Source organism: Providencia sp. NPDC089933 (assembly GCF_049545585.1).
Lineage (GTDB): Bacteria > Pseudomonadota > Gammaproteobacteria > Enterobacterales > Enterobacteriaceae > Providencia > Providencia huashanensis.
Map to the genome: position 1 here is coordinate 57,672 of NZ_JBMWDT010000008.1, position 178,382 is coordinate 236,053.

The window sequence follows — 178,382 nt, forward strand, 5'->3', positions numbered from 1 at the left end:
TGTTATTTAACGCCATCAAAAAAATGAGAGACGCTGTACGCAAAAGTGCCTAATAATATCAGTCTGTATTTTAGTAAAGCAACTTAGCAGCAGAGCAAATCGCCACCGTCTATCACCGATACATTAGCAATAACGTAAATCAATAAATAACCCATATATATTTATTTGCACTCAAATTAAGCACAATAAAAACCAGATGATAGCTCTGCAATAGCCACACCAGAGGCTTTCAAACGACACATAGCTGCTAATTCATCATTTGCGTGAATGAACAAGCACACTTCTTTCTGCCACTCCAAAACAGCATTAGCAATTTGCATATCCGATAACGACTCAGATAACTGCTGCATCGCAATACAATCTGTTGCACAGTCATGACTAAGTAATTTTAGCCCCACAAGCTTATCGCTATCGACATCATTCATAGGTACGACTTCAACATCAGTCCCTATTTTGCCTGATAACCAGCGGTAGCTTTGCGGTAGCCTGTGCACCACCGAAAGACCTGATTTTTCCACAAAGATATCCTATTAAAACATTTTAGTATTTAGCCAAGTGACCCGGGGGTTACCGCCCCACTAGACCTAACACGAGGATCGAACCAACCCTATTACGCTTATATACTATTTAAACGTGAATAAAACCCTCTTTAAACTAACTCATCGTTCAAACCGAGTTTTTAACAACCACAAAAGTAACAGTAATGTTAAATTCTAAAACCTAAATATAACATTAAAAATACAACATGTCGTTAAATTTTTGTGACACAAATCATTGCACATCAATTTTTATGGTAAATTAATTAAATATTAAATTTTTTTTGATATTTGAACTCAACATTCACCACAAAACACCTAACTTTTTTTTACATCTTTGACATAAAAACCGCAATAACTAAGCTATTTTTTGAAGTACGCACAAATTTTTGCCAACTTGTTACAGCAAAGAATACGGTGTGATAAAAAACATAAATTTAACAAATTACCTACTAACGGTAATTGATTTAGATCATTTTTCACCAAATATTTTAATCCCCCTACTTTACTATTCGTTTTTAACGAATTAAAGGTAGCTATAAACATTGAGAATAGCTGTATCTTATGGGGTGAACTGAATCAATTCGGAATAATCGGACAAAAGGAAGGATAGACATCTATGACATTTTCAGTTTCATCCGTGAAACTGAAAAATTAATGAAATTACTTTGTTCTTTTCGCCAATAAAACAAATAGCATGGATAATGCAACACAAGCCACCATTGACCCAACCATTGGCCATGCATTTTTAGCGGGTATCAAAGATAACAATGTTCCGACCAGAGCCCCAATTGAAAAACGAATGGTTCCAGCTAAGGAGGAGACAGTCCCTGCTATATGTGGGTAATTATCCAAGATAACAGCCATTGCGTTTGATGTGATCATCGCTATCCCACTAACATAAATGGCCACACCAATGACTAGAGTCCAAAAATCCAGCGCAAAAGCAGTCGTCGCTAACAACCATAACCCCATCACAAATTGGATAATAATGCCAAAGTACAGCATTTTTTCCGCGCCAAAATGCCTAACGTAGCGGCTATTTATTGTGGTCATAATAAATAGAAAAATAATATTGATACCAAAATAGTAGCCAAAATGCTGCGGTGACACGCCATTTAAATCAATATAAACAAATGCGCCCGCATTTAAGAACGAGAACATGCCAGCGAAAGAAAATGAGCTAGCTAATATATAGAACAAAACCTGTTTAGCTCTAAATAACGTCGCAAACTGCCTGAGTGTAGTGCCGACATGGAATTTCTGCCGTTTAGCGGCAGGTAGTGTCTCTCGCACAAAACAACTCACTAAAATAACCGCTATCACTGCTGCGATTGCAATGCTCCAAAAAATCGCATGCCATGAGAACCAACGCATTAGTTCTCCCCCAAGGATCGGGGCTAATAATGGTGCAATCGTCATGACTAACACCACAAATGACATGCTTCTTGAAAATTCGTCACGAGTGAACATATCGCGCATTAATGCGTTAATCACCACACTCGCAGCCGCAGCAGCAAACCCATGTAAGAACCGTAACCAGATCAATGATTCAATGGATTCCGTGATTGCACAGGCAGCAGATGCAATAGCAAAGACAATTACACCACCTAAAATTACTGGCTTACGCCCAATGCTATCCGCCATCGGACCATAGAATAGTTGCCCAATAGCAAAACCAAAAATGTAGCTGTTAAGCGTCATCTGAATACGCCCTTCATCTACATTAAAATAATGCATCATCGTCGGAAAGCTAGGTAGGTACATATCGATAGCCAATGGCATTAGCATCGATAATAAACCTAAAATTAATATCAGCCCCAAATAGGATGAACGCTGCTGTTGCACTCTTTAAACTCCTGCATTTTATTTACGTGATACATTAATACTGTTAATTTCAGCTTCAGTTAACGGCCGATACTCACCGGGCTCAAGCGAATCATCGAGCCATATTTCCCCGACTCGTTCCCGATGCAAGCCGCAAACATGGTTACCCACCGCTGCAAACATACGTTTTACCTGATGGTAGCGCCCTTCGCTAATCGTCAATCTAACATCACGTGGACTAATGATTTCAAGTTTGGCTGGCTTAGTGACGGTTTTTTCACCGTTAAGCATTACACCTTGCTCAAACTGTGCAGCCACGCCATTTGCGATATCGTCACTTAATTGCACACGATAGGTTTTCTCACAATGATGTTTTGGTGATGTAATCCGATGAGACCATTGCCCATCATCAGTTAGCAATACTAACCCTGTCGTATCAATATCTAAGCGCCCTGCTGAATGAAGTTTTTGAGCGAGCGGCTCATCGATAAAATAAAGTATAGTGGGATGCGTTGGGTCATCTGTCGAGCAAATATACCCTTGGGGTTTATGCAACATAAAGTAACGAGGCCCCGTTACTTGCACAAGAACATTGCCATCATAAGCGACTTCATGGTCGGTCGTAACTTGAAAGGCTCCCGATTTGACGATTACATCATCAACTGTCACCAGCCCTGAGCGTAATTCACGCGCTACCAAACTGCGGCTTATCCCTAATTGCTGGGACAAAAATTTATCCAGTCGCATAGATTCTCTTAACTTGATGGAATACCAGTGAGGCGTACAATAGCACTCAACTGTCAGAATATAGAATGAAAGGTTGCTGTGATTATTATCACATAATTCATTATATCAATAACCCTAGTGAAGGGATAGTTTCCTAGCAGCAACTCAGATCTTTAGACAGAGCCATGGTTTTAAATTAAATTTAACGCCTTTTTCCCAACTTATTAACTCTATACTGAATAATATGTCTTTTGTTTTACGTCCTTATCAACAAGAAGCCGTTGATGCAACAGTGCATTATTTCCGCAAGCACACCCAACCTGCGGTTATTGTTCTACCTACTGGCGCGGGGAAAAGCTTAGTCATCGCAGAGTTAGCTCGCCTTGCGCGTGGTCGTGTTCTTGTGTTAGCCCATGTTAAAGAACTCGTTGAGCAAAACCATGGAAAATACCTCGCTTATGGCTTACAGGCTGATATTTTTGCCGCTGGACTGAATCAAAAAGATTCACAAAGTAAGGTCGTATTTGGGAGTGTACAATCGGTTGCCCGGAACCTTGATGCTTTCAATACTCACTTTTCTTTAATTATCATTGATGAATGCCACCGTATCAGCCTGAATGACAAAAGCCAATACCAGCAAATTATTCAAGCCTTACAAATTCATAACCCTACGTTACGTATTTTGGGGTTAACAGCGACGCCTTATAGGCTTGCCAGTGGCTGGATTTACCAGTACCACTATCATGGTATGGTACGGGGCGATGAAAACTGTTTTTTCCGTGAATGTATTTATGAATTGCCACTACATTATATGATTAAAAATAAGTTTCTCGTCCCTCCTGAACGGTTGGATATGCCCGTTTTGCAATATGACTTTAGTCAGGTTTCACTGAGCTCATCTGGTATTTTTAATGAACAAGAGCTCAATTTATCACTTAAAAGGCAACAAAGGATCACGCCAAAAATCGTTTCTCAAATTGTTGAGTATGCATCGCCATTACAAGGCTGTATGATTTTTGCGGCAACAGTAGAACATGCAAAGGAAATACTGGGTTATCTACCTAAAAATACGGCTGCGCTTGTGACGGCAGATACCCCCGCTGCTGATAGGCAAGACATCATTCAACGTTTCAAAAACAAGCAATTACATTATTTAGTCAATGTTTCTGTATTAACCACGGGCTTCGATGCCCCCCATGTTGATGTAATAGCTATTTTACGCCCTACCGAATCCGTAAGCTTGTATCAACAAATTGTCGGCAGAGGCCTGCGACTTGCCACCGGGAAAACAAAATGCCTCATTTTAGATTATGCAGGCAACCCTCATGACCTATTTCGACCGGAAGTCGGCTCAAGTAAACCCAATTCAACGAGTGTACCCGTGCAAGTTTTTTGCCCATTATGCCAATTTGCCAATACTTTTTGGGGGAAATGCACTTCTGATGGGCAAATTATCGAACACTATGGTCGTCGCTGCCAAGGTTGGGAAGAAAATCAACACGGACAAAAACAACAATGTGAATTCCGTTTTCGATTTAAACAGTGCCCCCATTGTGGCGCAGAAAATGATATTGCCGCACGTCGTTGCCAACAATGCCAAGAAGTCCTCACTGACCCTGATGATATGCTAAAAGCTGCACTTAAATTAAAGGATGCCCTAATTTTACGTTGCGGTGGGATGCAACTGTTGACAGGGCATGATGCAAAAGGTGAATGGCTTAAGATTAATTATTATGATGAGGACGGAACCAGCGTTTCTGAAAGGTTTCGTTTAACAACACCAGCTCAGCGACAAGCCTTTGAATTTCGATTTTTACGCGAACATCAACGTGCGCCTGGAGTTCCATTTAAGTGGAATAATGCTAATGATATTTTATTACAACAATCATTATTACGTTATCCACAATTTATCGTGGCTCGGAAAAAAGAACGCTATTGGGAAATACGTGAAAAAATCTTCGATTATCAAGGGCGTTTTCGCGTTGCTGACAGCCTATCTTAAAGCTAAGGCGATCTTAATGATTGCTGGATGGCGGATTTTTCGTTAAAATGCCGCCCGCCTTCATATATCACATTCTCTGAATGAAATATTCTTAGGCCAAATCTCGAACCTGCTGCTGGGTCGCCTGTAGCAGGATTTATCTTTTCTTTTTATAGAGAAATAGTAATGTTAACTATCAATGCAATTGAACGTAAAGAGCAGGGTAAGGGTGCGAGCCGCCGCCTGCGCAGAGATAACCAACTTCCAGCTATCGTTTACGGTGGCAACCAAGAGCCTATCTCTGTGACTTTAAACCACGATGAAATCATTAACCAAGAAAGCAAAGCAGAATTTTACGAAGTTCTGAATCTGGTTATCGATGGTAAAGAAACTAAAGTAAAAGTTCAGGCTGTTCAACGTCACCCATTTAAGCCAAAAGTGACGCACATTGACTTCCTGCGCGCTTAATTAAAGCCCACAGCCGAGCTTTAGAAATTTCGGGACGCCGAGTAAATAACGCCGCAATTGCGGCGTTATTTATTTCTAGGGTATTTATTTTTAGCTTTCGCTATTCTGGCAAAGAACTAATTTCCCTTCAGTAATTTTACTTACTACCACGTCGTTGTAACTGGTCACGCAAATTAGGTGGGGTACCACGAATAGTTAATGTATCAGTTACTGGGTCCCAAAAAATACGCTCCCCCATCAACATAGCATCGAAACTGATAGTGATCCCCCCTCCACTTCCTGAAAATTTGGTCAGTTGCTTTAGTGTTCCTCTATCAGCAGGAAAACTTTCTTCTAGTTGATAATCATTTTGACGTGCGAAATCATCAAAGCTTTGCTCTTCCACCATTGGCAACTCTTTTGCCAATGCCTGCAATTCAATTTCCTCGCCTGATTGAAGTTGTTCAGTACAATAACTATGGACTTGCTGGCGGTACGCTTGGCGCGTATTTTTATCCATTTGAGCATTGTCACAAAAATCATCTAACGCTTGAACTAACCCCTTATTTTGTACTTTTGCGTTTAACCCTTCAGAAGCCGCCAAGAAATCCATAAAGAAATCAGAGACCTTACGCCCTACCCGCCCTTTTAAAAAGGTTAAATAACGTTTTGATTCAGGGTTTGTTTCCCACTCGGTTAAATCAATACGAGCGACAATATCCGCATGAGGTATATCTAAATAATGTGTCGTTCCTAAATCTAAAGTGTCCGTGACAAACATGCTATCGCAACTACTCAAAACTGAAATCAAAAGATATTCAACAGCAAGGTAGCGATACTGACAGAAAAGAACGATCCCCCCTTCAGCAAAAGGGTATTTAGCGAGTTCATCCTTTAAACGTACCGTCATCGCACGGCTGAAACCTAAAAACTCTTCTTCACCTTTACGCAGTAACTTTAAAGCATCAGCCAGTTCACTTTCTTCATTAAACTCACCGAATGCTTTACTTTTTGCACTATAGACTCGGTGTAATTCTGCCATCATGTCCTGTACGACATCATCCGCTGTTAATAAAGAATCCCGTAACATCACCTCAAGGGTTTGTTCATCCCGCTTAATCAACTGATGTAAAGCTATCTGGGTAATTTCCAGACTCATTGTTGGCTCCTTTTTTATAGCAGAAATATTGTCGCGCGTATTCAAACACTGATATTATCACTCTGCAATAGAAACTATCATTTGTTCTTTTTTCAACCTCAAAATGCTGAACTAATACGCACTTTACGAATCTGAATAAACATTATTATCACTTAAACGAAAATTTGTTGCGAAGAAAGAAGAAAAAACAGCAGCTATACGCTATGATATGGAGCTTTCATTAATTTAGGATGTCTCAATTTATGCCACAATCATCTCGCTATAGTGATGAAAAAGTTGAAGGTTTACTTTCTGACCTCGTGAGTGTGTTAGAAAAAAACCATACACCTGTTGACCTTTCCCTTATGGTGTTAGGTAATATGGTAACGAATCTGCTCAATACTTCTGTTGCGCCAGCGCAACGTAAAATGATTGCAGAATCCTTTGCAAACGCATTACTTTCTTCTGTTAAAGAAGATCAATCACACTAATTGATTAATGAAATAAACAGTATGGTCACCCACCTGCGCTACCGTGACAAAGTCTCTGCCATGATTGGTTGGGGACACTGGTTTGCACTATTCAATATACTGCTTAGTCTTGTACTAAGCAGTAGCTATCTGTTTATTTTTGATTGGCCAGATACCTTAACTGGTCGTGTTTATGCTTTCGTCAGTTGGTTAGGTCATTTTAGTTTTGTGGTCTTTGCCGCTTACCTACTCATTATTTTTCCACTGACCTTTATTGTGATGTCTCAGAGGCTACTGAGGCTACTTTGTGTTGCCCTTGCGACAGCAGGGATGACACTGTTAATTTTTGATATACGTGTTTTTAGTCAGTTCGGCCTTCACCTAACACCACAAGTTTGGGATCTCGTCATCAACCCAACCAAGGGGGAGATGGCCCGTGAATGGCAGTTAATGTTTATTAGCATCCCTATTATCTTTCTACTTGAGATGCTATTTGCCACTTGGAGCTGGCAAAAACTTCGTAGCCTAAACCGGCAAACTTTTGGTAAGCCGCTTGCGAGTATTTTTATTGTGACTTTTATTATGTCACACCTTATGTATGCTTGGGCTGATGCCAATTTTTATCGCCCTATTACTATGCAACGCTATAATTACCCATTATCGCAACCAATGACGGCACGTAAGCTACTTGATAAGTATGGTTTATTAAACTTAACCGAACATCAAAACCGCGTATTCCAACAAGGTAGCCCTACGGCATTGAAACTAAACTACCCACTAAAACCGTTAAGTTACTATGACCAAGGTGCTGGCTATAACTTATTGTTGTTAGTGATTGATGACCTCGGGGACAAGTCCCAGCAGGATTCAATGAATTCACTTAATGCGTTTAAAGAGATTAGTACGCAATTTACCAACCACTATACAACGGGTTTGCGTAACGATACCGCATTATTTGGCTTATTCTATGGAATATCATCAACTTATTTTGATAACATTTTAAACGGTAGGCATCCATCCGCTTTAATTTCGGCTCTGCAACACCAAGGTTATCAATTTGGTTTATTCTCGACCGATGGATTCAATTCACCTTTATTTAGGCAAGCTATTTTATCTGACTACTCGTTACCTGCAAAAACTGCAGATAACGACAATTTAACCATCTCACAATGGAATCACTGGCTAAGTAATTTGAAACACGATTCCCCTTGGTTCTCTTTCCTTAATATTAAAGGGGCCCCTGGTAGCGCAAAAACCAATGAACAAATTAACAGTGTGATGGCTACATTAAAACGTGATGGTCGCTTACAAAATACCATTGTTATCGTGACTGCAAATTACAATAACAATGGAAAAGCAGAAAATGAATGGTTGAATAATAAACGCTTCAATCGTGACAAAATGCAAGTGCCATTATTTATTTATTGGCCAAATACACCCGCTCAACAGATTGATAAGCTTACAAGCCATCAAGATGTCATGACCACGTTAATGCAGCGTTTATTACATGTAAACAACCCGCCTGATGATTATAGTCAGGGTGAGGATTTGTTTAGTAATCAACGCGTTTATCCATGGGTGATCACTGGTGACAATGATGATGTCGTTATTACTACCGATACCGCCACGCTCTATATGGATCATAATGGTCAGTTTAATATCTACGATAAGCAAGGGGCTATCGAAAAAGACGAAAAACCAGATTTGGCTGAGCTGTTGAAAATTTTCACAGAATTAAAGCGTTTTAATGAGAATTAATGCTTAAATATCAACCAGTCGTATCATTAGTCTATTGCTTTTAGAGACAAATTGAGTAGTATAAAACAAAGTTCGGCATGTAGCGCAGCTTGGTAGCGCACCGTCATGGGGTGTCGGGGGTCGTAGGTTCAAATCCTATCATGCCGACCAACTTTTTATAGAGAAACCAACCGCTTAAGGTTGGTTTTTTTATGCCTAAATTTTAAGCGGGGTAAAATGGGGGTAAAACTCCATCGCAATAGTTTCTATTTCAATATCAAAGTGCCCCAACCACTCAAGCTGGCGTATTAGTGTTTATTTGCAGACATTGATAGGAATGAACCTAATACAAAAAAGTACTTAATAAGATTTGCTTCACGTTCCCCTGCTGGTTTTAATTCATGGTAACTAACCGTAAAGACCAAAATAAAGCCAAAATCCCCAATTAAGAAGCGTATTAAGATTACAAGCCTAGAAGTGATAGATTCCCACTGAGTATTAGGTTAGCAAGAGTACAAATTGAAGTGAACAAAAAGGCCGCATAAGCGACCTAATGCGGAATATAAGCTATACAGAAACTGTATTATTCAACCAGAAAATTGACATCTAAGCTACCGCGGTATTTTCCTGGAGCTATTTTTCCATTAACGCATAAAGCAAAGTTTAACCCTTGGATAAAATTTCCCCCAACGGAGCTATAAACCTGCTTACTTTTCGTATAATTAATGGCTTGAGAAGAGTCAGCAATACAAACTTCATCACCTTTAGCAGTCGCATCAATCGATGTGGCTATATAAGGCAAATCATCTGAATTTCCATCTAACGGGTCCAGCACCATTCCAGTATAATTTCCATCCACTAGAGCATTGTTTGGCTTAATAGAGATCAAATACTTACCAGTATCTGGACAATTAACATTAACCTGAGCAAGAGCATTAGCTAAATTCTTAGGACTTGGATAAGTCCCCGCTAACTGTACCCCGAAATCAATCTTCGTGTTTGTTATTGCGGATACTTTACATGTATCAACAACAAATATCCCCATGTACTGATGCTCACCAATAAATACCGCTTCAGATTTATCTTTAGGGTATCCATCTCCATACCCATTTCGGTGGGCCATCATAATAGTATCATCTGCAAGGTAGCGCCCTTTTTTTAAGGGCTGTGGAGCATATGCTGAATAACTTGTTATAACACCTGTAAATTTAGCGGGGTGAGTAAAAGTAGTATATAAAACTCCAGGTGTACCTGACTTAGGTTCGAGCCCAAAATCAAAATAACCACTATAGTTTATACCGTACGGCACATGGTACATACCTTTTGATGAGCTTATTTTAGAATGCCTTAATGAAAACGATGCAGTTTCCCAGCGCACTCCTGAACTCCAATCATAAGGAATATTATATCTAGCGTATGTAGTGGAAAACACCCCATTTATCAATAATATTATACGGTTGCTCTCATCAAATTCATTAAATAACGAGATCCCATAGGCTCCTTCTTGAGGATAGTAGACAAATGCTGAATCAGGACCTTCCCTCCACTTCCATGTAATCAACTCAATAAATGGGAAATTTGGAAGTATATCACTGTTATTTAAAACCTGTTCAAAATAAACAGTACGCACAGGTGGGGAAACCTCACCTAAATACCCGATTGCTCCCACAGGTACACGTAAATCATTAGCATGAGAAGTAGCTATAATTCCTCCTAGTATTAATGCCACCGCCGACAACAAACCATTTATACACTTATTCATAGATGACCTATTATTTTTAATAATTTCACGTTTTATTAATTATATGGCTCTTTTCCTATTTGAGCATGAAATAACCACATAAGTTACAACAAAAAATTACACCAATCATGCGTTATAACAGAGTTAAACACCAAGATAATAATTAAAAATAGTACATACACTATAAATAACAACATTGAAAAATCCCTTAAAGACCGGCCTGTATAACACCAAAACACCGCCCATACACAATAACCCTAGAGCCTGTGCCCTATTTTTCCCCTTCATTTCCTGCTCTTTCAACTATTCTTCACGGAATTGCTCATCAAGTGAAAAATAGCCACATAAAACTCTCTACAACTTATCGCGGTAAGCTTTAACAAAGATAATGGTCGATATCTCAGAGGGATAAAGGTATAGGCAGGCGGTCATTACAGCATGTCGACAGTTGCGACTAATAACACTGTGGGTAATTAAAAGCTCGTTAGTAGCACCATTAAATTTAAGGACCGGGATATCGGGAAGCTCTAATTATATTCTCTTCCACTTGGCTTTACCGCCTTGTAGCGCCCAAACTCAGTAAACCACTTTTGAGCTTCTATGGCTTTTTTACTATTTCCTCCACATGTTCAGATTCTTCTTGTCCTAGTTCAGTGGCAGTACTAAGAACTTTCCAGAAAAAACTGATTGTGATCCATTTGATTGGTAGCCATTCACCATTTTGTGTGAGAATTTCAAATTCATATCAGCAGTTTTATAAAAGCAAAGATTTATCTTGCTACGTACAAAGTATAAAAAACACTGATCTACTACTGTCTCAGATATATTCAGAATTATTAAAGAGTAAAAACTCGTGGTCTATGCTCTATTTTGCAGATCACGGTCTGTCTTTTATTGATAATCAACAAGATTTAATTCATGGTGATAAACGTAAACAAAATTTTGAAGTCCCTTTATTTATTACATCTTCTAATTCTGTTGACCGTGAAATAATATCAGCACAAAGAAATGGGCTTAATTTATTTCAATTATTTGCAGAGTGGTTGGGTATTAATGCTAATAATATAAAACCCACATGTAAAATGCTATCCAATAATGATTGCAAAGGGCAAAGTAATGTGATCGATTTTGATCAACACATTATTGATTTTAATAAACTACCAAATGATGATATAAAATACCCATACCAGTATCACTAAAATATTCGTAGCCATTAGTTTATGTTTTTAGTCGATGAGTTCAACGCCTAGTCGGCTGGGTAACCCTAGTGCTTCAAAACGTGAAATTTTCGCCTTGACTAGGCTAGTTTAGAATACTTTTCAATTAGGTCTATAGACAGGTAAGATTTTACACGACCGAATAAAGCCCCCAGTAATTGGGGGCTCTTAATAGAGTAGTCCTTATTACTAAGGTTATTGATAAAGTAATTGAATTTATTTAACCAATTTACACGTACGGCCTTTATCGTCAGAGGTTTTTCCGTTTACAATATCATCCTCTGATATGGTTGCTAAATTAAATTCATTCTTACCTTTAGACCACAATTGAAAGCTTTCACCCGTATATCTTGCACCACTTGCACTTGGTGCCTCATTCAAGACTATAATTTCACCGGAATATAAGATTACTGCGATTTTATCATTTGGGAATGACGCTTTAATTTTCTGACCTTCACAGTTATAAGTATCTGTTTTAGCGGCCAGTGAAGGCTGTGCCATGAAAATAGAAGCTAAAATAATAGCAGGGATAAATTTAATTTTACTCATGTAATACTCCATCATATAAAAGTATTAAATCCGTTAATGATTTTAAACTCCTATATTGAGTAAAATAATAAGACAATTCCGTAACCAAAGATCTGCATTATATTCGATATTCAGAATCAAGCCCCCCAAAAGAACAAAAAATACCTTAGTGGTTTAGTAAGTTCAGACTAATTAGTTAGGTGAGCATCTTTTTAAATTCTACATAGCTCCGCTTATTTAAATGTGACTAGGTGTAGGAACTTGAATATCCAACATAATAAACCAATGTGTCGAAAAAATGCGAGCATTTCAAAAACAGCTGACTGTTCAACTGATTAATCTAAGAATAAGACTACTCATTACATAATATATTTATCATATGCTATTGCTATAATTTGAAAAAACTTTTTGGGGTACCAATGAAAAAATTAGCATATATGTTTTTACTTATATCCACATACGCTCTCTCTGATAGTAACAATGACACTAGCCTCATTAAAGATGGCATGAAATCAATAACATCATCAATAACAAGTTCAAGTAAAGATGCACTATCCGGATTCAAGGAAGGTATTGATGAAGGGAGAGCTTCTGGGAGCAGCGTTGATGGTGCTATTATCATTTACGACTTGGAAAACCTGAATAAATACACTGAGATAAAAGTATTAAAATCTGAAAAAACTGCTGATACTGAGTATCTGCTGACATTAGCTATAAAAAATAAATCAGAGTCAGCAATTCGCTTAACAAATTTTGATGATAAAAATAATATTTATATCTTAGACCAAGATGGGTTTACATCTTATTTAAATGGGGTTCAAAGTGATATTAGTATTCCCAAAAGAGCGGCATCTAAAGTGAAGCTTAAGTTTTCAGAAGTAGATGATGCTCCTTCAATACTAAGGCTATATGACCTAGATGTAAAAGTACCACCTGTAAAATAACTGACTTATTCCTTGTTTTTTTTACTCTCACAATAAAAACGGTCTACATTGTATAAGGCGCGTTTTTATTGTTTTATTTCCAGTTTAATCATCTGTCAGCCCCCTTATCTTGTAATATTGTTTTTAACCATATTAGATTTTATTAATACAAATACAGTAAGTATTTAAACTTAACAATAGCCGATACAGTGAAAATAATTAGAACAGTACTAAAAACAAGATCAAGGTGAGAGAAAAATGTTAAAAATCAATCTTATCGATAGATATTTTGGGAACATATCCATAAAGCGTTGGCGTATCGAATCCGCTATTGATTCATCTGTTGGTGAGTTAATCAGGGGATATTAATACCCGCTATAGCTTTCAATACTCATAGTTATAGCCGTGTTTATTTGCTATTTTAATCATATAATCGGTCTTGTCACCAAAAACAATAATTCTATAGATTGATAACAACCTATTGATTTCATGCGACTAAAGACTAAACTGTGATTCCATTTACACAAAGGCAGGCTCACAATAGCTAATGAATATAAATTTCAGATTAACCACATCTCATGATGTGAGCGCTATTTTTCTTATTGATACTGTAGCAACACCAGAAAGACTGCTGGAAATCACGCAGTGGGTAAAGCAAAATGCGTGTTTTGTATTAGAAGCAAATGATGAAATATTGGCTTATGGTGTATTAACCCATCATTTTTATTCACATGGTTTTATTGAATTATTAATGGTAAATAACAAATATCGGCGTCAAGGCTTTGGTCATATACTGATTAATAAATTAAAAGAGCAAAGCAAAACGGATAAAATTTTCACATCGACTAATCAGTCAAATCTGGCTACACAAAAGCTCCTTGAGAAAACTGGCTTTGTTCCTAGCGGCTATATTGATAACCTAGACGATAATGACCCAGAACTCATTTACTACTATAACCGAGTTAAAACTATCTAGGTACCCTTATTATAACAACGAATTATCCATAATCGTCTGTTGTAACTGATGAGCAAAAAGCCGATATGCGTCATCACTAATGGCGCTAGGATAACTTAATACTTCGAGCTGATGAGGCTTATTTTCTGGGTAATAGCTTGGATGAGTATGCGAGTATCGATTTCGTTGAAACCCGCAATGTTGATAAAAATTGAGCCTTTTTTTGCTTATCTCATCAATTACAGGGTCAATTTCAAGAATAACTTTACCTACATTCCCGCAAAATTGTTTCAATACTTTTTGGCCATATCCTTGCCCTCTTAATTCTGCGGAAATAGCAAAGTGCTCAATATAGAAATAATCATTAATTTTCCAGCAACCTATAAAACCAACAAAAATAGAGCTATTAGCAAAGTAATATAAGTAATAGTCATCTTGGCCTAATACTGCTTTACGCCCTTGATAACTTCTCTGTTCGTACAAAGGAAATGCCTTATCATAAAGTTGATTAATGGCATTTATTTCCTCAATATTTTCCCTCGACATACGGCTAGATCGTAACATTTAGACTAAACTCACTTTAATAAACCCTGTTTTTTCTTAAGAATACGGATTTTTTGTTGCCTGACAACCCGTTTATTGCCCTAAGCAGCGAAAGAAGTAACATTAACTTTTTGTTTTATATTAATATTATTCTGACTCTATTTTTACCAATAAAATATTTACTTATCGATATTGACTTTTCACACTGATACATTTAAAAATACTGTATATTAATACAGTCCTTGCTAGAGGTCATTATGTTACGGATTGAAGTGTTATTTGATAAAAATGCACCACAGAAACCAAGTTCAACTGTTTTACATGCTCTTGAGTCTGAGATCTTACGTAAACTACAGAATCAGTATCCAGATATGGTCACTCGAGTTGGCTTTAGCTCTCAACAACGTGTAAATATTTCAGGTACAAAAATATCGGAGGATAAAACTCGTATTGAAGAAATATTGGAGGAAATTTGGATGGATGACGGCTGGATTCCCGAAGAAATTACAGAATAATCGGTACCTAAATAAAGGAATGCTGTTTACTACTAACTCATTCCTTTATTTTTATAAAGCTAAAATTCGTACTAAAGCTTGTTAAGCTATTTATCCCAATCATTGGCCTGTTAACCTACTTTTTGCCTATATTCCAATTAAGTTATAACGCCCTATCCCAGTATTTAGCATGAGCCCCATTCATACCGTAATCACATTCATTTATTATTAGTAAATTTTTTTCCTTAAAAAATCCTTAATAACTTTTAATAAACTTGTTTTATCTTTTTTATTATCTGCAATCTTAATTTGAGAAATACATTTTTTTAGTTCTGTACAAGTTGAGATCTCACTTATCGCTAGATTTGAAATAGTTACAACTGGCATTTTATTATAATCTTTAGTAATAAAAGTCAATGTTATCAGGATAATTACAATGAATATTGCTACTCCATATAAGGTTTTTTTCATTTTTAATGCCCTTATTCTTAGTATGTAGGATAATCATAAACAGACTATTTTTTTATACCTTAAAAGGCGGTTAAACTATCCTTAAGATAAGCTTAAATCTAGTTAAGCCAAGAGTTAGATATGTTGTTTGTCAGTGTTTGAATGCTTATACTTGTAAGCAGAGGTGATAAAATGAATATCCTTTTAGTAGAAGACGATCTCCAACTGGGGAAGGCGCTTTGCCGAGGGCTTGAACTTGCTGGATTTAATCCATGTTGGGTACGACTACTGGCTGATGCAAAGCAACAACTCGCTTCTCGGAATTTTGATTTGATGTTATTAGATTTAGGCTTGCCAGATGGTGATGGTCATCAGGAGTTAATTGCATGGCGTAATGCGGGGGAATCTATCCCAATTATTATTCTAACGGCTAGAAATCAAATGGATAATTTGGTTTCCAGTTTAGATTCAGGGGCGGACGATTTTTTGACGAAACCATTTGCAATGCCAGAGCTTATTTCTCGAGTTAAAGCAGTTAGCCGCCGTATGGCTGGGTTTTCGTCTGAAATATGGCAATTAGATAACCTACAATTAAATCCAGTTAATCACCAAGTTTCACTTAATGGTCAATTACTTTTTCTATCTGGTAAAGAATATTTACTATTGTATGAATTAATAAGAAATGCCGATAACGTTGTTAGAAAAGTCGACTTAGAGCAACGTCTATTTGGTGTAGATGATATAGAAAGCAACTCCTTAGAGGTTCATATTCATAATCTGCGCCGTAAAATAGGAAAAGAGCGTATTATTACTATCCGAGGTATTGGTTACTTATTAAAAAAGAAGTACAGCCATGAAGGTTAAATCATTTTTTATTTATACATTCGGTTTACAAATTACCTCTGTCATTTTTTTATGGTTGTTATTAGTTGGCTGGTTACAATTTTATTATTGGCCAGCTATTCATGACGAATTAAATGAACAACAAAATATAATTACACAAGGTTTCGCTAGAACACTCAGCGTGGTTTCCGATGACCCTGAACAATTCAATGAAATAGCTGATAGCTTACAAGCCTTATATATGGAAGCCATGGAAAATGGGGATGATATAAGCTATCGCCCATTCATGTTAGTAAGGGATAAACAAGGAAATGTTTATTATCGCAATAACGATAAACTGCTTGTCCCATCTCTTAAATCAGTAGCCGAACTAACGGCTTTACATAAAGATTGGCATTTTACCTCTGCATGGAATAAAAATAACACGTTTGAAATCGTCATTGCTGAATCTTATAGTGATAGAAAATCTTTGTTAGGTACTCCTGCTGAAGGCACGGCTATTCCTCTCGCTTTTATTTTAGGGATCATGCTACTTGCTATGTTAATTACCGCATATTTTAGCCTGCGTCCTTTAAGGCAATCCGCAAAACTTATTTCTAGCCGTCAGCCCGGTAATTTAACGCCGATAGAAACCAAAGAACAATACAAAGAAATTCGCCCTATTATTGCTGCTATTAATAATTTAATGGCACGTGTTGATGCCGCAAACCAACGAGAAAAACGCTTTATGGCAGATGCTGCTCATGAATTGCGTACTCCGATTGCAGCCGTTATCGCCCAATTACACTTATTAATGCAGATCGACCATCCGAAAGAAAAAGAAGAAATTATTAATGACATGCAAGAAACATTAAATCGTGCAGCGTCACTTTCCCATCAACTAATTGACCTTGCCCGTTTAGAGACTGAGGATTTCTTATTAAATAAAGAAAATATCGACCTACCTATGCTCATCAGTAACTTAATTGCCACTCATGTACCTTATGCTATTAACAAAAATATTGATGTCGAGCTTCAAAGCTCTGATTCCTTTAATATACTCACCGACAAGCTTGCTTTGAGTAATATTTTTACTAACCTGATTGAAAATGCGATTAAATATTGTCCTAAAGATGGGAAAATAAAAGTTACCCTAAAAGACCTTACTCCCTTTGGTGCCACTATTTTAGTTCAAGATAATGGACGCGGCATTCCCGAAGAAAGTCGACAGCTTATTTTTTCCCGTTTCTATCGAGTACCGGGAACAATGGAAATTGGGAGTGGGTTAGGCTTATCCATAGCCCATAACTTAGCAACAAAAATAGGCGCAGTGATTAGAGTAACGGATGGATTAGAAGATAAGGGTATCGGGTTTATTATTGACTTACCCTAAATCCAATTATGTTATTGACTTAACAGCATAGCTTCTACTTAACCTTTACAATAGCCTCTTTAAGTTAATATACTTACAATATAAAGAGGCAATAATGTCCAATGCATTAATAATTATTGATCTTATCGAAGAAATAATTGGTAAAAATGGCTTATCTAACTCAAGTTATCAACAAACTCAATCTCGTAAAATAGTCGAAAAAGCAAACCAAGCAGCAAACCATGCACGTAATCATAATATCCCGATTATTTGGGTTAAAGTTGGCTTTGCGGATAATTACCATGATATACCTGCCGGCTCCCCCATGTTTCAGCACGCTAAAAACATAGGCGCTCTAAAATTAAGTGAAAATGGCTGTAATTGGGTAAATGACTTAGAAGTTCATTTTCGCGACCTAGTAATGATTAAAAAAGGTGTATCCGCATTTGCTGGTAACCAGCTAAATAAATGGCTAACGGATAATAACATTACACAGCTATTTATTGGCGGAGTCAGTACAGTAAAAGCGATTCAAAGTAGTGCCAGACAAGCTCATGACTTAGGTTACTATGTCACAGTTTTAGAAGACTTATGCGCAGCCCCAACACCTGAGCTTCATGAGCAAAGTCTTGAGGCATTAGAAGGATTGATATCGATTTCTTCTGTTAAAGAATTTATGCAAATAAAATAATCAATTCACCTCCATATCTGCTTATTTTATTGGGTTTTTTGTAGGTAAATTTCACGTAGCCGGATTGCAATTTCTCCCGGCTCACCTTTACCAATAACTTGATTATTTACTTTTACAATAGGCCAAACTAATGTTGTCGCTGAAGTAATAAATACCTCTTTTGCTGCTAACATATCATCTAGTGTAAAAGCCTTTTCAATAAGCTCTATTCCCTGCTCCCCAGCAAGTTCAATAACAGCCCGGCGAGTAATTCCAGGTAAAATTATATTACTCAAGCCTCGAGTTTGTAGTTGATTATCACGATTCACAATAAAACAATTACTAGAACTTCCTTCTGTAATATAACCATCTTTAATAAAAACAGCATCATCAGCGCCTTGCTGCCTAGCAAATTCTTTTGCCATTGACGCCGCAAGCAATGAAACCGTTTTAATATCACAACGTTGCCAACGAATATCTTCCACTGTGACCACTTTAATTCCAGTCTTAGCTTTTACGCTATCAATAATATTCATCTGTTGTGCGAATAATACTAAGGTTGGCTTAGTACCTGTCTCTGGATATAAAAAATCACGTACTTTTGCATTACCACGAGTCAGTTGTAAATAAATAAGCCCTTCTTGTAAGCTATTTTGTTGAATTAACTGCAAATGAATCTGTTTTAACTCCGCTATGCTACAAGGCATTAAAAGTTGTAGCTCCTTGCATGAGCGCTGTAAACGAGCCATGTGATGTTCAAAATCAATTAGCTTACCATTGATAATGGCCGTCACTTCATACACGGCATCTGCGAAGAGAAACCCCCGGTCAAAAACCGATACAGACGCTTGTTCTTCAGGTAAGAACTGACCGTTAACATAAGTAATCATTGAGATAGATTCCTTTATCAATCAACTTTTATCTTTTATAAGATTAACCATACACCATATTGAAATTAATGCTTTTTATCCCTTCACATATTTCATTTTTGTATGATTATTTCTCGTAGGTTTGCAGGCAAATACACTTGAACCCATTTACGCCATTTCAGCTTAAAAATATGTTTAAAAATTAAAATATATTTTATATATCACCTTGACATTAACACGCTGAAAGCTAAAATAGCCTTAAGTGATCTGGATCACGTTTTTATATTCGGAGTCAATGATGAATAGCATTAAAGAATTTATCAGTAGTGTACAAGAAGTTGTTGAATTGCTGTCAAAACGTTTTATGTAACTTATTTTTTAATCAACCGAACCGTTTATTTACCTCATCATTAGCGTTAATTTGCATAGTTTTTGCATAACGACCTTGAAATCAAGGTCGTTTTTTTTATTCAAAAACATTTTCAATAACTTCCGCGACTATTGCTGTTCCGACCGCAACAAGAAGCAAGTCTCTTCCACTTATTTTCCATTCATAACCTACATACACTGGTAATTGAGAGGTGAAACCCGCTGGTAGTGATTTCTTAGCAATACCTGGAGGAAGTGGTTTCCCCCGACTAACTTGTTTAGCAATACCCGGTGGTAAACCTTGATATCCGGTTAAACCATATTCAATTGCTAAAGGCCTAACGTTACCAAAACTCACGGTAAAATTAACATTAGCATTTCTTTGCTTGTCATAATATTTATTGGATTTAGCATTATTTTTTGCTTGGACATGAGCCCCTTTATTATTACCATTATTACCATGGATTTTCTGATGTCCCTTGCCATTTCCAGCGCCATGATTACCATTCCCTTGTCCCTGATTACCATTCGGGGATGAGTTCGCTGCTAATGGCGTAATAAAGACCGCAGGCAATAAGATGAACTGCAAGAGAAACAAACATGCCGATTTTTTCAATTTAAATGTGTTCATAACAAGCTCCTACAGAATTAGACCTACGTCGTGTAATGTATAGAACATTATGCTTAGTAATGAACCACCACAATCAGATAATGCTTATCGTAAGTAATGTTATGTAAATGTTATCCATTCACCTAACTTACAGAATACCTTCATTTATAATTGATGCCCTTTAGCCCTTATATTCAGTAATACATTTACTCATACTTAATACTACTTATGAAAATTAGGACAGTATTTAATATTACCAATGATGAAATTTTACTATACATATGATAAGGTTTATCGATTAAAAAAGAATTTATAGCGGAACATATCTCAGAACGACATAAAAGGAGAAAACATGCAGCAGCAACTGCTAGACTGGGTACGTCAATTCAACCAAGATTATGCTAACCTCGCCTCTTTACTCATGGTGCTCGGGTTAATTCTCATAGTTGCCTGTGTATTACACCTTATCTTGCATAAGCTATTACTTCCACGGTTAGAAAAGCGTGGGCAAAAATTTGCAGGTAGTTGGCCTCACTTAATTACTCAACATAACCTTTTCAATCGCTTTGCGTTTGTTATTCAAGGGGTGGTCGTCAATATCCAAGCAACTTTATGGTTGCATCCTGGTTCAACGGCACAAGCTGTTCTTAAAGTCGGTTCACAGGCGTGGTGTTTATTATTTGGTTTATTAACGCTTTACTCTATTCTTGATATTATCCTCGGTGTATTGCAGCGGGCTGCAAGAACAGCCCACCTGCCACTTCGGGGCATATTCCAAAGTATTAAGCTAATTGCTTCTATTCTAATTGGTATCATGATCATCGCCCTATTAATTGGCAAATCTCCGCTAATTATTTTAAGTGGCCTTGGGGCAATGACTGCGGTCATGATGTTAGTCTTTAAAGACCCTATAATGGGTTTAGTCGCAGGGATACAACTTTCAGCCAATAATATGGTGAACATTGGTGATTGGTTAGAAATGCCTAAATATGGCGCTGATGGTGCAGTCATCGATATTGGTTTAACGACTGTGAAAGTACAAAACTGGGATAATACCGTTACAACAATCCCAACTTATGCTCTCATTTCCGATTCGTTCAAAAACTGGAAAGGAATGACAGATTCAGGTGGCCGCCGTATTAAGCGTAGTGTCCGATTAGATGCCAACAGCGTGCATTTTTTACAACCTGATGAAACAGAGCTGTTCATTAAAGCCAATTTACTTGAGCCTTATCTCGATAAAAAGATATCAGAAATTCAAATTTATAATTCTAATATTCCTGATGATAAAGCTATCCCATTGAACCAACGTAAGTTAACCAATATTGGGACTTTCCGTGCTTATATTGAAGCCTATTTGAAATCCCATCCGAATATTCATAAAAATATGACGATTATGGTTAGGCAACTTGAGTCAGATTCAAATGGTGTACCAATAGAAATATATGCATTTACTAATACAACGGTATGGGTCGAGTATGAACGAATTCAGTCCGATATCTTTGACCATATATTTTCTATCCTGCCACAATTTAATTTAGCGGTACATCAATCACCTACCGGAAATGATGTTAGAATGATAGGTAAATCTACAGAAAAATAGTTAACACTTAGTGATTAGTTAATATTTCTTATTTATCTACAACTAAAGTAGTAATTTAAAGAGGGAGAAATCCCTCTTTTGCCTGCTTTCCCCTCCTATCATTATATAAAATAAAATATAGCGATAGTTAATTAAAACAGAACTCCCCCCCTCTTCTTGACAGAAAAAAGCCTTATAAATTATATAAATACATTTTACTTATCAGGGGTAACATTGATGTAAGTCATGTAACTCAGCAGAAACTTTTTTTAACATATAAAACAAGATAGTAATGTTGTTATTTACATATAGGCAATGTCAATGCATAAAATTAAAAAAAATACTCAATTTGGAGAACTGAGCAGGAGGGAGTTTATACAAACCTCTGCAACAGTTGCGGGTGTCGCCGCAGTTGCTGGCTCAATCACCCTTCCCTTTGCTGCACAAGCAAAAGCACCAGCAATTATGCCTGACGAAGTCAGCGAAAAAATCAGCTATAGCGCATGCTTAGTTAACTGTGGTAGCCGTTGTCCATTAAAGGTTCATGTTAAAGATGGTGTTATCAGCCGTATCTCAAATGAGACCATGTATGACGACTCTACCTTAGGCGAACACCAAATTCGTCCATGCTTACGCGGTCGCTCAGTTCGTTGGAAAACCTATAACCCTGATCGTTTAAAATACCCAATGGTACGCGTTGGTAAACGTGGTGAAGGGAAATTCAAAAAAATCACATGGGATGAAGCCACTACCATCATCGCTGAGAAGTTGAAATATACCATTGATAAGTATGGTAGTGATGCCATCTATTATCAGTATGGCTCCGGCTCTACAGGGGCGAACTTGCACGGGCGTGCAGCGTGTAAACGTTTATTAAGTTTAACGGGTGGCTTCTTAGGTGACTATGGGACTTATTCATACGCTCAATTAATGGAAATTACTCCTTATGTGTATGGCGGCATTGAAGAGTCTTATTTATCTGAGATCCAAAACTCAGATTTAGTTGTCATGTTTGGTCATAACCTTGCAGAAACTCGTATGTCAGGTGGTGGTCAATTCTATGAAACGCTAAATGCCTTGGACAAAAGCAAAGCAAAAGTGATTATTATTGACCCTCGCCGCACCGATAGTGTGACAACACTTGGCGCTGAGTGGGTCCCTATTTACCCGGGGACTGATGCGGCATTAGTTGCTTCATTGGGCTATGTAATGATCCAAGAAGGGCTAACGGATGAAGAGTTCCTAAATAAATACTGTGTTGGCTGGGATGAATCTACATTACCCGCTTCTGCGCCACGCAATGCATCTTACAAAGATTATATTTTAGGTAATGGCCCTGACGGAATAGCTAAAACGCCAGAATGGGCGAGCAAACTGACTGGAATTTCAGTCGCGCGGATAAAACAACTTGCTCGCGAAATTGGTAATGCTAATCACGCATGGATTTCACAAGGTTGGGGCTTACAACGCACCGAAAATGGTGAGCAAGCCTGTCGCTCAATTATGATGTTACCGCTAATGTCTGGCAATATCGGTCGTGCAGGTACCAATACTGGTTTATGGGGTAATAGCTATGCATATCCTGTAGCAGGTTTTGGCTTACCTAACCCAGTCAAGGCACTGATCCCAACTTATATGTGGTCTGAAGCCATTGTAAGGGGTAAAGAGCTTACGGCTGAAAACGCAGGTATCAAAGGTGTCGATAAATTAAATAACGACATCAAGTTTATGTGGTGTTACTCAAGTAATGTGATTGGTAACCAACATGGTGATTTAAACAAAACCCATGAAATTCTTGCAGATGAATCAAAATGTGAATTCATTTTAGTTTGGGATAACCATGACACCCCATCAGCAAAATATGCAGACTTGCTATTACCGGATGTAACAACCGTTGAAACTAACGATTTGATTAATAACTCCTATGCAAGTGGGGCCTACCATTACTTAGTTCGCCTACAAAATGCGATTGAGCCACTATGGGAAAACCGCCCTAACTATGATGTCCTAGCTGAAATCGCTGAAAAAATGGGCGTTAAAGAACAATTTACCGAAGGGCGTACATACGCACAGTGGATTGAGTTCTGCTATAACAAAACGCGTGAAAAAATGCCGCATTTACCTGAGTTCAGTGAAACCGATGGTGCGGGTATCATCGACCGTAAATTCCTGAATAGTGCAGAAAATGTCGCATTACAGAAATTCCGTGAAGACCCAATAAACAACCCGTTGAAAACACCGTCAGGTAAAGTCGAAATCTACTCGGAACAATTAGCTGAACGTGTGAAAAACTGGGAATTACCAGAAGGTCAGCGTATTCCTGCAATTCCAGAATATTGTGTGAATAAAGAAGGCGTTGAAGCACAAGCAGCGCAACAAAAACATACGTTATTAATGACTGGCTTCCACGATAAAGGCCATGTGCATTCGTCTTATTATAACGTTGCCATGCTGCGTGAAGCGATTCCTCACCAATTTTGGCTTAACCCAATCGATGCACAACAACGTGGATTGAACAATGGTGATATTGCTGAAATTTTTAATGACCGTGGTCGTATTCAAATCAAAGTGAAAGTTACAGAGCGTGTATTACCCGGTGTTATCGCTGTTCCACAAGGTGCATGGCGAGCTCTCAATAATGAGGGGTTAGATATAGGCGGTTGTATCAACACGCTAACCTCACATGTTCCTTCGCCACTTGCAAAAGGAACGCCACAACATACCAACCTTGTTGAAGTTAAACGCGCTTAAGGAGTTAAATGATGAAACAATATGGCTTTTACTTTGACTCCACAAAATGCACTGGCTGTAAAACTTGCCAAGTCAGTTGTAAGGATGAAAAAGATTTAGATTTAGGCCCCAAATTCCGTCGTGTTTATGAGTTTGGTGGTGGTAGTTGGCAAAAACAAGATGGTATATGGCAGCAAAACGTTTTCAATTACTATCTTTCTATTTCATGTAACCATTGCTCAAACCCAACGTGTGTCGCGGGTTGCCCAACAGGCGCCATGCATAAACGGGAAGAAGATGGTTTAGTCGTTGTTGACCAATCAATTTGTGTTGGTTGCCGCTACTGTGAATTGCGATGTCCATATGGTGCACCGCAATTTGATGAAAAGAAAAAATTGATGAGCAAGTGTGACGGATGTTATGAACGAGTGGCACAAGGAATGAAACCCGTTTGTGTTGAGTCTTGCCCACAGCGTGCTTTAGATTTTGATGATATTAATGTTCTACGTGAACTACATGGCACTGAATGTGGTATTGCTCCAATGCCAGATCCTAGCCTAACAAACCCAAATATTGTCATTAAGCCACATAAAGATGCGAAGCCATTTGGCGATAAAAGTGGCGAACTAAAAAACCCTGCGGAGGTGTAAAATGCATGAATTACCACTGGTTTTTTTCACTGTCTTAGGACAATCAGCCGCTGGGCTTTTCTTGCTTGCTTATTTAAGCCGTAAAATGGGTTCGATTGACGATAACCAATTAAAAACAGCCAATATTATTGCCTTTATCATCATGATCATCGGCTTAGGTATCGGTGGGTTACACGTAGGGCAACCCCTACGTTTCTTCAATATGCTGCTTGGCGTTGGCCGCTCACCAATGAGTAATGAAGCCTTCTTAAGTGGCGTTTTTGTTGGTTGTGCTGCCGCAACACTGTTTTTCACCTTATTTTTCAAGCACACGCTATTGCGTGAGCTGGCAAATATTGCTGCGGTGATCTCAGGGCTTGCTTTTGTTTGGTCAATCCCGCAAGTCTACAATATCGCAACTATTGCTAACTGGAGTACGGGCTACACCACCTTACAAATGTGGATGACCATGTTAGTCGGTGGCGGTGCGTTAGCTATTGTTATTGGTGCTCGAGGTTTAGGTATTGCATCGTTTCTGGTCGGTACATTTGCTATTTTTGCAAGCCGAGCTAGTTACCAAGCTTTCTTAACCGAAACAGGTCCGGCACTGAGTAGTGAACAAACTGGTTTTTGGGGATTTCAAGTTGTTGTACTGGCAATCGCCTTAGCGGCTTTCGTTGGTATGGCCTTAAAGCAACGCGCACCAAAAGCGACTTTAGCCACCTGTGCAGCAGCAGTATTACTAGCTGAACTTGCCGGTCGTATTGCGTTCTACAACTTGTGGCAAATCACCATGTAACCTATTGTTGTTACTATGTTATAGTTATTTATCAAAGAACCCCATTTGGGGTTCTTTACTTTAATTTCATTGCCCTGACTAAATTCAAACTGCCAGATATATTGTGCTTTAACTCGTTTACCCTAAATAGTTTGAATGACAGCTAGGAGACAAATGAATATAACTGAGAAAGCATACATTAGTATGCGGCCTGAATAGACGAGCGCAGTCAACACTGCTGTAGCTCAAAATATGACGGATAAATTAACGGATATAAAATGATTGATACGACATTACTGCGCATTTTGGGTGCTTGCTTCTATTATTCACCCCAATCCGAAACTTTAAAAAACTTATTCCCCGTGTTACCTGAAATCCCGACCCTATATTCATGGCAAGACGCAGAACAAATACAAGAACTTTGCACTAAATTATCAGCAATACAAGCTGATGAAATTAGCTATGATTATTCAATCCTATTTGAAGGACAAGGTAGTATGCCAGCTCCACCATGGGGGTCAGTATACTTAGAACATGACAATACTGTCATGGGTGAATCAACGGCAGAATATCGTAATTTCTTACAAAGCAAAGGGTTAGTTACAGATACTGGGGTCCGTGAGCCTGAAGACCAATTTGGTTTAATGATGATGGCAATTTCAGCTTTAGCAGAACAAGGGCAAGAAGCCGCAATCACGGTATTATTTGAGCAACATTTATTACCTTGGGCGTACCGTTACTTAGCTCTCGTTCAGCAGTCCAAAACAGAAACACTGTTCTATCCATGCCTAGCCCAAATCACTGAGATATATTTAAAATCACTACAACAAGAATTAGGGTTATCCCCCGCGAAAGTTGAATTATTTCGCTAAATAATTAATGTTGCTAAATGAGCTTCTCAATAGATAGCTGGGGGCCCATTTAGCAATGCATTTATTCAAGTGCCTCTAAAATGAAGAGTTAGGTTCTTGTAAAAATGCAACTTCTTCTGGTGTTGATACCCGGCCTAAAATGTTATTGCGATGCGGGTAACGCCCGAATTTATCAACAATAGCCTTGTGGCGCATTTCATAATCCAGAGTCGCGTCATCACCTAACATGCGAAATAATTCAACAGCCTGCAAATGAATAAAGCTAGATTCCGAATGCATATAAGGCATCAAAATAAACTTACGTTGTGATAAGGTCAGCAAATTATAATCATGCTGTTTAATCGCCTCTTGAGCTAAAGCTAATGCCATACCATCTTGAGCAAAAGACCTTGGCGTATCGCGCCATAAATTACGTGAAAATTGGTCCAACACAATGATTTCCGCTAACCGCCCCCGTATAGACGCTCGCCAATAAGCCAACTCACCTTTAGCTGCACGCTCACAGATTTGCGAAAAACGCTGTGCTATCGCCAAATCAAATTTAGCACTTTTCTCAAACCACTGTTTGGGCGTAGATTCCTCAAACCAAAAGGAAAGCACGTCTTCCATGGTATTCATAATTTATTCCTATCACTTTTCTTAATAGAGGTTATTTAAATCCTAGTTAAAAATCACTTTAATTAATAGGCTTGAGCTCTAAAAATGGCTATTTGCAGATAATTATTTTGTTTCTTTGCGTGCTATCACTAAAAAATCATGCACTGACTACTCGTGAATTTTGTAACCGTTATTTTTACCACTGGCTATTTGTTGTTTAGTGTCAATATGGCCATTCTTCATGTCTAAATACATACATTTATTTAACTCAATGTTAGAATTCCACTTATAATGTGTGAGTAAATCAGGTGCCGCCGATACTCAATAGTCGTAATAACTCATCAGCGTTTCATATTGGTTTTATTTAAGGAAGGCAATGTAAATGGCAGGACATATGGTACTTATTGGTTGGGCATTATGGGTTAGTCCTTGCGGCACAGATTCATGTGATGCATTGCCCGTGACTGAAACCATTTTCACACAAGAGCAATGTGTCAGCCGAAAAAAATACTTAGAATCAAAACGACCAAACCTTTATTTTCTCTGCGGTGAGGTTTATCGTGATAGTGAAGAGATGGCCGTTGAAGAACAACATGCGGTTCCTGCACCACACCCACCATTAAGGTCGTTACCTAAGCGCCAGTCTCGTTAGCTTGAGCCGTTTTCCAGCCCAAGCCATACAACTATTACATGTTAGATAATTTCAGCAATTGGAGATTCCGCTTCAATAAACTCACCTTTATTTGCATGGTATTTCAGCGCTCCAGTACGATGAGCAATAATTTGCACTTCCATTTTCATCGCTTCCATTACGCCAATAACATCCCCTTCTACGACATTGTCCCCCTGAGGGATCAACCAGTTAAACAACACACCGGAGATAGGCGCATTCACCACATCAGGGTTGCTAGCAGCTTGAAGCTCACCGTTAGGTGGTATCATATTAGTTGGAGACACACTATTTGCGGTAAGGCCGGACATTAACTGCGCCGGTAAGCCTAATTCACAACGTTTGCCATCAATTTCAATAAAGGTGCGAGTCAATTGATGGTTTGCAGATGGAATTTGGCGCTTTGCAGGGGGGATCTCCACACTAAATTCTGTTTCAATCCAACGTGTATGCACATTAAAATGGTCACAAAAGTCGGCTTGTTCCATGACCGCGCGGTGGAACGGTAATACCGATGCGACCCCCTCAATCTTAAACTCTGCTAAAGCGCGACGGGCGCGTGAAATAGCTTGTTCTCGCGTATTTCCCACCACTATCAGTTTTGCCATTAACGAATCAAATGTCCCTGGGATCGTCGTACCAGCAGCAACACCACTATCAATACGAACTCCAGGCCCTGTTGGAACATCAAAAGTTGTAATTGTCCCTGGTGTTGGCAAAAAACCATTACCTGCATCTTCCGCATTAATTCGGAACTCAAAAGCATGACCGCGAGGCTTCGGAGTCTCATTAATACTTAAAGGTAAACCTTCGGCAATACGTAATTGCTCAATCACTAAATCAATCCCTGCCGTTTCCTCAGTTACCGGATGCTCAACTTGTAGCCGAGTATTCACCTCTAAGAATGATAACGTCCCGTCCTGACTCAGCAAAAACTCAACGGTGCCTGCGCCAACATAGCCAGCTTTACGGCAAATATCTGTTGAGGATTTAATAATTTGTTGCTGTTGTTCCTCAGATAAAAATGGCGCGGGTGATTCCTCGACCAATTTTTGATTACGACGCTGCAATGAACAATCCCTTGTCCCCACCACCAGCACATTACCATGTGTATCTGCAATCACCTGTGCTTCAATGTGGCGCGGGTTATGCAAAAACTGTTCAATAAAACACTCACCACGCCCAAAAGCGGCAACCGCTTCGCGTACAGCAGAATGATAAAGTTCTTCAACTTCATGTAATTGCCACGCGACTTTGAGACCTCGACCACCTCCACCAAATGCAGCTTTTATTGCGATAGGCAAACCGTGTTGATGAGCAAATTTAACCACCTCCTGCGCATCAATAACCGGGTCTTTCGTCCCCACAACCAGTGGGGCTCCTACTTGCATAGCAATATGGCGAGCCTGAACCTTATCACCTAAGATATCAATACTCTCCGCACTTGGTCCTATCCATATTAAACCCGCATCATTCACCGCACGGGCAAATTCCGCACGCTCAGACAAAAAGCCATAACCTGGGTGCACCATCGTCGCACCTGACTTCTGAGCGACTTCAATTAACTTTTCAATATTTAAGTAACTTTGTGCAGGTGAGTTCCCGTTTAGCCCATATGCCTCATCTGCCATTTTAACGTGTAATGCATCAATATCGCTGTCTGCATACACCGCAACAGACTGGAAACCATAATCACGGCAAGCACGAATAATACGCACAGCGATTTCACCTCGGTTTGCAATCAATACTTTGTGTGTCTTTTTATTCTTGTTCATCAGTACCATCACTCCCATGTAATTCTTTAAATTCACCAAGTGGATTAAAGCGTATTCTTGCATTGACAGGAATTTGCCCTGCTAAATCTAAATGATATTCACATACGGCCCCAATAACTGGGTAACCCCCGGTTAATGGATGGTCATTTAAAAATAAAACTGGCTGGCCATTCGCAGGAACTTGGATAGCGCCTATACAAGTCCCCTCACTCGGCAATTCTTGTAATTTTTTACGCTCAAAAGGTTTCTCACCTGACAAACGCAAACCTATACGATTTGATGCGGCTGTTACCTGCCACAATTGATTTGTTAGCTTATCAATGGCTTGCTCTGTAAACCAATCAGTTCTAGGGCCTAAAACCACATCAAGCACAACAACATCATCTGCATCTGGGTAATCAAATGCAGGGGTTTCTGATAAAGAAACTGCTGATATCGGTGAGCTTGTCTTAATGCTTAGTGCCTGATTAACCCTAAGAGGCGCAGGACCAACCTGTGCCAAAGTGTCGAATGAACAACTGGATAAAATAGGTTTAACATTAAACCCACCCCGTACAGCTAAATAACTGCGTACACCTTTATTTGGACTCCCAAGTTTAATCACATCCCCTTTGATTAAATGTACAGGTTGATAAGGATTAACTTGATATTGTTGATTGCTAGCGGTTGTCACCTCAATCACACAGGAGGCGCCTGTAACAGCAACAACTAAATTTCTATTTATTTGAGCTTTAAAGCCACCTTGAGTAATTTCTAATACCGCTGCGTCAGATAAATTCCCCACAATACGATTAGCACTACGTAGTGCTGATTTGTCCATACCACCGGATTCTGAAATCCCTAATGCCGACTGGCCTACTCGGCCTAAATCTTGGAATAACGTCTGTAAACCCGTAGCCAACACGATTATGTCTGCTTTCGTATTTTCAGGTTGCTCTATGCTTAGGTTCTTTGTGGGTAAGCTATAACTAACCTGACTTTTCTGTGCATCAACAAAGTTGACCCGAGTCCCTGCCTGCACTAAGGCTGGTTCAGGGCGGTTGATATCCCACATTGATAACTCGGTTACACCAATTAACTGCCAGCCCCCGGGGCTTGCTTGCGGATAAACACTACTAAACTCCCCAGCCAAAGCCACTGAACCTGCGGGTATCCGCACTCGAGGTGATTGGCGCCTTGGGACATTTAACTGAGCATGCTTAGAAACCATGTAACCAAAACCCGGCGCAAAACCGCTAAAAGCAACTTGATACTCATTTTGTGTGTGTCGCCGGATCACCTCATCAACAGAAACACCGAGGAACTGGGCAACATCAGGTAAATCCTGCCCATTATAATGGACAGGAATTGTCACAAGCTTGCTAGCGTGAGCTTTAGCTTTGGTGATATCCCTCAAGGAAATCAATTTAACCAAGTTGTCTTCTTCCGCAATAAACGGGTTATAGCGGACTAAAATGGTTCGCGCTGCGGGGATTATTTCTTCAACCCCATGAATTGGTATCTCTGTTAAAGAGTCTGTCAGTGCCATTGTTTGTTCAAGGCTATCCAATTCAACCATGAAGGCACTTAAATTGACGGGTAAAAATCGCAATGGGCACCTCTATATATGATATGCAGCATCAGGAACATCAGTAATAAACATATAACCGGGTGCATGACTCAAAGCAAAAGGAACACCGGACTTCATTACTGCCGCTTGTGGCGTCACTCCGCATGCCCAAAATACCGGAATTTCCCCTTTTTCAATTCTGACGGCATCACCGAAATCAGGGCGCATAATATCCTGAATACCAAGCTGCTCAGGTGCACCAACATGAACAGGCGTTCCATGAACCGCGGGAAAGCGCCCAGTAATACTCACGGCATCCGCGATGCGGTCAGCGGGGATTGGGCGCATTGAAACAACTAATTCCCCCTGCAAACGCCCCGCGGGGCGACATAATCGATTCGTTTTAAACATGGGGACATTCGATTGATCTGTGATATGACGTATATCAATACCCGCCTCAATCATTGGCGTTTCAAATGTAAAGCTACAACCAATAAGAAAGGTGACTAAATCTGGATGTTGTTGATAAATCTCTGTCGCATCTGTAATTTCAGCAGCTAACTGCCCATTTTCCCAAACACGGTAACGTGGAATATCTGCCCGTAAATCAGCTCCGTCTGCAAGGCTTGTTTGCCAACTCCCTGCTTCGCATACATCTAGCACTGGGCAACTCTTAGGGTTACGCTGTGCGTATAATAAAAAATCGAACGCCCAGTCACGGGGCAAGGCTATCATATTGGCTTGTGTCATTCCGCGGGCAAGCCCTGCTGTTGGTTTATCATAACCACTACGAATAGCTTCTCTGGCGGCGCGTGCCGCATCAATCGCTTGTTGCGATGCCTTCATAAGTTGCGTCATTAGCTATTCCTTCTATGCACAAAACCCTGAATTTCAATGCCTTGATTTTCTAATACATTACGTACTTCCTGTGCCATTTCTAACGCACCGGGGCTATCCCCATGTACACAAATCGACCCAGCTTCAATCGGAGTAAATTGGCCATCAATTGACATCACCCCGCCTTCGTTAACCAGTTGCAACATGCGTTGTGCAACTAATTGCGGGTCATGTAAAACTGCGCCTTCTAATCGACGTGAAACTAACGTGCCATCGCTGTTATAAGCCCTATCCGCAAAGGCTTCAGCCACCACATTCAACCCACTTTCTCTTGCCCATACAATCAATGGCGAGCCCGCTAATGCGACTAATATCAATTGATTATCAATAGCTAACATTGCATTAATCACAGCCATCGCTTGGCGCTTATCGTGAGCAATCGTGTTATACAGTGCCCCATGGGGCTTAACATAACGTACTTGAGTCCCAACGGCGGTTGCTAGCCCTTGCAGAGCGCCAATCTGGTAAATAACATCCGCCATTAATTCATCAGTAGCAATATCCATATTACGACGACCAAAACCAACTAAGTCGGGATAACCAACATGAGCACCGACCACAACCCCATTATCTTGAGCCGCTTGCAGTGTTTTTAATATGCCTTCTGGTGACCCCGCATGGAACCCACAAGCAACATTAGCACTGCTAACCACGGGAAGGATCGCTGCATCATTCCCCATACTCCATTGACCAAAACTTTCCCCGAGGTCACTGTTTAAATCGATTTGTTTTTTCATCATCGCCCCTTGGGTTACTTCAGATAATTAAAGATTGTACTAACAGACATAACACCCATATACCAAGTTAAGGCACAGGTAATAACCCCAGACCATAATAACCAACGTGGATAGTGGTATCCCGACATCAAATCAGTTCTTTTCCAACCAATATAAACAAACAAGGTCAATCCAATAGGCAAGATTAACCCATTGAAACCACCTGCAAATACTAATAATGCGGCAGGCGCTGTTCCCATAAATAAATAAACAATTAATGAAATAGCAATAAATAGGATGGTCGCGACATTACGCTGCCTTTCGGTAATTGATGATTTAAATGCCGTTAAAAAACTCATTGATGTATAAGCTGCACCAATCACGCTGGTCAGTGCCGCAGCCCATAAAATTAAGCCAAAAATACGTAAACCAAAGTTACCTGCTGCTGCCTGAAATGCTTGAGAGGCAGGGTTAGCCGCATGCCCTGAAATATCAATCGTTACACCACTTGCAACCACACCTAAGATCGCAAGGAATAAAATGTAGCGCATCAAACCAACAACTAAGATGCCTTTGGTTGCTGCACTCGACACAATATTTATATTTTCAATCCCTACTGCACCTTTATCTAATAAGCGGTGCGCGCCTGCATAGCAGATATATCCCCCAACGGTTCCCCCGACAATGGTGGTTATCATGGCAAAATCAACCGTATCCGGTAATACACTTTGACGTAGAGCCTCGCCAACAGGTGGGTTTGATGCAATAGCCACAAATAACGTTAGGCCAATCATCACTACACCTAATCCAATAATGAGCCTGTCAATAAATGTGCTTGCTTTACGGGATGAGAAAATATAAATCGCCAGCAATGCACTGATTAACCCTCCCCATTTTGGGTCGAGACCAACAAGTGCATTTAGCCCTAAACCTGCACCAGCAATATTACCAATATTGAAAATAAGCCCACCAAAAATAACCAATATGGCAAGTAAATAGCCACTTCCTGGGATTGTGGCATTAGCAATTTCTGATGAATGCATTTTCGTTAATGTCACGACTCGCCATATATTTTGCTGAACAACAAAATCAATCACGATAGACGCTAAAATACCGAACGCAAATGCCGCACCTAATGTGACAGTAAAGGTTGCTGTTTGTGTAATAAATCCAGGACCTATGGCAGAAGTTGCCATCAAAAAAATTGCACTTATTAATGAAGAACGGCGGCTTTTCACATACTCTGCGGTCGTTGATGCGCTTTCTTGAGCGGCCATATGCATACTCCTCTAATAGTTATTGTTTTAATTATTGATGTGATTGTTGATGTCATGATCATTGAGGCAATTATCGTGCCATTGTTCTACTTGTTATAGATATTGTTAATCTATCTTTAATGGATTGTTGAACAATTAATATGAGATGCTGAATAAACAATCAATAAAAATCGTTATTGATGATTTAAAAACCAAGACGTGATCACTTTTTTAACAAATTATTGAAGTCGGTCTACTTTCTTACAAAATAATCAGCACCAAAATGATGCAAAATTATTTAATTTCACTATATCAGTGCAAAAAATGAGTCTAGTGTGCTCATTGTGCAAGGAAACTTGCCGCTCTAACTCGAATATGTGAATATAGCGACTCATTTAATCGCTAAATTAAAACTATTCTTTTTATGAAAAAACAACCTGTTGCACAAACCTTATCCGTGACTATTGCAGAAACTATTCGCTATAAAATTACGGCGGGAGAAATCACTCCAGGTCAGCGCTTATCTGAAGCAACATTAAGTGAAGTGTTAGATATTTCACGCAACACCTTGCGGGAAGTGTTTAGGGTTCTCACTCAAGAAGGCTTACTTACCTACGCACCAAATAGGGGCGTATTTGTTTCTGTGCCTGATATGGCTGCTATTATTGACATCTATCAAGTACGCCGCTTAATCGAGTGTGATGCACTCACTCATGCATATGCTTTACACCCCGCGGTTCAAAAAATGAAAGAGGCAGTCAGCTGTGCACGTGAGCATGAAAAAATAGAAGATTGGGTTGGTGTAGGAACCGCAAATATGCAGTTTCATACCGCGATTGTCGAGTTATCAGATAGCGAACGCCTAATTAAGCTGTATCGTAATGTTTCAGCAGAATTACGCTTAGCATTTGGTCACCTTAATGACCCCAAAATTCTCTATGCCCCTTATATTGATAAAAACCAATCTATTCTTGAATTATTAGACTCTGGTCGTAATGTAGAAGCAGCCAGTGCCCTACGTAGCTACCTTGATTTATCAGAGCGCACATTACTTGCAGCATATAAGCGCAGCCAATCCTCAACAAATTAATGCAGAATATTTTTTACGGGATAATACAACATAGATTCGATTAATTTTTCGGCAGTTAGATAATCGCCAAAAACTAATTGTTAATTAATAATATCCTCAAATTTATTTTTTATATTATATTTTCTATTCCCTGCAACAAATCAAACACTTTAAGTCATTACCTTCCCATAATTAAGTCTTATGACAAATTAATTAACATTAATAACATAATCAATTAAAAAAACAATAACCAATGGTTACTTAAATACAACACTCGTCTCTAACATCTCCCTTTCCTTAAAAGACACATTTAGTCATATATTTTTACATAATTGCTTGTTTATACATAATAAAATAACAAAATATACACAATGAAATAAATCACCCAATGTAATCACTCTATTTTTTCGAGTTAATAGTTGTAGTTTTATCGAATATTGGTTATAAAATTTATGATAATAAAAAAGCATATACATAAATATTATTTATACAATGAGATTCCACTATGACATTAAACCAAGTAACTAAAAAGAAACCATTTAAATTTGGCCTAGGGTGGCAAATATTGGTAGCTCTCATTTTAGGCGTTATTGCTGGGGCGCTTTTACATGATAATACTGAATACAAAGATTGGCTTATTCTGAATATTCTATCTCCAGCTGGTAAGATTTTTATTCAATTAATTAAAATGATCGTTGTTCCTATTGTTATTTCTACTCTAATAGTAGGGATAGCCGGGGTTGGAAATACAAAGCAGCTAGGGTCCCTTGGGTTTAAAACTATCGTTTACTTTGAGGTTATTACTACCATTGCTATTATTGTCGGGATCTCTTTCGCCAATATATTCCAACCCGGTGTTGGTATTGATATGTCACAATTAACACAAGTCGATATATCCCAGTATGAAAAAACAACCCAAGAAGTTGCAAGCCACCCTTCAGGGATTATTAATACTATTCTGACTTTAGTTCCTAGTAATATTTTTTCAGCAATGGCAAGTGGTGATATGCTTCCAGTCATTTTCTTTGCTGTTTTATTTGGCTTAGGGCTTTCTTCTTTGCCTTTAGAGAAAAAACAACCATTACTTGATGTGCTACAGACTTTTTCTGAAACCATGTTTCGTGTAACTAACATGATCATGATGTATGCCCCTATCGGTGTATTTGCCTTAATTTCAGTTACTGTCGCTAATTTCGGCTTTTCATCATTAGTCCCACTATTAAAATTAGTCATACTTGTCCACTGCGCAATTATATTTTTTGCGGTGGTTGTATTGGGCTTAGTCGCTCGTTACTGTCGAATAAATATTTTCACCTTAATGAAAATATTAAAAGACGAATTATTGCTTGCTTATTCAACAGCAAGCTCTGAAACAGTACTCCCTCGTATTATGGATAAAATGGAAAAATATGGGGCACCAAAATCGATTACCAGTTTTGTCATTCCAATTGGTTATTCATTCAATTTAGATGGTTCAACATTATATCAAAGTATTGCTGCGATATTTATTGCCCAACTCTATGGTATTGAGCTTTCTATCGGGCAAGAATTAATACTTGTATTCACATTAATGATCACTTCTAAAGGGATTGCAGGGGTTCCTGGTGTATCATTTGTTGTTCTTCTCGCCACCTTAGGCAGTGTGGGTATCCCATTAGAAGGCCTTGCATTCATCGCTGGTGTCGACCGTATTCTTGATATGGCCCGGACAGCCCTTAATGTGGTAGGTAATGCTCTTGCTGCACTAGTAGTTGCAAAATGGGAACACAAATATGATAAGAAAAAAGCACTTGAATATGAACAATCCTTTTAGCCATTTCAATATATAAAAAGGATAATGCTCTTTATATTAATTTATAGAGAGCATTTTTATTATTTTTATATCACCATTAATCAACTAATATAAATCCCTTATAAAACTTGCTTAATTTAGTTATTTATACTTATCTCTTACTTAATAAAATTTAATTTACATCACACTTTTTCAAAAAAATTATTTTATATTCGTTTTTTGTTCATTTCTTTACTACGCTAAATAAGTCATTTTTAATTAGTACAAGCAGGAAAGAATGAACCAATTAAGAAGATTCCTTTTATTTTTAAAATTACTCCAGCATCTTATGGTACTTTTTATATTTTCATTATCATTTTTATTACTACACAACTGGTTCTAATAAGAAAGCCTCGTATTATGCGAGACTTTCTTACAATAAAACCATTAGTCATATATTTGGTGGGTTTGCTTTAATAGCATCAAAAAATACTCACCACTTACTAATCATAATATTTAAACAGGTTATCTCACTGTTTGATTTAAATTTACTGAATAGCAAATTTATAAATACAGTGAAGCCTCCCCTTCAGGTCTAGTTTTAAAACGCCTATGAGCCCAAAGATACTGCTCAGGAGCCTTTCTTATTTCTGCTTCTAACACTGAGTTAATCGTTGTAGCATCCAGCAAAGCATCTGTTGTCGGATATCCAAGTATTTCCTTTCCCAGTATTAAGTCATATTTAACGCCGCTTTTATTTCTTAATAACGTAACAGTAAGAGTTGGCGAATGTGACAGTTGAGCAAGGATTGATGTCCCTTTTGATGTGGAACTATGTTTAACCGAGAAAAATGGGGCAAAGATAGTTCCTTTTCTACCAAAATCTTGGTCTGGAGCAAACCATATTGCTTTACCGCTTTTTAATTCTTGAACCATGAATCTGAGATTTTTCCGGTCAATCATTCCTTTGCCGGAGCGACAGCGGCCTCTAGTCTGGATGTATTCCATTGCTTTATTGTTATGTGGCCTGTACATCGCATTAACAGGAAAACAGAGCCCCATGATCCTACCACCTAGCTCTAGCGACATAAAATGCACACCAACAATAATCACACCTTTATTTTTGGCCACTGCATCCAAATAATTTGACATTCCCTTAACTTGGAACAGTTTTTTAACTTTTGTATCACTCCAGAACCATGCTATTCCAGTTTCGAATAGAGCAATACCTAATGATTTTAAATTTTCGGTGACTAGATCATCAATTTCTTTTTTACTTTTATTTGGAAAACATAATTCTAAATTTCGCTTTATAATTGAGACTCTTCGCTTAATAAAATACCTTGAGTTTTTCCCCAAGAAGGCCCCTAACCAAACTTGCCATGTATAAGGTAACTGTACCAATAAATATAAAAGAGATACCCCTAACCATGTTACTGCATATTTTGGATGGAACAACTTCAGTGAAAACGGGTTTGTGGCGTACATTATATCTCCCAATACTTCGCCTTTGCAGAATGCACGCTATTTTAGACTGCATTTCGTCTGTTAAATTCAACATGAATGCCATAACGAATGAATGCCACAACAATATAAGCTGACTTAAACAGTGAGTATTATATCAATAATCCGTATAAACACTACCCTCAGCTATGAATAAGCAACCAAATATTTTCTCACGTTATACTTTTACCAGATAAACACTAATAGTTTTTACCTGCTCATGTTAAAGCATGGCAGTGATTAGAGGGAATATGAGGCACCAACGGCTAACGTTGGAAAAATGAGAGTGGGAAGCGATACCTATTTAGTACTAAATCATCTAACTGAGTATGCAATGAAGGTCGACAAGCTAATGTTCTGTGATGGCTCAAATATGTCCCATCGACTATTTGAAGCAGTAGAATGACCTGAATGACAAGCAAGAAAAAACCCGTTATCTCTATGAGATAACGGGTTCTTATTTGGTGCCGGCTACCGGAGTCGAACTGGTGACCTACTGATTACAAGTCAGTTGCTCTACCAACTGAGCTAAGCCGGCGAATATGGCGGAGAGATAGAGATTCGAACTCTAGGATGGTTTCCCATCGGCGGTTTTCAAGACCGCTGCCTTCGACCGCTCGGCCATCTCTCCATGGGGCGCGATTATGGAGGAATCCCGACGCCTTGTCTACCCCTGAAAGTAAAAAAATTGATTTTTTTACTTCGTTTGGCTAATCTTCACTCAATTACTCTCTATTTGCGAAAAATAATGGTAATATCTGTGCAAAATCGGTGTCTATCATTTCTCTAGGCGTATGATTTTTAACCTAATAATTTTTAGCCTATGGGAACGCACGCTACAGTATGTACAAACAATCATCATTAAAACCAAGCACTCTTTCACGTATTTTTGCTGCGTTTATTCTGTTGTTAATTGTGATGCTGTTTTTATCACTATTTAACTACTATCAAGCATGGGTGCAAAACCGCCAGACCTCATTAAGTAGTATGGCCACTAGGTTAGCGTATCAAATCGAAGACTACCGCTACCAAGCTAGCCACATTTATAAGCTTGCCAATGATAAAACAACTCCCACTGCTATAGATAAACTTTCCGTGACAGAAATGCGCCATGATATTTTTTGGTTAAGTAGTGCAAACCAAACTATTGATGCGATTGTATTTGGGAATAATAAAAAAGCGAATAATGTATTAGCCACTAAGCTAGCTGATTATATGGAGATTGTCTGGGGTGCACGCAATGAATATAACTCAATGTATTATCTTAATGGGCTAGATAATACTTTAGTTTTAGTAACTACTCATTCAATACTTAAGCCTGAACTACGTTTTAAGGAAAGCTATCTGACTCTAACTGCTGAAGAAAAGCGTGCGGATATGTTGACTCAATCGACTCTGTTAGATAGACGAGAAATTATATCTAATATACAAAAGTATTCTCCAGATAACCTCTTCTATTATACTTATCGCTTGATGTTCAACTCTCCAGGGCAGCTAACCAGTGTTATTTCATTTGATATTTCCATTAATTCGCTGATCCCAGCAAGCCTTAATGGGGATTTTTTCACCATTAATACACGCCCATCAAGTACTGGCAGTAATGAGTCTCATACCTCTTGGGTTGGAACAAACCTAATATTTTCGCAACCTATTGAAGGGACTAGCTATCAGCTTTATTATCATACTTCATTAAAAAACATTATTTTTAATATGGTGAGCTTTAACCTTTGGTTAATGACAGGCATGCTCATCATGATTTTCCTTGCTTTGTTGATCATGGCTTTTATTCGTAAACGGCTTATTTCTCCCAATACCAACATGCTACAAGAACTCCATTTTAACGAAGCGCTAAACAATGCCCTGATTAACCATATTGCCTATGGTATTTTAGTCTACGACTTTAATGCCAACAAAAAAATCCTTAGCAATAACATTGCAAATCAATTACTACCTTCAATGGATTTGGTTCATATAAAAGAGATGGCAATCGAAAATCATGATGTTATTCAGGTTTCGATTGAAAATATTGTTTATGAGATCGTACTTGTTGAAAGTGCAACCAAAGCAAATACTGTCATGTTTATTATTGTAGATAAAGACAAGGAAGCTCTCACTCAAAAACGCCAAGAACTAGCCAACCGTGAATATAAAAAGAATATCCAAATGCGCAAGGTTGTATTTGAAAATATGTGTAGTGAAATACTTCCTGCCCTTATCCAAATTGACGACCAATTAACTAAATTAGCTAAAATTTCAGGTGAAAACAGCCAAAAATTTGTTTTAGAAATAGAAAGTCAGCTATTTTATATTAACCGTTGGTTTGAAAATATAGGGTTGCTAAATCAGCTAGAATCAGAAACAACTCCACTAAAAAGTGAAAAAATTTCGATTGCAAATGTCGTTAATCAGTTTTTGAAACAAAACCTATCGCGTCTTAATAATAAAGGGTTAGCCCTTTATTTTCATAACAATATCAATCCTGATTCATTAATTGAAACCAATTTGGCTTATTTACAGCATCTAATACAACTCATTTGGGATTATTCTATTGCAACAACCTCTTTTGGGAAGATATCTTTCACGCTATCTTATGATTCAGAAAAAAGAGTCGTTTTACTTAACATTAGAGATAGTGGTTCAGGGCTTAGTAACCAAGAACTTAATAACTTGCAAAGTCCTTTTCTTGGGAAAATACTAAATTCATCTCACTTCACTCGTTCTGGTATGACATTTTATTTATGTAAGTTATTGGTAAAGAGGATGAATGGGACATTTTCGATTCGTACTAGCGATGCGATAGGCACACATTATGAGATTACACTTCCAGCGACCAATGAACTCCTTGTTAAGGATTATCCTGCTTTATTAGAGGATGTCTACGTGCGGTTAAATATTCATAATGCAGATATTTCGCGTATTATCAGAAATACCTTAGCCAATTATGGCGCAGAATTTCTTGATTTAAATGAAAGTTCTCCGCATACGGATTGGGATCTGTTGATCACTGATAATAATGAAGAATGTTTTGAACACATTATCAAAATTAATGGTAATCTTTCTGGAATGCACGAGTTGCAACCTCACTACATAGAGGTTAATTATAACTTTGCTGATGAGCTTATTAGTGCAATTTCATTACTTATCGAAAATTCGGATAGCGAAGATGAATGTTCACGCTTACCAGAACCTAACGAGGTTGAATCTCAAACTTCATTATCTAACCCTGATGGAGAAATGGAAAATGCAATTAAAAGTTATCAATTAGTTTTAGCTAACAGTGGATATCGAGATTTGTTCATAACAACAGTACCGATAGATATTAATAAACTGTATAATAGTGAAAGTGTTGAGGATTTGACCGAATTGAAAAACACTGCACATCGTTTAAAAGGAGTTTTTGCTATGCTCGAATTCACAGTTCTTCATAAAATTTGTGAAGATTTAGAGCGTTATATAGCAGATGAAAACGGATTGGAAATAAGAAAATGCATTAGCATGCTGGATAATTCAGTCAAAAAACTAATGCCAGAAGGTAACCAATAAGATGAATAACCTAAATGTCATTGTTGCCGATGATCACCCTATTGTTCTTTTCGGTATCAGAAAATCACTTGAACAAATCGAATGGGTGAATATCGTAGGTGAATTTGAGGACTCAACCTCTTTAATTAATAACTTAGCACGCTTAAACGCTGATGTTCTAGTTACTGATTTATCTATGCCAGGTGATAAATACGGCGATGGTATTACGTTAATCAAATACATTAAACGCCATTATCCTGACCTTTCAATTATTGTTCTCACCATGAACAATAATCCAGCCATTCTAAGTGCAATTCTAGAACTGGATATCGAAGGTATAGTGTTAAAACAAGGCGCACCAGCAGATTTACCTAAAGCATTAGCGGCCTTACAGAAAGGTAAAAAGTTTACCCCTGAAAGTGTGAGTAAATTGTTAGAAAAAGTCAATGCGAGTGGTTACGGTGATAAACGCTTATCGCCAAAAGAAAGTGAAGTTCTGCGTTTATTTGCTGAAGGTTTCTTAGTCACTGAAATTGCTAAGAAGCTTAATCGTAGTATCAAAACAATTAGTAGCCAGAAAAAATCAGCAATGCTGAAATTAGGCGTTGAAAATGATATTGCCTTACTGAACTATCTTTCTTCTGTCAGTATTGATAACTCGCCTTCAGAGTAATATTTAAGTTCTTTTACTACACGATAAAAACCCGGTTACGGGTTTTTATTTTTTACTCCATTCATTTTTCAGCAAAAACGGGTCAATGTCTCGCGCAAAATAGCAATAGTGGTTGGTTTTGATAAACAATCATTCATACCCGCATCGATACAGCGTTGTTTTTCCTCAGCCATCGCATTCGCTGTTAGTGCAACAATAGGTAAATTACATTCTAAGCGGCGTAACTCTCTTGCCAACTGATAACCATCCATATTTGGCATGTTAACGTCCGTTAAAATAATATCAGCATGATGGCTATCTAAGTATTTCAGTGCATCTAATCCATCCACTGCAGTACCCGTTGTAAAGCCGATGCTGGCTAATTGTTCACTCAAAAGCATCCGATTGATTGGATGGTCATCAACAATAAGTACATGGTATTCACCCAAAGAAAAATCTGCCATTAGTTGCTCATTCGAGCTAACATTTTTCTGTGAATTCTCAACGGTTTTCATAATAACTTTATCAATTAATACGGGTAACTTATCTAATTGATATGTGTTATAAACCCATTCATTTGATTTTGCTTCATAAAGATCACCTGCGTAGAAGCTCGACAACTGAATATGATGAGTGCTTCTCACTTCCCCTTTATGCTCACAATCGGTTATCAACAGGTCATAATCGATTGTTTTGTCGATAGAGTTATTAGTTACTACTATAAATTTTTCATGTGCTAATAGCCGTGATAGGAAATTCATTAAGAATTCGTTTTGGCACGAAATAGCAATACGATAGCCTGTACGATAATCGGGAACCGTTTTTTTAATGTACTCTTGCCCATAAAGTGGGATACGTATTGTGAATGAACTTCCAAGACCTATTTGGGAACTAACTTCTATATCACCATCCATTAGGTTGATTAGTTTTTCACATATAGCTAAACCTAAACCTGTTCCTTTGTGTCCGGTATTGTTTTGGTCATGTACTTGAAAGAATGGGTCAAATAATTGCATCACCACTGCTTGAGTCATGCCTATCCCTGAATCTCGGATTTCGACCTTCAAATAATTCTCATCTTTCCAAACATACAACAGTACAAAACCGGATTCCGTAAACTTAATACTGTTATTAACAATATTAGAAACCACTTGCTGTAGCCGTACTGAATCATTGAGAATTAAATCAGGAATGTCAGGCTCAATATAAGAATACAACGATATTTTTTTCTTGGTCACTAATGGCAAATAGTTAGCTAATACAAATGCAAATACTTCCCGACAATTAAAAAGTTTATTTTCTATTTTCAATTGTTTAGATTCAATTTTAGAAAAATCCAAAATATCACTGATGATTTGCAACAGTAATGAAGAAGAATTATCCATTGTGGACACTAAACGCGTTGCTTTTTCGGATAACTCATAACGTTGCAATAATTCAATATTACCGATGATCCCATATAGCGGTGTTCTTAATTCATGGCTTACCGTTGCTAAGAACATCGATTTTGCATGGTTTGCTTGCTCTGCAGCATCAGCAATATCTTGCAATGATTTCTCCATTTGCACACGGATACTGATATCAATTAAAACACAAATCGCGACATCTTCATTTTGATAACGAGAATTCACAAAGCTGATCTGTAAATGTGTACCATTTGTTGTCACAACATCAATATAATTACTCGCTTTCTGGCGAATAATTGTCAAAATCCGCTGCTTATCATCATCACTTAATAAGCGAAAATAATCATGAGCCAGCTCATTACTTAGAATATTGCCACCATCCGTTAACCGTAAGATAATGATCCCCACAGGCGCGGAGGCCACAATTTTATGATTAAATTGTTCATGTTCTTCGAGGCGAATAGCGGTATTCGCAGCTGGCTCCAACATTTTTCTTTCTAACAACCAGATTAGAAAGAAAATAAGCCCACCAGTAAAAATATTAAGTATTACCCCGTAGAAGATAGTATCTTCTAAGCTCGCGAGTATTTGAGATGTTGCTATTGAGAAAATAACCGTTACTTGAGAAGGGGCTAAACGCTTCTTAAAAATTAATTTTGAATAATCAGAATTAAAGCCAAAAAAAGAAGGCTCTGCGATATTCAACAGTGCTGAACTTTTAGGATTCATATCTACCGGTGAATATAAAACAGGTTGGTTATAATTATTCACCATCAATATTTCAACTGCTTTATTTTTACTTATATTAAATTGATTCAAATTGATTGAGCGTTCTAAACCAATAAAAGCAAGCAACATCTCTTTATGATTAACAGGTTGAATTAGATAGACTTGGCCGTTATCGGGTTGAGCGCCATGCACAATAGTGAACAAATTACGCTCTTTGCCTCTCAGCCTTAGTCCCTGATAGGTGCGTACACTCTCATAACTCACTTTTTTCAATATCTCAATATCGGATATTGTAGAACGGATCGGATAATCCACCATACAATAACTTCTTGAACCGACTAAAAATACATGATTTAAGGCTTGTGGAGCCGCAATACTATCCTTCCAGAAATAATTTAATTGTTCGAAAGCATGTAAATAATTTTCAGCCCTATTCCTAAAATAATCACAATCTGTATCGGCGGTTAATTTATAAAAAGAATAGTTTGATGCACTAGGCAAATCCATAAAACTTGTAGATGTAGCCTTTCCATTCCCAGATTCTTGTAATTTAGTTTTATATTGTTCAGTCATTGACTGAATAGAATTTAAGGTCGCACCGGTTTGTTGAATATAAGCCTGAAGATTCTCATGCCCTGAATAAAATTGCTGACGTATGTCAGATTTATACTCATTGAATTGTGAATAAAGAAAAAATAAAGTAATAAAAACGCCCATCCCCCACAACATCAAGCCGAGGATACGAAATAAATCTCGAGAGAGTCTAAGTGATGTTTTAAACGAGGGTAAATATCTCAAGCGCCTTCCTGTATATTCGATACCATGACCGTTAATTATACTCGATCACATGATAAAAAAGCGATAAACATGAAAAGTAATAAAAACCATGAGAGATATCAATTAGAAAAGTAAAACGGGCAGCGTGATCGGCTGCCCGTTGAGTAGATTAAACGAAATGATTAATCTTGTTCATTGATGTCTGCATCATCCACACCATTTTCCATGGTGTTTTCGTCTACATTTTCATCATCTAAACCTTCATCATCTTCCGTTTCAGCAACGCGCTGTAAGCCAACAACTTTTTCGTCTTCGGCAGTTCTAATCAGAGTAACACCTTGAGTATTTCGACCAACAATACTGACTTCTGACACTCGAGTACGAACTAACGTCCCTGCATCAGTGATCATCATGATTTGGTCAGTGTCATCGACTTGAATGGCGCCAACTACATTCCCGTTACGTTCACTCACTTTAATGGAGATAACCCCTTGAGTTGCACGTGATTTTGTTGGATATTCTGCTGCTTCAGTACGTTTACCGTAACCATTCTCTGTTACAGTCAAGATATGGCCTTCCCCTCGAGGAATAATTAAGGAGACAACTTTATCGTTATCCATTAATTTTATACCACGAACACCTGTTGCAGTGCGCCCCATCGGTCTTACTGCATCTTCAGCAAAGCGAACCACTTTACCTTGCGCAGAGAACAACATGACTTCATTTGAGCCATCGGTCAAATTAACACCAATGAGTTCATCACCTTCATTTAGGTTAACCGCAATAATACCTGCGCTTCTTGGACGGCTGAATTCTTGTAAAGGCGTTTTCTTCACCGTACCGCTTGCAGTCGCCATAAACACGTTGTAGCCCTCTTCGTACTCTCGTACAGGTAAGATAGCTGTAATGCGTTCGTTTTGTTCAAGTGGTAATAAGTTAACGATTGGACGACCACGAGCACCACGGCTGGCCTCTGGTAATTGGTAAACCTTCATCCAGTATAAGCGACCACGACTTGAGAAACACAAGATGGTATCGTGCGTATTGGCAACCAAGAGGCGTTCAATAAAGTCTTCGTCTTTCGTCCGCGCTGCCGATTTACCTTTCCCTCCACGACGCTGTGCTTCGTAATCAGACAGAGGCTGATACTTCACATAACCTTGGTGAGATAACGTAACGACCACATCTTCTTGATTGATTAAATCTTCAATATTGATGTCCGCGGTATTCTCGGTAATTTCAGTACGTCGAGGGTCATTATATGTATCACGAATAATTTCTAATTCTTCGCGAATAACTTCCATCAAACGTTCAGGGCTGCGCAAAATAAATAACAGAGCTTCAATTTGAATTAAAAGTTCACGGTATTCTTCGAGTAATTTTTCATGCTCAAGACCCGTTAACTTTTGCAAACGCAAATCAAGAATAGCTTGTGCTTGTTGTTCAGTAAGGAAATATTGACCATCATGAACACCGAACTGTTCTTCTAACCATTCTGGACGAGCCGCGTCATCACCTGCACGCTCTAGCATCGCAGCCACATTACCAAGGTCCCAAGACCTTGCTATCAGCCCTGCTTTGGCTTCTGCTGGCGTTGGTGCCTTACGGATCAGCTCGATAATTGGGTCAATATTCGCTAATGCAATCGCTAACGCTTCAAGTATATGAGCTCTATCGCGTGCTTTACGCAGTTCAAAAATGGTACGGCGTGTAACAACCTCACGACGATGACGAACGAAAGCAGCAATAATATCTTTTAGATTCAGTATTTTTGGTTGGCCTTGATGTAAAGCCACCATATTAATGCCAAAAGAAACTTGCAGCTGAGTTAATGAATACAAGTTGTTTAGGACAACCTCACCCACCGCATCACGTTTTACCTCAATGACAATACGCATGCCGTCTTTATCTGACTCATCACGTAATGCACTGATACCGTCAACACGTTTGTCTTTGACTAGTTCAGCAATTTTTTCAATCAAGCGAGCTTTATTCACTTGATAAGGTATTTCGCTGACAATGATGGTTTCACGGCCACTTTTCTCATCGACTTCGACTTCTGCACTAGCACGGATATAAACCTTACCACGCCCTGTACGATAAGCATCGATGATACCACGACGACCGTTGATGATGGCAGCAGTCGGGAAATCTGGGCCCGGTATGTGCTCCATCAAACCTTCAATACTGATATCTTCATCTTCTATATAGGCAAGACAACCATTTATAACTTCCCCTAAATTGTGAGGAGGAATATTAGTTGCCATCCCAACAGCAATACCTGATGACCCATTAACTAAAAGGTTAGGGATTTTCGTTGGCATTACTTCAGGAATTTGCTCTGTTCCATCATAGTTTGGAACGAAATCAACGGTTTCTTTTTCAAGATCAGCCAGTAGCTCATGAGCAATTTTCGCCATACGGATTTCCGTATAACGCATTGCCGCAGCTGAGTCTCCATCAACTGAACCGAAGTTTCCTTGACCATCCACCAGCATGTAACGCATAGAGAAAGGCTGTGCAAGACGAACGATAGTCTCATAAACAGCGCTATCACCATGTGGATGGTATTTACCGATGACGTCCCCGACTATACGGGCAGATTTTTTATAGGGTTTATTCCAATCATTTCCCAATACATTCATCGCAAATAGTACTCTGCGGTGTACTGGCTTCAGTCCATCTCGAACATCCGGAAGTGCACGGCCGACAATAACGGACATTGCATAATCCAAATACGAACTTTTAAGCTCTTCTTCGATATTAACTGGTGTGATTTCTCTGGCAATCTCGCTCATGGAACCACTGTCCCTCATAACTTCGGATTCAAAGAGTAGAACTATACCACAATTCGCCAATTTAATAAAAATAAGAGACGGGTATTTGTCTTTCAAGCTATGTATAATAGCGGAAAATTAAGTTTATGTGTCCGAAACTTGAAGGTTCTGCAATGAATAGCTGCGATAACTCAGTTATTGTCTGCATTTTAACCTTCAATAATAAACGGGCGCCTATCACCTCCCCTATTAAAATCAGGCTATCAATAATAGGTCTATCGGGTAATAGGATCAAAATAGGAGCTTCTTTAATGAGTGATACCCAAACCCCAGCGTATCTTAATGTCGATAAACAAGAAATTGAAAAATTTGAATCCATCGCGTCCCGCTGGTGGGATTTAGAAGGCGAGTTCGCCCCTTTACACCGTATTAACCCATTACGTTTAGGGTACATCATGCAACGTGTAGAGGGGATTTTCGGTAAAAAAATTCTTGATGTAGGCTGTGGTGGCGGCATTTTATCAGAAAGTATGGCGCGTGAAGGCGCGGAGGTTACTGGCCTAGATATGGGCGCGGAACCTTTAATGGTTGCACGTTTGCATTCGCTTGAGTCAGGTATTCCTGTTGAATATGTTCAAGAAACGGTTGAACAACATGCGGATAAACACCCTCAAGCCTATGATGTTGTAACTTGCATGGAAATGCTAGAGCATGTGCCAGACCCACAATCTGTCGTCAGAGCCTGCGCAAAATTAGTTAAACCAGGTGGCCATGTTATTTTTTCTACTATTAATCGTAATAAAAAAGCTTGGTTGATGGCAGTTGTTGCTGCAGAGTATGTGATGAAAATGGTCCCCAAAGGGACTCATGATGCGAATAAATTTATTCGCCCATCAGAATTGATTAGCTGGGTCGATGGAACACAGTTAAAAGATAAACATATCATAGGGTTGCACTATAACCCTATGACTGATAAATTTTGGCTTGGCCCAAATGTGGATGTCAATTATATGCTGCACACGATCAGCGAATAGTCTGTTAGTCGCGAAAAGAATAAATCGCAAGCAGTACGTTTAAGAAAGCAGCAAACGATCGCAATTTACAAAATTTATTTTAGTCCTCATGTCGGAAGCTTTTTTTTTATTAGTTCCTTTTACCATGCAGCTTACCGACATGATCTATTTTCTTATCCAACCAGTTATCCACAAGAACCCCGCAATTTGTTCACTTGATAAAATCGCATATTAACATTATCTTGTTATGGTATTCTCAACAAACTACTACATATAGTAGTAAGGCAAAACATAACACAACTAGTCTCATGGCATTTAACCATGGGCTTTTTTATGTTTGCATTACACTATTTGTTGTTCAACCAAGGTGCATTTGCTCATGAACCAGAGTCTGTTAGTCACAAAACGTGATGGACATAAAGAACGCATTAATCTCGATAAAATCCACAAGGTAATAACCTGGGCTGCTGAAGGCCTCAGTAACGTATCTGTTTCTCAGGTGGAGTTACGTTCACAGATTCAGTTTTATGATGGGATCAGAACTTCTGATATTCACGAAACGATGATCAAAGCAGCAGCCGATTTGATTACTGGTGAAACACCAGATTACCAATATCTTGCCGCACGTCTTGCGATATTTAACCTACGCAAGAAAGCCTATGGCCAATTTGAGCCACCAGCACTGTATGCACATGTAAAACACCTCGTTGAAATGGGGAAATATGATAAGCATTTGCTGGAAGACTACTCCGAAGCAGAGTTCGAGCAAATGGATAGTTTTATTGACCATTGGCGTGATATGAATTTTTCCTATGCTGCGGTTAAACAGCTCGAAGGCAAATATTTAGTACAAAACCGCGTAACTGGTGAAATATACGAAAGTGCGCAATTTTTATATATATTAGTTGCGGCTTGTCTATTTTCACATTACCCAAAAGAAACACGTCTTGATTACATTCGCCGTTTCTACGATGCCGTATCTACCTTCAAAATTTCACTACCTACGCCAATTATGGCTGGGGTACGTACACCTACGCGTCAATTTAGTTCTTGTGTTCTAATTGAATGTGGAGACAGCCTTGATTCTATCAACGCCACATCAAGTGCCATTGTCAAATATGTTTCACAACGTGCAGGAATTGGTGTAAATGCAGGGCGTATCCGTGCATTAGGTAGCCCTATTCGTGGTGGTGAAGCATTCCATACTGGCTGTATACCATTTTATAAGCACTTCCAAACAGCGGTTAAATCTTGTTCTCAAGGTGGCGTCCGCGGTGGTGCAGCAACATTATTCTACCCAATCTGGCACTTAGAAGTTGAAAGCTTATTGGTTCTAAAAAATAACCGTGGTGTTGAAGGTAACCGTGTTCGTCATATGGACTACGGCGTTCAGTTAAATAAATTGATGTACGAACGCTTGATTAAAAACCAAGATATCACGTTATTCAGCCCATCTGATGTGCCGGGTCTTTATGACGCTTTCTTTGCCGATCAAGAAGAATTCGAACGCTTGTATGTGAAATATGAACAAGATGAAAATATTCGCAAGACCGCCGTAAAAGCCGTTGAGCTATTTTCATTAATGATGCAAGAGCGTGCATCTACTGGTCGTATTTATATTCAAAACGTTGACCACTGTAATACACATAGCCCATTTGACCCACAAGTTGCACCCGTTCGTCAATCGAACCTGTGTTTAGAAATTGCATTACCGACAAAACCATTAAATAACATTAATGATGAAAATGGTGAAATCGCGCTATGTACACTTTCTGCTTTCAACTTAGGTGCAATTGAAAGCCTTGATGAGTTAGAAGAATTAGCCACGTTAGCTGTCCGTGCGTTAGATGCCCTACTCGATTATCAAGATTACCCAATTATTGCAGCGAAGCAAGGGTCTATGGGCCGTCGTACCTTAGGTATTGGCGTGATCAACTATGCTTATTATTTGGCAAAACATGGTGTTCGTTACTCCGATGGCAGTGCAAATAATCTAACGCATAAAACCTTTGAAGCAATTCAATATTACCTGTTGAAAGCCTCAAATGAACTAGCAAAAGAGCAAGGCGCTTGCCCATGGTTCAATGAAACCACTTATGCACAAGGTGTGTTACCGATCGATACTTATAAAAAAGAACTCGATAAGTTAACTAATGAGCCTTTACATTATGATTGGGAAGCACTTCGCCAAGACATTAAACAACATGGTCTGCGTAACTCTACATTATCTGCTTTGATGCCTTCTGAAACATCATCCCAGATTTCAAACGCAACCAATGGTATTGAGCCGCCACGTGGTTACATCAGTATTAAAGCATCTAAAGATGGCATCTTACGTCAGGTCGTCCCTGATTACGAAAATCTTAAAAGTGCTTATGAACTGTTATGGCAAATGCCTTCAAATAGCGGTTATTTACAACTCGTTGGTATCATGCAGAAATTTATCGACCAGTCGATATCTGCAAACACAAACTATGACCCAACTCGTTTCGAGAGCGGTAAAGTACCAATGAACCAATTGCTAAAAGATTTATTGCTCGCCTATAAGTTTGGTGTGAAAACACTTTACTATCATAACACCCGCGATGGCGCGGAAGATGTGCAAGGTGATCTGGAAGAAGTTGTTGAGTCAGCAGATTCCGATTGCGAAGGCGGCGCGTGTAAAATTTAATAGGAATGGTTATGTCACATACATATACAACGTTTTCACAGAAGAAAAATGACCAAATGCTGGAACCGATGTTTTTCGGCCAGCCGGTTAACGTGGCACGCTATGATCAGCAAAAATACCCTATTTTTGAAAAACTGATTGAAAAACAACTGTCATTTTTCTGGCGACCAGAAGAAGTTGACGTGTCGCGCGACCGCATTGACTATAATGCATTGCCAGAACACGAAAAGCATATTTTCATCAGTAATCTGAAATACCAAACGCTGCTTGACTCTATTCAGGGTCGCAGCCCAAATGTGGCTCTGTTGCCATTAATTTCAATTCCTGAGTTAGAGACTTGGGTAGAAACGTGGGCATTTTCTGAAACTATTCACTCACGTTCTTATACGCATATTATTCGTAATATCGTAAATGACCCTGCCATCATTTTTGATGATATTGTTGAAAATGAAGAAATTTTAAAGCGTGCAAAAGACATTTCTGGTTTTTATGATGACCTAATCGAAATGACTAACTACTACCATATGTTTGGTGAAGGCACTCATAATTGTAATGGCAAGCAAGTCACCGTTTCTCTACGCCAACTTAAAAAGCAACTTTACCTGTGCTTAATGAGTGTTAATGCCCTAGAAGCCATCCGTTTTTATGTTAGTTTTGCTTGTTCATTTGCTTTTGCTGAGCGTGAACTGATGGAAGGGAATGCAAAAATCATCAAGCTAATTGCGCGTGATGAAGCGTTGCACCTAACCGGTACTCAACACATGCTTAACCTATTGCGTTCAGGTCAAGATGACCCTGAAATGGCAGAAATTGCAGCGGAATGTGAACAAGAATGCTACGACTTGTTCGTACAAGCAGCGGAACAAGAAAAAGAGTGGGCTGATTACCTATTTAGTGAAGGTTCAATGATTGGTTTAAATAAAGATATTTTATGCCAATACGTTGAATACATTACTAATATCCGTATGCAAGCGGTAGGTTTGAAATTACCTTTCGAAGGGCGCTCCAACCCGATACCATGGATTAACGCATGGTTAGTTTCAGATAACGTACAGGTCGCACCTCAAGAAGTTGAAGTTAGTTCTTACCTAGTTGGTCAAATTGACTCTCAAGTCGATACCGACGACCTGAGCGACTTCGAACTGTAATTATGGCTAGCCATAAAATCACCCTGCGATTAACGCAGGGTGTTCAAGTCCCCTTCCATACTGAAATCCATTCGTGTTTATTGGAAGCTCTCGAAGATAGTCGTGTTCCTGTCGAATATCAATGCCGTGAAGGCTACTGTGGTTCATGTCGTGTGATGTTATTACGTGGAAAAGTCGGCTATAAGCGTAAACCTTTGGCATTTGTTCAAGAAGGTGAAATATTACCTTGTTGTTGCCACCCGCTTTCTGACATTGAAATTGGTTGATAGTTTAATATCGTTAGCGATTGCATGGTAATTGACTTTCCATGCAATCGCTTTTCATCTTATGAGATTGCTATCGGTTTATAGGTAACCATATAAAGCGGCAAATACCCAGCCAAATACGCAAGAGACGCCCACCCCAATTAACCCCGGCAAGATAAAACTGTGGTTGATAACAAATTTACCGATACGTGTTGTTCCTGAGCGGTCAAATTGAATCGCTGCAAGGTCACTAGGATAAGTTGGTAAAATATAATAACCATAACAAGCTGGTGCAGAAGCAATAATATAAGCAGGGTCAACACCAATTCCTAATGCGATAGGCACAACCGCTGCCAATGCCGCTGCTTGTGAATTAACGAATTTAGACACCAATAGTAAAATAACCGCATATGCCCATGGGAAATCCTTAACTAAAGAACCAAGTGTTCCTTTGATCTCATCCATGTGTGCACCAAACATGGTTTCAGCCATCCATGCGATACCATATACCGCGACAATAGCAATCATCCCTGAGCGGAAAACTTCATTCTTCGATATTTGCCCTGGATTAGTTTTACAGATGATAATAATTAGCGCTCCTGCCAATAACATAAACATCTGGATCACTAATACCATAGAAAGTGGTTTACCATTCACTAGTGGTCTTAATTCAGAAAAAGCGCCTAATAATGCAACGACTGCAATAGATGCTAGGAAAATCCACATCGCTACCCAATTAATTTTAGGCAGTTTTTTATCCAGTAATGTCACACTGTCACCATATACATAATCATGGTTTTCAGGGACAGAAATAAACTCTTGGAATACGGGGTCTTTATCAAGATCTTTCCCCCTAAACCAACTAAAGATACCAATAGCTAAAATACCTAATAATGTTGATGGGATAGTAATGGCCAATAAATCTAGAAATTCAAGAGATTGCCCGTTTATCGTCACCCCATTTAACATTGCAACGAGTGAAACAACAGCCACTGATACAGGGCTAGCTATAATCCCCATTTGTGCACCAATACTACTTGCAGCCATTGGTCTTTCTGGACGAATATTGTTTTTAATCGCTGCATCATAAATGATAGGTAAAATAGTATAAACAACATGCCCTGTACCACACAAAATGGTTAAAATGCATGTCACAAATGGTGCCACAATAGAGATGTATTTAGGGTTTTTCCGTAGTAATCGTTCTGCAATTTGCAGCATGACATCTAAACCGCCTGATGCTTGTAACGTTGCTGATGCGGCAACAACAGCAATGATAACAAGCATAACATCAACAGGCGGTTTTCCTGGCGGTAAGCCAAACCCAAAAACTAAAATTACGAGACCAACACCACCCAAAAGCCCTAACGCCATCCCACCTTTTTTTGCTCCGTAAAACAAGCAAACAAGGATAATGGCAAGTTGTATCATGAAGTCCATAGTTTCATCCTTTATAGATATGTCTGCCTATATTATCCGGATGATTTATATTCATTAATTTGATTTATGATAATTTCAAAATCAATTTAATTTTATTTTTTATGCTTTTGTTATAGCCCCATCACACAATTCACCTTAAGTAACTGCCATACTGCCCAGTTAATTAGTCTATATAGAAAAATCAATTAATTACCCTCTATTTTTTAACATATGCCTCCTCTTTGAATTTACGTTTATCTCTCATTATTTTTTCATTTAATTAACCTGTATTTATTTAGCCATTCTTTTAGTCTCAACTAAATTTAAGGTGTAAATATATATATACACCACCTGTAATTTACATTTGACAGCGCACGTGCAATCGCATAATCTGCTGCACTTATTAATAAATTAATTTCAATTAGAGGAACTTGTGAAGAATCGTACGCTTGGCAGTGTGTTAATCGTTGCAGGAACAACAATAGGGGCTGGGATGCTGGCAATGCCACTTGCTGCTGCAGGTGTCGGTTTCACAGGCATCGTCTGTTTGCTTGTTGGTTTGTGGATGTTAATGAGCTATACCTCATTGCTATTAGTTGAAGTATATCAACATAACCCAGCCAACATGGGATTAGGGTCTGTTGCTAAGAAATATCTAGGTCCCACAGGGCAAATAGTAACAGGCCTCAGTATGCTGTTATTAATGTACGCCTTAACGACTGCATATATTGGCGGTGCCGGTGTTCTAATTTCAGACAGTTTTTCTTCATGGTGGGGTATTAACATTTCGACGGATACTGCCATTATTGCGTTCACAATTATCGGTGGTGCGATTGTCTGCATAGGCACCCACTCTGTAGACTTTATTAATCGAATTTTATTCACTGCAAAAACTGTTTTTTTAGTGATTATGTTAGTCGTGATGATGCCCCATGCCGAAGCTATTAACTTAAGCACAATGCCAGTTGAAAAAGGCCTACTTCTTGCGGCCGTGCCCGTTATATTCACTTCATTTGGGTTCCATGGAAGCGTGCCTAGCTTGGTGAACTATATGAATGGTGATGTGCGTAAATTACGTATGATTTTTATTACGGGTAGTGCTATCCCACTAGTCGCCTATATTCTGTGGCAAATCGCAACGCTTGGGTCAATTCCCTCTCATACGTTTATCGGGATCCTTGCGCAACAATCTGGCCTAAACGGGCTACTGACTGCAATCCGTGATGTTGTGGCTACACCCCGTGTAAATATCGCTGTTAGTTTATTTATGGATTTAGCCTTAGCGACTTCCTTTTTAGGTGTTGCCCTTGGCCTATTTGATTATCTTGCCGACCTATTTAAGCGCAGTAACCACCTATTTGGTCGCATTCAAACAGGTTTATTAACCTTCATACCGCCGCTGTTAGCTGCCTTATTTTTTAGCAGTTTCGTGCAGGCCTTAACTTATGCTGCTGTTGCACTGTCTGTTCTTGCACTGATTATCCCTGCGCTCTTAACCTTACGGGTGCGTAAAGTTGAAACGCAAGGTGAATACCAAGTTAAGGGTGGCACACCAATATTAGGTTTAGTGCTACTTTGCGGTATCGCTGTCATCGCTATCCAATTTGCTATTGTTGCTGGTTTTTTACCAAACGTTGGGTAAGCTCTCGATAAAGTAAAAGACTTCAATATCATGCCATTTGAAGTCTTTTACTCAGGATTGAGTTTTATTGTTATTACCTTTATCCATTAACCCAATCATTCATCATCCCTATATTTTACTCTGAGTTAATACACCTCTTAAAATTTACCTCCAAAATATCACTCCTTATCAGTAAATAATACCGAGCAGACAACTTTGTCTGCTTATTCTATTGTGGTGTAGTGACGTTACTGCTTGTTATCATTGGCTGCCAATAAGGATAATTGGATGCAGAAAAAACGGATATCTACTGCACATGATGCCGCTTTTAAAGGCTTTATGACGAAAATTGAGAATGCCCGAGACTTTTTTGATATTCACCTCCCTAATCATATTAAGTCATTATGTGATTTTAATACGCTAGCCCTAACTAACTCTTCATTTATTGATAAACAACTGCGCTCACGTTTATCCGATGTTTTATATTCAGTGCAAACAACCCACGGAAAAGGTTACCTTTATCTTTTAGTCGAACACCAGTCAACCCCAGATAAACTTATGGCTTGGCGTTTAATGCATTATGCGTTTTTAGCGATGAACCAACATCTGCAACAAGGTAATAAGACGCCCCCTCTTGTGGTGCCAGTTCTTTTTTATCACGGTGGGCGGTCTCCATACCCCTATACGCAATTATGGACGGATTGTTTTACACTCCCAGATATCGCTAATGGGCTATACACACAGCCATTCCCATTGGTAGATGTCACGGTAATAGAGGATAGTCAATTGGTTAATCATCGGAAAGTCGCTGTCATGGAGCTGGCGATGAAACATAAGTATTTACGGGATGAATTTCAGCAAGTTCTGCCGCTCTTGGCACAGGCACTTAATCAACACTATAATAGCGATAATGATATCGTGACTATCTTGAATTATTTGTTCATTGCGTTGGACTCCACTAATTTCGAACATATTGTGCAGGCATTGGGGGAGCAAACCGAAAAACATAAGGAAACTATAATGAATATTGCACAGCGGTTACAGGATAAAGGCCGCCAAGAAGGTCTACTTGAAGGCATTGAGCGAGGGCGAGAAAAAGGGCGTGAAGAGGCAACAATTGTTTTGGCGAGTAATTTACTTAAACAAGGGGTTAGCCTAGAAATTATTATGGAAAGCACGGGGTTAAGCCGTGAAGTACTGGTTTCATTACAGTAACCCTCTAACAGCTATTAGTATGTGCAATGTGAGCAACATCGTAATAAATAAGCTTAGTTATTATTTTGTTTCAAGCGGCTTTTAAATAAAGAATATTTATGATAATAAAAAATAAGGTGGAATTATCAGTTCCCAATCTAAGGGGTTAATCCCGGATTAGGAACTGATTAAAATACGAGAAAAGTTTTAAAATGAAAGCCCTGCTCCCACATACCAACCATCTGCAACTTTATCACTGTTGTTGCCATGGCTACCTTTCATTTCAATTAACCGATACCCAGCATCAATAGATAACGGCTTGAATACCGTGTAACGTGCGCCCGCTTTAGCTTCTACGTACGATTTGCTGCCTGATGTCAGTTGCTCAGGAGCACCATAAGCTTCACCATAAATATTTAATGAAGGCAAAGCTTGCCAATTTACCCCACCACCAACAGCTAATGCAGCACCATTACTATTGTTATCAGGCGATAAATATAACCCTTTACCACCAACATGAGCAGAAAAAGGCCCAATTGGCAAACCAAATGTAGCGCCGAGGCTCCCCATTTGACCATCATGGTCACTGCGCGCCCAAGAACCATTAAACGCTAAACCGGCATTTGGGTTACCCAACCCAGCGGACAATTCCGTAAAATGTTTACCTGCTTGAGCACTAACTGAAACTGCCTGTGCAGTACCAACAAAAAATGGCGACATGGCCGCTGCTAATAACAATACTTTGCGCATTATCTTATCCTCTTCAAATTATTACATGCGGATACTACGCGAATTTTACGTAATCCTCAGTCTTTATTACTCAGATTTACTCAAGCTATACATAAAATACGACAAATTCTCAAATAATTTTATCAAATCAAAGGTATATCATTCAATAACAGTAATATGAATACCACTATTGCCATGTTAATCACAGTAATTGGTCATATTAATTAGATTATTAATACCATGGTAATTATACTGGTTTATAGGTTCATTGTAGTAATGATTTTATTTTTTACAAAAGATTAACTTATTAGTTAGGTTTGTGTAGTCATTTAATCCAGAATTAGGAGTATTTTGATGAAAAAGAAAGGGCTTACTACCGCTTCTGGCGCTCCCGTCGCCAATAATAATAATGTCATGACCGCGGGTAAACGCGGCCCTATGTTATTACAGGATGTTTGGTTTTTAGAGAAACTGGCTCATTTTGACCGTGAAGTGATCCCAGAAAGACGCATGCATGCAAAAGGTTCAGGCTCATTCGGTACCTTTACGGTGACACATGATATTACCCGTTACACAAGGGCAAAAATTTTCTCGCAAATTGGAAAAAAAACCGAAATGTTTGCCCGCTTTTCTACCGTTGCAGGTGAGCGTGGTGCCGCAGATGCAGAACGTGATATCAGAGGTTTTGCACTGAAGTTTTATACAGAAGAAGGTAACTGGGATATGGTTGGTAACAATACCCCAGTTTTTTACTTCCGTGACCCTTTGAAATTCCCTGATTTAAACCACGTGGTTAAGCGCGACCCACGCTCTAATTTACGTACTATGGAACATAAGTGGGCATTTTTCTCTCAGTTACCTGAATCTTTGCACCAATTGACCATTGATGCGAGTGATCGAGGCATCCCTCAAAGTTACCGTCATATGCACGGTTTTGGTAGCCATACTTATAGCTTTATCAATAGTGATAACGAGCGATTTTGGGTCAAATTCCATTTCCGCTGCCAACAAGGCATCCAAAACCTCTCTGATGAGCAAGCAGAACAATTAGTCGGTAAAGATAGAGAAAGCTCACAACGTGATTTATTTGAATCTATTGAAAAAGGTGACTTTCCTCGCTGGAACTTACAGGTTCAAATCATGCCTGAGAAAGAAGCATCGCAAGTTCCTTATAACCCATTTGACCTAACTAAAGTCTGGCCACATAAGGATTACCCATTAATTGATGTTGGCTATTTTGAACTTAACCGTAACCCAGATAATTATTTTTCTGATGTCGAACAAGCAGCATTCAGCCCAGCAAATATCGTCCCGGGTATTGGTTTCTCACCAGATAGAATGTTACAAGGGCGTTTATTCTCTTATGGCGATGCGCACCGTTACCGCCTTGGCGTCAACCACCACCAAATCCCTGTAAACGCACCTCGCTGCCCATTCCACAATTACCATCGTGATGGAGCTATGCGTGTGGATGGCAATAGTGGCAATAATGTCACTTATGAGCCAAATGAAGCAGGCTTATTCCAAGAACAACCGGATTTCAGTGAGCCGCCATTATCTATCGAAGGTGCTGCTGACCATTGGGATCATCGTGAAGACCAAGACTATTTCAGCCAGCCTCGCGCCTTGTATGAACTACTGGATGATGCAGAACATCAAAGAATGTTTAAACGTATTGCGGGGGAACTGATTGACGCAACAGAAGAAACCCAAATACGCCAAATTGGGTTATTTAAACAAGTTCACCCTGAGTATGGTGCAGGCGTGGAAAAAGCATTAAACGCTCTGAAAAAATAATTCGCTTGAGTGGCAGGAGAATCCCTGCCACTTTTTAATGACTAAACACTGCCTTTGTATATAGCCAGTGTTTTACTTGTTGGCGAGAAACTTTGATCCCGCCAGCTTTCAGCTCAGGAGCTAAATAATAAAACGCTGTAGGATATTGATAGGAGGCGAGTTTATCTTTCAACCAATCTGCCAGTTTATTTAAATCCGTTGTTTCATTAATTTCAATGACTGCGACTGGCCGTTGACCAAATTGTTCATCATCAACAGGAATAATAAAACTTTGGCTGACATCAGGGTGAGAGTTTATGACGGATTCGATATCTTCTGGTTGAATATTTTCACCGCCACTGATAAATAAATTGTCTAATCGACCGAGTATCTGGTACTCACCTTCAGTAAAAGCGCCTTTATCATTGGTTTTAAACCAGCCGTCAATACAGTTTAACGGCTTGACCTCACCATCAAACCAATACCCTATTGCTTGGCTATCTGCCTTGATTTGGATTTCATCATTAATAATACGTACTTGCTTACCTTTTAATGGTAAGCCGACACCTTTTTTACCATTTGCACGTTTAGCACAAACAGTGGATGCCATTTCAGTCATCCCATAACCACTCCAGCAAGCAATTCCGCGGCTTTCTGCTAAATCTGTGAGTGTCGTAGGTATCATCGCCCCCCCCAACAAAACTTCTTTTAACACAAGCTGACTGGCAGTTTCTTCGTTTAACAAACGCCATAATTGTGTTGGAACTAGGGATGCGTGCGTAACATCCTGCAAGGCTTCGGCCAATGGTGAGGTTTTCAACGCTAAACTGCCCCCTTGGAGTAGCCAGCGCCAAATAATACCTTGTCCTGAAACATGAAATAGCGGCAAAGAAAGCAACCAACAATCCGCTTGTTGATAACTCATCACACTGACAACCCCTTTTGCACTACATAAGTGGGCAAATACACTGTGAACGACGGCTTTTGGTAAGCCGGTTGAGCCGGAAGTTAATATGAGTGTTGCGGGTTGTTCTAATGCGGTCAAAAAATCAACTGTCTGAAAAGCATTATCATCAATAAAATGATAATACTGCTGATAATCTAAGTTTCGATACTCAGCTAAGACACCTGATTCACCAGTAAAATCAATAGCAGCACTCACATCAAGGTGTGGCAATAGTTCCCCTAATAACCTTTCTGGTAGACGCGGGTTAAGAGGCAACACCCTTGCACCACAAGCAATAAGAGCTAACTGGCTTAGCAACAATTCGATAGAGTTTTTACCTCGTAAGACAACACATTGCCCTTGATTGACCCCTTGCATTGAAAAGTAATTGGCAAGGTCGGTGACCTGTTGGCTTAAGGCTTTCCAAGTAATACGCTCAGAATCCGTCAATAATGCGATTGAGTCGGGGTAAAGACTGGCCCAATGTTGCCAAGGCCAGTCATTAAAATGGATTAACTCTGCCATACGACCGTTAATTCATCGAGTTGCTGAACAGCTATTTCGCACTGGGGCCAAGGACGGATCAATTGCGATTGGATCAATGAAACGGTGTCCAAACCAGGAATAGTGTTTGGTGTTAACCACTGTGCAACACGCGCTAATTGTGTTAAACCAAAACTGCTTTCAATGGATGAGCTAATCACAGCTTGTAAGCCTAAACGATGCGCATCCTCAACTAAAGAGCGGCAATAATTAAGGCTACCCGTCAATGTTGGTTTAATCACAATTGCCGCAACCCCTTCCTGCGCTTCGACTTTAAAGCCGTCTTCACGCACGCTTTCATCCCAAGCAATGTTAATCCCCGTATCCATTGCAAATTTCAACGATTCTTCACGGGTTTTACAGGGCTCTTCCAAGAATGCAATACGGCTTCGATAGTCAGGATTAACATACTTCGCAAAACCGTCAGCTTTCGCACGAGTCCAGCTCCGATTAGCATCTAAACGCAATTTAAGCTCGGGTACTGCCTCTAATAATAGGTTAACGACCATTCCATCACGTACCGCTTCATATAACCCAACCTTGACCTTAGCCACCTTTTCACCATCCATCGCATCAAGGCTTAGAATTAAATCATCGGGGTCACCACTGCATAAAGGAGCTTTGCGATAATCCGCTGACTCAGGCAATTCACCAGTCAATTCTGCAAGTGCACAACTGCAACCAAATGCAACAGAAGGCAATAGACTTTCAGAAATTTTGCCGTGTTTTATCCATTCATTCAATCGAACAATAGTTTCGGCGGTTGCTTGTTCTAATGTTTCTGAACTGAACTCTGGTAGAGGGGAAATCTCCCCCCAACCTTCGTTATCGCCCTCTTTTAAGCAGACTAATAACCCATCACGAGTTTTTAAACGCTGATAACGAAGGATGACGCCTGCCTCCATTGGCAGGCTGAACGAATAGAGTGTGGCTTTACGCATTATGGATTACGCTTATATTTAGAAAAGTCTGGCGCGCGTTTTTCGTTAAAAGCATTGCGCCCTTCCTGACCTTCATCTGTCATATAAAATAGCATTGTTGCATTACCCGCCAGTTCTTGCAGGCCAGCTTGACCATCACAATCTGCATTCAAGGCAGCTTTCAAACAACGTAATGCCATCGGGCTATTTTCTAGCATTTCACGACACCAGCGTACCGTTTCTTTTTCTAAATCGGCATAAGGAACTACAGTATTGACTAGCCCCATCTCCAATGCTTCCTGCGCATTGTATTGGCGGCATAGGAACCAAATTTCACGTGCTTTTTTCTGCCCAACAATACGTGCCATATACGATGCGCCCCAGCCACCGTCAAATGAACCAACTTTAGGGCCCGTTTGACCAAATATGGCGTTATCAGCCGCAATAGTTAAGTCACACATCATATGTAAAACATGACCGCCGCCGATAGAGAAACCGGCGACCATCGCCACAACTGGTTTTGGACAGGTACGTATTTGGCGTTGGAAATCTAAGACATTTAAATGGTGTGTGCCACTTTCATCGCGATACCCACCGTAGTCACCACGAATTTTTTGGTCGCCCCCTGCACAGAAAGCTTTTTCACCCTCACCAGTTAAAATAATAGTGCCTATTTGGTCATCATAACGTGCATCAGATAATGCCTGGATCATCTCTTTCACAGTTTGTGGGCGGAAAGCATTACGCACTTCAGGGCGGTTAATCGTAATTTTTGCAATCCCTTCAGGAGATTTATGATATCGAATATCTTCAAACCCTGTAGAACAATCTTGCCATTCAATTGGCGCGTATAATTTTTCTTCGCTTGGATAAATCATTATCAGATTCCTTTAACCACATTGTGATAAAAAATGGTGAAGTGCAGCCGCATAACCTATTGGGTTTTCCCGATGAGCATTATGCCCTGCATTTTCAATCAGCGTTAACGGCAAAGCGTATTGTTGCGAAACGCTTCGAAACTTTTGATCTCTATCGCCACAGAAATAGCGATAAGGGCAATCCAGTTGGTGCAATTTGTCAGCCAAAAAAGGTTGCTTTGCTAATGATGTATTTTCTAACATATCAGCAATTCCTTGTGGGCTATTTTGTTGGCGTAATAAAACTAACTGTTGGCGTTGCAGTAGTGATAAGTCAGCAAACACGTTTTGTTGATACCAGCTATCCAAAACTTGTTTCATCGGTTCGCAGCGAAAACGCTGTGCCCATGCAGCATCATTTGCTCTGCGCTCTACCCGTTCTTGCTCACTGCTCAAACCAACATTCCCCCCTTCTATCACTAAGCCTAATAACCCCTTTGGCTGATGATAACAGGCAAAATGCATTGCAAGGCGGGCACCTAATGAATAACCAACTAGGTAATATTCATGGATTTGATAATACTGTAATACAGCACTAAGTTGTTGGTCAAAATGCAAAAAACCATGATTAGTTTCCGATTTCGACGCGCCGTGACCCGGCAAATTGACCGCTAATGATGGGTAGTTATTGAATTGCTCAATCACTGGAAGCCAATCATTTGCGCTGCCCAGTAACCCATGTAACCACACTAACCAAGGGCCTGAAGCATTCGTGTGATAACGTTGAGCTGACAGCATTATAACTCCGAGATATCGCTGACTAATTGTTTTAAAGTACGAGCACCCTCATCGCTATCAACCACCAGCTCCACAAGTAATGTACCGTGCTGATTGTGCCAAAATTGCTGGATAGTCTCTTTCAACGAATGCCAATCCGTTGAGGCGCAGTACTGTAAACCAAACATTTTTGCGGCAGGTTCAAAACTCACGTTTTGCGGCATACAATAATAGTTTGTTCTTGCCTCTTCCGGTGTGGGCAACATAGAAAAAATTTGCCCACCATTATTGTTCACAATAATCAGAACAGTTGGTGCTGAAGGTGAACGTAATAATGCTAAGCTGTTTAAATCATATAATGCAGAAAGGTCCCCAACAATCCCGAGCGTTGGCCTTGCCGTTGCTCGCTGCACTCCCGCCATTGTTGAAATCAGCCCATCAATGCCACTTGCGCCACGATTACTATACACAGGGTAGTTCATCGGTAATTGAGCTAGAGCATCGACTAAGCGTACGATTAAGCTATTGCCAACAAATAACTGCCCGCGAGATGGCAATAATTCGGGCAACTGATGTGCTATGGCGGCCTCTGAAAATTGCTCGCTTAACTGTTGATGCACGTAGTGTTGTGCTTTCTGCGCTAAGGTAACAAGCTCCTCACACCATAAGCTGCGTGGTTGTGCGGGGTGGTTTTCTAACCAACCTTTAATTGAGCATGTTAATTTGCGACCAGTATGATTTGCAGGGTCTAAGCGCTGTGGAATTGTATCGATTACCCAGTATTCTTGTGGTTCACAACTCGCTTGCCACTGCAATAACCGTTTTCCTGTCAGGCTTGAGCCAAACTGCACGACTAATTCTGCTTGCTTTAAAATACGAATAGCATCGGGGTGTTGAAGCCATAAATCTGCGCAAGGGTAAGGTTGCCCTGTTTGTGATAATACATCACCTAATACTGGCCACCCCAATTGTTCAGCCCATTTAGTGACCTTTTCACCCTCATTTACATTCATTCTCCCAGCAATAACAACCCCTTTTTTCTGTCGCCAAAAATACCAATCAGCTACGAGCGCAACAGAATTAGTTAAGGGTTCACTTAGCCATGGATGATTTGAGTTCCACCAGTCACCCAATGTCTGCTGCCATTCATAATCGCCTTCACTTTCACCGTAAAGCGGCTCAGCAAATGGGCAATTAATATGAAAAGCGCCATGATGGAGTTGATTCATACCGTTATCCACCGCTGACACCAGCCATTTGGCTGAAATATCGCGCGTTGGGCGCGGTAACATTAATGACTGAGCGGGATGTGAAGCAAAAATATGGGCTTGGCGAATAGCTTGGTTAGCACCACAATCAATTAATTCTGGAGGCCTATCTGCGGTCAGGAAGATAACTTTCTCCCCCGTTAAGCCCGCTTCAATTAATGAAGGATAAAGGTTAGCGACAGCAGTGCCTGAGGTGACAATAACACCAACGGGTTCATTGCTCGCTTTCGCTAAACCTAGGGCCAAATGCCCTAAACCACGCTCATCAAAATGCGTATGGCAGTGTAATTTTGCATTATTAATTGCCGCAAGAGTCAAAGGCGTAGAGCGTGAGCCTGGCGCAATACAAATATGTTTCATACCGTGACGAGCAAGCGCTTCAATAATCACTTCAGCCCAACGGATATTAAAAGCAGAATTAGACATAATATGCTCAGCAAATTATTAATTATCAATCAGTTTAAACTGACTAAGAAAAATTTCTTGATCTCAGGACAATTTTTGATGAACTAATTGAAAATAAAAAGAAAATAACCACTTTTACTTTATGGTTTTTCGTTATTTCCAAATAAAGATTTTAACCCAGCCGCTTTATTCTCTATTTCTATCCATTCTTGCTCAGGGTCTGAACCACTCACAATACCGGCTCCTGAATACAGAGAAACATGCTCACCTTCAATTTGTGCGCAACGTAAAGACACCGCAAACTCACTTTTATTGAGACTAATAAACCCACCTGTTCCCGCATACCAACCACGTGAAAAAGGTTCATTTTTAGCCAAAAATTGCCGCGCAACATTTCTGGGTAGCCCACAAACAGCAGCGGTTGGCTGTAAACGTTGTAAACAGTCACTATCAGAAGGCGTGACGAGAGTTGCAACTATCGAACGGTAAAGATGCTGAATTTTTCTTAAACGAATGACTTTCGCACTAGAAACGTCGACCCCTGTCACTGCACCTTGTAACTGCTGGCAAATATCATCAACTACAACGAGGTTTTCATGTTGATTTTTTTTGTCTTCCATTAGCCATTTTGCATATTCAGCAGCAATGACATCATCAGGGTCATTTGCCACCGTTCCCGCTAAGGCTTCAGAATTAAGCTGCTCACCTTGACGTAGGTATAAACGTTCAGGCGTAGAAGAAATAAACCCTGAATGCTGATTAAAAGCCATCATAAAATGGTAGCAATGATGATTAACCTGCTGGCTTTTTGATAAAAGTTCAGCGACTGCAATCGGTTCAGACAGGGTTAATTTAGTCTCTCGTGCCATCACCACTTTTTCCATTTTCCCTGCTTTCATATCCTCAATAGCACAATTCAATAAACGGCACCATTCATCACGCATAGGAATATGTTCCTGCGCAATAATATCTGCTGTAAGAGCTAATGTCGTTTTAGCCGTTAACGTTAATTGTTGTACAAAACTGAGTGCATTCAGTCGGTCTTCTTCCCCATCTATATTGACGCTTATATGAACGGTTGAACGAAATCGATGGATCTCAAGACGAGGCAAAAAACAAAACGTGGCCTGTTGCTTTAAGGTTTCGGGAATACCTTCCCCGACTGCATTCCAACCATTTAGCCCCCACAAACGCATATCCGGGTTTTCAGGGTGTTGCGATAAAAAAGCTTGTGCATCATCAATCGAATGAAATGATTTCACCATTCCAATCGCGCTGCACTCCTGTGCACCAGTTCTTTGATACCAATAGAACTGCGGATAACAGTTTTGCTCAGATAACCATGGAAGCCCTGGAAAAGTAAGTTGCCCATCCAGTTGCCAAGTAAGACGAGTATGCTCTTTCGTTTTGAGTGTCAATGTAGACAAATGATCCAAAATTTCCGTTATCACTTTATCAATTTTTTTATATGTCACTTTCGATCCCTACAGCTACATCACACAGATTCACTTTGAATTATTATATAGCGCAATGTAATTTTTTAATACATTGATGACCCACAGTAAGCACCATGTCACCAAATAGCCACCAGCGATCACACAGACAGTATAAAAGGGTTGAATTTAAGACATTCATGTTGTTACTTGTTGACCGCTAAATCTCTCAGTTTATGAGTATAGTTTATTATATATATTAGGTGATTACATATTAATTTAATCTATTGATAATAGTCATTTTATCTTTTGCTGACTATGGTTAAACCATTGGCACTTTCCCCCTTTGTCTATTTCATTTTGAAACATCTTGTACCCCAAAATTTACCTTCAGGATTAAATTAACAATTCCATCAGGTATTCCCCTTTGAATGAATATTGCCTTGTATTAGGCAACAACCCTCTCTTTCCCATTTAATGGGAGTTTGTTTAACAGAATATTATTGTTTATAGCTATAAATTATTTTTTGTCTCTGATTTTCATTTTTTATTATCAACCTTTTTTCCAGTTTCTTGTAGGTTAATGGTTATAAAATCTTCATCACTTGACCATCATAAACCGGTATTACAATCATAATTATAGTTATTAATACTAAATTCAACTTTCTCCTTTAACTTAATTAAATTGGAATTAATAATGAATACACATGAAAATTACGACCGAATTATCGAAAAAGAAAATATAGGTAATGCAACATTAGCATTATTAACAAATCAAGATTCACTTTCCACTCGGTCTGCAGGCATTTTTACTTTAGAAGATTTACTCAACATCCATCAGCATGTACAATTTGCCCTTTCTTTACCATTGAAAAAACCTGATATTTTAAAATGGTTTGGCATTACCGATTCAACCGTATTACCTATTAACTCTAATGATATAGCCACGGCAATTATAAATATTCGCGACCATGCTAATTCATGGGATAATGTTGAACAACATGTTAAAGAACAATCTGTTAATCTTTCACTCACTAGCCGAAATATCATTCAGACTGGTAATGAGGTCATTGAGTATATTAATCACATGCCAATTTTACAAAGAGTGTCTGATAATTTGGATGACCTAGCAGAAAATAAACTTGATGAAATCATTTATCAAAGCGATGACCAACAAATTGCGACTGAGCTTGTAAGCATTTTAAATTTAATTAAAAGTGATATAAAAAACCAGTCAATTAAAACGATAAAAATAAAAAATATCGTATCTGATTTTAGGGCATATATTACAGGGGGGTACCTTTCTAATTTCGAGCATGTTGAATCATTACTGTTCAATATTAAAGGTCTCTATCAGCAACTTGACCCAAGTAATAATGAAAGCTCAGAACCTTTCTTAAAAGAAATGATTGAAATTAAAAAAAATGAGGTTCAGCAACTTGATCAGGAATATAACCATTTTGTGAAACTCTGTTTTACAGGGCTTGCTGGTGGGGTGATCGGTCTTATTATTACAAGCAGCATTTTTGGTTCAAAAGCAGAAGTCATAAGAATAAAAAGGAATAACATCCTAAAAGAAATAGAAGAAATCAACACTAAAATTAACCAAGAAAAACTCATCCAAAAAACGATGTTTGATATGCAAATTAACCTACATAAAATTGAAGGGTTTATCAAGGATGCGAGGCTAGCCATCGACCACTTAGACTATATGTGGTTGGTTATTTTAACTGAAGTTACTCAATCAATTGAAGTTTTTCAAAGAATTAATAACGCAGACAAACTAATCAGGTTTATCTCCCAATTTAAACGTGTTATCAGCTCTTGGAATAAAATACAAGAATACTCAGTTCATTTAATTACATTATTTGATGAATTACAAATAAATGACAACACTTCTAAATAAAAGGTACGAATATGCATGATAACAACGAAATCCCTGTATTGCCCTCCATTGATGTATACCAATTAAGATGTATATCAAATAGCATCATTGATTTTAATAAGAACATTAAAAATTATGACTATGTTATTTATGATAAAATAAACAAAATCGCCATTAAAACAGAAAGTCTTAATCAACTCATTAGAAATTCAATCCCAATTATAAAAATAAAATTAGATTATATAATATTTAATGATTTAAACGAAAACAATAATGACAACCATCACCCTGATAACATTGAGAATTTAAAGAATAAAATATTAACAGTTGGTTTTATAGAAGACCTCATTGAACTAAAATTAGAATTAGAAAAATTCATTTATAAAATACGATTCACCACCGATTCATTGCAAACATTTAATATTGATAAGCCAAATAAGAATAAACTTCAAGAATATAATAACCAAAAAGGGTTGTTAAGCTCCGCCAAAAAAAATATTCAAATGAAAATTAATGAGGTTAATCAACAACACTCTATTATTAAAGCCGCTGAAGATATTATTTTAAAAACAAAAATTACCGATTTCTTTGAAAAATACTTTTTAAATCAAGAATCGATAGATTCTATTGACATACCGAAAAACAAAAAACAGATTTTAAAGATGGCTCTACGCTATATTAAAAACCTCTTAGCTGTGGTTGATGACGGTTTAGAATTTCTGCAACTTGTTGATGTTAGGCTCTATTTAAGTGACCTAATAATCGAATTGAAAGGGGAAATGAATGCGATTGATACGAATATTTTCAGGGTGTCTAAGCTCATCAGTCTATCAGAAGAAATCTCCACTATCGTTCTAAATGTACAGTCAGTCATTACTCAAGCTAACCTGCTGAGGAACTATTTAGAGTCTTGGTGCGACTTTATTAATGAACATGTATCTGAACAAACGCTGAATGTGCCGCATATTCATGTCGCAAGTAAGATATTTATGACCTATTTAAATGAGGTGGAATATCAATACCAATTGCAACTTCCAGATTAAAAAAAACCGGTTACTGTTGAGGTAACCGGTTTTCATCAACATGATGTGTTTAACCGTCAGTTAATCACAGCAAGAGCTGTTGATGTGATATCGATAAGTGGTTGTGGCCAAACCCCAAATGCAATAACTGCAATGGCACAAATAACGGCAACCACAGTACCCAATGTCGCTTTTTCAGGGCCTGTATAACGTTCTGCGTGTTCTGCATCACGGCTATATAGGCTTGCCATAAAGCGTAGGTAGTAATACAAACCTATTGCACTACCCACCACCACAGCTCCAGTTAACCACCATAATTCAGCTTTCACTGCGGATGCAATCACATAAAATTTACCAATAAACCCTAATGTGATTGGAATACCTGCCAGTGATAGCATCATAATAGTCATGACCGTTGCTAACACAGGTTTGTGCCAGAATAGGCCACGGAACGCACTGAAGTCATCTTGGTCATCACCACGGTAAGGGCTGGAAACGATACTGATTACCCCAAAGGCCCCCAAACTTGCAAATAGATAACCTACAAGGTAAATAGCGATGGTTGTTTGGGCGTATTCCGGTACGGTACGTAAAGCAACAAGTGCTACCAACAAATACCCCATATGAGAGATAGATGAGTAACCTAGTAAGCGTTTTGCACTTTTTTGGCTAATTGCCAACAAGTTACCAAATAAAATAGAGGCAATGGCAATGACAGAGATAACAATCGATAAAGTGTCGCTATTGGTCACTGGCGCTTCCATAAAAATACGCACTAGCACGGCAAAGATAGCAATCTTACTGCCTGTTGCCAAAAATGCCGATACTGGCGCAGGAGCACCTTGGTAAACATCTGGTGTCCATAACTGGAATGGGAATAACGATAATTTAAAACCGAAGCCCACAATCAGCATCCCAAAACCAATCATAATTAATGGCGCATGGATTTGGCTGTCAGATAAGCTTTGACCGACCGCTGCAAAGCTTAAACTGCCTGACTCTGCATACAGTAATGCAATACCAAATAACAGGAATGAAGACGCTGCTGCGGATAACAGCATGTATTTAATCCCTGCTTCTAAGGTGCGTCGACGTTCGAAGGTATAAGCAACTAAGCCAAACAATGGTAATGAAATCAGTTCAATACCGATAAACATTGACGCCATATGGTTTGACATAGATAACAGCACACCACCCGCCACAGCAATAGCGACTAAAAGGTGAAACTCATCTCTATTGTCACCAAAGCCTTCTAGCCAATGGTAAGCAAAGATACTAGTACCGATACCTGCAACTAAGACTAATGCACTGTAGAATAGTGCAAAGTTATCAACACGGATAAGCGAAGTCACATCCATCAGGTAGCCATCAGCCACCCAAATCAGTGAAAGCAACGCAATAATAAAACCAGATACTGTCAGCGCGGCGCTGGTCAGGTGATCGCGTCGCCACGCAATGGACAGCATCACAACCACTGCCGTCAACCCGACGATCATCAGTGGTAATATTGCGATCAGTTCTTGAGGAGTTATTGTCATGGCGAATTACAGCCCTAATGTTGTAAGTGAAGCAGAATACAGGTTATGCAATGTTTCCATTGAACCAATTGAAGTATCTAAAATTGGTTGTGGATAGAAACCGATAATAACCAGTAAAGCAGCTAGAGCCAGCAGCACACCGAATTCACGCGCAGTTAACCCTTTCATTTCTTTTTCTGATTTTGGTGTGCCATAGTAAGTTTGTTGCATCATCCACAACGAGTAGATAGAAGCAAACACCACACCAAATACCATAATGCAGGTCACTAATGTGAATTGGCTGAAGCTACCGAACAGGATCATGAACTCACCAATGAAGTTACCTGTACCTGGCATGCCTAACGTTGCCGCGGCAAAGAACAGGGACATTCCTGGTAACCATTTAATGCGTTTCCACAACCCACCCATCATGCGCATATCACGCGTTTGTGTACGCTCATACAGTTGACCACTGATGATAATCAGCGCTGCACCTGACAGGCCGTTGGTGATCATTTGGATCACAGCACCTTGGTACGCTAACACTGAACTTGCATAAATCGCTACTGTCACAAACCCCATATGGGATAAGCTACTGTATGCCGCCAGACGTTTAATGTCGGTTTGTTTGAACGCTAACCATGCACCGTAGAAGATACTGATCACACCCAGTGTCATCGCAACTGGCGTGAACTGGATAGAAGCTTCTGGGAACAGTGGTAAAGTAAAACGTAACAAACCATAAGCCGCGGTTTTTAGCATAATACCAGAAATGTCCACCGAACCTGCGGTTGGGGATTGTTCTTGCGTATCCGCCATCCAACCGTGGAATGGCACTAATGGCATTTTAACGGCAAAAGCAATAAAGAAACCTAACATCAACATAAATGCGACGCTACTAGACATTTGTGTGCCTAACAGTTGGTCGTAATTGAATGTTAATGTGCCTGTTGAGTTGAAGTGTGCCAGTGCCAATCCAATGATGGACACTAACATAATCAAACCACTCGCCTGCGTATAAATAAAGAACTTGGTAGCTGCGTTGATATGTTTTCTACTCTCTGACCCTTTGTGCCCCCAATTGGCAATTAGGAAATACATCGGGATCAGCATCATCTCCCAGAAGAAGAAGAATAAGAACAAGTCAACCGCAGTGAAAATCCCCATCACTCCTGTGATAATCCACAGCAGGTTAAAGTGATATGCACCTTGGTTCTTTTGGTTTTCACTCCATGAGCTCAGAATCGAAAACGCGCCCATAATAGCCGTCAATACGACCATTAATAGTGACAAACCATCAATCGCTAAGTGAATGTTGATTCCCAGTGCTGGGATCCACGGCATAAAGAAAATAGACTGCCATTGTGGAACGCCTTGTGGATTAACCAGAGAATAGTTCCCTTGTAACCACAATTGCACGGAAAGAATAAGTGTTAATCCCATTGTCGCCAGCGCAATCCAGCGTGGAGCGCGGTGACTGAACCGGTCAGCCTGCCAACTTAGCAGGCCTCCGATAAAGGGAATAAGTATTAGCCAAGGTAATAGCATGGCGCAATGTGTCCCTTAATTAAACCAAAAGCAGCAGAGCAAGAATCAGCACTGCACCCAGCCCCAATGAGGCAACATACCAACGGATCTGGCCGTTTTGACTCACAGCAAGCCCTTTATTCGCTAAACTTGATAAGCGTGCAGGGATATTCATCAGTGAGTTAATCGGATCGCTCTCCAATAGCCATGCAATACCTTTAAAAGGTTTCACAAAGACTACGTCATACAGCCAGTCGAATCCCCATGCTTGGTACCACCATGCACTGAAAAAGCGGCCAACTGCTGTTTTCGCGATAGCATCAACAATGGAACGTCTGAATAGATAGAGGAATATAGCAATCAACAGACCCGCGATTGCAAACCCGCCAGAAATCGCTTCAAGTAAGACTTTACCGTCTTCACTTCCCACGGCTTCAGCAGGGAATACCCCTTCTAATGGTTGGTGAATTAATGCACCAACAAACGTTGCAAGGATAGCCAGAATGCCAAGTGGCAATGTATGAGTGATGCCTTTAACCTTGTGCGCTTTGATTTTTGCTTCACCGTGGAACACGATGAAAATCATACGGAAGGTATAAATTGCAGTCATTAATGCACCAAGGATACCTGCCCATAACAACACCGTTTGCCCATCAAGCTGCGCACCCCACAAAATTGCATCTTTACTGTAGAAACCTGCGGTAAACAATGGCAATGCAGCCAGTGCGCTTCCGCCGATTAACATCACAGCATAAATGAATGGGATTTGCTTACGTAGCCCACCCATTTTGAAGATGTTTTGTTCGTGGTGACATGCGAGGATCACCGAACCTGCTGAGAGGAACAATAGCGCTTTAAAGAAAGCGTGTGTCATCAGGTGGAAAATCGCCGCATCCCAAGCTTGTACTCCCAGAGCCAAGAACATATAACCGATCTGGCTCATGGTTGAGTAAGCAAGAACACGTTTGATATCCGTTTGTACCAATGCGGCAAAACCAGCTAGTACTAATGTGACCGCACCAACGACACCCACTAAATGTAAAACCTCAGGTGCTAACAGGAACAGAACATGTGTACGTGCAATTAAGTAAACACCCGCGGTCACCATGGTTGCGGCGTGGATCAATGCAGAAACAGGCGTTGGGCCTGCCATCGCATCAGCCAACCATGTTTGCAATGGTAACTGTGCTGATTTACCGACTGCACCACCTAATAACATTAAGGTAGCCCAGTTGATAGCGCTCGAACCTTCAGCAAATTTCTGAGGTGCTAATACTGCCATTTCGCTGAAATTCAGCGTGCCCAGTTCATTCCACAGAATAAACATACCGATGGCAAGGAACACATCACCAATACGGGTCACGAAGAAGGCTTTCATCGCAGCTTTACCGTTGTCTGGATTGGTATAGTAAAAACCAATCAGCAGATAACTGCACAGCCCTACCCCTTCCCAACCGAGATACATCAGCATCATGTTATCGGCGAGAACTAAAACCACCATACTCGCGATAAACAGGTTAGTGTAGGCAAAGAAACGTGAGTAACCCTCCTCGCCACGCATATACCAAGAGGCATACACATGAATAAGGAAGCCCACCCCCGTTACCACACCCAGCATGGTAAGAGACAGACCATCAAGGACTAAGGTAAATGGAATGTTGAAAGTACCAACCGACATCCAAGTCCAAAGTTGTTGTGAATATGGTTCATATCCACCATTTGATAAAACAGGTTGAGCTAAAAATTCATTGCCAACATAAAGTGCTACGAGCGCCGCTAAGCCGACCGACCCCGCACCTATAATGGCAGAAACGTTTTCTGACCAGCGTCCACGAGAGAAGGCAAGTAACACCGACCCAAGTAGAGGCAACAGAATAGTTAAATAGAGTAGGTTCATCCGCGCATCTCACTGACTTTATCAATATTCAGGTTCTGACGATGACGATGGAGTTGCAGTAACAACGCCAATCCAATACTCGCCTCCGCTGCAGCCAATGTAATCGCCAAAATATACATAATTTGGCCGTCTGGCTGCCCCCAAAAACTCCCTGCAACAACAAATGCCAGAGCAGTAGAGTTAATCATGATTTCCAGTCCGATCAGCATGAAAAGCAAATTGCGGCGAATAACGAGACAACTCAGTCCCATTACAAATAAAATCGCTGCTAAAATCAGACCATGTTGAAGAGGTATCATTTTTGCTCCTCCGCATTACGTACACTGACAAGGTCAGCGCCGTTTTCTTTACGGTCACGCCCAACGTGGAATGCGACAACTAAACCGGCCAGTAATAGCAATGAAGCCAACTCAACAGCTAGAACATAAGGCCCGAATAGGCTTATACCCACTTCTTTCGCCCCAATCACGGTACCTTTAATCCCATCTTCGTAAGACAAAGAGGTAATACCGTAAACTAAGATGGCCAGTAATACGGTAGACAACACCGCGGGACCAATCCAGTTTTTTGGTGTTAACCAAGCCCGCTCTTGTTCTTGCACTGAGCGACCTAAGTTAAGCATCATGACGACGAATACGAACAAGACCATGATGGCTCCTGCATAAACGATGATTTCCAAAGCCCCAGCAAAATACGCACCGAGAGAGAAAAACACCATCGACAGAGCCAGCAGAGAAACAACCAGATACAACAGTGCATGCACCGGGTTGGTATTAGTTATCACCCTCAAAGTTGCTAATATGGCAACTAGGCCGGCGATATAAAATGTAAATTCCATGAATATCGCTCCTTATGGCAACAGGTCTTTGACGTTAATCGGTTTCGCTTCGTTATCCGCTTCACCTTTGTCTTTACCTGCAATCGCCATACCCGATTTACGGTAAAAGTTATAATCAGGATATTTACCCGGACCTGAAATGAGTAGGTCATCTTTTTCGTAAACCAGATCCTGACGTCTCCAATCGGCCATTTCAAAGTCAGGTGTTAATTGGATTGCCGTAGTTGGGCAAGCCTCTTCACACAAGCCACAGAAAATGCAGCGCGAAAAGTTCACGCGGAAAAACTCGGGGTACCAACGGCCGTCTTCATGTTCAGCTTTTTGCAGTGAGATACAACCCACAGGGCAAGCCACCGCACATAAGTTACAGGCTACACAACGCTCTTCACCGTCAGGGTCGCGTGTTAATACGATACGCCCACGGTAACGGGGTGGTAGATAAACCGGCTCTTCTGGGTACATTTGCGTTTCGCGTTTATCGAACGCATGTAGGCCGACCATCCAAATACTACGTACTTGGGTGGCGAAACCGACCAATAACTCTTTTAATGTCATGGTTCAATCACCCCTTACTGAGCGTTGTATAAAATCACTGCTGCGGTACCCAGCAGATTAAGCAGTGTCAACGGCAGACAAATTTTCCAACCGAAAGACATCACTTGGTCATAACGTGGACGCGGCAAAGAAGCGCGGATCAAGATAAACATCATCATGAAGAACGCAGTTTTAATCGCAAACCACAAGAATGACGGCAAGAATGGTCCATGCCAGCCACCAAAGAACAGCGTCACAATCAGAGCAGAGACCGTTACGATACCGATATACTCACCAACGAAGAACAGACCGAACTTCATCCCTGAGTATTCAACGTGATAACCATCCGCAATCTCTTGCTCTGCTTCTGGTTGGTCAAACGGGTGACGGTGACATACCGCAACACCTGCAATCGCAAAAGTTACAAAGCCAAAGAACTGAGGAATGATGTTCCACATGCCTTCTTGGGAGTTAACAATATCAATCAGGTTGAATGAACCTGCTTGTGCAACCACGCCCATTAAAGAAAGGCCTAAGAACACTTCGTAACTCACGGTTTGTGCTGACGCACGCATCGCCCCCAATAAAGAGTATTTGTTGTTACTTGACCAACCAGCGAATAACACCGCATACACCGCTAGACCCGCCATCATCAGGAAGAATAAAATCCCAATATTCAGGTCTGCCACGTGCCAAGTTGGGCTAACAGGTACGATGGCGAATGCAAGGAATAATGAGCAAAATGCGATAACTGGCGCTAGCGTAAAGATTTTCTTATCCGCGAACTGTGGGATCCAGTCTTCTTTAAACAGCATTTTGAACATATCCGCGATTAACTGGCCCATCCCAAACGGACCAACACGGTTAGGGCCGTAACGGTTCTGGAACAGACCGAGAATACGGCGCTCTCCCAGACTCATGTAGGCTCCACAAGTCACAACAACCAATAAAATGACGACAGATTTAAGTATGGAAATAAGGACTTCCATTACTTCAGGAGAAATCCAATCCATCATGCTCCCCTCCGCAGATTATTGACTGACACGCCAGCCAGAACAGGTGCGATACCCGGCATCCCTAATGGTAAACCAATTTGACCAGTCGATAGGTGATTACTGAGGCGTACAGTTAAGTTAAATGCTTGACCTGCATGGCTAAATTCAGCTTTTGTTCCTGCTGTCAAACCAAGTGACTCTGCATCTTGCGCATTCAGCATGATATAAGGCTCAGGCATACGCTGTTGGATCACGTCTGAACGCTGTGACATTTCGTCACTGCCGAACAGATGGTAATACGGCGCCACCACCCATTGAGCTTCAGTCGCTTGATAAGCTGCTGGAATATCAGTGAAGTAAGCCAATTTACTTTCTGTTGAATTGAACAAACGCACACCTGGGTCACCAAATAACAAATGGCCCCCCACTTCTGCTTGGAATTTATTCCACGCTTGTGGTGAGTTCCAACCCGGCGCCCAAGCAAATGGAATTTGCTGACGTGGTGCCGTTGGGCTGTTGTTCCCTTCCATTGAGAAAGCAAATGGAGAATCAATATCTTGCGGTTGACGAGGCTCATGAACAGATTGGTTAGCCAGCATCGCTGTTCGACCACTGTAACGATGAGGTTCACGTGCCAGTTTTTGACCACGGATACGGAAAGAGGCTTTTGGTGCAGAATCAACAATGCCTGCAAATTGTGGCAGTGTAGCAACACAATCAGCAATCACATGGTCAAGTTGCGACCAGTCTGCATCACGTTCCTGTGCTTCAGTTTGCAATGAATGCATCCAGCGCCAGCTTTCGTTCATCACGATAGCTTTGTCGTAATAAGTTGGGTCGAAGACTTGGAAGAAACGTTGTGCCCGACCTTCTTGGTTAATCAACGTACCGTCTGCTTCAGCAAAGCTTGCTGCTGGCAGAACTAATGTTGCTTTATCCATGATGTCGGTTTGCTGATGGTCAGCAACAATCAAATGCTTCAGCTTCGCTAATGCGCTATTAACCGCATCTACATTGCTATGACGGTACAGGTCGTTTTCGATAACGATAGCCACATCCGCTTCGTTCGCTTCAATGCGAGCTAATGCGCTGTCTAATGGCTGTGCGTCCATCATTGCTAAACCAAAACTGTTTGCATGAGAGGCTAAGTAAGATAAGCCCACCTGCGCACCTTTCGCTTTTAGTGCAAATGCCACGTTAGCCGCGGCTTGGATCATCGCCTCACTAGCACTATGGCTACCACTGATAATCAGTGGTTTTTTCGCGCTTGAAAGCGCTTGTGCGATGGTTTCAACTTTCGCTTTGAGGTCTGCAGGTAAGTCATTCACTGCTGGTGCATCGCCATTAATCATGTTGGCAATAGCAAAACCAAAACGTGCTTGGTCAGCCACAGGAGCACGGTAATTAAATGCGGCGACATCATCTAAGCGGGTATCATCCACATTGGTGATAAACAGTGGGTATTTCGCATGTTGACCAATGTTCATGATTGCCGCGATTTGCCAGTCAGCGACTTTTTGTGCTGCCGCCATTTCACGTGCTTTACCTTTCACCGCTTGACGTACAGATAACGCCATACGCGCACCTGTCTGAGTTAAATCTTCACCCAGTACCAGCACCGCATCGTAACCTTCCACTTCACGCAGTGTTGGCGTATAAATACCGCCATTTTGCAGGATATTTTGCATCAGCGCTAAACGGCGTTGCTCACTCGAAGAAACACCTGAATAGAAGTTTTCTGCACCGACAAGTGCTCGTAACGCATAGTTACTTTCGATGCTTGCACGTGGTGAACCAATACCAATCACTTTCTTCGCTTGATTGATAATTTGCGCACCGCTTTGCATTGCCTCAATAGCCGATATAACCTGTTTTACGCCATTTTTATTTAACACAGCTTGACGTGGACGGTCTTTACGGTTGACATAGCCATAACCAAAACGACCGCGGTCACATAGGAAATAGTGGTTTACTGAACCATTATAACGGTTCTCAATGCGGCGGATTTCACCATAGCGCTCACCAGGGCTAGTATTACAACCGATACTGCACTGTTGGCAGATACCCGGGGCAAATTGCATGTCCCATTTACGGTTATAGCGCTCAGAGTGCGTTTTATCGGTAAAGACCCCTGTCGGACAGACTTCAACTAGGTTACCTGAGAATTCACTTTCTAGCGTACCGTCTTCTGTACGACCGAAATACACATAGTTATGTGCCCCATAAACCCCCAAGTCCGTGCCATCTGCGTAATCTTTGTAATAACGCACACAGCGGTAACAAGCGATACAGCGGTTCATTTCATGACTAATGAACGGCCCTAAGTCTTGGTTAATGTGTGTACGTTTCGTAAAACGATATTTACGCATATTATGACCGGTCATCACCGTCATATCTTGTAGGTGGCAATTACCGCCTTCCTCACAGACTGGGCAGTCGTGAGGGTGGTTGGTCATCAGCCATTCCACAACACTTTCACGGAATTGTTTGGCTTCTTCATCATCAATTGAGATGTAGGTACCTTCCGTTGCCGGTGTCATACAAGACATTACTAGGCGACCGCGAGTATCATCCGCGTTCTGATATTGCTTAACCGCACACTGGCGGCAAGCGCCAACGCTTCCCAGCGCCGGATGCCAGCAAAAATAAGGAATATCTAGCCCGAGAGAAAGACAGGCTTGTAACAGGTTTTCAGACCCGTTTACGTCATATTCTTTGCCGTCTACATATATTGTAGCCATAGTCAGCATGCTTCCCAAAGGCCCGCATAAAGCAGGCGTTAATCAAAAATACGTTCTTCGTGAAAAATCTCTTTAGCGGTTGCTCAATCGCTAAATAATTACCAACGCTGCTTGAGCAGGTTTGGTTGGATACCCGCAATCTGCACGATGTTACGCAGATCTTTTTGCGAGATACCCGCTTCAAATTCATCACGGAAATATTTGATGGCACTTTGCAGCGGTTCGACTGCTCCCGGTGCGTGAGCACAGAATGTTTTACCCGGACCTAAGAAACGGCAAAGTTGCTCTAATGTTTCGATGTCACCCGGTTGGCCTTCGCCTTTTTCCAGTGCTTGTAAAATTTTCACGCTCCACGGCAATCCATCACGACATGGCGTACACCAACCACAGGATTCACGTGCAAAGAAGGTTTCTAAGTTACGAACTAACGAAACCATGTTGATTTCATGATCAACCGCCATTGCTAATGCAGTACCAAGACGGCTACCGGCTTTGGCAATATTTTCAAAATCCATTGGTAAGTCGAGGTGGTCATTGGTCAGGAAGTCTGTCCCTGCCCCACCCGGCTGCCATGCTTTAAGTTTTAAACCATCACGCATACCACCTGCGTAATCTTCTAATACTTCACGTGCCGTTGTACCAAATGGTAATTCCCATAGACCCGGATTTTTCACACGCCCAGAGAAGCCCATTAATTTAGTGCCCGCGTCTTTACTCTTACCTGCGCTTAAATCGATGTACCACTGGTCACCATGCTCTAAAATAGCCGGCACGTTACAGATAGTTTCAACGTTATTTACGCAAGTTGGTTTACCCCAAGCACCTGATGTTGCAGGGAATGGTGGTTTAGAACGCGGGTTAGCACGACGACCTTCTAAAGAGTTAATCAGTGCAGTTTCTTCACCGCAGATATAACGCCCAGCACCGGTGTGCACAAATAGCTCGAAATCAAACCCCGAACCGAGGATATTTTTTCCTAACAGGCCCGCAGCTTTCGCTTCTTCGATGGCACGGCGCAAGTGTTGAGCTGCCTCAACATACTCACCACGTAGGAAGATATAACCACGATAAGCTTTTAGTGCATATGCTCCCGTGATCATCCCTTCAACTAACAAATGAGGCAGTTGCTCCATCAATAAGCGGTCTTTGTAGGTGCCCGGTTCCATTTCATCCGCATTACATAAGAAATAACGCAGTTTCATGTTTTCGTCTTTTGGCATCAGGCTCCATTTCAGGCCTGTTGAGAACCCCGCACCACCACGCCCTTTCAGGCCAGCGTCTTTGACAAGGTTAACAACTTCATCCGGTGCCATGCCTTTGAGCGCACGCTCAAGACCTTTGTATCCGTTTTTACTGCGGTACTCATCTAACCAAACAGGCTGATTGTCATCACGCAAACGCCATGTTAGGGGATGAGTTTCAGCAGTACGGATCACTGGATTAACAGAATTTGTCATGGATACTGCTCCAGTAATTTTTGAATATTTTCAGGCTGCACATAACTGTGAGTATCTTCATCGATCATCATCGTCGGACCCTTATCACAGTTACCCAAGCAACAGGTTGGCAGCAATGTAAAGCGACCATCGGCTGTTGTTTGGCCAGGGCGAATATTCAGCTGTTTAATGATTTCAGCTTCTAAACCCTGATAACCAGTAATATGGCAAACAACACTGTCGCAATAGCGAATAATGTGGCGTCCAACAGGTTGACGGAAGATTTGGCTATAGAATGTTGCCACACCTTCAACATCACTAGCGGGGATACCTAAGACGTCAGCGATAGCATAGATCGCACCGTCCTCAACCCAGCCACGGTTTTTTTGCACAATTTTCAGTGCCTCGATAGATGCTGCTCGCGCATCTTCATAGTGATGTTTCTCACCTTCTATTTCTGCACGCTCTTCGTCAGTTAAAACAAAGCCATGATGAGCTTGAGGTTCGAATACATTCACCACATCGAGTTGATTGTGTTTATCATGTTCATTATGCATGGTTAGCGATCCACATCCGACATTACAAAATCGATACTACCCAGATAGACGATTAAGTCTGAAACTAAACTACCGCGAATAACCGCAGGGATTTGCTGCAAGTGAGCATAGCTTGGCGTACGAATACGTGTACGGTAGCTCATCGTGCTGCCATCACTGGTCAGGTAGTAGCTGTTGATCCCCTTCGTGGCTTCAACCATCTGGAATGATTCATTCGCAGGCATCACTGGCCCCCAAGACACTTGCAAGAAGTGGTTAATCAGGGTTTCAATGTGCTGTAACGTACGCTCTTTTGGTGGCGGCGTCGTCAATGGATGGTCGGCTTTGAATGGGCCTTCTGGCATATTCTTGTAGCATTGCTCAAGAATACGGATACTCTGGCGCATCTCTTCAACTTTGATCATCACACGGTCATAGCAGTCACCGTTGTGAGCGATAGGAATATCGAATTCAAAGTTTTCATAACCTGAATATGGACGCCATTTACGCACGTCAAAATCAACGCCTGTAGCACGTAAACCCGCACCTGTCACACCCCATGCCAATGCCTCTTCTTTGTTGTACATTGCTGTACCAATAGAACGGCCTTTTAAGATGGAGTTTTTCAGTGCAGACGTGACATAAGACTCTAAACGTTTCGGCAGCCAATCAAGTAACTCACGCAGCAACTTTTCCCAACCGCGCGGTAAGTCGTGTGCAACACCACCAATACGGAACCAAGCTGGATGCATACGGAACCCAGTGATAGCTTCAATCACGTTGTACACTTTTTGACGGTCAGTAAACGCAAAGAATACAGGTGTCATTGCGCCGACGTCTTGAATATAAGTACTGATGTATAGCAAGTGGCTATTAATACGGAATAATTCAGACAGCATGACGCGAATGGTCTTTACGCGGTCAGGCACTTCAATGCCAGCCAATTTTTCAACGGCTAACACGTATGGCATTTCATTCACACACCCACCGAGGTACTCAATACGGTCAGTGTAAGGAATGTAACTGTGCCATGACTGGCGCTCGCCCATTTTCTCAGCACCACGGTGGTGGTAACCGATATCAGGCACACAGTCGATAATTTCTTCACCATCAAGTTGCAGTACAATACGGAATGCACCGTGTGATGATGGGTGGTTTGGCCCTAAGTTCAGGAACATGAAATCTTCATTTTCATTTCCACGTGCCATGCCCCACTCTTCTGGTTTGAAAGTTAAAGCTTCCATTTCCAGATCTTGTTTCTGTTTAGTCAGAACAAAGGGGTCGAACTCAGTTGCACGCGCAGGATAATCCTTACGCAGTGGGTGACCTTCCCAGCTTGGCGACATCAGTAAGCGACGTAAATTTGGGTGACCTTGGAAGGTGATCCCAAACATATCCCACACTTCACGTTCATGCCAATTTGCATTTGGGAACAGCGAAACCATAGAAGGTACGTTGAGGTCTTTCTCATTAAGAGCGACTTTCAACATAATATCGCGGTTACGGTCAATAGAAATAATGTGATAGAAAACACTAAAGTCTGCTTCAGGCAGGCCTTGACGGTGGATTCTTTGGCGTTCATCTACCCCGTGTAAGTCAAATAGTATGACATACGGTTTTGGTAGTTTCTTTAGAAAATCTACAACTTCCAGTAATTGTTCACGACGAACCCAAACCACTGGCATACCAGTGCGGGTTGCTTGAACAGAAAAGGCATCCGGCCCAAATTGATTGCGCAGTTCCAGAAGCACAGGGTCATTTAAATGTTCCTGTGTCTGCCATCCTGGCTGGGTACTACTCGCTTGCGCTATCTGATCTGTCATCATTCTTCACCATAACGCTTGATCAGGTTTATTATTTCGCAACAACATTGCTCTGTTACGCTGTATGGCTTTAAGCCTTAAATTTCGTCTGGTGTACGCAGGTTCGTCACTGCAATACGTTCACCGTGCTTTCTTTCTCTTTCTGATTGCATGTTGGCACGGTAAACCCCTTGGTCACCAACGACCCAAGACAGCGGACGACGCTCTTTACCGATAGATTCTTGCAACAGAAGCAGAGCCTGCATATAGGCTTCTGGGCGCGGTGGGCAACCTGGGATATACACATCTACAGGGATAAATTTATCGACGCCTTGTACAACAGAATAAATGTCATACATACCACCAGAGTTAGCACATGAACCCATGGAAATAACCCATTTTGGTTCAAGCATTTGGTCATACAGACGTTGAATAACAGGCGCCATTTTAGTGAAACATGTGCCTGCAACGACCATGAAGTCGGCTTGGCGAGGAGAAGCACGTAGTACTTCCGCACCAAAGCGGGCTACGTCATGAACAGCCGTGAACGAAGTCACCATTTCTACATAGCAACATGAAAGGCCAAAGTTATAGGGCCATAGAGAGTTTTTGCGCCCCCAGTTAACAACATCGTGAAGTGCATGAGAAAGTTTCCCCATGTACACACTGTTTTCAACTTGCTGCTCCAGTGGATCAGTTACGATCTCCTGAGTTTGCAGTGGGTAACGGTCGTTCTCACCGTTCGGATCTATGCGGGTGAGCGTATAATCCATTGTATAATGCCTCGCTTTTTACTGCGGATGACGATTGCTGATTTTAATAACTTCACTAGGATGCTTTACTTTTCCGCGAGAACGGACTGGTGTCCAATCCAATGCTCCAACGCGAACTAAATAAAACAATCCCGCCAACAATACCAAAATAAAGATAGCGGCTTCGATAAAGCCTACCCAGCCAGCTTCGCGGATGGCGACTGACCATGCAAATAGGAACATGGCTTCAACATCGAAGATAACGAAGAACATGGCGACTAAGTAAAACTTAGCTGACATACGAAGACGTGCACTACCGACCGAATCAATACCTGATTCGTAAGGGACATGTTTTGTTCTGGCTTTGGCGCGGCTACCCAAGAAGTGACCTGCGACCAGCATGAAAGCACACAGACCGATAGTGCCGATAAGGAATATCGCAAACGCCCAGTTATGGGCTAACGCTAGGATTGATGTAGACATACTCGTTGCTTACTCATTACTTATGGTGCGTAAACTGCTCTTTTTTACAACACGGCAGTATTGCACCACAATTGCCCAGTTAATCGAGAAGAAAGACCAAACATTGATCACCAACTAAAAGATCACCAAACTTAAATCAGTCTGTTGACCGCGTTTGGTTTGTCCTCTCTCATTACAATTTACTTTACCCAAATTAGGTAAAATAACCCGTATTTGTTACAAAAACCTCACAGACTAAAAACACTAAAATAACAAAAAGTACTCATAATCTGCTAAAACGTGTCAGTGTAATGATACACAAGTAAAGACGCAAACTAGTTTAACTGATTATTCGTTTTTACTACACCATTATCTCAGGAAAAACCTGTCTTAACAGATGAAAAATTGCTCTTTTTATTTGATCTAACGCACAGTTTTATTGAAAAAGTACTCAATTTGTTTACATCACATTCAATTTAACTTTAAGAAGCCTTAACGCATTTTTATTGTTTAATTTAAGTAACTAACTGACATACCAGCGCTATTTTACCAATTCTGCTAAAAAAAATTGTTAATAACATAACAAATCATTAACTAACTAATGAAATTCAGGTTATGCCAGCTACATCACAATTATTTCATGCTCTTCAATATTTAACCATACTTATTAAGTGGTTAATTGATTTTTTTATAAGCTAAAATCGGAAATAAAATGATAAATTTGAACTTGATAACGATAAAAAGCATTTTGACTATTTAAACACTGACTCAATAGGATTACTTGATACCGTTTCCCAATATTGAACATTAAACACGGTAACGTGAAATAATCGTTTCAGTCAGTAAGCATTATTTTGTTTGTGCTCAGCAGCAACAAGTCACAAATAGGATTATCTTGCCACTTTTTATCACGTTGTAATTTGATTGTGTAAGTTGTGCTCTTTCCACCTGATGCGCCGTTAAAATAATATCTGTCTATAAGCAGTAACGCATTGATCACAAACAAGTGAATCACTTGTAAGTTAATAAAATGATATAAAAAACGGTACTTCCAAGCAGGTTGGAAGTACCGTCGAAACAAATAAATAAATTATATATTATGATTAAGCTAAATTAGACGAAACGATTAACTTAATTCTCCCCATCATTGCTATCAGCCAATTCACTCGCTGACGATGCAACATAAGGTATTTTTTTGTTTTCGATGGCACTAAACACCGTTAAAACAAAATCTTTCTGTTCATCTGCATTTTTATACAACCAATACTGAATATCAGGTAAACGAGGTAACCCATCTGATTCATTTAAAATACGTAAATCCGCATTTTGCATTTCCATTGGTCTAGCAGTTACCCCAACCTCTGCATTCACAGCAGCACGAACAGCTGGTAAAGAAGCAGCCTCATAGGCTACATGCCATGGCAACCCTGCTTCATCTAACGCATTAGTACACAGTTTACGATAAGGGTTAGTTTCATCCATAACAACTAACGGTATTGGCTCATTAGGGCGCAATTGGAAATCAGGAGCACTGTGCCATAACACAGGTACTGTCCTTAATGCCGTCTTAGGATGATGACTAATCCTTGTTGTCGTTAATGCTAAATCCACTTCGTGATTATCTAACATTGACTCAATAAATTGCGCTCGCTTGATGCGAACTTCAACAGCAACTCGTGGGTATACTGATGCTATCCGGTTAAGTAAAAATGGCAGCAAAATATCAACAGTGTCGTCTGATGCTCCGATACGAAGTTCACCTTCTGCATCGTTATAAGTCAATGATGCAGTTGCATCATCATTTGCACGAAGAATTTGCCTCGCGTAACCGAGTAATTGCAATCCATGTGCTGTAAGCAGTTTATTCCGCCCATGACGAGCGAAAAGCTCACGACCGACTAATTGCTCTAAACGTTGCATCTGCTGGCTTACCGCAGACTGCGTTCTACACACCGCAGCCGCTGCGGCTGCAAATGTATTTAGATCAGCGACAGCAACGAAAGTTCGTAGCAAATCAAGATCTAAGTTCATAATGGGACGATTGGAATTTATCATCGTTCATTCTCTTATATAATATTATGTAACCTGGTGTTTCTGCTCTCCTCCATGAGAATCAGCGAGTTTTGTGCGACTACTAAGTGAGTGCATTTCTAATCCATAGATCTGCAATAACTTCTCTTCTACTTTTCTTTATTTTACCTATTTAACACAAATATAGCGCTTATTAGCGACAAAATAGCTGAGATAAATAGAATACTTCCAAAAAATCAAAAATGTATTTAAAAAAAGGAATATACTTCTTAAAAGCTAATTAAAATCCCTTCGTTTAGTACACCTAAATAGTAACATATTTAATGTAATCACAATTATTTTAATGTAAGCACATTATAAAAATCATTTCACTATTTTTTAATGTCATTAAAAATCAATAAATTACAATAAAATGAAGCACTTTAAGTTAAAAAAAACCAGCCGAAACAATCAATATTACTAACAAAACCCCACTAAAAATTACAAAAAAAGGCCGTTATAGCGTATAAATTATGACAGTATTCATGATTCCATTATCAATATTACATTTCGATACAATTTTTCTTTTAAGAGCTAGGATTTCCTCATTTTTACCATTTCTATACTAAAACCCTAAAGATTATCGAAATTAAACTCCAACTTAAAACATACAATTAGACTGTAAGGCTAACTTAATGAATATATTCAGAGCCCAAGTATTACATTTATGCTCAAATCAACCTTTTACACCAAAGATTACCTAGCATCTTCAAAAGCTTCTGACAGAAGAGTACAGTAAGGTAATAATGCCGGTCCCTACCAAAGTAACCCCGTTAGGGTAATGAGAGAACAATGAATAATCTAACCAAATCTAATAAACTCGATAATGTATGCTATGACATTCGCGGGCCTGTGTTAAAAGAAGCTAAGCGCTTAGAAGAAGAAGGGAACAAAGTTCTCAAACTGAATATTGGTAACCCGGCACCATTTGGCTTTGAAGCGCCTGATGAAATTCTCGTTGATGTTCTACGCAATTTGCCTAGTTCACAAGGTTACTGTGATTCAAAAGGGCTCTATTCTGCCCGTAAAGCTATCGTTCAACATTACCAAGCTCGCGGTATTCATGAAATGACCGTTGAAGATGTCTATATTGGTAATGGGGTATCAGAACTCATTGTGCAAGCAATGCAAGCGTTACTTAATAATGGGGATGAAATGCTTGTCCCTGCACCTGACTACCCTCTGTGGACCGCCGCCGTCTCCCTATCTGGTGGGAAAGCCGTTCATTATATGTGTGATGAACAACAAGGGTGGATGCCAGATATCGAAGATATCCGCAAAAAAATTACACCAAGAACCCGTGGTATCGTTGTTATCAACCCCAATAACCCAACAGGTGCTGTATATAGCAAAGACCTGTTGATGGAAATCGTCGAAATTGCTCGACAACATAATCTCATCATTTATGCGGACGAGATTTACGATAAAATTCTATATGATGGTGCAGTCCACCATTCAATCGCAGCATTAGCACCGGATTTATTAACCATCACGTTTAATGGTTTATCAAAAACCTACCGCGTTGCTGGTTTCCGTCAAGGTTGGATGGTACTAAATGGTCCTAAAAAGCATGCTAAAGGCTATATTGAAGGGTTAGAAATGTTAGCCTCAATGCGTTTATGTGCCAACGTCCCTATGCAACATGCCATTCAAACGGCTCTCGGTGGCTATCAAAGCATTAGCGAATTTATTCAGCCAGGTGGTCGCCTATATGAACAGCGCGAACGCGCTTGGGAACTGATTAACCAAATTCCAGGGGTTTCTTGTGTTAAACCTCAGGGGGCGCTGTATATGTTCCCAAAAATTGATATTAAACGCTTTAATATTCATGACGACCAAAAAATGATCTTAGACTTGTTATTACAAGAAAAAGTGCTATTAGTTCAAGGCACTGCATTTAACTGGCCTGAACCTGATCATTTTAGAATTGTCACGCTACCCTATGCAGATGATTTAGAAATGGCGATTAATAAATTTGGCCGTTTCTTAGAAGGTTATCGCCAGTAATATGGTATTTTAGTTATTCCAAAAATAAAGCCTCCTATTTGGAGGCTTGTTAAATTTTACATTTCATCATCTTTTATTGACTGTATTATTTTGATTATCAAATAATAGAAATAAAATAGATTGCCACAAGGAAAAACCCCAATAATATAAATGGAAAGTATTTCATATTGCCCCTTTATTTCTTATTTAAAAGTCCATTATATTTTTTTAATATTATAATTCAATATAATTAATATATTAATTAAAAAGTTCCAAAATAGATATTCGGATTGCGATTGATAATTGAATGTTATTTATTTTATATTTTAGAAATAACTAATTAAAAAAACAATAAACTGATATCACTTTACTTCTATTTTCGATATAATTTCTATGGCCTACAAACAATATGAAGAGGAATTATGAGCTACTTTTTTGCCCATCTCGCTAGAATGAAACTGATCCACCGCTGGCCACTTATGCGCAATGTACGTACTGAAAATGTCTCTGAGCATAGTTTACAGGTTGCTATGGTCGCTCACGCACTTGCCATCATTAAAAACCGTAAGTTTGCAGGTAATGTAAACGCAGAGAAAATCGCACTACTTGCCATGTACCATGATGCCAGTGAAGTCATTACCGGTGACCTCCCTACTCCTATCAAGTATCATAATCAACAAATAGCCCATGAATATAAAAAAATAGAGAAATTTGCGCAACAAAAGCTTATCGACATGCTACCTGAAGAATTACAAGACGACTTTAAAGAATTAATTATTGAAGATTTACAATCGGAAGAAGAGCATTTTATCGTAAAACAAGCAGATACATTATGTGCCTATTTAAAATGTCTAGAAGAGCTGTCCGCAGGGAATAGTGAGTTTAAATTAGCCAAAAGGCGTCTAGAGAAAATGTTAGCGGAACGAAATAGCCCAGAGATGGAATATTTTATGAAAACCTTCGTACCCAGTTTTACTTTATCTTTAGATGAAATCAGCAATTAATATATAAGTAGTAGTATTTTATATCTACTTATATATCTGTTGATTTACCAATCTAATAATAGCAAATTAGATTCGAGTTTATTCTATAAAAAAGGTTATTCAACCTTCACTAGCTTTTTATTGCAACCTATCATAGTAGAAAATGCAATATAAAATGTTTTTTTATCCCCATTAATACCTAGTATTACATATTCAGAGTCATCAATAGAGATAGTACAACGTAAAGGCTCTTTAGTTTTATATACTTCCCCTTTCTTCGTCACAAATTTTATTGACCAAAAATCATATGAATCTATTTTATTTCGTTCAAATAATATGGTAAATACTTTTTTTAGCTCAGATTTATCTGGAATATCATATAGTTTTATTGACGTAGCAAGTTTTTTAGTCACATCAAAATAACCTGCAACGAAGTGAGTTAGTTCAACATGTGACAATGTCTCCCCCCAATAATTTTCAAAGTCACAATAACCATAATTGAATTTATCATCTCCCCATGATTCATTTTGACTCATTTTATTCACCTATAATTGAAATGTATTGAATTACAGAGAATATCAACAAAAAAATTTCTTTTAAAATATATTAAATATTAAAAATATCATTAATTTTAATAGCAAAAAGCTCTAATATAGATTAGAGCTTTTTGCTAAAATTAATTTCTATGAGCTTAAAAAGGAAATAGTATCGGAATAACTGCCACACTAATTAACATAACAATAATAGTAAATGGCACTCCCATTTTCAAAAAGTCAGCAAATTTATATCCGCCGGGGCCAAGAACTAATGTATTAACAGGAGATGAAACTGGCGTCATAAAGGCAGCTGAAGCCGCAATCCCAATCACCATAGCAAATGGCAACGGTGAAACTTCCATTTGACGTGCGGCAGCAATCGCAATAGGGGCCATTAACACCGCAGTTGCAGTATTTGAGATAAACAAACCAATAGTAGCGCATAAGATAAAGAGACATAACAGCATCACATGAGGGCCTAACCCCCCTGCAACTTTCATCAACGCGTCAACCGCAAGGGCAATCCCCCCTGTTTCCTGTAAAGCTATAGCAAACGGCATCATCCCTACGATTAAAATAATACTTGGCCAATGGATAGACTTATAAGCACTTTCCATATCAATACAACGGAATTTACCCATTAACAAACACGCAATCAGCGCAGCGATAAAGTTTGGAATTTCATTAGTCACCATCATTGCCACCATTAGGGCTAGGCAAAATAGCGCATGGGGAGCTTGTGATGACGCTGGCGCAACTGCTTCTACTTCCGCAGCAAGGTTTAATACAATAAAATTACGTGGTTTAGTGGATAAAATACGGATTAACTTCCAATCACCAATTACCAGCAAGATATCGCCAAGTCTTAGTGGTTCATCAACCAACTTTCCATCCAATGCTTTACCATCACGACGGATCCCGACGACGTTAAGCCCATAACGAGTACGAAATTTAATGTCCCTTAACGTTTTACCAAGCAGTTCTGAATCAGGGTTCATGGAAACTTCAGCCATTCCCACATCGCGGGATTGGTCAGAAAAGTAATCACCACGTAAAATCATTGGTTCGAGTAATTGCTCACTGCAAAACTGCCGCAACTCATCATCACTGACCGAAATATCAACCAATAAAACATCACGTTCGCGCAGTTCCGTCCCCCCTGTCGCACTGACCATAACACGACGGAATTTACGCCAGCGCTCAATGCCCACTACGTTTGCTTCATAGCGAGAACGTAGGTGTAATTCATCAAGGGTATGGCCTATTAATGGCGAGCCTTTGCGAATAGCGAGGCGGCGTGCTCTACCAGTCAATTTATAATCACGAATTAAATCACGAAAACTACGCTGATAGCGTTCAGGGAGTTTGTCTGGCTCGTTGCTTCCTAACCAGCGACGTGTAACCCACATATAGGCTATACCCGCCAATAAAATCAGAATACCGATAGGTGTAATTGAGAAAAACTTAAAGCCTTCAATCCCCTCACGAACCAATTCACTGTTAACAACCATATTCGGAGGCGTTGCAACCAATGTCATCATGCCGCTCATTAGCCCTGCAAAACCAAGTGGCATCATCAGACGGCTTGGGGAAGTTTTCATCCGGGCAGAAACACTGAGAACGACTGGAATGAAGATAGCAACCACCCCTGTTGAACTCATAAATGCACCCAGCCCCGCAACGGTGAGCATTAAAAAAACCAGCATCTTGCTTTCGCTGCTTCCTGCTACGCGAACAAGCCAATCCCCCATTTGATATGCGATGCCAGTTCGGACAAGACCGTCACCTATAACGAATAAAGCCGCAATCAATAGTACGTTAGGGTCAGCAAACCCTGCCGTTGCTTGCTCAAGTGTTAAAGTATCACTCAGAACAAAAGCGACAATCACTAATAGCGCAACCACATCCATACGGATTTTATTTGTGGTAAATAAAACTATCGCGATCAACAGTAAGGTTAATACCCACAGCAATTCTCCGTTCAAAATATCCCCTTTCGACGAAAAAATACATTGCTAAAGTTTTTCTTTAGTTAACCATGTTTTACGGAGAATTTCTTTGATTAGATCATCATTAATCCGAATTAGACACTAAAAGTTCATAATCCCCATTATTGTCGGGGCCCATAACTGAAATTTGTGCCAATGAATTGATGATTACATTAATTTCATCACGACGGGCCATTTCTTCTGGCGCATGGACTGCAACGACTTGGCAGCCAGCACTAAGTGCAGAATGAATGCCTGCCGTAGCATCTTCGAAAGCAATACAGGATTTTGGCGATAAAGAAAGTACATTTGCACCTAATAAAAATGGCTCTGGATCTGGCTTACCTTTAGTTACCTTTTCAAAGGTTACCCAGTGTTTTGGTTCCGGTAGACCCGCTGCTTGCTGACGACCATGAGCGATTGGCACTGTTCCTGAAGTCACGATTGCCCAAGGTGCACCTATTTCATTTAAACGCGTTAATAGCGCTACAGCCCCCGGCAAGGCAACCACCCCTTCCATATCTTCACTTTCCATTTTCTCTAACCAGCGGAAATAATCCATGACCTCTTCTTCAGTCGCATCGGGTAAAAAATGACGTAAACTGGTTAATGCTGGCTTCCCATGAATATAGCTAATAATTTCCTCAGCACTTTTACCGATACGCTCACCAAACTTACACCAACAACGCTCAACCACTGCGAGCGAATCTGCTAATGTGCCATCTAAATCAAATAGAAACCCTTTTGCCTTTAATTTCACGTCTACCCCTTTCTTGTTCTTGAATCGATTCTATCTCTTAGTTAACGCTAAATAGACGCCAATGCGCAACCTCAATAACAAAAATAATCAAGATTTGCGTTAATGACTTAGATTTGAGTGCACTGGAGAGTTAAAACAGAAAAGAAATGTTAATTTAAGTTTGAGTTTGAGTTTGAGTTTGAGTTTGAGTTTGAAATTTTTATACTTATTAATTTCATTTGCTCTAAATTATTCGCCTTGACGCCAAGTAGAAGTATGACGAACAAATTTACTCTAAGAAGTTTGTGCTGTAGCTAAGCGACCAGAGACGAGTAGCCGAACGCAGTCAACAACGCTACAGCGCAAAATACGACGAGCACTAAGCATTGAAGATCTGGGAAATCTCTACCGCTGAAAGATGATACTGGCGTGGACAAGCATGCCAAATCGCTAACATCCGTACATATTTATCCCACATTGGCGTTTGTGAGTTAAACCCATGCGTCCCGCTGTCGAAGTGGGTATAACGCCCTTCTGTATTTACCATAAAGCGGACGTAGCTCAAATAACGTGCTTCTGTTGCGGCATCAAAGCCCAAAAACTGCACACGGCGGCCATCAATCTCTTCCTTGTTAGCCATGTTGCTATAAGAAACTTGCAGTGCATGGTACATTTCCATGATATCAATAACAGTACGGCAGGTATCTTCACTTAAATGGCCGAAGTCTCTGTCTAACTCACGCATTTGTAACCCATAACCACGTTCAATAATGGTTTGTAGACGACGATAACGTTCTGCATTATCAGGGTCAAGCATGGTCATCATTTTATATTGATTCGATAAGATCAAGCGTTGTGCGTTAGTCATTTCCATCATGGTTCTCCCACTAAAAAGTATGGCTTATCTTCGCATTCAACATTAATCATAGACAGTGAAAACACAACTTTTATTGATCTAAACACCCTTTTTACATTACTTATTGTTAAATCTACCTTTTAATAGAAATTATCTCTTAAATATCTTCCATAAAGGAACGATCTAATTGGTTAAATGCGCGCTTTAGCAAGTCAGCTAACGCCATATAATCAGGTTGCTGCTCAATCGGTGCCATGGCAATTCCTGCTTCAGTAAATTTATCACGGATCTCATGAAACCAGCTCAGCAAGCTAGATGGTAGAGGCGTCGCAGCACGTTTACCTAACCACCATAGGCCTTGCATTGGCAAACTACAGGCAAAAAGAGCCGTAGCAATGGCGGGTCCCAATTGCCCACCTAACGCGATTTGCCATGCTAATGTAAAAATTGCAATGGGCGGCATAAAACGAATACCAAAGCGAACTGCTTTGTTGATACGAATTTCGGGGAAAATTGGCGACAGTTTTTTCTCCATAGGAAAGGTCTTCAGATAGCGGTTACCTAATCTAAAGCGTTTAAAAAAACCGGGCGGTGTACTTTGTAATGTACTCATGAAACGTTTCCTATCGACTTCTGAAAAACTGAGGCAATAATTTGTAGATTGCACCATGGTAAAATGATAGCACATTTAAGATAACGAAATTATTTCATTACATTTACCTTAAGTTAAGTCACTTTACTAAATATCAGCTATTCTAATAGCAATGTAACCCTGTGCTATAACACCACTTTATACGTCACTTATGATTTTAATCAATCAAAGTCTCTATTTTTAAAAAAAACGTATAAAATATAAAATAATTTTAGTAGAATCTGCCACATTTAGAATTGCTGTTGCATTTGTTACTTTGTAACTTTATCCATCTTCGAAACTGAAGATAGACAACAGTTATATATATTGGGGTTTTTGGTCGTTATTTCAACACTAGGTGCAGAGGTTTACTTTTATATGCCTTTGCAAAAAAGGATAGCGCCTGCTTTATCAACCCCTAAAGGTCTCACGATCTTTAACTTTTTCGCCTTTAACATGATATCAATCATGATGTTTCAGGTCATAAATACGCTAGGCTCTAGCAATATATTTTTAATCTGAGTCTTTTCATGTTTTTCAAAAGGCTTCACAACAACAATTAACGATAGGTATTTCCATGTCAAGTAAGCTGGTACTGGTTTTAAACTGCGGTAGCTCCTCACTGAAATTCGCCATCATCGATCCGACTAATGGAGATGAATTTTTATCCGGTTTAGCGGAGTGCTTCAACCTCCCTGAAGCTCGTATTAAGTGGAAAATGGACGGTGCTAAAAAGGAAGCTCCTTTAGGTGCTGGTGCGGCGCATAGCGAAGCATTGGATTTCATTGTTAACACCATTCTTGCTGAAAAACCAGAGTTGTCAGAGCAGATCACTTCTATCGGTCACCGTATTGTTCACGGCGGTGAAAAATTCACGTCTTCGGTTTTAATTACTGATGACGTTATTGCCGGTATTGAAGCGGCTATCCCATTCGCACCACTGCACAACCCTGCTCACCTTATTGGTATTGAAGAAGCAAGAAAATCATTCCCGCACTTGGTCAATAAAAATGTTGCTGTCTTTGACACCGCATTCCACCAGACCATGCCGCAAGAATCCTATCTGTATGCATTGCCATACGAACTCTATTCAGAGCATAGTATCCGCCGTTATGGCGCGCACGGTACAAGCCATTACTATGTTTCCCGTGAAGCTGCAAAAAAACTGAATAAGCCTGTTGATGAGCTCAATGTTATCACTTGCCACTTAGGCAACGGTGGTTCTGTGACTGCGATTGTTAACGGTAAATGTGTTGATACCTCCATGGGCTTAACGCCATTAGAAGGTCTGGTAATGGGAACACGTAGTGGTGATATCGACCCTGCAATCATTTTCCATTTACATGATTCTTTAGGTATGAGCGTTGAACAAATCAATAAAATGCTGACTAAAGAATCAGGTTTACTTGGCTTAACAGGCGTGACCAGCGACTGCCGTTATGTTGAAGACAACTATGGCACTCAAGAAGACGCAACTCGCGCAATGGATGTTTTCTGCCATCGTTTAGCGAAATACGTGGGTGCATATAGTGCACTGATGGAAGGCCGCCTTGATGCTATCATCTTCACAGGTGGTATTGGTGAAAACTCAGCACAAGTTCGTGAAATCACCTTGAAGAAACTGGCAATCCTTGGTTTCGAATATGACCACGAACGCAACTTAGCGGCACGCTTCGGTAAAGAAGGTTTAATCACTACCGATCAAAGCCGCCCAGCGCTGGTTATCGCAACCAATGAAGAATTGGTTATTGCCCAAGATACTGCGCGTTTAACCGCATAAGCAACTTCTACCGCCAGCAACCTGCTGGCGGTATCGTTTTGTCATTAGAGTAACCGAAATAAAGAGGTTCCCGTGTCCCGTACAATTATGTTAATACCTACTGGCACCAGCGTTGGCTTAACTAGCGTTAGCCTAGGTGTCGTTCGCTCAATGGAACAAAAAGGTGTTCAATTAAGCGTTTTCAAACCTATCGCACAGCCACGCGTCTCTGGCAATAAAGACCAAACTACCGAAGTACTTCGTTCGCATTCAAGTATTACTACCATTGTTGAACCATTAAACATGGAATACGTTGAATCGCTGCTAACCTCGTCGAAAAAAGACGTCTTAATGGAAGAAATTGTTGCTCGTTATCATGAGCACACAAAAAATGCAGAAGTTATTCTTATTGAAGGTCTTGTTCCTACCCGTAAGCACTCATTTGCTCAATCATTAAACTATGAAATTGCCAAAACATTGGGTGCTGAAATTGTTTTCGTTACTGCTACTGGTAATAGTAACATTACACAAATGCAAGAGCGTTTAGAACTTGTCCGTAATGAGTTTGGTGGTCAACGTAATAAAAACATTATCGGTGTTATCATTAACAAGGTAAATGCACCTGTTGATGAGCAAGGTCGCACGCGTCCTGATTTGTCTGAAATTTTTGATGACTCCACCAAAGCAACTGTTGCTAATCTTGATACGAAACAGTTAGCGTCATTAAATTTACCTGTGCTCGCTTCAATTCCATGGAATTTTGATTTAATTGCCACTCGTGCAATTGATATGGCAAAACACTTAGGCGCTGAAATTGTTAACGAAGGTGAAATTAAAACTCGTCGCGTTAAATCAGTCACGTTCTGTGCGCGCAGTATCCCGCACATGCTTGAGCACTTCCGCCCAGGCTCTTTATTAGTGACCTCAGCAGACCGTCCTGATGTACTGGTATCTGCTTCGCTTGCCGCGATGAATGGTGTTGAAATTGGTGCTGTACTACTCACTGGTGGTTACAATATCGATGCACCAATCCGTCAACTGTGTGAACAAGCGTTTGAGACGGGCCTTCCGGTTTTCATGGTAAAAAGCAACACATGGCAAACATCCTTGAATCTGCAAAGTTTTAGCTTAGAAGTTCCCGCAGATGACCATGAACGCATTGAAAAAATTCAAAACTACGTTGCTCGTCATATTAGCAGTGATTGGATTGAATCACTGGTTGCAGATTCTGAGCGCCCTAATCGCTTATCACCACCTGCATTCCGCTACCAATTAACGGAATTAGCGCGCAAAGCAGGTAAACGAATCGTTCTTCCTGAAGGTGATGAGCCACGTACAGTCAAAGCGGCTTCTATCTGTGCAGAGCGCGGGATCGCAACATGTATTTTATTAGGTAACCCTGATGATATTCGTCGTGTTGCTGCAGCGCAGGGTATTGAGCTAGGTACAGGAATTGAAATTGTTGACCCTGTCAAAGTACGTGAAGAATATGTCGCTCGTTTGGTTGAGCTACGTAAGAACAAGGGTATGACTGAAGTTGTTGCTCGTGAACAACTCGAAGATAATGTCGTCCTAGGGACACTGATGCTTGAAAAAGGTGAAGTTGATGGCCTCGTTTCAGGCGCGGTCCATACCACTGCCAACACTATCCGTCCACCGCTGCAATTAATTAAAACAGCACCGGGCAGTTCATTAGTTTCTTCCGTCTTCTTTATGCTATTACCTGAACAAGTATTTGTTTATGGTGACTGTGCTATCAACCCAGACCCAACTGCAGAGCAATTATCAGAAATCGCTATTCAATCTGCTGATTCTGCAAAAGCGTTCGGTATTGACCCACGCGTTGCGATGATTTCTTACTCTACAGGTGATTCAGGTGCTGGTAGTGATGTTGAGAAAGTACGTGAAGCAACACGTTTAGCACAAGAAAAACGTCCAGACTTGATGATTGATGGCCCATTGCAGTACGATGCCGCAGTAATGGCTGATGTTGCTAAATCCAAAGCGCCTAATTCACCAGTTGCAGGTAAAGCGACCGTATTTATCTTCCCAGACTTAAATACCGGTAATACCACGTATAAAGCCGTACAACGTTCTGCTGACTTAGTCTCTATTGGTCCAATGCTGCAAGGTATGCGTAAACCAGTCAATGACTTGTCTCGTGGTGCATTAGTTGATGATATCGTTTATACCGTTGCGTTAACTGCTATCCAAGCAGTACAAAACGAAAATGCCTAATCAATAAATAATTGATGTTAAAAAGCCAGTCAGGTTACTTTCAACTGACTGGCTTTTTTATAAAAAAATTTAATCTCTAATAGCAGCGCAATACGGCTTGCAAATATATTCTTGATAATGACATGTGTGCAACACATTCCGTTTTTCACCAAGATAACAAACAGCAACCAAATGAAAATTCCCTCACTCAATACTCATGTATCAACTGAATGAGAAACACCTTATCTGATTTGTCGAAGATGAAGGCTGTAAATATATTCATAGGCTTCAGCTTGGTTAGGATAAACTAACTGAATTTGTAATGGGAGTTCAACACCAGGGTCAATTGTATGCCCACTAGTATTACTCAGTATCACATTCCCACCAGACTCCCTCTTATTTAACCAATTTTTCTGGCTTTCATACCAATTTTCGGAGACTTTCGCTCCAGCAGGTAATTGGAAGGATAACTCCCATAAAGTGACCCGTGTATTTTCTGATATTAATGTCAGCATATAACTATAAAGATAACCACCTTCCCCAGCCCAACTTGCCTGATATTTCTGTAAGACCTCTAAATCTTTTTCTGCAGTGACTATGATATTAGAACTAACATTATGGTCGCCTTCATTTTCATAGCCGGCAGGAGGCGTTATACTGCAAATTAACCTTGTGCTTCCCACTCGTGATACACTTGTATTGAGTGGGATATCAATCACTGTCGAATCATTTGCATCAATATTGACTATCGGGTCAATGTCACTCACTCTCATAAGTAATTCATTCTCTGATTCAGCTTCAATGACAGCACCATTAACTGGTATTTCACTTTTATTAGTGATCTTTAATGGTATGCGCTTTGTGATCCCCCTCAGTAAAGTAACTTGCCTATCAACCATCAGTGTTAAATTCACAACGCCATTCACTTTTGCTGTCACACTATAAGTATTATTGTTTTGATTAATAAAACCGATTGGCGTATTAATTCGTACGCTTAACTCAGTATTACCCAGCCCCTTTCCATCGACTAATACCTCAACTGTCGTTATGGCTCCTGCAGGGAGATTAACCGTATTAGGATAGGAAATAATTTCAACTACACCACTATTCTTAGACGTAATATCCAACGTTACATCAGGGACATCGACACCGCTTTTATTTTCTATTTTAAATTCAAAGTGCTCTTGTTGGCCTAATTTTAATTCAGCTGGATTTTGAGACGATATCACAAGCTCCACTAGTTCAACGGGAGCAGAAACCACTGAGCGGGTCGCATCATTCCAACCGTAATCAACAAGAGAAGGGATTGATGTCATCGCAAGGACTTTGAGTATTTCCCCATCAAGATTAAGCCCAGCAACGAGAGTGGCTGACTGACCCATATTATTAACAACACAAGAAACCCCATCATGATGACCAACATCAAACCCATACGATGCTAACTCTTGTTGATCAAGTTGAATGTTGGGAGAGATAAGAAGAATATCGCCAAGTTCTGAATTGTTATAATTAATATTAGTGTATAAAGCTAGCTTATTAGGTGGGCACTTATCTTTTCCTTTCTGATTCTTTAATAACTCAACTGATTTATTATTTGGCATAATTATATCTTCCATATTAATGTTTACTATTAAGGAAATAAGAAACTGTCAGATGACATAATTAATAATAAAGCTAAGCCTTGTTTATACAACAAAATAAAACCATCAAATTTAATATCGCACCATTATTTAAAATAGGTTTAAAACTGATGCCAAACTTAAATTAAAACTCAATTAATAATTTAACTGTAGCAATGAAAATAATTATAATTTTTTACGCGTAAATACCGACACAGCACACGCAATAATAATATTCAGAATAAATGCAGCAATACCAATATTCATATAGCTTAAGCCTTCCCCTAACCATGGGAACAATTGAGCTAACGAAATTTTTTCAATATACGTCACTGCAAGGAATAATACCCCTGCCATAATCCCACAAATTGCACCCGCAGGGGTCATTGGATTATGTTGTTTAAAGCTCATCAGCAGCGCAGGGAAGAACTGTGCCACAATATTAACCCCTAATAGCATGATTGCGACCAGCGTGTCATTACTGTGGAATATAAAATACAGACTCACTAATGCAACAAGTGGCACCATAAAACGTGCATACATCCCTGATTGTTGTTTTTCCTCACTCACCCCTAGTGCTTTTTGCACCACACCTGCAAGCATGTTAGACGTTGTGAGTAACAACATTGAGCCCGGCACTAAAGCGGTCAACATCCCTGCTGCGCCAATAAACCCAACGACAACAGGTGAAAACGTTTCTTTCGATATTTCAAACAGGGATAAATCTACAGCGGCTCCTTCAAGATGCGGAATTTGTAGAATTGATGCGTAACCCACAAAAAAAGCAAATAACATAATCAAACTGTACGCTGGAATTAAAATACTATTTCGCTTCAGAGATTTTTCATCTTTTGCAGTAAATACCGCCGCCATATAATGAGGCCAGCAAAAATAAGCAACCACTGACAGAAATACCGTCGAAATATACCAAGGAATATTGAGCCCTGTATCTGAGAAAGTTAAGAAGCTTGGCATTGCAGTATCAATGGCTTTAAACATCTCACCAAAACTACCGTAGTAATGTAATGGAATATAAATACCAATAAACACAACTACAATTAAGATCATTAAATCTTTAAGTGCCGATGTCCAAGCTGAGCCATGAATACCTGAAATCATTACAAATAAGGTGACAGCAATAATACCAATCCAAATCGCCATATCTGCGGGGATAGCACCATAAGATGCTTGAGAAACTATAATGCCTAATCCTTTAAGTTGTAAAACGAATAAAGGCACCATTGCAGCAATAGAAATTAAGCTAATCAGTAGCCCTAAGCCTGCACTTTGGTATTTTTTAGCAAATAATTCAGAAATTGTCCTAACATCATTATCTTTTGCAAAACGCCAAACTCTCGGGTGTACCCAATATAAAAAGATCCCCATAAATGCATTGACGGCTAATGTGTATAAAATAGCAGGGCCTTTGCCATATGCCCAACCACTCCCACCAAGGAAAGTAAATGTTGTGTAGATTTCCCCTGCACTCAGTAAAAAAACCAATAGAGCGCCATAACTACGCCCACCGACAGACCAACCTTCGTGATCCATCGTTTTCCCTTTTTTAGCCCGAATAGCAAGATAGATACTAAAAAGGAAAAAAATGGTAATAATAATTAACGCAGAGCTCATGATGTTTCCTTAGTATTTTTATTATCTAATACATTTATCAGTAACATCACTAAGGCGGTAATAATCACCCATACAACAATCCAAAACATTAAAAAGGGTAGCCCCATCACAAAAGGTTCTACTTGGTTAGCATAATAAATGCCCACCGTTAATGCTAGGATCGGGAAAATCACTAAATAATGGTACCATTTCATAGAAAATTCCTTATTCCATTTACCCTAATGAAACCAATTCGCGAGGCAAATGGCTTAACATCTCAACACCATCTTCAGTAATTAGCAGCATATCCTCAATCATAATACCGCCAACACCAATCCCGTAATATGGTGTTTCTAAACTCATTACCATGCCAGCACGAAAGACTTCTGTCGTTGCTGAACTCACAAAAGGGGCTTCTTCTAACCCAACGAATACCCCATCACCATGACCTAGGTGCCCACGGTTATAATACGGTAACCCTGAAGAACGGATTAGTGCCATCGTCTCATTAAAAACGTCACTTAATGCCACGCCGGGTGCTATGCGACTTAGCATATATTGATGACCTTTTAAAATAGTTTGATAAATACGGCTCACTTTTTCATCCGGCTTACCGACGACAAATGTGCGTGCTATGTCAGCACCATAGCCTGCAACATCTACCCCGCAATCAAATTTAATGAGATCACCCTCTTTGGCTGGCACGTCATCGGGTAACATTTTCGGGGAGAAATCGCTGCCAACTGAAATAAGGTGAAAACGACTATAATTAGTCTCTGGATATTCCATCACTTTAGCTTTAAATGCCGCAGTCAATTGCGCAGAGGTGCATCCCACTTTAATTAATTGGCTTGCTGCTGCGATCCCCGCCTCTGTAATTTGTGCAGATTTTCTTAGGTGAGCAATTTCCCACTCACTTTTAATCATCCGCAACTCATTAAATAAAGCGGATGAATCTACTAAGTTTAAGCTTGGGATAACTTTATCTAACCATGTTTTTCCCATATGGGTTATTTGGTTTAGTTCAATCGCAACCGGTTTACCATAAACATCAGCTTCAGATAACGCCTCTTTTAAGAGCGTAAAAATGGTTTCTATCGGGCTATTTATCGGCCGTGCTTTTACCACTTTACCGTTATCAGGATTATAAGGATCGTCAACATCGACCCATATTGGGAATGTTTTAATTTTAGCATTTGGCATTTGAAGCGATAAATTTGCGGCTTCAAATTCATTCATGATCACCAAAGATTCAATTGAAGGGTCACGAAAAATAACAGCAATTGCAGAGCCAGTCTGCCTAAAGGTATACATAAAGAAGCTGGCAAAACCGGTTAAGTGATAAAAATTATCCCCTACCGTTGCAATTAAAGCTTCAATACCTTCACGCTCCATAATTTCACGTGCTTTGTTTGTTACATTCTCAAGGTGTTGGTGTTTCAAAAGGAGGTCTGCTTTATGAATTGTCATTTTTATTCTCTCGAAGCGTTATTTTATACATCAAGCAATTACATAATATCGCAAGCGATAAATGCGAAGCTCAATCATATTATATCTAGAGTTGAAATGAATACATCGTGTAACGTGCAAGTTTTATATAACTAATAATTATATACTAGTCAGAAATATACCTTGCTAACGATTTGAATATGATAGAAATAATTAAAAGAGCTAAATAAAATAGCCCTTTTAAAATTTAAAACTTATTTATTGAGAGTTTTCAGCACAAGTAATGGCTTTTTCAGACTCGTTATTACGAGTTAACCATAAAGAAAGTGCTTTTAAAGAATCAGGGGTAAATTCATCACAACGGGCACTGATTTCTTTAGCCGTTAACCAACTCACTTCAGCCACTTCTGATTCTTGCAATGCAAAAGGGCCATGGCTCACACAACTGAATAACCCACCCCATACACGGCAGTGCTCATCTTCAAAATAAAAATGGCCATGCTCGGCAAAAGGCACGCCTGCTATACCCAGCTCTTCTTCGGCTTCACGTTTAGCAGAATCAAGAATATTCTCACCTTGTGTAACAACGCCACCCGCCGTTGCATCTAAAAAACCAGGGTGAAAATCTTTAATTTCAGTACGTCGTTGCACCAATATTTTCCCCATGCCATCATGCACCACAATGTAAGTTGCACGGTGGCGTAAGTTCTCAGCTCGCATTTGGCTACGGGTTGCCTGAGCAATCACGATATTATCTTCATCAACAATATCTACCCACTCAACGACTTCGGTTTGTTGTTCCATCCTGTAAACCTTTTCAAAATTGCCTGAAACAGCTTATGCCATAGATTGATTGCCGCAATAAAAGGCAATACAAGATATGCTTTAACTAACATTCGGTTTTCGATCCTAGCTGAATTTGCATTGAGTTGCTATCACAAAAAAGATCATCGGACGAGAAGATGTGTATTGGTAACAATATTTTTACATTCGTGTCGCCGGAATACACAAACTTAGTTTATAAATGCTATAGTTAGAAAATAAAAACCATACAATCACTGAATTACAGCGATAAAATTGATAATGTAAACATTCATCATTGGCGAGGCTTTAAGGGGTGCAAAAAATGAATATACTCATCACTGGTGGTACGGGGCTCATTGGTACGCCTCTTGTCCAAAAACTCATTTCCCTTGGTCATCAGGTCACAGTATTGAGCCGTTCGCCACAAAAAGTGTATAGCCATTTTTGTAAGGCTGTTGAATGTTGGACAACGTTAAATGACGTCAATCATCTCAATGACTTTGATGCCGTCATTAACTTAGCTGGCGAACCTATTGCTGAAAAACGCTGGACTGATGAGCAGAAAAAACGCCTTTGTGATAGCCGTTGGAAAATCACCCAGCGACTCGCTGAACTGATTGCTGCTAGTGAAACACCGCCTTGCGTCTTTTTATCGGGCTCAGCCGTGGGTTACTATGGCGATCAAGGCCAATCTGTCGTCACAGAAGATGAACAACCCCACGACGAATTTACCCATCAACTCACGCAACATTGGGAAGCCCTTGCTGAAAATGCCGCGTCCGACAAAACACGCGTGTGTTTATTACGTACAGGCCTCGTATTATCCCCCAATGGTGGGGTTCTAGGTAAAATTCTGCCCATTTTCAAAATGGGGGCTGGTGGCCCAATCGGTCACGGCAAACAATACATGCCATGGATACATATCAACGATATGGTCAATGCGATTTACTTTTTGCTGACGACTCCAACACTTTCAGGCCCTTTCAATATGACTGCACCTTATCCTGTGCATAATGACCAATTCACTGCTGTTTTAGGGGATGTACTTAACCGCCCTTCTTTTGTCCGCACGCCTGCTTTTGTGATCAAAACTATTTTAGGCGAATCCGCGGCTTTAGTATTAGGTGGGCAGCAAGCCATACCTAAACGTTTAGAAGAAGCGGGGTTTCAGTTCGAATTTATCGAATTAAAAATTGCATTAGAAGACTTATTGGTTTCCAAAGAAAGGTAACCCTTCTTAACGCTACTCATATCTCTAGACGAAATGGTTTTTACCTATTTCGATGGAAAATTTTAACCTTAATACTGACCCTAGTGTTATGTTTGGCTCAAGAATACTTAATAACCAAGCATAACTACCGTACTAAATTATTTAGCTCCTTGCCAACGATGAAATAAATCGTGTTCAAGGGTAATATCAAACTGGTCGATAACGCGGTTAACGGTTTGGTCAACAATATCTAAAATAGTTTCAGGCTGATGGTAAAATGCAGGCATGGGGGGCATGATCACGGCTCCCATTTCAGCCGCTTGCACCATTAAACGCAGGTGGCCGACATGTAATGGCGTTTCCCGTACCCCTAGGACGAGTTTTTTCCCTTCTTTGAGTACAACATCCGCAGCTCGGGTCACCAAAGTATCAGTATAGCTGTGCACAATCCCAGAAAGGGTTTTCATTGTGCAAGGCATTATGACCATCCCTTCAGTACGAAAAGAACCTGATGAAATTGCCGCTGCAATATCACGGCTATCATAATAATGGTCAGCTAATTGTTGTACTTCTTTTACGCTAAACTTGGTTTCTAACGCCAATGTTTGCCGTGCGGCTGCACTCATCACCAAATGGGTTTCTATCCCTTTGACAGGTTTTAATACTTCAAGCAGCCTAATGCCATAAATAGCACCACTTGCCCCAGTTAACCCGATGATCAGTTTTTTCATTTAGCAGCCCAATTCGCGATTTTTTTGCGATTATATACCAAAGGCTTCCAGTTGTCGCTTGGCGGCAAATGAAGCCATCCCAAGAATATACAACTTGGTTAGAAAAGCGCTGCCAACACGACAAAAGCCTATAGGATATTAAGGATTTTGGTGATCAGCCACAGTCCCAGTTATACACTACTCGACTAAAATCTCTTTTTTTCAAATCATCTGGGTGAATAAAGAAATTACCGACGCCCATATCTCCCCACATAATACCGATTTCATAATCCGTATTTATTTGCAGTAATAGTTCGTATTGCTGGATATTTTCTTCATATTCTCTTGGATCAGATTGAGTAAAAAATGGGTAGCCTCCAATACAGTGCGCACCCGATTCAAATGAATCACTGTAAGGTTCAACCCATTCATCATAGAAGTCTTCACCTTCAAACTGTTCTTCATAATCATAGAGGTTATCAACCCCAAGGATTTTCTGCCCGAACTGGAAATCATCGATACTAATGTATTGTTCTGCAGGTGTGTATTCAATACTATATTGATGGTCGATGGGCGTGTAATAGTCATCAGTATGTGCGGCAATTACTGAGGAAAAATCTTGTGTTAACTGGCTAATATCTTCAATAATATTTTCCCAATAGATAACTCTAAAATCCTCTTGTTTTTGCTTATCTTCAAAATCAGCCCCATACAAATCATCTCCACCAATAAAAAACTGTAACAGCCCTTTTTCTGGGTAATTTTCTAACTTAGGCATTTGTGCAAAGTTAATTTGCGCAAGCAGTTTTAGTGGTGTCCCTTCACTATTTGTTGGGTATTTTTCACCAAGCGGCAAATAAGGCATTCCGCCCACACGGCTTTCCCACCACACATATTCTTCAACGGGGGTTAAGGTCATTTCAACAAGGGATTTTTTAGTGGCTTTGATTTTATCTACGAAAGGTTTAATCACATCAGGAAGGGAGTTGAAATCAGCCATATATAGCTCCAGATAGGCAGTTAATGTCCCTCTAGTTTACTCGAATTTTGCGCATTTTAAATCAGATATAACTGTAACTTACGCCTTCATTTAACGTTATAATTTTCTAAATAGTTTCGGTTACAGCTAGACGGCAAATGAAGCTATCCCAAGGAGCATACAAAAGTAGGTAACTTGGGTAACTGAATGAAGCTATCCCAAGGAGCATACAAAAGTATGTGACTTGGGTAGCTGAATGAAGCCAACAACGCTGTAACCGAAACTATGACGAAAATTTAGCCTTCGTTATAAATTTCGAGGTCTTCAACCTCACTCTTATCTTTCAATTTTAGCTCGTCATCTTTACGTAAGTTTTCCAGATAATCTAAATAACTTTGGTCGATATCCTTGGTGACGTAAATACCATCAAACACAGAACATTCGAACTCATTAATTTCTGGATTTTCCTCACGAACCGCATCCACCAAATCAGCTAAATCTTGGAAAATTAACCCATCTGCACCAATTAATTTACGAATTTCATCCACTTCCCTACCATGAGCAATTAGCTCATTAGCATTTGGCATATCAATGCCATAGACATTCGGAAAACGCACTTCCGGTGCCGCTGAAGCAAAGTAAACATTTTTTGCTCCCGCTTCACGCGCTAATTCAACGATTTGCTCAGATGTGGTGCCACGCACTATTGAGTCATCAATCAATAAGACATTTTTGTCACGGAACTCTGCTCGGTTCGCATTGAGCTTACGACGGACTGATTTACGACGCTCTTGTTGACCAGGCATGATAAACGTCCGACCCACATAACGGTTTTTTACAAACCCTTGGCGATACGGTTTATCAAGGATATGTGCTATTTCCAGAGCAATATCACACGAAGTCTCAGGAATAGGGATCACAACATCGATGTGTAAATCTTCCCATTCACGGGCAATTTTAGCGCCAAGTTTTTGCCCCATGCGCAACCTTGCATTGTAGACCGAGACTTTATCAATAAAGGAATCTTGGCGAGCAAAATAAACGTATTCAAAAATACATGGCGTCAATTGTGGGTTTTCTGCGCATTGACGGGTAAATAATTGGCCTTTCTCAGTGACATAGACCGCCTCACCGGGGGCGACATCCCGTAAAAACTCAAAACCTAGTGTATCAAGTGCGACACTTTCAGAAGCCACCATATATTCGTGCTCACCCTTCTCTGTGACCCGACGCCCTAATACTAGGGGACGAATACCATGAGGGTCACGGAATGCTAACATCCCATGGCCAATAATAAGTGCCACACAAGCATAGGCGCCGCGTAGTTTTTTGTGCATCGCTGAGACAGCACTAAATACGTTATCTGGCTCAAGAGGGAAATGGTCAAACCTATCTAGCTCATAAGCTAATACGTTGAGTAATATTTCAGAATCCGATGTGGTATTGACATGGCGGCGTGCTGTTTCAAATAAACTCCGAGTGAGTTCATGAGCATTTGTCAGATTACCATTATGAGCAAGGGTGATACCAAAAGGTGAGTTTACGTAGAAAGGTTGAGCTTCAGAAGCACTTGAACTCCCCGCAGTTGGGTAACGAACATGCCCTAACCCCATACAGCCTTGTAACCTGAGCATGTGACGTGTTTCAAACACATCCTTAACCAGACCATTCGCTTTGCGTAAACGAATATTATTTTTGCCATCAATAGTGGCAATACCTGCTGCATCTTGCCCACGGTGTTGTAACACCGTTAAAGCATCATAAATCGATTGGTTTACCGGTGTTACACCGGCGATACCGACAATACCGCACATTTAGTCTTTCCTCATCAGCCAGACGGAGAAATATTCTCCGGTAGGAAACTTGACGCATTTTGCAGGTAGTCAAAAAACCACCTGATGATATGACTGAACTGCGGAATAAGTTCCGAACGCTGCCAATCCTCACTTTGAGGAAGTGGTGTAAATGTATCGAGAAAAAACAATAAGGCCGAAACAATTAACACACCACGCAGCGCACCGAAGCAGATCCCCAGAACCCGATCTGTGCCTGATAACCCCGTTTTTTGTACTAATGAGCTAATCACATAGTTCACTACTGCCCCCACAATAAGGGTGGCAATAAATAATGCAGCGATAGCAATGCCATTTCTAACAAGTATATCCTCAAAGCGCGTAAAGTAGCTGGCTAAATAAGGATAAAAGGTACTTGCAACAAAAAAAGCACAACCCCACGTCACTAGTGATAATGCCTCACGTACAAAACCACGGATCAAGCTAACCAGTGCCGAGAAGCCAATAATGGCGATAATTGCGTAATCTATCCAGACCATATTCCATTCCAAAATTCGCACTCACGACATCAGCGAAGTGCATTCTAACAGAAAACGAAAACGTTTGCGTAACCATTTTTCTATCAAATTTAAAAAAATAGCGGCGAAAAGAAAAAATCATAATCGCCGCAGTAAGTTACTAAATCCCCTTACCTTTTAGGGATTATTGGATCTTTAATTTTAAGGTTTATAGGTTTGAATTATCCCTTTAGTCCCTGTAATCGAATTTAGCTCTGGTAACGCGGCCTCTAGCCTTTGCCTAGAGGCTTCTGGCCCCACGTAAATACGTGTGAGTTTATTATTCACTGGCTTAGCGGGAACCGTATACACTTGGTAACCAGACAACCTGAGTTTTGCCACAATTTCTTCTACCTTAGCTGCATTGTTTAAGGCAATAACTTGCACAACAAACGCTTTACCTTGCGGAGCTGGTTTCACTTCGGGTTTAGGCTCCGGTTTTGGTTCAACTTTCGGTTGTGGCTTAGGCTCTGGTTTAACTTCTGGCTTGATTGGTTTTACTGGCTCAACAACAGCAGGTGGATTATTTTCAGTCGATGTTGCCGCTTCAACTTGTTCATTTTGCTGCTGTGTTATCGCTTCTGACAGCATCGCTTCAGAAGCCCCTTCAGAAGAAGCTGTTGATGTCGTACTGGCGATAGGCGCTATCGCTTCAATATCTTCTTCATCACCCGGTTTAGGGATAATAGGAATGGCCGCAAATTCATTTTCATTATATTTCTTATCGCCATCAAGCAGTGCAGGGAGAACGATAACCCCTACAGCAACAAGAACAATGGCGCCAGCAAGACGATTCTGAAATTTACTAGCCACCGGCACTATCCTTTTTGGTTTTCTAATAACATCATAACATGGGCGACAGTATGAAATGACCCACACACAACAACCACATCTTGCTCTTTTGCATCGAGACAAGCTTGTTGCCATGCTTTTTCTACGGAATCAAATTCATTCGCTTGCGCTAAATGTTGGCTAAGCGTAGCGACATCAGCCCCTCTAAATTCAGTTAATGGCGCAATATACCAATCAGTAACTTGCTGTGACAGGCAATCAAGAGTGCCTTTAATATCTTTGTCACCTAACATACCGACAACCGCACGAATATGACGCCCTTCCATAACAGGAAGTTCGGCTAATTTACTGACTAAATAGCCTGCAGCATGCGGGTTATGTGCCACGTCTAAAATCATCAATGGTTTTTCACCGATAACCTGAAAACGCCCTGGCAATTGAGCCGATTTTAACCCTTGATGAATTGCGCTTTCTGTAACTTTTTGGGCGATATCAACATCAATCAATAATAAGCAGCTAATAACACCAAGCGCGGTTGCTGCATTCGCTAATGGGACATTCGGTAATGGTAAATTATGCCACTCATGTTGAGCACTTTTCCATGACCAACTTCCCGCTTGTTCACTATATTGCCAATCCGCACCACGACGAAAAAGCACCGTACCTAGTTTATCCGCCACTTGAGCAATAGACGCTGGCATATCAGGTTCACCGACTACACCATAGTGACCAGAACGGAAAATACCCGCTTTTTCATAGCCAATATGTTCTCTATCAGCCCCAAGCCAGTCTGTATGATCTAACGCAATACTGGTGATCGCTGCAATATCGGCATCCACAACATTTGTTGCATCCAAGCGGCCGCCTAGCCCCACTTCTAAAATAACCACATCCAGCTCAGCTTGCTTAAATAACTGTAATGCAGCCAAGGTACCGTATTCAAAGTAGGTAAGCGAAATGTTTTCACGTTGTGATTCAATGGTCGCAAACGCTGCGCAAAACTCTGACTCTGCAAGTTCTTGGCCTTGAATACGCACACGCTCTGTATAACGAACAAGATGTGGTGAGCTATAGACCCCAACCTTGAGCCCTGATGCCATCAGAATAGACTCTAACGTATGGCACGTTGTCCCTTTACCGTTAGTTCCAGTGACAGTGATAACTCGAGGTGCAGGCTGTGTGAGGTTCATTTGCCTAGCGACTTGACCGACTCGTTCCAACCCCATATCAATATTTTGGCTATGTAAGTCGGTGAGGTAAGAAAGCCAAGTCTCCAATGGAGACTTGGCATTAGGAATGATTAAATTACTCATCATCTTTTTTATGCTTTGCAGGTTCCTTTTCTTGTACGTCTACCTCAAAGCCATCAGTCTCATCAGTAATATCAATGTCAACTTCTACATTTTCTGCAATAATAATTGGCGCCTCAGTAAAACTAGGCTTATTCGTTAACATTGCCAAGACTTCAGCCAAGCGGTCACGCATTTCAGGGCGGCGGACTATCATATCGATAGCGCCTTTTTCGAGTAAAAACTCACTGCGTTGAAAACCTTGTGGCAGTTTTTCACGTACCGTTTGTTCAATAACACGCGGGCCAGCAAAACCAATCAGGGCTTTAGGCTCAGCAACATTAATATCCCCTAACATTGCAAGACTAGCAGAAACGCCACCCATAGTTGGGTCAGTTAGTACTGAAATATACGGTAAGCCGCGTTCTTGCATTTTTGCCAACGCTGCACTGGTTTTTGCCATTTGCATCAATGATAACAACGCTTCTTGCATACGAGCGCCACCACTTGATGAAAAACACACCAATGGACAGTTATCTTCCAAAGCCTGTTCCACTGCGCGGACAAAACGAGCACCAACAACCGATGCCATTGAACCACCCATAAAGGCGAATTCAAATGCCGCAGCGACAACCGGCATCCCTTTTAGGGTCCCTTTCATGACAATAATGGCATCTTTTTCGCCCGTTTCTTTCTGTGCGGCTGAAAGTCGGTCTTTATATTTTTTTGAGTCTTTAAACTTGAGGAGGTCTTTTGGCTCAAGTTCACTACCTAATTCGGACGTTGAGTCTTCATCAAGGAAGGTTTCTAAACGTTGGCGTGCATGAATACGCATATGGTGGTCACATTTAGGACACACTGATAAGTTACGCTCTAATTCAGCACCGTATAACACCTGCCCACAGCTATCGCATTTCGTCCAAACCCCTTCTGGGATATTGGCTTTGTGTGATTGGGTCAAGTTACCTTTCTTTAATATTTTTTCAATCCAGCTCATTAATGGACCTTTTTGTCTGATTCACTCTGGTTATCACCAGTAGGTATTTTTTGCCATTAAACCACAATGATATCTCACTGTAGATAAAAACTTTTTAAACCGCTTAACGGTTATCGATTTTTTGCGCTGTAGCACGCTTTTCTTTCGCGGCCTTACGGCGATGGCGAATAATTTCAACCACACCCGGCAAAATTGAAACAAAGATAATCGCGACTATCAATAATTTCAAATTCTTTTGTACAATCGGTAAATCACCGAATAAATAACCTGCATAGGTAAATAATAATACCCATATAAATGCACCTGCGACATTATAAAAGGCAAAATGACGATAAGACATTTTCCCCATTCCTGCAACGAAAGGCGCAAATGTTCTTACTATCGGCACGAAACGAGCCAGTATAATCGCTTTACCACCATGTTTTTCATAAAATTCATGGGTTTTTTCTAAATATACGCGACGAAAAATTTTTGAGTCCGGGTTTTTAAATAACCTTTCGCCAAAAACACGTCCAATGGTGTAATTCACTGCATCACCAATAATCGCAGCAGTAATCATTAATGCGACCATTAAGTGAACATTTAAATCATTGCTGTCTAATGCTGAAATTGCACCCGCAACAAATAATAACGAATCCCCAGGTAAAAATGGTGTGACCACTAGACCTGTTTCACAAAAAAGGATCAGGAATAAGATCCCGTATACCCATGTACCGTAGTCTCTAACGAGTTCAGCAAGGTGCACATCTATGTGTAAAATAAAGTCGATAATAAAAGTGATGAATTCCATATAATCCTCATTAATGATAGCGTCCATGCCATTCCCAACAATGATGGGACAAATAAAAAGTTTGCTTTATATCAGTTCATCTGCAAGAAAAAGAGGCCCCATAACATTCTGCGGCAATGCAAATTGTTCAGGGTAATCGACGCTCACCAAATACAAGCCTTCAGCTTTTGCCGTTGCCGCTGCTTTGGTGCGATCTTTTAGCTCAAGAAGATGTTGTATCCAATCAACACCTTGATTGCCACACCCTATCTCCAACAGACTACCAACAATATTCCTAACCATGTGGTGAACAAAGGCATTGGCTTTAATATCCACCACCACATAATGACCATGGCGACTCACATTCACGTGCATTACATTACGCCATGGAGACTTTGATTGGCACTGGACTGCTCTGAATGAGGTAAAATCACGCTCACCTAAAAGTGACTGAGCCGCTTGATGCATTCTTTTTTCATCTAATGGGTAGTGAAAATGAGTTACACCATTAGATAAAATTGCAGGCCGATAGCGATGATTGAAAATCACATAACGGTAGCGGCGAGCGGTGGCACTAAACCGTGCATGAAACTCATCATTCACAGGTTTACACCAACGAACTGCAATATCCGCAGGCAAATGTGTATTTGCCCCCATAGTCCAAGCCGCTTCTTTGCGATTGGCTGAGGTTTCAAAATGCACCACCTGCCCAGTGGCATGAACACCTGCATCCGTACGACCCGCGCAAAATACGTTGATCGGCTCTGCGGCAATCTTTGACAAGGCGATTTCTAAGCACCCTTGCACACTTTTCACTTCTTGTTGGCGTTGCCAACCAAAATAGCGACTACCGTTGTATTCGACCCCTAACGCAACCCGATACAACTTTGTTGGTTCTGACATCAGTAGAATAGCTCCTGAGCTAATTTTTCAGCGGTTTCTACTGCCATCAGTGCCCCACCGAAGCGCACATTATCCGCCACCGACCAAAACTGTAATATTTCAGGAACGCCATAATCATTACGAACGCAGCCGACACTTAGTTGGTCATTGCCAGAAGCATCCGTTACCTGAGTTGGATAATCCCCTTCTTCTGAGACCTGAATATCCGCAAAACGTTCAAGTTCTTCATTCGCTTCTTCTGCACTCAAAGGGCGTAACGTTTCCAAGTAGACAACTTGAGCATTTCCATAAAAAACAGGCGACTGAATAAAACTAACAGCAACAGGTAAACCTTCATCTTGGAGTACTTTGCGCACTTGTTCAACAAGACGGCGTTCTTGAACAACACTCCCCTCCATGTCTGACAATAAAGGCAACATATTGAAAGCAAGTTGCTTACTAAAACGCCCTTCTTCCGCAGGAATACCATTTAATAAACGTGCACTTTGCCCTGCAAGTTCATCGACGGCTGCTTTACCATAACTCGACATAGATAACATATTCGTTAAGGTAATTCGCCCTAAGCCTGCTGCGTCCACCAGCGGTTTAATCGCTGTGACCAATTGACTCACGGAGCTATCTGCCAAAGAAATAATATTACGATTGCGGTAATCAGCTAAAACTTGAGGATTCACATTTGGTACCACTAATGGCACATCAGGTTCTTGAGCAAATACGCCACTTGTATCAATAACAATACAACCTTCCTGTGCCGCTAATTCTGCATATTGCATGCTAACCGCTTCATTAGCCGCAAAAAAAGCAATTTGCGCTTGCGACCAATCAAAACCATTCACCTCTTCAACTTGAATACTTTTGCCACTAAAACGTACGCTCTCCCCCGCACTACGCTCACTGGCTAGTAAATACAGTTCGCCAACTGGAAACTCCCTTTCTTCTAGCAGTGAGATAATGGCCTCACCTACAGCCCCAGTTGCGCCTAATACTGCAATATTCCAACCTTCAGTCATGGCTATTCCTCTAGTAATAAAAACTAAACGACCCCATTAATGAGATCGTTTAATGATAAAAAATTATACCAATTAATTTGCTAAATAAGCACTGAACCCTAATGCATTAAGCTGCGCGACAACATCGGCGTTATCACAAGCCACATTGAGTGATGACCATTCGCGACGTTCTTGGTAGTTTTTACGCAGCTTATCAAATTCCCCTTTAATACCTGCTACCTTGCGCAGCTTGGCATCGTCACGGCGTACATCATACACAAGATGGGCTAATCTTTTGAGTTGGCTTTGCGTTAATTTACCATTGAAGGTTAACTCGCTAATATCCGGTTTTGGCAACAATGATGAAAGGGAAATTTGCACGGATTTACCGATAAATTGACAGTAAGCTTCATAAACTTGCGTCGTTCCCCTTGCTTTACCTTCTAGGGTGTAACCTGCTATATGCGGTGTACCAATATCGACCAAAGCTAATAGCTCAGTAGACAAGTCAGGTTCCGGCTCCCAAACATCCAGTACCACACTCAACGGTTTCCCCTGTTGCAATGTTTTTAATAATGCTTGGTTATCAACCACCTCACCCCGGCTAGCATTAATTAAAATGGTGCCATCACGTAGGTTTTCTAAGTGGGTTTGGTTCATTAAATGAAAAGTTTGATATTCCCCAGAAAGATTCAATGGCGTATGGAAAGTTAACACATCCGCCTGCGCTAATACGGTTTCAAAAGACACAAAATCTTCTTGTTGGCCCATAGCGGCACGTGGAGGATCACATAATAAGGTTTTTACGCCCCAAGCGTTTAACCGCTCAGCTAAACGCCCACCGACATTCCCTACACCAATGACCCCTACTGTTTTATCACGTAAATCAAAGTTATCACGTTCCGCAAGGAATAATAACGATGAAATAACGTACTCCACTACCGCAATAGCATTACAACCGGGTGCAGAAGAAAAACCAATATTTGCCGTTGCCAACCATGCAGTATCTACATGGTCAAAACCTGCTGTTGCCGTTCCAACGAATTTAACCGGCGTATTTTTCAATAGAGATTCATTCACCTTGGTGATCGACCGTACCATTAATGCGTCCGCGTTTATTAATTCGTGTTCGGGTATTGGACGCCCCGGTACAGCTTTAACTTCGCCCAGTTCACTAAATAATGCCTGAGCATAAGGCATGTTTTCATCAACTAAAATTTTCACTGTTTTGTCCCAATCTATTGACGATACGGCTTTGCATCGCAATATTTTGCCACGCTTTGCCCCAGATGCCTATGAGAGTTAACGTTCCAATGTAAACTAATCTTCTGTCACAAACTCTTTCGCTCGAAAACGGTCGGGGGTTACTCCTGAAATTTGTTGGAACATCGCAATAAATGCCGACGCAGAGCTATATCCAACATCAAGTGCCACTTCGTGTACACTTTTACCACATTCAAGACCCGCTACCGCATGAAGATAGCGCAAGCGCTGACGCCATTCACTAAATGACATACCGAGTTCCTGTTGGCAGCGTCGTGACAATGTACGCTCTGAGGTATAAAAACGTTTTGCCCACCCAGCCAAGGTCGTATTATCCGCAGGGTCATTTTGCAATTCCAGTAAGATTGGCGCTAAAAACTTGTCTTTAGTGTTAGGCAAATAAGTATCTTGGCAAGGCGATAATGAAAACTGGTCAATGAGTACATGAGCTAACCGTAGATCTTGTTCAGTTTCTGGTTGTACAATGCCTCTTTGATACATATCGCTCATGATGGATTGAAATATAGGGCTTAATTTAATCACGCACGGCCGTTGAGCTAATATTTGATTGTATTGATGTGAGAAATCAATAATACGAAATTTGACACTTTCTTTATTAAAGCTAGCATGGGAAATATTTGCAGGTATCCAAATACAAAACTCAGGTGGCGCTAAATAGTGCTTACCCGCAACTTCCATTTCCATAATACCGCAAACCACATATAACATTTGCCCAAATGGGTGTGAATGGGATTTGTACTCCGTCAGCGCGGCAGTTTGCTCGTGGCGAAAAGCAATAAGTTCAGGCTCAATAATATTGCATTCACTGACTTGCCAAATATCTGATTTTGAAGTTTCCATGATACCTGTCTGAAAAGCGTTATCGATTGTCTGAATATCAGTATATATAAAAAACCAGACAGATGTATACTACTGCGCATTCGATACGGGAGAGTGTTTTAATGAAAAGTCTTCTTTTTCCGCTAATTGCGGTTTTATTATGGTCTATCAATGCGATTGTTAACAAAGCAGCATCCACGGCTATTGACCCTGCTGCAATTTCTTTTTACCGCTGGGCGTTGGCGCTAATCGTCATGACCCCATTTGTATTACGTTCGGTGCTACGAAACCACAAAGTCGTCATGAAACACTGGTGGCAATTAGCCATTTTAGGGGCTCTGGGCATGATGCTATACCAAAGCTTAGCCTATTACGCTGCCCATAGTGTCAGTGCGACCTTTATGGGGATAATGAACTCACTGATCCCATTATTAACTGTTGTGATCAGTATTTTCGTATTACGTGTTATCCCAACTGTTGGTATTGTATTGGGCTCCGCCCTATCATTATTGGGCCTGTCGTGGCTCGTTAGCCAAGGTAACCCTATCTCATTATTTTCTCATGGCTTAGGCCAAGGCGAAATCATGATGCTAATAGCATCAGCAGCTTATGCCCTCTACGGTGTATTAACTAAGCGTTGGTCAATCCAATTATCTAGCTGGGATTCACTCTATGTGCAGGTGTTCTTTGGGGTTATTCTGCTATTGCCTAACTTTTTGTTAGCTGATGATGTGTCACTCAACAGCCACAATATTGGGCTAGTCGTATTTGCAGGGATCGCCGCCTCCATCATTGCGCCTGCGCTATGGATCCAAGGCGTAATGCGGCTAGGGGCAAATACCACGTCTATCTTTATGAACCTTGCTCCGGTCTTTACCGCCATTATTGCCGTTTTTGCTCTTGGCGAAGAATTAAAAAGCTATCATTTAATTGGTGGAGGTGTTGTATTATTAGGGGTAATGTTAGCGCAACAATTACGTACCCCACTGACGCAAGTATTTAGCCGTAATAAAAAAGTGGCACAGCAAGAAGATACTTGTCAGTAACCTGCCGCTACAACTTATAACTTAAAGCAATAAAAGCAATGTCGTGGACTCATATGCCCCACTCTGTGGGGCTATGTTTTATCTATTTTCCTCAATATATTTCTTCCCACATTCCTGCACGGTTTTTCGTCATTTATATTTTGTAACGCTCTAAAACGTCTCAGTCACCCTTTGTCTGTCATTCGCTGATAAGCTTGTGCAAAGCTAATCTGAGCAAGCAATAAAGGGAAATTCTGATTGAATCTTCTTCTTAAGCAATTAGACTTAACTAAAATCATTCTACCCATTAAGTAGTATTTTCACTCAAAACCAAATATTGACTCGATGTGCACTGATGGAACACGTCATGTCATACATGACCTTTAATAAGGAATAACAATGACTAAACAACTTAAAGTTTGGCTTTGCATATTTATAGTAATTGCTATTGCAGTTGGCATTTACTTTATCAATGCATTAGGCCATTCCAATTCCGCACAAGCTGGTTACGATTTATATCAACAAGGCGATACCGAAGCCGCTTTTAAGCAATTTGAAAATACGGCTGATGTTGACTCCCAATCCGCTTATGCATTAGCCACAATGTATAAAGATGGGATAGGTACTCAACCTGATGAGAGTAAAGCACTAAGTTGGTTGGTTAAATCTGCAGCACAGAACAATAAAAATGCGCTCTATAATCTGGGCTTTTACCGTTATGATCAACAAATAGAGGATACCCCTGACGATAAATATGGCGTAACCTCTTTAACTAAAGCTGCGGATCTCGGTGTAATTGAGGCTCAAGTGATGGTTGGCGGTATTTATATGGAAGCTAAATATGAAGATATTCCGCAGAATACCGAACTAGCTCGGAAATACTTTACACTGGCTGCGGAACAAGATTCACGTCTAGCTAAATTTGCACTCGGTTATATTGCCCATAAGGTTGATAAAGATAATAAAAAGGCAGTCGAAATCTTAACCCCCTTAGTCAGTAAAGACTTCCCATTACCGGCTATGTTATTAGCATCTATTTATAAAGAAGGCGGCAATGGTATTACGCCAAATAAGATTTTTGCAAAAAAATATGAAAGTATGTCAATGGCATCAGCTTTCGAATTTATTGCCGATGCTGAGAGATTTGAACCTGCGCCATTATCAATTTATGGCTCACTAACGCCAGAAGAAAAACAACAAATAATCGCTAACCTTGAAACCCGAGCCAGTCAAGGTGATGAAACTGCTATGTATATTTTATATCAAAAATACATGACAGGCGAAGATGTCCGTAAGAATAAAAATAAAGCTGTAATGTATTTGCGGCCTTTAATACAACAACGGGCTCCCAAAGCGCTATATTTTAATTACCTCGCAGATAGAGATAATATTAAAGATTTGACAGAGGCCGCTGAGGGGCAATATCCCGATGCATTATACCAAGCCTATCAGGTCTATTCAGGTAATACCTTTAATTATGATGTAAAACGCGATGATGAATTAGCGAATAAATATTTAATTAACGCCGCAGATTTAGGCCATCAAAAATCGTTAATTACTATTATCGAAAAAGCTATTTACAGTTACCGTTTTCCAAATAAACAATTAGTAGATACTATAAAAAAATATACTCCGATATTAATCGAGAAATACCCTAATTCTCCAGAAGCTTTGATCGTTGTAAGCCAAGTATACCGCAATAAAAATAGCTCATTCTATTCACCAGAAAAATCCTTTGAAACACTCGCAAAAGCTAACCGAATTGCACCCGATTATGAATCACAAATGCAGTTAGCTCGTTACTATATCAATGGGTTTGGTACTAAGCAGAATTTGCCAGAAGCCGTAGAGATACTGAAAAAAGGTTTAAGTAAAAATAGCTACAAGTCGACAGCTGACCGCCTGTTAGTTCAACTCTATTATCAATATGATATAAAAGACTACGTCGACGAGAAAACGATCATTGATATTCTCAAAAATGATGTCATTGAAAGAAAAAACTATACATTAGCGCATTTCTATGCGGATTATTTATTACGCGAAGATGCGGAGAAAAATAGCAATCTAGCCTTTGAACTGTATGAAGAATCCAGTAAAAATAATGATAGCAGCCGTATTCATTATGCAGCCTCATTATTAAAATATAAGCCAGAAGAAAACAAACGTGCTGTGAACTTAGTTGTTGACGTACTCGCTTCACCTGATAGCAAGTCACGATTGTCAAAAGAAGACTTTAATACCGCCAATGACATTTTATTAAAACTTGGTTTGGCTACCATACACGCTAAACGTTTATTAGTCGATTTAGCCCTATCCGAAAATAACACTGAAGCCTTAAAGCGTATCGAACCACAAATTGGGGTTGATGCGGATATCACTTACTTTTATGGCATCAAGCAACTTACCCAGTTGACCCAAGTTGATACCCTAAGTGATGCAGAGCTAAAACCTTATTACGATACCATTATAAAAGCCGCAGAATTAGGTAATACCACCGCGTCTTTATATATTGCTCAAAATTTGGATGGCGTTAATTATTATAATGACAAGCCCTACTATAAGCAGCGTTTTCAGAAAATCACAGGGTTAACACCGAAAGACCTCGTCCCACAATATAAAAAGTGTGCAGCATTAGGCAGCAACCGCTGTTTATATGAGCTGGGGGAAATTTACCAAAAAGGTAATTATGGGGAAGATTCTGACTATGATCTCGCAATGGAATATTACAACAAAATCTCTGACCCAGATTTCAGTTTTTTAAAATCACGTAAAAGAGAAATTGAAAAAGCAAGAGCCTCGTTTATTACTATTCAGGAAAAGGCAAAAAATAATGACTCTGATGCCATTCGTACCCTCGCCAATGCTTATAAATTCGGTAACTATGGGCAAAAAGTCGATGAGAAAAAATGGCTACAATACTTGACCGCTAGTGCAAAGTTGAATAATAAAAGCGCTTTAAAAGAATTAGTGGATTATTACAGCCAAGACACACTCATTGATGCTAATAAAGCAAAGATTCTTGGTTATTACGACCAATTAGCCGCTATCGGTAGCAAAGACTACACCCGCAAATTAGCACATCAATATTTAAACGGTAGTCGCCTTGTTGCACCAAATCGCCAAAAAGCCCGTGAATATTACATTAAAGCAGGAAGTTGGGGGAACGAGTTCATTAAGTATATGAATGACTATGACATCAGCATGAAAATGCTCAATGAAAGTTCAGAGGCTAAATATAAAGTAGGCCGAGCCTATTATTATGGTAAAGGGATCAAAGAAGACAAATTAGAAGCCTTAAAATACTTAAAGCTTGCTAGCGATGAAGGAAATGATAACGCAATTAGCCTTTATACAAAAACCCTGTATATGGGGATACTCAACGAAGACAAAATGTCTTGGTTGAAAGAACCAGACTGGGATCAAGCTATTGTTTATTTAAAAAAACACTCAAACCCTAAACGTGTTGATAATTATATCGAAACCTATAACTCCATCGTTGTTCCTGCGCAAAATGGTGATACTTCAGCCTATATGAAACTCGGAGATTGGTATAAGGATTACAGTCGCGCATTAGCCGCCCAAACTTGGTATAAAAAGAGCATTGAAGCAGGCAATTTAGCCGCTTATCAAGCTCTTGACCAAGTCACCAGCGATAAACAAGTAAAACACCAAAATTACCTTGAAGGTGCAGCAAAAGGTGACTTATTTTCCAAGGTCCAACTAGCCAAAGACTACCTGTATGACAGCGACGTTCTAACCAGTTCAACGGACTATAATTCAGCCATTCAATACCTACAAGAAGGTATCAAGTCAGCTGATGATGAAATTTCTAGTATGGCATTCAATACATTAGCCAATTTGTATCAAAAAGGTATTCGTAATAACAAGAAAAACCTTAACCGCCCTAAAGATGATAAAAAATATTTAGAATTGCTGCAAAGCGAAGAAAATAACCGTACAGATGCATTGCTTAATCTTTATAGCTATTACGCAAGAACCGATGCGCCGAAAGCTTTGGGTTACTTACAGCGTGCTTATGAAAAAGGCGACTTAGATGCCATTGAGAAACTGTATGAAATAAATTACCCTGGTGAATATTGCAGTAATAGCGATAATGCCGATCTGGATAAGGCAAGCACTTACTTAAAAGAGTGGCTACAAAAGAAGAATTTCGAGAAGAATACTGAGCGGAATTATATTCGTTCAGCTGAAAGTTTAAGTAAAAAAATGGGGGATACTTACTTAGCTGGTGAATGTGATATGAAAAAAGATATCGATAAGGCTATTGAATGGTATCTAATTTCATTGAACTATCATGAGAGTCATGCGCTAAGTAGCCTGTACAAAGCCTATGTGGAAAAAGGGGATGCGAAACAAGCCTATTACACGGCATTGCGTCTGAAAAAAGACCCTAAAAATATTGAATTATTAGAGCAGTTATCACCACAGGAGCGACAAGCGATTGAACAACGTTTCAATGATGAGCAAACATTCCAAAAATATGGTCGCTTTGCTAAACAAATTGAAGAACAACGTGTGAAGGCTGAAGCGGGTGATAAAATGGCAGCTTTCTCCTTAGGTATCGCTTATGCTCGGGGTGAAAGAGTACCGCAAGACACGCAAAAGATGATCTACTACTATGAATTAGCAGGTAAAAATGGCTATCCTCGTGCTTATAATATTTTAGGTAACCTTTACCGCAAAGACAATGAGCGCGGTATTGAGAAAGACTTTTCTAAAGCGCTTTATTACTTTGACTTAGGCGCACAACAAAATGACAGTAATACCGCGCACCAAGCCGGTGATATGCTGTATTTTGGCCAAGGAGTACCAAAAGATTATGTTGGTGCAGCCAAATATTATGATATGACAAACCTAGAGCAAGGGACTCATCATGGAATGGCAAAATACAAGCTGGCCTACATGTATTACAATGGTTGGGTCGGAACAAAGAGCAAAGCAGACCTGCAAAAAGCCCATGATTACCTTGAACTCGGTGCTAAATACCAAGACGAGGACTCAATTAAAGCACTAAAAGAGTGGGATTTTAAACTCATTAATAAATAATTAACGATAAAGGCGCTAATTTCTTTAGCGCCTTTATTGAATCATTTTTATTATTATCAGTTATTATTTGGATACTTCAATATATCAGTCGGTTATATTGTTTAGTTCCGATTACCATTTATGGATATAACATTTAGTCTTTTCCTAGTTGATTTTCAATAAAATACAAAAGCTTATCAATATATCTAATAATATATTCCTGATAAATATAGAATTCCGCTTAAAATCATCTAATTATTAAAAAATTAGTCATATAATTATTCCAATAATAACTATTTAGAACTCATTTTAAATAAAAATTAGTTATCTTTGTTTAGTTGGTTTATATTTTATTGATTACGGATTACAAACGTTAGAAAGCCCCTAATTAATATGGAGTATTTATTGTGAATTCAAATCTAAAAAATAATGCATCAAACACATCTATAGTAAACAGAGAAAAATCAATCACTAAAAACACAAAAAACGAACAAAATGAAATTAATAAGCCCCATCTATTAACTCCTCGACAATCTGATAAAAAAAATATCAATATATCGGAGATGCGGCGAGAAAAAGAATACTTAACAGCAGTGAAGAATGATTTTATTTCTAACATTCATAATTATGTTCCATTAAAATCTGCCATATCTAATGTTAGCGAGAAAACTTATTATAAAACAATTGAAAATGCATTGTTAGAGATTACTGAACAACGCCATCAATTAAACGAAAAAAAGAAATTAGAATCTACTGATAAGATCTATTTATGGGAAGAAAAAATAACTAATTCAAAAAACAACCTTGCAAAATACCTTTACGACCATTCAGAAAATAAAGAAAACAATTTAATTTCACAAGATTTATCGACTTTACTTGACGAAATATACAATACAGATGTAAAAATAAAATCAATCGAGGCATCCTTAAATGAAAAAGAAAATAATGAGAAGTTGACTAATACACCTTTCAATAACAAAAACCAGTTAGATACGGAATCATTATTATCATCCTCAATGGCAAGTCTCAAACAAAACACAATGGCTAGTGATTTTAAACACAGTTCTTCAAATAACAAACAACTAAATATACTAATACCAATGCGAGACTAAACACATCCAGTTTTTACTACGTTTAAACTTTGGCACCAAAGCGCCCAAATAAGGGCGCTTCTCTTACCGTGGTGCTTGGCTAGCTTTAAATGCGATTCGAACTAACAATCCATTGAGTAATTTACTTTTTAATAGTTGTGGTTCAGAGCCATGGTAACTAGCAATATCTTTAACCAAAGCCAAACCTAAACCAGCCCCTTCCTTCCCTAAGGCATTATTTAAACGAGTAAACGCTTCCATAGAACGGTTAATCTTTGCATCTGGGATCCCTGGCCCTGAGTCCTCGACTTCCAGAACAAAATGCGCCTTGTCATCACTATTTACAACACGCACTGTCACCACGCCATTTGCTGGCGTATATTTTATTGCGTTATCGATTAGATTTGCGCACATTTCTGCCAATAAAATGGGTTCACCTTTGATCCAAGCCACATCGAGCCCTTCATAGCCCAAATCCACACATTGACTTTCTGCATGAGTCAGCCGCGTAAAACAGGTTTGATGAACAATTTCGACTAGATTAACAGCACGGTACTGCGTGACGGCTTCTTTTTCATGCGCTTTTAACCGAGATAGTTGCAAAAGCCTATCAGTGAGAATAATCGTATTATCGAGGGTTTTATCGATAGCTTGTAAACTCTGTTGCCGCTGATTAGCATCTTGACTGTTAATCGCGACTGAAACCTGTGTTTTCAACACCGTTAATGGTGTTTTCAATTGATGGGATGCATCCGCACTGAAACGCTCTTGTCGCCTCACCATCCGCTTTAAACGGGAAATATAGCGGTTCAATGCATCAATTAATGGCGATAAATCAGACCATGGCAGTAAATCTGGCAATGGTGTTAAATCATTAGCGGAACGGCTTAACATTAAGTTGGACAATTTTTTCAATGGCGCCAATAACTTACTAAGTAAAATATAGGCAAGAACTAAGGTTAAAAGCACCACCGTACCTTGGCTCATCAGCGCGGAGATTAATAATTGATTAGCGAGATCTTGTCGTGAATAAACGGTTTCTGCAACACGGATCTCAACCATCCCAGTGATGCCACCTTCATTAATGGGTTGATAAAACGCTGCAATGCGAATAGGCAAGCCCTTATACTGTGCATCATAAAAATAAACTAGCGCAGTATAGTGCTGTGAGCGCATCCAATAAGAGGGAATTGGCGGTAAGTCATCATAACCAGAGATAGTCTCACCGTCAGGGGAAATAACTTGATAAAAAATTCGGTCATTATTATTCAGTTCGAAACTATCCAATACCACATAAGGTACGCTAACAGATAGATGCCCATTTACCACTTGTAGCCTTTCTGCCACAGTACGAGCAGAGGCGAGTAGCGTTCTATCATAAGCTAAATTTGCAGCGTTCTTAGCACTATAATAATGGGTATAAACCGAAAATCCCCCCAATAAAATGAGGGGGATACCGAAAAAGAGCAGCAACTGATGAAAGAGAGAGCGTGGATGAGAGACTAATTTCATACACTACACTGCTCTAATCGGTATCCCAATCCGCGTAACGTATTGATGTTAACATCCGAACCTGCGAGTTTTTTTCTCACTCGGTGAACATATAATTCAATACTTTGTAAACTGGCTTCATCGGACAAAGAAAACACTTGTTCAAATAATTGCATCTTTGAAACTGGGCGTCCTCGTCGGTGAAACAAGATATTTAATACCGCATATTCCCTTGGGGTTAACCCTAATGGTTCTTGACCAAGTAAAAAATAACCTTCTTCGTGATAACACAGCGCACCAAAACGCTGCGGTTCATTGACTTGCCCTTGGCTACGCCTTAGTAAGGCACGAATCCTAGCTTCTAACTCAGCGATATCAAAAGGTTTTGTTAAATAATCATCCGCACCTGCATTTAAGCCTTGGACACGGTCAGCCACATCCGAGTTTGCCGTCAACAGCAAAACAGGGATCTCTTGATGACGTTTTCGCATTTGCGCCAATACTTCCAACCCACTCATTCGTGGAAGAGATACATCAAGCACAACAAGGGCATATTGTTCTGTTTGTAATAATTGATCTGCGATGGCGCCATCACTGGCAATGTCAACCGCAAACCCTGATGACGATAATGCCTTTTGTAACCACAATGACAACTCGTCATGGTCTTCAACCAATAAAATTCTCATTCCGTATACTCATTATAATTACTTATCTGTATACGTTGGCATTACCTATCGTGATTGAAAAGCAATTGTCATCGTTTTTACTGTATCCATCACAACTATTACGGTTAAATGGAATCAATAATTTAAATTTAACATTAAATTAACATAACAAAAAAGCAGAAATACAAAACAATCTGATATATATCACATAAAAATAATAATATTTGTTAATGAAAGGTAAATGAAAGCTTTGTAAGACAATGATGCAACATCTACACAACAAGAAGTAAATAACATAGTTCTTTAATTATTGTCTTAGTAAGGAAAGAAAAATGAAAAAATATACAATCAAGGCCTTAGCAACAGCAATATTTTTAGTTGGCGTTAACCAAGCAAGTGCTCTACCAGAGCGTACTGAATGTATCGCCCCAGCCAAACCTGGAGGGGGGTTCGACTTAACCTGTAAATTAGTCCAAGTTTCCATGCTTGAAACTAAAGAAATTGAAAAACCAATGCGTGTTACTTACATGCCCGGAGGCATTGGTGCGGTAGCCTATAATGCCATCGTGGCGCAGCGCCCTGCTGAACCAGGAACGATTGTTGCCTTCTCAGGTGGCTCATTACTCAACCTAGCGCAAGGTAAGTTTGGTCGCTATAACGAGAATGATGTCCGTTGGCTAGCCAGTGTGGGCAGCGACTATGGGATGATTGCTGTACGTGCAGATTCCCCTTATAAAACCCTTAATGATTTAATGGATACCTTTAAAAAAGACCCGAATAGCATCGTGTTTGGAGCCGGTGGTTCTATTGGCAGTCAAGACTGGATGAAAACCGCACTACTCGCTAAAGCTATCGATATAGATCCAAGAAAAATGCGTTACGTTGCTTTTGAAGGTGGTGGTGAAACCCTAACAGCTCTACTTGGAAACCATATACAGGTGTTATCAGGGGATATTAGCGAGATGACCCCGTATATCAATGAAGGCAAAATTCGTATCCTAGCGGTCTATGCCGATAAACGCCTCGGTGATGGCTTATCCGAAATCCCTACGGCGAAAGAACAAGGCTATGACATTGTTTGGCCAATTATTCGTGGTTTCTATATGGGGCCCAAAGTGTCCGATGAGGACTACAACCAATGGGTCGAGGCATTCCAAAAACTCCAACAAACCGAAGATTTCAAAAAGCAACGTGAACTTCGTGGCTTGTTTGAATATAACTTAACTGGGCAAGAACTCGATAGCTACGTAAAAAAAGAAATCGAACAGTATCGTGAGCAAGCCCGTGCATTTGGTTTAGCCAAATAACGGAGAAAACGATGAGTCAACGCATATTCGCCATAGTCTGGCTAATACTGTGTGCTATCGGGATCTATATCGGCTGGGGGATCCAAAGTGAATTTTCATACGAACCACTGGGCCCCCGCCCTTTTCCGGTCGCCATACTATCTTTAATGGCTATTTGTGCCCTTGCCTTATTATTTGGCAAACAAGAAGCTGTTGAATGGCCGAAACCTTATGTATTGCGCCGCTTAATACTCTTAGTCATCGCACTAGTTATCTATGCATGGGCATTTGAGTGGTTAGGGTTTCCTATTGCTACCAGTTTATTGACTATCAGCATGGCCCTACTATTTGGTGCGACACCAACGGCAGCCATTATTTCAGGCCCTATCCTTGGCATCTTCTTATTTTATGCCTTTGATAAATTGCTGGATGTCACTTTGCCTATTGGCAGCCTGTTTAATTAAGGAGCAAGCTCATGGAAACTTGGATGTATCTATCGCAAGGTTTTGAGGTTGCGCTCGTCCCTCAAAATATCTTGATTGCCTTAATTGGCTGTTTTATCGGAACCGTAGTTGGCATGTTGCCCGGTCTTGGTCCTATCAATGGGGTCGCTATATTATTGCCACTCGCATTTGCGCTCAAATTACCAGCAGAATCTGCCTTAATTTTACTCGCTACTGTTTATTTAGGTTGTGAATATGGAGGACGGATCTCATCGATACTACTTAATGTTCCGGGTGATGCTGCGGCTATAATGACCACATTAGATGGTTATCCGATGGCAAAACAAGGAAAAGGCGGTGTTGCTCTTTCTATTTCAGCGGTCAGTTCATTCATTGGCTCAACAATCGCCATTGTGGGTATTATTTTATTCGCACCTTTGCTTGCTCAATGGTCGTTAGCTTTCGGGCCTGCTGAATATTTCGCTTTAATGGTTTTTGCTATTGCCTGTTTGGGCAGTATGATGAGCCAAAACCCTATTAAATCATTACTTGCCGCATTAATTGGTTTGTCACTCGCCACCGTCGGTGTCGATGCCAACTCAGGGGAATATCGTTTTACATTTGATAGTGTCCATCTTTCTGATGGAGTGCAATTTATTGTCGTTGTGATTGGTTTATTTTCAGTCAGTGAAATTTTATTGATGCTTGAAGGTACCGCTACAGGCCAAGGTTTGATCCGCAAAACGGGTAGAATGCTATTTAACCGCAAAGAAGCCAAAGCTTGCGCAGGGCCCGCACTGCGTTCGTCTTTCGTCGGTTTCTTTGTTGGAGTTTTACCCGGTGCAGGTGCCACTATCGCCAGCGCTATCACTTATATGACTGAAAAGAAAATCAGTGGTGAAAAAGGCGATTTTGGTAATGGTGATGTACGTGGTGTCGCTGCACCTGAAGCCGCAAATAATGCCTCAGCATGTGGCTCATTTATCCCTATGTTAACACTTGGCGTTCCAGGCTCAGGGACAACTGCGGTGATGATGGGGGCGCTAACGCTCTATAATATCACCCCTGGACCGGGAATGTTTACCGAACAACCGGAAATTGTCTGGGGGCTAATTGCTGCATTACTTATTGCTAACGTCGTGTTGTTAATCATGAATATTCCATTAATTGGCCTATTCACACGTATGTTGACTGTCCCTTTGTGGTTTTTAGTTCCCGCAATTGCCAGTGTTTCCGCTGTTGGTGTATATGCAGTTCATAGCACTACTTTTGACTTGCTGTTGATGATGGGGTTAGGTGTTTTTGGGTTTATTCTACGGAAAATGAATTTCCCGCTTTCCCCACTTATATTAGGTTTTGTATTAGGTGAGATGTTAGAACAAAACTTACGCCGTTCATTATCTATCAGCAATGGTAATTTCGATATTCTTTGGAGCAGTACTATTTCACAAAGCTTATTGATCCTCGCCGTTGTTGTTTTAATCCTGCCGCCTATTGTGAAATTACTCCGTAAACGCAAACAGGCTACAACGTTATAATTTCCAAATTGTTAAGCCATCTCTGTAGAATTTGCCCCAATGTGATTTTGGGGCATTTTTTTATTAAAAAATAGGGAGCTTTATGTAACTTAACAAAACCACAGAGTTATCATGGACTCCTTCGCCATAATAGACATATTTTGATTGTAAATTAGGGACTATATTTGTTCTCTTTTGGTCATACTTATACAGTGGAAATGGTTTTTCAATATTATGTATTTTACTCATCCTCCCACAAAGTTTATCGTGGATAGAGCGAGATAACGCCTTACCTAAAATTTTAAAATCCTGTTTCCAAATAGCCTCATGAAATCTGGTTACACACATATGACTACCTCTATTCGACTAAAAATCAAGTCAATATCATGTCACTATTTTGGACAAAACATTCAATACAATGATGTATATTTATTCAGTTGTTAATAAACCACTGAATCAGACAATGATGATATATTAAATAATGCCAATCAATTATGGTACTCACCTGACTTATTAAGATATAAAACACAATGTTCGATAGATTACTTTTTGTCCTTTTTAATATCCAGCCGAAACCATTAGCGTATACAGTCACCATCGATATTCATGGTGACCGTTACACCATCCATAGCCAGAAACCCGTGACTATCACAGAAAAAGACAGCGGTTATATCCAAATAAAAGCACTGGGTAAAATGCATATTTTTTGTGGAAAAATGCTGCATATCAGCGTCAAGAAAAATACGACGCTTGTGACTATTGGTTGGTCGAAAGGGAAAAGCCAAATATTTGAAGTGAAAAAAAACTACCAAGACATTGCTTCCCACAGAACGTCATCCTCATCAAATACCCGTTATGTCCCCCCAGTTTATGAAAGTACCACTAGCGACAATTCCCATCGTGCTAGCAATCATTTTTGTTCAAATGATAATTCCAGTACTGATTGCTCATCATCCGATTCAGGGGGAAGTGATGGCGCTAGTGGCGATTAAGTAACAATACCTTTTAGATACTGCTTAAAAACTTATCTTTTATATCATGCTTATTGTCAAAATATCTAACATTGGAATCAAAGGATTTTTTTAATTTACTCAATAAATCATTTTTAATTTTTTTATCATTAATTGTTAATACTGACTGGAATACATTATTAGAATAGTGATTATCATCACCAAATAACGCTAATAAATTAAGTTGACTTAACTCCCCACTAGGGATATCTAATTCAATCCTTGTATTATTCAGTTTTGCTTTATCGAAATTATAATTAACATCTGATTTAATAGGTAGCTTAATATCTACATTATTAAGCGTTGCATTAGAAAAATCCGCTCTAATTAGTGGAGTTTGTTCACTTGATGCAATTCTCATGTCTGATAATGTAGAGTTAGAAAAGTCTGCGTTAATACTGCTAGGTTTGAAGGTTTTTTTATCCTCCCAATTAAAAATAATATTATTTATATCTGTTTTCTCCAATTGACAATCTGAAGAGTCATAATGTAATGCTATACTATCCGACATACTATGAGACTTAACTTCCATAGAGTTAATAATATTATTACCGCTTATTTTAGATTTAACAGGCCCTATATTAAGCACATCATTCAATATATTAATCTGTTTATTGATTTTTAACTTATCTTTTATCTCGACATCCAAAGCACATTTCTTATAAACATTTTTCACTTTTGAAATTACTGTCTTTAATAAAAGTTTCTTATTTGCATCACTGTTGTTTTTTTCATACTCCTTACTTATTTTAGTCGAGCTATTACTTAACGTTAAGAAAAAAGATTTAACATTCATATTTACACACCTCTAGGCTATTTGTTTTCAGAAATTGGCTAGAGTATCTCATGTTAATCATTTCTATAATTTAATAAAATGACACAGCTATTCTCCTTTTTATATTTATAAAAAAAGCGAGAACCTGAGTTCTCGCTTTTTTCTAATTGTTTAGCCTAAAACAAATTACGCTTTGTATTTGCTCATCACCAATGTGGCATTAGTACCACCAAAGCCGAAACTGTTTGACATCACTGTATCCAACACTTGTTCTGTTGGTTTCGTGACGATATTCAGGCCATGGGCTTTTTCATCTAAATTTTCGACATTGATGCTTGGTGCAATAAAGCCATGCTCTAGCATTAATAAACTGTAAATTGCTTCGTGAACACCTGCCGCCCCTAATGAGTGGCCACTCATCGCTTTTGTCGCAGAAATCGCAGGGGAATTACTACCAAAAACTTCTTGGATAGCTTCCAGCTCTTTGGTGTCGCCGACTGGTGTCGATGTACCGTGTGTATTGATGTAATCAATTTTATCGACACCCTGCATCGCCATTTGCATACAACGTACCGCGCCTTCACCTGAAGGTGCTACCATGTCTGCACCATCAGATGTTGCACCATAACCGACAATTTCAGCATAGATATGTGCACCACGCGCTAAAGCGTGCTCGAGTTCTTCAACTACTACAATACCGCCGCCGCCGGCAATAACAAAACCATCGCGGTCTTGGTCGTAAGTTCTTGATGCTTTGTCTGGCGTTTCATTGAACTTAGTTGACAATGCGCCCATTGCATCGAATTCACAGGTCATTTCCCAGCTCAGCTCTTCACCACCACCAGCAAAAACTACATCTTGTTTGCCTAGTTGGATCAATTCAACTGCATGACCAATACAATGTGCAGATGTTGAGCACGCTGAACTAATTGAATAGTTAACACCTTTAATTTTAAATGGTGTGGCTAAGCAAGCTGAAATACCTGATGCCATTGCACGGGTCACCATATAAGGACCAACACCACGTAAACCTTTCGCACGCATACCATCAGAGCCAGCAACTTGGTTACGCGGAGAACCGCCGCCAGAACCGACCACAATACCCGTACGTAAATTTGAAACTTGTTCTTCTGCTAAACCCGAATCAGCAATTGCTTGTTCCATAGATAAATAAGCATACGCAGAGCAATCACTCATAAAACGAAAGATTTTACGGTCAATCAGGTCTTTCAGCTCTAAGTTTTTGACATTACCCCAGACATGGCTACGTAGCCCTGCCTCTTTGAATTCTTCTGAGAAAGTGATCCCGGAACGACCTTCCTTCAGAGAAGCCAGTACTTCTTCCTGGTTATTACCAAGGCTGGAAACAATACCTAGACCAGTGATGACTGCACGCTTCATTCGTTACCTCATGTCTATAATTATATGATTGCGGGATTACAGGTTGTCACTTTAGCTTACACTTGTACGCTGAACAAGTCCGATCAGGGTAAATATTTGTATTTTTTTTCTTTGTGACTGTAATAAGACTTTTTTATGAAGGTAGCCTTACACTCATAACAGCGTTAAAATTTACTGATTATTAGGTCATAGTAGGCTTTATCGTGAACAAACGTGCTGTACAAACTGCTCGCCTTAGCTGGAATGAAGAAGGCACACCGATGTCCGAACAATTTGAAGACATCTATTTTTCTAACCAAGATGGCTTAGAAGAATCTCGTCATGTCTTTTTGCAAGGAAATCTTTTTCCTGAACGTTTCAATACTCACCCATTCAAAACCTGTGTTATTGCCGAAACAGGCTTTGGTACAGGGTTGAATTTTTTAGCATTATGGCAATCCTTTAACCAATTTAAAGCCGAGCATCCACACGCAAAATTGCAGCGTTTACACTTTATTAGCTTTGAAAAGTACCCCTTATCAAAGCCCGATTTAATCACAGCTCACCAATGCTGGCCTGAACTTAACGACCTATCACAATCACTGTGTGACAACTGGCCTCAAGCATTACCCGGAAACCACCGTCTGACCTTACAAAATGGCGATGTTGTACTGGACTTATGGTTTGGTGATGTTAATGAGCAAATATCTAAGCTAAAAAACAATCTAAACAATAAGATAGACGCATGGTTTTTAGATGGTTTTGCCCCCTCAAAAAACCCACAAATGTGGAGCGAACACTTGTTCGCTACAATGGCTAAACTAGCCCGTATTAATGGTACATTTGCGACCTTTACCGTCGCAGGTTTTGTCAAAAGAGGGTTACAGCAAGCAGGTTTTACTCTTCAAAAAGTCAAAGGCTTTGGTAAAAAACGTGAAATGCTAACTGGCATAATGATAGAAAAAGAAACTGAAAACTTAACACCTTGGTTTGCAAGAGAAAAAGCCAATAACCCAACAGACATTGCAATCATTGGTGGTGGCCTTGCAAGCCTCACCGCAGCTTACACCTTGCTAAAACGTGGCGCAAAAGTCACCTTATACTGTAAAGACTCGCAAGTCGCACAAAATGCTTCAGGCAACCGCCAAGGCGCAATTTACCCATTACTAACAGGTAATAATGACCCACTTGAGCGTTTTTTTATTAGTGCCTTTCCTTTTGCTTCACGCTTTTATCACCAATTGGCAAAACAGGGAGTTAAGTTTGACGGGCAATGGTGTGGAGTCAGCCAATTAGCTTATAACGATAAAGTTGCTAATAAAATAGCGGGCATGCTAGAAACCGACTGGCCCACCGATTTTGCTATTGGTAGAAACCGCCAGCAACTGAGTGACCTTTGTGGTATTGATGTCAACCATGGTGGAATTCACTATGCTACCGGTGGTTGGTTGTGCCCTGCTCAACTCTGTGAAAGCTTACAACAATATTTACACCAACAGGGTGTCACATTCCATTTTGAACACGATGTTAACGAACTTAAACCTGATGGTGATAACTGGCAGTTGCTGATAAACACCCCCCAACAGACGTTAATATCTACTCATTCCACCGTTATTATTGCCAATGGGCACAAACTGCGCCAATTTTCGCAAACTGTTAATTTACCTATTTCCCCTGTTAGAGGGCAAGTTAGCCACATCCCAACCAATGAAACACTACAACAATTAAAAAATGTGTTGTGTTTTGAAGGTTATTTAACCCCTGCTGATGCTTCTGGGCAGCAACATTGTTTAGGTGCAAGTTACCAAAGGGAGCATCTGGATTTAAACTATAGCGAAGAAGAACAACAGGGGAACCGCCAAAAACTGATTGATAACCTGCCGGATGTTACTTGGCCTAACGATATTGATATTTCACACAAACATTCACGTCAAGGGGTACGTTGTGTTATCCGTGACCACTTCCCGCTATTAGGGAATGTGCCTGATTTTGAAAAACATATGGAAGTCTACCAAGATTTACCCTCTCAGATAGCCAAAAATCAGACAATTTGCCCTGCACCTATGCACCCAAATTTATTTATTTTTGGTGCCCTAGGCTCCCGAGGCTTATCAACTGCCCCACTTTGTGCTGAACTTCTCGCCGCACAAATTTTTGCTGAACCTCTACCTTTGGATGACGAAACCCTCGCAGAGCTTCATCCGAACCGTTTTTGGGTTAGAAAGTTATTATTAGGGCGTAAAGTAAAAGCCCCTTATTGAAACCAATACCTTGCAGCCTGCCATTCATTAGCTAGCTGCAAGTTCATTTAATGAGATAACCATTGCACAGCGATCTTCCCGTGCAAACCCCATATCAACTTCACTCTGTAAAATCGCTTTCAACTCAATGGTTAGCTTGTCATTATCAATGATATCAAAACCTAAGCGTTGATAATAAGGGGCATTCCAAGGTACGTCACGAAAGGTTGTCAATGTCACAAACTGTAGCTGTAAAGACAATGTGGCTTCAAATACCCGTTTGATTAATTGCCGACCAATTCCCTGACCTTGCCAGTTTTGGCAAACAGATAACTCACAAATATGTAAACTATTTCTGCGCTTTTCTGCATTGATAAACCCCACTACTTCACCATCGTTATTGACAGCAACCCATTCAAGCTGCTGATGAATAAAAGCAAGGTGTTCTTGTTCCGTTTGCCCTTCCCCCTCAGCAACCCAACGGTATTTTTCATGGTTAGCGAATGTTTGCCCTGCGGATAATTCCACTGCGGGGAGATATTTGGCATCGTCTGGTACAGCTAAGCGGGTCATATACATATTATAAATGAGGAAAGTGATAGTATTAAAGTGTGAACCAAAAGCGGGTTCCCCCGCTTGTGATCATAAATCGATGGGTTATATTGCGTTATTCAGTAATTTTTTCCACATGTCCAAGACCAGCACTTGGTCCGGTGGTGTCAATTCACCCGCTTTGATTGCAGTGTGAATACTTTCTTCAACGCGTTGGAATAAAGCGTCAGAGCCAGTTTGGTTTTCTTCCTCCAGCTCTGCCACAGCAAGGGTTAAGTGACCACGCAAATAACCACCAGCGAACAATTCATCATCGTTAGCGTGTTCAACCATATCATCAATTTTTGTCAGTATGCGTGTTTCTAAATCCGCAAGCATGCTTAATCCTTACTGTAATGTATTTTCATTAGGCAAAAATATCTTCCGGATAAGGGAAGTCTTCTGCACAAATAGGTGGCGTATTGTAAAACGATTGTAACGCATTAATAAAGCATAATGGTCGTTCAGGGATACCATTTTCTAAATAAACCATCACTTGAGCATGCACTTTACGCATAAAGGCAATACGATCGGGCTCAAAATCCCCTTCCAAGTTATCGCAACTGACATTAAATGGAATACCAACCGCAACACAGAATAACCAATCTAAAGCTTGGGGTTTAATTTCAACCACTTCAAACTCACTCTGCGTTTTTTCATCTCGTCCATCTGGGCAATACCAGTAGCCATAATCGACTTGCTGGCGTCTGGCTTCCCCTGCGATGCACCAGTGTGAAATTTCATGTAACCCACTAGTAAAGAAACCATGCGCAAAAACAATACGATGATAAGGAACAGACTCATCCGCAGGTAAGTAAATGGGTTCATCATCCCCTTTTACCAATTTGGTGTTATAACTTTCACCAAAACATTTATCAAAAATATCAATTAGATCTTGATAGTTATATTTACTCATGAATAATTTAAATCATCTTAAAATAATGAGAGAAACCAAGCTTTTATCACATCGCCATGGCTATCATGGAGTAACTTAATACTCATTAATAACGAAATAACCACAATCATTGGCCTGATCAGTTTTTGTCCTTTGGTCAATACTAACCGTGCACCTAAGCGTGCACCCACCATTTGGCCAATAAGCATAACAAAGCCGAGTACCCAAAGAACATGACCTCCGATAATAAAGAAGACTAAAGACCCAAAGTTGGAAGCAAAGTTCAGTAACTTAGCATGAGCCGTTGCTTTAGCGAGGTTATAACCAAGTAATAACACGTAACCCAATGCTAAAAATGACCCCGTACCGGGCCCAAATGCACCATCATAAAAACCTAGCGTCATACCGATGGCAACACCAAAAAAAGGCATACTAATACGCTGTTGACGGTCTTGTACCCCAATCGATGGCGTTAATAAGAAGTATAAACCGACACAAATGACAAGAACCGGTAGCAGTTGCTTTAAAAACGCAGTATCAATCATTTGAATAACGATGGCGCCTAACATCGCACCAATCATCGTCATAATGAACGGAAATATTTGCTCTCGTAAATCTATCGCTTTACGTCTAACAAAATAAAGGGTTGAAGAGAATGACCCACCAACGGCTTGTAATTTGTTGGTTGCTAATGCTTCAACAGGAGTGATCCCGACAGATAACAGGGCTGGAATGGTTAACAAGCCCCCGCCCCCTGCTATTGAATCAATAAAACCAGCGAAAAGTGCAACAAAGAAGAGTAACGCATAAACTTCAGGCGCAACGGCGGTTAGCCAATCCATTTTACAATCCAAAGATGAGAAATATCATGATGTTGATATGTAGTATATCACAACCCAGATGAGGTATTTTAAGTAGGCTTCATCCAAACCTTTCTCACCCGTAAGCGACTAGACCGCCCCGCTCACGGGTTATAGCATCAACCTTTACTAATTAATCAAATGCTTGCATCGTAGGAGTAACATCAGCACATTGCCCACGATGGCGTAAGTAGTGATCCATTAAAACAATGGCCATCATCGCTTCTGCAATAGGTACAGCACGGATACCGACACAAGGGTCATGACGCCCTTTGGTGATCATTTCAACTTCTTCACCAGAACGGTTCAACGTCTTACCTGATACCGTGATGCTCGATGTTGGTTTCATCGCAATATGGGCAACAATCGGTTGGCTACTGCTGATGCCGCCTAAAATACCGCCAGCATGATTAGAGGTAAAACCATTACGGGTAATTTCATCGCGATTTTCACTGCCTTTTAACGCAATAACACCAAAACCGTCACCAATTTCTACGCCTTTAACCGCATTAATACTCATGAGAGCATGGGCTAAATCTGCATCTAAACGGTCGAATACCGGTTCCCCCAGCCCCGCAGGAACATGTTCAGCAACCACAGTCACTTTAGCGCCGATTGAATCACCCTCTTTCTTTAAACCACGCAATAATTCATCAAGTGAATCTAACTGGTTTGGATCAGGGCAAAAGAACGGGTTTTCCTCAACGATGGACCAATCTTTAATTTCACATGCAATCGGGCCCATTTGTGTTAAACAACCACGAATTTGAACCCCTAGCTTTTCTTGTAGATACTTTTTAGCAATAGCCCCCGCAGCAACGCGCATTGCCGTTTCCCTTGCAGACGAGCGACCACCACCGCGGTAATCGCGTTGGCCATATTTTTGCTCATAGGTGTAATCCGCATGGCCGGGTCGAAAAACATCTTTAATTGCCCCATAATCTTGGGAACGTTGATCCGTATTTTCAATCAATAAACCAATACTTGTCCCCGTCGTTACCCCATTAAATACACCTGATAAAATTTTCACTTGGTCAGGTTCACGACGTGCCGTTGTATAACGAGATGTCCCAGGACGACGCCGGTCTAAATCTTTTTGTAAATCAGCTTCTGTTAGAGCTAAACCAGGGGGAACACCATCGATAATACAACCTAATGCCACCCCGTGTGACTCACCAAAGGTCGTTACGCGAAACAGTTGCCCAATTGAATTTCCTGCCATCGAAGTTTCCTATTCTAAGCCGCTCTTGTATTACCAAGACGTGTGTTGTTTGCTGTTAATCGTTATGTAATTGTTATTGATTACATGATTATGAGAAATCACGCAACCCTTGATTAATCAATATAAAGCGCAAAGTGCTCATGATGCTCAACAAGCTGTTCACGCGTTAACATAAACACCCCGTCACCACCGTATTCAAAGTCCAGCCAAATAAATGGAATATCAGGGTACTGTTCAATTAAATGCACCATACTGTTGCCAACCTCACACACTAATACCCCTTCTTTCGTTAAGAACCGTGGGGCATTAGCTAAAATACGGCGCACTAACTTTAGCCCATCACTGCCAGCTGCTAAGGCAAGTTCCGGCTCTACACGAAACTCTTCAGGTAGGTCATCCATATCTTCTGCATCCACATAAGGTGGATTAGTAACAATCAAATCATACTTAACTTCAGGCATATCGCGGAATAAATCGGAGCGAATAGGCACAACCTGATGCTCCAAACCATGGCTAGCGATATTTTGCTCAGTGACCGCGAGCACATCCGCCGAAATATCAACGGCATCAATTTCTGCTTCGGGGAATTCATATGCACAAGCAATTGCAATACAGCCACTACCTGTACATAAGTCTAATATCGCTTGAGGTTCATCAGTTAATAAGCCAACAAAATGGTTATTGATAAGCTCCCCAATAGGTGAACGAGGGATCAATACCCGCTCATCAACATAAAATTCGTGCCCACAGAACCACGAACGGTTAGTTAAATAGGCAACAGGAATGCGTTCATTAATACGGCGCAGAACACGCTCAATAATCCGATGGCGTTCTGTTGGTGTCAGGCGAGATGTCAGGAGTTCATCTGGTAGGTCTAGAGGCAAATAAAGTGTCGGTAACACTAATTGCAACGCCTCATCCCACGGATTATCTGTACCGTGACCATAATACACATTGGCAGCATTAAAACGACTCATCGTCCAACGTAAAATATCCTGAATGGTATGAAGTTCTGCAACAGCTTCATCAACGAAGATCTTTTCCAAGAAGGGTTTCTCCAGCCTGTTTTTTGAAAGGGAATATTTGAATAACTAAAGTTTGCCACGAAGTGAAAGACAAATCAGCAGATTAATGCAATAAAATCACCAACAACCTTTAGCTAGCACACCATTTTCGCTATAAATTAAAAATAAAAACGCCCTTTTTAATTAAAGGGCGTTAAGTAACCTAGTCTTTTAGATGAGAAAAGTGATATCTCTAGCCTTCATTTTGCACAAGCTTCTCAACGTCTTTAGCCGGTTTCTTTACCCAAACCGCATAAGCAATAGCCAAAAGTGCCAACCACACAACCCCTACATATAAGGCAATACGCGTGGATTCAAAATACCCGAGCACACCAAAAATAAAGACCATGAAAGCTATCGCCAAAATAGGCGCCACAGGCCACATAGGAACAGGGAATTTTAATTTACTCACTTCTTCTGGCGTCATTTTTTTACGCATCGCAAACTGAGCTAGTAAAATCATTAGCCACACCCAGATGGTTGCAAACGTTGCTATTGATGCAATGATAACAAAAACATCCTCAGGAATAACATAATTCAATACAACTCCGACCAATAACACCAGCACCATGACTAATACCGTCATCCAAGGCACACCGTTTTTTGTCAGTTTGGTAAAGGCTTTCGGCGCTTGTCCCTCATGTGCCATACCATACATCATGCGCCCTGCGCCGAAAATATCACTGTTGATCGCAGAAATCGCTGCGGTGATCACCACAATATTTAAGATATTGGCAGCAGATTGGATACCTAAACTGTCAAATATTTGTACAAATGGGCTACCTTGCTGGCCAATTTGATTCCACGGATAAATACACATTAAAACGAAGAGCGTTAAAACATAGAATAACAAAATACGGATAGGAACAGCATTGATGGCGCGTGGAATAGTCACTTCAGGGTTTTTTGCTTCACTGGCAGTGATCCCAATCACTTCAATTCCACCGAATGCAAACATCACTACCGCAAAAGAGGCTATCACCCCTCCAACCCCATTAGGCATAAACCCATCATGGATAAATAAATTAGACACCCCAACCGCATGGTCAGCCGCTTGGCCAAAACCAAACATCATGATGGCAGCCCCACCCACTATCATCGCAATAATGGCGACCACTTTAATGATGGAAAGCCAAAACTCCATTTCACCAAACGTTTTCACGTGACACAAATTAATAGCACCAATAAAGAATATGATACTTAGCACCCATATCCATTGAGCGACATCAGGAAACCAGAGTTTCATATATACGCCAAATGCGGTGACATCAGCCAGACAAACAATAATCATTTCAAATATATATGTCCATCCAGCAAAAAAGCCAGCTCGAGCACCTAAATAATGGCTAGCATATTGTGAGAACGACCCCGCAAGCGGACGATGTACCGCCATCTCGCCCAATGCGCGCATGACCATAAACACCGCGGCGCCCCCTATTATATAAGCGAGCAGTACCGCCGGACCTGCTGTTTCTATTGCTTTTGCTGAACCATAAAATAAACCTGTACCAATCGCTGAACCTAAAGCCATAAATCGGATGTGACGCGCAGAAAGCCCTCGCGCAAGTTGTGATGTGCTTTGCATGATTTATCCTTCGTATTATTTTATTAGTCGTGTAGATAAATACTTCAGGCGGCCGATACGTTGCCGGCCACCTTTATTGGCTTGATGTACTACCAGTGCTATTTAGGGAAAACGGCACCTTTCGTAAATAATTTTGAAAGTTTATGTTGATTAATTAAATCAATGGCAGCTTCAATATCCGGCGCAAAATAACGGTCTTTATCATAATAAGCGACCTGTTCACGTAACGTTTTACGCGCTTTTTCGAGTGCTTCGCTAGATTTTAACCCTTCACGAAAATCTATTCCTTGGCATGCAGAAAGCCATTCTATCGCAAGAATACCAGTGACGTTTTTCGCCATCTCCCACAAACGACGCCCCGCAGCAGGTGCCATAGAAACATGGTCCTCTTGGTTTGCTGAAGTCGGTAAGCTATCGACACTCGAAGGGTGTGCTAACGCTTTATTTTCACTTGCCAATGCAGCTGCAGTGACTTGAGCAATCATAAAGCCAGAATTCACGCCGCCATTATTCACGAGGAATGGAGGAAGCTGTGACATATGGGTATCCATTAATAACGCTATACGACGCTCGGATAGAGCCCCGATTTCGGCTAATGCCAAAGCAAGGTTGTCTGACGCCATCGCAACTGGCTCAGCGTGGAAATTGCCCCCAGAAATGATATCGCCGTTATCCGTAAACACCAGAGGGTTATCTGATACCGCATTTGATTCGATTAAAATCACCTCAGCCGCTTGGCGAATTTGAGTTAAGCAAGCTCCCATCACTTGTGGCTGGCAACGCAGTGAATAAGGGTCTTGTACTTTCACGCAGTTTTCATGCGACTTTGCCAACTCACTGCTTGATGATAATACCTCTCGGAACATGGCTGCGACATCAATTTGCCCTTTTTGCCCTCGCACTTCTTGTACTCGAGCATCAAAAGGTTTACGCGAACCTAATGTCGCTTCTACACTCAATGCCCCACAAATAATCCCTGAAAGTAGTAGTTTTTCAGCTTCAAATAACCCTTTAAGGGCAAAAGCAGTGGAGGTTTGGGTTCCGTTTAATAAAGCCAAGCCTTCTTTTGCTTCAAGCGTTAAAGGCTTCAGCCCTGCTTTTTCTAACGCTTTTTTGGCTGATATCCATTTACCTTCAAAACGAGCCTTTCCTTCACCGAGTAAAATCAAGCTCATATGGGCTAAAGGTGCCAAATCACCTGATGCACCGACTGAACCTTTAGCAGGAATAAACGGGTAAACCTGTGCGTTGACTAAGGCAATTAAAGCATTGATTACTTCGAGGCGAATTCCTGAAAAGCCACGCGCTAAGCTATTAATTTTTAACACCATGATCAAACGTACTAGTTCGTCATCTAAAGGGTCACCCACACCAGCCGCATGTGACATCACGATAGAACGCTGTAATGACTGCAAGTCCTGCGTAGCAATACGCGTATTCGCTAGCAAACCAAACCCAGTGTTAATACCATAAGCAGTTCTATCTTCAGCAATAATTTTATTAACTGTTGCTACACTTTTTTCAATCACGGCATGAGCACGTTTATCTAATGTGACAGTCACTGGCTGTTCAAAAACGATGCGCAAATCTTCGAGTGTCATTTTTCCTGGGTGGATAGTTAGTTTAGTCATTAATGGCACTCCTTAACGTGTTTTAATCATAGGTAAATTGAGATTTTTTTCTTCTGCACAAGCAATCGCGATGTCATACCCTGCGTCAGCATGGCGCATCACCCCTGTTGCGGGGTCATTGTGCAGTACTCGAGCAATACGCTCAGCCGCTTCGTCGGTTCCATCACAAACAATCACCACTCCCGAATGTTGTGAGAACCCCATTCCCACACCACCGCCATGATGCAAAGAAACCCATGTCGCGCCACTGGCTGTATTTAATAAAGCATTGAGTAGCGGCCAATCTGATACCGCATCAGAGCCGTCTTTCATCGCTTCTGTTTCACGGTTTGGGCTAGCAACTGAGCCAGAATCTAAATGATCACGACCAATAACAATTGGGGCGGAAACCTCACCACTTCTGACCATCTCATTAAAGGCTAAGCCTAATTTAGCTCTGTCCCCTAAACCAACCCAACAAATACGCGCCGGTAACCCTTGAAAGCTGATCCGCTCACGTGCCATATCCAACCAACGATGTAAGTGCTTATCATCAGGTAATAATTGTTTAACTTTAGCATCAGTTTTGTAGATATCTTCGGGATCTCCTGATAACGCAACCCAACGGAATGGGCCAACGCCACGACAAAATAGAGGGCGAATATAGGCAGGAACAAAACCAGGGAAATCAAAGGCATCTTTCACCCCCATTTCCAGCGCCATTTGGCGAATATTATTGCCATAATCAAATGTGGGTATACCTTGTTTCTTGAATGCCAACATGGCTTTAACGTGTTCTGCCATGGATTTCTTTGCCGCTAAGGCAGTGGCTTGTGGCTCTTTGACACTGAGTTCTCGGTATTTTTCCCAACTCATGCCAATGGGTAAATAACCATTGAGTGGGTCATGGGCACTGGTTTGGTCGGTAACCATGTCTGGCTTCACACCACGTTTAACTAATTCAGGTAAAATTTCAGCAGCATTTGCACACAGTGCAATAGAAATGGCTTTGCCTTCTGAGGTGTATTTTTTAAGACGTGCTAATGCATCATCGAGATCAGTGGCTTGTTCGTCGACATAATGCGTTCTTAGGCGAAAATCAATGCGGCTTTGTTGACATTCAATATTCAGTGAACAAGCCCCTGCAAGTGTTGCGGCTAATGGCTGAGCGCCCCCCATTCCACCTAACCCCGCCGTTAATACCCAACGACCAGTTAAGTCACCATTAAAATGCTGACGAGCAGCTTCAACGAATGTTTCATAAGTACCTTGGACAATCCCTTGGCTGCCGATATAAATCCAACTTCCTGCGGTCATTTGCCCATACATCGCCAAACCTTTGGCATCCAGTTCGTTGAAATGCTCCCAATTGGCCCAATGAGGCACAAGATTCGAATTAGCAATTAAAACGCGTGGAGCATTAGCGTGAGTTTTAAACACCCCGACAGGTTTACCGGACTGAACAAGTAAAGTTTCATCGTTTTCGAGTTGTTTCAAAGATTCAATGATTTGGTCATAACATTGCCAATTACGTGCCGCACGACCAATACCACCATATACAACTAATTCATGGGGATTTTCTGCAACATCGGGGTCAAGGTTATTCATTAACATACGTAGTGGCGCTTCCGTCAGCCAGCTTTTTGCACTCAATGAATTACCACGCGGCGCCCTAATTTCGATATTTCTATATTTATTATTAAGTGCTGTCACTTGTATACCCTCTATTTATCGATTCATTGGATACTCACTCTATCTTTCTATAGATATAGTTGTATATACATGTACGATCAATCAATTTTTTAACATAAAAATTAAATTATTTTTATATAAAAAAGAGGGTTTTCATTAAAAAACAACAAGATAATTATCTTATGTATTTATTGTTCTATACTTTTTTATTCTAAATTTGCCTGTGAGATCACATTAAATTCACAATAATTTTACATGAAAAAACAAAAAAAACGTGATGGAGAGAGTGTGTAAGGCGCAAAGCGGAAATTTGTATTAATACAACCCCGCCTATTTTTTAATAAAAACTAAGAGGAAAAACTGCCTTTGAGTTTATAACGATGACCGGGGAACAATAATTTTGTACTGGTGACTATAAATGACTGAGACCAAGTACGACGAGTAATCAGCAAGCAGGATGCACCTACATTAATTTGCAATAACCTTGCAGCCCGTTCATCTGCCTCGATCGCTTCCACAATGTGCTCACCTTGGGTCAATGGTGCGACCTGAGATAAATAATCATGGGGAGTAATAGATAAAAAGTTTTGCTGTAAGTAATCAGGCGCCGCTAGAGCATTAACATACCTATCTTCGATTTGAACAGGGACATCATTTTCTAAATGTACAATGATAGAATGAAAAACAGGGGCTCCTAGACTAATATTAAGTTCACTCGCCAATGCTGATGACGCTTGTATTTCTTCAAGCTTAATTATACGGCAACTATATTTATGATCCCTCGCAAGGATCTCCGCTTCTATGCTGTGTATTTCGAATAATGCGGATTGCCCCTTAGGCTCTGCAACAAAAGTCCCAACGCCTTGCAAGCGAACTAATAACCCTTCAGCTGTTAATTCACGGACAGCACGGTTTGCTGTCATTCGGCTACATTGAAATTGGGAGACTAGCTCAGCTTCAGATGGAATACGGTCATTTGCCTGCCATTGTGCAGTGTGAATTTTCTCAATAATAGACTGCTTAACTTGCAAATATAAGGGAACTGGCGTTCCTGATTTATCTTTTTTATTGGCTGTCACAGTGTTTTCCAATTTAATCATTAAAATCTGAAGGATGTATAGGCTATTTTACGTCACAAAATGTAACTTTAGCTTAGTACTATCGGGCATTTTTTATCCTGACAGTCGTGAATAAAAGCATCACATTTAATACCCCATTAACGGTATAAATACGCGATGAGATTTTAATAACAACAAACAAAAATAATCATAGAGTTGCTATACATAATGAATACATACATTACATACAGCAACCAATATATTATTAATTATGGCTATTATTAGCTCAATTTAAATGATTTTTTATATTAATACTGACCAAGATTATGGATTACGGTGGGTAATTTCCCCTTCATATACTCGTAAATACAAGGGGTTACTGCCTTGCTCATATATCATTTCCACAGGTTCTTGCGCATTCCACACCACAAAATTGGCAATAAACCCCGGCGCTAATTGCCCATGAGTATCTTCTCGCCCTAACGCTTTTGCAGCATGGCGGGTCACGCCTGCCCAAATTTCTTCTGGTGTTAACTTAAATAACACAGCCGCCATATTCATAATCATACGTAATGATGCAAATGGGCTTGTTCCTGGGTTAAAATCGGTTGAAACAGCCATCGGAACTTGGTGTTCGCGTAATAATTCAATAGGTGGCAGTTTAGTTTCTCTTAGAAAATAAAAAGCACCTGGCAATAATACTGCAACTGTCCCGCTCACTTTTAGCGCACGTATTCCTTCAAGATCTAAATATTCAATATGATCAACAGATAGACCATGGTAGCGAGCAACCAATTCGCTGCCACCTAAATTTGATAGTTGTTCAACATGGCCTTTTACTGGGATACCCAACTGCTGAGCGGCGGCAAATAACTTTTCACTTTGCTTAAGAGAAAAACCAACGCTTTCACAGAATACATCAACGGCATCAAATAGACCTTTTTTCCACAGCTCGGGCATGATTTTTTGACAAATTAATTCAATGTATTGATCAGACTGGCCTTTGTATTCTTCAGGCACAGTATGTGCAGATAACAATGTTGAACTCACTGAAATTGGATATTCCGCGGCTAAGCGCTTAGCAACTTTTAATTGTTTCTCTTCATTTTCATAATCAAGGCCATAGCCTGACTTCATTTCAATTGCCGTCACACCCTCGCGAATTAATGCTTCGAGCCTCGGTTTAGCACGGCAAAACAACGCGTCCTCACTCATTTTTCGTGTCTCACGGACAGTGGAGTTTATTCCACCTCCTTGAGCACTAATGGTTTCATAGGAAACGCCATTCATTCTTTGTTCCCATTCCGCGGCACGGTCACCACCAAAAACTAAATGAGTGTGGCAATCAATTAAACCAGGGGTAATTAACCTACCCTTAACATCAATAATTTGGCAGTCGTTAATTTCAGTATCTTTAGTAGGGACAATGGCAATAATTTGCTTATCACGAACAATTAAATCATGATTTTCGACTAGCCCATACGGTGCTGCTGATCCTGTACTCATTGTTGCAATGCGGCCATTACGCCAAACTATATCTTGCGGGAGAGTTTTAAATACCATTAGCTTTTCCTATTGTTGCCAACGTCGGTTTTATTCATTTCATTAATGAAAGTATAGATATGTATATACAATTAGACTAGCTACCCCCCTGTTGTCAATGCTTACTCGATAAAAGGTTATAAATTTGTTACATAACACCAATAATTTGCAATTGTCTCCATTGACCGAAAAAATGGGTTACACTAACGACCAGAAAGATTAATCGCCAAAATGTTATTAAAATTATGAAAAACAAATTTGGACTTGAAGATGAAGATATTCGTCTCTTTAAAGAAGCCATTAATGGCGCAAAAAAAATTCGTCAGGACCAAGTCCTACACGCGCCTATTCGAGCAAAAGTAACCCAACCCTCAAGTAAGAAGGTTATCCAAGAGCAAGTTGATGCTTCATTTTATTTTTCGGATGAATTTCAGCCTCAGCTACAAGAGGAAGGCCCAACCCGTTATTTAAGGCCAGATTCTAACCCTTATGAACTAAAAAAATTGCGGCGTGGTGACTACGTCCCTGAATTATTTTTAGACTTGCATGGCCTAACACAAATGGAAGCGAAACAAGAAATTGGCGCTTTGATTGCCGCCTGTAAACGTGAAAATGTTTATTGTGCTTGTATCATGCATGGTCATGGGAAACACGTTTTAAAACAACAAACACCATTATGGCTTGCACAGCACCCTGATATTATTGCTTTTCACCAAGCCCCTAAAGAATGGGGGGGAAATGCTGCTCTATTATTACTTATAGAAACGATGGAGAGCGCTCGTCGTTAAGCGCTCATATTATATTTTACTTTGCAAATAATAATTGCGATGGGCTCAACATCCATTCAACGTGGCTTTTCTGGTGTGCCACATCAATTTCAATACAAGCAATAGTTGATGTGGTAAACATTGGTGGTTCTTTGTGTGGGCACAATTCAGACACCAAATAACCCACCAATGGCAAGTGAGAAACAACTAATATAGCATTGGCACCGATCACCGCAAGGTCACGGATATGATCAGCAACAAAAACGGCATTCCCTCCTGGTGTCAATTGCTCTAACACTTCAAATTTGCTTGGTATGTTAAGATGTTGGCTAACCACTTCACGTGTTTGCTCAGCCCTTAAATAAGGGCTCACCAATACACAATCAATTTTGACCCCTTGATTTTGTAACCACTGAGCCATTAAAACTGACTCATCTTTTCCCTTTTGTGTTAATGGGCGAGCAGCGTCGCTTGCTGCCTGTATCGCTGCATCGCCATGACGCATAATATAAACTTGCATAATCCACCATCTGAGTAGCCTACTTAATTAAAGTGACTATTCTTTTTGTTAAGGTAATTGTTGTAAAAATAACCATCAGTTGGGGTAAAGTGTGATTCTGCATGAAATGGCCAGCAAAGAAAATGATTTGGGTAGATTTTTGTTGATGTTTTATCTGAAAAATATGCATAAAAAAAAGTTATATCTTAAAAACAATCGGTTATAAATCACCTTATACTATCTCTACCGCCCATTAGGTAATTAACACCTCTCACCTTATGCCCAAAAATAAACTTGCCTCTTTTAGCCTAACTTTTGCGATAAAGCCCATTGGAAAATAAAGGGTATGACACGCATAATAAAAAACCTGACACCAAGCAAAACGTATTAGTATCAGGTTTATATTATTATCTTATTAATTTTTAAAATATTTTTACACCACGGGGAAAACCATAATTCAGTAATCGTTATCCCATCATGTAAGCGAAGCTACTTGTCAGTGTTAACTGAGAAAAAAGTATGTTTTTTTTCAGCCATCTCACACAATAGCTCACAAGGTTGAAACTTCTCACCATGACGCGCGGCGAGAGAACGTAATGTTTCTACCGTTTTAGCGATACCTAAGCTATCCATATACCTAAATGGGCCACCAAAAAAAGGTGGGAAACCAATACCAAATACAGCCCCTACATCACCGTCACGTGCATTTCGAATGATATTTTCATCTAAGCAACGGGCCGCCTCATTGAGCATCATCATAACACAACGCTGTGCAATATCCGCTTTACTCAATCGGCTGTTTGGCGTTACCCCTATTAGTGAATAAATGGTTTTATCCACTTGCCGTTTGCTGTTTTTTTTCCAAAACAACAGTTTGCTTGAAGAATGACCGTATTCATAAAACCCTTTGCTGTTTTTCTTACCTTTACGCCCGTCTTTGACAACTTTATCAAGTAAATCAGGTGCATTAAAACGCTCACCAAAGCGCTCGACTAAAATAGGTAAAATTTTGGTTCCGACATCAATACCGACCTCATCCAGCAAATTAAAAGGCCCCAAAGGGAAACCGAACTCAACCAAAGCGCGGTCGATTTGTTCAATAGACTCACCTTCAACAAGACATTGAGCTGCCTCACATAAATAAGGCGCTAAAATCCGGTTCACATAAAAACCGGCATCGTCCCCGACAACAATCGCCGTTTTACCTTGGCGTTTCGCAAAGGCAACCACTGTCTCTATGGTTGTTTCATCCGTCTGCTGGTGAGGGATCACTTCCACCAGCGGCATTTTATCGACTGGGCTAAAATAATGTAAACCAATAACCTTTTCAGGGTGTGCTGCATTAGCCGCAATTTGATGAATAGGTAATGATGATGTATTAGATGCAAAAATTGTTTGTTTGGCCGACATTTTTTCAACATCAGTAACCATTTTTCGCTTTAATGCTAAATCTTCGAAAACAGCTTCAATAATGATATCTGAGTTTTCAAGCCCTTGATAACTTAACGTCCCTGATATTTTAGCCATTACAGCCGCTCGTTCTCGTGCTAATAACCGCCGCTTAACTACCCTCTGAGTGAGTAGATCCCAGCTATAACGTAGTGCTTGGGCAACACCTTTCTCTGAAATATCTTTAATACGGACAGGTAATTTCCCCTGAAATGCACTAACGTAAGCTATCCCTCCCCCCATGAGGCCACCACCCAATACCCCCACTTTATTAATTGGCAATGGGTTGGCTTGTGCACCGGATTCATTTTTCAATGAAGTGACGGCAAAAAATAAACTACGCAATGCAGCCGACTCTGGTGTCATCACCAGTTCGCCGAAAGCTTTCGCCTCTTCTGCATACCCAGCTTTCAAGCCTTTATTCATCCCTGTTTTCACAACATGAATTATTTTTTCAGGTGCAGGATAATGGCCTTTTGTTTTACTTAATACTTTTTGCTTGGCATTTTGAAACACTTTATTACGCAGTAATCGGCTGCTTAATAACCGTTGTTGCCAATGAATAGCAGGACGTTTAATGCCCCCTTTTTTAACCATGTTAACCGCGACATCTAACAATATGGATTGCGGCACAACGTCATCCACTAACCCCATTTTTAGTGCTTGTTTTGCACCTAATTGCCGACCTGTTAGCATTAAATCCAAAGCATGTGGGATACCGATTAACCGAGGTAATCGTTGGGTTCCACCTGAGCCAGGCAATAGCCCTAATTGTACTTCAGGCACCCCTAGCTTGGTTTTACTATCATTCGAACAAACCCTAGCATGGCAAGCCAATGCAAGCTCTAACCCACCACCTAAACATGCACCATGAATAGCGGCAATAATAGGTAAAGGGTAATTATCAATTTTATCAAATAATGTATGGCCTTCCTTTGACAACTCGCTTGCTTGCGCTTTAGTTTCACAATTCGCAATCATGCTGATGTCCGCACCAGCAATAAAATTGTCTTTTTTCCCTGAGGTAATGACTAAACCTTTTAACCCCGAAGTGGATTGTGCTTTTTGTAAAATGGCAAGGAATTGTTCAGCAAATTCAGCTTTTAATGTATTGACCTTTTCTTCAGGCACATCAATGAAAATAACCCCAACATTTTCATTGTAAATTTCTAATTTAAACGCGGGTTGAATAGCCCCTATCGCCAATTCAGTAGTAGAATTTTGTGTCATTATTCCACCTCTAAGATCATTGCAGTACCTAAACCACCAGCCGCACATGCAGTGGTCAACCCAAAACCACCACCCCGTCTACGCAGCTCATTTAAAGTTTGCGTAACCATCCGCGCCCCTGTTGCCGCAAAAGGATGCCCATAAGCAATAGAGCCGCCCAACACATTAAATTTATCCATATCAATTTCACCAATTGCATTGCTCATTGCTAGTTTTTCTTGTGCAAACTTACGGCTACCAAACATTTGTATATTCGCCAGCGTTTGTGCAGCAAAAGCTTCATGCATATCAATCAAAGATAAATCTTGTAAAGACAGCCCTGCCCGTTTCAATGCAATGGGTGTGGCATAAGATGGGCCTAATAGCATGTCTTCCCATACATCAATTGCAGCAAAGGCATAACTGCGAATGTAACCTAAAGGGATGTAACCTAGTGCTTTTGCTCGTGACTCTGTCATCATTAATACTGCTGCTGCACCATCAGTCAGTGGTGTACTATTAGCCGCAGTGACACTGCCATGCTTACGGTCAAACGCAGGTTTTAGCTTAGCGTATGATGATAGAACTGAATTAGCGCGAACATTATTATCTTGTGAGTAGGCTTGTTTAAAAGGCGGCATATATGCCGTCATAACCTCATCATTTAAAGCACCATTTTCCCATGCTTTTGCCGCTAATAAATGCGAACGATGCGCGAGTTCATCCTGTTGTTCCCGACTGATATGATAGCTTTTAGCCATTTGTTCAGCAGTATCCCCCATGCGAAGCCCTGTGGAGTACTCTGCAACCCCCGGCGCAACAGGCAGTAGGTCTTTTAAGCGTAATTTTGCTATTAGTGACAGTTTTTGCCCAACAGATTTAGCTTTGCTTAATGCTAATAAGGTCGCTGCTAATTTTTTCGATACCCCGATAGGAAGAACAGAGGATGAGTCAGCACCACCAGCAACCCCAACAGAGATATCCCCTACCATCATACTTTGAGCTACATTAACGATCGCTTGAAAGCTTGTTGCGCAGGCACGAGATACACTATAAGCATCTGTTGAGACACTCATTCCCGTTCCAAGGACTATTTCCCTCGCAATATTAGGGGCTTCTGGCATTTGAACAACTTGCCCAAAAACAAGTTGTTCAATTAGGTTTTTATCTAAGTCACTACGCGCTAATAACTCGGCAACAACCGCTTTGCCTAAGTCAACAGCTGCAATCCCTTGATATGCGGTAGACTGCTTTGCAAATGGTAAGCGTAAACCACTCACAATGGCGATCCTTTCTTTTGTTGGATATGTTTTTTCACCATGGTGGGAATGTTGATTCATGGTCGCTCCTGCTAAAAGCAAAATGAAATATAGTTAGATTATTCACTACCGACCCAAAGAGGTCTGACCTGTAATGATTGTTAACATAATATTCACATTTATCAATGGCTATTGATAAAAAATGCGAGCAAACACGCAACTTAGAGTAAAAATAGGATGGAAAAGATGTGATAAAAAAAGACAAGATAAACCTTTTACCACACTGAATTTGCCTAAAGGCTATATTCTTGGTGATAAAAGGTCAATTAGGATAGATTCAAACGTTTGATTAACGAAGGCCTAACTGAAAAATCAGACTTTCTGCTTCGCAACTAAAAGTAAATTCAGCATTCAATTCAACGCCACCCTCTACCGCATTGATAGAATGGGTAATAACACAAGGGTCTGACTCAACAGATTTTGCTTTGTCTGTGAGTGTTTTCAACATGGACTCCGCTTCTCCCTGTGTGGCGAAAACATGCTGATACGATGCGGTACAGTCTTTGTTATCTAACACTGTTCCTACATCCACACAACAGCATGCTGCTGTCTCATCCGCGCTACAACGGTTAATCGCATCAGTCATTTTACTCTCCAAATAAACAAACTGTTAAGTTGCTATCATAACGCTTAAAAAGTGCTAAAAACTAGTGTGTATCAAAATATATCACTAAAAATTAAACATAAGTTTGATCTTACCCCGCGCTTGCTTGTTTATTACTCTTAATTGGTCATTTTATGTTGCCATTTTGTTAAATGTGTCGCATTTTTGCAAACGGAATCGAAATAAACACAAAACAAGCTTGCAACATATCAGGTGGTCAGACCTATACTCTAGTAACTGGTCTGATTTGTCATAGCGGCAAGGGACCCTACAATTCTGCGCTTCTTGCGATAGAAGTCGCTTTATTCAAATAAAACATAAGAGGGTTTTGGTCATGAGCCAGAAAAACCTGTTTTCTAGATCAGCTTTAGCAATAGCAGTGGCAATCGTCTCCTCCAACGCAGGTGCAGCTGGTTTTTTGCTTAATGAATATTCCACATCTGCACTGGGGCGCGCGTTTTCTGGGGCTGGTGCAATGGGCGACAACGCAAGTGAGGGAAGCCGTAACCCTGCAGCCATGATGTTGTTTGATCGCCCTTCTCTGTCTGTCGGTGCTGTATATATTGACCCAAGTGTTGATATTAAAGGTAAAGGTGGCTCACCATTGGGTAGCAATACGACAGCAAACGATATCGCACCGAGTGCTGTTGTACCGAATGCTCACTTTATTTTTCCAGTTAATGATAAATGGGCAGTTGGGACTTCAATGACCACTAACTTTGGTTTAGCAACTGATTTTAATAAAAACTATGCTGCGGGCCCTATTGGCGGTAAAACAGATCTAAAAACTGTTAACTTAAATTTAAGTGGCGCATACCGTGTTAATAATAATTTCAGTTTTGGCTTAGGTGTTAATGCAGTCTATGCTGATGCAGAAATCACTCGGCATGCGGGTGATTTAGGTGCTCTAGCACCAATTATTAGTCAAGGGCAATTACCGGCCTTTCCTGGCAGCACCACTATGGCAAAATTGACAGGTGATGATTGGGGTTATGGTTGGAATGCGGGTATCTTATACGAAATTAATGATGATAACCGCTTAAGTTTAAGCTACCGTTCTAAAGTTAAAGTTAAGTTTGAAGATGGAAAATTCTCAAATGATATTCCTAAAGGAATACCAGACCTATACGGTACGGGCGGCGAAAAAGTTAAAGGTAAATTAGACCTTAATCTACCTGACGTTTGGGAATTCTCAGGTTACCACAAAGTCGCACCTAAATGGGCTCTACACTATAGTGTAGCTTATACAGGCTGGAGTGAATTTAAAGAATTAACCGCCTACCAAAAAAGTGATGGTAGAGAGTTATTCCATAAACCAGAGCATTTTAAAGATGCATGGCGTTTAGCATTAGGTACTACTTATTTCTATGATGATAACTGGACATTCCGTACCGGTATCGCCTATGACCAGACACCTGTACGTTCAGAATACCGTTCAATTTCTATCCCAGACCAAGACCGCTACTGGTTAAGTGCTGGTACAACTTATGCATTCAATGAAAATGCCTCTGTCGATGTGGGGATTTCTTATATGCATGGTAAGAAAGTCAATATCAGTGAAAAATTGCTGGAACGACCTGGTTCCCCTGTTTATAACTTCAAATCTGAAGGTTCCGCTTGGTTATATGGTGTAAACTTTAACTACGCTTTCTAATTTATTAATTTTAGTGAGTATCAGCGGAAACATCCCTGATACTCACTTACCTCCCACACCTTCACTCCCTAATTAAAATTTCATCTTGACCTCAGCTGTCATTACATGTAAATTAATTGTTAAATAGGTTAGTTTCATTCTATTCATTTCGTCATCTACAATTAGCTTTCAAAACTTTACAAGTTTAAGATAAATCGCTTTATATATCATAAAATTAACAGTTACTCTCTGAATGTTCTTATTTGCAAGCACAACTTAAGTATGTATCTTATACTTACTCATACACACAAAATATGAGCTGTTTCATCAAACTGTATTAATAATGCTATATCTTAACGCTAGTAATAGCTGTGAAAATACAAAGAGGCAACAATGACAAAAACGTAGGGGGTTTTTATGGGAACACTATTTACTATAGGCTTTATTGGTGTATTAGGGGTAATCGCCTTGATTGACACCGTCTCTCAACGAGGAAAGCAAGACAATGATTAGTTTTTTATTTATCACTCTCTAGTATCAAACGGATACAAGAGAGTGATAAACCTTCCATGACCATATCAATCTATTAGTCTATAGAATCGAGCTGGTCCTCAATTGCGGCTGCATTTGGGTTTTCTGTCGCATTCAATGCCCCACCACTCGATAAGAAATCGTTCCGTTGGAAATACGCTTCACGTAACATCAAGTACGGGTCTGAAGAATTTTTCAACAGCCCATCAGAATCCAACAATCTCGCTCGAGTTTCAATACCTTCAAGTGCCCACTTACCCGCCGACATCCAAAATGTCAGATAACTTAACATTGGGTATAAACTATCAGCAAGGTCACCACCTTGTTCTCTCGGTGTAGCACTACCATAGCCAGGCAGAACTACATATGGCCCATAACCTACATCATAATAACCTAATGTATTACCAAAGCGTTTAGGCTCTTCTTTTGCTAATTGCGGGTTAGCCATCGACGCAACGTCAATTAAGCCCCCCATCCCAAACACGGTGTTAAGGAAAAACCGGTTAAAATGTTTAAAACCTTGGGTGACTTCACCACGCAAGAAACTATTCAACATACTTGCGGGTTCTTCAAGGTTGACAAAAAAGTTAGTTAATCCATTACGAGCAGGCATTGGTACATAATCATTCCAAGCAACAGCAACCGGCCTTAAGACATAAGGGTCTAAGACGTTATAGTTGAAATTAAACATCGCTCGGTTAAAACCTTCTAATGGGTCTGAACGCTCATGAGTTTCTGGATCAATGTTACTTGCACAACCTGCAATTAACACTCCAGCCAGAAAGACGCCCGTCATGCGAAACTTCATAACACTTCTCCATTCCCTGCACCGTCCTGCTACGGCACTTTCCACTGTAATAATGAATACGATTATAGTAAGGCTAAAAAAGGGATTTTGTTAACCTTTTTGAGTGATTTGATTACTTAAATATAAATTATACCTTATTTAATCATCTTGTTATTATAAGAATATTGAACAATTAGTCCAAACTACAGATAAGCATTATTATATTTTATAGGGTAATCAAATTATTATATATAGAAATACGATTTATTACGCCTATCAATCGCATTATAAGTTAAAAAACATACTCAATATTTAGCTTCTGACCCCATTATATTTAATCGTCTTTTTACGACCAACCAAACCAATATTCATTAGTATAATTAATGCACCTAAGACAATTACTATACCAATGGGACAGTGATTAGTGCATTTTTTATTCAGACAATAACTATTTGAGTTAAACCATATCATCTTGATTTATAAGACCGCGATTATAACTAACTACAATACATTCAATCTATGTTGAACACTAACCATAGCCACGATATTAGAGCTTGTATCTTTATTGAAAAACATTCAATTAATTCATTAGAAGCATCGAAAGAAATTTTGCTTGTATGCTGATATATAGAAAAGGCTAATCCGTAATCATAAACAGATAAAATTTAGCATGAAAATTGTACAAAAACGCCATTGTGTGCAATTAATTCAATTTATTATACGTAACGACTTGATTCAATTAGAAGTGAACAGTAAAATGCCAAACTCATCCAGTGACACGTCGAAAGTCCCCTTAGTTAAATGGATATAACGAGCCCCTCCTAAGGGCTAGTTGCAGGTTCGATTCCTGCAGGGGACACCATAAACAAGAGATCCCTCCTTACCGCAACCATAAAAAATCTATATTTACAGCAAGTTAACACTAACCTCAGTGAAATATAGAAAGGGTAAAGTGAGTTTGCATAGTTACATCAGATAGCCATTATAAGGGCACTAACTACTCAATTTAGCTTTAGTAAGATAATGCCTCTGCATACCTGCTTCTGGGAAATCGGGGAGTGACATTTGTTTTACATAGCCAAGTTTTTCGTAAAATGGCAAGGCTTGGAAACTGAATGTATCAACTAAACCATGAAGACAACCTACTTTTACAGCCTCTTGCTCAGCAGCGCACATCAACTTTCGACCTAACCCTTCATTTCTTGCCTTTTCACTAACCCATAAAAAATCTATACAAAGCCAGTTAGCTTTAACCTCAGCAAGCAAACCGCCAACCATTACACCATCATTATCTTTAAAAAAAACGCCTAATGAACTAAAACGTTCTGGGTTTAAAAATTGGACATTAAAGCTGCGTAAACCATTAAGAAGTTCATCTTTATCTGCAGGAGTGACGTCTGCGTAACAACAATATTCATTTAATACATCCTAATAACCATTTAATAAAATGGATTATATAATCATATTAATTTCAATTGATAAATAATAAAATGTAGCATAGTAACTAAATAAATATGCGGATATTGATTCATTAGCTTAAAATACATCCGTTTCTATTATTTGAGTAATAAGTGCCGTCACTGATAATACAAGTGATGATTTAATCATTTGCTGAAAACGTTGCTTTTGTAATTCTATAAGCTGTGTATCAACCATATCTTCTGGTTGATCAAAGCGCATCATTTCAGGTAAAGGCCCCATGCAATGAAGCATTTTAATACTGCCTAAAATTTCATCATCAATATAATCTAAATTTAAATCACTTGATAATAATGACTGATTTAAAGCAAGAAATAACTCAATATCCTCATAGGTTTCTCGAGTAATTGCGCCTAAAGCAAATAATAACTTTAAACGAACAGATAGTTCACCTAATGGCCCACTCCCTGTTAAAAGAGGCTCAACTGCATATTTTACTGCATAATCATCCTTTCTAAACACTTTTAACATTAATTTATCAATAGCTTGTGTAATTAACGAAACAACCTCTTGAAAAAAAAGATGTACTTCAGGGCGCCCATTTAATCGCTCAAGAATTTGATTTTCAATGTTTTGTTTATTTTCCATAATAATTTTTTGTCACTTTACAGCTATACAGCTCGTTACTAATTTACTGATAGCTATAAAGTGAACGAACCTCAATAATTAATTTATTATCCGTAATATTACTGGTTACTCAACATCATTAATTGGTATTGAGAACAAATTTTTTCAACAACCTGTGGATATTGCGCTAATGCACAAAATTCAATAACTGCTTGGTAAACCCCGTTTTCATTGATACGTTTTGCCATCTCATTCGCTTGCGGGTCACTATCACACCTAAAATGTAATGCAGCAGCAATACCTATAATCAGATTTTTATTAGGTAATTGGTACTCAAGTGTACCTAATAGTGGCTTAACTAGCCTATCATTTGGACTCAGCTTACGTATTGGTTGACGCCCCACACGGTTAACATCATCTTTTAAATAAGGGTTTGCGAAACGAGTTAATATTTTATCAATATATTGGCAATGGGTTTCTTCATTAAAGCCATAACGTTGAATTAATACTTGCCCACTTTCTTCCATCGCAGATTTAACCACAGTATAAATCTTTGGTTCAGCAATCGCATCGCTAATTGTTTGACAACCATATAACTGCCCCAAATATGCGGTAATGGCGTGCCCTGTATTTAATGTAAATAACTTACGTTCGATAAACGCCATCAAATTATCAGTTAGCTCCATTCCATTAATGGTAGGGATCTCGCCAATAAACTGAGTTTGATCGACAATCCACTCACTAAAAGACTCAACAGTAACATCAAGGGGGTCATCATTAGCCGCCTCCATGGGTGGCACAATACGGTCAACAGCTGAATCCACAAAACCAATATGTCGTTCAACCCATTGGTGTAGTTTCTCTGGTAATTGTGCCAACACATGCTGTTTTAATTGACTACTTCCCCTAACCATATTTTCACAAGCAATAATGTTGAGTGGTTGGGTGTTCCCTAATTCTTCACGATAAATAATACCTTTCGCTAATGTCGAGGCTATTTTTTCAAGAACTTGGGGGCCTACTGCCGTTGTCACCATGTCAGCCATAGCAATAAATTCAATGGTTTTTGGATCATTACTATTAACAGCATGGACATGCTGAACTTTTTCAATACGATTTTCTTGCCCAACAATATGAACTTGATAAGATTGTCTGTGGGCTAATTGGTCAATTAGCGGCTGGTTAACATCGGTAAAAGTCACTTGTGAATTCGCATCCGCTAGTAGTTTGCCAATAAAGCCACGACCTATATTTCCTGCTCCAAAATGAATGACTTTCATTGCTATTCCCCCTTACGCTGCACTTTGAGATGCTAAAATTTCGAGCACTTCTTGAACATCTTGCGTTTCACATAAACGTTCAATAACACCCTCTTCATCAAGTGCGGAAGTGATTCGCGTGATCACTTCAATATGCTCATTATTTTGCGCGGCAATACCAATGACTAAACGAGCAACCTCATCAGGTTCTTCACCAAATTGCACCCCTTCAGGGTATTGGCAAATCACAATACCGGTTTTTAAAACACGGTCTTTAGCTTCTATAGTGCCATGTGGCACCGCAATAGATTCACCAAGGTACGTTGAAGTTAATTTCTCTCTTGCTAACATGGCATCAATATAATCAGGCTCAACATATCCACCTTCAACTAACTTTTGCCCCGCAAAGCGAATGGCTTGCGTTTTATTTTCTGCTGTTAGGTTTAAATGAATATGTTTAGCACTTAAAGTAAATAAAGCATCTTCATGTTCAGCAATTTCATAAGATTCATCATTTGCTGCCATAATAGTCTGTTTAATTAAACGCCCATCATTGGCTGCCTTAGGATTTTTTTTAGCAATTAAATTCGTGACTAAATTATTATATGTTTGGCTATCTAAAAAGTTTGTTAAAGAAATGTGCATCGCATTGGGTGCAAATAATTTAGCCCTTTCTGTTAAGTCTTTATGAGTCACAACAATATCAACATTATCGGGTAAATCATTAATAGCCATATTCGTGACTGAGATATCCAATAAACCTGCATCCTGTACTTTTTTAGCTAATACACCAGCTCCCATAGCACTGGACCCCATCCCTGCATCACATGCTACGACGATATTACGCACTCCCATAAAATTAAGTGGTGCGTTTTGGTGACTAGAAACCTTTACTGGTGATTTTGATTGCGTTTTCATATCACGCATCTTTTTGGTTGCGTTATCAAGCTCATCTTCATCACCAACTCGGGTTCTTTTCAATAAAATGGCTGAAACTAGGAAAGAAACTACCGTAGCACTTGTAACCGATAGAATAACCCCAACTAATGATGATTTCGGTGTCATCAGTAGAACTGCAAATATAGACCCTGGTGAAGCAGGAGAAACTAAACCAGCATTAAAAAGGTTCATAACAAATACCCCTGTCATTCCACCTAGAATAACAGCAAGAATTAACCGAGGATTCATTAATACATATGGGAAGTAGATCTCATGAATTCCACCAAAAAAGTGGATTATTGCTGCCCCAGGTGCTGATTGTTTGGCATTTCCCTTACCAAAAAACATGTAAGCTAATAAAACACCTAGCCCGGGCCCTGGGTTTGCTTCAATTAAAAAGAAAATCGATGAGCCCGTTTCGGCCGCTTGTTGGATACCGAGCGGAGAGAAAATACCATGGTTGATTGCATTGTTTAGAAACAATATTTTTGCAGGCTCAACAAATATTGACGTAAGTGGTAGTAAATTGTTTTCTACCATTACATTCACACCCGCAGCTAATATTTTAGACAAGCCAGCCACTAATGGGCCAATAGCAAGATAGGCTAATATAGCTAGCAACATACCGATGATGCCAGAGGAAAAGTTATTCACCAGCATTTCAAAACCTGTTTTGACTTTTCCATCAACCCAGCGGTCAAAACGCTTAATTGCGAAACCACCTAATGGCCCCGCAATCATTGCCCCCATGAACATTGGCATATCCGCCCCAACCACCACTCCCATGGTAGTGATTGCACCGACAATCCCACCCCGCTCACCACCCACTAAACGCCCCCCGGTATAACCGATTAAAAGTGGCAATAAATAAGTGATCATTGGGCCAACAAGTTGAGCTAGTGTTTCATTAGGCCACCAGCCTGTAGGGATAAATAACGCTGTAATTAAACCCCAAGCGATAAAAGCACCAATATTAGGCATAACCATATTACTCAGGAAACGCCCAAAATTCTGTACCTTTAATTTGATATTTGATGTTACCATGATAGAACCCCGTGGTACGAGAATGATAAGGTCATAACGTTATCGCCAAATAACGTCAGTGATTTTTTCAACACTTTCACTCTAACATGCCGTTTATCAGATGCGTACCACGCGGGCTCTCTGTGACCCCGATCACGCTTATACCCCCACCTCCCCCACCTTTATAGTGATATTGATCACGCAAATCACATGTAGCTTAATTACACTGGCTATTTTTAACGCTAAAAACTAGAAATTTGTGACTCACATCACGCAATAAGAAAGCGTGTTTATTTTAAATTAGTGATCACTATCACTAAATATAACTAAATTGTGGTACACCCATCATTTTTTCAATCTGATAACTCTCCAGTTTGTAATAAAATTACAAACTACTGTCCTTATTCCTTAGGCTAAAAATTAGCAATGAGCTAATAGGTACTAAAACTCATTTTCTATCAAAGTTTATTATCTCACCATAAACTCTAACAATAACTCTTACCACAAATATATTTCCATTATTTAACCCGTAAATTTCAATTATCAAATTATTTAAAATTCTATCGAAAAAATACATATATGAAACATATAAAATATTAAATTAAGTAAAAAAAATGTGAGTTAACCCTAACTTAAATTAATAAAACCACTATTTATCATTGCAAATTTATTTTTTGTTTGTTAAAAATCTTAACGCCATTTATTAATCAGGTTTATATGGTCAAAAATATATCAATTTTGTTTTTTCTGATAATAATACATTATGAGGGATTAGACTTTGAGCACTGAGTTTTGTTTTACCCGCACCTGTTCAGAAAATAAATTAAGTCGTTTAAGTAATGAATTCCATATTACAAATATATCAACTGGCATTTTAATATCTAAAAATAACACTACCATCATTCAATATGAGACAGCTTATTACACTGCATATTTGTTCGGTAATATTTATAATATATCAGTGCTAAAATCAATTCTCGGTAAAATAGAAGGAAGTACTTGGGCACTTAACGAAATTGAAATACTTTGCTTATTAAGAGAAAAGCTAGGGGATACCGCTATTTATCTAGCTGAAGGAGATTTTTGTTTATTTATCGAATATCATAACGGTACGATTGAAGTGATTACCGAATCACGCGGCTTAAACCTTATTAATGTAGTAAAAGCTGAACAATTTTGGATTACTAATTGCTTAAAAATTGTAGGTAACTTAGAAGGAGAAAAAATTTTTGATTTTTCTCCTGAACATGAAATCATCGAAAATACATTCAAAACAGATACATTCTCGCCAATTAGAAATGTTATTCGGTTAAAACCAGGAACGATAAACACAATCACCCATGATGAACAAAATTACCCTTATATTGAAAGTAGACAACTTGCTACCCCCACAAATAAAAATATCATAACACTGAAAAAAGATGTTCTATACCATTTAATTGATATGGAAATGAGGTATTCCATCTCTAGACTTGTTGATAATAATGAATCTATTGGTATTCCACTATCTGGCGGGCTAGATTCTAGTCTTGTCACTGCTTTAGCCTGCCAATACTTTAAAAAAGTAAAAACTTGGTCTATTGGTAGCGAATTAAGTAATGAGTTTGAATTTGCTCAAATTGTTTCTAACGCCTTAGGAACGGAACATGAAGTTAAAATATTGAGTGACGATGAGATAATTAATGGTGTAATTAACGCTATTTATCATAATGAAATTTTTGATGGTTTATCATCAGAAATCCAATCAGGGTTATTTAACGTTTATAAATTGGCACAAGGTAAAGTTAACTCACTCTTAACTGGATATGGCTCCGATTTACTTTTTGGGGGAATATTAAACCCATTAAAAGATTATCAAAACCCCAATAATATCCTTGCTGAACAAGTTTATAGAACCAAATGGACGGGGGAATTCTCTACTCATGGAGCCAATAGTTATGGGCTAAACGTATATCATCCATTTTGGAATAATGGCCTAATATCCCTATGTAAAAATTTAAACCCTGATTTTAAAATCAGAGATCAGGAGGTTAAAAATATCCTCCGCGAATATACCGATAATCTGCATCTTATTCCAAAAGAAATTGTTTGGCGTAAAAAAATAGGTATTCACGAGGGCTCCTCTGTCAACCAATCCTTTGCCAATATCATTGGTACCAGCGCCACCAACTACCAAGCAAAAACTCGATTTAGCTATGCGGTTTATAAGGAGTTTTTGACTGGGAGACTCACCATTGATGAAGCCACGCCAACGAAACTACGTGAAATAATGAAGAGGATTTAAAGATGATTATTGAGCAAGATTTTGAATCGACTCGTTTATTAACATTGGATCATACAAATAAACATAATCCATTCAGTGAAGAGCTAGAAAATGCAATTAAACATGCGCTGGTTAAAGCCGAAGAAGATAGCCGCATTAAATCTATTGTCGTCTACGGTGGTGTAGGTCGCTCCTTCTCATCAGGAGGTGACTTCAATGAAGTCAAAGCACTTTCTGGAGGAGTTGAAGTCGAACGCTGGATAGACCGCGTAATCGATCTGTATCAAGCTGTTTTAAATGTTAGCAAACCAACAATTGCAGCTATTGATGGTTATGCCATCGGTATGGGGTTCCAGTTCGCAATGATGTTTGACTATCGTGTTATGTCTGACCAAGCGCAATTTATCATGCCGGAGTTAAAACATGGTATTGGCTGTTCTGTTGGTGCAGCAATACTTGAGTTTACACATGGTCACTCTTTGATGAAAAAAATTGTTTTTGAATGCGAAAAACTTTCCGCGACCCAATGTCATCAATATCACATTGCCAATCAAGTAACACCAAGCTCGCATCTTTTAAAAACTGCCTTATTGCAGGCTAATGCATTATCGAAATACCCATCAGCAGCTTTCGGTAATACTAAGAAATTGATGAATAAGAGCTTTATTAAAGTATTAGAAAAAACCAGAGAGCAATCTAAGTTAGTACATAAAAACGCCTTCGCTGCGAAAGATGCTCAAGAACATTTCCAAAAAATACTCGGTAAAAACTATTAATTTATAAGGGATTTTATGAATAATAATCTGCAATGGTTACCTGCTATGCCAACTGGCTTCGGTGCAAAAATGTCGGCAAGTCATTTTATTAATTCGGATACCAACAGTATTAAACATCTGTTAATGCGCCAAGGCTTCTTAATTGTAAATAAACTGAATATCGATGCTAATGAATTTCGTGATATATACGGCAAATATGGCACGATTGTTGAGTATGCAGATGAAAAAATAGATGTCGGATTTGGCTACCGCGACACCCTAAAACTAGATGGTGAAAAAGGAAAAATAGTTACCGGTCGTGGGCAGTTACCCTTCCACGCTGACGGAGGCTTGTTACTCTCACAAGTAGATCAAGTATTCTTATATGCGGTAGAAATTAAAAATATGAAGTTTCGTGGCTCAACAACAATTTGTGATCACGTCCTTGCCTGCAATGAAATGCCGAACCATTTACGTCAAGTACTCGAAAATGAAACTTTCGAAGTCAGAGTATTGGAACATGGCTACTATGTTGATGTTTCACCTGCGGGATGGTTTAAAGTCCCTGTCTTTACCGATTTGGGATGGGTGAGAAAAATGCTAATTTACTTCCCATTTGATACCGACCAACCCGCTAGCTGGGAACCCCGAATCGTTGGGTTTACTAAGGATGAAACTCAAAGGTTTTTTACTGAGTTAAGCGCATTTATGAAGTTACCACGTTACTACTACAAGCACTATTGGGAAAATGGTGATTTGCTCATTATGGATAACCGAAGAGTTATTCATGAACGTGAAGAATTTAATGACGATAAAATTATTCGCCGCCTCTACCGTGGACAAACGGCAGATCTTTAAGTTTATTTAAACGCTAGCTAGGTGAATAACTGGCTAGCCAATATGGAAATTAATGAAATGAACTCAAAGACATTATCAATTTATTTTCGCTATACCACTACGACACTTTGCATAAAATATATAGTAACACTACTTTTAACCTACAAAATAACTAAACGCCTTTCTATCTATATACTAAAGCTAATGGTCAAAAGAAATATAAAAATAATTACCAATAAATTAAATGGGATCTATTTTTGTGGTGAAACACTCGAGCAAGCCAAGGATGTCACTGGTATGTTAGCAAAAAACAATATATCAAGTGTCCTAGACTATGCTGTCGAAGGTGAAGAGGATGCTTCATTTTTTGATGAGGCCGTCAATTCTACACTTAGGTTAATCGAACTCGCCAGTAGTACAAACCATATGCCCTACGTTGTAGTAAAACCATCATCGCTGGGGTCAATCACCGTATATCAGGCTAAAATTAAAAACGACCATGATTTTCTAATATATCAACCTGCTTGGGAAAAAGTACTCAGCAGATACAACCAAATTTTTGCTTATGCAAAACAAATGTCAGTATGTGTCATGATTGATGCTGAGCAATCATGGTTCCAACCTATTATCGATAAAATCGCTATAGAAAATATGCTCAAATACAATAAGGAAAAAGCTGTTATTACACTAACATTACAATGCTATAAAAAATCATCTTATGAGTTCATCCAACTAATGAATAAGTTGGCAATAAAACACAACATAAAAATAGGTATAAAATTAGTCCGTGGCGCCTATTTAGAAGAAGAACTCCAACGAAACGATTCTGCAAGCAACCATTTCTTCACCTCAAAACCGGCTACAGACGACAACTACAATGCTATCATTGAGTTTATTGCGATTAATATTGAAAATTTCACCCCCTTCTTTGCAACCCATAACAAAGCAAGTATCTCCAAAATATTAGAGAATACGCGGCTAACAAACCACCATTACTGGTTAGGGCAATTGTATGGCGTAGGCGATCACATTTCACTCAATGCCGTTAAACATGGCGCTAGAGTATGTAAGTATTTGCCATATGGGCCATTTGAAAAATCTTTACCTTACTTACTTAGACGAATAGAAGAAAATGCCGTGTCTATAACGACTTTTCGTCATGAAAATAAACTTATTCGAAAAGAAATAATATCCAGAATTGTAGGTAAAAACCATGAGTAAAGCACCTTATCACTTAATTATTGGTAATAATAACTTTACTATTATGCCTAATGAAACCATTCTAGAATGTGCTTATAAAAATGGAGTGAAAATAAAATATCATTGTGCTGCTGGGCATTGTGGTAAATGTAAAGTTAAATTAATTTCAGGTGAAGTAAAGCTTGATCATTCTGGTGGTATATCCAAAGAAGATATTGCCAACGGCTTTATTTTAACTTGTTGCTCCTTTGCAAAAGGTGATATTCAGATTTAACCGCGCTTGCTATTAAGTATTTTTTATTAAACTTTAAAGATAGGAATTTAAACATGAAATATTTTTTGCTTGCCTGTTGTCTAATTTTTTCAACCTTCAGCCAAGCTGCTAGCACAGATAAATATATGATGTTAATTCAGCAAGCTTTAGATAAGCAACCACCTTTATGTTTAGGGGAAACTCAATGGCCAGTATCTATGAATAAAGGAGGGTCGATGTGGGTAAATGCGCAAATGGAAGCACTCGTTGATGCAGGCCTAGCTAAATCGCAATGGATATCAAATCAAAAAATTTGGCAGCTAACCACGAAAGGACAAACTGAATTTAATAAGCATGGAGATTTCTGCTATGGTCGTGTACGCATTAACAAAATTGAGAATATCATTGATGATGGTAACGGTAACACTTCTGTCATTTTTTACTATTATATAGACAAACTTCCTCTATGGGCTAAACATAAATCTATCAGAGTGGCACATACAGATTTAGACAACCTTGTTACCGGGGTTAATAACGCACGTTATCAAGCAGACTTTATGACTACCCCAGCAGGTTCAATAAAAGTTATAGGTGAGCCTTATCAATTAGATCTATTTTATTAGATCTACTCATACTATTCTAAAGTTTTCAAAAATAGCTAATTTCGTAAAAGTATTCACTTTTTAGTTTAAATATCTCTCAATAGAGTGCCCCTTAAATTAAACATATAGGATTTTAATACAGTATGAAATACTTGGCTTCACTAATTCTATTTATCTTACCAATCTGGAGTACCCATGCATCCTCCTCTTTATTCCAAGAAGTATATATTGACCAAGGGGATTATTACGTAGGTGCTGTTTTTGGTGATCATGATTATAAATCAAATTCAAATGTCAAGCTTAATGGCTATTTTATTATGAATACTGAAGTAACCTACAAACTTTACGATGAGATTATTAATTGGGCACACGGACAAGGTTATAAGATAAATGAGGGTTGTAATGGTTCCTTTTATGATGACTGCCGTACATCTGACTTAAATAATAAAGACCATCCAATTACTAATATTGAATGGTCTGATGCGATTGTGTTTGCTAATGCATTGAGTGAAAAAATGGGGCTAGAACCTGCCTATATAATTGCAGATAATTCTATTTTGCGAGATAGCTCACAATATAGTTTTTCAATAAATAATAATGCCAATGGTTATAGATTACCAACAATTGCAGAGTGGATGGTCGCAGCGAGAGGAGGAAATAATGGCCTAATTGATGGTACATATGGGCATTATTATTCCGGAAGTAATAATGCAAAGGAAGTTGCCTGGTTTCCCGAACCTAATACAGAGCTATTCGGCACCAGTCCTGTTGGTAAATTAAAAGCGAATGCTCTAGGAATTTATGATATGAGTGGTAACGTATATGAATGGGTCTATGATAGCGAAACCGTGTTAGGCACAGAAATGTATTATTTCTGTGGTGGAAGCTATTTACAACCAGCAGGCTTATCAAGTTGTGATATTCACAGCGCGGGTTTTGTTATGCCCGACATTGGTTTTAGACTAGTTCGGAGTGCGACCAAATGAAACTTAAGAAACTCATCTATTTATTATTATTAGCTAGCTTTATGAGCAACAGTAGCACATTAGTCATGTTAAAAGATGGGCAAAATAATATAGACCTTAATAATAATGGTATTACTGACATCATTTTTTTAGCTAGCTTTGACAATAATACATCACACCCTAATCGCACTGCGACTATTTTTATGAAAGATAACAAAAAATGGTCAATCATTCCCACTCCAGATGATAATGGGTTTATTTGGAGCGATTTTAGCCTATCTGCATCTATGGTTAAAATCTCTGATTTTGAATTACATCAGTATAAAAACCATTATTATATGGTTAAAGGAACAAAATTTATAGATAATAACAACAGTGGAGATTTAAGTGATAATACTCAAATAAAATTTATTCGTTATAAAATAGCAAATAATGAGGTAGACCCTGGAGTCTCTAATTTATATTGGCAACCAACTGGCAGCTACATTACAATTGAGAAATACCTTAATGTAGATGATGCTTTCAAATTTTTAGATATGGCGCTATTTAAATAAGATCATCATATTACGGCGTACTTAAATTAATTATTTTCTGCGTCGTAATAGTTTTAGGCTGCAAGCTTAGCTTAACACATATCGTGAGTATCATAAATTCACGATATCAATCATTTTATTATTACTTACTGGTTAAAGTCCCCTAATCCTTACTACCCCTCTCTATAAAACCCGTCAAATATTATTGCGATTATCAAAAATGGTATTTAACTCACTTTATTATTAAGACACTATTTTGATTTACTACAAGGGGTTTCCGTGGAAAAATATTTCTAAAATTAATTAAAATATAAATGCAATGACTTTAACAATAATTTTTTATTTATATTGTCATCGGTTTTAGGAAACTCTCCGAGTTTAAAGTATAGGTTTTTTAATTATTTTATAACTATTTGCCATTTAACGCTCCCCATCAAACTAAATGGCTATAGATGGGGAATGTTATCAACATATTCTAGGGTAGAATTGCAAAAGAGCGTACCGGAAAACCGCTTGCATTGTTTGGTTTAGCTACGATATTAAAAATAACAGCGCCCCGAGTAGGCACTTGGTCTAGGTTAGCCAGTAACTCAACTTGGTAAGTATCCTGTTCTAATACGTAATATTCCCCCAATAATGCATTATTTTTCCGAAAATCTTTCGCTGCGTCAGTGTCAAAGGTTTCATGACCAATCGCTTTAATGCCTCTCACTTCAAATAAAAACTTAAGTGCATCCATTCCCCAGCCAGGTATTTGGTTATTACCTTCTTCGTCTTTGTTATCCATAAGTTCTTGCGAGGGCCATCGTTTGCTCCAATCTGTACGTAATGCAACAAAGCTGCCTGACTCAATTTGACCGTGTTGTTGTTCAAACGCTAAAACATCATCAAGATTAAATGCAAAATTTGGGTCTTTCTTTGCTCTTTGTGACTGATCAATTACGATTAAAGGTAAAACAAGCTCTTTCAATTCTAATTCGTGTAAGTAGCGCTTTCCTTCTACAAAGTGACATGGAGCATCAATATGTGTTCCATATTGCCCAGGGAAAGTAAATTGCTGTGCAAAAAAACCCTCAGGGTAGCCAAATAATGTTTTAAATTCAGCTGAATCAAACATAAAAAAATGGGGTGAATCCTTATCAAAGCTATGAGTCAAATCAACCCATTTTTTTGCCTTTATCACATTAAATGCATTTATTAATTCATTATTCATATGTTCCCCTGCCTGATTAACTTTTTAAACTGAGTTTACTCTACGCGGTTCTTATCGTACTTTTGTTTCCTATTAAATATCTAAAAAACATAACGTTGTCTAGCAATTCAACACGAATAATTTTCATACTAAATCAGTAAAATAATATAAAAAAGCCACTAATAAGTGGCTAAAAGATGTTGAACAATAAATAAAATAGACTAGGTTTTTATTTTGGATACTTACTCCAGCTTTCTGGTTCAATAAAACCATCATAAATACGCTGTGAGCGAATATAATCTGCATATTCTTTTGATTCAAAAGCATCTTTTAAATCTTTAGCCCATTGAGAATCAAGGTTTTCCTGCATCACAGTAACAATAACACGGTGTTCCAAAGGTGAATCTTCTACCACCAATCCATCCGCTATTCTCTGCCCTGCACTCGCAACATAATTTCCATTTACCACAACAAAATCAACATCATCTAATAAACGTAAACCTTGTGCTGCATCTGTTTCTCTAATATCAAGCTGATATTTCGCTGGTGAAATATCATTCACACTAAAACTTAACGTACTAACATCAGGTTTAATTTTAACCCAGCCCAGTTGCTCTAAAATCCTAGCCCCTCGTTCTGCATTAACAGGGTCGTTCGATAACGCAACAATCATGCCATCTCTGACTTCATCGAGTGATTTATGTTTATTTGACCGCAAACTTTGTGGTGCACTAGGAGAGTCGGTCAGCGCTACCATATTAATATTATTTTTTTTATTATAAGCATCCATATAAGCGCGACTTTGGTTAACAGATGCATCTATTGATCCCTCTTCAAAAGCAGGGTTTATTTGCCTATTTTGTGAAAACTGACGCAAATTAACGGTATAGCCTTTCTTTTCTAGAATAGGGACAATACCTTTCTCAACTTGGTCAATATAATTTCCCACGCCAAAGCCTATCGTAATGTGTTTTTTATTTGGATTATTTTTTTCATTATTATCGCCACACCCAGCAAGTACGATTACCGCTGTAGCCATTAACGATAAATTTATTATTTTTTGTTTTAACATAGATAACAACCCTGTAAAGATATTTTGGGCAGTATAATCATAATTTGTAAGTTCTACTTAGATCATATCGTTATACCTTAATACAAAAGTAATATAACAATCTATTTTAATTCTTTTTAGCTATAAGGATATAACAAATAGATCGTTCGGTTAATGATGAGCTTGATATGTAATAAAGGAGATAAAAAAACGTTTAAAAAAAGTGAGTTACTTTATGACTGTTTTCAATGATGATTTAATTAATTACCTGACTGATTTAACACCAGACTCCAATTTAGCTAAAATTCGCGAAGAGCGCGCAGCAGCAACAGATAATACTCAAGCTTGTTTCAATGCTATTTTTTCTGTGCCATCTACTTTGCTTTCAAATGATGTGAAATATTATTTTGCTTATCAAGTCGCTGAACTAACGGGCAGCCCACGCCTTGCGAAATTCTATTTTAAGTTAGCTGGGTCTGTGCCAGAAATAACTCATTCCCTCCCTTTTCAGGCCGCTAAAGAATATCTACAAATATTAACTCAATCACCTAAAGAGACAAATTACCATTTAATTGAACCATTAATTGAACATGGTTGGGGCGAGCATGACATTATTTTACTGGCGCAGTTAGTGACTTATGTCACTTACCAAGCCCGCCTCATTGAGGGCATATTGTTACTTTCTGGTAATAGCGATAGTACAACTCACCCAAATAAAGTTGTGGCTGGTAAATGGAATCAACAACCAATAACTCAGCAAGGCCGGCCATCACCAACAGCTTTTACTCAAGACAATTTAGGTTGGGAACCATGGCTATCGGCAAGGCTGCCAGACTCTTTATCCGCCGAAGAAGCACAAACCATGAAAAAATTCGGCCAATTAAATTCAGAATATTTTTTACTACTTGCTCACCAAAGCAAAATTTTAGAATTACGCACATTAGTTGACCGCGGAGTATTTTACACAACGGATGGCCTTCCTCGTTGGGAGCGGGAATTTGCTGCCGCTGTTGTGAGTAAAGTCAATGGCTGCATTTACTGTGCTTCCGTTCATGCACGAAAAGCAAGCCAATATGCTAAGGCACGCCGTCCCGACGTTGAAAAACTATTATCGACAGCGCCAGGCTCAATACTTGCCGAAGGTTTTGATGAAAGATTAACCGCGATCACGGATTTAGCCGCATCTTTGTCTGCAACACCAATTCAAGCAGATACGCAGCAAATTGAAACCCTACGAAAACTCGGTTTATCCGAACTTGAATTGCTTGATCTGATTCAATCTAGTGCTTTCTTTTCGTGGGCAAACCGTCTCATGCTGTCCTTAGGTGAACCATTTGAAATTACAGAAGGTAAGGAGTAATTAAATGGCATTACCTATCGGCTTAGATGCATTAGAGGCACAAGTAAAACAAGATCTGCAATATCTAAATTTACCTATTAGCTCCTGGTCGTTATCAGGAAATAATAAACATAAAACACAAGTTGATGTGGCTATTATTGGTGCTGGTATGTCAGGGATTACCGCGGCGTTTGCACTTAAGTTACAGGGTATTGAAGCTATCGTTTTTGATCAGGCTCCCATTAGAAAAGAAGGCCCATGGCAAACACCTGCGTTGATGGAAACACTACGCTCTCCAAAACATGTTGTTGGCCCAGCCTTAGCTTCTCCATCTTTAACCTTTCAAGCTTGGTTTAAAGCGCAATTCGGTGTCCAAAAATGGGAAGAACTCGATAAGATCCCTCGTTTACAATGGGGGGAATATCTACAATGGTTTAGAACCATGACAGAACCTTATGTCCTAAATCAGTATCAATTAATTGATATTTTACCAACTAATGATTACCGCGAATTAATATTTGATACGCCTGAGGGCAAAGTCACTTATCAAGCGTTACATGTCATCTTGGCGACAGGAATGGAATCATTTAGCGAAGCTAATATCCCCAGTTTTATGGATAATATTCCTACCGCTTATTGGGAGCATTCATACGCAGGCTCCGATTATCGCCGTTTTAAGGGGCTAGATATTGGTGTTGTCGGCTATAGCGCAGGCGCAATGGACAGCTCTGCGACCGCATTGGAAAATGGCGCTAACTCGGTCGAGATTTTAATTCGAGCAAGTGATATGCCACGCGTAAACCGAGGTAAAGTAGCTGGTAGTCCAGGTTTTACTAACGCCTATAGCTATTTTACCGATGCACAAAAATGGCACTATGCTGACTATGTCGCTAAAGCAAAAACGCCCGCTCCACATGGTAGTACACTACGCGTATCTCGCCATAAAAATGCTTATTTCAACTTTAATACTGAAGTTAACTTTGTTGAGTTGAATAATAAAAAGTTAGATATCACCACAACGAGTGGCAAATACACCGTAGATTATCTAATTTTAGCAACTGGCTATCGTATAAATTGGTCTAAAAATAGCGCTTTCAACCGACTCACTCCTCTGATTAAAACATGGGGAGATGTTTTCATTCCCCCTGCTAATGAGCAAAATTCAGAGTTAGCATCACACCCTTATTTAGGCAATCACTTTGAATTAGTCGCTAAAAATAGTAATGATAACCATAAAATCAATCAGTTATATTGCTTTAATTTATCAGCGTCACTCAGTATGGGACCTGTTATTGGTTTAATTCCTGGTACTAATGTCGGCGCTGAGCGATTGGCTGGGCATATTGCCGCAAAATTATATCTTGCGCATCGCGAACAACATCTTGAATTAGTCAAAATGAGCCAAGAGGCTGAATTATTAGGTGATGAATGGCGAGCTGCCTCTCCTCAATCAGAGCGTATACAACTAACTGATAATGTAGAGTAAATTATGATTACCTTTCAAGATGTACAGAAGATATATGAAAAAGATGGGCAATCTTTAGTTGCATTGCAAGGTATTAATTTGCATATCAATCAAGGGGACATCTTTGGTTTTATTGGTTATAGCGGCGCAGGTAAAAGCTCCCTTATCCGCTTAGTTAATCAATTAGAAAAACCTACTAATGGCGCCATCATTATTAATGAGCAAAATATTGCGCACCATACCCCTGCTGAGATACGTGCGCATAAAAAAAGTATTGGTATGATTTTTCAGCATTTCAATTTATTAGAAACTAAAACTGTCGCACAAAATATTGCTATGCCTCTGTTACTCTCAGGCGTCGATAAACAAGAAATCAATCGTCGAATTGATAATATTCTTGAATTTGTAGAGCTTAGCGATAAGAAAAACCAATACCCGGGGCAGTTATCTGGCGGGCAAAAACAACGCGTTGGTATTGCCCGAGCACTCATCAATAACCCACAAATCTTATTATGTGATGAAGCGACCTCAGCACTCGACCCACAAACAACCCGTTCAATTCTTCAATTACTAAAGAAAATTAACCAAGAGCAAAATATTACAATTTTGCTTGTCACCCATGAAATGGAGGTTATCGAACAAGTTTGTAACCGCGTTGCGGTTATGGAATCAGGCAAAATTGTCGAAGAAGGTACAGTGCTCGATATTTTTGCAAACCCACAACATCTGACAACACAAAAATTTGTTGGAACCGTTTTGAATCAGGAGATCCCCGAACGTGTTCTCCATAATTTAGAACATCAACAAGATGTCTACCGATTAGAGTTTTTAGGGGCTTCCGCTCAAGAGCCTGTTGTGAATGAGTTGATACTGAAAAATATCGTCAAAATCAATATCCTGTTTGCCAACATGAAAGAAATCAGCGGTGTAGTACTAGGGAGTATGTTTGTACAAATTATTGGTGACAAAGAAAAAATCAATGACGCAATTTTGTTTCTTCGTCATCGAGGGGTCGCAGTCAATAAGGGGGCATTATGACACCATTATTCGAAACAGCTTTAACAAGTAAACAGTTTCTACTCGCCATGTCCGAAACATTTACTATGGTCAGTGTTGCCCTCATTTTAGGAGCCGTATTCGGTATTTTGTTAGGAATATTGCTCGTAGTGACTCGGCCTGGAGGTATTTGGGAAAATAAATCCATTTATCGGATTGTAAACCCAATTATCAATGTCATTCGCTCATTACCTTTTATTATTTTATTGGTCGCAATGATCCCATTAACGCGTTTTATGGTAGGCACATCAATAGGGACAACAGCAGCAATAGTACCTTTAGTCATTTTTATCGCCCCCTATACCGCTCGCTTAGTCGAAAATTCATTGCTAAGTGTACATTCAGGAATTATTGAAGCAGCAGACTCTATGGGAGCAACTAATTGGCAAATTGTTTGGCATTTTATTTTACCTGAAGCAAAATCATCACTGATCCTTAGTCTAACAGCTGCAAGCATTACTTTAGTTGGAGCAACTGCAATGGCAGGGGCCGTCGGTGGCGGTGGTGTGGGTGACTTAGCGCTAAATTATGGTTATCAAAGATTTGATAATGTAGCAATGGCCATAACGGTTGTTACATTGATAATCATTGTACAAAGTATGCAATTTATTGGTGATTATTTAGCTAAAAAAGCACGATATCATTAACTATAGATAATACAGATAACACTGGAAGCAAGTATATATTACCGGTCAGTTAGTAATTAACTCATCCAGCATTATCTATGAATCAGTGTTATTTATTATTTATCTATTATTAAGTTAAATAGTTTAGTCCCGTATTTATATAATAATAAAATAAAAGCCCAACTCGGGCTTTTATTTTTAATATCATTCGATATGAGAGATAAATAATATAATTATACTCTTTTTGAAATACGCACATCAGTGCATTAATTTATGTTCTTAATTGAAACAATTAAGAATAAAAATTAAATTAAGTTTCATTTTGAGACAAAATAATTATTTGTATCATACAAGAGTATAGATTGAATCATCAAATCCTTTTGTGTCCCTTCTCTCATCTATATGTTCGTCATCTTGTAGTATTTCACTAAAGAATTCACCCATATTGACGTCTAATATTTTTAGTACGCGAACAAGACAATCTATGTCAATACGATTAACGCCACGCTCGTAACGAAATAATTGCTGCTCACTGATATCTATCTCTTTTGCTAACTGAAAAACCGTATAACCTTGAGCTTTTCTTAGTGCTTTAATTTTTTGTCCAACTGCACAAGCGACAGGATATTTTGTATTCATAAACATTCTCGCTTCAATTTATATTAATGAAATAAAAGTCTGCAGATAGTTAACTGCATTTTTTATTTTTATCTTTATTTAATTTGTGTAACTTTGATAAAGCTAAAGACGACTCAGCCAATATCGGAAAGAATGATATACTAGCCTTCTAATTACTTTCAACTAGTCTTAAAATGACATTGCAACTATGTAACAAATCATTTCACACTCTTAAAGTAACAATAAAATATTGTAATATCAATCAATTATAATGATCAGGACTCGTCGGTTTATGCCTATCCCCTTCAGTCACTTGGCTGATATCAGAATATTAATCTAAAAAAAACCCTTCACACCGATGTATAACCTGAAAATAAAGGAAATAAACAGAATAATTTAACACTGTAACATTATTAATGATATTAAAGTAGTACAGGCACTTGGAAGTGAAAATATGAGCATATTTGCTAGTTTTATGTAAAAAATAGTAAAAACAATAAATTTTACCTCTAAAACTATTTGGTAATATTAAACATCAATGAGTTACAAAAAGCACCATTCTGTTACAATTAACCAAAATGCTAAATTTTTAAAGCAGCAAGGTAAATATCTACCAAATCATAACTATCAAGATAACAAAACCTTAACGTTAAAAAAGTTTATTATTCACTTTACTTGATGAACATCACAAAATTATGAATAAATAATGCTAATTGATAATCTAAATTTAATATTGTTATTTTTATCGTCCCAAGAGCATGGTTGGAATTAAATATCAAGAAATAACACTCAAACAGAGTTTAACTTCAGATGATAATATCATTGCATTATTGCATAATTAAGACAGATAGTGAAACTCGATATCCCACCTTATGTTACTACAATACTATTATTTTAATTAACCAATGCTTATTTAAGCCTATCAGATTATCTATCATTATTGCCAACCTCTCCAGATAAAAAATACAATTATGACTTTACATCAAATGGTTATGTAATTTTTAAGATATTGTCTCTAACCATGCAAAAATACTGTTTCAATGTTCACCTACATTTCAACAAGTTTATCTTATGTATGGTGAATAAACATTGCAGATGCCGGTTTTATTCCATAACCGCTATCTTCAAGATCAAAGTACTGCTTAGCGACTGAGTATTTACGGGGCGGTGAATTGGCTTGAATTGCTGTTGAGATGGTGGGTCGTGCAGGATTTAAATTCTACAAATTTAGCCTGCGGCCTGAACCTGCAACCAGCTTGCCGAGGTATGGATTGGCGACTGAGTATTTACGGGGCGGTGAATTGGCTTGCGCTGCTGTTGAGATGGTGGGTCGTGCAGGATTTAAATTCTACGAATTTAGCCTGCGGCCTGAACCTGCAACCAGCTTGCCGAGGTATGGATTGGCGACTGAGTATTTACGGGGCGGTGAATTGACTTGAACTGCTGTTGAGATGGTGGGTCGTGCAGGATTCGAACCTGCGACCAATTGATTAAAAGTCAACTGCTCTACCGACTGAGCTAACGACCCATCTGAATTGCTTGAA

The 178,382-nt window shown here is 39.7% G+C and carries 147 protein-coding genes, 5 tRNA genes and 1 pseudogene; 60 read left to right on the forward strand and 93 right to left on the reverse strand.

Annotated elements, in window-relative coordinates; all coding sequences use genetic code 11:
• Positions 1-176: 176 nt before the first annotated feature.
• From ACPEH5_RS12640 to rsuA, 3 genes are all read right to left on the reverse strand, one after another.
• Positions 177-518: a hypothetical protein gene (locus tag ACPEH5_RS12640; protein WP_281110789.1), complete on the reverse strand. Its 342-nt coding sequence runs from the start codon at positions 516-518 to the stop codon at positions 177-179.
• Between the two features lie 681 nt (positions 519-1,199).
• Positions 1,200-2,384 carry a Bcr/CflA family multidrug efflux MFS transporter gene (locus ACPEH5_RS12645; protein WP_042843402.1) on the reverse strand — a complete coding sequence of 395 codons (1,185 nt, stop codon included), beginning with the start codon at positions 2,382-2,384 and terminating at the stop codon, positions 1,200-1,202.
• 18 nt (positions 2,385-2,402) lie between these two features.
• The gene (gene rsuA / locus ACPEH5_RS12650; RefSeq protein WP_129466080.1) at positions 2,403-3,110 is read right to left on the reverse strand and encodes a 16S rRNA pseudouridine(516) synthase RsuA; all 708 of its coding nucleotides are present in this window, start codon (positions 3,108-3,110) and stop codon (positions 2,403-2,405) included.
• A gap of 223 nt (positions 3,111-3,333) precedes the next feature.
• On the opposite strand from rsuA, the gene ACPEH5_RS12655 reads away from it, so the two are divergent.
• On the forward strand, positions 3,334-5,091 hold the full coding sequence (locus ACPEH5_RS12655) for a DEAD/DEAH box helicase (protein ID WP_131680740.1): 1,758 nt from the start codon (positions 3,334-3,336) through the stop codon (positions 5,089-5,091).
• Positions 5,092-5,256: 165 nt separating this feature from the next.
• Positions 5,257-5,538, forward strand: a complete 282-nt coding sequence (gene rplY, locus ACPEH5_RS12660; RefSeq protein WP_042843399.1) for a 50S ribosomal protein L25 — start codon at positions 5,257-5,259, stop codon at positions 5,536-5,538.
• A gap of 136 nt (positions 5,539-5,674) precedes the next feature.
• On the opposite strand, the gene yejK is transcribed toward rplY, so the two are convergent.
• Positions 5,675-6,676 (reverse strand): nucleoid-associated protein YejK, encoded by a 1,002-nt coding sequence (gene yejK / locus ACPEH5_RS12665; protein ID WP_042843397.1) that lies wholly within the window; start codon positions 6,674-6,676, stop codon positions 5,675-5,677.
• Positions 6,677-6,918: 242 nt separating this feature from the next.
• Here yejK and ACPEH5_RS12670 point away from each other — a divergent pair, with 242 nt between their 5' ends.
• From ACPEH5_RS12670 to ACPEH5_RS12680, 3 genes are all read left to right on the forward strand, one after another.
• On the forward strand, positions 6,919-7,146 hold the full coding sequence (locus ACPEH5_RS12670) for a YejL family protein (protein ID WP_004911940.1): 228 nt from the start codon (positions 6,919-6,921) through the stop codon (positions 7,144-7,146).
• Between the two features lie 21 nt (positions 7,147-7,167).
• Positions 7,168-8,883: an LPS biosynthesis-modulating metalloenzyme YejM gene (gene yejM, locus ACPEH5_RS12675; protein ID WP_042843396.1), complete on the forward strand. Its 1,716-nt coding sequence runs from the start codon at positions 7,168-7,170 to the stop codon at positions 8,881-8,883.
• 73 nt (positions 8,884-8,956) lie between these two features.
• Positions 8,957-9,033 (forward strand) — tRNA-Pro (locus tag ACPEH5_RS12680).
• 412 nt (positions 9,034-9,445) lie between these two features.
• Here the strand turns inward: ACPEH5_RS12680 and ACPEH5_RS12685 are convergent.
• A complete protein-coding gene (locus ACPEH5_RS12685; RefSeq protein WP_166686842.1) occupies positions 9,446-10,624 on the reverse strand; it encodes a hypothetical protein in 1,179 nt (392 codons plus the stop codon).
• Positions 10,625-11,256: 632 nt separating this feature from the next.
• Between ACPEH5_RS12685 and ACPEH5_RS12690 the strand changes: the two genes are divergently transcribed.
• Positions 11,257-11,802, forward strand: a complete 546-nt coding sequence (locus ACPEH5_RS12690) for a sulfatase-like hydrolase/transferase (protein WP_226619092.1) — start codon at positions 11,257-11,259, stop codon at positions 11,800-11,802.
• A 234-nt stretch (positions 11,803-12,036) separates the two neighbouring features.
• Here ACPEH5_RS12690 and ACPEH5_RS12695 read toward each other — a convergent pair whose 3' ends face one another.
• Positions 12,037-12,369, reverse strand: a complete 333-nt coding sequence (locus ACPEH5_RS12695) for an MliC family protein (RefSeq protein WP_210814216.1) — start codon at positions 12,367-12,369, stop codon at positions 12,037-12,039.
• A 398-nt stretch (positions 12,370-12,767) separates the two neighbouring features.
• Between ACPEH5_RS12695 and ACPEH5_RS12700 the strand changes: the two genes are divergently transcribed.
• Together ACPEH5_RS12700 and ACPEH5_RS12705 are read left to right on the forward strand one after the other, a co-directional pair.
• Entirely contained in the window at positions 12,768-13,292 is a 525-nt protein-coding gene (locus ACPEH5_RS12700) for a hypothetical protein (RefSeq protein WP_042844382.1), read from the forward strand.
• Positions 13,293-13,818: 526 nt separating this feature from the next.
• Positions 13,819-14,247: a GNAT family N-acetyltransferase gene (locus ACPEH5_RS12705; RefSeq protein WP_042844383.1), complete on the forward strand. Its 429-nt coding sequence runs from the start codon at positions 13,819-13,821 to the stop codon at positions 14,245-14,247.
• Between the two features lie 9 nt (positions 14,248-14,256).
• Here ACPEH5_RS12705 and ACPEH5_RS12710 read toward each other — a convergent pair whose 3' ends face one another.
• Positions 14,257-14,790 (reverse strand): GNAT family N-acetyltransferase, encoded by a 534-nt coding sequence (locus ACPEH5_RS12710; RefSeq protein ID WP_129466085.1) that lies wholly within the window; start codon positions 14,788-14,790, stop codon positions 14,257-14,259.
• Between the two features lie 236 nt (positions 14,791-15,026).
• Here ACPEH5_RS12710 and ACPEH5_RS12715 point away from each other — a divergent pair, with 236 nt between their 5' ends.
• Positions 15,027-15,284 carry a DinI-like family protein gene (locus ACPEH5_RS12715; protein ID WP_131680985.1) on the forward strand — a complete coding sequence of 86 codons (258 nt, stop codon included), beginning with the start codon at positions 15,027-15,029 and terminating at the stop codon, positions 15,282-15,284.
• A gap of 207 nt (positions 15,285-15,491) precedes the next feature.
• Here ACPEH5_RS12715 and ACPEH5_RS12720 read toward each other — a convergent pair whose 3' ends face one another.
• The gene (locus tag ACPEH5_RS12720; protein WP_210814214.1) at positions 15,492-15,734 is read right to left on the reverse strand and encodes a hypothetical protein; all 243 of its coding nucleotides are present in this window, start codon (positions 15,732-15,734) and stop codon (positions 15,492-15,494) included.
• Between the two features lie 171 nt (positions 15,735-15,905).
• Here ACPEH5_RS12720 and ACPEH5_RS12725 point away from each other — a divergent pair, with 171 nt between their 5' ends.
• The 3 genes from ACPEH5_RS12725 to ACPEH5_RS12735 all read left to right on the forward strand — a co-directional run bounded on the left by ACPEH5_RS12725 (position 15,906) and on the right by ACPEH5_RS12735 (position 18,598).
• A complete protein-coding gene (locus tag ACPEH5_RS12725) occupies positions 15,906-16,577 on the forward strand; it encodes a response regulator (RefSeq protein ID WP_042844387.1) in 672 nt (223 codons plus the stop codon).
• Entirely contained in the window at positions 16,567-17,928 is a 1,362-nt protein-coding gene (locus tag ACPEH5_RS12730; RefSeq protein ID WP_048607474.1) for a sensor histidine kinase, read from the forward strand. The genes ACPEH5_RS12725 and ACPEH5_RS12730 overlap by 11 nt, the downstream gene beginning before the upstream one ends.
• Positions 17,929-18,022: 94 nt before the next feature.
• Entirely contained in the window at positions 18,023-18,598 is a 576-nt protein-coding gene (locus tag ACPEH5_RS12735) for a cysteine hydrolase family protein (protein ID WP_042844391.1), read from the forward strand.
• Between the two features lie 26 nt (positions 18,599-18,624).
• Here ACPEH5_RS12735 and ACPEH5_RS12740 read toward each other — a convergent pair whose 3' ends face one another.
• Both ACPEH5_RS12740 and ACPEH5_RS12745 read right to left on the reverse strand, forming a co-directional pair.
• Entirely contained in the window at positions 18,625-19,473 is an 849-nt protein-coding gene (locus tag ACPEH5_RS12740; RefSeq protein ID WP_131681006.1) for a D-amino-acid transaminase, read from the reverse strand.
• A 439-nt stretch (positions 19,474-19,912) separates the two neighbouring features.
• Complete coding sequence (locus ACPEH5_RS12745) at positions 19,913-20,446, reverse strand: anti-virulence regulator CigR family protein (RefSeq protein ID WP_052219291.1); 534 nt, start codon at positions 20,444-20,446, stop codon at positions 19,913-19,915.
• A 331-nt stretch (positions 20,447-20,777) separates the two neighbouring features.
• On the opposite strand from ACPEH5_RS12745, the gene ACPEH5_RS12750 reads away from it, so the two are divergent.
• From ACPEH5_RS12750 to ACPEH5_RS12770, 5 genes are all read left to right on the forward strand, one after another.
• Positions 20,778-22,028, forward strand: a complete 1,251-nt coding sequence (locus tag ACPEH5_RS12750; RefSeq protein ID WP_042844392.1) for a mechanosensitive ion channel family protein — start codon at positions 20,778-20,780, stop codon at positions 22,026-22,028.
• 300 nt (positions 22,029-22,328) lie between these two features.
• On the forward strand, positions 22,329-24,758 hold the full coding sequence (locus ACPEH5_RS12755) for a DMSO/selenate family reductase complex A subunit (RefSeq protein WP_042844393.1): 2,430 nt from the start codon (positions 22,329-22,331) through the stop codon (positions 24,756-24,758).
• Positions 24,759-24,769: 11 nt separating this feature from the next.
• Positions 24,770-25,387, forward strand: a complete 618-nt coding sequence (locus tag ACPEH5_RS12760; protein WP_042844394.1) for a DMSO/selenate family reductase complex B subunit — start codon at positions 24,770-24,772, stop codon at positions 25,385-25,387.
• Between the two features lies 1 nt (position 25,388).
• Entirely contained in the window at positions 25,389-26,165 is a 777-nt protein-coding gene (locus ACPEH5_RS12765; RefSeq protein WP_272572479.1) for a dimethyl sulfoxide reductase anchor subunit family protein, read from the forward strand.
• Between the two features lie 257 nt (positions 26,166-26,422).
• The gene (locus ACPEH5_RS12770) at positions 26,423-27,016 is read left to right on the forward strand and encodes a TorD/DmsD family molecular chaperone (protein WP_042844396.1); all 594 of its coding nucleotides are present in this window, start codon (positions 26,423-26,425) and stop codon (positions 27,014-27,016) included.
• 75 nt (positions 27,017-27,091) lie between these two features.
• On the opposite strand, the gene ACPEH5_RS12775 is transcribed toward ACPEH5_RS12770, so the two are convergent.
• Positions 27,092-27,634 carry a DUF924 family protein gene (locus ACPEH5_RS12775; RefSeq protein WP_042844397.1) on the reverse strand — a complete coding sequence of 181 codons (543 nt, stop codon included), beginning with the start codon at positions 27,632-27,634 and terminating at the stop codon, positions 27,092-27,094.
• A 361-nt stretch (positions 27,635-27,995) separates the two neighbouring features.
• On the opposite strand from ACPEH5_RS12775, the gene ACPEH5_RS12780 reads away from it, so the two are divergent.
• Positions 27,996-28,265, forward strand: coding sequence for a hypothetical protein (locus ACPEH5_RS12780; RefSeq protein WP_048607480.1), 270 nt, complete (start codon positions 27,996-27,998; stop codon positions 28,263-28,265).
• Between the two features lie 41 nt (positions 28,266-28,306).
• Here the strand turns inward: ACPEH5_RS12780 and ACPEH5_RS12785 are convergent, their stop codons facing one another.
• Genes ACPEH5_RS12785 through ACPEH5_RS12805 form a run of 5 tightly spaced genes read right to left on the reverse strand, consistent with a single transcriptional unit; the run spans position 28,307 to position 34,497 of the window.
• Positions 28,307-30,067, reverse strand: coding sequence for an acetyl/propionyl/methylcrotonyl-CoA carboxylase subunit alpha (locus tag ACPEH5_RS12785; RefSeq protein ID WP_409563986.1), 1,761 nt, complete (start codon positions 30,065-30,067; stop codon positions 28,307-28,309).
• Positions 30,045-31,649, reverse strand: coding sequence for a 5-oxoprolinase/urea amidolyase family protein (locus tag ACPEH5_RS12790; protein ID WP_210790310.1), 1,605 nt, complete (start codon positions 31,647-31,649; stop codon positions 30,045-30,047). The genes ACPEH5_RS12785 and ACPEH5_RS12790 overlap by 23 nt, the downstream gene beginning before the upstream one ends.
• A gap of 9 nt (positions 31,650-31,658) precedes the next feature.
• Positions 31,659-32,465 (reverse strand): putative hydro-lyase, encoded by an 807-nt coding sequence (locus tag ACPEH5_RS12795; RefSeq protein ID WP_281110791.1) that lies wholly within the window; start codon positions 32,463-32,465, stop codon positions 31,659-31,661.
• The gene (locus ACPEH5_RS12800) at positions 32,465-33,241 is read right to left on the reverse strand and encodes a LamB/YcsF family protein (RefSeq protein WP_281110792.1); all 777 of its coding nucleotides are present in this window, start codon (positions 33,239-33,241) and stop codon (positions 32,465-32,467) included. The genes ACPEH5_RS12795 and ACPEH5_RS12800 overlap by 1 nt, the downstream gene beginning before the upstream one ends.
• Before the next feature lie 14 nt (positions 33,242-33,255).
• Complete coding sequence (locus ACPEH5_RS12805) at positions 33,256-34,497, reverse strand: NRAMP family divalent metal transporter (RefSeq protein WP_042844404.1); 1,242 nt, start codon at positions 34,495-34,497, stop codon at positions 33,256-33,258.
• 403 nt (positions 34,498-34,900) lie between these two features.
• Between ACPEH5_RS12805 and ACPEH5_RS12810 the strand changes: the two genes are divergently transcribed.
• Together ACPEH5_RS12810 and gltP are read left to right on the forward strand one after the other, a co-directional pair.
• A complete protein-coding gene (locus ACPEH5_RS12810) occupies positions 34,901-35,566 on the forward strand; it encodes a GntR family transcriptional regulator (protein WP_042844405.1) in 666 nt (221 codons plus the stop codon).
• A gap of 484 nt (positions 35,567-36,050) precedes the next feature.
• Positions 36,051-37,358, forward strand: a complete 1,308-nt coding sequence (gene gltP, locus ACPEH5_RS12815; RefSeq protein ID WP_048607486.1) for a glutamate/aspartate:proton symporter GltP — start codon at positions 36,051-36,053, stop codon at positions 37,356-37,358.
• A 522-nt stretch (positions 37,359-37,880) separates the two neighbouring features.
• Here gltP and lpxL read toward each other — a convergent pair.
• From lpxL to ACPEH5_RS12830, 3 genes are all read right to left on the reverse strand, one after another.
• Positions 37,881-38,804 carry an LpxL/LpxP family Kdo(2)-lipid IV(A) lauroyl/palmitoleoyl acyltransferase gene (gene lpxL / locus ACPEH5_RS12820; protein WP_281110793.1) on the reverse strand — a complete coding sequence of 308 codons (924 nt, stop codon included), beginning with the start codon at positions 38,802-38,804 and terminating at the stop codon, positions 37,881-37,883.
• 477 nt (positions 38,805-39,281) lie between these two features.
• Positions 39,282-39,357: transfer RNA gene (locus ACPEH5_RS12825), tRNA-Thr, on the reverse strand.
• 5 nt (positions 39,358-39,362) lie between these two features.
• Positions 39,363-39,450: transfer RNA gene (locus tag ACPEH5_RS12830), tRNA-Ser, on the reverse strand.
• A gap of 212 nt (positions 39,451-39,662) precedes the next feature.
• Between ACPEH5_RS12830 and rcsD the strand changes: the two genes are divergently transcribed.
• Positions 39,663-42,362 carry a phosphotransferase RcsD gene (rcsD, locus tag ACPEH5_RS12835; protein ID WP_281110794.1) on the forward strand — a complete coding sequence of 900 codons (2,700 nt, stop codon included), beginning with the start codon at positions 39,663-39,665 and terminating at the stop codon, positions 42,360-42,362.
• A gap of 1 nt (position 42,363) precedes the next feature.
• Positions 42,364-43,014 carry a response regulator transcription factor RcsB gene (gene rcsB, locus ACPEH5_RS12840; RefSeq protein WP_004259923.1) on the forward strand — a complete coding sequence of 217 codons (651 nt, stop codon included), beginning with the start codon at positions 42,364-42,366 and terminating at the stop codon, positions 43,012-43,014.
• 68 nt (positions 43,015-43,082) lie between these two features.
• Here rcsB and rcsC read toward each other — a convergent pair whose 3' ends face one another.
• Together rcsC and gyrA are read right to left on the reverse strand one after the other, a co-directional pair.
• Complete coding sequence (gene rcsC / locus ACPEH5_RS12845; protein WP_072065753.1) at positions 43,083-45,926, reverse strand: two-component system sensor histidine kinase RcsC; 2,844 nt, start codon at positions 45,924-45,926, stop codon at positions 43,083-43,085.
• Positions 45,927-46,087: 161 nt separating this feature from the next.
• The gene (gene gyrA / locus ACPEH5_RS12850) at positions 46,088-48,703 is read right to left on the reverse strand and encodes a DNA topoisomerase (ATP-hydrolyzing) subunit A (protein ID WP_105881096.1); all 2,616 of its coding nucleotides are present in this window, start codon (positions 48,701-48,703) and stop codon (positions 46,088-46,090) included.
• 290 nt (positions 48,704-48,993) lie between these two features.
• Between gyrA and ubiG the strand changes: the two genes are divergently transcribed.
• From ubiG to yfaE, 4 genes are all read left to right on the forward strand, one after another.
• Positions 48,994-49,716: a bifunctional 2-polyprenyl-6-hydroxyphenol methylase/3-demethylubiquinol 3-O-methyltransferase UbiG gene (ubiG, locus tag ACPEH5_RS12855; RefSeq protein WP_042844412.1), complete on the forward strand. Its 723-nt coding sequence runs from the start codon at positions 48,994-48,996 to the stop codon at positions 49,714-49,716.
• A 358-nt stretch (positions 49,717-50,074) separates the two neighbouring features.
• Positions 50,075-52,366: a class 1a ribonucleoside-diphosphate reductase subunit alpha gene (nrdA, locus tag ACPEH5_RS12860; RefSeq protein ID WP_042844413.1), complete on the forward strand. Its 2,292-nt coding sequence runs from the start codon at positions 50,075-50,077 to the stop codon at positions 52,364-52,366.
• Positions 52,367-52,377: 11 nt separating this feature from the next.
• On the forward strand, positions 52,378-53,514 hold the full coding sequence (gene nrdB, locus ACPEH5_RS12865) for a class Ia ribonucleoside-diphosphate reductase subunit beta (RefSeq protein ID WP_042844414.1): 1,137 nt from the start codon (positions 52,378-52,380) through the stop codon (positions 53,512-53,514).
• Between the two features lie 2 nt (positions 53,515-53,516).
• Positions 53,517-53,780 carry a class I ribonucleotide reductase maintenance protein YfaE gene (gene yfaE / locus ACPEH5_RS12870; protein ID WP_042844415.1) on the forward strand — a complete coding sequence of 88 codons (264 nt, stop codon included), beginning with the start codon at positions 53,517-53,519 and terminating at the stop codon, positions 53,778-53,780.
• Positions 53,781-53,858: 78 nt separating this feature from the next.
• Here the strand turns inward: yfaE and ACPEH5_RS12875 are convergent, their stop codons facing one another.
• The gene (locus ACPEH5_RS12875) at positions 53,859-55,199 is read right to left on the reverse strand and encodes an anaerobic C4-dicarboxylate transporter (RefSeq protein ID WP_048607497.1); all 1,341 of its coding nucleotides are present in this window, start codon (positions 55,197-55,199) and stop codon (positions 53,859-53,861) included.
• A 412-nt stretch (positions 55,200-55,611) separates the two neighbouring features.
• On the opposite strand from ACPEH5_RS12875, the gene tyrP reads away from it, so the two are divergent.
• Both tyrP and ACPEH5_RS12885 read left to right on the forward strand, forming a co-directional pair.
• Positions 55,612-56,820 carry a tyrosine transporter TyrP gene (gene tyrP, locus ACPEH5_RS12880; protein ID WP_042844418.1) on the forward strand — a complete coding sequence of 403 codons (1,209 nt, stop codon included), beginning with the start codon at positions 55,612-55,614 and terminating at the stop codon, positions 56,818-56,820.
• Between the two features lie 267 nt (positions 56,821-57,087).
• Positions 57,088-58,014, forward strand: coding sequence for an Rpn family recombination-promoting nuclease/putative transposase (locus ACPEH5_RS12885; RefSeq protein ID WP_042844419.1), 927 nt, complete (start codon positions 57,088-57,090; stop codon positions 58,012-58,014).
• 186 nt (positions 58,015-58,200) lie between these two features.
• On the opposite strand, the gene ACPEH5_RS12890 is transcribed toward ACPEH5_RS12885, so the two are convergent.
• Positions 58,201-58,743 (reverse strand): YfaZ family outer membrane protein, encoded by a 543-nt coding sequence (locus tag ACPEH5_RS12890; protein ID WP_042844420.1) that lies wholly within the window; start codon positions 58,741-58,743, stop codon positions 58,201-58,203.
• A gap of 333 nt (positions 58,744-59,076) precedes the next feature.
• Between ACPEH5_RS12890 and ACPEH5_RS12895 the strand changes: the two genes are divergently transcribed.
• On the forward strand, positions 59,077-60,519 hold the full coding sequence (locus ACPEH5_RS12895; RefSeq protein ID WP_042844421.1) for a catalase: 1,443 nt from the start codon (positions 59,077-59,079) through the stop codon (positions 60,517-60,519).
• A 34-nt stretch (positions 60,520-60,553) separates the two neighbouring features.
• Here the strand turns inward: ACPEH5_RS12895 and menE are convergent, their stop codons facing one another.
• The 6 genes from menE to ACPEH5_RS12925 form a co-directional block, all read right to left on the reverse strand.
• Positions 60,554-61,969, reverse strand: coding sequence for an o-succinylbenzoate--CoA ligase (gene menE / locus ACPEH5_RS12900; RefSeq protein ID WP_210846734.1), 1,416 nt, complete (start codon positions 61,967-61,969; stop codon positions 60,554-60,556).
• Positions 61,957-62,928 (reverse strand): o-succinylbenzoate synthase, encoded by a 972-nt coding sequence (gene menC, locus ACPEH5_RS12905; RefSeq protein ID WP_042844424.1) that lies wholly within the window; start codon positions 62,926-62,928, stop codon positions 61,957-61,959. The genes menE and menC overlap by 13 nt, the downstream gene beginning before the upstream one ends.
• On the reverse strand, positions 62,928-63,785 hold the full coding sequence (gene menB, locus ACPEH5_RS12910; RefSeq protein ID WP_042844425.1) for a 1,4-dihydroxy-2-naphthoyl-CoA synthase: 858 nt from the start codon (positions 63,783-63,785) through the stop codon (positions 62,928-62,930). The genes menC and menB overlap by 1 nt, the downstream gene beginning before the upstream one ends.
• Positions 63,786-63,797: 12 nt before the next feature.
• On the reverse strand, positions 63,798-64,562 hold the full coding sequence (gene menH, locus ACPEH5_RS12915; protein ID WP_042844427.1) for a 2-succinyl-6-hydroxy-2,4-cyclohexadiene-1-carboxylate synthase: 765 nt from the start codon (positions 64,560-64,562) through the stop codon (positions 63,798-63,800).
• On the reverse strand, positions 64,562-66,235 hold the full coding sequence (gene menD, locus ACPEH5_RS12920; RefSeq protein ID WP_129466094.1) for a 2-succinyl-5-enolpyruvyl-6-hydroxy-3-cyclohexene-1-carboxylic-acid synthase: 1,674 nt from the start codon (positions 66,233-66,235) through the stop codon (positions 64,562-64,564). Before menD ends, menH begins: the two co-directional genes overlap by 1 nt.
• Before the next feature lie 119 nt (positions 66,236-66,354).
• Positions 66,355-67,689: an isochorismate synthase gene (locus ACPEH5_RS12925; protein ID WP_042844429.1), complete on the reverse strand. Its 1,335-nt coding sequence runs from the start codon at positions 67,687-67,689 to the stop codon at positions 66,355-66,357.
• Positions 67,690-68,344: 655 nt separating this feature from the next.
• On the opposite strand from ACPEH5_RS12925, the gene ACPEH5_RS12930 reads away from it, so the two are divergent.
• A complete protein-coding gene (locus tag ACPEH5_RS12930) occupies positions 68,345-69,553 on the forward strand; it encodes an alpha-xenorhabdolysin family binary toxin subunit A (RefSeq protein ID WP_042844430.1) in 1,209 nt (402 codons plus the stop codon).
• A gap of 11 nt (positions 69,554-69,564) precedes the next feature.
• A complete protein-coding gene (locus ACPEH5_RS12935) occupies positions 69,565-70,575 on the forward strand; it encodes an alpha-xenorhabdolysin family binary toxin subunit B (protein WP_166686856.1) in 1,011 nt (336 codons plus the stop codon).
• 56 nt (positions 70,576-70,631) lie between these two features.
• On the opposite strand, the gene nuoN is transcribed toward ACPEH5_RS12935, so the two are convergent.
• The 14 genes from nuoN to ACPEH5_RS13005 all read right to left on the reverse strand — a co-directional run bounded on the left by nuoN (position 70,632) and on the right by ACPEH5_RS13005 (position 87,646).
• Positions 70,632-72,092, reverse strand: a complete 1,461-nt coding sequence (nuoN, locus tag ACPEH5_RS12940) for an NADH-quinone oxidoreductase subunit NuoN (RefSeq protein ID WP_042844432.1) — start codon at positions 72,090-72,092, stop codon at positions 70,632-70,634.
• Between the two features lie 6 nt (positions 72,093-72,098).
• The gene (nuoM, locus tag ACPEH5_RS12945) at positions 72,099-73,619 is read right to left on the reverse strand and encodes an NADH-quinone oxidoreductase subunit M (RefSeq protein ID WP_042844434.1); all 1,521 of its coding nucleotides are present in this window, start codon (positions 73,617-73,619) and stop codon (positions 72,099-72,101) included.
• Positions 73,620-73,638: 19 nt separating this feature from the next.
• Positions 73,639-75,495 carry an NADH-quinone oxidoreductase subunit L gene (gene nuoL, locus ACPEH5_RS12950; protein WP_048607505.1) on the reverse strand — a complete coding sequence of 619 codons (1,857 nt, stop codon included), beginning with the start codon at positions 75,493-75,495 and terminating at the stop codon, positions 73,639-73,641.
• Positions 75,492-75,794, reverse strand: coding sequence for an NADH-quinone oxidoreductase subunit NuoK (gene nuoK, locus ACPEH5_RS12955; protein WP_008910727.1), 303 nt, complete (start codon positions 75,792-75,794; stop codon positions 75,492-75,494). Before nuoK ends, nuoL begins: the two co-directional genes overlap by 4 nt.
• Positions 75,791-76,333 carry an NADH-quinone oxidoreductase subunit J gene (nuoJ, locus tag ACPEH5_RS12960; protein ID WP_281110795.1) on the reverse strand — a complete coding sequence of 181 codons (543 nt, stop codon included), beginning with the start codon at positions 76,331-76,333 and terminating at the stop codon, positions 75,791-75,793. The genes nuoK and nuoJ overlap by 4 nt, the downstream gene beginning before the upstream one ends.
• 12 nt (positions 76,334-76,345) lie before the next feature.
• Entirely contained in the window at positions 76,346-76,888 is a 543-nt protein-coding gene (nuoI, locus tag ACPEH5_RS12965; protein ID WP_042844439.1) for an NADH-quinone oxidoreductase subunit NuoI, read from the reverse strand.
• A 14-nt stretch (positions 76,889-76,902) separates the two neighbouring features.
• Complete coding sequence (nuoH, locus tag ACPEH5_RS12970) at positions 76,903-77,880, reverse strand: NADH-quinone oxidoreductase subunit NuoH (RefSeq protein WP_042844440.1); 978 nt, start codon at positions 77,878-77,880, stop codon at positions 76,903-76,905.
• Positions 77,880-80,603, reverse strand: a complete 2,724-nt coding sequence (gene nuoG / locus ACPEH5_RS12975; protein ID WP_173424803.1) for an NADH-quinone oxidoreductase subunit NuoG — start codon at positions 80,601-80,603, stop codon at positions 77,880-77,882. The genes nuoH and nuoG overlap by 1 nt, the downstream gene beginning before the upstream one ends.
• A 98-nt stretch (positions 80,604-80,701) precedes the next feature.
• Entirely contained in the window at positions 80,702-82,060 is a 1,359-nt protein-coding gene (gene nuoF / locus ACPEH5_RS12980; RefSeq protein ID WP_042844442.1) for an NADH-quinone oxidoreductase subunit NuoF, read from the reverse strand.
• Entirely contained in the window at positions 82,057-82,596 is a 540-nt protein-coding gene (gene nuoE, locus ACPEH5_RS12985) for an NADH-quinone oxidoreductase subunit NuoE (protein ID WP_042844444.1), read from the reverse strand. The genes nuoF and nuoE overlap by 4 nt, the downstream gene beginning before the upstream one ends.
• Positions 82,597-82,598: 2 nt before the next feature.
• Complete coding sequence (gene nuoC / locus ACPEH5_RS12990; protein WP_423727041.1) at positions 82,599-84,401, reverse strand: NADH-quinone oxidoreductase subunit C/D; 1,803 nt, start codon at positions 84,399-84,401, stop codon at positions 82,599-82,601.
• A gap of 74 nt (positions 84,402-84,475) precedes the next feature.
• The gene (locus ACPEH5_RS12995) at positions 84,476-85,150 is read right to left on the reverse strand and encodes a NuoB/complex I 20 kDa subunit family protein (RefSeq protein ID WP_004912254.1); all 675 of its coding nucleotides are present in this window, start codon (positions 85,148-85,150) and stop codon (positions 84,476-84,478) included.
• Positions 85,151-85,168: 18 nt separating this feature from the next.
• Entirely contained in the window at positions 85,169-85,612 is a 444-nt protein-coding gene (locus ACPEH5_RS13000; RefSeq protein WP_004259806.1) for an NADH-quinone oxidoreductase subunit A, read from the reverse strand.
• A 1,110-nt stretch (positions 85,613-86,722) separates the two neighbouring features.
• Entirely contained in the window at positions 86,723-87,646 is a 924-nt protein-coding gene (locus ACPEH5_RS13005; protein ID WP_042844447.1) for a LysR family transcriptional regulator, read from the reverse strand.
• An 807-nt stretch (positions 87,647-88,453) separates the two neighbouring features.
• Between ACPEH5_RS13005 and ACPEH5_RS13010 the strand changes: the two genes are divergently transcribed.
• Together ACPEH5_RS13010 and yfbR are read left to right on the forward strand one after the other, a co-directional pair.
• Positions 88,454-89,668 (forward strand): pyridoxal phosphate-dependent aminotransferase, encoded by a 1,215-nt coding sequence (locus tag ACPEH5_RS13010; RefSeq protein WP_042844448.1) that lies wholly within the window; start codon positions 88,454-88,456, stop codon positions 89,666-89,668.
• Between the two features lie 401 nt (positions 89,669-90,069).
• Complete coding sequence (gene yfbR / locus ACPEH5_RS13015) at positions 90,070-90,651, forward strand: 5'-deoxynucleotidase (RefSeq protein WP_042844450.1); 582 nt, start codon at positions 90,070-90,072, stop codon at positions 90,649-90,651.
• Between the two features lie 95 nt (positions 90,652-90,746).
• Here the strand turns inward: yfbR and ACPEH5_RS13020 are convergent, their stop codons facing one another.
• The 5 genes from ACPEH5_RS13020 to yfbV all read right to left on the reverse strand — a co-directional run bounded on the left by ACPEH5_RS13020 (position 90,747) and on the right by yfbV (position 95,362).
• A complete protein-coding gene (locus ACPEH5_RS13020) occupies positions 90,747-91,166 on the reverse strand; it encodes a hypothetical protein (RefSeq protein WP_048607514.1) in 420 nt (139 codons plus the stop codon).
• A 155-nt stretch (positions 91,167-91,321) separates the two neighbouring features.
• Positions 91,322-93,151, reverse strand: a complete 1,830-nt coding sequence (locus ACPEH5_RS13025) for an SLC13 family permease (protein ID WP_048607515.1) — start codon at positions 93,149-93,151, stop codon at positions 91,322-91,324.
• Positions 93,152-93,239: 88 nt separating this feature from the next.
• Positions 93,240-93,914: a sugar phosphatase gene (locus ACPEH5_RS13030; protein ID WP_042844454.1), complete on the reverse strand. Its 675-nt coding sequence runs from the start codon at positions 93,912-93,914 to the stop codon at positions 93,240-93,242.
• 358 nt (positions 93,915-94,272) lie between these two features.
• A complete protein-coding gene (locus tag ACPEH5_RS13035; RefSeq protein WP_042845353.1) occupies positions 94,273-94,767 on the reverse strand; it encodes a YfbU family protein in 495 nt (164 codons plus the stop codon).
• Positions 94,768-94,906: 139 nt separating this feature from the next.
• Positions 94,907-95,362 (reverse strand): terminus macrodomain insulation protein YfbV, encoded by a 456-nt coding sequence (gene yfbV, locus ACPEH5_RS13040; RefSeq protein WP_042844455.1) that lies wholly within the window; start codon positions 95,360-95,362, stop codon positions 94,907-94,909.
• A 595-nt stretch (positions 95,363-95,957) separates the two neighbouring features.
• Between yfbV and ackA the strand changes: the two genes are divergently transcribed.
• Positions 95,958-97,160 carry an acetate kinase gene (gene ackA, locus ACPEH5_RS13045; protein WP_042844458.1) on the forward strand — a complete coding sequence of 401 codons (1,203 nt, stop codon included), beginning with the start codon at positions 95,958-95,960 and terminating at the stop codon, positions 97,158-97,160.
• A 72-nt stretch (positions 97,161-97,232) separates the two neighbouring features.
• Entirely contained in the window at positions 97,233-99,377 is a 2,145-nt protein-coding gene (gene pta, locus ACPEH5_RS13050) for a phosphate acetyltransferase (RefSeq protein ID WP_048607517.1), read from the forward strand.
• 221 nt (positions 99,378-99,598) lie between these two features.
• Here the strand turns inward: pta and ACPEH5_RS13055 are convergent, their stop codons facing one another.
• The 5 genes from ACPEH5_RS13055 to yfcD all read right to left on the reverse strand — a co-directional run bounded on the left by ACPEH5_RS13055 (position 99,599) and on the right by yfcD (position 104,839).
• A complete protein-coding gene (locus ACPEH5_RS13055; protein ID WP_166686857.1) occupies positions 99,599-100,957 on the reverse strand; it encodes a hypothetical protein in 1,359 nt (452 codons plus the stop codon).
• Positions 100,958-101,161: 204 nt separating this feature from the next.
• Positions 101,162-102,607: a sodium:solute symporter family protein gene (locus ACPEH5_RS13060; protein ID WP_042844462.1), complete on the reverse strand. Its 1,446-nt coding sequence runs from the start codon at positions 102,605-102,607 to the stop codon at positions 101,162-101,164.
• A complete protein-coding gene (locus ACPEH5_RS13065) occupies positions 102,604-102,801 on the reverse strand; it encodes a DUF3311 domain-containing protein (RefSeq protein ID WP_048607520.1) in 198 nt (65 codons plus the stop codon). Before ACPEH5_RS13065 ends, ACPEH5_RS13060 begins: the two co-directional genes overlap by 4 nt.
• A 19-nt stretch (positions 102,802-102,820) precedes the next feature.
• Entirely contained in the window at positions 102,821-104,056 is a 1,236-nt protein-coding gene (locus tag ACPEH5_RS13070) for a M24 family metallopeptidase (protein WP_281110798.1), read from the reverse strand.
• Between the two features lie 237 nt (positions 104,057-104,293).
• Positions 104,294-104,839, reverse strand: a complete 546-nt coding sequence (yfcD, locus tag ACPEH5_RS13075) for an NUDIX hydrolase YfcD (RefSeq protein WP_042844471.1) — start codon at positions 104,837-104,839, stop codon at positions 104,294-104,296.
• 322 nt (positions 104,840-105,161) lie between these two features.
• Between yfcD and ACPEH5_RS13080 the strand changes: the two genes are divergently transcribed.
• Entirely contained in the window at positions 105,162-106,070 is a 909-nt protein-coding gene (locus tag ACPEH5_RS13080; RefSeq protein ID WP_166685189.1) for a TIGR01777 family oxidoreductase, read from the forward strand.
• A 137-nt stretch (positions 106,071-106,207) separates the two neighbouring features.
• On the opposite strand, the gene ACPEH5_RS13085 is transcribed toward ACPEH5_RS13080, so the two are convergent.
• The 12 genes from ACPEH5_RS13085 to ACPEH5_RS13140 all read right to left on the reverse strand — a co-directional run bounded on the left by ACPEH5_RS13085 (position 106,208) and on the right by ACPEH5_RS13140 (position 117,951).
• Positions 106,208-106,780 (reverse strand): UbiX family flavin prenyltransferase, encoded by a 573-nt coding sequence (locus ACPEH5_RS13085; protein ID WP_042844474.1) that lies wholly within the window; start codon positions 106,778-106,780, stop codon positions 106,208-106,210.
• A 154-nt stretch (positions 106,781-106,934) separates the two neighbouring features.
• A complete protein-coding gene (locus ACPEH5_RS13090) occupies positions 106,935-107,759 on the reverse strand; it encodes a YwqG family protein (protein ID WP_048607526.1) in 825 nt (274 codons plus the stop codon).
• A 275-nt stretch (positions 107,760-108,034) separates the two neighbouring features.
• Positions 108,035-109,552 carry an amidophosphoribosyltransferase gene (purF, locus tag ACPEH5_RS13095; protein ID WP_042844478.1) on the reverse strand — a complete coding sequence of 506 codons (1,518 nt, stop codon included), beginning with the start codon at positions 109,550-109,552 and terminating at the stop codon, positions 108,035-108,037.
• Between the two features lie 14 nt (positions 109,553-109,566).
• A complete protein-coding gene (cvpA, locus tag ACPEH5_RS13100) occupies positions 109,567-110,070 on the reverse strand; it encodes a colicin V production protein (RefSeq protein ID WP_042844479.1) in 504 nt (167 codons plus the stop codon).
• Between the two features lie 180 nt (positions 110,071-110,250).
• On the reverse strand, positions 110,251-110,901 hold the full coding sequence (gene dedD, locus ACPEH5_RS13105) for a cell division protein DedD (protein ID WP_281110799.1): 651 nt from the start codon (positions 110,899-110,901) through the stop codon (positions 110,251-110,253).
• A gap of 5 nt (positions 110,902-110,906) precedes the next feature.
• Positions 110,907-112,196: a bifunctional tetrahydrofolate synthase/dihydrofolate synthase gene (gene folC, locus ACPEH5_RS13110; RefSeq protein ID WP_131680538.1), complete on the reverse strand. Its 1,290-nt coding sequence runs from the start codon at positions 112,194-112,196 to the stop codon at positions 110,907-110,909.
• Positions 112,186-113,166: an acetyl-CoA carboxylase, carboxyltransferase subunit beta gene (gene accD / locus ACPEH5_RS13115; protein WP_166685191.1), complete on the reverse strand. Its 981-nt coding sequence runs from the start codon at positions 113,164-113,166 to the stop codon at positions 112,186-112,188. The genes folC and accD overlap by 11 nt, the downstream gene beginning before the upstream one ends.
• A 103-nt stretch (positions 113,167-113,269) precedes the next feature.
• The gene (locus ACPEH5_RS13120) at positions 113,270-113,956 is read right to left on the reverse strand and encodes a DedA family protein (protein ID WP_042845356.1); all 687 of its coding nucleotides are present in this window, start codon (positions 113,954-113,956) and stop codon (positions 113,270-113,272) included.
• A 66-nt stretch (positions 113,957-114,022) separates the two neighbouring features.
• Positions 114,023-114,838 carry a tRNA pseudouridine(38-40) synthase TruA gene (truA, locus tag ACPEH5_RS13125; protein ID WP_042844485.1) on the reverse strand — a complete coding sequence of 272 codons (816 nt, stop codon included), beginning with the start codon at positions 114,836-114,838 and terminating at the stop codon, positions 114,023-114,025.
• Positions 114,838-115,848, reverse strand: coding sequence for an aspartate-semialdehyde dehydrogenase (locus tag ACPEH5_RS13130; protein WP_042844487.1), 1,011 nt, complete (start codon positions 115,846-115,848; stop codon positions 114,838-114,840). Before ACPEH5_RS13130 ends, truA begins: the two co-directional genes overlap by 1 nt.
• A gap of 72 nt (positions 115,849-115,920) precedes the next feature.
• A complete protein-coding gene (pdxB, locus tag ACPEH5_RS13135) occupies positions 115,921-117,051 on the reverse strand; it encodes a 4-phosphoerythronate dehydrogenase PdxB (protein ID WP_042844489.1) in 1,131 nt (376 codons plus the stop codon).
• A 96-nt stretch (positions 117,052-117,147) separates the two neighbouring features.
• On the reverse strand, positions 117,148-117,951 hold the full coding sequence (locus tag ACPEH5_RS13140) for an AraC family transcriptional regulator (RefSeq protein WP_042844491.1): 804 nt from the start codon (positions 117,949-117,951) through the stop codon (positions 117,148-117,150).
• 101 nt (positions 117,952-118,052) lie between these two features.
• On the opposite strand from ACPEH5_RS13140, the gene ACPEH5_RS13145 reads away from it, so the two are divergent.
• The 3 genes from ACPEH5_RS13145 to ACPEH5_RS13155 all read left to right on the forward strand — a co-directional run bounded on the left by ACPEH5_RS13145 (position 118,053) and on the right by ACPEH5_RS13155 (position 125,113).
• Complete coding sequence (locus ACPEH5_RS13145) at positions 118,053-118,976, forward strand: DMT family transporter (RefSeq protein ID WP_042844494.1); 924 nt, start codon at positions 118,053-118,055, stop codon at positions 118,974-118,976.
• 378 nt (positions 118,977-119,354) lie between these two features.
• Positions 119,355-124,022 (forward strand): sel1 repeat family protein, encoded by a 4,668-nt coding sequence (locus tag ACPEH5_RS13150; RefSeq protein WP_423727042.1) that lies wholly within the window; start codon positions 119,355-119,357, stop codon positions 124,020-124,022.
• 386 nt (positions 124,023-124,408) lie between these two features.
• Positions 124,409-125,113 carry a hypothetical protein gene (locus tag ACPEH5_RS13155; RefSeq protein ID WP_166685194.1) on the forward strand — a complete coding sequence of 235 codons (705 nt, stop codon included), beginning with the start codon at positions 124,409-124,411 and terminating at the stop codon, positions 125,111-125,113.
• A 63-nt stretch (positions 125,114-125,176) separates the two neighbouring features.
• On the opposite strand, the gene ACPEH5_RS13160 is transcribed toward ACPEH5_RS13155, so the two are convergent.
• Both ACPEH5_RS13160 and tctD read right to left on the reverse strand, forming a co-directional pair.
• Positions 125,177-126,604 carry a sensor histidine kinase gene (locus ACPEH5_RS13160; protein WP_048607532.1) on the reverse strand — a complete coding sequence of 476 codons (1,428 nt, stop codon included), beginning with the start codon at positions 126,602-126,604 and terminating at the stop codon, positions 125,177-125,179.
• The gene (gene tctD, locus ACPEH5_RS13165) at positions 126,601-127,269 is read right to left on the reverse strand and encodes a transcriptional regulator TctD (RefSeq protein ID WP_198860740.1); all 669 of its coding nucleotides are present in this window, start codon (positions 127,267-127,269) and stop codon (positions 126,601-126,603) included. The genes ACPEH5_RS13160 and tctD overlap by 4 nt, the downstream gene beginning before the upstream one ends.
• A gap of 311 nt (positions 127,270-127,580) precedes the next feature.
• Between tctD and ACPEH5_RS13170 the strand changes: the two genes are divergently transcribed.
• The 4 genes from ACPEH5_RS13170 to ACPEH5_RS13185 all read left to right on the forward strand — a co-directional run bounded on the left by ACPEH5_RS13170 (position 127,581) and on the right by ACPEH5_RS13185 (position 131,486).
• Positions 127,581-128,555, forward strand: a complete 975-nt coding sequence (locus ACPEH5_RS13170) for a Bug family tripartite tricarboxylate transporter substrate binding protein (protein WP_048607533.1) — start codon at positions 127,581-127,583, stop codon at positions 128,553-128,555.
• Positions 128,556-128,566: 11 nt separating this feature from the next.
• Positions 128,567-128,998 (forward strand): tripartite tricarboxylate transporter TctB family protein, encoded by a 432-nt coding sequence (locus tag ACPEH5_RS13175; protein WP_042844505.1) that lies wholly within the window; start codon positions 128,567-128,569, stop codon positions 128,996-128,998.
• Positions 128,999-129,009: 11 nt separating this feature from the next.
• Positions 129,010-130,515, forward strand: coding sequence for a tripartite tricarboxylate transporter permease (locus ACPEH5_RS13180; protein WP_042844508.1), 1,506 nt, complete (start codon positions 129,010-129,012; stop codon positions 130,513-130,515).
• Positions 130,516-131,024: 509 nt separating this feature from the next.
• Positions 131,025-131,486: a hypothetical protein gene (locus ACPEH5_RS13185; protein WP_071548194.1), complete on the forward strand. Its 462-nt coding sequence runs from the start codon at positions 131,025-131,027 to the stop codon at positions 131,484-131,486.
• A gap of 13 nt (positions 131,487-131,499) precedes the next feature.
• Here the strand turns inward: ACPEH5_RS13185 and ACPEH5_RS13190 are convergent, their stop codons facing one another.
• Positions 131,500-132,300 (reverse strand): hypothetical protein, encoded by an 801-nt coding sequence (locus ACPEH5_RS13190; protein WP_198860741.1) that lies wholly within the window; start codon positions 132,298-132,300, stop codon positions 131,500-131,502.
• Positions 132,301-132,465: 165 nt separating this feature from the next.
• Positions 132,466-133,680 (reverse strand): beta-ketoacyl-ACP synthase I, encoded by a 1,215-nt coding sequence (gene fabB, locus ACPEH5_RS13195; protein WP_042844516.1) that lies wholly within the window; start codon positions 133,678-133,680, stop codon positions 132,466-132,468.
• 203 nt (positions 133,681-133,883) lie between these two features.
• On the opposite strand from fabB, the gene mnmC reads away from it, so the two are divergent.
• Positions 133,884-135,920, forward strand: coding sequence for a bifunctional tRNA (5-methylaminomethyl-2-thiouridine)(34)-methyltransferase MnmD/FAD-dependent 5-carboxymethylaminomethyl-2-thiouridine(34) oxidoreductase MnmC (mnmC, locus tag ACPEH5_RS13200; RefSeq protein WP_281110805.1), 2,037 nt, complete (start codon positions 133,884-133,886; stop codon positions 135,918-135,920).
• Positions 135,921-135,947: 27 nt separating this feature from the next.
• Here mnmC and ACPEH5_RS13205 read toward each other — a convergent pair whose 3' ends face one another.
• The 11 genes from ACPEH5_RS13205 to hutI all read right to left on the reverse strand — a co-directional run bounded on the left by ACPEH5_RS13205 (position 135,948) and on the right by hutI (position 148,039).
• Positions 135,948-136,472: a GNAT family N-acetyltransferase gene (locus ACPEH5_RS13205; RefSeq protein WP_226619157.1), complete on the reverse strand. Its 525-nt coding sequence runs from the start codon at positions 136,470-136,472 to the stop codon at positions 135,948-135,950.
• 84 nt (positions 136,473-136,556) lie between these two features.
• A complete protein-coding gene (locus tag ACPEH5_RS13210; protein WP_042844523.1) occupies positions 136,557-136,829 on the reverse strand; it encodes a YfcL family protein in 273 nt (90 codons plus the stop codon).
• Positions 136,830-136,857: 28 nt separating this feature from the next.
• Entirely contained in the window at positions 136,858-137,406 is a 549-nt protein-coding gene (locus ACPEH5_RS13215) for an elongation factor P hydroxylase (protein ID WP_042844526.1), read from the reverse strand.
• A gap of 17 nt (positions 137,407-137,423) precedes the next feature.
• Positions 137,424-138,227, reverse strand: a complete 804-nt coding sequence (locus ACPEH5_RS13220; RefSeq protein ID WP_042844527.1) for a TSUP family transporter — start codon at positions 138,225-138,227, stop codon at positions 137,424-137,426.
• A 151-nt stretch (positions 138,228-138,378) separates the two neighbouring features.
• On the reverse strand, positions 138,379-139,467 hold the full coding sequence (gene aroC / locus ACPEH5_RS13225) for a chorismate synthase (protein ID WP_042844529.1): 1,089 nt from the start codon (positions 139,465-139,467) through the stop codon (positions 138,379-138,381).
• Between the two features lie 113 nt (positions 139,468-139,580).
• Positions 139,581-140,513, reverse strand: a complete 933-nt coding sequence (prmB, locus tag ACPEH5_RS13230; RefSeq protein ID WP_042844532.1) for a 50S ribosomal protein L3 N(5)-glutamine methyltransferase — start codon at positions 140,511-140,513, stop codon at positions 139,581-139,583.
• Positions 140,514-140,724: 211 nt separating this feature from the next.
• Positions 140,725-142,116, reverse strand: coding sequence for an amino acid permease (locus ACPEH5_RS13235; RefSeq protein WP_166685199.1), 1,392 nt, complete (start codon positions 142,114-142,116; stop codon positions 140,725-140,727).
• Between the two features lie 98 nt (positions 142,117-142,214).
• Positions 142,215-143,747: a histidine ammonia-lyase gene (hutH, locus tag ACPEH5_RS13240; protein WP_042844535.1), complete on the reverse strand. Its 1,533-nt coding sequence runs from the start codon at positions 143,745-143,747 to the stop codon at positions 142,215-142,217.
• A gap of 12 nt (positions 143,748-143,759) precedes the next feature.
• Entirely contained in the window at positions 143,760-145,439 is a 1,680-nt protein-coding gene (gene hutU, locus ACPEH5_RS13245) for a urocanate hydratase (RefSeq protein ID WP_042844536.1), read from the reverse strand.
• Between the two features lie 326 nt (positions 145,440-145,765).
• Positions 145,766-146,497 carry a histidine utilization repressor gene (gene hutC, locus ACPEH5_RS13250; protein WP_370661201.1) on the reverse strand — a complete coding sequence of 244 codons (732 nt, stop codon included), beginning with the start codon at positions 146,495-146,497 and terminating at the stop codon, positions 145,766-145,768.
• A gap of 303 nt (positions 146,498-146,800) precedes the next feature.
• Complete coding sequence (gene hutI / locus ACPEH5_RS13255; protein ID WP_206227316.1) at positions 146,801-148,039, reverse strand: imidazolonepropionase; 1,239 nt, start codon at positions 148,037-148,039, stop codon at positions 146,801-146,803.
• Between the two features lie 224 nt (positions 148,040-148,263).
• Here hutI and smrB point away from each other — a divergent pair, with 224 nt between their 5' ends.
• Entirely contained in the window at positions 148,264-148,806 is a 543-nt protein-coding gene (smrB, locus tag ACPEH5_RS13260; protein ID WP_048607547.1) for an endonuclease SmrB, read from the forward strand.
• A gap of 16 nt (positions 148,807-148,822) precedes the next feature.
• Here smrB and sixA read toward each other — a convergent pair whose 3' ends face one another.
• From sixA to ACPEH5_RS13280, 4 genes are all read right to left on the reverse strand, one after another.
• Positions 148,823-149,305 (reverse strand): phosphohistidine phosphatase SixA, encoded by a 483-nt coding sequence (gene sixA, locus ACPEH5_RS13265; RefSeq protein ID WP_042844543.1) that lies wholly within the window; start codon positions 149,303-149,305, stop codon positions 148,823-148,825.
• Between the two features lie 468 nt (positions 149,306-149,773).
• The gene (gene fadJ / locus ACPEH5_RS13270; RefSeq protein ID WP_217008358.1) at positions 149,774-151,963 is read right to left on the reverse strand and encodes a fatty acid oxidation complex subunit alpha FadJ; all 2,190 of its coding nucleotides are present in this window, start codon (positions 151,961-151,963) and stop codon (positions 149,774-149,776) included.
• Positions 151,963-153,282: an acetyl-CoA C-acyltransferase FadI gene (gene fadI, locus ACPEH5_RS13275; RefSeq protein WP_281110806.1), complete on the reverse strand. Its 1,320-nt coding sequence runs from the start codon at positions 153,280-153,282 to the stop codon at positions 151,963-151,965. The genes fadJ and fadI overlap by 1 nt, the downstream gene beginning before the upstream one ends.
• Positions 153,283-153,550: 268 nt before the next feature.
• Positions 153,551-153,847 carry a YfcZ/YiiS family protein gene (locus ACPEH5_RS13280; RefSeq protein ID WP_080750863.1) on the reverse strand — a complete coding sequence of 99 codons (297 nt, stop codon included), beginning with the start codon at positions 153,845-153,847 and terminating at the stop codon, positions 153,551-153,553.
• 352 nt (positions 153,848-154,199) lie between these two features.
• Here ACPEH5_RS13280 and fadL point away from each other — a divergent pair, with 352 nt between their 5' ends.
• Positions 154,200-155,519 (forward strand): long-chain fatty acid transporter FadL, encoded by a 1,320-nt coding sequence (gene fadL, locus ACPEH5_RS13285; RefSeq protein ID WP_042844549.1) that lies wholly within the window; start codon positions 154,200-154,202, stop codon positions 155,517-155,519.
• A 565-nt stretch (positions 155,520-156,084) separates the two neighbouring features.
• Here the strand turns inward: fadL and mlaA are convergent.
• A complete protein-coding gene (gene mlaA / locus ACPEH5_RS13290; protein ID WP_042844550.1) occupies positions 156,085-156,837 on the reverse strand; it encodes a phospholipid-binding lipoprotein MlaA in 753 nt (250 codons plus the stop codon).
• 766 nt (positions 156,838-157,603) lie between these two features.
• On the opposite strand from mlaA, the gene ACPEH5_RS13295 reads away from it, so the two are divergent.
• Positions 157,604-157,678, forward strand: a tRNA-Arg gene (locus ACPEH5_RS13295).
• A gap of 131 nt (positions 157,679-157,809) precedes the next feature.
• On the opposite strand, the pseudogene ACPEH5_RS13300 reads toward ACPEH5_RS13295, so the two are convergent.
• The 4 genes and pseudogenes from ACPEH5_RS13300 to ACPEH5_RS13315 form a co-directional block, all read right to left on the reverse strand.
• Positions 157,810-158,234: pseudogene (locus tag ACPEH5_RS13300) on the reverse strand (GNAT family N-acetyltransferase).
• 118 nt (positions 158,235-158,352) lie between these two features.
• Positions 158,353-158,886: an MltR family transcriptional regulator gene (locus ACPEH5_RS13305; protein WP_042844554.1), complete on the reverse strand. Its 534-nt coding sequence runs from the start codon at positions 158,884-158,886 to the stop codon at positions 158,353-158,355.
• Positions 158,887-158,981: 95 nt separating this feature from the next.
• Entirely contained in the window at positions 158,982-160,142 is a 1,161-nt protein-coding gene (locus ACPEH5_RS13310) for a mannitol-1-phosphate 5-dehydrogenase (protein ID WP_042844555.1), read from the reverse strand.
• Positions 160,143-160,154: 12 nt separating this feature from the next.
• Positions 160,155-162,104 carry a PTS mannitol transporter subunit IICBA gene (locus tag ACPEH5_RS13315; RefSeq protein WP_166687200.1) on the reverse strand — a complete coding sequence of 650 codons (1,950 nt, stop codon included), beginning with the start codon at positions 162,102-162,104 and terminating at the stop codon, positions 160,155-160,157.
• 757 nt (positions 162,105-162,861) lie between these two features.
• Here ACPEH5_RS13315 and ACPEH5_RS13320 point away from each other — a divergent pair.
• The 8 genes from ACPEH5_RS13320 to ACPEH5_RS13355 all read left to right on the forward strand — a co-directional run bounded on the left by ACPEH5_RS13320 (position 162,862) and on the right by ACPEH5_RS13355 (position 169,512).
• Positions 162,862-164,367 carry an asparagine synthase family protein gene (locus tag ACPEH5_RS13320; protein WP_166696650.1) on the forward strand — a complete coding sequence of 502 codons (1,506 nt, stop codon included), beginning with the start codon at positions 162,862-162,864 and terminating at the stop codon, positions 164,365-164,367.
• 2 nt (positions 164,368-164,369) lie between these two features.
• Complete coding sequence (locus ACPEH5_RS13325) at positions 164,370-165,122, forward strand: enoyl-CoA hydratase/isomerase family protein (RefSeq protein ID WP_042844560.1); 753 nt, start codon at positions 164,370-164,372, stop codon at positions 165,120-165,122.
• Positions 165,123-165,137: 15 nt separating this feature from the next.
• Positions 165,138-165,959, forward strand: a complete 822-nt coding sequence (locus tag ACPEH5_RS13330; protein ID WP_166687202.1) for a TauD/TfdA dioxygenase family protein — start codon at positions 165,138-165,140, stop codon at positions 165,957-165,959.
• A gap of 42 nt (positions 165,960-166,001) precedes the next feature.
• The gene (locus tag ACPEH5_RS13335) at positions 166,002-167,159 is read left to right on the forward strand and encodes a proline dehydrogenase family protein (RefSeq protein WP_052219293.1); all 1,158 of its coding nucleotides are present in this window, start codon (positions 166,002-166,004) and stop codon (positions 167,157-167,159) included.
• Entirely contained in the window at positions 167,152-167,412 is a 261-nt protein-coding gene (locus ACPEH5_RS13340) for a 2Fe-2S iron-sulfur cluster-binding protein (RefSeq protein ID WP_042844563.1), read from the forward strand. Before ACPEH5_RS13335 ends, ACPEH5_RS13340 begins: the two co-directional genes overlap by 8 nt.
• A gap of 53 nt (positions 167,413-167,465) precedes the next feature.
• Positions 167,466-168,014, forward strand: a complete 549-nt coding sequence (locus ACPEH5_RS13345; RefSeq protein WP_042844565.1) for a hypothetical protein — start codon at positions 167,466-167,468, stop codon at positions 168,012-168,014.
• 122 nt (positions 168,015-168,136) lie between these two features.
• Positions 168,137-168,979 carry a formylglycine-generating enzyme family protein gene (locus ACPEH5_RS13350; RefSeq protein ID WP_071548201.1) on the forward strand — a complete coding sequence of 281 codons (843 nt, stop codon included), beginning with the start codon at positions 168,137-168,139 and terminating at the stop codon, positions 168,977-168,979.
• On the forward strand, positions 168,976-169,512 hold the full coding sequence (locus tag ACPEH5_RS13355) for a carbapenem self-resistance protein CarG family protein (protein ID WP_042844568.1): 537 nt from the start codon (positions 168,976-168,978) through the stop codon (positions 169,510-169,512). The genes ACPEH5_RS13350 and ACPEH5_RS13355 overlap by 4 nt, the downstream gene beginning before the upstream one ends.
• A gap of 454 nt (positions 169,513-169,966) precedes the next feature.
• Here ACPEH5_RS13355 and ACPEH5_RS13360 read toward each other — a convergent pair whose 3' ends face one another.
• Positions 169,967-170,704, reverse strand: coding sequence for a cyclase family protein (locus tag ACPEH5_RS13360; RefSeq protein ID WP_042844570.1), 738 nt, complete (start codon positions 170,702-170,704; stop codon positions 169,967-169,969).
• 208 nt (positions 170,705-170,912) lie between these two features.
• Positions 170,913-171,755: a MetQ/NlpA family ABC transporter substrate-binding protein gene (locus ACPEH5_RS13365; RefSeq protein WP_048607571.1), complete on the reverse strand. Its 843-nt coding sequence runs from the start codon at positions 171,753-171,755 to the stop codon at positions 170,913-170,915.
• A gap of 214 nt (positions 171,756-171,969) precedes the next feature.
• Between ACPEH5_RS13365 and ACPEH5_RS13370 the strand changes: the two genes are divergently transcribed.
• From ACPEH5_RS13370 to ACPEH5_RS13385, 4 genes are read left to right on the forward strand one after another with little or no spacing between them, the layout of a single operon-like run.
• The gene (locus tag ACPEH5_RS13370; RefSeq protein WP_166687204.1) at positions 171,970-173,094 is read left to right on the forward strand and encodes an alkylhydroperoxidase domain protein; all 1,125 of its coding nucleotides are present in this window, start codon (positions 171,970-171,972) and stop codon (positions 173,092-173,094) included.
• Positions 173,095-173,098: 4 nt separating this feature from the next.
• The gene (locus tag ACPEH5_RS13375) at positions 173,099-174,559 is read left to right on the forward strand and encodes an FAD/NAD(P)-binding protein (protein ID WP_166687205.1); all 1,461 of its coding nucleotides are present in this window, start codon (positions 173,099-173,101) and stop codon (positions 174,557-174,559) included.
• A 3-nt stretch (positions 174,560-174,562) separates the two neighbouring features.
• Positions 174,563-175,576: a methionine ABC transporter ATP-binding protein gene (locus tag ACPEH5_RS13380; protein ID WP_048607576.1), complete on the forward strand. Its 1,014-nt coding sequence runs from the start codon at positions 174,563-174,565 to the stop codon at positions 175,574-175,576.
• Complete coding sequence (locus ACPEH5_RS13385; RefSeq protein ID WP_042844584.1) at positions 175,573-176,241, forward strand: methionine ABC transporter permease; 669 nt, start codon at positions 175,573-175,575, stop codon at positions 176,239-176,241. The genes ACPEH5_RS13380 and ACPEH5_RS13385 overlap by 4 nt, the downstream gene beginning before the upstream one ends.
• Positions 176,242-176,565: 324 nt before the next feature.
• Here the strand turns inward: ACPEH5_RS13385 and ACPEH5_RS13390 are convergent, their stop codons facing one another.
• Complete coding sequence (locus ACPEH5_RS13390; RefSeq protein WP_042844586.1) at positions 176,566-176,859, reverse strand: helix-turn-helix domain-containing protein; 294 nt, start codon at positions 176,857-176,859, stop codon at positions 176,566-176,568.
• 1,172 nt (positions 176,860-178,031) lie between these two features.
• On the opposite strand from ACPEH5_RS13390, the gene ACPEH5_RS13395 reads away from it, so the two are divergent.
• Complete coding sequence (locus ACPEH5_RS13395) at positions 178,032-178,277, forward strand: hypothetical protein (RefSeq protein ID WP_423727043.1); 246 nt, start codon at positions 178,032-178,034, stop codon at positions 178,275-178,277.
• A 13-nt stretch (positions 178,278-178,290) separates the two neighbouring features.
• Here ACPEH5_RS13395 and ACPEH5_RS13400 read toward each other — a convergent pair.
• A tRNA-Lys gene (locus ACPEH5_RS13400) sits at positions 178,291-178,366 on the reverse strand.
• Positions 178,367-178,382 lie beyond the last annotated feature (16 nt).

Excerpts from the sequence above, each read along its gene's own strand:
- ACPEH5_RS13150 (WP_423727042.1), top strand. The coding sequence starts at position 119,355 with ATGACTAAACAACTTAAAGTTTGGCTTTGCATATTTATAGTAATTGCT.
- rplY (WP_042843399.1), top strand. The coding sequence starts at position 5,257 with ATGTTAACTATCAATGCAATTGAACGTAAAGAGCAGGGTAAGGGTGCG.
- ACPEH5_RS13020 (WP_048607514.1), bottom strand. The coding sequence starts at position 91,166 with ATGAGTCAAAATGAATCATGGGGAGATGATAAATTCAATTATGGTTAT.
- fadI (WP_281110806.1), bottom strand. The coding sequence starts at position 153,282 with ATGAATCAACATTCCCACCATGGTGAAAAAACATATCCAACAAAAGAA.
- ACPEH5_RS12735 (WP_042844391.1), top strand. The coding sequence starts at position 18,023 with ATGTCCAATGCATTAATAATTATTGATCTTATCGAAGAAATAATTGGT.
- ACPEH5_RS13170 (WP_048607533.1), top strand. The coding sequence starts at position 127,581 with ATGAAAAAATATACAATCAAGGCCTTAGCAACAGCAATATTTTTAGTT.
- ACPEH5_RS13355 (WP_042844568.1), top strand. The coding sequence starts at position 168,976 with ATGAAACTTAAGAAACTCATCTATTTATTATTATTAGCTAGCTTTATG.
- mlaA (WP_042844550.1), bottom strand. The coding sequence starts at position 156,837 with ATGAAGTTTCGCATGACGGGCGTCTTTCTGGCTGGAGTGTTAATTGCA.
- ACPEH5_RS13350 (WP_071548201.1), top strand. The coding sequence starts at position 168,137 with ATGAAATACTTGGCTTCACTAATTCTATTTATCTTACCAATCTGGAGT.
- sixA (WP_042844543.1), bottom strand. The coding sequence starts at position 149,305 with ATGCAAGTTTATATTATGCGTCATGGCGATGCAGCGATACAGGCAGCA.
- accD (WP_166685191.1), bottom strand. The coding sequence starts at position 113,166 with ATGAGCTGGATTGAAAAAATATTAAAGAAAGGTAACTTGACCCAATCA.
- hutH (WP_042844535.1), bottom strand. The coding sequence starts at position 143,747 with ATGACTAAACTAACTATCCACCCAGGAAAAATGACACTCGAAGATTTG.
- ACPEH5_RS12800 (WP_281110792.1), bottom strand. The coding sequence starts at position 33,241 with ATGAAAAAACAAATCGATTTAAACAGTGACCTCGGGGAAAGTTTTGGT.
- nuoH (WP_042844440.1), bottom strand. The coding sequence starts at position 77,880 with ATGGATTGGATTTCTCCTGAAGTAATGGAAGTCCTTATTTCCATACTT.
- ACPEH5_RS12765 (WP_272572479.1), top strand. The coding sequence starts at position 25,389 with ATGCATGAATTACCACTGGTTTTTTTCACTGTCTTAGGACAATCAGCC.
- ACPEH5_RS12795 (WP_281110791.1), bottom strand. The coding sequence starts at position 32,465 with ATGACGCAACTTATGAAGGCATCGCAACAAGCGATTGATGCGGCACGC.
- ACPEH5_RS13035 (WP_042845353.1), bottom strand. The coding sequence starts at position 94,767 with ATGGAAATGACTAACGCACAACGCTTGATCTTATCGAATCAATATAAA.
- ACPEH5_RS12775 (WP_042844397.1), bottom strand. The coding sequence starts at position 27,634 with ATGAATACCATGGAAGACGTGCTTTCCTTTTGGTTTGAGGAATCTACG.
- ACPEH5_RS12720 (WP_210814214.1), bottom strand. The coding sequence starts at position 15,734 with ATGAAAAAAACCTTATATGGAGTAGCAATATTCATTGTAATTATCCTG.
- ACPEH5_RS12995 (WP_004912254.1), bottom strand. The coding sequence starts at position 85,150 with ATGGATTATACGCTCACCCGCATAGATCCGAACGGTGAGAACGACCGT.
- nuoN (WP_042844432.1), bottom strand. The coding sequence starts at position 72,092 with ATGACAATAACTCCTCAAGAACTGATCGCAATATTACCACTGATGATC.
- ACPEH5_RS13335 (WP_052219293.1), top strand. The coding sequence starts at position 166,002 with ATGGAAATTAATGAAATGAACTCAAAGACATTATCAATTTATTTTCGC.
- menH (WP_042844427.1), bottom strand. The coding sequence starts at position 64,562 with ATGCTGTCAGCTCAACGTTATCACACGAATGCTTCAGGCCCTTGGTTA.
- ACPEH5_RS13180 (WP_042844508.1), top strand. The coding sequence starts at position 129,010 with ATGGAAACTTGGATGTATCTATCGCAAGGTTTTGAGGTTGCGCTCGTC.
- ACPEH5_RS12730 (WP_048607474.1), top strand. The coding sequence starts at position 16,567 with ATGAAGGTTAAATCATTTTTTATTTATACATTCGGTTTACAAATTACC.
- gyrA (WP_105881096.1), bottom strand. The coding sequence starts at position 48,703 with ATGAGCGAGATTGCCAGAGAAATCACACCAGTTAATATCGAAGAAGAG.
- ACPEH5_RS12710 (WP_129466085.1), bottom strand. The coding sequence starts at position 14,790 with ATGTTACGATCTAGCCGTATGTCGAGGGAAAATATTGAGGAAATAAAT.
- ACPEH5_RS13190 (WP_198860741.1), bottom strand. The coding sequence starts at position 132,300 with ATGAATGTTAAATCTTTTTTCTTAACGTTAAGTAATAGCTCGACTAAA.
- ACPEH5_RS12750 (WP_042844392.1), top strand. The coding sequence starts at position 20,778 with ATGCAGCAGCAACTGCTAGACTGGGTACGTCAATTCAACCAAGATTAT.
- ubiG (WP_042844412.1), top strand. The coding sequence starts at position 48,994 with ATGAGTGATACCCAAACCCCAGCGTATCTTAATGTCGATAAACAAGAA.
- ACPEH5_RS12695 (WP_210814216.1), bottom strand. The coding sequence starts at position 12,369 with ATGAGTAAAATTAAATTTATCCCTGCTATTATTTTAGCTTCTATTTTC.
- ACPEH5_RS12725 (WP_042844387.1), top strand. The coding sequence starts at position 15,906 with ATGAATATCCTTTTAGTAGAAGACGATCTCCAACTGGGGAAGGCGCTT.
- folC (WP_131680538.1), bottom strand. The coding sequence starts at position 112,196 with ATGATGAGTAATTTAATCATTCCTAATGCCAAGTCTCCATTGGAGACT.
- ACPEH5_RS13065 (WP_048607520.1), bottom strand. The coding sequence starts at position 102,801 with ATGAAATGGTACCATTATTTAGTGATTTTCCCGATCCTAGCATTAACG.
- ACPEH5_RS13390 (WP_042844586.1), bottom strand. The coding sequence starts at position 176,859 with ATGAATACAAAATATCCTGTCGCTTGTGCAGTTGGACAAAAAATTAAA.
- ACPEH5_RS13000 (WP_004259806.1), bottom strand. The coding sequence starts at position 85,612 with ATGTCTACATCAATCCTAGCGTTAGCCCATAACTGGGCGTTTGCGATA.
- ACPEH5_RS13080 (WP_166685189.1), top strand. The coding sequence starts at position 105,162 with ATGAATATACTCATCACTGGTGGTACGGGGCTCATTGGTACGCCTCTT.
- ACPEH5_RS13070 (WP_281110798.1), bottom strand. The coding sequence starts at position 104,056 with ATGACAATTCATAAAGCAGACCTCCTTTTGAAACACCAACACCTTGAG.
- ACPEH5_RS12700 (WP_042844382.1), top strand. The coding sequence starts at position 12,768 with ATGAAAAAATTAGCATATATGTTTTTACTTATATCCACATACGCTCTC.
- ACPEH5_RS13215 (WP_042844526.1), bottom strand. The coding sequence starts at position 137,406 with ATGAGTAAATATAACTATCAAGATCTAATTGATATTTTTGATAAATGT.
- nrdA (WP_042844413.1), top strand. The coding sequence starts at position 50,075 with ATGAACCAGAGTCTGTTAGTCACAAAACGTGATGGACATAAAGAACGC.
- menB (WP_042844425.1), bottom strand. The coding sequence starts at position 63,785 with ATGATTTATCCAAGCGAAGAAAAATTATACGCGCCAATTGAATGGCAA.
- truA (WP_042844485.1), bottom strand. The coding sequence starts at position 114,838 with ATGTCAGAACCAACAAAGTTGTATCGGGTTGCGTTAGGGGTCGAATAC.
- ACPEH5_RS13280 (WP_080750863.1), bottom strand. The coding sequence starts at position 153,847 with ATGACTGATGCGATTAACCGTTGTAGCGCGGATGAGACAGCAGCATGC.
- menD (WP_129466094.1), bottom strand. The coding sequence starts at position 66,235 with ATGTCTAATTCTGCTTTTAATATCCGTTGGGCTGAAGTGATTATTGAA.
- ACPEH5_RS13340 (WP_042844563.1), top strand. The coding sequence starts at position 167,152 with ATGAGTAAAGCACCTTATCACTTAATTATTGGTAATAATAACTTTACT.
- ACPEH5_RS12685 (WP_166686842.1), bottom strand. The coding sequence starts at position 10,624 with ATGAATAAGTGTATAAATGGTTTGTTGTCGGCGGTGGCATTAATACTA.
- ACPEH5_RS12755 (WP_042844393.1), top strand. The coding sequence starts at position 22,329 with ATGCATAAAATTAAAAAAAATACTCAATTTGGAGAACTGAGCAGGAGG.
- ACPEH5_RS13330 (WP_166687202.1), top strand. The coding sequence starts at position 165,138 with ATGAATAATAATCTGCAATGGTTACCTGCTATGCCAACTGGCTTCGGT.
- nuoG (WP_173424803.1), bottom strand. The coding sequence starts at position 80,603 with ATGGCTACAATATATGTAGACGGCAAAGAATATGACGTAAACGGGTCT.
- ACPEH5_RS13060 (WP_042844462.1), bottom strand. The coding sequence starts at position 102,607 with ATGAGCTCTGCGTTAATTATTATTACCATTTTTTTCCTTTTTAGTATC.
- smrB (WP_048607547.1), top strand. The coding sequence starts at position 148,264 with ATGAAAAACAAATTTGGACTTGAAGATGAAGATATTCGTCTCTTTAAA.
- ACPEH5_RS12745 (WP_052219291.1), bottom strand. The coding sequence starts at position 20,446 with ATGAACACATTTAAATTGAAAAAATCGGCATGTTTGTTTCTCTTGCAG.
- fadJ (WP_217008358.1), bottom strand. The coding sequence starts at position 151,963 with ATGACACAAAATTCTACTACTGAATTGGCGATAGGGGCTATTCAACCC.
- ACPEH5_RS13395 (WP_423727043.1), top strand. The coding sequence starts at position 178,032 with ATGGTGGGTCGTGCAGGATTTAAATTCTACAAATTTAGCCTGCGGCCT.
- fadL (WP_042844549.1), top strand. The coding sequence starts at position 154,200 with ATGAGCCAGAAAAACCTGTTTTCTAGATCAGCTTTAGCAATAGCAGTG.
- ACPEH5_RS13375 (WP_166687205.1), top strand. The coding sequence starts at position 173,099 with ATGGCATTACCTATCGGCTTAGATGCATTAGAGGCACAAGTAAAACAA.
- ACPEH5_RS13055 (WP_166686857.1), bottom strand. The coding sequence starts at position 100,957 with ATGCCAAATAATAAATCAGTTGAGTTATTAAAGAATCAGAAAGGAAAA.
- purF (WP_042844478.1), bottom strand. The coding sequence starts at position 109,552 with ATGTGCGGTATTGTCGGTATCGCCGGTGTAACACCGGTAAACCAATCG.
- menE (WP_210846734.1), bottom strand. The coding sequence starts at position 61,969 with ATGGCAGAGTTAATCCATTTTAATGACTGGCCTTGGCAACATTGGGCC.
- lpxL (WP_281110793.1), bottom strand. The coding sequence starts at position 38,804 with ATGTACGCCACAAACCCGTTTTCACTGAAGTTGTTCCATCCAAAATAT.
- ACPEH5_RS13130 (WP_042844487.1), bottom strand. The coding sequence starts at position 115,848 with ATGACTGAAGGTTGGAATATTGCAGTATTAGGCGCAACTGGGGCTGTA.
- ACPEH5_RS13220 (WP_042844527.1), bottom strand. The coding sequence starts at position 138,227 with ATGGATTGGCTAACCGCCGTTGCGCCTGAAGTTTATGCGTTACTCTTC.
- ACPEH5_RS13380 (WP_048607576.1), top strand. The coding sequence starts at position 174,563 with ATGATTACCTTTCAAGATGTACAGAAGATATATGAAAAAGATGGGCAA.
- ACPEH5_RS12770 (WP_042844396.1), top strand. The coding sequence starts at position 26,423 with ATGATTGATACGACATTACTGCGCATTTTGGGTGCTTGCTTCTATTAT.
- ACPEH5_RS13090 (WP_048607526.1), bottom strand. The coding sequence starts at position 107,759 with ATGGCTGATTTCAACTCCCTTCCTGATGTGATTAAACCTTTCGTAGAT.
- aroC (WP_042844529.1), bottom strand. The coding sequence starts at position 139,467 with ATGGCAGGAAATTCAATTGGGCAACTGTTTCGCGTAACGACCTTTGGT.
- hutI (WP_206227316.1), bottom strand. The coding sequence starts at position 148,039 with ATGGTATTTAAAACTCTCCCGCAAGATATAGTTTGGCGTAATGGCCGC.
- ACPEH5_RS13120 (WP_042845356.1), bottom strand. The coding sequence starts at position 113,956 with ATGGAATTCATCACTTTTATTATCGACTTTATTTTACACATAGATGTG.
- gltP (WP_048607486.1), top strand. The coding sequence starts at position 36,051 with ATGACATTAAACCAAGTAACTAAAAAGAAACCATTTAAATTTGGCCTA.
- nuoJ (WP_281110795.1), bottom strand. The coding sequence starts at position 76,333 with ATGGAATTTACATTTTATATCGCCGGCCTAGTTGCCATATTAGCAACT.
- ACPEH5_RS13315 (WP_166687200.1), bottom strand. The coding sequence starts at position 162,104 with ATGGTAACATCAAATATCAAATTAAAGGTACAGAATTTTGGGCGTTTC.
- ACPEH5_RS12670 (WP_004911940.1), top strand. The coding sequence starts at position 6,919 with ATGCCACAATCATCTCGCTATAGTGATGAAAAAGTTGAAGGTTTACTT.
- nrdB (WP_042844414.1), top strand. The coding sequence starts at position 52,378 with ATGTCACATACATATACAACGTTTTCACAGAAGAAAAATGACCAAATG.
- ACPEH5_RS13325 (WP_042844560.1), top strand. The coding sequence starts at position 164,370 with ATGATTATTGAGCAAGATTTTGAATCGACTCGTTTATTAACATTGGAT.
- yfcD (WP_042844471.1), bottom strand. The coding sequence starts at position 104,839 with ATGGAACAACAAACCGAAGTCGTTGAGTGGGTAGATATTGTTGATGAA.
- fabB (WP_042844516.1), bottom strand. The coding sequence starts at position 133,680 with ATGAAGCGTGCAGTCATCACTGGTCTAGGTATTGTTTCCAGCCTTGGT.
- ACPEH5_RS12805 (WP_042844404.1), bottom strand. The coding sequence starts at position 34,497 with ATGGCCGCTCAAGAAAGCGCATCAACGACCGCAGAGTATGTGAAAAGC.
- yfbV (WP_042844455.1), bottom strand. The coding sequence starts at position 95,362 with ATGAGTACATTACAAAGTACACCGCCCGGTTTTTTTAAACGCTTTAGA.
- ACPEH5_RS13345 (WP_042844565.1), top strand. The coding sequence starts at position 167,466 with ATGAAATATTTTTTGCTTGCCTGTTGTCTAATTTTTTCAACCTTCAGC.
- ACPEH5_RS13175 (WP_042844505.1), top strand. The coding sequence starts at position 128,567 with ATGAGTCAACGCATATTCGCCATAGTCTGGCTAATACTGTGTGCTATC.
- ACPEH5_RS13010 (WP_042844448.1), top strand. The coding sequence starts at position 88,454 with ATGAATAATCTAACCAAATCTAATAAACTCGATAATGTATGCTATGAC.
- ACPEH5_RS12785 (WP_409563986.1), bottom strand. The coding sequence starts at position 30,067 with ATGGTACTGATGAACAAGAATAAAAAGACACACAAAGTATTGATTGCA.
- ACPEH5_RS13310 (WP_042844555.1), bottom strand. The coding sequence starts at position 160,142 with ATGAAAGTCATTCATTTTGGAGCAGGAAATATAGGTCGTGGCTTTATT.
- rsuA (WP_129466080.1), bottom strand. The coding sequence starts at position 3,110 with ATGCGACTGGATAAATTTTTGTCCCAGCAATTAGGGATAAGCCGCAGT.
- ACPEH5_RS13360 (WP_042844570.1), bottom strand. The coding sequence starts at position 170,704 with ATGAATAATGAATTAATAAATGCATTTAATGTGATAAAGGCAAAAAAA.
- ACPEH5_RS12705 (WP_042844383.1), top strand. The coding sequence starts at position 13,819 with ATGAATATAAATTTCAGATTAACCACATCTCATGATGTGAGCGCTATT.
- ACPEH5_RS12715 (WP_131680985.1), top strand. The coding sequence starts at position 15,027 with ATGTTACGGATTGAAGTGTTATTTGATAAAAATGCACCACAGAAACCA.
- ACPEH5_RS12935 (WP_166686856.1), top strand. The coding sequence starts at position 69,565 with ATGCATGATAACAACGAAATCCCTGTATTGCCCTCCATTGATGTATAC.
- yejK (WP_042843397.1), bottom strand. The coding sequence starts at position 6,676 with ATGAGTCTGGAAATTACCCAGATAGCTTTACATCAGTTGATTAAGCGG.
- ACPEH5_RS13235 (WP_166685199.1), bottom strand. The coding sequence starts at position 142,116 with ATGCAAAGCACATCACAACTTGCGCGAGGGCTTTCTGCGCGTCACATC.
- yfaE (WP_042844415.1), top strand. The coding sequence starts at position 53,517 with ATGGCTAGCCATAAAATCACCCTGCGATTAACGCAGGGTGTTCAAGTC.
- ACPEH5_RS12885 (WP_042844419.1), top strand. The coding sequence starts at position 57,088 with ATGCAGAAAAAACGGATATCTACTGCACATGATGCCGCTTTTAAAGGC.
- ACPEH5_RS12895 (WP_042844421.1), top strand. The coding sequence starts at position 59,077 with ATGAAAAAGAAAGGGCTTACTACCGCTTCTGGCGCTCCCGTCGCCAAT.
- ACPEH5_RS13385 (WP_042844584.1), top strand. The coding sequence starts at position 175,573 with ATGACACCATTATTCGAAACAGCTTTAACAAGTAAACAGTTTCTACTC.
- rcsD (WP_281110794.1), top strand. The coding sequence starts at position 39,663 with ATGTACAAACAATCATCATTAAAACCAAGCACTCTTTCACGTATTTTT.
- ACPEH5_RS12810 (WP_042844405.1), top strand. The coding sequence starts at position 34,901 with ATGAAAAAACAACCTGTTGCACAAACCTTATCCGTGACTATTGCAGAA.
- yejM (WP_042843396.1), top strand. The coding sequence starts at position 7,168 with ATGGTCACCCACCTGCGCTACCGTGACAAAGTCTCTGCCATGATTGGT.
- ACPEH5_RS12930 (WP_042844430.1), top strand. The coding sequence starts at position 68,345 with ATGAATACACATGAAAATTACGACCGAATTATCGAAAAAGAAAATATA.
- nuoL (WP_048607505.1), bottom strand. The coding sequence starts at position 75,495 with ATGAACCTACTCTATTTAACTATTCTGTTGCCTCTACTTGGGTCGGTG.
- ACPEH5_RS13365 (WP_048607571.1), bottom strand. The coding sequence starts at position 171,755 with ATGTTAAAACAAAAAATAATAAATTTATCGTTAATGGCTACAGCGGTA.
- ACPEH5_RS13160 (WP_048607532.1), bottom strand. The coding sequence starts at position 126,604 with ATGAAATTAGTCTCTCATCCACGCTCTCTCTTTCATCAGTTGCTGCTC.
- nuoI (WP_042844439.1), bottom strand. The coding sequence starts at position 76,888 with ATGACATTAAAAGAGTTATTGGTCGGTTTCGCCACCCAAGTACGTAGT.
- nuoE (WP_042844444.1), bottom strand. The coding sequence starts at position 82,596 with ATGCATAATGAACATGATAAACACAATCAACTCGATGTGGTGAATGTA.
- ACPEH5_RS12760 (WP_042844394.1), top strand. The coding sequence starts at position 24,770 with ATGAAACAATATGGCTTTTACTTTGACTCCACAAAATGCACTGGCTGT.
- rcsB (WP_004259923.1), top strand. The coding sequence starts at position 42,364 with ATGAATAACCTAAATGTCATTGTTGCCGATGATCACCCTATTGTTCTT.
- nuoF (WP_042844442.1), bottom strand. The coding sequence starts at position 82,060 with ATGACAAATTCTGTTAATCCAGTGATCCGTACTGCTGAAACTCATCCC.
- ACPEH5_RS13370 (WP_166687204.1), top strand. The coding sequence starts at position 171,970 with ATGACTGTTTTCAATGATGATTTAATTAATTACCTGACTGATTTAACA.
- ackA (WP_042844458.1), top strand. The coding sequence starts at position 95,958 with ATGTCAAGTAAGCTGGTACTGGTTTTAAACTGCGGTAGCTCCTCACTG.
- ACPEH5_RS13210 (WP_042844523.1), bottom strand. The coding sequence starts at position 136,829 with ATGCTTGCGGATTTAGAAACACGCATACTGACAAAAATTGATGATATG.
- ACPEH5_RS13140 (WP_042844491.1), bottom strand. The coding sequence starts at position 117,951 with ATGGAAACTTCAAAATCAGATATTTGGCAAGTCAGTGAATGCAATATT.
- nuoK (WP_008910727.1), bottom strand. The coding sequence starts at position 75,794 with ATGATACCTCTTCAACATGGTCTGATTTTAGCAGCGATTTTATTTGTA.
- ACPEH5_RS12655 (WP_131680740.1), top strand. The coding sequence starts at position 3,334 with ATGTCTTTTGTTTTACGTCCTTATCAACAAGAAGCCGTTGATGCAACA.
- ACPEH5_RS13005 (WP_042844447.1), bottom strand. The coding sequence starts at position 87,646 with ATGATAAATTCCAATCGTCCCATTATGAACTTAGATCTTGATTTGCTA.
- menC (WP_042844424.1), bottom strand. The coding sequence starts at position 62,928 with ATGCGTAAAGCCACACTCTATTCGTTCAGCCTGCCAATGGAGGCAGGC.
- ACPEH5_RS13145 (WP_042844494.1), top strand. The coding sequence starts at position 118,053 with ATGAAAAGTCTTCTTTTTCCGCTAATTGCGGTTTTATTATGGTCTATC.
- nuoM (WP_042844434.1), bottom strand. The coding sequence starts at position 73,619 with ATGCTATTACCTTGGCTAATACTTATTCCCTTTATCGGAGGCCTGCTA.
- ACPEH5_RS13185 (WP_071548194.1), top strand. The coding sequence starts at position 131,025 with ATGTTCGATAGATTACTTTTTGTCCTTTTTAATATCCAGCCGAAACCA.
- cvpA (WP_042844479.1), bottom strand. The coding sequence starts at position 110,070 with ATGGTCTGGATAGATTACGCAATTATCGCCATTATTGGCTTCTCGGCA.
- ACPEH5_RS13205 (WP_226619157.1), bottom strand. The coding sequence starts at position 136,472 with ATGACCCGCTTAGCTGTACCAGACGATGCCAAATATCTCCCCGCAGTG.
- ACPEH5_RS12875 (WP_048607497.1), bottom strand. The coding sequence starts at position 55,199 with ATGGACTTCATGATACAACTTGCCATTATCCTTGTTTGCTTGTTTTAC.
- ACPEH5_RS12890 (WP_042844420.1), bottom strand. The coding sequence starts at position 58,743 with ATGCGCAAAGTATTGTTATTAGCAGCGGCCATGTCGCCATTTTTTGTT.
- nuoC (WP_423727041.1), bottom strand. The coding sequence starts at position 84,401 with ATGATGACAGATCAGATAGCGCAAGCGAGTAGTACCCAGCCAGGATGG.
- yfbR (WP_042844450.1), top strand. The coding sequence starts at position 90,070 with ATGAGCTACTTTTTTGCCCATCTCGCTAGAATGAAACTGATCCACCGC.
- ACPEH5_RS12780 (WP_048607480.1), top strand. The coding sequence starts at position 27,996 with ATGGCAGGACATATGGTACTTATTGGTTGGGCATTATGGGTTAGTCCT.
- ACPEH5_RS13085 (WP_042844474.1), bottom strand. The coding sequence starts at position 106,780 with ATGAAAAAACTGATCATCGGGTTAACTGGGGCAAGTGGTGCTATTTAT.
- tctD (WP_198860740.1), bottom strand. The coding sequence starts at position 127,269 with ATGAGAATTTTATTGGTTGAAGACCATGACGAGTTGTCATTGTGGTTA.